The sequence below is a fragment of the Desulfobacterales bacterium genome (assembly GCA_034520365.1).
Lineage (GTDB): Bacteria > Desulfobacterota > Desulfobacteria > Desulfobacterales > Desulfosalsimonadaceae > M55B175.
Window position 1 is genome coordinate 860,535 of sequence record JAXHNP010000006.1, and the last position, 230,686, is coordinate 1,091,220.

The window sequence follows — 230,686 nt, forward strand, 5'->3', positions numbered from 1 at the left end:
TTGGGTGATAAAGATGACCTCTGCGGCTTTGATATAGGAAAGCCGCGTAAACTGATCCAGGAGCGAACCGCCCAGTACCCTGAACGAAAACCCGTTTTTCAGGGCCTCCCTGCTGACCCGGCTCCATTCGCGCTGGTGCTGGGAGACCCCGCGCATCATGTAGCCTTTAAGATCAAGATCATATCGGAGCAGTTCCATTTCCCGGTACCGCTCAAAGCTGTTTTCTTCGTCAAAGTCGTCTCCGGCGGCAATAATAATTTTTCCAAATGATGCCCGCTGGTCTTTAAGATCCGGCAGGTCCGGGCCAACCACCGTGATGCGCCGGTCAACTACCCGGGCCGGGTCATTTGTCCAAAGCAGAAAAGCGGAGGATACATCATTGGGATGCCCCAGTTCCACCCCGGTATCCCCGGCCAGGACCAGGTTCTGCCGATGGGAGGCCGGCCAGCTGGCGGGGCGGGTATGCGAATATGTGGTTAACGCCCCGGCTGCCTGATACCGTTCCAGAAAATTTCGGATTTGATCGATATGTTTGTCAAACAGCTGCATGCAAAGCTTCTGCTTTTTCCATGGCATACAGGGCCGCGCCCAGGGCCCCGATAATCTGGGGATCCGTTCCGTCAAGCGATCGTAATGGCAGCCCCAGGGCCTCTGACAAAGCGTCAAAGACCCCTTGATTTTTGGCCACCCCGCCGGTCATGACGACCTCCGGGGTTACCTCGATGCTTCTGGCCAGGGACGCTACCCGCCGGGCCATGGCATGATGGAGGGCGTTGATGATATCCGGTATCTCTTTTCCGTCATTTACCAGGGAGATGACCTCGGATTCCGCAAATATGACGCACTGGTTGGAGATGGAGAGTTTTTCCGCGGCTTGGGCACCGATACTGCCCATCTGGTCGAGCGGGACCTCAAGGGCCTCGGCCATCACCTCCAGAAACCGGCCGGTGCCGGAGGCGCATTTGTCGTTGTAGATAAACCGGGCCACGCTGCCGTTTTCATCAATTTTTGTGGCTTTGGCATCCTGGCCGCCGATATCAACAACCATGCGGACAGAGGGCGCAAGATGCCAGGCGCCTTTGGCGTGGCAGGAGATTTCGGATTCAACGGCATGGACAAACGGTATCTGCTCGCGGCCGTAGCCGGTGCCAACCATATAATCGAGATTATCAAATGTCAGGCCGGCATCGGCAAGCGCCAGCCGCATCACCTCGCTTGCCGAATCCGAGGGCCGGGGTTTGGCCCGGATCACCGCCTCGGAAAAGCGCTCGCCGTTTTTCAATATCACAGCCTTAGCCGTTAAGGAGCCCACATCGCATCCTGCTACAATCATTGGCACACCTCTATCCCGTCTTAATCTTAATCTTCAAAAATATGCCTCTAAGTAACTTCAGGGGTATTAGGTTAATGAAATCAAGAATTTATGGTCGGCACGGTGGCCGACCCTACGATGAATCGGGTTTTTCCCCATTCGTAGGGCGGGCCACCGTGCCCGCCTGAAAAATAGATAGAACAAATTTATCGTGTCTCAGTGCCTTTAAAGTTACTTTTACGCTCGGTCCCGGGCAACATAGCCCGGAAACATTTCCAAATATCTGTTTTAAAATTCCCGCTAATTCTCCAAAACCCGGCTTGTTATCTCCTCATAGGCCATCACCGCCGCGCCGATCGCGCCCGCCATCTGCGGATCCGCCCGTCTGGCCTTTTTGATCCGAAGGCCCAGCAGTTTTTCAAGTGTGGCCACCACCCCCATGTTTTTGGCCACCCCGCCGGTCATCAGGACATCCCCTTCGGGTTTTACGGTATTGGCCAGAATGGCCACCCGTTTGGCCATGGCCGTGTTGACCCCCGCCCCGATGTCTTCAATCGGGGTTCCGGAATTTAAATATTTGATGACATCCGCCTGGGCCCAGACTGTGCAGGTAGAAGCCAGGGTAATCGGTGAGCGCGCTTTTCTGGAGAGCGGCCCCAGTTCATTGATATCCATGCCCAGAACGTTTGCCATCACTTCAAGAAACCGGCCGGTGCCGGACGCGCACTTGTCATTGGCGTTAAACCGCTCCACCTGGCCGTCCGAATCCAGTTTCATGGCCTTGCAGTCCTGGCCGCCGATATCAATCACGGTTCGGGCAGATGGCAGCAGCCATTTCGCGCCCTTTCCGTGGCAGGAGATTTCCGAGACCGAATGATCCGCAAAGGCCATTCTGTCCCGGCCGTAGCCGGTACCGATGCAATAGGTTATATCTTCAAGGGCTAGCCCGGCCGCGTCAAGCGCCCCTTTAACCGCTGCATCCGCCGAATCCCGGGGCCGCGGTTTGGATCTCAGGATAAAACTTCCGATAATTTTATTGTGCTTCATGATCACCGCCTTTGAGGTCAGTGATCCCACGTCGCATCCGGCAACAATACTCATAGCAGGCCTCTTACGGTAAAAAATTCGTCCAGTCGCTCCCTTGTCGCCTCCCAGGATTCCACCCGGTCGTCAAAAGCGTCGTCATTCATGATATGGACCGGTATCCCCTGTTTTTCGATATCCCGGGCAAAGGGCTTGACCATACCCCAGGTGTTGCGGCACCCGGGGGTTCCGTTGTAGATGATGCAGTCCACGCTGTATAATCTGGCAAGGGCCAGGCATTCATCCAGCCACATCCCGTGCTGGTCATAGGGGCCCCGGATGGAGCGCACCATGGGGAGTCGGGCGTTCATCTGGGCGACTGTGTCAAGCATTGCCTCCGGCGAGGAAAGATCAACCCCGTAGCAGGAGCCCTCCAAAGCCTGGCAGTAGGGGTTGTAGTCCCGGAAATTGCGGGTCAGAATCGAGCCGGCATTGGCGATGCCGCGCTCTTCCAAATAATTGTAGAAATTTATATCAACGGTGTAATGATCAATGTAGCACATTAACACGCGCAGATTTTCCGCACCGGCTTTCAAGGCGGGCACGCCGGCGGCCATCCGTTTTTGCGCTTCATCCCGCAAAAGTTCCAGCAGCCGGGTATATCCCGGATGGCCGGCAAAACAGAACCGGCCCGCATAAATCATGAGCGTATAAATCGGCGGAATCGGGGTGGGGACCATCATGAGCATGTCTTCAAGGTCTGCAGTGATGGCATCCTGGGCTTCCACCTCTTTCAAGTTTTCCGCGAGCCGGTCATAATCGATTTTTTTGCCGGTTTGTTCCTCCAGAAACCGGATCATGGCCTGAAAGTCTTTCACATGGTAGGCCTGGCTCCGGCTGTCACCGAGGGTGCTCGGATAGTTTAACTGGAAGAAGGGTTTGTCCAGATATTCGGCGGCAAATACAAAGGCGTTGGCATTCGTATCGCAGACACCCGGCGTATCGCAGAGCACTATATCAATGTTTTCTCCCATATCCGCCAAATAGGCACCGAGCGCGCCGCGCTGGGATGAGCAGGCGGTCTCCGGCATGCCGACTTCACAGCAGTAATCCATGTAGTCAAACATGCCCCGCTTCCAGACCATGGCACCGATGGCGGTTAACACCTCAAAGGTCAGCGGTACGATGTCCATTGCGTAAAAAATGACCGGTGAACTGCAGAATGTGGTGGCGGCGATTTTTTTTCCCTGTGCGTGGGCGTCAAGAATGTTTTGGTAGTACCCGGCGAGCAGATCCATAAAATAAATGCCGGGGGGGCCCGCATCGACGAAATTTTTTACAATACCCTTGAAGTAGGGAATATAACGGTATGCCCAGGCGATCTCTTTTGCCGTACCTGCCGGGAATTTGGCCGCCGCGCTGAGTGTGCTGCCCATGAGCCAGTCATAATTGTATTCCTTAATTGCTGCTCGCATATTTCCTCCCCCGGCCGAGCCTTTCAAGAAAGGCGTTGATCCGTAATTTCAAACGGCCCTTGTCAATCATCGGGCCGTATTCGCGTTCCAGCCGAAGGCAGGGAATTCCTTCCGCCTCCAGGTCCTTTTCAAACAGGGCGTTTTCAGCCCCGTGCAGATCGCAGAAGCGGATATTCTGCATGATGACGCCGTCCACATGGCTTTGCTCGATTTTTTCCTTCAAAACGGCCAGCCGCTGCTTGTACCGGCCATACATGCGCGGGCACGTGGATTCGCCGAGATAATGTTCGGCCAGGGCGCTTATCGGATCTGCGTCTTCATCCACCGGCCGGCCTTCGGACCGGACCCCGAAGCACAGGTTTTCCGCCACCACCATTGCATCGGTATCGGTTTCAATCAAACGGATAAGATCCGGGTCGTCGGTGATGCTGCCGATCAGCATAATCCGTTTGCGGACATTTTCCATGGGGGGGCTTTGGCTTAAGGATGCCATCCACTGCGTCAACTCTTCGTTATATTGGGCCCTTGGCATCACCGTGCCGGCAATGGTGGCGGCAAACATGTCCGAGCCTGATACCACGGGTGTTTCGGATGTCCGCATGGATTCAATTTCAGAGAGCAGCCGCCGCCCCTTATTGTATTCCAAAATCGCCGCGCGCAGATTTTCATCCGTAATCGTCACTTTGAAATAATCCTCGATTTCGGCGATTAAGTACTCAATTTCCTCGACAAACCATTCCATGCCGTGGCCTTCGGCCTTGTGGGGCACATCAAAGTAGTAGAAAAAGCCGGGTATAATGCCGTCATAGTCTTCGCCCGCCTTGCGCCAGCATTCATCCAGGCGCCGCATGGCATCGCAGCCGGGCGTGATGACCGCGCCGTCAATAAATTTGTAGGCGCCCTTGCCGACAAGCTGGAGCAGGCACTTGGGAAAACTGCAGATAAACGGCCCGTAATAGGCGTCTCCGATATCCATGCCGTCCGTTTCGATGCCCCGCATTCGAATCGGCAGAATCCCGGCGGCATGAAAAATTTCAGCCGGCACCTGGGAGCAGGTATATCCGACCACCGGCCGGTTTAGGGCCTTCCAGTCAATCAGCGGCTGGCATTTAATCTGGTTGGCCACATCATGGAAGAGCTGCATGGCTTATGCCTCCATCATGGAAAAGAGATTTGCCAGGGCCTCGCGCGCCTGGGCGGCGTCTGCTTCAAATTCGTCGTCTTCCGGTTTAAGGATTTCACACACCCATGAGACAAGCCCCGGCACAACCGCCCGGGCTGCCGGCTTTAATTCCGTCTGGCTGTCTTCCAAGAGGTTGCGGGCCGCTGCCGAGAGCTCATCCAGATCAATGGCGTCCGTAAACTGGCGGATAAACCCGGCGGCTGCCTCGGGCCGGGTCTCATAGAGACGGTTTAAAAGTCTGAGGGTGCTGTTTATGTATTCAGCGGTTTCCTGAATGTCATATGCGTCAACCGCCCGGGCCAGTGATCCGGTAAGGGTTTCGTCATCCAGGGTGTCCAGAAAGGCAAGCCGTCGATTGACCGCCCGCATTCGGATGTTTGCCATCACGGGCTTTTTTTCGATTTCTTCCTGAATGAATTCCTCTTTTCGGGCAGCTGCATCAAAAAATGCCTGATTGACCTGGTCCTTTAATTCACTGAGCAAAATCCGGGACTTCCACAGCGCAGCCGGATCGGTCAGGTCCAGGATTTCATCCAGCTTTTCGGAAAGGGTCCTGTAGATTTGGGGATTTCCCGCATCCCCCAAAAGGGCACTGCCGGTATGGATCTTTCTGACGATCTCTGAGAGCTCATTGGTCAACCCGGCAATGGCCGGCCCCTCCAGATCCCGGATAAACCCGCAGATAACATCGGTTAGAAGGTCCGGGGGGAGCTCGTTCATTTTTTTAATCGAGATGTTAAGGGAATCCGCAATGAGGTTGGCAATCAGCGGCAGCATGGAAAGCGCCACGACAACCTTTGCCGGATACTGCCAGATAATATGGTTGACCATCCGGACAATGGCCCGGATATCTGCGCCTGAATTCTCAAGCGCCTCCCGGACTTCCCCGAAATCGATGGATTCCACCCACTTGGAAAATCCGGGTTCAAGAATCCCGGCGAAGAATACAGGGTCGTTTTGGTGGATATCGTTTAGAATCCGTGAAGCCCGGGTGATTATCTCCCCGGACCCGCCGCCGGCGATCCCGGAGATCAGGTCTTTTACGATGGCCTGTTTCTCTTCGGCAGGGAGGGATTCAATGGTTTTAAGCGTGTTCGCCGCCGCTTCGGTCAATGCTTGGCATATTTCCGGCAGTCGGGCGGCCAGGCTTTCAATCATTGCCGGGTCTTCAAAAAGCTGCTGAAGGTTTTTGGCCTGGCCCAACATGTCAGGCCCGGCAAAGCTTTGCTGAAGGCTTTTTCCCACCATGCGGGAGATGAGGTTTTTGAAAAGGCTGCGATCCGCCCAAACGTGTAAAACTTCCGGAATTAATTCCCCGATTAGCTCGCGGACCTCCCGGGTCATCAAAAACTGCCGGACAACGCCGGCCTGAAATGATGGTTCGCTTCGATCAAGGTCGGATTTTTTGTATATCCCCACCGGGGTGGGAGACGCCGCATTGCCTGGACTCATCAGCAATATCCTCCGATAGCAGCTTCCTTAATTTATTATTTATTATTTGATCTCTTTTTATCTCGCAGAGATCGCTAAAGACGCAGAGAATTTTTTTTCTAAAAAGCGATTTATGCCGCAGCCTCGGTATTTTCGCAGAAAGTAACTCAAAAAGGCCCTGAAAATCCGTCCATACTGTCATTTCGAGCGCCAGCGAGAAATCTTTACAATAAGATTCCTCGTCGCTTTCGCTCCTCGGAATGACAGTGGCGGAACGGTTTGGAATAACCACATATAGTATTTAGTAGATCAGAAGGCATTTACGTCCCTGACGGCTTTGCGAGAGATTACCTGGCCCGGCTATGCACTTACGGCTTTTTGGGGTTCAGCTTCGTCATCTGATGGCACTGAAAAATTCGCGTCTTTTTTCTGGCTGCCAGCATCCGCCGCAACCAGATGCCCGGCCAGGCGTTTACCGAGCGAAAGCAGCGTCCAGGTGGGGGGAAGCCCCAGTTCCTTCGGGATGACAGAGCAGTCGCAGACATAAAGGTTGTCATATTTCGTTTTTAAGTCCGCATCGAGAATCTCGCCGATTTTAACCGTTCCGCCGGGATGAGCGGCCACCACCCAGCTTTGATAAATGTCGGAAGCGCCGGCATTCTGAAGAATGCGCTTGGCATGCACGGCCCCTTTGTGGAGTTTCAGCTTGTCATCCCGGGTGAGCGGTTTTCGGATCCACCCGTTTTTTGTAAGCTCCCCGCCGAGATTATCCCGGACTTTGATCATGATGGGCAGGGTATCGGCATAGGAAAATGCCTGTTTGAGCTTCAAGACTTCCAGATCAAGGATGATTTTCAAAAGATGCGGCATGTTAAAATCAGTCATGACAATGCCGTCATCCGCAAAATGCACGCCGGTGCTCATGGGCACGGATTTGCCGCTGCCCAGGCCCTTTATTTTGCCATATACAAAAATCAGGGGATCAAAGAAGAACTTGCTGCCGGTGTCTTTTATGCCGCTCTTGCGCAGAATCATGGGCGATCCCAGCCCCCCGGCGGCAATAATGGTGACCGGCGCGAATGCCTGGTAGGTTTCCCGGTTGCGCCGGTATTCAACGCCTACAGCTTTGTTGTTTTCAATGAGTGCCCTGGAAACTTTGGCCTTGTTAATAATGGTGGCTCCGTTTTCAAGGGCTTCATCCACGAAATGCCGGGCGTTCCATTTGGCTCCGTAAGGGCAGCCGTAACTGCAGAGCTGGCAATTCAGGCGGCATTTGTCCGGGTAGATGAATTTATTCATCTTGTGAACATCGTAACCGGCATTTCCGGCGCTGTCTAAAAACCGACGCGGGCCGGGCCCCATAAGATCCTCAGAGAGTGGAGCGACAGGAATATCAGCCGGTATGCCGGCAGCATCCTCCGAAATATCCACGCCATAGGATTTCAGCATATCAACCGGGGGATCAAAGGCCGTGGCGCAGTATAACATGGAGCTGCCGCCGGTGGTAATGCCGCGAATTGTGGCCAGCATCTGATTGGTAAAAAAAAGGCTTTTGCCCGGGATGGATGCCTGTGGAATCACCTGCGCGGCGCTGCCGCGGGTTGGTTCATAATCCCCCCATTCAAGGATCAGCACTTTTTTCCCGGCCCTGGAAAGCTCCCTGGCAACGGTGGCACCCCCTGGTCCCGTGCCCACAACAATGGCATCGAATTCGGTTTTTGGCAGCGGCATGATGCGTCTCCCCCCTAAGCTTTTAATTTTTTTAACCTAATACCTAACACCTAATCCCCAAAGTTATTCAGAAGTATTCTCCCCGGGCCGTGCGCCCGGGACCGAGCGTATAAATAACTTTAAAGGCACTGAGGCACGGTAAATTTGTTCTGTCTATTTTTCAGGCGGGCACGGTGGCCCGCCCTACGAATGGGGAAAAACCCGATTCATCGTAGGGTCGGCCACCGTGCCGACCATAAATTCTTGATTTCATTAACCTAATACCTAATACCCAAAACCTAAAACCCGTCAAGTTACTTAGAAGACAACGGCAAAAAGCCTTCCCTGATGGAAATACAAAGTAAGCACAGCAAAACAATGTTTACTCTGTCGACCGTCGACCGCCGACGAATACATTAAGGACCTATTGAAACGAAATGTCAAGGGAAAAGTTGGACTTTTTAGAGTGGCTCAAATCCCGGGGCCGGACCGTCGGAATCGGCATCCGGCGTTGCCGCATTCTCTCCTTGCGGGTAGGTTTTGGGAAGCAGGGGGTCGGATGCGGGCCGGAGGTTCATCTTGTAGCCCCGGATTTTTCCGGTTTCCCGGTAAGATCCGGTTTTAAGGCGCAGTTCATCCATGGGTGTCACCACGATGGCCGCATCATTCTGCACCGGGCAGTAGTGCTCGCAGTAACCGCAGCCGGCGCACCGGTCTTCTTTTACATGCGGCACCGGGTAGGGCAGTTCGGGCTTTTTTTCAAATTCAACCGCATCGTAGGGGCAGACCTCGTCACAGACCATGCAGCTTTTTTTGTGCTCCCATGCCAGGCACTTCTGCCGGTAGATCACAGCTGTCCCGGTTTTGGCCCAGACCCGCTCGCCGGAGGAGAGCGCTCGGATCGCGCCGGTGGGGCATACCTCGCCGCAGACGGTGCATCGCGGATCACAGTATTTGCGCCTTGGGATAATGGCCGGGCTGAACATCCCAATAAAACCGGCATCAAACCATATGGGCTGCAGGGTGTTGGTGGGGCAGGCTGTCATGCACTCCCCGCAGCGGACACAGGCAGACAGGAAGCTCGCCTCCGGCAGCGCACCCGGCGGCCGGATCAAGCGGGCGGCGCGGACCTCGCCTTCGGTATATTTGTCGGTGGCCGCGGTCAAGCCGGTAAGGCTTATCGCTGCGGTCCCCATGCCCGCTGCACCGGCAAGCAGAAACTGCCGCCGGGAAGGGGAGATCGGGGAATTGGCGGCTGCATGCGTATTAAGTGGCGCGGATAAGCTGAATTCAATCGCATCCTGGGGGCATAGTTTTGAACACTTTTGACAGGTAATGCAGGCCGAGTGATCGGTTTTTGACGGATCATCGATGCCAATCGCCCCCATGGGACAGTTTCTTGCGCATATGCCGCACTGGTTGCATGCATCGCTTACTTGGCGCCGGATTAGAGGTCTTTTGGCGGCAAGGGCCAGCATGCCCCCGGCCGGGCAGAGATAGCGGCACCAGAACCTGGGGGTAATTTTACCGGCCGCAAAGATCAGAATAAAAATAACCAGTACGAAAAATTGCGCGGCAAATCGGGACGGTTCAATTTCCGCAAACATGAGGGAGCGGATATCCAGGCGGTCGGCGATGGGGTATATGGCGGCCAGGCCAAAATCGGCGGTTAGTTCAATAACCGGATAGACAAGCAGGCCATACAGCCGGGTAATCAGGCCAAGGGGGGTGAGCCAGAAAATCAGGGAAACCCCGAATAAACCGGCGCCGGCCAGGAATATGAGGAGATAGAGATTTAGATGCGGTGAGAGCCATTCCGGCCCGTTTTGTGCCTTTGTCCCCCGTTTTTTCAGGCATCGGTCGGATAGATCAATGGTGGTCCCCATGGGGCAGATATAGCCGCAAAAGGCCCGGCCCAAAAAAACGGCCGAAACCAGAACGATCAGCGCCGGAATAAAGATCCATTTCAGGACGCGGGCCGACAGGGCGGTAACCCCGACCAGCGAAGGGTCCAGGCGAAGAAATAAGTCTGATGCCGCCAGATGACCGGCGCCGGCCAGAAGCGCCAGAAACAAGACCAGGCAAAAACCTTGAACAACTCGCCGGAAATTCATTAAACGGTTGTTTTCCGGACCTTCAGGTTCTCAATGTCCATTCGGCCGAGGCCCCGTTCATGGGCCAGGCGGATATGCTTGACCTGTTCCGGTGCATATTTTTTCCCATACCATTCAAATGCGGAGACCGTATAGGCATCCGCTGCCACCATATCGGTTGCCGCAATAATGGTTCCGGGCTCAATAACTTTGCCGGGCCCGCCAGGTCCCCCGGTGGTCAACACCCGGGTGGCATCCACCACGACGAGATCCGGCGTCAGGAGTGAGGCCAGATCAACAATGCTCTCGTGCAGGCCGATCCGGTGCATAATGCTCCGGTTCTGGATCAGCCCCATCATGCCTTTCATGGAAATGCTGACGCCGGCGCCGGAGTGGGATTTGGCCACAGGCACGGCAATCAGAACATCGGCATCCAGCACGGATTTTATCACATCGGTTTCTTTAAGGGTTTTGCCGTTTTTGATTTCAATTTCCTTAAAGCTCCGGGGGTTGGTTACCATCTGGGTCATGCCCGGTTCAATGGAATCACAAGCCGCGGCAATGCCGGAGGCTTCAAGGCAGCGCTCTGCCGGGGACAGGGGGTTGTCCAGTACCAGCACGCGGGCGGCGCCGGCTTCCTTGCACATGGCGGCAATGGTTTTGACTGCCAGCGGATGGGTGTTGGAAGCCCGCTCCGGACCCGTGGGAAAGCTCATGTTGGGTTTAATGACCACCTGGCTGCCCTTTTTGACAAATTTGGAGATGCCGCCGATCATTTCAACGGATTTTCGGACCGCCGCCTCAATGTCACCTTTAACCACGGCGATATCGGTCTGGTTTTGGGCAAACAGCCGGGCCGGGGCCAGAAGGGATGCGCCGGCCGCCCAGAGCATGCCGCCGGCCTGGTATCTTAAAAAATTTCGTCTGCTTATCAGCTTCATTGCATAATCCTTAAAAATATGGGGTTGGTTTGAAAATTATTTAAGCATATCATTCTTAATAATATACGTAATCTGATGCATTTCAATGCGCTGGCTTCAAAATTTTTTAAATACAGGCCTGAACACCTCTGCTGACTCGTACTCGTAATCGTAATCGTAATCGTAATGGGCTTTTGATCTTTTCGAGTACGAGTACGAGAACCGTCCCGCTTGCGCGGGACTGAGTACGATTAAGCCCCATAGGAGCAAGATTAAACCGAGTGTTAATAAGCCAGCAGCGTCGCCAAAAGGCCTGAGATTACAATCCCGTCAAATTTTTTCCCGGGTGCTGAAAATTGGCATGACGCACAAACCGGGGTTATGTTATTTGAGAAACAATATAGAGTTAAGAGTAAAATTGGATAGCCTTGGACTGTATACCTGAAGTTATTCAGAAAACCTTTTAAAGATAAAGGAATCGCGTGACCATGTGCCTTTCTGATCAGCGCATATGCGGTAAAACCTGGGATGAATTTTTGGAAATGATTCAATCCTTTCACGGATTTCCGGCCCCCGGGCTTGTGCTGGGCTCCTTTATGGTGGATTTGGCCAAATCCCTGATTGGCGAAGAGGTGGAGGCGGATGCCATTGTTGAAACCCGCCACTGCCTGCCGGATGCCGTGCAGATTTTTACCCCCTGTACCATCGGCAACGGGTGGATGAAAATCATGGATTGGGACAAATTTGCCCTGACCCTCTACGACCGTCACAATCTGGATGGGTACCGGGTTTGGTTTGATCTTGAAAAGGCCAAAGCCTATCCGGATCTTTACAATTGGTACATGCGGCTTGTACCCAAAAAGGATCTGCCGATTTCGGTGCTTTTAAAGGTTTTGGCCGAGGCGGGACATTCAGTGCTATCCTATGCGCCCGTTACAATGACAAGCCATTACACGCGCGAGAAGAAAAAGACCATTAATATCTGTGCCGGATGCGGCGAGGCATATCCCGCATGGCAGGGTTCTTTATGCCGGGCCTGTCAGGGGGAAGGCTATTATGCCGCACGCGTTGAAGATGAAAACACTGGTTCCGGTGCAGCGGATGCGGACGGCGCAGGCGCGGATTCTCCCAAATTAAAGAAAGTGCCGGTGGAGCAGGCGGTGGGCAAACGTTTGACCCATGATATCACCGAGATCCGCAAAGGCGAATTTAAGGGGCGGGCCTTTAAAAAAGGCCATGAAATCAGGCATGAGGATATCTGCCACTTCCATCGCCTGGGCAAGCAGCATGTATATATCGAGGAAGTCGAGTCCGCGCATATTCATGAAAATGAAGCGGCTGAACGTATGGCCAACGCCTTTTGCGGACCGGGGGTGATATGGCGGGGCGAACCGGTTGAAGGAAAGCTCAAGCTCCAGGCCAAAACCGACGGTCTGCTTACGGTTTCAAAACCCGCACTGGCGGATATCAATATGCTCGGCGAGGTCATGTGCGCCACCCGCCACACCCATACGATGGTCAAAGCCGGCGACATCGTCGCGGCAACGCGCGCCATTCCGCTTTTGGTCCGTAAAGCGGTGGTTGACCGGGCGGTTGAGATTGCGGCGGCGGCATCGGGCATCATTGACGTCATACCGCTCAATCAGGCCAGCGTGGGGATTATCATTACCGGCAACGAGGTCTATCATCAGATCATTGAGGATCAGTTCGAGGCGATTCTTCGGTCAAAAGTCACGGAGCTTGGCTCGAATGTCGCGGATGTGGCATTTGCGCCGGATGATGCCGATAAAATCGCAGTGATTCTCCGCCGCCTGCTTTCTGCCGGTGTGGATTTGATTCTTACTTCCGGCGGTATGTCGGTTGATCCGGATGACGTCACCCGCATGGGCGTGGTTAAGGCCGGCGGCAAGGCTTGCACCTATGGGTCGCCGGTGCTGCCCGGGGCCATGTTTATGATCGCCTATGTGGAGGATGTTCCGGTTTTGGGGGTGCCGGCCTGCGGCATTTATCACAAGACCACCATGCTGGACCTGATTCTGCCCCGCGTGCTCGCCGGCGAGCGGCTGGACCGCTCTGATATTTCAGAAATGGGCCATGGCGGTCTGTGCCTTGACTGCAAGGTCTGCCGCTTCCCGGAATGTCCGTTTGGCAAATAACTTAATGCCGGTGAGGGGTATGGGTGAGCATATTGACATCGGGTTTGACCGGGCCTATCGCCTGGGTGGGAGATGTTTTTTCACCGGGTCCGCATGGGGCCGGGGAAAGCTCTGGGGGCCGGGCGCCTGAAGGGAAAACCGGTTTTTTGTCTGCCCGGCGGTCCGGCCTCTAACGAAGCTGCATTTATCATGATTGCGTTCCCGGCGATTTTAAAAACAGCCGGATTTCGGCACTGCCCATATCTGTATCTGACGGGAAGACTGGAAACCGAGTTATACGGCCAGTCGGACTGGACCCAGCTCATCCAATGCGAGATCCGGCAGACATCGCCGGAGATTTTGCTTTTTCCCAGTAAATTGAAAAGCCGCCTCGCTGCCATGACCCGGACGCCGGCGATTGTGAAAATTTCGGAAGGGGTGGAAAGGATTGCGGCCGGTTCGCTGGTGCCATTTATTTGCCTTGATCGCCAAGTGTTTGAATGGCCGATAAATGACACCCCCTCACCTTAATCCTCTCCCCCGCAGGCGGGGGAGAGGAGATTGGGGCGCCGCGCGTGGGGCATCTTCGAAATGTAGTTTGTATCGTCGGTTTGTGCAGTCAGCTTCGGGTTAGTAAGGCAGGAAAAGAGCCGCCAGATCGGGTATAATAGCCTGAGCCTTTGCTATCTTTCCTGATGGCGTGTCAGTTATCATAATAACCGTGTCTGCTATCATAATAAAAACAGACTGAACACCTTTAGTTCCCTTCTCCCCTTTGAAGGGGAGAAGGTCAGGATGAGGGGATGATCGGGTGACAAAAACAAGGGCCAGAAACCTCAGAAAAAATCAGACAGACGCGGAAAAATGCCTTTGGCGATATCTGCGAAATCGGGGGTTAAAAAACCATAAATTCCGGCGGCAGCATCCGGTCGGCCCGTATATTGCTGATTTTGCGTGTGTGGAAAAAGGCCTTATCGTTGAGCTTGACGGCGGCCAGCACGCGCTCCAGGCGGAAGATGACGCCGGGCGGACGGCTTATCTTCAATCCAGAGGTTTTCAGGTATTAAGGTTTTGGAACAATCAGGTGTTAACAGAGACCGCTGCAGTTTTGGAAATGATTGTAGCGGTTTTAGAAGGAAGTAACACCCCCTCACCTTAATCCTCTCCCCCGCAGGCGGGGGAGAGGAGATTGGGGCGCCGCGCGTGGGGAAGTCTCAAAATGTTAAAGTGCTGTTGGTTCGTGCTGATGGCGTGTTTGTCCATCATGCATACAAGTATCTGCATGTCATAATCGAAAAGTCTGTTTGATGTGATAGAAGAGTTCGTATGATGTGATAAAAAAGTCTGCTTGATGTGATAGAAATGGATTAAATACCTCTAGTTCCCTTCTCCCCTTTGAAGGGGAGAAGGTCAGGATGAGGGGATGATAGAAATTGACAAAAAACTGAGAGCTTACCCTGGTTTTAAAAATCTCCGGCTTTTTCCTTCAACGCCTCGAACTTCGGGCCTACCGCCTCAACAATTTCCTCAATGACCGCGGCGGCGCTTTTGACTTCATTTATCATGCCGGCAAACTGGCCGCAGCAGATTTCCGCTTCATCGGCATTTCCCAGGTTCTGGGCATGGTACTGGGAATGGGCGTTCAGGTATGCCGCAAGTTCTTCCGGATCGGCCCCGGATTTGTGTCTCTCTGTATATTGCTCCGTAAATTTATTGCGAAGATCCCGGGCGACCATAAAGTCCTTGGAAATCGTCACCGTGCAGGCATCCCGGCAGTTTATGATCGCCTCCTTGACCCTATGGTGGCTTTCCGATTCCTGGGTCGCCATAAACCGGGTGCCCATATAAATCCCGTCTGCGCCAAGGGCCATGGCGGCCAGCACGCCCCGGGCATCCCCGATGCCGCCGCCGGTGACGACCGGGATGCTTACCGCATCGGCCACCATGGGAGTCAGGGCAAATGTGGTCAGCTCTGTAAAGCCTTTGTGGCCGCCCGCCTCATAGCCTTCGCAGATCACCGCGTCCACACCGGCTGCCTCGGCTTTCTGGGCATGCCGGCCGGTGGATATGGCATGGAGAACCTTGATGCCGGCTTGCTTTAACCGGTCCGTATAGATATCCGGCCGCCCCACAGAGGCGATAACCACCGGCACCTGCTCGTCAATGATCACTTCAACGATTTTTTCCGAATACTTTACGGTTTCCCCCACGCCGATCACCACGTTAACGCCAAAGGGTGCATCCGTGAGCGCCCTTACTTTGCGAATCTGTTCACGCATGCGCTCTGCCGTGAGATCCACATCATGGGTAATTTCCGAGGCCCCGGAATTGGGCCCCAGGGTGCCCAACCCGCCGGCGCCGGATACGGCGGCGACCAGTTCAGCCCCGCTCACCCAGTTCATCGGGGCCTGGATAATCGGGTAGCGGATGTCAAGCAGATCACAAATCCGGTTTTTGGCCATGATTTTCCTCCTTTGATAAAAGGAAATATATTACCGATCCAGAGCCTCGCGAACCTTTTTCAGCATTCTCTCCAAAGGGTAGGGTTTTTGCAGGAAATAAAAGCGGTTTTTTTCAATAATATCGATCCGGGCCTTCTCTTCGGTATAGCCGCTGCTAAGAAGAATGCGGGTGCCCGGGGTTTTTTGAATGATTTTTTGGGCAAGCTCAATGCCGTTGCCATCCGGCAGGATCACATCGCTGAACAACAGGTCAAACCCGGGTTTTGCCTGGTCGATGAATTGGCTGGCTTCGGCAACAGAGGCCGTTGCCTCGACCTGATAGCCATTCATAAGAAGCGCTGAACAGATCATTTCCCGGACCTCGTCCTGATCCTCAACCAGCAGAATCCGCTCGCCCTCTCCCCGGTTTTTGGGTTGGGCGTGCATATCATCCGGCAGATCTTTATCTTCAGCTGTTTCTTCGCTTTGCTCAAGGACCGGCAGGTAGATCTTAAAGCGCGTCCCATGCCGGGGTTCGCTGTAGACATTGATCCAGCCGCCGTGCTGTTTGATCACGCCGTAGACCACGGACAAGCCCAGGCCGGTGCCCTGGCTTGAGACTTTGGTGGTAAAAAACGGTTCGAATATATTTTCCGCCACTTCAGGCGCCATGCCGCAGCCGTTGTCTTCGAAGGTCAGGCAGACGAAATCCCCCGGGCGGGCGTAGGCAAACTGTCGGCTGTAAAATTCGTCGATATGAATGTTTTCCGTAATGATGCGAAGCGTTCCGCCTTCAGGCATGGCATCCCGGGCATTAACGACAAGGTTCAGGATGATCTGCTCCATCTGGGCGGGATCGGCGTTGATCCGGCTTAAATCTTCGGCCAGTTCCGTTCGGAGTTCGATGTTTTCGCCGATCAGGCGCCGGAGCATTTTGTTCATATCCGCCACCACCTGGTTTAAGTTAATCGCCGATTTCTCGAGTATCTGCCGTCGGCTGAAGGCCAGCAGCTGGCGGGTCAGTGCCGCGGACCGATCCGCGGCGTTTTTGATTTCATGGAGATATTTTTCCCGGGCCGCCGGCTCGTCTTTTTTAAGCTGCATCAGCTCGGCGCAGCCCAGAATGGTGGTCAAATAGTTGTTGAAATCATGGGCCACCCCCCCGGCCAGCGTGCCGATGGCCTCCATTTTCTGGGAGTGATAAAGCTGGGTCTGGATCTGATCCTTTTCCTGCCGGGCCTTATTGAGATCGGTGATGTCTGTTAAAATCCCCAAAAAACCGGCAAATTCGCCGTCTTCATTAAACATGGGGTTGGGGGATACGATCGTGGATAGCACCCGCTCATCTTTGCCGATCCAGTCGATTTCAAAAACATGCGTGTCGCTTTGCGGCCAGTTGGCCACTTCAGTCTCAAGTTTTTGCTGATTTTTTTCATCCAAAAATTCAATCGCCGGCCGGCCGATAATTTCTTCAGCCGCGTATCCGGACATCCGGCAGAGGGCCTTGTTGACATAGCTGATATAAAGCTGATGATCAATAATGGTCACGCCGTCGTTCATGGTTTCCACAAGCGTTCGGTAATTCCTGAGTGCGGCTTCAGCTTCTTTTCGCTGGCTGATATCCCGAACCAGCCCCTGGATCACCTGCCGGCCGTTTAGTTCAAAGGCAGACGCAGAGACTTCCGCCGGGAATCGCCGGCCGGTTTGGGTCTCGAATTCGATTTCGAAATTGACAAATCCCTCACTGAAAAGGGATTCAAAAGCGGCGTCGCTGCTCGCCTGGGATTCAGAGGAGTGGAGATCCTGGACGTTTAAACCCAGCATTTCGGATTTGGAATAGCCGAAAAGCTCAAGCGCCTTATTATTGACATCAAGGATCACGCCGTCCGTCTGGTGGATGAAGATGCCGTCATTTGAGTAAAGGAAGAGCTTGCTGTATTTTTCTTCGCTTTCACGGATTTTGAGCTCGTTTTCCCGGCGCTTGGCGCTCATGTCATCAAGCTCATCCTTGATGAGCTTAATGGAGTTGAAAACGCTGGCAAACGGATGCTTGGGGTCAATTTCTTCAAAATCCGTATCAATCCCTTCTTTTTCCCAGTTAATGCTGCCGATAAACAGAAGCAGATCATCCACATAGCGCTGGATCAGCCCCTGCTGGGCTTCATCTTCGGTCCTGGGATGCTTAGGGGCCGCCTTTTGATCCGCCCGGATCATTTCAAATGCCTGGTTGATGTCGTCGGCTACGGCGATGGCAAAGGGCATAAAGGGCCTGGCCATCTTAACGGCCGTTGCGACCAGGGGATTGGCGCCAAACAACAGGTACATCCGGAAGGGGATTTCCCGGTGCCAGTTGAGCACGTATTTCATGAATAATTGGCGGCTCTTGCGGCTGAACCCCGAAATTTTCGATGCATCCACCACAATATAGTCAAAATCCGCCTGCTGTTTGACCGAATTATGAATTTTATTGACCATCGGAATGTGCTCGGCCTTAAGCTGGCCATCCGGCTGGGAAAAGAGGATTTTACGGTCAATAATAACGGTTTTGCTGCAGTAGTCCGGCGTTTTGAATTCCCAGTCCGGTGTGGTGAGAAGTTCTGTCGGAGACAGGGTTTTATCCTCACCGCCGTATTTAAAGGGCTGATCGAATATGAAATCCCCCGGCTTCAACTCGTTGGCTTTGCAGACTTCAAGGGCTTTTTCAATGGCCTGGCGGTATCGCTTGACGGCGAAGACTTTGTTACCGGTAAGGGCAAAGCGCTGCCCGATTTTTACGGCCAGTTTCATCAGCTGAGAAAGATTGCAGAAAATTAAAGAGAGGAGCCGATCTTTGCTGTTGAAATGGTCGATAAAATATTTTCTGGCGTCAATACTGGCATTTTTGAGGCGGAGATAGTCTTCGATCTGCAGATAATGGCCGGATCCGCCGGCCACATGGGCGGCGACGGCTTCATTCAATGCAAGTGAGGCTTCAACGCCCTGAAGGCTGACATGGCCTTCAGGGCGGGAATAAATGATGCGATCGCCGATCAGCCAGAAATTGGCGAAGTAATCCGCATCGAGTTTTTGACTTTGCCATTCCGGTCGGGTATATATTTCTAATCCGGTGAGCGGACAAAAATATTTGATGGTGTCTGTGGGCTGGTTTTCATCCGGTGCCATGTTCATATCGAATAATGCCGCTTTAAGTTTGGTTTGTGTTTTAATAATAGAAAATTGAATTTATATAAAGAAAAATTTTAATCCGGGCGGCGTCCATCAAGGAGGTGTGTTTTGGGCTGGGAAACCTGTGATACTTCGATTTTTAAGGATCTTTTTAAAAAATACAAACACTTAAATCCCATCCGGATCCTGGCGGAAGGCGATTCCTGGTTCACCTATCCGCGGCGCTTCCTGCTTATCGGCAAAGACGTCAACATAATTGACCATCTGGCCCGGGAAGACAACCTCTTGATTTTAAATACCGCATCAAACGGGGATGAGATCGTTGATATGATCTCCGGCGAGCAGAAATTCGCGCTGCTTAAACGCCTGCACCATATCGATTTTGATGTGGTGCTGCTCTCAGGCGGGGGCAATGATATTGTGGGCCGCTATGATCTCGGCTTTCTGCTGTATGAGAAAACCCCGGAAATGGAGTGGCGGGAATGCATTAACGCCACCCGTCTGTTTATTAAAATCCGGCAGGTGGAGCTGGCCTATCGGGAGCTTATAGAACGGATCATCGAAATCCGGCCCCAAATCCGCATCGTGATGCACACCTATGATTTCCCCATACCCTCGGACAAGGGCTATGAGCTCTTTGATGTGATACCCCTCGGAAAGTCCTGGATCTACCCCTATTTTATGCAAAAAAAGATCCATGACCCGGAAGATCAGCGAAAGATCATCCGCAATATGCTGCTCAGGCTCAAAAGTACCCTTAGCAAAATTGAAAAAGATTATCCCCGGAATGTGGTGGTCGTAAACACCCAGGGGCTTTTAGAAAAGCGCCACTGGGCCAATGAAATCCACCCAACATCACAGGGATTCGGCCTTCTCGCCCAGAAGATCTATTTTGAGGGAATCATCGGCCGGAAAGCCTGATACGGAAAACATGCATAATGCCACAAATGAATACATCTTTCTTTAATTTCTTTCATTGGAATGGCTTATGATCATCATCTACATTCTTTTAATTCTTTATCTGATTGCGCTTATTGCGACCATAAACCTGTATTTTGTGGCCTGGTATGATTATGTCAACTTCCGGGCCGCTCAACCGGACAGCGGGGAGTGGCGGCAGTCCATCCACACCGGGAGAATGCTCTTATACGTGTTTTTGGAGTCGCTCGCCCTTTTTTTTCATGTCATTACGCAGCCGCTCCGGTATCTTTTTGACCGGATGCCGCCCAAAAAGGTTTCGGATCCCCGCCCCCCGATTCTTCTGGTTCACGGCTGGAGCTCGGGCAGCCACGCCTTTATGCTGATTTCCTGGTATTTGAAACGGAAAAAATTTAAAAATATCTATACCATGACCTACCGGCCGGTGATGGCTGACCTTGAGGGGCTATCCCAAAAAGTGGCGGATCGCATCAATGAGGTGCTTAAGAAAACCGGCGCAGAAAAGGTCAATATTGTTGCCCACAGCCTGGGCGGTGTATTGGCCCGCTATGCCATCAAGAATCTGTATATGGAAGACAAGGTGAGCCGGCTCATATCCATCGGCTCCCCGCACCGGGGCAGTCGGGTGGCCGCGCTGTGGCCCTATGGCCGAAACACGCTGCAGCTCTTGTATGAAAGTGATTTTATAAAGGCGCTTGAAGAGGGCGGCCTAACCCCGGGCCGGGTCAAATATGTATCCATCTATTCGGCGTTTGATAATTTTATCATCCCCCAGGAATCCGCGAACCTGGGCGATAGCGCGGTTAACCATAAGTTATCCTACCACGGCCATCTCCGGCTGCTATACAGCCATAAGGTCAACCGGCTTGTCCGGGAAGCGCTCGAAGGCGGGCTCGATGCCGGGGACGCATCGGCCAAACATTAAGACAGCATTTGTTTTACCGTCTCAAGCATCTCCGAGATCTGGAAGGGTTTCTGCAAAAACTGATATTTCATGAACCTAAATTTTCAATGTCAAAGCGGTTGTGCCGCAATATGCGTTTTAAACGCATGCTTTATTGACATGAACCCGGGTATGCTTTAATAATAAAAGAGATTTAAATCTGTGGCGTTCATTCCGATTTAGAGGTGTATATGCCCAAAAAACACAAACGAACCAGCACAAGATCCCAGGTGTGGCCGGAGACGCAGGCCATTGTCACAGCCACTGACCCGCTTTCCGCAAGCGGCCGGGGAGAGATCAAAATTGATGGTAAAGTAAAGGACATCGGATCGCTCGGCATGTTTCTGATTACCAAGGAATATCTCCCCAACAATGATGATGTTGAAGTTGAAATCATATTCGACCCGGACTCGCAGGTTCCCAATTTAAAGATCAAGGCGATAGGCAAAACTGTGCATAGGACGCATGAGGGCATTGGAATTAAGTTTACCAGTATCGATCTTTCCCGATTGCAGAAATGCATTGTTGAAAAAATGAACCGGGAAGAAAGAGCCGCAAATTCAATGTATACATTGGGAGAAGGGCATTCAAAAGCCCGGGAGCAGAAGAACTGATGCCATCCTTTTCTTAATCTCATTCTTGCAAAGCCGCAAAGAACGCAAAGATTTTGAAAGCCATGCGGTTTTTTGCTGTTATTGCTATACCCCGCCTTTTTTCCGCCTCTATCCAATCTTTTTTTATACGGTTAATCTGTTCTAACCGCAAAGCCCATAACCACGGTCCTGTTAACGGACAGATAGTCGGCACGGTGGCCGACTCTATGACGCATGTCGCCGTAGTAGTAGTAGGGCAGGCCACCGCGCCTGCCTAAAAAAAGCAGGCCACCGTGCCTGCCTAAAAAAGACAGAACAAATTTACCGTGCTTTTTTTAATGCAGAAATTGAATCTGCTTTAAAGATTTGGTATAAGAAAATTCTAGTTCGTTCGAGCAGTTTTGGTGCGGATCGTTAAAATTCGAAACCAACGGCACGCTGGAGTAAAATCAACCAATGCCGGGCTTTCAGCATATATCTGCCGGCCGCAAAAGGCAATGCTATGGCGTCTGATACAAAGCGCGGGAAAAAAGATGAAATTCTGCATGGCTCTGAGTCTGTGCTCTTAGTTGATGACGAGGAGATGGTTCTGGATGTGAGCAGGGAACTTTTGGAGGGGCTGGGCTACTCGGTGGAAACCGCTGGCAGCGGAAGCGCAGCCCTTGAAATCCTTGAGGCGAAAACCGATGCCATTGATCTGGTGATTCTGGACTTTACCATGCCGGAAATGGGCGGAGAGGAGACTTTCCGGCACCTCAAGTCAATCCGTCCGGATGTGCCGGTGCTGGTATCCAGCGGTTTTTCATTAAACGCCGAGGTGGGCGAAATCCTCCGGCATGAGCGGACCGGATTTATCCAGAAACCCTTCCGGCTGCATACGCTTTCGCAGAAGGTCCGTGAGATATTGGATGCATAGCCGGTTTAGGAAAGGATCATATTAAACCGCCGAAAAAGGAAGATTAACCTTTTTATTTGAGAAACGGAGCCTCTTATGTTTGTTAAAAAAATAGACAGCGTCCCCAAGGTTAAGGTCACAACCGGCGAAAAGGCATGGAAGCAGGTTCTGATCAGCGTGCAGGAGGCGCCGAATGCGGCCCTGCGCCGGTTTATACTGGAGCCGGGCGGCCATATCTCCAATCATACCAATACGGTTGAGCATGAACAATTCGTGCTAAACGGTCGCGCCCGCATCGGCATCGGGGAGAAAGTCTATGACGTGGCCAAAAATGACACCGTCTATATTCCGGCCGGCACGCCGCACTGGTATCAGGTGTCCGGGGAGGAGCCGTTTGAGTTTATCTGCGTTGTCCCGAACAAGGAGGATGTTATCGAGGTGCTGGAAGAAAAAAGCTGACCCGAATGTTTCAGACAGACTTCATACTTTTTATCCAATCGTATGCCTCCGCGTCTTTAAATACGTTTTTTCTATTTATTACCAGCCTAAACGACGAGAGCACCATCCAGGCCGTTATCATTTCCTTTCTTTTTGGCGTCAATTTCCGCAAGGGATTTCTTCTTCTTCAACTGACGGTGGTAAACGGCATTGCCACCGGATTTTTCAAAAATTTTTTTGCCCTGCCGCGGCCGTTTAACGTGGATGCCGCCATTCAGACCCCGGGCTATACTCCGGATCCGGCCGGCGTTTTAAACGGACAAGATGCGAAAACCTTATGGGGATTGCTTCCGGAAGAGGCAGTGGCAGATTTCCGCATGCACCGGTTCAACAGCTTTGGGTTTCCTTCCGGCCATACCAGCAGCGCCGTGGCCCTGTGGGGCGGGATTGCCCTGCTGTTTAAAGACTGGCGGATCAGGGCGGGCTGCCTGCTGCTTATCCTGCTTATCCCATTCTCCCGGATTTATCTGGGCCGGCATTTCCCCGCGGATGTTTTGGGCGGATATGTTCTTGGCGGCGGCCTGCTTTTTCTGTTTCATTGGTTTGCATTTGCAAATCCCAGCATTCAGGCCATCCTGTTTGAAAAATCCGGCGAAGGCCGGGGGAAGGGTTGGATTCTGGCGGCATTGGGGTTTCTGGTGCCTGTGCTCTTGATCGGCTTAAGGGTTCAGCCCGAGTACGCGGCCATGTGGCTGGGGGTAAACATCGGGTTTTTTGGGGTTCGGCTAAGGGGGATTCCGGATGACAGGGCCCCTGTGATAAAACGTATCGGCCGCATCCTGCTGGCCGGGGCATTGTTTTTGGTTCTGGAGCAGCTGGCCGAACCTATGATCGACTGGTGCCGGTCCGCAGATGCCCCTCTGCTGATGTATTTTATTATCACCTGCCTGATGATGCTTTTTATCTGGCTTTCCACGGAAGCCATGGTGAAACTGGGATGGATGCATAGGGAATGAATGGATGCCGGCCGTTTTTGAAATCCCCCCCGAAATCCCCCTAAATCCCCCTTTGGCCAAAGGGGGACTTAACGGAAATGGCCGTTTTTTATGAGCCTTTTCCAAAGCCAAAAGCACTGAGGGAAAAAAGGAACAATAGGTTTCAGGTTTCAGGTTTCAGGAAAGATTATGCGAGCGAGCCCAAAATTTTGCAAGCCTGAACACTGAACACTGAACACTGAAACCTTGAACCTTGAACTGTGAACCGTGAACCTCAAGTTATTCCATCAATCAATAATCGGAAAAAACACCCGGAAAATACTGCCTCTGCCTTCTTCGCTTTCAACCGAGATCCCGCCGTTGTGCGCTGCAGCAATGCCCAGGGCCACGGGCAGACCCAACCCACGGCCCATAAAGTTGGTGGAGTAGAACGGATCAAAGATATCTTCAAGGTTCGAATCGGCGATTCCGCACCCGGCGTCGCTGATTTCAAGACAGGCATAGTCCGCATCCATGGGCGCCCATTCAAGAGGAAAGCAGTGAGTGCGGGTAAAATCCGAGGGATGCCCGGTCTTTACAGAAAGACAGATCATGCCTTTGCCCCCGTTCATGGCCTCCCGGGCATTGGTGATCAGATGGGTGATCATCTGATGGATCTGCGCGGTATTGGCTTTTATGACCGGCCCGGGGGTTTCCAGGTCAGTGGTTAAAATTGTCTGTTCGGAAACAATCGCCTGAAAAAGGGGCAGATTCGTTCGGCAGTAATCAGAGAGATCCACAGTTTCATTTCTGCCGGGGGTTTTGCCGGTATAGGTGAGCATCAGTCCACTCAGTTCAGCCGCGCTTTCAGCCGATTCCATGGCGGCATAAAGCGTTTTGGGCACCGGCCCGATTTCAGCCACATCACTGATGCCCATTTCAAGGTTTCCCATCATCGCCTGAAGGTAATTGTTGAATTTGTGGGCAATGGCGCCGGCCATACGCATCAGGCTTTTAGCTTTCAGGACCTGCTGATGCTGGGCCTCTTTTTTCCGCAATGATTCTTTGGCATGGACGAGCGCCAGGTGGGTCTCAATCCGGGCCAGCACCTCAGGCTCCTGGAAAGGCTTGGTGATGTAATCCACCCCGCCGGCGGCAAATGCTTTCAGCTTCTCCTCCAGCTCATCCAGGGCGGTAATAAATATAACGGGTATCTCCCAGGTCTCAGGCGCGGCCTTTAGCTGCCGGCAGACCTCATAGCCGTCCATTTCCGGCATCATGATATCCAGCAGGATCATGCCAGGCGATTTGTCAAAAATCGCGTCCAGTGCCATGGCCCCGCTGATGACCGGTCTGGCCTGATATCCCCGGTTTTTCAGGATACCCGCAAGAATGCGCAGGTTGTCCGTATTGTCGTCAACAATGACAATGTCAGGTTTTTGCTCTTCCATACCAAATAAAGTCCCCGTCAACGTCTATCCGCCCGGATCAGCTGCAGGATTTTATCATAGGCGAAATTGTCCACCAGTTCTGCAAAACGTGCGGCCATATGCGCGTCATATGCCTTTATCTTTGCAATAAGCGCATGCAGCGACTCCATTTCCGCCCGACGGGCAGCGGTTTCCATCTCAATGAGCAGGTTCTCCGGAACATGGGCGATTTGCTCGGCAGGCAAACGATTCGGCGGGGCGCCGGTTTTGTCCGGCACGGCTACCAGATAATCCGAAGCCACCCGGTCATGGGCATCACCAGCCGCTTCCGCCGCAGCTTCAGCCGGCACCAGGGTAATTGAAAATAAAAAAACACTGCCCTGGCCCAACGCGCTTTTTGCTGTCAATTCGCCGCCCATGAGCTCTACATATTTTCTGCTGATGGAAAGCCCAAGACCCGCGCCATTTAATTTTTTCCCCTTGTTTTCGCCCTGCACGAACGCCTCGAATATGTCATCCAGATAATCCGTGGCAATTCCGCACCCCGTATCCTCAATCGTAAAGCGCACCCTATGGCTTTCCCGGCCGGCCGCCATCTCGTTTTCCTTTGCGACAGAAACCTGAATATTTCCGCTTTCCGTAAACTTCAAAGCATTCTGAACCAGATTGATCAACACCTGCCGGAGTTTAACACTGTCAGCCTTTATCAGGCGGGGTATATCCGGCGCCAGAAAATACTCAAATTTAAGCCCTTTGGCCTCAGCCATGGATGCAAACATTTCCCTTAAATCTTCCATCAGATGCCGGATATCTGTCGCCTGCTCATTCAATGGAATCCGGCCGGCCTCGATTTTGGCCATGGTGAGCACCTCATTAATAAGCGCCAGCAGGTGCCGGCCGTTTCTGTTGACACTGGCCAGCTGCTTTTTTTGCTCCGTCCCCAGACTGCTGTTTTGGGATATGAGCTGGGAAAAACCGATGATCGCATTAAGCGGGGTTTTCAGCTCATGGCTCATGTTGGCCAGAAACAGGCTTTTGGAGCGGTTGGCGGATTCAGCCGCTTCCTTGGTCGCAGACAGCTCTTCAATCCGCTTGTTAAGTTCCTTATGAATGGCCCTCAGATTATCCGCGGTTAAATTAATGGCAGTGGACATGGCACTGATTTCATCTTTACCCGGAGCTTTCAGCTTTTCCGGAAAACCGCCCCGGCCGAGGGAGTCCATGGCCTGGCGCCAGGCGGAAAAGCTCTGGTTTAACTGCAGGAGAAAAGCCACAAGGATGGTGCACACAATCATCCCGATCAAAAGACTCATCAGAATAATTTGTTTGACGGTGGTGTTCATCCGGTGATTGATTTCCTGCTCCACCATTTTACTAAGTGTGGCAAGCTTGGCTTCAAATTGTGAGCCTAAAAATAAGACGGCGGTATCCACACTGTTTTTGAGGGCCAGCACCTGATAATCCCCGGAGTCCATATACTGATAGATAAGTCCGTCCCTTGAGGCATTAGGTTTTTGAAAATAGGCTGTCAGCTGGCGGTCTACCCGGTCGAGCCGGCCCTGGGTAGTTTCCCAGAACGCATTCATGGACTTTATCATGGCCTGCTGTTCTTCGGTTTTAAGCAGCGCGTTGATAGATGATGATGCGGCGAGTTGTCTCAGCCGATCCTGAAGCGTGCGGTAATTTCTGCGCCATTCGGCAAATGTATTGTCCAGGGTTTCAGCGGAGAGCATCTCGTTCGTCAGCCGCTGCAGATCCATCAGCGTATGCATGGCATCATGGCAGATGGCTTCGGCATCTTTTAAATTTTTCACGGTTGACAGCAGATAACCGGAAAGTCCCGATATGCTGGCCAGTCCGAATACCACCACCAGGACGATGATTAAAAAGTGGGTCTTTAGCTTCATGCATCCCCCTTTAACGTCTTAATGGCCCATTCTATCCGCATGCTCGGTCCAGTAAGTATCCGCTTCCGCTGTCAGCTCCTGGATGACCGCCTCCATTTCATCCGGATTTAAAATAAACCGGGCAAAAAGCTCCACCGCTTTATCCACGATGGGCGTTGGCGCGGCCTCCCAGTATCGATTGAAAATCCGGTAGTCTGCCCCCCGAATGGTGGTGAGCAGTTGCTGCTTGACCGGATGAAGATGGCTTGTATCCGCGCGATTGTTGGCTGAATAGGATTGGAATGTTTCAGAAAAAGGGGTGTTTCCCTCCGGCCCCATCCACCAGTCGGCGATTTTTTCCGCCGCTGCGCGTTGCCCGGCGTTTTTAGCTGTAAAAATCGGTCCGGATTCCATCACAATATTCTTGCCGGCCTCCGGGTTGTGGGAGGGGAGAATGAAGACCCCGATATTTTCCGGATCAACGCCCTGCTCCAGCAGGACCGTGGAATAGTACCAGGTGCCGCAAAGCACCATCCCGAATTTCTCATTGTTCCATAAATGGCCGGCATTGGAAAACATATGGGCGGAGGGGTCGGTAAAATATCCCTGCTTGATCATGTCCTGCCAGAGCAGCATGGCTTTTAGGGCCGGCGCATCCGAATACCCGGCCTGCCCGCGGCACAATTTTTTGTAAAAATCCGGGTTCTCGCCGATTACCAGCGCTTGAAACCATACAAAGGCATACCATTCAAACTGCAGGGAGGAGAGGATGGGCGGGATGCCGTTGGCTTTTAATACCTGGCAGGCGCGGATAAAGTCCTCCCAGGTTTCTGGCTGCCTGATATTTAATCGATCAAAAAGCGGCTTGTTATACCAGACCGGCCAGTATTCAATGCTGTAGGGAAACCCGTATACCCGGCCGTTTAGCGTATGGGCCTCGCGGATGGCCCGTGGATAATCGTCCGCGTGTTTGTCCCAGAGATGGGTCAGGTCCGCCACCAGGTCCTGTTCCACCAGTTTTTTGACCCGATAAGTGGTCCACCAGGTGAAAAGCGCCGGCGCGTTCCGGGTGGGAAGTGAGGCATGCATCTGCTGGATGTAGAGATCCGTGCTGGGGTAGGCCATTGGCGTAAAGCCCAGGTTAATGGCCTGTTTTGCCTCTTCCCCCTGGAGTTCAAAGTTCCGCTGAAAGCCGGGCAGATTGCCCTTGTCATGGGCCAGTATAATTTTCGGCTCAGAATCCGCCGCTTGCGGCCCTGAACCAAACATAATCAGGCCGGCCAGACCGGCCATGGCAAGCAGCAGCACACAGACAGCTGCGGTTTTGGTTTTTGTCTGCATATCTGCATCCAGATTCTGTAAATAGCCATCTGCAAATGATACGTAAAAAGAGGAAGCCGGAGCAGATAGATTTTTACGTTTTTAAAAACCGTCATATTGGTAGATTCACTCTGCCATTGTTACACGCTGATGTCCATAAGTTTTCCGGCGTCTCCGGAGTGAGTTAAAAGCGCCATAAAGCGCTTTTTAAAATCGGTCTTGCGCCGTATGAATAAAGTCTTATAATAAAACTAGGCCAGATTCTCCAATTCATTTCCTGCTGTTTGCGTATCTTTCTAAAACAAAGGCTTGGAAGCAAGCTTTAAGCTGCCCTCACGTCTATTCATCCCGGCCGCCCATAACATGGCGGGAATCGCTGGAAATACATCGAAGAAATTATAGCCGATATGCAGAATCGGCTTGGCAAGCTGGAGGATAAATTTTCAAAAATTCTGGAGCCGGTGAAACTGCCGGCAAAGCCGTCAAAACGGACACCCGCCGCCAGGCAGTAGTGGGCCCACGTTTAACTTTTTTCTGTTTCCACCCGGTTCCGGCCCTCATCCTTGGCCCGGTATAATGCTTTATCCGCCAGGCGCAGCAGTTCATCCTTATCGCGAATATTTGGATGGTAGGCGGCCGCGCCGATGCTGACCGTATAAAATATTTCCCGGTCTTGGTATGCGGCGGGGGTTTTTTCAATGCTCCATCGCAGCCGTTCAGCCAGGGTCAGGGCGTCGTCGAGGCCGGTATTCGGCAAAATCAGGCTGAATTCCTCGCCCCCTATCCGGGCAGCAACATCCGGGTGCCGGAGACTGTTTCTCAAAATTTCCGCCATGTGCTGTAAAACCATATCCCCAGCTGCATGGCCGAAAGTGTCATTGATATGCTTGAAATAATCGATATCAAGCGTCAAAAGTGAAAACACGTGGCCATATCGCCTGGCGCGCTCAATCTCTCTGGCAAGGGCATCCATAAAATACCGGCGGTTCCATAGACCGGTGAGGTCGTCGGTGGTGGCGAGCTTGTTGGCCCGTTCGACGGCGCGTTTGAGCTCTTGATTGGCCTTTTCCTCCCGCAGAAACAGTTTTTGGCGGGCAAAGGTGGCGGCAAAGTTGTCCGCGGCAAGGCTTAGCAGTCCATGGTCCGTGTCCGTGAAAACGCGTTCCTCAGCCGTATCAAAAAATGCGAGAAACCCGATCAGCTGCCCGTCCACCAGCATGGGCTGCATAATCAGGGCCTTCACCTGTTTTTTTAAAAGCCGCTCCCAGGCGGAATTCATTGTCTCGGGAAGCTCCGCCCGGCTCGCTAAGGCGATTCTTTCCCCGCGGGCAAACCGTTCCACAAGCCCGGGAAAGGTATCAAATGCCAGATGCCGGAAGGGTATCGTCTGCGAGGGATCGCCCTTATCGCACCATTCATGGGTTTTAGTCCACATGCTGTTTTCAAAATCGCTGCTGAATATATAGCCCTGCTGGGCGGACAGATAATTGCCCAAGATGGCCAGGCACTGCTGAATGCCTTCGTCCATTGAATCAATCCGCATGTTGGCGATGGCCGTGGCCAGCTCAGCCGCCGCCTCATGAAACCGGCTGGTTTCCCGGAGCTGTTTTTCCCGCTCCTTGCGTTCGGAGATATCAAGGCCGATCCCCTGGAATTTGACGGCCTGCCCGGACTCATCAAAGATCGCCCGGTTCCGCCATTCAAGCCAGCGGGGCATGTCGTGCCGGGTGGTTTTGAACTCGCTGACCGCCACCGGCTGCCGGGGGGTTAATGCCATGTATTTTTCTTTTGCGGATTTGCGTTTTTCTGGCGGGAGAAAATCCAGAAACTGACGGCCGATCAGCTTTCTGGCGGACATGCCGAAGTATTCGCAATAGGCTTTGTTAACAAAGGTAAGTGTGCCGTCCGGCAGAAACTCACAGATCAGGGCGGGCAGATCATTTGACAGTACCCGGAATTTCTTCTCGCTCTCCCGAAGCTCAATCTCTGCCCGCTTGCGGCTGGTAATATCCGTATCGCTGCCGCGATAGCCGGCCAGGGTGCCGTCATCATTTAAAACCGGCAAGCCGGTGGTGGAAATCCATATCAGTTCGCCGGTTTTGGACAGGAATTTGTGTTCCAGGTCCTTAAATGATCTTTTTTCCTCAAAGATTTTAAATACCGATGTTTTAAACGCCTCGCGTCCGGTCTCGGGATGCAGGTCGTAGAAATGCCGTTGCCCCATGATTTCTTCCGGCGGATAGCCATATAAGGTTTCCGCCACATGGCTGACATAGGTAAAAAGCCCGTTTGAATCCACTTCCCAGATTACCGTCCGGTTTTGTTCAGCCATCTGGGCAAAGCGCGCCCGGCTCTCCCGCAGGGCCAGTTCCAGCTCTTTGCGCTCGGTAATATCCCAGAAAGCGCTTAAGATTTCAATTGGTTGGTCTGCATCGGATACAACCTTCTGCTGATCATAAAGCCAGTGGTATTTGCCGTTTTTATCCCTGAACCGGTATTCATATTCCCGCCGATCATCCCGGGGTTTGGCCCGGCGCATGCGCTCAATGAGATCGTCAATATCATCCGGGTGCACGCAGCTTTGCCATTGCTTGAAAGCGCCCGCAAGCTCGGCCGGGTCAAATCCAAGAACGCCTTCGATATTATCGCTTACGTAGGTTATTTCCCATTGATCATCGCCGATCCGGTGGGCGCATATAACTGCAGGCGACTGATAGATAAGGGTGTCGAGATATTCCTCGATTTCCCGGAATTGTTCATCAATCGGGGCGTCAGTGTTTGCCCGCGCCCCGTTCCGGGCTGTTGGACCATTTTTTTTATGATTGGTTTTTTTGTTCATCACGCGTGTTTTCGTAGCTGTTTGACAGGGTCGCAATTTGCCTGTGAAGTCCACTGTAGGCCTTTTGTACTATAAATATCTAATATATCATAAACATCAAAAACTTTATTTGCAAAACAGCCGAAAAAGCATTCTGTAATCGCAACAGCGGTCCGGCCGGATGCTTCCATTCTTCTCCTTCTCCCTCTTGGAGAAGCCCGGAATGTTGCCATTGGGCCCCTTCTCCCTCTAAGGCAAGCCCGGGTGCTTCCACTGCTCAGAAGCCCGGGATGTTGCAATTGAACCCCTTCTCCCGCTTGGAGAAGCCCGGAATGTTGCCATTGGGCCCCTTCTCCCTCTGGGAGAAGGTCGGGATGAGGGTAAAAATGGCTTAAATCATCCCCTAGAAAATATCAGTAATACAATGTGGCATTTTTACATTTTTATTCAACACCTTGCCCGGCATTTATCACGGTAAATTCGTTCTATCTTTTTTTAGGCAGGCACGGTGGCCTACGGCGACATGCGTCGTAGAGTCGGCCACCGTGCCGACTATCTGTCCGTTAGCAGGACCGTGGTTATGGGCTTTACGGTTAGAACAAATTAGTCGTGCGACATTTATCTTTTTTTATAACATATCACTTTACAAAAACCGGCGGTTCTGAGAAGGTAAATTTTTACGGATAGACACTGGGAAATCTTCTCCCTTTACCCCTCTTCCATTGATAGGAGAGAACGAATGAGGGGTGGCGACAACAACTTTCCCTTTACCCCTCTCCCGCCAAAGCGGGAGAGGGATTGGGTGAGGGGGGACATCAGCCAAAAACCAAAACCTGCGCTCACACAAAACCCCATGCCCGACTTCTATCAGACAAACTACAAAACCTATGACCAGCGCACCTTCACCATCGATCCCTCACCATTCCTGAATCCAGTCCTCGAAGCCATTCCTTCCGGCGCCTCCATCCTGGATATCGGCTGCGCCTCCGGCCGCGACCTCGTATGGTTTAAAAACAAGGGCTTCACCGTCACCGGATTTGAAAAATCCCCCGGCCTTGCCGCCCTGGCCCGCAAAAATGCCCGGTGCGACGTTATAGAAGGCGATTTTGAAACCTATGATTTCTCCATTCTATCATTTGACGCGGTCCTTTCCTCCGGCGCCTTTGTGCATGTGCCGCACGCCCGGCTGCCCGAGGTAATCAAAAGCATCAGCTTGGCGCTGGTTCAAAAGGGCTATTTCTACATATCGCTCAAAAAAGGCGAGGGCACCAAAACCGATGATACCGGCAGAACCTTCTACCTGTGGCAGGATGCGGACTTAAGACAAATCTTTGACCGCACAGGCTTTGCGGTGCTAAACTATCAAACCAGTGAATCGGTCATGAATTCAAGGGATGTGTGGCTGGGGTATGTACTGCGGTTGAATAGATAGTGTAATTGACGGAATGGATATGAAACATTCTGCACTTGATAAATTCAGCTTGAAACTAATCCGCCTGCGGACCGATAAAAACCGCAAGAAATGGTCTTTCCAAACCTGCCATCAGGCGCCGCACAAGCCGTTTCTCCTGCTTGCAATTATGGATCACTTTGCTCAGGGTTTGATTACAGAAAATTTTATTGAGCCCGTTTTTGAGCTTGTGGATACATTTAATCATTACTGGCAGTCCATCATGCCGGTCGGCACCAAAGGCAATATGGCCTATCCCTTTCCCAGGCTTCAGAATGACGGAATTCTTCAACTGATTCCCAACCCTGAATTTAACGGCAGAATCAATATTGAATCCATCTCCTCCATGAAAAAGCTCCGTCAACTCTGCATTGGGGCAAGGCTGGATGATGAGCTGTTCTTTCTCTTGAGTCAGCCACCCTCGAGAGAACAGCTAAGGGCGGCAATCATCAATCATTATTTCTCAGAAGCAATTCGGCCGGCAGTTTTAGAATGCGGCGAAGTAAATATTAAATCCTATGAATACAGCCAGGAACTTTTAAAGGTTTCTGAAGAGCAAAGTTCATTCAAAACCGAGGATGAAATTACCCGGAACATAAAAATCCGGGATCAAGGATTTAGAAAGGCCATTGTCAGGCTGTATGAACATCGGTGCGCTCTATGCGGCATCCGGATGCTCACCCCCGAAGGCCACACCGTGGTCGAGGCGGCCCACATTAAACCATGGAGCGAATCCCATGATGACCGCCCGACAAACGGCATGTCCCTATGCCGCCTCTGCCATTGGTCGTTTGATGAGGGCCTGATGAGTGTGGGCAGCGATTACGAGGTGCTGGTTTCAAAGCGGGTGGCCACTGAAAATAATTATCCCGGCCACATATTTACATTATCTGACAGGGTCATTTTTAAACCGGAAGGCCAAGCATTCTGGCCGGGTCAGAAGAATTTGGCATATCACCGGAATAATATTTTTATGGCCCAATGACTATGACTTTTGACTATAAACCAATGGATCCGGCATGAATAAAAAGTCTTTGAGCGAAAGGGTTATCTGCAGCAAATACATTACGCCGGCGCTGCAGGAAGCAGGCTGGGATTTGCATACCCAGATCCGCGAGGAAGTGACCTTTACCAACGGCCGGGTGATTGTAAAAGGGCAGGTGGCGGCCAGAGGCAAAGCCAAACGGGCGGATTACATTCTTTATTATAAACCAAATATCCCGGTGGCTGTCATTGAGGCAAAGGATAACAATCACGCCGTCGGTTCAGGCATGCAGCAGGCCCTGGATTATGCCGACATATTGGATGTGCCTTTTGTATTCAGCTCAAACGGAGACGGCTTTTTATTTCATGACCGGAGCAGCACCGGCGACCAAACAGAAACCGAGCTGACACTTTCGGGATTTCCTTCGCCTGGTGTCTTGTGGCAGCGGTATTGTGCATATAAAGATATCGAACATACCGACCTCTCAATTGTTAAGCAGGACTATTATACGGATGTTACCCGAAAAACCCCGCGCTATTATCAACGTATCGCCATTAACCGAACCATCGAAGCCATTGCCAGGGGGCAGAACCGGATTCTTTTGGTCATGGCCACCGGCACCGGTAAAACCTTCACCGCCTTTCAGATTATCTGGCGGTTGTGGAAGGCCCGGGCCAAAAAGCGGATTTTATTTCTGGCGGATCGCAATATCCTGGTGGATCAAACCATGGTCAATGATTTTAAACCATTCGGCTCGGCCATGACCAAGATCAAAAACCGGCAGGTGGACAAGTCTTATGAGATTTACCTGGCGCTTTATCAAGCGGTTAGCGGCACCGAGGACTTCCAGAATATTTATAAGGATTTTTCCCGCGATTTTTTTGATTTGGTGATTATCGACGAATGCCACCGCGGCAGCGCGGCAGAAGATTCCGCATGGCGGGAAATCCTTGAATATTTTTCTTCCGCCACCCAGATCGGCATGACCGCAACACCCAAAGAAACCAAGTATGTCTCAAACATCCATTATTTCGGCGAACCCGTTTATGTCTATTCCCTGAAGCAAGGCATTAATGATGGATTCCTGGCGCCCTACAAAGTCATTCGGATCGATCTGGATAGAGACCTGACCGGCTGGCGGCCGGAAAGCGGCAAATGCGACAAATACGGCCAGGAGATTGAAGACCGGATTTATAACCAGAAGGATTATGATAAGCAGCTTGTCTTGGAAAAGCGCACCCTGCTCGTGGCGAAAAAGGTTTCCGAATTTTTGAAAGCTATAGACCGCTGGGCCAAGACCATCGTATTCTGTGAAGACATTGACCATGCCGAGCGGATGCGCCAGGCCCTTGTAAATGAAAACCCGGACCTGGCAGGTGCCAACAATAAATACATTATGCGAATCACCGGTGACAGTCAGGAAGGAAAGCTTGAGCTGGACAATTTTATCATGCCGGACAGCGACTATCCGGTGATCGCCACCACTTCCCGCCTGCTGTCCACCGGCGTGGACGTGCAGACCTGCAAGCTGATCGCCCTTGACCGGGTGATTAATTCCATGACCGAGTTCAAGCAGATCATCGGCCGGGGCACCCGCATACACGAAGATTACGGCAAGTACTTTTTTTCAATCATGGATTTTAAAAAAGCCACCGAGCTTTTTGCCGACCCCCAGTTTGACGGCGAGCCGGTGCAAATTTATGAGCCCGGCCCGGAAGAGCCGCCGGTGCCGCCCGATCCGCCGCCGGGCGAGGGCGGGCAAGACGGCGATGATGAAGGCGTCATTATTGACCCGCCTGAGCCAACCCCCGGCCGGATGAAATATTTTGTCCATGATGTTGAAGTCAATATCGTTGCCGAGCGCATTCAGTATTACGGAAAAGACGGCAAGCTGGTAACCGAATCCATCAAGGATTACACCAAAAAGACGGTTAAAAAAGATTATGCCTCAATGGCCGAGTTTCTGAAACGCTGGTCTGCTGCTGAGCGAAAAAAGGCGGTGATTGAAGAGCTTGAGGAAGAAGGCGTTTTGTTTACGCCTTTGACAGAGGCCGTGGGTAAAGACTATGATCCGTTTGATTTGATCTGCCATGTTGTCTATGACCAGCCGCCCCTGACCCGGCGGGAACGCGCCGAGAATGTGCGCAAAAATAATTATTTCACCAAGTACGGCGAGAAGGCGGGCAAAGTCCTTGAGGCATTAATTCAAAAATACGCGGATGAAGGCATAGAAAACATTGAAGACATGAACGTCCTGCGGTTGAAACCCATAAATGAGCTTGGCACGCCGGTTGAGATCATCCAAAGCTTCGGCGGCCGCGATAAATACATAAATGCAGTCCGGGAGCTGGAAGAGGAAATCTACAGCGCCGCATAATGTCACTTTACCTGAAAGAGCGCAAACATATGAACATCAGCACCACCATTAAAGCCATACAAGATATCATGCGAAAAGACGTGGGCGTTGACGGCGACGCACAGCGGATCAGCCAGATGGTCTGGATGATTTTTTTAAAAATATTTGATGACCGGGAACAGGAGCTGGAAGTCCTGGATGACAATTACCAAAGCCCCATCCCAGCCCACCTCCGCTGGCGGAACTGGGCCCATGATCCGGAAGGCATGACCGGCGAAGAATTGGAGGAGTTTGTCAACAACCAGCTCTTTCCCGGGTTAAAGGAAATCGCCGTATCATCGGAGACGGACCGGAAGGCCCTCCTGATCCGGGATATTTTTCAAGGGGCCTACAATTACATGAAATCCGGCACCCTGATGCGGCAGGTGATCAACAAATTAAATGAGATCGACTTCAACCGCTCAGAGGACCGGCACCTGTTCGGCGATATTTACGAGCAGATTTTAAAAGATCTCCAAAGCGCGGGCAATGCCGGCGAATACTATACACCGCGGGCGGTCACCCAGTTTATGGTGGATATGACTGACCCCAAACTCGGTAAAACCGTATTGGACCCGGCCTGCGGCACCGGCGGGTTTCTCACCTGCGCCATCGAACATATGCGGAAACACGATGTCAGCACCGTGGATGATGAAATCCGGCTGCAGAATTCCATTTACGGGGTTGAAAAAAAACCCCTGCCGCACCTGTTGTGCACCACCAACATGCTGCTTCACGGCATTGATGTGCCGGTGCAGATCCGGCATGATAACACCCTGGCCCGGCCGCTAAAGGATTATTCAAAAAAGGAGCGGGTCGATGTGGTGGTCACCAATCCGCCCTTCGGCGGCATGGAGGAAGACGGGATTGAAGCCAACTTCCCCAAAAAATTCCAGACCCGGGAAACAGCGGATCTTTTCCTGGTGTTGCTCATGCATCTTTTAAAAGAGGGCGGCCGGGCCGGCATCGTCCTGCCGGACGGCACCCTTTTCGGTGAAGGCGTGAAAACCCGGATCAAGGAAAAGCTCCTCTCCGAATGCAACCTCCACACCATTGTCCGGCTGCCAAACGGCGTGTTCAACCCCTATACCGGCATCAAGACCAACCTGCTGTTTTTTACCAAGGGCCAAAAGACAACCGATATCTGGTATTTCGAGCACCCCTATCCGCCGGGTGTTAAATCCTACAACAAGACCAAACCGATCCGGATTGAGGAGTTCGACCTTGAAAAACAGTGGTGGGAAAACCGGGAGGAAACTCCATACGCCTGGAAGGTCTCAGCCGAGCAGGTAAAGGCCAGCAATTACAACCTGGACATCAAAAACCCTTATACAAAAAAACAAGACAACGGCGACCCGGAAAAACTGCTGGCCGAGTATAAACAGATGCTCGCCGATATTGCCGATACCCGAAACAATCTGAAACAAGAACTCATGGCCTGCCTGGGGAGGGCGTCCTGATGCGGCCGGATCTGCTGTTTGACAACTTCAACCTGGTCACCGAAGCCTCTGACGGCATCCCCAAAATGCGGGAGATGATCCTGCAGCTGGCCGTGCAGGGCAAACTTGTACCCCAGGACCCCAATGATGAACACGCATCAGAACTGCTCAAGCGGATTTCAGCAGAAAAAGAGCGGCTGGCAAAGGAAGGCAAAATAAAGAAGAGCAAGCCGCTTCCGCCGGTTGATCCGGATGAAGTGCCGTATGAGTTGCCAGTAGGGTGGGAGTGGGTTCGTTTGGGTGAAATCCAAACATTTATTAATGGTTATGCATTTAAAAGCGCTGATTATCAGAATGAAGGGGTTGGCATTGTAAGAATTGGAGATATATCTAATGGTCAAATTTCAAAACATAATATGAAATATGTCTCCTTTGAGTTAGCGGATTCATTAGATCCAAATCTTTTTGTTCAGAAAAATGACCTATTAATTGCAATGTCAGGGGCAACAACAGGTAAGCTTGGTCTCAATAGAACTGATGAAATTTTGATCTTAAATCAACGTGTTGGAAAATTTGACACCATCTTGATTAACAAAGAATTTCTGTATTTTTATTTAAATACAAGAATTAAAGAAAACTTAAGGATCTCGGCGGGAAGCGCTATACAAAATTTGAGTACAAAACAAATAAATAATACCTTTACGCCACTTCCTCCCATTAAAGAACAAGAGCGAATTGTTGAAAAAGTCGACCAACTCATGACCCTATGCGACCAAATGGAGGCAGAAAAAGAGAAAACACTAAAACACCGGGTAACACTGAACGCCACCGCCATCGATCACCTTCTTGGAGCCAGATCAGCCGATGAGTTTGACAAGCACTGGCACCTGATCGCAAATAATTTTGATCTCCTCTATGATAACCCGGAAAACGTCCAAAAACTGCGACAAGCCATTCTGCAGCTTGCCGTCTCCGGCAAGCTCATCCCCCAGGACCCCAGCGACGAACCCTCATCAGAACTCTTAAAACGCATCAAAGCCGAAAAAGACCGCCTGATCAAAGAAGGCAAAATCAAAAAGCCCAAATCCCTGACGCCTGTTGAGCCGAATGAGGTGCCTTATGAATTGCCGGAGGGCTGGGCGTGGACAAGATTGGGCACAGTCGGCCTTATCAATCCAAGAAATAGCTCTGATGATAAATCCCCTGTATCCTTTGTCCCTATGACATTAATTCCTTCAAAATATGGGGAAACCATTATAACTGAAAAAAGAACGTGGGGCGAAATTAAATCTGGTTACACGCACTTTGCGGAAAATGACGTGGTACTTGCCAAAATAACGCCATGCTTTCAGAACGGTAAATCAGCAGTCATGAAAGGCCTTGAAAACGGGATAGGTGCCGGAACAACTGAGCTGCACGTATTCCGCCGAATTGGTAACACAATTGTCCCAGAATATGTCTTGCTATACTTGAAATCACCTAAATTTATTGAAGAGGGTATTCCTAAGATGACAGGCTCAGCAGGACAAAAACGAGTCCCTAAGGATTATTTCTCACAAAACCCTTTTCCTTTACCACCGATAGAAGAGCAGAAAAGAATTATTCTGAAAGCCAATCATCTAATGAACCTATGCGACCAAATGGAGGCTTATTTAGAAAATTCCTCCTCTCAAGCCGATACCTTATTCAATGCCATTGCCGAGCAAGTAACCGCTTCATCAACGAATAGCGCATATGTCAATTGATCCAAAATAATACGCACCATTATTAACATAACCGGGTCGAACAAAAACCATCTGAATTTATTTGAAAAGGTCGCACAAGTGCAATTTGCTAATGATGTTGAGCTCTATGTCAAAATGACCTTTTTCGATATTGATAAGTTATTAAATTAACGAAGGATTTTTAAGCATGCAAATTTATCAAATATTGGACAAAATAGATGACAATCAGCTTTTCGTGCCAGCTTTTCAACGGGAATACGTTTGGCGAAAAGACGATGCCAAGAAATTGATGTCATCGCTCATTAAGGAGTATCCTACAGGAACCATGCTGACATGGGAAACAACGAATCCGCCGGAGCTTAAGGGAAATGTTAAGTATGATGAGCGGATGGGATCAGTTAAGCTGATACTTGACGGGCAACAGCGCATCACTACCCTTTATATGCTGATTCGTGGGAAAATTCCGCCTTATTACACCAAGGAAGAAATTAAAAATGATCCCAGGAAACTCTATGTAAATTTGGAAACGCTTGAGCTGGAGTATTATAAAATTAAAAAGATGCAGAACAATCCGTTATGGGCAGAATTAACCGAAATATTTTTAGGAAATATAAAATATCGACATATTATTAAAGCGCTAAAGAGCAAAGGGGATACGATTACAGATGAAAGAGACGATCTTATATATGACAATTTCTCAGCCATAGAGAAAATATGCGATCGCGATTTTGTTGAACAGGTAATACCGGTGCACGCCAATATACGGGAGGCGATTAATATATTTTACATCGTGAATGCCAGCGGGGTTAACCTGAGTGATGCAGAATTAGCCCTCGCACAAATCTCCGGTTATTGGCCAAAGGCAAGAGAGAGATTTAAATCTAAACTGTTTTCCATGGAAAAAGAGGGTTTTGTATTTTCATTGGATTTTATTGTCTATGTTTTATTGGGGGTTCTTCACCACGGAGGATCTGAAATGACCAAACTGCATTCTCCGGAAAACAAAGAGCGGTTAATTAATGCTTGGGATCAACTAGAATCCCAGACCCTTGATTATTTGATTAACATATTGCGACAGCATTTTTTTATCGATCATACAAAGGAGATAAATTCCGTTTATGCCTTGGTGCCGATTATTGTCTATACTTTCAATAAAGGCAAAAATCATCTTACAGGTGAAGAAATCCAAAAAATCAAAAAGTGGTTCTATTATTCTCAAATTCGGCAGCGATATGTAAGCCAGCTACCCCAGAAATTGGACAAGGATGTCGGTATTGTCGTTAAATCAGAGCAACCGTTTGATGATCTCCTGAATATTATTAAGCTTGAACGTTCTCTTGAAATAACCTCGGATGAATTTGTCGGTCGTGATATCAGACATCCGTTATATGCTCTAATGCGGTGGTATTTTAAAAGTCAAAATGCGGTTTGTTTTTCAACAGGCATTGGAATCCGTCGGAATATGGGTGAAAAATATATGCTGGAATGGGATCATATCTTTCCTTATTCGGTGTTGAAGGATAATGGCTATAATCCGAAAAATCGTATTCATTATTCGCTTATGCAGGAAATTACCAATCGGGCCATACTTACGCAAGTTGCAAATCGCACAAAATCCAATTTAATGCCGGAGGACTATCTGGCATGGGTTGAAAACAGGTTTCCGGATGCACTTCGCCGTCAATGCATACCAATGGACAAAAATCTGTGGAAAATTGATAGATTTAGAGACTTTTTAGAGGCAAGGCGGCGCATGCTGGCAGATGAGTTGAATGCTTTTCTTCAAGCAATTACCGAAACCCAAGAAACCGAAATGGAGATGTCCGTTGAAGAACTCATATCAGAGGGCGAAAGTAATGAACTTGAATTTAAATCGTCTTTGCGTTGGGACTATAGGCAAGGCAAAGTCAACTCAGAGCTTGAGCAGGTAGTTTTAAAAACCCTTGCGGCATTCAGCAATTCAGACGGTGGCACGCTTTTAATAGGCGTGAAAGATGATGGGGAGTTATTGGGGCTACAACCGGATTTTAATTCATTAAATGGAAACAAAGATAAATTTGAATTGCATCTGAGAAACCTTATAAACAAAACATTTGGAAAGGTATTTGCCACAAATAATATAAATATTGGTTTTTATGTACTCGATGATGAAGAAATCTGTAAAATTGAAATAAAAAAAGGTGAAAAGCCGCAATTCATAGAAGAAACTGACAGGCATGGCAAAAAAATCAAAAAATTTTATGCCCGAAGCGGCAATTCTTCGCAAGAGTTTGCTATAGATGAAGCAACCGAATTTATTAAATCAAGATTTAATAATAGTTGATATCCAATCATTGCAACTTTTAATTTCTCAAAGACCGCCGTTAAATTTTACGGGAAGTAAAATAGTTTATGAAAATCTCAAATTATACTTGAGATTTTCATAAACTATTTTGGTTCAATTGCTATCCGCATACAAACCATGAGAAAGTCTTTAGGATTAGGAAGCAAAATGGCAAAAACAGAAGATCTGAAGGTTTTTATTTCAAACCGCGAATCAACGTGCGATGAATGCGGGGAGGAGCTGGGTCGAAAGGCATGGATTACTCTGGATAAGGATAAGGGCGCGCTTTGCCTTTCCTGTGCGGATATGGATCATTTGGTGTTCCTGCCTTCCGGGGATGCGGCATTGACGCGCCGTGCCAAGAAGCATTCAAAGTTGTCGGCAGTGGTTCTCAAGTGGAGCAGGGCCAGGAAGCGCTATGAACGCCAGGGGCTTATTGTTGAAGAGCCGGCGCTGGATCGGGCGGAAACCGAGTGTCTGGCCGATGAAGAATTGCGGGAAAGCCGCCGACAGCGTGAGGCGGAGCGGCGGGAAAATCTTGATCGCGAATATGTCAAAAAGTTTGCCGGGCGGATAGGGGAGTTGTATCCCAAGTGTCCGAAAAAGACGGCTATGGCGGTGGCCGAGCATGCCTGTCGCAAGCATAGCGGCCGGGTGGGCCGTTCGGCTGCGGCAAAAGAATTTGACGAAGAAGCCGTGCGGCTGGCGGTGAGGGCGCACGTGCGCCACGAAGAAACGCCGTATGATGAGCTGCTCTTGAAGGGGTTTGATCGACTTTCCGCCCGCATGGAGGTCGAGGATCAGGTGCGGGATGTGCTTGATCGGTGGAAGGGGCGGTGAAACATGCTGATCAGAAGGAATGAGGAAAATATTTTTTAAATCCTCCCAATCCCTCCTTTTCCAAAGGAGGGGTGTACAATCCTCCCAGACCCTTCTTTTCAAAGGAGGGGTAAGAAATGGCCGTTTTTCCAGGATGGGGTGCTGAATTTATCGGTTTTCAGGAAAAGACCGGCGGTCCAAATTTTTATCCCCTGAAAATATTGATCTGCAAATGCTTTCGGTCTTGGCAAGAGGTGCTGAAACAAAGGTCAAACCCGTTTCGAGATCTTTTCACCAACCTTCCAAATGTTTCCCAATGGCCTCTTTTTTGAGAGAAAAAATCTCTTGAAAAGATTATTTTACGTGTTAAATATAAAATAAAAACGTAATTGAGCGATTTTTTCTCGGAGGGTATCATGTTAATATCATTTACCTTAGAAAACTGGCTGTCATTTAAAGAGCGCTCCACGTTCTCCATGGTGGCAAGCCGTGAAAAGCAGCACGCAACCCGGGTGCCCCGGATCAATGAATATAAAATGAGTCTGCTGCCTGTCGCAGCCATCTACGGCGGTAATGCGTCCGGCAAAACCAATCTGCTCAAGGCCTTAAGCTTTGCCAAAAACTTGATTGTCCGGGGGACCCAGCCGGAGTCGCATATTCCGGTGGAACCTTTCCGTCTGGATCCGGCCTGCCTGAAAGCCCCGACCCGGCTTTCTTTTGAATTGTTCACCGAGAACCGCTGCTATGAATTCGGATTCAAGGTGACCAGTGAAAAGGTGGTTGAAGAATGGCTGGTTGAAATCCGCAAGACCACGGAAAAAGAATTATACCACCGGCAAGGGGATCAAATCCGGTTTGCCCCGGAGCTAAAGAAAAAGCAGTTCCTGCAATTTGCCTTTCAGGGCACCCGGGATAATCAATTGTTTTTAACCAATGCCGTCCATCAGAAGGTTGAGACCTTCAAGCCGATCTATAAGTGGTTTCGGGACAAGCTGGTATTGATCGCACCGGACAGCCGCTTTGGGCCACTCGAAATCGTCCTTCAAAAAGATCATCCTTTGAGCCAGCAGATGAGCAAAACATTGAGCCAGTTGGATACGGGCATTGCCCGTTTGGGTGACGAGTACATTGAACTGGAAAACCTGCCCATGCCGGAAAAGCTTCAGCAGCAGTTAATGGGCGATTTGTCTGAAGGAGAACGGGTGGACTTCAGAATCGAGCCGGATCAGGACCGTTTTCTGATTACCAAAAAGGATGGGCGGATAAAAGCCCGCAAACTGGTCAGTTACCACAGCAACACCCAGGGCGAAGAAATCCGGTTTGAAATTACCCATGAATCCGATGGCACCCGGCGCGCCATTGACCTGCTGCCCGCATTTCTGGATTTAATCGGCGGAACGGACAGGGTCTATGCCATTGATGAGCTGGATCGCAGCCTGCACACGCTTCTCTCTCAATCCCTGTTGAATGGGTGTCTGGATTCAGTAGATCCGGATTCCCGCGCACAGCTGCTGTTTACAACGCATGACGTGCTGCTGATGGATCAAAAAATTTTCCGCCGGGATGAAATGTGGGTGACTGAGCGCGATCCCATGGGATGTGCAAGCCTTATTGCTTTTAGCGATTACAAGGATATCCGTTCGGATAAGGACATCCGGAAGAGTTATCTCCAGGGGCGGATTGGCGGTATTCCCCGTATATTGTTGTCCGATCTGTCAAATCAGCGTTTCACGGACAAAGCCCAAGGAGATGCTAGCTGATGACGAAAAAACGCCGTCCATTTAGACGACGTAAACCCGTACTGGATTAAATGGCAACCTGGCGGTTCACAAGCTTTACCCTAAAATACCGGATGCGATTCGCCGGGCAAAAGAAAAGGACCAGCCGCCATGTAAGAAATGGCCGAAACAAAAAGGCTCCACGGTTTATCTGCTGGTGGAAAAGCTTTTTGTGGACACGGCCTGCCTGCCAAAGGAATGAGGGATACGATTTGTTAAACATTTTTGTAGATGCTGATGCCTGTCCGGTGAAATCCGAAGTATACCGGGTTGCGGACCGGTACCGCCTGGAGGTCACGCTGGTGGCCAATTCCCGGATGCGCGTGCCAAAAGAAGGAAGGGTGGCTTTGAAGATTGTGGCTGAGGGCCCTGATGCGGCAGATGACTGGATCGCGGATCAGGCGGAGGCGGGTGATATTGTGGTCACTGCCGATATTCTGCTGGCCGGCCGCTGCATCAAAAAGGGCGCACGCGTCATTGCCCCCACAGGCAAGCCGTTTACGGAAGACAACATAGGTTCGGCTGTCGCAGGCCGGGACCTGATGGCCGAGATTCGGAGCACCGGGGAGATGACACCCGGCCCGCCGCCTTTGCAGAAGCGCGATCGATCCCGTTTTCTGCAGCAGCTTGAGAATGTGATACAGGCCATTCGGAGAGAGCCTGGCAAGTAAGTTTATGAAAATTTTAAATTCAACTTGAGATTTTCATAGACTATGATATGGTCAAGTCATGATAAAGCGAGATATTAGCCAGGAATTAATCGAATCCGCTAAAGAATACCCGGTTGTCACTGTTTTCGGGCCCCGCCAGTCAGGAAAAACCACCCTGGTCCAAATGGTATTCCCCGACAAGCCGTATTTCTCACTTGAAAATCCGGATATCCGCCTGGCTGCGGAAGAAGATCCCAGGGGATTTTTAAATGATGTGCCGGCGGGAGCGGTTCTCGACGAAGTCCAGCGTTTGCCGGTATTGCTTTCTTATATTCAGGGCATTGTTGATCAGAAGAAGCACAATGGCATGTTTATTCTGACAGGCAGTCATCAGCCGGATGTCCATCAGGCTGTCAGCCAGACACTGGCAGGACGGACGGCTTTATTGACCCTGCTGCCTTTTTCTTTGTCGGAACTTCGCAATTACAAATCTCAATGGGATGCTTATGAGATTATTGTAAAGGGTTCTTATCCGAGACTCCATGAGGAGGGTCTGACGCCCGGGAGATTCTATAACGGATATATTCAGACCTATGTTGAGCGCGATGTCAGAACACTTATTAATGTAAAAGATCTTGAACTGTTCCAACGGTTTTTGGTGCTGCTCGCCGGCCGGGTCGGTCAGGTGCTGAATTATACATCGCTTGGCAATGATATCGGGGTATCGGGAACAACCGTTAAAAACTGGATCAGCGTTTTAAAAGCGTCGTTTGTGGTGTTTGAACTCCAGCCCTTTTATGAAAACATTAACAAGCGGGTCATAAAGTCTCCCAAACTTTATTTTACAGATACCGGCCTGGTGGCCCATCTCCTGGGTATTGAAACCCCGGACCAGGCCAAGCGGGACCCCCTGCGGGGCGGACTTTACGAAAACCTCATTATCCTTGAAGCGCTGAAAGCCTTATACAATGCCGGAAAAAGACCGCAGATGTATTTTTACCGGGATACGAACGGAAATGAAGTGGATCTGATCATAAAGCATCAGCGCCATCTGGTTCCGATTGAAATTAAATCAGCCGAGACTTTCGCAAGAGATTTTTTAAAGGGGATTGAGCAGTTTTGCAGTGCTGCCAAGGGACCGTGCAAACCGGGTTATGTTTTGTATAACGGTTCGGAATCCTTTAATATCAGGGGTATTTCAGTGCAGAATCCTTTAATTCATGGCTTTTATAAGGCGGAATGGCTTTGAAATGGTTTTTGAGGATGGGGTTATAAGATGGCTAAAACAGATGATCTGAAGGTTTTTATTTCAAACCGCGAATCAGTGTGCGACGAATGCGGCGAGGAACTGGGACGAAAGGCATGGATTACGCTGGAAAAGGATAAGGGCGCGCTTTGCCTTTCCTGTGCGGATATGGATCATTTGGTGTTCCTGCCTTCCGGGGATGCGGCATTGACGCGCCGTGCCAAGAAGCATTCAAAGTTGTCGGCAGTGGTTCTCAAGTGGAGCAGGGCCAGGAAGCGCTATGAACGCCAGGGGCTTATTGTTGAAGAGCCGGCGCTGGATCGGGCGGAAACCGAGTGTCTGGCGGATGAAGACTTGCGGGAAAGCCGCCGACAGCGTGAGGCGGAGCGGCGGGAAAATCTTGATCGCGAATATGTCAAAAAGTTTGCCGGGCGGATAGGGGAGTTGTATCCCAAGTGTCCGAAAAAGACGGCTATGGCGGTGGCCGAGCATGCCTGCCGCAAGCATAGCGGCCGGGTGGGCCGTTCGGCTGCGGCAAAAGAATTTGATGAAGAGGCTGTCCGGCTGGCGGTTAGGGCGCACGTGCGCCACGAAGAAACGCCGTATGATGAGCTGCTCTTGAAGGGGTTTGATCGACATTCCGCCCGCATGGAAGTCGAGGATCAGGTGCGGGATGTGCTTGATCGGTGGAAGGGGGCGGGGAAACATGCTGATCAGAAGGAATGAGGAAAATATTTTTTAAATCCTCCCAATCCCTCCTTTTTCAAAGGAGGGGTGTACAATCCTTTCAGATTTTCAAAGGAGGGGTGTGCAATCCTATCAGCAATCCGAAGTTTGAGTATTGGCTGCTGCTTCATTTTGAACGATGAAGATGGCGGCGGTGTTAAAAGCTCCCGGGCATGTTCGGAAAAGCTTTTTGTGGACACGGCCTGCCTGCCAAAGGAATGAGGAATCCGATTTGCTAAACATATTTGTAGACGCTGATGCCTGTCCGGTGAAATCCGAAGTATACCGGGTTGCGGACCGCTACCGGCTGGAGGTCACGCTGGTGGCCAATTCCCGGATGCGCGTGCCAAAAGAAGGAAGGGTGGCTTTGAAGGTTGTGGCTGAGGGCCCTGATGCGGCAGATGACTGGATCGCGGATCAGGCGGAGGCGGGTGATATTGTGGTCACCGCCGATATTCTGCTGGCCGGCCGCTGTATCAAAAAGGGCGCACGCGTCATTGCCCCCACAGGCAAGCCGTTTACGTAAGACAACATTGGTTCGGCTGTCGCGGGCCGGGACCTGATGGCCGAGATTCGGAGCACCGGGGAGATGACACCCGGCCCGGCGCCTTTGCAGAAGCGCGATCGATCCCGTTTTCTGCAGCAGCTTGAGAATGTAATACAGGCCATTCGGAGAGAGCATACGGGATAGAACAGATTATGTGTTTTCTGACGGAAATACAGCGCCCAAAGCTCTATGCGGGAAATGTTTTGTATGGCACCGGTCATATCGCGAATCCAGGCGGCGCGTTCGGCGACGACATCGCTGCGGATATGGGTCGGTGTCATTTTCCGCCCTCTTCCAGGATCATGCGGGTTCTGGATTTCTTGAACGGAAGCAGATCGCCGGCCCTTCTCAGCACAAACAGCTCGTATCTGGCCTGCTGGTCAGGATCACATGTAAACAGCAGTTCCCCGCGTATGATATCCACGGCGACAAACGGGTCAGCCTCGGGAAGAAACACCAGGTCAACCCGGGACACTTCAAATAAATCTTCGAGTTCAATTGCCAGATCCACTTTTTTTTCAGGTTGCCATTCGTTGATTGAGGCAGGAAGTACGCCGATGTCCACATCTGAATCCGGTTGGCGGCGGGTGACGGGCCGGATAATATACTTATATTGCATTAAATATCAACATGGAGAACCGGGGAAATCCGGTATCACCGTCTGACAGCGAGAAATCTTATAATTATATGATATTTTCAGATTCCTCGTCGCTGTCGCTTCTCGGAATGATAGCGGCGGAAGGCTAAAGTTGGGGTGAGGAAAGGCCATTTTTCCAGGAAAGGATGCTGAATTGATTGGTTTCCAGGAAAAGGCCGCCGGTCCAGGTTTTTATCGCCTGAAAAATTCCCGGATATGCCCACCGCTTTTGGGTGCGGGCGGAATTTTTTGCATTGACAAGCGCGAGATTCTCATAATATTAGAATGAACGTTCGTTCTAATGGAAAGCGGTCCCGGAAATCCGGCGCTGGTTCACAGGCGGCATGCCTGCCTGTATCCGGTGGGATTATACGCTGATACAATAATTTATTTTCTGCGGCATAATTGCACTGTTTTATTTTCCGGGAGTGACTGGGGCGAGCGTTGCCTTCGCCTCCATGCTTGGGTTTTTTGCCTTTCTTGAGGCGGCCTTCGGGTTTTGTGTGGCATGCAAGCTCTACCCGTTTATGCCGGCATTTGTGAAATAGGGGGCTATAATCAAATTGCAGAACGCCGCAGCAAACGACAGGCAGCGGCGGATTTTGGACACCGCCCTGGATTTGTTTACCCGCAAAGGCTATTTCAACACCTCGGTGCATGATATCCAGCGGGCCGCGGATATCAGCATCGGCTCGATTTATCATCATTTTGGAAACAAGGAAGGCATTGCCAGGGCCTTATACGATGATCTGGTCGGGCAGATGACCGAGGCCGTTGCCAAAATCAGGGAGCGAAATAAAGGACTGCATCAGCGGGGGCGGGTCTTTATCGCCTATTTGTTCGAGATGGCGGAAACCCGGCCGGCGGCCATGAATTACATCCTATATGCCCGGCACCGGGAGTTTATGCCCGGCGAAAAGCCGATCTGCTCGTCAAAGCCCTTTGAGTTGATACAGGATATGGTTGGCGAAGCCATGACGGCGGGCGAAATAAAATCGCAGGACCCGGTCATTGCATCTGCGGTGATTTTTGGCGGGGCGATCCGGCTTATTCATCTTCGGCTGGACGGGGTACTTGAAAAACCGCTGCCCGATTGTGAGGCCGAGGTCTGGCGGTGTGCCTGGCGTTCAGTAGCGGTGCCGGAATGAAGCAGAGGCGGCCTTAGACATACCTTATCTCCGATGCCTGAATGGTTTCGTTAAACGTGTTTTTATCAAAGAAGCAGCTCAGGGCCCAATGCCGTTAACTTAAGATTGAAAATTGGATCAGTTGTCATTTATTGAGCGCCAGCGAGAAATCTTATGATTATATGATATTTTCAGATTCCTCGTCGCTGTCGCTTCTCGGAATGACAGCGGCGGAAGGCTAAAGTTAATGACATTGACTCAGGGCTGGAAGCTCAGATCAACAGGCGCCCCGTTTCGGGTGACTTTGATGTGCACCGAGGATGCAGTGCGGAATGTTTCATAGATTTCCATGGCGTCATCTACGATGGTGATTTTTTTGTCGTTGATCGAATGGATGATGTCGCCTTGTTTTAATCCCGCCTTGTCAAACACGGATCCGGATTTCACAGCCCGGACCACCACACCGCCGGCCTCTCCGTCGGATGTGTGTTCATTTAATTCGATCTGCCGCATTAATGTCTGGACAGCTTCCCACCCCTTTTCGATCTGGTCGATATTGGGTCGGGAAAAATCCGTCGGGGGCAGGTCATGTCCCGGGGGCAGGGTATCTTCGGGTGTTTTGGAGTTGAATCCGGCCCGGGGCAGAACGTATTTTTCTTTCTCTTTCTCCACTAAAACCCCGTTTCTTTCAATGCGGATGATGCGGCCGTTGTCAATGGTATCTTCTATACAGTAAATATCCTCGATCTCTTCGGCCTTGTTCCGGATGACAGCGCAGGGGTTTTCCGCTTCTTTTTTGACAGTGCCGATAAATTCAAGATGCGCTGGCGGCGGGCCCATGGGTTTGACCGCCCCGGTTTTATGAGCCGGTTTCTCATTAGTTTCTGCTGTTTTAACAGTTTTCGGCGCGGGAGATTGTTGGGGTTTTGACCTTCCATAGCTGCCGGACTCGGCTGTCGGGGCAGGAGCGGATGCCGTTGCCGGTAAATTTTCATGGCCGCCGGACCAGGGGTAAATGATGAGTCCGATAATGAACACACCGGCAAGGGATAAAACGGTTAGGATTGTTTTACGCGACATACCTGAAGCCTGCCCTTTGAAAAATTGTTATAATTTTACCCGTATCGATATTTTTTTTAGCAGCATCCAAATAGCGCGGTCAAGTTTGATGGCTTCGTAAAACAGGGTAAATTTGTTCTGGTGTTAAATCCCATAACTATGGGGTTGTTCACATGGACGGGAGGCACGGTGGCCGACCCTGCGAAATTCCGTCATGCCTGCCCGAAAACTTTCTCCATAGGGGATTTCGAGGCTAAATTTCAGGGTTCCCCTGATTGACGGGAATTCAAATATCGGGGTATAGAATAATAAACGCTGTTTTTTTAATCAATCTTAGTTTATCAATGCAGCCTGCGGCCATGGGGGCCCTGGCGTTTAAGTTCAGGATGAACAAACCTTTCAAGCACAGGGGGGAACAGATGAAATTAAATGTTAAACGGTTCGTTTTACTGCTTCTGGCCGGGATAATTTTTTCCGGCATGCTGGCCGCCTCGGCCGCGGCTTATGACCTGGTGTTGGTCCATGGCCTGACCAACAAGCATCACTGGAGCGACAGCTTTTTAAATGAATGCCTGGAGCGCTATGGCTCCGGAAACGTCTACGCGATTTATACCAATGACTCCACCCAGCTCTGGAGCCGCTGGATCAACGGCCGAAAACTTAATTGCTCCGGTCCGAATGATTACAGCGCAGGGGATGATTCGGTGGCCCGCCAGTCCCAGTTAATGCGCACCAAAATTCAAATGCTTCAACAGTACCGCGGCCTTGATGATAAATTCAAAATTATCGCCCACAGCATGGGGGGGCTGGTGGCTCGTCAATACATTTATGACAACCCCAATACCGTGGCCGGCCTGGTTACCCTGGGTACGCCGCATCAGGGCTCCCCGCTGGCCTATGTGGGTGACTTTGTCGATTTCTTTGTGGGCGCGGATGCAGCGGTGGAAAATTTGAAACCCAGCTGGGCCAAGGGATATTTTAACCCGAACTTTCCGGCGCCCGGCCCCATGGCAGACGGTGGCAAGATTTATACGATCCGCGGCGACGGCGATGGCTGGGACTGCTGGGGATGGGGCGGCGAGCTTCAGGTCGGATGGAATTCCTTGTTCTGGGTTTACTGGACAGACAGCGATGGCGCGGTCCCCCGGGATGCTTCCCAGATTTCCGGCGCTACGCATATTGCCACGTTCTGGAGTTATGACCATTATGAGCTGGTCAGAAAGTCCAGTGTTGCCGACAAAGCGCTGGATTATCTGCCGAAATAATAAGTCTCTTACGCGGCCGGAGGCGGCATCGTTTCCCGTTTCCGGCCGTGTGATTTAAAACTCGTTGGGCATTCTTCTGCTTAACTCGTTTATTGCCTTTCTCCTTTCCCGAAACCTTCTTCCTCCTTAACGGTAACAGGAGGGAGAGGGGGCTCGGGCCTCACAAAAAGACCAATATCTTTATTGCTGCCCCCTCGGAATTTCATGTATGATTCAATATTCTGTATTTTTCTGGATTGGCGCACCGCGATCTTGAATTTTTTAGGGCGGGCCTCCGTGCCTGCCGGAAAAATAGATAGAATAAATTTACCGTGCTCCGCCGCTGTCACTGATTGACACGAGATACGCCTCATGCCAATAATAACAGGAAAAACGGCCAGCTGAAAATATATTTATTATATCCAGGAGAGGAATCGATGGGCAAGATTGGACCGAATGATCCGTGTCCTTGCGGCAGCGGGGAAAAATATAAAAAGTGCTGCCTGGCCGGGGAGGCGGCCGTGGCGGCCAATCTGGATCAGACCGGCTTTGGCCGGCATAAGCTGAGAAAAACCGAGGGCGAGCTGACCTCCCTGCTATATGACGAAGCCGGTGAAATGGAGAGCATCCGGTTTACCTGGCGGAAAAAGGGCAACGAGATGCATCCGGAATGGGATAATACGATCATGGGCACTATTGCCATTGACAGGGGCCGCCTGACAGTGGAGGTCAACTCTGAGAAGCGCTCCCAGGCCATACAAAGAGAAATTAAAAATCGTTTAAAAGATAAGGCGGTTTATAAAAATGCGGTCATGAGCTCTGCGAAACTAAAACCGACCTAAATTCATTCTTCCACTTTATGGCAGTCGCAATACTTCTCTCCGCATTTATCGCATACATAGGTGGCCTCTACTTTGTCCACGTTTGCTTCTGTGGCGGTTCGCTGCCAGTACATATAGGATACAGCAATTGCAATGCCGATGATTACAGCAATCAGGTATTCCATTGTTTGGTGTCCTTCCTGTTTAATTTTTAGAGTTTTGTGGTAATAAGATAATCGTCGGAGGCTGTTTGGCAAGGGGCTTTTATCTTGGTACTCGCCCTCATCCTGGCCTTCTCCCAGGGGAGAAGGAAACAGAAGGAATAGGTCGTTTTATATCCCCTCATCCTGACCTTCTCCCGGGGGGCGAAGGGAACAGAAGGAGTGGGGCGTTTTATATTCCCTCATCCTGGCCTTGTCTCGGGGGGCGAAGGGAAAACTGGTGGAGTAGGGCGTTTTTTCATTGTTTTAACGAAGAGGTGAGTGATGGCGATACAATTTATCACCGAGGATAAGGTGGCCCGGTTTTTAAATCCGTTTACCAATTTTGAAGAATCCGAGGCCAAGTGCCAGCTCCGCTGGGACCCGCTGACCCATCGAAGCGGACGGCTGGCCCATTTTGTGGGGTTTAAGCCGCCGCCGGCCGATCTTTCAAAGATTATCGAGGACTCGGCGGAGAACTGTCCGTTTTGTCCGGATAAGGTGAATGCCATAACACCGAAGTTTTCTCCGGAGCAGATCCCCGAGGGGCGGCTGGAGAAGGGCGAATCCGTGGTGTTTCCGAATCTGCTGCCCTATGATGAGCACAGCGCGCTGACCGTGCTGTGCCGGGATCATTACAAGTCTCTTGAAGATTTTACCCCGATGATCCTGACGGATGCGCTAAAAAATTCCGCGGCATATCTGGACCGGGTGGTGCCCTATAAAGACGATATTTACGGCCTGATCACCTGGAACTATCTGCCCGCGGCCGGCTCCAGTCAGGTGCATCCGCATTTTCAGGTATATGCCACATCCGTGCCCGGCAATTTCCTGCAGACCGTGTTAGATGCCAGTAAGGACTATTATCAGACAAAGGCTTGCATCTATTGGGAGGACTATATAGAGGCGGAGATCAACGCCGGGGAGCGGCTGATAAAAGAGGCGGCGCACAGTGTATGGCTGACGGATTTTGTATCGCTAAGCGCCCTGACCGATATTATCGCCATATTTCCGAACCGGCAGACGGTGTTTGATCTGACCGAGACGGAGTGGGCGGAGACCGCTAAGATTCTTGATTCAGTATTAAAATACTTAGGCAGCCAGGGGGTTTACAGCCTGAATATGGCCTGGATGCCGGCGCTTTCGGGCAGGGCGGATTACTGGCTGCAGCTTCGGATTTCGCCCCGGATGTATATGGCCCCGCATGTGTGGTGCACGGAGACGCCGTCCCTGGTTTACCAGTACCAGGAGTCGTTTATGGTCTGGTCGCCGGAGGATACGGCAAAGGAGATGCGGGGCGCGGTTTAGCTGGGGTTAAAATTCAACCCCGGCTTCGAAAAAGGGGCCGGCAAAGTCCACGTCAAACTCAAGGTCCCAGTCATGGGATTCGCCGGCTTCGTAGCGGTAGCCGGCGGCAGCGAAGAAGGGGCCAATGGCATTGACCCTGGCGCGGCCGATCAGGCTGTAAAGATCGCTGTCGCTGTATGACATGCCCCTGAATTCGCCTTCCAGGGCGAATCGTTCGATGGGCCGGAAGCAGACGCCCAGATAAACCATGGGAACCAGAATGGTTTCCTGCTCGGACTCCCGGACATCGATGCCGGGAATGGTTCTCTGGATGACCGAGGCCTCGGCGTCATATATTCGGGCATTAAGGCCCAGTTCGATATTCAGGCGGTTAAGCGTGGCTGTTTCAAGGAGCGGGATATCATAGTAGAGCCCCAAGTCATACTGATCCAGCACAAGCTTTGATTGAAACCGGAAACCGGGGGTGATGACGATATCGCCGAATTCGTAGAAGTCATCGGTGACGGCGGTTTCTTCAAACTCCATGGGTGCGGCCATGAGATAGATGTTGGGGATCAGAAACGGCATGCCGATTTTTAAGCGGCCGAAGAAGCGGCTTTCATCGTCATAGTCCAGAAGCGACTCAAGATCCAGCCGGTCATCGGATTCATAGGAGAAATAGCCGCCGGGCGACTGGCGCCATCCGCCCACAGCAGCTTCGATATCTATCATGGGCATGGCAGAAAGCGGCATGGGCAGGCTAAGCAGGATGATTAAGCTGATGATCCGAATGAAATGTTTCATGGGGTGTCGATCCTTTCTATTCTACGGTATATTCAATTATTTCCGGGCGGCCTCGCCGTTTTAACTCGATGGAGAGGGTTTCTCCGGAGCGGAGCTTTTCATAAAAAGCCATGGCGTCATCCGCGGTCTTGATTTCCCGGCCGTTGATGCCGGTGACGATATCACCGGTTTTAAGGCCCATATCCCGGACAACCGAATCCCGGGCAATGTTTGAGAGTATAAATCCGGAGGCTTGCCCGTCCTGGAAATAGGGCCGGATTTTTACCTCGCTCATGAGCTGATTCAGGTTCTTTAGGGCGCTGTCTACTTCGCTGCGTTTCAGCGAAATCTTTCTGCTGGGTCCGCCCCGCAGGCGAGCGGCAGTTTCCGAAGGGGCGGGTCGTGACGACCGGGCGATGGCGCCGTTGCCGTCCTTTTCTTCGGCCAGGGTGAGTTTTTCCGTTTTACCGTTTACATCCAGCACAACCCCGCTTCGAAAGATTTCCAGGATTGTGGCCTCCTGGATGGCGTCACCCACCCGATAAAGTCCCTGGCGGTGGAGTTCTGGCTCTTCAATGACCGCCCGGGCGATCCCGGCTTTCCGGTTATCCGTGGCAACCGTGCCCCAGAGCTTTAGGTTTAAGCGGGTCTGCTCAAGCTTTTCAAGGTCAAAAGACGGCTCCGCGGATTTGGCGGCTGTTTTTTTTGTTGTATCGAAGAGGTCCCGATCCACAATGGCCTGGTAGGTGTCAAAGCGGGGGTGGTTTTCTTGCGCCGGGGCGCTGGTTTTGGGCTCTGCTGCGGTAACGCCGGCGGGCGTGGATTGGGTAATCTCCATTCTGACGAATTGATAGAAGAGTTTAACACCGAAGAAGATGGCTGCGGCGGCAAGCGCCAGGTTGGCTATTTGAAAGCTTTTTCGGATCATAAAAGATATTGGACTTTATGCGAAGCCATCCGTGCTTTATGAATTTTTAAAAATCATGCCATGATTATAGGGGTTAGTCAACTAAGACCTGAGGGACGCGATACTTGACATGAACAGGCGCTGCATATACAACATAAATTCAAACCACAAATAAAATCAGGGGGATTGAAAATGGGATCAAAGAAGCCGTTTATTTTTGTGGCAGTGTGGCTATGCCTTTTACTTGTTACTTCGCCCTTGGCCTGCAAGAAAACCGAAAATTCTGGTAATGATAGAAAAAGACCCCTTAATTTCTATGCGGGCAAGGACATTAAGCCGGAGTATTCCCGCTCCAAATTGGAGAAGGCGAACAGCGAATACGTCTTTGAGCCCGCGCTGCAGGGCGATATCGTCAAGCATGATTTTATCATCAAAAATGACGCCATGGTCCCTCTTGAGCTAAACGATGCGGAGGGCTGCTGCGGCTGCTTTGTGAAATCCTACACCCGGAAAATACCGCCGGGCGAAAGCGGAGCCATCTCAGTGCTGCTGCTCACGGATTCCCGGGGCGGTGATATAATCAACGGAACAGTTAGAGCCGAGACCAATGATCCAAACCGCCCTGAGATTACCATTGATGTTAAAATGAAGGTAAAGGAGTTTGCCGATCTCAATCCTTACCGGGTGTGGCTGAAGGGATCCGTGGATGAGAAGATTGTTGAAAAATGCATTGTTATGCCGAACGAGAATTATCCGTTTAACATTACTGATATTAAAAACCGGGCGCCGGAGGGGTGGATCGATTACAGCTACAAGGAGATCGTAAAGAACGGCCGCAAGGCCTATGAAATAACCGTCAAAAACACGAGAGAAACGCCGGGCGCCTACCAGGATGTGCTCTTTGTCCAGACCGACCACAGCGCCCGGCCGGAGTTTAAAATTCGGGTGGAAGGACGGATTACCGAGTAAGGCCGGGTTTGCCCAAGTCTGCGGGCAGCTCCCGTTGGGTTGCCTGAGAGGCGGCAAGCTGGCCCGCATCCTTCTGGTAAAGGTTTAGGCTCACTTTTTGGCCGCTGATGGTCATCATGGCCAGTACATCGTCGTTGATGAACTTGACCACGTTGTAGATGGTTTTTCCGTAATAGTCGACCTCGTTGACGAACTCTTTATGCTCTGCATCGTATTTGTAGGATCTGGGTGTTTCAAAGAAGCTGTATTTCCTGGCTGTGGCCGGACCCGGGTTAAACACCAGGCCGCCGTCCTCATTTTTTTCAAGGGTAAAGCCGTTTTCCTCCCTTTTCCAGTCATCCACGCTGCTCCAGCCGTCCCCCCAGAACTGCCGAACGTCCTTGTTGCCGGTTTGCACGATTTCATCTAACAGCGGAATCTGGTCCACCGATTCGATCTGTTTTTCATAAACCTGTTCTTTGATGTCTTCGATGTATTTGGGGTAATCCTTTTCCGCTTCAGCCGGTTTCTCTATGGGGCGTTTTTTAAGCACGGGTTTTTCAGCCGTTTCTTTTGACGCTTTTTGGATTGGCCGTGTCCTCGGTAAATGTTTGGGTGCGTCTGTTTTCTGCGGACTGCGCCTGGCCACCGCGTCATAGGCGGTCTTGTCCACCGGCTCAATACCATACCAGAAAAATAAAACCCCGCCGACAAACAGCATGATTAATAAAATATATCCGGAGAGTTTGAGATATTTTCGCATATGGCCCTTTGATGTCTTTTTAAATCCCCCTGCATCCTCTTTTCAAAGGAAACAATGAATACTGCCGATCAATTTGTTAGAAAAAGCAAGCGGCAATGCTTCGGGGTTGAGGGTTGATAGTTTAGTTATAATAGTTCCGCTGGGTCATGACACCCCAAATCATGTTGGCCAGTTTTTCGGAGCCGCTGTACGTGGGGTGAATGCCATCGGATTTCAGGTCGGACGTGTAAATGTAATTTCTCGGGTCGCCCAGGGCAATTTGGAAGCCATAGTATTCGCTGCCGTAATAGGGGCCGTAGCTGGTAGAACCGGAAAATGAAGTACCGCTGCCATACAGGTTGAACAAGCCCGGATAAATATTGTCATAGGTATAGTCAATGGCTTCATTTTTCTCTTCATCGTCACCGGTGACATGATAATATCCCATCCAGACATGGTCATCCGACGGGCCGTAATACATATCCCCAATCATCGCCCACATTCTGTCGCCGATATAGTCCAGAACATCGAGGCAGCCCTGGGTCAGCGGGTCTGAGTCGCAGTCCATGCTGCCCTGCAGAATGTCGTTGGCGCCGCCGTCTGCGATGACAGTTTTCAGCGAAGATCTTCTTTCCGCGTAATTCAGCTGGTCTTCGATGGCCGCGATTTTTGCCCCGCTCACCGACCGATCCTTGTAGGATTTGCCGGAAAGATCCTGCAGCACATCATGGATGTCGCCGGACAGGTCAAAGACCGAGTCGCCGACGATCTGCACATCCCATTCATCTGCATAGGGGTTGTTAAAATCCCAGCTGCATCCGCCAACGGCGAAGGCTAATGCTGAGGCTAAGATGAGTGCCATAAATAATTTGAAAAATTTCACTTTTCTCCCCTCCTCTTTATGGTTGGATGGTTGATGGTGGGATGCCGCTTGCTTTTATCTAACCTCTTATGGCCAGGCAATCATCCGGCGTTTTGGAGGGCTGAATTGTTTGGCCGGCCATTTATTATCATCGATTTTTTTTGAAACGATTGAACGGGTTAAAAGCATAATGGCTGACGCCAATCACCTGTTTTCCGGTCGAGAAGGCGGGGGAAGGGATTTAAAGCCGTTTGAGGGCAGATCGAAGAGATTTTTTTAAACAGGTTTATTATAAATTAATATACAGGGAGGACAATTTTTGTCAACAAAAAATTGACGGCCGCGTAAAGCGTCCCATATTATTGTTGCGCTGCATTCATAGGGATTTGCGCGCCGCGATCATGAACATTTTTTTTGCGTTTAAGGGCGCTTAATTAGTTTTTCAAACTCTAGAGCGTGAGCTGTGCCTAATCCCCCTTAAAAAGGATCCCACCTGAACCCCCCCTTTGAAAAAGGCTACTGCCTGAGCCCCCCTTTGAAAAAGGGGGGATTGGGGGGATTTCACATCGGGGCTATTTTATTCACGATCCTTTGGACGGTGCGGTCGAATTCCTGGTTGAACTGCTTATTTTCTTTATCAGTAAAGGATTTAAAATCCACCAGTTCGAGATCCTTCATTACGCTAAGCATCTGGAAAACTGTTTTTTCGGCCAGTTCTTTGAACTGGGCCATTCGGCTGTCCGCATCCGTTAGGGCCCGGATGGCGGATACCCGTTCTTCAAAAATGGCATCCGGATTGTCAACCCGCTTTTTAAAGGTTTCATAGATCAGCATGAACATGGCGTCAATGCGGTTGCTTTTGATGAGGCTGGGGCGGTGGAAAAATGAAAAGTCCTCGTCCAGGGCGACGCCGCCCTTGTAGAGGTCCATAACCCGTTCAAACCAGTTGACCGTGTAGCGTTTGTAATCCTCTGTCTGCCATTTGGTTTTTTCCCAGATATGGGTACGCAGGATTTTTTGGAGATGGGATAAAAATTCCGCCCGATCCTGGAAATCATAATTTCCCAGCAAGGCACCGGCCTGAAATATGTCAAGCCCGGGTTTATTCGCCTGGGGCGAGAATTCGGCGGATAAAACCCGGATGTCTTCGCCGGGCCGGATGATAATGATTTTATAGGAAGGCTTTCCCGGGTCGATGCGCAGGATCTCTTCCGCAGAAGCCGGCGGGGTGATTTTATCCGCCACAGCCGGGGGCAGGAAGGCGGCCAGCAGATTGGGACTTAAGTCCGCCGCTTCCAGGGCCTCCTGGAATATCGGGATGTCGGCTTCTTCCATAGGCTGAATCGGGGTCAGTTTGCCGGCTTCCAGATATGGTTTAAACACATCCATAACGGATTCAAGACCGGCCTGCCAGTAGGCGCTGCGCGGGTCCTTGCCTTCGTCTATCCATTGTTTGGCTTTTTTGGGGGTGGTATCCATTGATATATTTCCTATCTGCAATCTATTTTTAGAAAAGATCAAAACAGCAGTATCAAAACAGATTCCCTATCGAATTGTCAATTTTGAATTTGCCGGGAAGCGGGCCTTGCTTAAACCCTTAGTCAGCGGACAATGAAAGTGAGCGGAAGGCAGTCTCGCCAAAAAGGCCGAGTTTTTCAACCGTGGTTTTGGTGCGCCAGTAGGCAAGCTGCGGGTTCTTCGACCAGCCGTTTTCCAGATCAAGCAATATCTTGCTGTATGCGAGGTCGATCGCAAAGGCGTACGCCAGAAGATATCCCTTGATCGGACCGGCCGGAATGTCAAAAGTGGTGCGGCTCAATTCTTTTATCATATAACATTAATATGATAAAAATGAGGCACCTTGTCAATACAGCTATCACGGGTAGTTGTTCTGGCAAACAACCCCAGAACCATGGGGTTTCTCGCATTTAAGGTCGGCACGGTGGCCGACCCTACGATGGATCGGGTTTTTCCCCATTCGTAGGGCGGGCCACCGTGCCCGCCTGAAAAACAGATAGAACAAATTTACCGTGATATAGCGAGAAGCGTCCCTTTAGGGAGTCGGTAAGAATTTAAACCTATTGATGGGCCAGAAAACATTTGACCCGGAGGTAGTAAAAAAGTAACCTGCTATAATTCATGTGAATTACTTTTCTACAGGGAGAGATGGCGCTATGGGATCTGATAAGGATTACTACCAGGTGGTGATTGCCGGGGCCGGCCCGGGCGGCGCACTGCTTGCCAGGGAACTGGCCGGGGCCGGGGTGTCGGTTGCGGTTTATGAATCCAAAACGGAAACCGGGCTGGGGCATAGCTGGTCGGATGCAGTGGAAAAATCCGCCCTGGCTGCCGCCGGTTTCGAGATTCCCGCGGCAAATCACAACAAATACGAAGGCCGCCTCGTTAAAACCGACGAATACGACGACAACCTGTTTGAGCCGCACCGTATCGCCCCGCTTGAGATCCGGTTTCCGGATGGAACCGGCAAGACCCGCAGCGGCGTGGATTTTGGCTATATTACGACCGATCGAAAAGTTCTGGGGCAACGGCTGGCTGAATACGCCGCCCAGGCGGGGGCCAAAATTTTCTACCAGCATCGGGCCGATGGGCTTTTGGGCGATACGAAAGGGCCGCTGGAAAAAATCAGGGTCAGGGGGCTTCGCGTTACGGATAAGAGCAGCGGCGTTTCCAGCAAAGTAGGTGCGGATCTGGTAGTTGATGCCACAGGATACCTTTCCTGTTTGCGGAGCGGATTGGCCGGTGCTCCGGCCTTAAACAAAGAGTTCTCCGGCGGGGATCTGGCTTATGCCTGTCGGACCGTGCGCCGGCTGGATACCCGCTGCGCGCAGACTGATGATTTGACCGACCATTATCGCTACGGGGCATACAAGGGCTATTTCTGGACCCATCTGCATAATTCGGACACTATTGACATCGGCGGCGGGGTCCGCGAGGAGCCCGGTCGCATAGATCCCATGCGCGTGGTTCGGGAAATGATTGCCGATCGGCCATCCGTCAGCGAAGAAGAACTGCGCGGGGGCGGGGGCGTCGTGCTGGTGGGAAAATCGCCCTGGACGCTTGTGGCCGGAGGGTTTGCCGCAGTAGGGGATGCGGCCGGCCAGGTGATTCCCACAACCGGCTGCGGGGTGGGCGGTGCATTGACCGGGGCCATGTTTGCCGCTGAAGTAATTAAAACCGCCATTGATAACGGGGGCTGTACCCTGAGCGCCTTGTGGCCGTATAACCGCAACTGGTTTTTTAACAGGGGCTGCCATTTTGCCGCGCTCTCTGCATTAAAAGAGATCCTTCAAAACCTCTCCCACGAGGAAATTTCCTTTTTGATGAGAAAAGATATTATGAGCGGGGAGATACTGACTCCCACCATAAACGGGGTCTTCCAAACCCCGGATCTGCCGACCATGGCAAAGACATTGATAAACGGGATCTCCCGGCCGGCGCTGCTCATGCGTTTGAACAAGGCCACAACCCTGGGCAAAAAGATTTTTAAGCATTATAAAAATTATCCGTCCCGATGGGATCCGGCTGAGTTCCAAAACTGGACACAAAAAGCGGAGTTACTGTTTTCAAAGGTTGAGTGAGTTTTTAAGGCAAGGCCTACTGGTTGCCGAAGCCGTTTAATTCGGCGCAGTCCGGGCAGATCCAGGTAATACCGTTGCAGGACATCCCCCAGACATTTTCATACATGCAGGTCTGACAGATCGCAAAGCCGCAGCGGCAGCTCCACACAAAAGGGGCGGTTTCGCCGCAGAACTGGCATTTTCTGTTTTTCATCCGGCTTCGGCGTTTTTCCCTTAGCCGGTTTATATCCGTCTTTTCATTTGAAGAGGCCATAATAAAATCAATGCTGTGTCATTCCGTTCTTTTTGGTAGTATCCCCCCCCTCGGGCCGTGCGCCCGGGATCGAGCTAAAAATAACTTTAAAGGCACTGAGGCACGGTAAATTTGTTCTATCTATTTTTCAGGCGGGCACGGTGGCCCGCCCTACGAATGGGGAAAAATCCGATTCATCGTAGGGTCGGCCACCGTGCCGACCATAAATCCTTGATTTCATTAACCTAATACCTAATACCCAAAACCTAATACCCGTGAAGTTACTTAGAAGACGGAAGATAGCTCTGTTCCCCCAAGGTGTCAAGCGGAAGGGCTTCTTAGGACTCTGTCAGGGACGCAAAAAGGGGTTGTGAATTTGGCCATTTTCGGTATGCTCATTTGGCAAAAAACGACCGGAATCAGCCATTCAACCCAATTTAATCATCGACTGAAGGCGGCTAAGATGTCTTCGTATTTATCTTTCTGGGCCGGTAAAAAAGCCTATTCAAAAATCAAGGATGCCGGCATCCGGCCCGAAGATGTCAAAATTGTTGCCGGCGCGGCCGGCGGGCCCAAGTGGCTGATTTTAAGCCGCCTGGATCGCGCCCTGTTTGCCGACTGGCTTAAGCCCCGAGAAACGCCGCTGTTTCTGATCGGCTCATCCATTGCCGCCTGGCGGTTTGCCGCCGTCTCACAGAAGGAGCCGGCTGCCGCCCTAAAACGATTCGAATCAGCCTATCTGGCGCAATCCTATGATATCAACCCGCCGCCCGCCGCCATAAGCCGGGAGCTGGATAAGATTCTTCGCCGGTTGATGGACGGGAACGGAGCGGAAGAAATCCTTTCCCACCCGTCCTTCAGGTTAAATATCATGGCCGTTCGGTGCAAGGGCCTGACCAATACGGATAAAAAGCCGCATCTAATGTCCGGACTCTTAGCGGCGGCCCTCGGCAATGCGGTGCGGCGGAAAAATTTGGGGTTGTTCTTTGAACGCACCCTTTTTTATGATCCGCGGGATCTGCCGCCGTATTTTGACATGCCGGGGTTTCCGATAAACCGGGTGCCGCTTACCAGCCAAAATATCGAACCGGCCCTTCGGGCCTCCGGCTCCATTCCGCTTTTAATGACCGGTGTCACCGATATTCCGGATGCGCCCGCCGGTATGTACCGGGACGGCGGCATCATCGACTATCATATGAATATTCCGTTTATGAACGAAGAAGACGGCATTGTCCTGTTTCCGCATTATGCCGAGCAGATCGTGCCCGGCTGGCTGGACAAAAAGGTGCCCTGGCGCAAACCGGATCTGGGATATATGGATCATGTGTTGATGGCCGCGCCCACTGCGGCGGTTTTGGATCAGCTGTCGGATGGCCGGATTCCGGATCGTAAGGATTTCGATAACTATGCCGGGCAGGATGAGACGCGCCTGGCCAAATGGCGCAAAGCCATTGAACTCAGCCGAAAAATGGCGGATGAGTTTATGGATGTGGTGGAAACAGGCAAAATCCGGGACCGCATAAAACCTATGGCCGAACTGGATGCCCGCGGATAGTGGCACAGGAAGAAAAAGGATTGATCAGTATACAGATGGCATTAAAAATTGAGGAGCAACTGGATTTAATCAAGGCATGCTTTGATTCTGAGGCGTTCGATCTGTTGGAGGTATCCGGCTCTTTCCGGGTGACATTAGGCTCCGGCCAGCATATCTATATCTTCCCGGAAACATATGATAATACCATCACCGCGCGTTTTGAAACAAAAGAGTCTGATCCGGATAAACGGGCTTCAGAAATTAATGCGGTCCGGGAGACGCTGGCATCCATACTGCCGTTTGTCGCTATTAGTGATTTTTCAAATACTCAGACGCTGGGTTCAAAACAGGTTTATACGGCCAAGCTGAATATTCCGTCTTCGCAGCCGGCTGCAAAAAACAAAAATTCCCCGGTAGGCGGAAAACAGGCGGCATACCTTCATACTTCAGAGCACTCGGATCCACCGGAGGTGGTTGAAGGTCCGCCGGAATTAAACTCATCAAGCCGCCTGGTCACCATGGATGAGTTGCAGGAACTCCTCGGGATGCTTGACCCGTATGCGCTGGAGCAAAGCCTTGACTGGATGTACATTGATGAATCAAGCCGGGTGCGCATGGCTTTGAGGCGGATATTTAAAAGTAAAACGGATAAAAAACGATTGATTCATACCCTCCAGCAGGAGGCCAGAAAGCTGCGGGCGATCGAGGATCTTGAGGAATTGGAGATTGTTAAGCAGGTGAACAGGGATATTGTGCTCCAGCCGGTTATTAATATTCTAAGACACATTGCCCTAAAAATTCATTAATGGCACAGACAGTGTAGCGGAAGTCTTTAGGCTTCCATAACTTTCGTTCATAGGAATGACAACGGCAAAACAATACGGAATAACTTGATATAGTGTTGAATCCCGTCGAAGTTTAGATGTTCCCCAACTTTTTCCGGGCAAAAGCATCTTGACATTCGGTTCCATATTGCATTTAATTACGTTGTGACAAAGTCGAACCCATCGAGAGGTGGGGGCGGAAAGTCACGGGTCTTTGATCAGTTAATTTAAATTTTGATGAGACAGCCGGGCTGCCACAAAAGGGGCACAACTCGGCTTTTTTATTACCATGCCGTTTTGCCGCAATATTCGCCCGAATGGCGGAGGATTTTGCGATCTTTTCGGAATGGATTATATCAACAAAGTCCCATCTGATACAGCGTGGAATCACCAAATTATCATCCCCGTGAAATAGTATTTCAGGATCGCCTCTTCGCCAAAAAGCGCCGAGCCGAATTAATGCACATTAAAGGAGGTTCTATGATGGAACATGTTGAAATACAGAAGGATTTTTTTAAGACCTGGCATTTGCTGCCTGCGGACTTCAGAGAGTCGCTGAGTGAAACCACGGAGCAAAGCGATGAAATGATGGATGCAACTGATCAGTTTATGGTCGCCCCATGCCCGAACTGCGGCAGCACGAATACCCGGGACTGCGGCAACGCAGCAATCGGCGATGAAACCATTGGGCTTTGTTTGAACTGCGGCTGCCTTGGATGTTTGACCTGCGGCGCTGTATTTAATGACGGAGAAACCAAATGCCCCCATTGGGCCATTTGTGAGAATTGCCCGGAACCCAAAAACGATCGGGACTATTGCGCCACCCCGCTGTGGGAGTGTGCGACCATACAGGAATGGAAGGCCAAACGCCAGCATGCGTTTGAGTTCTAAACTAACCCTTTTAAAGCCCCGGCAGGCAAATGCCGGGGCGCAGTCACAGAGCTCAAAAATGTTTAATTCATGTCATGGGTGGCAATTTCCCGGAGCTTGAATTTCTGGATTTTGCCGCTGGCGGTGGTGGGAAATTCGTCGACAAAGTAGATAAACCGCGGAATCTTGTAATAGGCGATGTTTTCCTTGCAGAAACTGCGGATATCATCTTCGCTGATGCTGCTGCCGTTTTTCACCTGGATAAAGGCGGCGACCTCCTCCCCGTATTTCTTGCTTGGCACCCCGACGACCTGGGCATCTTTGACCTGGGGATGGGTGTAAAAAAACTCTTCGATCTCTCTGGGATAAATGTTTTCTCCCCCCCGGATGATCATGTCTTTTAACCGTCCCTGGATGGTGCAGTTGCCCTCTTCATCCATGCTGGCCAAATCCCCGGTATGGAGCCATCCATCTTCGTCAATGGCTTCCGCGGTTTTTTCCGGCATCTTGTAGTAGCCTTTCATGATGTGATAGCCGCGGCTGCAAAGTTCGCCGGTCTCCCCCGGGGGAAGGGTTTCGCCGGTGGCGGTATCCGCGATTTTGACCTCCACATTGGGAAGTGCCCGGCCCACGGTTTCAGTGCGGATATTCATGGAATCATCACGCCGGGTCTGGGTGATTCCGGGTGAGCTTTCGGTTTGCCCGTAGACAATGGTCAATTCCTCAGCCCCCATTTTACTGATAACCCCGTTCATGACCTCCACCGGGCAGGTGGAGCCGGCCATCACCCCGGTTCGCAGCGCCGCGGTATCATAGGACTTTTTCTCCATTTCTTCCAGATCGGCAATGAACATGGTGGGGACCCCGTGAAGTGCGGTGCATTTAAGGGCATCCACTGCCTCCATCACCACATCCGGCTTGAAAGCGGTGATAGGCGCCATAGCTGCCCCTGAAACCGTGCAGCACATGGTGCCGATGACGCATCCGAAACAATGGAACAGGGGCACCGGAATGCAGAGGGTGTCCGCCGGGGTGAGCGCCATGATTTCCGCCATGCTCTGGGCGTTTCCAATCAGATTGCCATGGGTCAGCATAACGCCCTTGGGATAGCCGGTGGTTCCGGAGGTGTACTGCATCATAATGACATCCTCCGGCTCCAGGCTTTTGGACCTTTCTGCCAGTTCGGCATCCGAAACCTTTTGGCCGAGTTCCAGCAAGTCATTCCAGTTATACATGCCCGGGATCTTTTCTTCTCCAAGGTGCACGATATTTTTAAGGTATGGGGCTTTTTCGGCGTTTAATTCGCCCGGGGCGCAGTCCTTTATCTCCGGGCAGACCTGATGAACGATTTTGATGTACTCATCCTTTTCCCGTACGCCGTCTACAAGTATCAGCGTGTTGGCATCAGACTGGTGAAGCAGGTACTCGAGTTCAAATGCCTTGAAATTGGTGTTCACCGTCACCATCACAGCGCCCATTTTGGCGCTGCCGAACTGCGTGTAGATCCATTCCGGGACATTATTGGCCCACATGGCGATATGGTCGTACCGCTCTACGCCTAAAGCCATCAGGCCCTTGGCGACCTGGTTACAGGTTTCCTGAAATTCTTTGAATGTCTGCTGAAAGCCGTACTCATAATAGGCCAGCGCAATATGTTCGCCCAGTTCCCGGGCATTGTGGTCGACGATATCGCCGATACAGGTTTTGGTTGTGTCAAATTGCCGGGTCATTGAAATCTCCTTTTGATACGTTGATTGGTGCTTTAAATTGTTGTTGTCTCCGATGCGAAGAGAACATTTTACGCGAATGTAAACAAAGTTTAGCTAAATTTAAAGCAAAATTTTTGACGGCTTCGTAAAAAGTCCAATATCTGTGTTGCGCTGCATCCCTCGAAATTTCACGTACTCCTATGTACGCTGCATTTCTCGGGATTTGCGCGCCTTGATCTTGAACTTTTTTCTTTGCCGTCCCAGAATCGACTTTTTACGAGTTCATCAATTTTTAAGCGCGCTAAATTTTTCAAAACATATTGATTATAATAAATATTTTTGGTTGCGAGCTAAAAGGAAGGCCGGCTTGACATACCCCTCAAGCCCAGTGACTCGCCCCTGCCTGCTGTTGACTGCAGCGGATTGTGTTTTAATATAGCTGAAGGATAAATCGAGGCAATCGGCAGGTGTGAATTGATTTCTGAAAAAAGGCTGTCCTTTATAAGCCGGAGGCTTTTGGTATGGATAAAAAAATCGATTTGATTATCAATGCGATCGGTGATGCGCACCGGGAGAATATATCGGGCGATTCCCGGCATTATGTGGAAGTCGATATCGGCAGGACCGCTGAAAAGATGGGGCTTTCCGAGCTGGTGGAAAAATATCGGGGGAGCTTTGCGATTGTGCCGCTGAAGCGGCCGGTACCCGGGATGAAGGTCCGCATCGACGGGCGGACGTTCGTGAATTATAAACAGTACGAATCCGGGGTGGCGGTGCCGGGTTATGTGGCCCGGGACGGGGAATTGCCGTATCAGGCGTATACGGCCAATCACAGCATGATACTGAATTCCTGAATTGATGGCTTCCCAGAAAGCGGTTTATTCCGATTGGCCGCAGCCCCCCTTTGAAAAAGGCCATCACCTCAGCCCCCCTTTGAAAAAGGGGGGATTGGGGGGATTTATATTGGGCTTTAATGACAAATCCCCCTAAATCCACATTTTAAAAGGGGGACTTAAAGGAAACGGCCTTTTTTAAGGGCCTTTGCCAAAGCCAAAGGGGGTGAGGCTTTTAACCCCTGAACCCTAACCCCTGAACCGTGAAGTTACTCAGAAGAAGTTCCGGAATCCTGCCAGTCCATCGTATCCTCCAGGAAGTCATCCATTAGAAAATCATCCACATCAAATAAAAGGTCCGCGTAAGCGTCAAAATAGAGCACCTGCTTTAACAGCAGGGTGAATTCACGCGGAAACCGGATACCGTGGACTTCCGCGATGCGAACGATTTCAAGCAGGAAAGGATCCGGTGCGGCGGGATTGTCTGCAAAAACAAAGGGATCATCCCCGGCGGGGGCCGAGTCTGCCGCGTACAGGGCTGCCAGGTCTTCGGCCAGCTGCCCGGTGTTAACGGTCTTACCGGTCATGCCGATGGTGAGCATGGCCTCGGCCATGGATTTAAAATCCGCCACCATCATGGCCATTATCAATGAGTTGACCGCTTTCTTGGTCTTATCCGAAATCCGGCCGACAATGCCGAAGTCAATAAATCCGACCCGGTTGTCGGCTAGAATCATGATGTTTCCGGCGTGCAGGTCGGCATGAAAGATTTCACATTCGGATATGCTCTGCAGCCAGGTATTAAAAGCGGAAGAAAGGATTTTCTGCGGCTGATCGGTCGATTGAAGAAATGTCTCGCGATCGGTCATTTGAATGCCGTGGAACCGCTCCATGGTAAGAACCCGCCTGGAAGAGGCCTGGTGATAGACCCGGGGCACGACCACCATCTGATGTCCGCCGGTGGTCAGGAAGTCCTTAAATATTTTAATGTTTTCGGCCTCTTTAATAAAATCGCACTCCTCCAGCACGGTTTGACGGATCTCTGACAGAATGCCGGCAAGGGAGGCATGCCGGAGCCGGGGGACCAGGCGCTCAAGGATGCAGGCCGCATAATAAAGGAAATTGAGATCAGTGACCAAAATATCCTGAACCCCGGGTCTTTGTATTTTGATCACCACATCTTCGCCGGTGGCAAGACGAGCGGTATAGACCTGGGCAATGGAGGCGGAGGCCAGCGGCTCCGGGTCAATATGGGAAAAAACCGCCGGAATGTAATCAGCCCCCAGTTCTTTGGTCAGGATTTTCTCCATGGCCGGAAAAGGCATTGGATCGGTCTGATCCAGGCATTTCTGAAACTCCCGGACATAGGGCGCTGGAAATAAGGAAGGGGAGCTGGCGATGAGCTGGCCCAGTTTGATGTAGGTGGCCCCCATCCGTTCAAACGCCTGCCGGGCAAGCTCAGGGGTTGTCAGCCGGGGGCCCAGAATCCAGTCAAATCCGGTGCGCCCCAGCACAAAGGCCGTGTGCGTGATCCGTTTGGCGCCATTTATGCCGAGTGAGGCGGCCGGCGTCAGTTTTCTGTAGATTTGTTTCATGCCATATAAACTATTTCAGCGGAAAGTCTTGGAGCATATCTTTTAAACCGTTTTCACTGCAGGTTTGCCATGTCTTTAAAGCGCAGGGGATGCCAGGCGCGGAAACAGGTGCCTTTTTTCGAACTCGTGGTATAGGATATGCGGCCCCCCAGATAATGCTCGGTTAAGAGCTTCATGCTGTAAGTGCCAAGTCCCCGCCCTTCAGCTTTGGTGGAAAATGCGCGCTGGAAAAGCTGAAACTGGACCTTTCGGGGAATAACCCCGGGATTATGCACTTTGAACGCGATGCCCGCGTCCTGTTTTTCACAGGCAAGGGTTACCGTTTCACCTGGCTGGCAGGCCTCCAGGGCGTTTTTCGTCATGTTGCCGAGGACCCGGAAAATGAGCGTGCGATCGGTTTCAAATTCAATATCCGCGGTTTCTTCCGCGATAATGATGTTTCGGTCCCTGGCGATTTCAAAATGTTCATAGTAGGCGGCAACTTCGGAAAGAAGATGCCGGGATCGGGCGGACCGGATATTTAAGTTCAATTGCGCATTTTCAGCCGCCAAAAGCCCCTGCTGCTCTTTGATCTGTTCCATTAATTGTGTAATTCCGTTTAAAGCCTGGCTTTTAAGCTCAGCCGGGGGTGACGGCGCGGCCTGCTCGAAAACCAGTTCTTCCAGGATAATTTTCAGGGCCGAGGCCGTGTTCATCAGATCATGAAAAAAGACGCGCTCCAGCGACCGCCTTCGGGTCCGGTCGCTTATATCGGAAATTGAAAGTATGACGAATAATTCATTGTCCTGATACATGGGGCTTGCTTTTAATTCCAGATTGGCATCCTCTTTGCCGCCGGCCCGCCGGATATTGGCCTCTTTGATCGTGATTTCCCCCTGCTGGGCTTCCAGAACGGCGTTCACAGCGCCGCAGACTGCGCACGCCTCGGCGGTGCCGCATCCGCCGGCTGTTTCTGTGGCATGAACACAGTCAAGGATTTCGCCGGGCCGTTTGGCATAGAGCGCATCTATCCTTTCATAGCCGGCAAATGCGGCAAAACTGCGGTTGCAGTAGACGATCTGCCGGTTTCGGTTAAGAATGGCAACGGCATTTAACATGGATTCGCAGAGCCGGGATAAAATGGAATGATCCTGCAGCTTCTGCAATTGGCGATGGATCGCCTCGTCATCCAGCCGTTCGGCCGGGGCAAAATGGGTTGTCATCTGTGCCGCATCCATTGACATAACGGGCTGAAAATCCTTCTACAAAAAATTTAACCATACAATTTTTGGCCATTAAAGTAAATACCCAGGAATTCACTCGTCACGGCTAATTTGTTTTAATCGCAAAATCCATACCCCCGGTCCTGTTAACGCTAAAATTGGGATTCGTTTTCTTCGCTATCGGGATCGAAATCGGAATCGAAATCGGAATCGAAATCGCTATCGGGATCGAAATCGATGCTGTAGACTTCCTGCTCCTCTCGAACTTGGTATCCTCTTCCGCCGAGACGGCTGAGCATCGCGGCCATACGGTCGAGTTCATCCTTGCGGTTCCGGCTTTCCATCTTGTCCAGCGCCTTGCCGACAACCAGCACATCTTGAATCGCCGCGCACTCAAGCGCGGAGCCACGAGCGATTTCGAAATAACGCCTTCGGTCAACTTCCGCGGTCTTGCCATTACCTTCGGCGATATTGAGCGGTATCGACTGGCTGGCCCGAAGCCATTGATCCCGGGCGGGCCGATGGACTCCGTTCAGGCTGTCGGCCTTCTCGTAAACCCATGCAACGTAGCCTATTGAAAGGCGATAGACGTCCAGTTTTTCGTGTCCAAGGGTCATATTTTTTTCGATCCCGATCCCGATAGCGATTTCGATTTGGATACAGAACAAATCCATAACCACGGTGCTGTTAACGCTAAGGTTGGGATTCGTTTTCTTCGCTATCGGGATCGAAATCGGGATCGAAATCGCTATCGGGATCGAAATCGACACTGTAGACTTCCTGATCCTCTCGAACTTGGTATCCTCTTCCGCCGAGACGGCTGAGCATCGCGGCCATACGGTCGAGTTCATCCTTGCGGTTCCGGCTTTCCATCTTGTCCAGCGCCTTGCCGACAACCAGCACATCTTGAATCGCCGCGCACTCAAGCGCGGAGCCACGAGCGATTTCGAAGTAACGCCTTCGGTCGGCTTCCGCGGTCTTGCCATTACCTTCGGCGATATTGAGCGGTATCGACTGGCTGGCCAGAAGCCATTGATCCCGGGCGAACCGATGGACTCCGTTCAGGCTGTCGGCCTTCTCGTAAACCCATGCAACGTAGCCTATTGAAAGGCGATAGACGTCCAGTTTTTCGTGTCCAAGGGTCATATTTTTTTCGATCCCGATCCCGATAGCGATTTCGATTTGGATACAGAACAAATTAGCCCTGATTCACTCATCCAAAGGCGGCTGGGCGGCCAGTTCATTGCCTTCGCCCTGGGTGTGCCGGGGCGGTGTGCCGGGGAAATCCCAGATTGCGGGATCAATCATTGTTGAATCAAGGGCGGCGAATTTATAGCCGAGCATAGAGACAACATCTTCATATTTCTCCATGATTTCCTCGTGGCTGTTTCCCGGCACATCAACCACCCCGTATCGGAAACTATCCGGGTTATGCTTGAAATCCGACAGGTTAAGGCTTTCATGGATCAGATTACGGATATGGACTTCCGGATATTTAAGCCGGATCTCTTCATAGGCGCTCTGGGTCGGGGTCTGAAGGATTCTGGCATCGGAGAAATGATGCAACTCAAAATTGTAGCAGTATTTAAACCGGTTTTCATTCACCATGCTCATGTCGGGCTTTTCGCCGACTGCTACGTCGCAGAGCAGATGCAGGGGATCAAAGCCCCGGACAGCCTCGATGGTCTTGGCAAACTGAAAGGCAATCCGGCTGTTGATCTCAATGATTTTAAACGTATTGTTGGCTTCATCCGCCCGAAGTTCGACATTAAAGAAACTGTTGTCGATACCCACCGCGGGAATCAGCAGCATTAAGGCGTTTTGAATTTTTTCTTCCAGATCCGCGCTAAACTGGTGAGGAAATGCATGGTAGAAGAAGCTGTTGGTCCCGGGATAATAATAAGCCTTGGTCACGCCGAAAAAGTTGATCTCCCCGTCAAATATATAACCGTCAACAGTGACCTGGGTACCCTCGATAAAGTCCTCGCAGAGAAAACTGTTGCAGGTGGCGATATTCATTGCGTGCTGGTAAGAGGGGCGATGGGATAAGGCATCCAGATAATACTGGTTATACCGGGCGATATCAATGCTTTCCCGGGTGATATAGTTCTCGAGGGCTTGCGGATGTTCCACCTTGTGGGTGCCGAAGGAGATGTTGGACCGGGCGGGTTTAATGAAAAACGGAGTTTGCAGCCGGTCCGGATTCCGCAGATAATCCAGGGCAATGGCGTACTGCGGGGCATGCTCGGGTACCACCTGTTTTTGAATGCGGCGGCACAGATACTTGTTCTGGCAGTTGATGACCGCATCGACGGAGGCGAATCGCTTGCCGGTTTCCTGGGCGATGATGGCGGCGATGATGGCGCTTGAATCATGGGTGCCCACAATACCGTCATACATCTCCGGATTGTTGTGGATGCGCTCGATGGTTTCATCCAGATATCCCTTGACCCCGAACCGGAGAATTTTTTCAAACGTCTCCACGGTCAGATGGTATTTTGGATGATCTGCAAAGCTCTCCATCACGACATCAAAGTCGCTTGCGTCGCAGAGAAACAGTACTTTTTTTTCGTCAGTCATTGCTGAATCCTCCAAGGCTTTCTTGTATTTTAATCGCTTCTCAGGTCAGATAATTTGCACCTAAATTTAGGTTGCAACAAAAGCCGCAGGGCCGGGATACCTGATACGGGAAGGCCGAAATCAGTAGGATTAAGGTTGTTCGCTATTTCGGTCCTAAAGGCGAGGCGGGCGACCACTGATTGGTATCGACCTCCCCGCTGATGAGGGCGCCTTCCTTGAAAACCAGGTAGATGTTTTCCAGAGAGGCAATGGATTCGATATTTTCAAGGGGGTTTTCTCTAAGTACCACACAGTCGGCATATTTGTCTTTCTCCAGTGTGCCGATCTGATCCAAGAGCCCGATGCCGTCAGCTGCGGTCCGGGTAGAGGCGATAAGGGCGTCCATTTCATCCATCACCCCGTACTTGACATACTGGACCAGCTCCATGCCATTTCTGCCGTGAAAATTATAGGGGGTGCCGGCATCTGTTCCCATCATGACTTTGACCCCCATGTCAATCGCCCGATGCAGGTTTTCCCGGCGGATTTTGGCGACCTCTTCGGCTTTTTCGGACATAAATTGGGGCACTTCTTTTCTCGACCGGGCATTGAGCATCCAGAAGTTTGAACTCAACGTGGAGGTCAAAAACACGCCTTTTTCCAGCATCATCTGAAGCGCCTCCGCGTCTGCCAGGGTGCCGTGTTCAATCGTCCGCACGCCGGCGGCAACCGCATTTTTAATGCCTTTGGCGCCGTGGGCATGGGCGGCGGTGTGCTTGCCCACCTTTCTGCCTTCCTGTACCACGGCGCGGATTTCATCCTCATCCAGTTGCGGGGCGCCGGGTACACTGCCCGGGTTCATGATCGCCCCGGTGGCCATCACTTTTAACAGGTCCGCCCCCTGTTTGAGCTGCTCCCGGGCGGCCTTGCGGTTTTCATCCACCCCGTCCGCCTCATAGTAAAGGCCCTCAAAGTATTCATTGCCGGCAGAATGCATGCAGATGATTTTTCCGCTGGCAAGAATCCGGGGCCCTACAATCAGATCTTCTTCAACAGCCTTCCGCACGGCGATATCAATATAATTGGCGGAGCCGGCGTTCCTGACCGTTGTAATGCCGGCACGAATGGTATTGCCCATCTCAATTGTCGCCCGGATGGTCCGTAGTTTGTCCTCCACCAAACTTTCATGGTAGGTGTCCGCCATACCGTGCATATCCAGATGGATATGGGTGTCAATCAGGCCGGGAATGACAAATTTGCCCTCCAGATTATACACAATGGCATCCGCCGGTTGCTCAATCTGGGTTTTTGCGCCAACCGCCACAATATGCTGGTCTTTCCAGACAAGGATCGCATCTTCGATTATCCGGCCCGTCCCATCGATCAGGGTCATGCCCTTTAGAACCGTATGCATCAGGTGTTCCTGCTAATGACTGAGGTTTTATTTCAGAAATAGGTTGCCTGTTTTAAGGCAAGCTTTCCGCAAAAAGTAAAGTCATCTGAAATTAACCCATTTTGGGCCAATGTCAAGAAGGATGTTGCGCCTTGATGCCCGACAGGTGTGGTTTTTTTACTTTATTCGCAGCCATTTTACCCTCATCCCGGCCTTCTCTCAGAGGGAGAAGGCGGTGAGACCTTATTAAAAATCTACCACAATATGCTCTGATGCGCCGAAGATATGATTGACAGGGATGATGAATGGCTGTATAGGTAGCAATAATAACTCAAAGCTTGCCGCCCCAAAGGATTTCCATGCCCTGCGGGCAGCATATGCTGCCGGAGCAAGAGGCAATGACACAAAAACTTCCCAAACCTTCATTCTGGTCGTCCTACGTTTTCGGCGGTGCATTGCTGCTGGGCATCTACCTGACCAGTTTGCACTCCTACATCCTGTTTCATAGTGTGGCGGAAACCTTCAGCATCCTGGTATCCTTTTCCATCTTCCTGTTTGCACTAAACACCCTTGATTTTGTCCATGCCCGCTATTTTTTTGTTTTGGGGACGGCCTATTTATTTGTCGGTGGATTCGATTTTCTGCACATGATGACCTATCACGGGATGGGGGTTTTTGCCATTGAAGGACCTAATATTGCTACCCAGACCTGGATTATCGCCCGCTATTTGGAAAGCCTGTCGCTTCTGAGCCTGCCGTTTGTGATCAACCGGCGGATTAATCCGGTGCTTATTATCAGCCTATATTCGGTAATTTCCGTTTTCCTTTTTCTGTTGGTTTTCGTTTATCAAGTATTTCCGGATGCCTATATTGAAGGCCGGGGGTTGACGCCTTTTAAAATTGCCAGCGAATACCTGATATGCGTGATCCTTGCCGGCGCCGCGGTCATGTTCTACCGCAGGCGGCATGAACTTCACATGGTAATATACCGGCTGCTGATGGTGGCCATCGGATTTACCATTGCCCAGGAGCTGGCCTTTACCCTTTATACGGATGTATACGGGCCGGCCAACATGCTGGGGCATCTGTTTAAGATCATATCCTTCTATCTGGTCTATCGGGCGGTGCTGGCGCACGGGCTTCTCCGGCCTTACAGAAGCATTTTCAGGGAGCTCGATGCGAGCAAGGCAGCCCTGGAACAGCACAACCGGGAGCTGGAATACCGGGTCGCCGAACGGACCCGGGCCCTTGAGGCCAGCAATCGACAGTTAAAATATCTGTCCCAAAAGCTGATGAGCGCCGAAGAAGATGAACGGCGGCGTATCGCCCGGGATCTGCATGACAGCATCGGCCAGTCCTTAAGCGCCATTAAGGTGCATGTGGAGAACACCCTGAGCGACATCGGCGGCCGGCTCCAGGCGGATGATCGGATGCGCCTCAAAAACCTGGTTCCGATGATCAAAACCGCCATTACAGATGTCAAGCGTATCATCCGCAATCTCCGGCCCTCGGTTTTGGATGAATTGGGGCTTGTGGCGACCATCAACTGGATTTGCCGGGAGTTTAATGCCTTATACCCGGATGTCAAGATAGAAAAAAAACTGGAAATAGATGACCATCAGGTGCCGGATGGGGTAAAAACGCCCATTTTTCGCCTGCTGCAGGAGGCTTTGAACAATATCGGCAAACACAGCGGGGCGAGCCGCATTGAGATTGCCCTGCGCCGCCGGGATGGGCAGATATATTTTGAGATTCAGGATGACGGCTCCGGTTTTGATCCTGAGAATGCCTGTCAAAACGGTGCGCATGGCTCCGGCTTTGGCTTGACTGGCATGCGGGAGCGCACGGAGATTTGCGGGGCGTCGTTCGGGATTGAATCCAGCCCGGGGCAGGGTACGCGAATCGCCGCAAGATGGCCGCTCGATTTGGTTCAGCAAAGCAATTAGATAAATATTATTAAAGGAGATTCGCCAATGACATACCCATCCATTCCACCCGCCAGGAAGAAAAAAATTAAGAAGCTGCTTTCCCTGATGAACAAGCAAAACGACCGGTTTTTCCTGATTGCCCAGCCGCTTGTGGAAATGATGGATATGTCCGTAACGGATTCGGAACTCGACTTTTTGCTGAAAATGGGGCTGGGCCATTATGATTATGAAGCCGCAAAATCGGCTGCGGATATGGCTGATGTGGAATTTGAGTCCTTTTTTGACCCAATCAAGCGAAAAGGGCTGGTGCATATCGAATCCGGCGCTAAGGGCAATGCAACCTATCGATTAAATGCCATTGCCGTGGGATGGTATGAGGCCCAGACCCATTACCTGATGGGAAAGCCGGAGGAGAAGCTGTTTTCCGAAAAATTTCTGGAGTTTGTGAAGTTTTTCCAGAAATTCAACTTCACCCCGCTGCGCGATATGCAGAATTTGGTGCTCCGCCCGGTTATAAAGCCCTCCCAGAGCACCGGGATCATTGACCCGGCCATAAAAGGCAAAAGCAAAAAGAAGGTCATACCGATTCAGACCGAGGTGTCAGCCCCGGATTCCCAGGTTTATCCCACCCATTACATCAACTCGCTGATCGAGGAATTCGGCGGACAGGGCGCGATTTGCGTGTTCCCGTGCATCTGCCGGCATGCCAACAAACTGGTGGATAGTCCCTGCACCTATGGCATGCCCGAAGACTCCTGCATTGCGTTCGGGGATATGGCCAATGCCTGGGCAAACTACGGGTATGGACGTAACATTTCGGCCCCGGAGGCCATGGAGATTTTAAAGACCGTGCGGGAAAAAGGGGCTGTTCACCATGTGATCCATGAAAAGGATAATCCGGATCTGCCGGTCCTGGCAATCTGCAACTGCTGCTGGGATTGCTGCGGCATTTTAAAGTCCTATAATATGGGCGCAATGCCGCTGAAATATAAGAGCTATTATGTCGCCCGCATCAAAGCGGATGCGGATTGCAAGGGGTGCGGCACCTGTGAGAAATACTGCCCGACAACCGCGATTCGCGTAAAGGATAAACGCTCGGTTCTGAATCCGGACCGGTGTATCGGCTGCGGGCAGTGCGCCTATCAATGCGTAAAGAATAATATTGAACTGGTGCCGGCCGAGCGGACGGTTTACCTGCCGATGCTCAAAAGATCCGAGGTCCGTATTTCGGTTTGAAGGCGGAATCCTCATTTTAAAAAAGATTCCCCCTTCTATTGACAACCATGGACCAGGAGTTAACTTAAATATGAAGGCTAAGGCATGTAACCTTCGCAACGATCCAACCAACCTCTAAAACTCCCGTCGGCATTGACCCCTTGTGCCGGCGGGTTTTTTTTATGATCCTGCTGAAAAAGGGCGGATACATTAATTCTTGAAACAAGATGCTTAGGCTTTTATTCTTTCATTTGGAAGTCTTTAAAGTTTGCGGAGAAACGCGTGAAAATCGTCATAACAAACGATGACGGCCATGATGCGCCGGGGCTGGCCGCGCTTTACGGGGCGGTAAGCCGTCTTGGCGAGGTTCTCATCGTCGCACCGGAAGCCCCGCAGTCCGGCGTCGGGCATACCATCACCTTAAAAGACGGGGTTTTTGCCAAGAAAGCAGGGGCCAACAAATATATCGTTCAGGGCTCCCCGGCAGACTGTGCGCGCCTGGCGCTCAAGGTGTTTGCCCCGGATGCGCAATGGCTGATATCCGGCATTAATCCGGGCGCCAACCTGGGAACGGATATCTATCCCTCCGGAACGGTGGCTGCGGCCCGGGAGGCCGCCATCCTGGGGCGAAAGGCGATCGCGCTGTCCCAATATATCGCCAGGGATCACAGCATTGACTGGTCGATAACCGCATATCATGCCCTGCGATTACTGCCGGTGATAATGGAAAAAGAATTGGATCCCGGACAGTACTGGAATGTCAATTTCCCTCATCCATTAAGAACCGATTCTTTGCCGCCGCACCAATTCTGCGAGCCGGAAAAGCAGCCGCATGACTATATTTTCTATAATAATTCGGATCTTTATTACTATGACGGCAGTATTCATGACCGGCCCCGCGCGGCCGGCAGCGATGTGGATGTCTGTTTCAGCGGCCGGGTTGCCGTCACCCGCATGCAGATTTGACGGCTTCGCAAAAAGTCCAATATCTTTGTTGCGCTGCATCCCTCGGAATTTCACGTACGAGCAAGTACGCTGCATTCCTCGGGATTTGCGCGCCGCGATCTTGAACTTTTTTCTTTGCCGTCCCAGAATCGACTTTTGATGAGTCTATCAGATTTAGGTGTTGCCTGGCATCAGGACAGGGTAACCGCATTTGGAAATTAGCCTTCGAGAATCTTCATCAGATAGTCATTATCCCATCCGGCTTTGAGTCTTTTTGATTTTATACTTTTCTTTTTCGCTGTGGTTTCTTTTTTTATCAAATTCAACGCGATATGCCGGAGTACGGCAAGATTTTCAGGCGCGTTGCCTTTTCTGGCTCTGCTATCATCTTCCCTGAAAGACACATCTAATACCCAATGAAGACTGTTTTCAATGCCCCAGTGGTTTCGTATCGCATCTCCAAATTGTTTGGCATCACTCTCGAGGCTGCCGATATAATAACTTGTTTCCTTTTCGATCTTCTCTGTGAAATGCCTTTCGCGTTCAACCATACAGATAGTATTTAAATTTTGCCAATCCTCTTTGCCCTGAAGCCAGTCGATATCCGAAGTTGTCCAATAACGCCGGATTTCAATTTTCCCGTGCTCGCCATCGACCGTTTCATAGTAATCGTATGGACACCCCTTAAACTGTTTGGCTGCTTGCTCTTCAAAATACAAAGCGATATTTTCATGTAAATTGCTTTGATTGCCCTTCAAGGCTAAGACGTAATCGGCGTTTTTGTTAACAATATCTTCGGCAATTTTTGTCTGACAGCCCATAGCATCAATGGTTACAATGCAGCCTGCTATTTCCAGAGTTTTGAGGAGTTCCGGAATAGCGGTTATTTCATTTGATTTGGCATCTGTTTTCCTTTGTCCCAAAACGATTCCATTAGCCGAAGCCCAGGCGCTAACCATATGAATGGCGGACTTGCCATTACTTTTGTCATGAGAGTGCCGAAGCGTTTTGCCATCAACGGCAACAACTTCTCCTTTGGTAATTTGCCTGATTGCCTGTATCCAGTCCAGAAAGGATTGTTTAAACTCCTCGGGGTCGATGCGGGAGAAAATTCGTTCAAAAGTGTCAGCAGAGGGTATCCCATGGGGAAGTTCCAAAAATTTTTTAAACCAGTCGTATTTTGCATTGCCAAACAGACAGATTTGTTCATAATTGTCGGCATTGCAGATAACGGCGCAAATAGCAATCGTAATAATATCAATTAGTTTATGTCTTTTGTTGTCTCTTCGGGGGTCGGTTAAATTTTCAAAATGACTGCTGATGTTTGAGTTCTGCATTTTTTGCCTCCCATTGATAAAAAATTTGTAATATTATCAATGGGTAGCACATTTCTATCCAAATGTCTAGATTTTTTAAGTAATTTTAGATATTTATACAAAGGCCCGTATTGTTTGGTATAATGCTAAATTGCTTTCTGATACATATAAATCCAAATGCGGTTACCCTGGGCATCAGGATAAAAAGATTTAAAACATGCGCATCTTATGGTAGGATTTAAACTTGAAATGGGCGCGGATGTCATTTCGAGTCGAACTGGAGTGAGAAATCTTTCAATTGCATGATTTCTTTAGGTTTCTCCTCGCTATCGCTTTTCGAAATGACAGGCGGGAGGAGCTATGTTAATGCCATCGTGCATAACCGTGAACCGTGAACTTTGAACCCCCAACTGACTAAAGAGATTTATGTGTCTGGCGATTCCCTCCAAAATTATTGATATCAACACGAGCTCGAATATTGCCACCATAGATGTTGACGGGGTCAGACGGGAGGCCAGTCTAATGCTTCTCGAGGACGCCCGGGTGGGTGATTACGTGATTGTGCATGCCGGTTTTGCCATTCAGAAGCTGGATGAAGAGGCGGCCCTGGAATCACTCAATCTGCTCCGTGAAACATTTTTCTCAGATCCGGAAAACAGCCGGTAAAATCGGTTCGGAGAAGCAGGCCGTGCCGAAAAAATGAGATTCCGTCGATTTTAATGAAAACCGACCTTAACGGGGATACGGGAATACAAGCAGGCAGTGCCCCGGCTGCCCGAAAGATTGTTGTCACGGGTATCGTCCAGGGGGTCGGCTTTCGGCCGTTTATATATCAGCTGGCCATTAAGCACAACCTGAGCGGCCGGGTAGCCAACACCGCCTCGGGCGTGAGCATTCATGTGGAAGGCGATCCTTCACAGATTGAGGCGTTTCTATCGGATATCTCCTCAAAAACCCCGCCGCTTGCCCGGATCACCGATATTTCCAGCCGCTCTCTATCCCCTGAAAATTTAACGGATTTTACCATTTCCCCAAGCGAGGCCGGCGCGGTCAAATCCACGCTGATATCCCCGGATATTTCCATCTGTTCGGATTGCCTGGCGGAGCTGCTTGATCCCAAAGACCGCCGGTATCGGTATCCGTTCATTAACTGCACCAACTGCGGGCCCAGATATACGATTATCGATGATATTCCCTATGATCGACCGAATACCTCTATGAAGCATTTTAAAATGTGTGAAGCCTGCCAGGCGGAGTATGAGGATCCTCAAAATCGGCGGTTTCATGCCCAGCCCAATGCCTGTCCGGTTTGCGGGCCGCAGGTGCAGCTGTTTGACCGGCACATGACTGAAATCCCCTCCGGCGATCCGGTCAGCGAAACCGTCCGCCTGTTAAAACAAGGCTTTATCGTAGCGGTTAAAGGTCTGGGCGGGTATCATCTGGCTGTTGACGCTGAAAACCCTGAGGCGGTGCATGCGCTCCGGCAGCGAAAGCACCGGGCAGAAAAGCCGTTTGCCTTAATGTCTCTTGATTTGGAAACCATCCGGCAGTATGCACAGGTTGCAGATGATGAAGAAAAAATGCTTGCATCCCCGCAGCGGCCCATTGTCTTTTTAAAAAAGCGCAGCAGCCACTGTATTTCAGATGCGGTTTCCCCGGAAAACCGGTATTTTGGCGTGATGCTGCCCTATACGCCGCTGCATTATCTGCTGCTCGCCCATGGTTTTACCGCGCTTGTGATGACCAGCGCCAATTTAAGCGAAGAGCCGATTGTCATTGCCAATGACGAGGCGTTTGACCGCCTTTCCCATATTGCCGACTATTTTCTGATGCATAACCGGGATATTTATCTCCGAAGCGATGACTCGATCATGCGGCATACCGCCGGCAGTCCCCGGTTTGTCCGCCGATCCAGGGGATATGTGCCCACCCCCATATTTCTGCACCGATCCCTGCCGCCCATACTTGCCTGCGGTGCGGAGCTTAAAAATACCATCTGCCTGACCAAATCCGACCAGGCGTTTTTAAGCCAGCACATCGGTGATCTGGAAAATATTAAAGCATTTGATTTTTTCAAAAAGACCATTTCGCATATGAAGCGGATCCTGGATATCGCACCGGAGATTATCGCCTATGATATGCATCCCGGGTATTTGAGCACCCGGTACGCGCTGGAACAGAGTGATGCCACTTTGGTGCCGATTCAGCACCACCATGCCCACATTGTAAGCTGCATGGCGGAACATGGAATAGAAGGTCCGGTGATCGGGCTTTCCTTTGACGGCACCGGATACGGGACCGACGGCCGGATATGGGGAGGCGAATTCCTGATTGCGGAGCCGGCAAATTTTGAACGGCCGCTTCATCTGGCCTATATGCCCATGCCGGGCGGGGAGGCGGCCATCAAAGAGCCGTGGCGGATGGCGGTAAGCTATCTTTTCGAGACCTTTGGCGAGGAGTTTGAAAGCCTGGATCTGCCGGTTCTTAAAACCATACCCGCAAGTAAAATCCGCATTATCAAAGATATGATCGTAAAACGCATCAATTGCCCGGAAACCTCGAGCCTTGGCCGGTTGTTTGACGCGGTGGCGTCCATACTGGGCCTTCGCCACCAGGTGAGTTTTGAAGGACAGGCGGCCATGGCCCTTGAAATGATGGCCCGCCAAAAGACCAATTATTTAAGTGCGCCCGACCTCTATGGGTATGATCTTTTCACCCGTGATGCCTGCGAAATTTCCGTACGCCCGATCATCAATGGAATCGTTAAAGATTTGAAAAAAGGAGTTCCGCCGGCTGAGATCAGTTCAAAATTTCATTTAAGCCTCATGAGCATTTACACGGACCTTTGCGGCCGGATGCGCAGTGAAACCGGCATTAATCAGGTGGTTTTGAGCGGCGGGGTATTCCAGAATGCCCTCTTGCTAAAGGGGCTGATTCAGGGGCTTGAACGGGAAGGCTTCCGGGTGTTTACCCAGCGCCAGGTTCCGACCAATGACGGCGGCATTGCGCTGGGTCAGGCGGTGGCGGCGGCAGCCGCGGCAACCGGATAAATATTCCTTAATGGATAATTTTATGGTTTTATTAAAAAGGGTTTTATGTTATAAATTTGAACACTGATTATTATCGTAACCATTGTGCGCTTCTCTTTAACAGGCATTTCACGCCCATATGAAGCATATACAGGAATACAGGGACAGCAGGCTTTCCCGGAGAATCATCGAGCAGATCGCAGCGGTCAGTGACCGTAATATCCGCATCATGGAAGTTTGCGGCACTCATACGGTCTCCATTTTCAGAAACGGTATACGCACTGTGCTGCCGGAGAATGTCTCCCTGATTTCCGGTCCGGGCTGTCCGGTCTGCGTAACCGATCAGAGAGAAATTGATACCGCCATCGCCCTGGCCGAACAGGAAAATGTCATCATAGCGACTTTCGGTGATTTGATCCGGGTGCCGGGCACCTTTTCCTCCCTTCAAAGTGAGCAGGCCGCCGGACGGGACATCCGGATCGTCTATTCCACTTTTGATGCCATTACCCTGGCCAAAGAAAATCCGGGAAAGAATGTCGTCTTCCTGGGTATCGGATTTGAGACCACCGCCCCGACAATTGCGGCCTCGGTTTTGGCCGCGGAAAAAGCCGGCATTACAAACTATTTTGTCTATTCGGCCCATAAGTTGATGCCCCCGGCGCTTGAAGCCCTCATGGATCTGGGCGTCAGCCGGATTGACGGGTTTCTGCTTCCCGGCCATGTCTCGGTCATCATAGGCACGAAGGCGTATGCCGAATTTTTCGAAAAATATCGTATCCCCTGTGTGATAACCGGCTTTGAGCCGGTGGATATCCTTCAGGCGCTGTTTAACCTGACTGAGATGATTAATACCGGTTTGCCCCGGCTGGAAAACGGCTATCCCAGGGCGGTTACGGAAGCCGGCAATACCGGCGCGATAGAAATTATGTATTCCGTATTTGAGCCCTGCGATGCCTCCTGGCGGGGGATCGGCCGGATCTCCGGCAGCGGGCTTCGATTCCGGCCGGATTATGCATCGTTTGACGCAAAAGCCTATTTCGATCCGTATGTGCCTGAGGCGATGCCGCCCAGGGGATGCGCCTGCGGCGATATTTTGACCGGGACGTTAACCCCTCCGGAATGCCCGCTTTACAAGAAAAAATGTACACCCGTAAATCCGGTGGGGCCCTGCATGGTCTCAAGCGAAGGCACCTGTGCGGCTTACTATAAGTACCACGACTAATACCTGACTATGGATCAAAACAGAATACTTCTGGATCACGGCAGCGGCGGCAAGCTTTCAAATGATTTGATTGCGGAGCTCATGCTGCCGGCATTTGACAATCCGGTGCTTGCCGGGATGGAAGATGGCGCGTCAATAAGCCTGGATGGCTGCCGGCTGGCTTTTTCGACGGATTCCTATGTTGTGGATCCCATTTTTTTCCCCGGCGGCAATATCGGCGATCTGGCGGTAAACGGCACCATCAATGATGTGGCCATGTGCGGAGCCGCGCCGCTCTATTTAAGCGCCGGCATTATTATCGAGGCGGGATTTCCAAAGGCTGATTTAAAGGAGATTCTGGCGGCCATGGGTAGCGCCGCCAAGTCGGCCGGCGTCCAGATCGTGACCGGCGATACAAAGGTGGTGGCCCAGGGGGTGGCGGACAAGATTTTTATCAACACCTCCGGCATCGGCATAATTCCCGAGTCTGTACAAATTTCTGCCGCCAACGCCAGGGCCGGGGATAAAATTATTTTAAGCGGTACGCTGGCCGACCACGGCATGGCGGTTTTATCCCGCCGGGAGGGGCTTGAATTCGAGTCCCCGATTCAAAGCGACAGCGCGGCCTTAAATCATCTGGTGCGGCGGATGTTTGAGGTTTGCCCGGATATTCATGTGCTCCGGGATCCCACCCGCGGCGGGGTGGGCACGGCTTTGAATGAGATCGCCGGCCAGTCAGATATCGGCATCCGGATATACGAGAATTCAATTCCCATAAACAACAGCGTGGCCGGCCTATGCGAACTTCTGGGGTTTGACCCGCTCTATGTGGCCAATGAGGGTAAACTTTTGGCATTCGTCGAAAGCAAATATGCGGATTCGGTCGTAAAAGCCATGAATGCCGATCCGCTGGGCCGGGCGGCCTGCGTGATCGGCGAGGTGGTGGGGGATCACTCCGGTAAAGTCATAATGGAAACCGCTATCGGCGGAGAGCGTATCATTGATATGCTGACCGGCGAGCAGCTGCCGCGGATCTGCTGATACGGTTTTCTTTTTTGATAAAGGGGTGTTTTAGGCATGTATGTTAAATGCAATGTTGCCTGACAGGTGAAAGGAGAGGGTCAATGGATGAAAAAGAAAAGCAGGAACAAGAGTTTTATGAAAGACTAGAGAAAAGAGGGGTCACGCGTCGGGACTTTATGAAGTTCTGTACGTTTCTGACCGCAACCATGGGGCTGTCGGCTTCATATGTCGCCAAGGTGGCGAACGTGTTTGCCGCAACCCCGAAACGCACACCGGTTGTCTGGCTTCATTTCGCCGAATGCACGGGATGTACGGAATCAGTTTTGCGGACCATGTATCCCTGGGTTGATGAGCTGGTACTGGAAATCCTGAGTATTGAATACCATGAGACCATCATGGCGGCGGCCGGCCACCAGGCGGAAGAGAACCTCCAGGAGGCCCTCAAGAAATACAAAGGTGAGTTTATCTGCATCTGCGAGGGCGCGATCAGCACCAAAGACGGCGGTGTGTACGGCAAAATCGGCGGCCGCACGTTTCTGGAAGTCGCCAAGGATGTCGTCCCCAAAGCCGCGGCAGTGGTTGCCATCGGGCAATGCGCCTGCTACGGCGGGGTACAGGCGGCGGCCCCCAATCCGGGCGGATTTAAGGGGGTAAAAGAGGCGCTTAATCTAAAGCGAAGAGAAATTATCCATCTCCCCGGCTGTCCGCCGAACCCGATCAATTTGGTGGGCACTGTTGCCAACTACCTGCTGTTTAATAAACTGCCGCAGCTCGATTCCGTCGGCCGCCCGCTGTTTGCTTATGGCAAGACCATCCATGATCAATGCCCGCGGCGTTCTCATTTTGAAATGGGCGAGTTTGCCCCATCCATCGGATCTCCGGAAGCAGATATGGGTTGGTGTCTGTATGAGCTTGGCTGCCGCGGCCCCATGACCTATAACAATTGCCCGACAGCTAAATATAATGACGGGACCAGCTGGCCGGTGGAAGCGGGACATCCCTGTATCGGCTGCAGCGAGCCGAATTTCTGGGACTATCTGTCGCCGTTTTATCAACCCATGTAAAAAACGGTTATCAAAAATTACAACCCGTTTTCATAGAGAGGGAATACCATGAGCAAACGAATTACCATCGATCCCATGACCCGGCTTGAGGGTCATCTAAAAATCGACGTGGAGGTTGAGGACGGAAAAGTTAAAAACGCCTGGAGTTCGGGTCAGCTTTTCCGGGGAATTGAAATCATTCTGCAGGGCCGGGACCCGCGGGATGCCCATCATTTTGTCCAGCGCTCATGCGGGGTCTGTACCTATGTCCATGCGCTGACCTCGGTCCGTGCGGTGGAAGATGCCATCGGCATTGATATCCCGGAAAATGCAAAGCTGGTGCGCCGGCTGCTGCACGGGGCCCAGTTCATGCATGATCACATTGTCCATTTTTACCATCTGCATGCGCTCGACTGGGTGGATGTGGTCTCCGCATTAAAAGCCGACCCCCAGAAGACCGCCAAGCTGGCAGATAATCTTTCCAATGCGCCCTGGGGCGGCACCACCTATTACAAGGGTGTCCAGGATCGCTTGAAAACCTTTGTGGAAAGCGGGCAGCTGGGCATTCTAAATAACGCCTACTGGGGTCACAGCGCGTATAAGCTGCCGCCGGAGGCCAACCTGATGGCAGCGGCCAATTACATCGAAGCTTTGCGGTTGCAGGCCAAAACCGCCCGACTGCATGCAATTTTCGGCGGCAAGAACCCCCATCCGCAGTCCCTGGTTGTGGGCGGCGTCTCATCGATTAAGGATTTGACAGCGGATCGGATTCTTGAGTTCAAGTACATCTGGCAGGAATCCCAGGATTTTGTGAAAAACGTCTATATTCCGGATCTTCTGGCGGTTGCCTCCTTCTACAAAGACTGGGGCGGCATCGGCGGTACCACCAATTTCCTGTCCTGGGGCGATTTTGCCCAGAACGGCAAGGAGCCGGAGAGCTATCTGATGCCGCGCGGGCTCATCAAAGACAGGGATTTAAAAAATCCGCATGCTGCGGATCAGCAAAAGGTAACCGAGCATGTGACCCACGGCTGGTATGCCGACGGCGAGGCCAAGCATCCCTATGATGGGGAGACCAAGCCGGTGCCCGGCGATTACGACATGGAAGGCAAATACACCTGGTTCAAGGCGCCGCGCTATGACGGCCAATCCTGTGAAGTCGGTCCGCTGGCGCGCGTCCTGGTGGCCTATGCCAATGGGCAGCCGGCAGTTAAAGAAAATGTGGATGCGGTGCTTAAAAAGCTTGATGTTCCGGCCAGCGCCCTTTTCTCGACCCTTGGCCGAACCGCCGCCCGCGGCATTGAAACCCTGATCATCGGCGAAGCCATGGCCGGCTGGATCGATGAACTGGTGGCGAATGTGGGCCGCGGCGATAAAAAAGTCTACCAGAAATATGAAATGCCGGATGAAGCCATGGGATACGGATTAAACGATGTCCCCCGCGGCGCGCTGGGACACTGGATCAAAATTAAAGATAAAAAGATTGCCAACTACCAGTACGTGGTGCCGTCTACCTGGAACTTCGGGCCGCGCTGCGCCAAGGGCACGCTCGGACCGGTTGAGGAATCCCTAATCGGCACCCCGATCGCCGACCCGAAAAAACCATTGGAACTGCTTCGAACCGTTCACTCTTTTGACCCATGCATTGCCTGCGGCATTCATGTGATCGATCCGGATTCCAACGAGGTGTATCAGGTGCGGGCGACTTAAACCTAAATTGATCGTTCCAAATTTTTAAAATATAGATTTTTGCATTCTTTATCCTTTTCGGTCCCCCTTTAAAAGGGGGATCGAGGGGGATTTTAGATTTAGATTAAGAGTAAGGGTAAGACGGGAAGGTTATGGCAGAACCGCATATTGTGATAATGGGCGTGGGCAGTATTCTGATGACGGATGAAGGGTTTGGCGTCCGCGTGATCGAGGCCCTGGAAGAGCAGTATGAGTTTCCGGAAAACGTTTCCGTGGTGGACGGCGGGGTCCTGGGATTGAATCTTCTGGGCGTGATTGCGGAAGCCGATCACCTGATTGTTGTGGATGCGGTTCGCAACGGGGGCGCGCCCGGGGATTTCTATCGATTAACCGGTGAGGCCATCCCCGAGCGGGTTCGCGCCAAGAATTCCCTCCACCAGATCGATTTTCTGGAAACCCTGACCCTGTGTCAGGCAGTGGATGAAGTGCCGGAGACGGTGGTTCTGGGCGTCGAGCCCGAAGATATTGATTCACTGAGTGTTGAGCTGACCCCCACCATTAAGGAACGGGTTGAGCCGGCCATTGAAATGGTGCTGGACGAGCTGAATCGGCTGAATACATCGTATACCCGCAAAGCAGAGCAGAAATAATAGGTTTCAGGTGTCAGGTTTCAGGAAATATTATGCGAGGGAGTCAAAATTTTTGTAAGCCTGAACACTGAACACTGAAACCTTAACCTTTTAATTTTACACCTAATACCCTATACCTTAACCGTTAAGTCACTTAGAAGTATTCCCCCCGGGCCGTGCGCCCGGGACCGAGCTAAAAATAACTTTAAAGGCACTGAGGCAAGATAAACTTGTTCTATCTATTTTTCAGGCGGGCACGGTGGCCCGCCCTACGAATGGGGAAAAACCCGATTCATCGTAGGGTCGGCCACCGTGCCGACCATAAATCCTTGATTTCATTAACCTAATACCTAATACCCAAAACCTAATACCTGTGAAGTCATTTCGAAGAGTCCCCCTCAGTCCGCAATATCGATTGACACCACGTTCAGTTCATTTCCGGCGATAATATCGAATTCCATGCTTTGGCAAGCCGGGCATATGTAAACCGCTTCCGCCACTTCCCATTGATGGCCGCATCCACTGCATTTTGCGGTTACCGGTATCTCATTGATATGGATTTGCGCCCCTTCCAGCGGCGTGTCCTTGGCCGCCACTTCCATGCAGAGATTCAAATTCTCCGGTACCACCGCCGCCAGTTTGCCGATTTTCAGATTAATCTTCTCCACCCGGGAATCCCTCATATCCGCGGGTATGGACGCCCGGGCGACTTCAACGATTTGCAGCGCAATTCCCATTTCATGCATCTGGCTACCCCCGAAGGAGTTAACCGGCGATTTGGCCCTCAATTTAGGTTGGATAAATTTGGCGCCGGTTGTTTCGTTTCTATGTGATCAATACCGCTTGAACGTTTGGGAACAACTATATTCCTCAATGAAGCGGTTGCCAAGAGGAATTCACAATTGAGGCCCTCAAAGGCATCTATGCCATCTGTGTTTGTAAGAAGCTATGTTTTGAGTTATAGTTTAATAAAATATTCGGAAGTTAAAATCTTTGAAAAATGAGAAGGAGGTATGAAAATGGCGGACAAGGTGATTATTTACGGCAAAAGCGGATGACCCTATACCCAGCGGGCTCGTGAAGCCTATAAAGGGCATGAATATGTTGATGTAAAAGCCAATAAAGATAAGATGGATGAGATGCTCAAGGTCTCAGGCGGCAAGCGCCAGGTGCCGGTAATCGTGGACGGGCAGAACGTGACCGTCGGCTACGGCGGAACGTGAGGGGTATAGCCTTTCAGGCGGGTCTGCCTGAAAAGTTTTTAAGTAAATTCAAGCGCCTTTGGCTTTGGCAAAGGCTAATAAAAAAGGCAGCTTCCTTTAAGTCCCCCTTTCGTAAAAGGGGATTTAGGGGGATTTTTCATCATGGCCCAATATAAATCCCCCCAATCCCCCCTTTTCCAAAGGGGGGCTGAGGTGGTAGCCTTTTCCAAAGGGGGGGGTTAGGTGGTAGTCTTTTTCAAAGGGGGGGGTAGATGGTGGCCTTTTCCAAAAGGGATTCAGGTGGTGGCATTTTTCAAAGGAGGTGCGGCACAGCTTACGGTTTCCCCCTTGAAAAATTCACTGCCTTAGTGCCTTAGTGCCTTAGTGCCTTAGTGCCTCAGTGCCTTAGTGCCTCACTGCCTATAGAATTATTTTTAAGCGGGCTCCCGAGGGCTCACGGCCCGGCGGGGGTTACTCCGAAACCACGGTGGCCTTGTTAATCACCACCGGGGTGAGCGGCACATCATCATGCATGCCTTTTTTTCCGGTGGGTACGGCCTTTATTTTGTTGACCACCGGAATCCCCTTAACAACCTTGCCGAATACCGTATAGCCCCATCCCTGGGGTGATTTATCTTTGTGATTGAGAAAGGTATTGTTTTTCACATTGATAAAGAACTGGGCGGTGGCGCTGTGGGGATCGGCGGTCCGGGCCATTGCCAGGGTATAGGCTTCGTTTGTCAGCCCATTGTCGGCTTCATTTTCAATAGGCGACTGCGTTGGTTTCTGGGTCATATCTTCCGTCATACCGCCGCCCTGGACCATAAATCCATCAATAACCCGGTGAAACAGGGTGCCGTCATAGTGGCCGGAGTTTACATATTGAAGAAAATTGTCCACCGTTTTCGGCGCTTTATCTGCAAACAGGGCGATCTCGATTTCTCCCATGCTGGTATCAAGTTTAACAGTCATTTCCAGGCTCCTTTTTCTCAGTAGTTTTTTATGAAGCCCTTCCTTACACCAAAATAATTGAAATGGGAAGGTGCTTTTTTTAATGCCCCGGCATTTTGGTAGATATTATCCAAATCCATTGACATCCGGTGGATGACATGAGATGTTTCAGTTCACAGTTCACAGTTCACAGTTCATGATTCAAAGTTAACGGTTTTTCAAGCTATGCCTTACACTACCTATCAGCCGCGCCTGTTAATTTTAGATGATGATCCGGTGGCCTTAACCCTGCTAACGGATACATCGGAAAAAATGGCCCTTTTTTCCCGGATTGCCGCCTGCAGCTCCAGCAGAGAGGCGCTGGATGCTTTGCATAATGAACCGTTCGACCTGCTGCTGCTTGATTATTCGGTGGATGATCGAAATGGTCTGGACGTATTTGAGCTGGCCAAACAGATGCATAGCCCGCTGGCCGGTATTCTGGTGACCGCCCATGATGAAAAAGAAGTTATTATATCAGCCATGCAGGCCGGAATCCGGGATTTTATAGAGAAACCCATCCGGCCGCATATCCTTAGCAATGCATTGAACCGGGCCTGGGAGGAATTAGAGGCCCGGGTCATCCTGGACACCGAAAACCGTAACCATCTGGAACTGCTCGAGAGCCTGCCGGATGTAGTCTATAAAATCGATATGGATGGCTACATCCAATACATCAACAAAACCGTTGAGGAACTCGGGTTCAGCCAGGAGGAGCTAAAGGGCAAGCACATCACCCGCATTATTGCCCCCGAAGACTATCATTCCCATTCGCTTCAGACGGTGTTGGACAACTTCCGGTGGCAGCCGGATGCTGAAGATGATGCGCCGAAGCTTGTCAATGAGCGCCGCGGCGGGCATCGGCGTACCCAGAACCTTCGCATCCGGCTCGTCAGCAGAAATCCCGACCAGGGAACCAGTTTTCGGGAGGGACAGCTCGTTTCTTTCGGTGAAATAAGCGCGACCGGCATTCTGGATGGCAGCGTGGTTACCGGCTCTGTCGGCATTATACGGGATATTACGGAGCGGGAGCGGGAGCGACGCCAGCTTAAGGAGGCCCTGGACAGGCTTCGGGAATCGGAGGCGGCGCTTAAAAAAGCCTATAACGCCAAGAGCCAGTTTGTCGCCAATATGAGCTATGAACTCCGTACCCCGCTTAATGCCATCACCGGCATGGTGGATTTAATCAAGGATGCCGCAAGCTGCAAGGAACAGCAAAGCCGGCTTGAGGTCGTTAAGTCCTCGTGCCGCAGCCTGCAGTTTATTCTGGATGACATCATGGACCTATCCCGGATTGAGGCCAACCGGCTGCGGCTGGCCACTGTCAATTTTCATCCCCATGATATCATGCAGGAGGTTTTAACCATTGCAAAAAACCTGCCGGAGGCCAAAGAACTGGATATCCGGGCGGCCGCCGGACAAGCGCCGCCATGCCCGAGACTTAAAGGGGATGCGGAGCGGATCCGGCAGATTCTTTTAAACCTTGTCCATAATGCGTTGAAATATACGGATAAGGGCTTTGTTGAAATCGGCATGGATTGCCGGGCGGTGGATAAAAAAGAGTATATGCGCTTGATATGCACGGTCAGGGATTCCGGCATCGGCATCTCAAGGGACAAGCAGGAGGCAATTTTTGAGCGATTTGATCAGCCTTTGGATGTGGGTTCCCGACGCTACGGGGGCCGGGGGCTGGGGCTGGCGATCAGCCTTAAACTCGCCCGATTAATGCGGGGTGATATCCAGGTGGATAGCGAGCCGGGCCTGGGCTCTTCATTTACCTTTGCCGTGGTTCTGCCCACAGCCGACGAGATTTCACAATCTGCAGCAAATGCGGACACGGTTTCCTGCTCCGGCACAGCACTGGTGGTTGAAGACAATATGACCAATCGCGCCGTCATAAAAAACCTGATCGAGAGTCTGGGGGTGCGCGTGGATACCGCGCAGAACGGCCGGGAAGCACTAGAGAAGGCTCAAAATCAGGCGTATCCCATCATATTTATGGACTTACAGATGCCGGAAATCGATGGCATGGATATTTGCAGAAAAATCCGGGAATCCGGCGGGCCTTGCGCCGGTGCCTTTATCGTGGCGCTCACGGCAGATGTTGAGGAACATACCATTGAACAGTGCCGCGAGGCCGGAATGAATGAATATCTCCCCAAACCGGTGGGCAAACATGAGCTTCGCCGGATTTTTGAGCTGTTTGAAAAAGGACCGGCCGCCGACGACAGCGATTCATAATAGGTCAGCTGAAATCCCCTCCCTCCTCTTTTTGTGCCTCTGCGCCCCGCAGGAATACTTCTAAGTAACTTCATGGGTTTTAGGTTTTGGGTATTAGGTACTAGGTTAATGAAATCAAGAAGTTATGGTCGGCACGGTGGCCGACCCTACGATGAATCGGGTTTTTCCCCATTCGTAGGGCGGGCCACCGTGCCCGCCTGAAAAATAGATAGAACAAATTTACCGTGCCTCAGTGCCTTTAAAGTTATTTATAGGCTCGGTCCCGGACGCACGGCCCGGGGGAATACTTCCAAGCAGCTTCATCGTACGCGCCCTCCACGGAAATTTATTCGGAAATTAACGTTAACGTTGACTTTTTTTTAAATTCATCGTTAATATCACTTTTTTTATTGATCCATTTTTATCAACCCGGGTTTATTCAATTGAAAAAATCAGGAGGAGACTTCAGCAATGGCACAACAGATTGCAGACAGACGGGACATTGATTTTGTGCTCTATGAGCAGTTTGAAATTGAAAGCCTGACTCAGCATGAGCGCTACAGCGACATGAACCGCAAGATGTTTGACATGATTTTGACCGAGGCGCGCAATTTCGCCATTAAGGAGGTGCTGCCGCTAAACGAGGAAGGCGATAAGGTGGGCCTGGTTTTTGAGAACAACCAGGTCAAGGTGCCCGAGAGCTTCCATCGCGCCTATAAGCTGATGTGTGAAGGCGAGTGGATCGCCATGACCGAGGATCCGGAAATCGGGGGGCAGGGGATGCCCCATTCCATCGCCCAGGCAGCGGCCGAATATATTGCGGGTGCGGATTTTTCCTTCAGCGCGTTTGGCTACGCCACCCACGGCGCAGCCAAGATGATCGAGATTTTCGGCACGGATAAGCAGAAAGAAATGTTTCTGGGCAAGATGTATTCCGGTCAGTGGACCGGGACCATGGTGCTGACCGAGCCGGAGGCCGGCTCTGATGTCGGCAACTTGACCACCACTGCCGTGAAAAATGATGACGGCACATATTCCATCAGCGGCAATAAAATATTTATCACCGCCGGTGAGCATGATCTGGCGGAAAACATCGTTCATCCGGTACTGGCCCGTATCGAGGGGGAGCCCGCCGGTACCAAGGGGATCTCGCTTTTTATTGTGCCAAAGATCCGGGTCAATGAGGACGGCTCCCTGGGCGAGCCAAACGACGTGGTCTGCACAGGGATCGAGGAAAAGCTGGGCATTCACGCCAGCCCCACCTGCCAGCTGGCATTCGGGGGCAAGGGCAACTGCCGGGGGCTGCTTTTGGGTGAAGAGAACAAGGGCATGAAGGTAATGTTTCATATGATGAACGAAGCCCGGCTGGGAGTGGGCGCTCTGGGCCTTTTTAACGCTTCGAACGCCTATCTGTATTCGCTTAACTATGCCCGGGAGCGGGTCCAGGGAAGGGATATGGCCGATGCCTTCAATCCGGAGGCGGAATCCGTTGCCATTATCAAGCATCCGGATGTCCGGCGGATGCTCATGTGGATGAAAGCCCACACGGAAGGCATGCGAAGCTTTATCCATTATATTGCCAGCCTCTTTGATCAGCAGGTGCTGGCGGAGAGCGAAGAAGACAAGCAGAACCTGGAAGACTATATCAGCCTGCTTACCCCGGTCATTAAATCCTACTGCACGGACCGCGGGTTCGAGGCCACGGTTTTGGCCATGCAGACCTACGGCGGGTACGGCTATACCCGGGATTATCCGGTGGAGCGTTTGATGCGGGATTCCAAGATTAACTCCATCTATGAAGGCACCAACGGCATTCAGGCCATGGATCTTCTGGCGCGCAAACTCGGCATGAAAAAGGGCGGCGTGTTTTTGAATTTTCTTGGCGAGATGCAGAAAACTATCGCCACGGCCAAGGAAACCGACGGGCTGGCCGATCTGGCCGCCGGCCTCGAAGAATCAGTCAATCGGCTGGGCAGCGTGGCCATACATATCGGCAAAACGGCCATGTCGCCGGATTTTAAGGTGGCGTTTTCCTATGCCACCGATTTCTTAAACGCCATGGGTGATGTGATTATGGGGTGGATGCTTTTGTGGCGGGCCACGGTGGCTGCGCCGAAGCTGACCAAGCTCGTGGGCGATGCCGAAGGCGAGGCCCGGCTGGAAAAAATCAATAAAAACAAGAACGCGGCCTTCTACGAGGGGCAGATCAAATCCGCTGAATATTTTATTCAAACCCAGCTGCCGATTGCCCAGGGAAAAATGGCGTCTATCGAGGCCAACTGCAGTGCGGTGGTCGATATTCCGGAGGCGGCTTTCGGGGGTTAGGGGGTTAATGATCGGGCGGGGGTTGCGCCCCGCTTGATCATGCCTATATTTTAGGGTGATTTGAATAATACCTAAATTTTTAGAGGCACCCAAATGGCCCCGACGGATAAGGCGTCAGACAGGTTAAAATTATACCGGCAGGCGATTCTGCTGGCGCAGATCACCGTTTTCTATAATCTGGTGGAAGGCGTGGTATCGGTGATGCTGGGCCTGGGCGGTGAAACCCTTTCCTTGTTCGGATTCGGTCTGGATTCGTTTGTCGAGGTGATCTCAGGCATCGGCATCTGGCATATGGTCAAGCGGATGCAGCGGCATCCGGATGAAAATCCGGATCGGTTCGAGCAGCTTGCGCTTCGGATCACCGGCAGCGCATTTTTTATTCTGGCGGCCGGCTTGGTTGTGACAGCCGGTTTTAACCTGTATACCGGCCATCAACCGGAAACCACCGTATGGGGCATTGTCATTTCACTGATTTCGATATTAACGATGTGGGCCCTGATTTATTTCAAGGTCCGGGTCGGCCGGCAGCTGGGTTCAGATGCCATTCTAACGGATGCAGAGTGTACAAAGACATGTCTGTATCTGTCATTTATCCTGCTGCTGGCAAGCGCGGGCTATGAGCTGACGGGGATCGGCGGTATCGATGCGATAGGCGCGATCGCCCTGGCTGTTTTTTCCTACCGGGAAGGCCGGGAGGCGTTTGAGAAAGCCTCAGGCAAGATTTGCTGCGGCGGCAATGGGTAGCGGAAACACGGAATTTGCGATGGCAAACGAATTTTGAGAAATCATTATTAATTGGCTACTTCATCCAGTATTTTTTCGGCTTCTTCGATGCTGGTGACATTTTGGGCCCGGTAGCCCAAATCCAGGGATACGGTTTCAAACTGAAGATGCCCCAGCATACCCACCTTGCGGTGCACCCGTACGACTTTTGACATCCCTTCTGCCAGAAGGGCTTCCTGGGCTTCTTTGATGTATTTTTCAAAAATTTCATCCTGGTATTCGTAATTTTTAAGGTCTGTCAGGCAGGTAAACCCGTTTTTCAGTTTGGGACACTCGGATTTTACCTCGTCAACGATCGACTGCATTTCCGCCTCATTTTCGATTTTGCCGATTGTTATATAAATTCTGTTTTTGTTGAAGTCCGCCCGGACATCGTGCATAGAATTTCTCCTGTCGATTTCAAGCAAGCTTGCAATTAGCGGCCATGGTCAGTAAATAAGGGAAACGGCCTGTTTTTTTATGACACAGATATGCAGGAAATGAACACTGTTGTCAACTGAAAGCGTCATTCACTAATCGAAGATATCAGGAATTTTCCTAATGCGCATGCGCGGAAAAAGGAGTCTTTATGGAAAGCCGTACCGTCTATCGGGTGTGTCCGCTGTGCGAGGCAGGCTGCGGACTTGAGATAACCCTCTCAGCAGAAGGCATAGAAAAGATTCGCGGCAGCAAACATCATCCCTTAAGCCAGGGCTACTGCTGCCCCAAGGGGCGGGCGCTGAAAGATCTGCACAACGACCCGGATCGGCTGAGGCATCCCGTAATCAAGGAAAACGGTACGTTCCGCAAAGGCACCTGGGAAGAGGCCCTCGATCTGGTGGATTCCAAATTGTCCAAAATTTGGTCGGCACACGGCAATAATGCTGTGGCGCTTTATTTGGGAAACCCCAATACCCACACCATGGCCGGCGGCCTGTTTATCCGGCCGCTCATTAAAAGTCTTAAAACCCAGAATATATATACCGCCAGCACAGTGGATCAGATGCCCAAGATGGCGGCCTGCGGTTTTCTTTACGGCCATCCCGCGCGGATTCCGGTTCCGGATATCGATCATACGGATCTTTTTGTGGTTTTCGGGGCAAACCCGATGGTGTCAAACGGCAGCCTCATGACCGCCCCGGATATGCCGGGCCGGATCAAGGCCCTGCAGCGCCGGGGCGGCCGAATGATCGTCATCGACCCGGTTAAAACCCGTACCGCACGGGCGGCGGATCAGCATCTGTTTATCCGGCCCGGAACCGATGTATTTCTGCTGGGGGCCATCGTCAATCAGCTGTTTGTTGACGAACTTGCGGCCCCTGGCAGTTTAGCGGGTTTTGTTGATGATACCGCTTTATTAAAAGCGGCGGTATCCCCGTTCACGCCGGAAGTCGTCGCCCCGGTCTGCGGTATATCCCCTGAAATGATCCAAGGTTTGGCAAAAGCAATCGGCACAGCCGACAGATGCGCTGTCTACGGCAGAATGGGGACCAGCACGGTGGCCTATGGCGCCGCGGCATCCTGGTTGATTGAGGTGATCAATATCCTGACCGGCAATCTCGACCGCCGGGGCGGCACCGGATTTCCACGGCCCGCCCATGTGCCGGATGGGAGTTTTCCAAAGAAAGATTTCACCATCGGCCGCTTTCGCTCAAGGGTTTCAAAAGCCCCTGAAATCATGGGCGAACTGCCCGTTTCGGTGATGGCCGAAGAAATCGAAACCCCGGGGGATGGCCGCATTCGGGCGTTAATTACCGTTGCGGGGAATCCGGTGCTGGGGATTCCGGAAAGCGAGCGGCTGGATAAGGCCCTTTCAAGCCTTGATTTCATGGTTTCCGTTGATTACTATATTAATGAAACCACGCGACAGGCGGATGTCATCCTGCCGCCGGCCTCCATCCTCTGCCACGGACATTACGACTTTTTCTTCCATGGCTTATCCGTCAGGAATTTTGCCTGCTATTCACCGCCGGTTTTTGAAAAGAACCCGGATGAAAAGGAAAAATGGGAAATCCTGGCCCACCTCGCCCTGATGGCGGCAGGCGAGGGCAGCCAAAAGGCGCCGGCGGCGCTTGCGGAAAAAATGGCGGCGGATTTGGCCCAGCGGGTGGTGACGGCCATGGGCGGCGAAGAAAAGTCGGGCGTTTCTGCGGATATGCTGACGGGTATGCTAGGCGGCGGCAGCGGGCCGGAGCGGATACTGGATTTTTTGCTGCGGACCGGCCCCTATGGGGATGCCTTCGGCATGAACCCGGAGGGGCTTAATTTTGAAAAGCTGAAAAACAGCGTGCACGGCATTGATCTGGGCCCGCTTGCATCCTGGCTGGATAAGGCAATCGTCAACCCGGACGGAAAAATCCATCTTTTTCCCGAGGTGTTTCAAAAGGAATTGGCCGCATTGGCCGAAGCAATACCCGTCGGCGGTAAGGGCGATGACCGGCTGTTGCTTGTCGGCCGCCGGCACCTGCGAACCAATAATTCATGGATGCACAACATTTCCATCCTGGTGAAAAACAATCCCTGCACCCTTTATATCCATCCGGCGGATGCGGCTTCTTTGGGAATTCAAGACGGTGCCGTCGTTCGCATATCGTCTGAGGCCGGCACCATCGAGGCACCGGCTGAGATGACGGAATCCATTATGCCCGGCGTGGTGAGTCTGCCGCACGGCTGGGGCCATGACATGAAAGGGGTAAAGATGCACGTGGCCCAGGCAAACCCGGGGGTTAATACCAACCGTATCACGCCGGCGGTGTTTGACAAGATCTCCGGTACGGCGGTGCTAAACGGTATTCCGGTAACCGTGTCCCCTGCTCAAACTTAAAAAATCCCGCAAACTTGACAGACTCTATCCAACCTGAGATATTGCAGCCATTAACCACCCATTTTCACCCCGGGAGGCAGCAGATGGAGCCAATCAAATCGCCTTTTCCGATAACCACGCTGGATGGCCGCGTGCTTTTTTCCGCCGGCGAATTCATCAGCCGGGAGCGCATTGAGGCATTAATTGCTGGCAGCCCGCCCTTTTCGTCCAAAGCATGGCCCATTCTGGATTACGGCTCAATTAAACAGGATCTCCTGTTTTTTATCAGCAGTCCGCCGTATAACTTGATATTTGAGGGCTCAGAGAGCGTAACCGAACTCCTGGAGATCATGAAAAATATCACGCTGGCGGAGCCGGTGCTCGAGATGCTCGATTATTTTGAGGCCAATGATTTTTTTACCTATCGGCACATGCTGATGGTATTTGCCCTGACCGTTATCATTGCCCGCGACCTGGTGCCTGACTATCGATTCAAGGTGTCTGAATCCGCTTACGGGCCGACCCACGATTTCGGCAAAATCTGTGTGCCGCTTGAGATCCTCCGGAAGAAAGACCCCCTCACCCGGCATGAGCTCAAGTACCTTCGGCATCATGCACTGGCGGGCTATGTACTGCTCAGTTATTATTTGAAAGATCCGGACAGCATCGCCGCCCGGGTGGCTCGGGATCATCATGAAAGGGGCAATGCTTCCGGCTATCCCCGGGCTGTTTCATTGGACGATAGAATCGTTGAGATCGTGGCAGTCTGCGACATCTATGATGCGCTGATTTCCAGGCGTCCGTACCGGTCGGTATCCTTTGACAACCGGACGGCTCTGGAAATGCTGACGGAAAAGGCCGAAAAAGGGGAAATCGACCTGAATGTGGTCAAAGCCCTGATTGCCCGCAATCGGCGCTTGAAGCCGGACCCCGGCCATACGGTGGTCTCCACGGAAAAGCGCGGCAAGCCGCCCCAGGCCAACTGCTACGGCATCATTGCGGAGGATAACTGACCAAAGTCTATTTACCTCAGACAGTCAGATCCGTATCAATCCGGATTTCGCTGTGCAGGGTCCGGTGTACCGGACAGCGGTCCGCAATCTGGAGCAGCCGCTTTCGCTGTTCGCCATCCAGCGGACCTTCGAGCTTAATTTCGCGTTTTATCTCATCCAGATAACCGGACTTTGTCTCACATTCCCGGCAGGTATCCGCGTGTATTTTTTGATGGCGAAGGGCTACTTCAATGCCTTCCAGAGGCCATTGTTTCCGGTCCGCATACATTCGAAGGGTAATGGACGTGCAGGCGCCAAGGCCTGCCAGAAGAAAATCATAGGGCGTGGGGCCCAGGTTGGTGCCGCCGGCGGCCACCGGTTCATCCGCGGTCAGGCTGTGCTCGCCGGCCGCGATATCGGTCATGTAGCCGGACGGGCCGGTGCGGGCAATGACCTGATTGTCCGCACCGGCTGTTCGAACCTTGTCGCCGGTGAGGGCTGTGATATATTTGCGGGCCCAGGCCGCGATGATGGTGCCGGCATATTCTGAATCCGCGGAACGACTCAAAAGATGGTCGGACTGATCCAGGGAGATAAAGCTTTTGGGATGTTTGGCCGCCTTAAAGATTGCTGCCGCATTTTCGATCCCCACGGTTTGATCAATCGGCGAGTGGAGGATCATGAGCGCCCGTTTTAGCCTGGCGATGACATCCGCCATTTTATGGGATTCAAGATCATCGATAAACTGTTTTTTGATTTTAAACGGCCGGCCGGCCAGCCGGACTTCGGCTTCCCCGCGGGCTTTAATGGTATCATAGGCATCGGCCATATGATTTAATACATGGTCAGCGTTTGCCGGCGCGCCGATAATTGCCACGGCTTTGGCGGATTCCATGCGGGCGGCGGCCTGAAGAACGGCGGCCCCGCCCAGGGAGTGGCCGATCAGGATTTCGGGCGCCTGGTACTCGGCTGCCAGAAAATCGGCGGCATCAACAAGGTCGCTCACATTGGTGGTGAAGTTGGTGTCTGCAAAATCGCCTTCGCTTTCCCCCAGACCGGTGAAATCAAATCGCATCACGGCAATACCCGCGCGGTTTAAGGCCCGGCTGATATTGCCCACAGCCTTTAAATTTTTTGTACACGTAAAACAATGGGCAAAAATCGCATAAGCCAAAGGCCTGCCATCAACCGGCAGATCAAGCCGGGCTGAAAGTTTTTGGTCAAAGCGATTGGTGAATGTAAGTCTTTTAAAATTCATAACTCCCCCAAGAAGAACATAAAAATTTGAAACCATCAGTTTAGGTAATAGTATCGTCAATTTTCATGTTTGCAAGTTTTCCTGCCAAGTGATAATGCTCTCCCAGTTGTTTTGGAATAAAGACCCGTTGCCAGCCAACCGAGTTATTTTTATTAAGGAGCGATGAATGAGATTTTTGCTGCTGCTTTCCATCTTGTCCGCAAAGTTTGAAAAGGCCGTGAACCAGAATCCGAATTTCCAGAAATTTCTCATGGGCCATGAGTGTTCCGTGGTGATTAAAACCCGGGACAATGCCAAGGGCCGGCGGTTTATCTTTAAGGACGGGCGGTTTTTTTGCGACAAGAATCTTAATGCCTATGACGCGGCGATGATCTGGGCGGATGCCGGGACCGCGTTTAAGGCCATGAAGCAGGGGGATGAAGGCATTACCGAGGCCCTTCAGAATCACCGGGTGGCCATTGACGGAAAAGTCCATTCTTTTACCTGGTTCGGGGCGGCCATCAAGTTTGTGACGGCGGCATAATCTTTTCATTGCCCTGCGTGCTGCATTGATTCACCCCTAACCCCAAGGAGAGCCTATGACCTACTGGACCCATGAATATCTGCTGCGGACCTGGGGCGGTCCCATGATTCAGGCGGAGTTTTTAAGGGATCTGTCCAAGCCCTTTTTTGTTCCCCGGACATTTTCCGGCTTTAATCTATTTCTTGAGGTTCCCCAGCTTTTGCCGGATGCGGTTGATCTGGTGGCGCGGGAGAGCAAGACAAAAAAGGCGTTTATTGTCACAGATGACTATGCCGTGCGCTTTGCCCCCAAAATTCAGAGCCCTTATGAAAAACGGCACGGGTTTCGTTTTGCCGTGTGGGATAAGGCCAAGCCGGACGCTCCCATTGATACGGTGGTGGACTGTGCAGAGAAACTCCGGGAATTCGGGCCGGATCTGATATTTGCCCTGGGCGGCGGCTCGGCTATGGATACGGCCAAGGCGGCGTGGCTGCTCTATGAGCATCCGGATGTAAACTTTGAAACGCTAAGCCCCCTGGTGCCGCTGAATCTGCGCAACAAGGCCAGGATGGTGGCGATTCCAACCACCAGCGGCACCGGCTCAGAAGTTTCCGGCATTTCGGTGATATCCTATCCGGACGGGGTAAAACTGCCCATGGGCGGGGCGCTGCCGGAGTTCGTTCCGGATTTCGCCCTGCTTGATCCCACGCTCACGGCGGGCATGCCCACCGAATTGACTGCCGGTACAGGCGGCGATGCCTTAGCCCACGCCGTGGACGGGTTTATGGCCCCGAAATCCGATGAGCTGAATCAGGCCATTGCCCTTAAAGCGATTGAAATGATTTTTGAGTGGCTGCCCAGGGCTTATGAGGACGGGGATGATATGATGGCCCGGATGAAAATGCAGCAGGCGGCCATGATGGCGGGTATTCCCCTGGCAAATGGGGGGTCCGGCATCTCCCATGCCCTGGGCCATACCATCGGCGGCCTGTTCCACATCCACCACGGCATGATGGTTCTTTTGTTTCTTGCCTATGAGCTTCAGATCTACTCAAAAACCACGGACCGGTATTTAAAGCTCTGCGATATGCTGGGGGTAAGGGACCGGGAATCGGATGCGAACAGTCTGGCCGCCCTGCTGGAAAAACTCCGGGAGCTCATGAAAACCGTCAACCTGCCGGTATCCCTTGAAGATGCGGGTGTATCAAAAGCGGATCTGGACAAAAACATGGACTATATCCTGGCGCAGACGCCGACAGATCCGGCGTTTTATTTCGGCTGGTTTGATTTGACCCGGGAGCAGCTTCATGATGTGTTTATCAATGCCCATACCGGCAGCCTGCTGGATATGGATTCCGCCATCTGGAGGTAAGCGATGAAAGGCTATTTCGGTAAATTTCTCAAAGTGGATCTGACAAGCGGAAAGATTGAAGATCTCCCGGTGAATCGGGCGGACCGGGCCGCCTATATCGGCGGGGCCGCCCTGGGGGCGAAATTTGTCTACGAGTATACAAAGCCGGGCATGTCCCCGCTTTCCCCGGAGAACCCGATCATATTTGCCACCGGCCCGTTTACCGGCTCTAACGTCCCCATGGTCAGCCGTTCAGTGGTCTGCGGTATCTCGCCGGGCACCGGTTTATGGGGGGAGGCCTCCACCGGCGGCAAGTTTCCGCAGCGGCTTAAGGGCACCGGCTACGACGGCATCCTGATCAGTGGAAAAGCGGAAAATCCGGTCTATATAAACGTGACAGAAGACGGCGCCCAAATCCGGGATGCCAGCCATCTCTGGGGCCGGGGTGACATTTATGAGACCCAGGCGGCCATTCAGGCGGAAACCGGAGAACGCACCTCAATCGCCTGTATCGGCAGGGCCGGAGAGTCGCTGATCAATTATGCCAATATTATGAACGACGAGGGGCGCGCCGCCGGCCGCTGCGGCATGGGGGCCCTGATGGGGTCCAAAAATCTGAAAGCCCTGTGCGTCTCCGGCCGTAAAAAAGCCAACCTGGCCAATCCGCAGCGGTTGAAAGGCCATATCAGTGAAGCCCGGGATTGTATCAGAAATCACGCCAATACCCATGCCTACAAGATGTACGGGACCAACCTGTACATGGATCTGGGCATTCGCTTAGGGGATGTGCCGACCAAGTACTACACCAAAAGTATTTTCCCGGCACAGCAACTAAACGGCCCCGCTTTCCGGAATAGATACCGGATGGGCAATTATGCCTGCGCCGGATGCCCCATCGGGTGCGGCCGGATCATCAAGGATTTCAGCGATGATATCAAAACCGTGGACGGACCGGAATATGAAACCGTTGCCGCATTCGGGCCGCTATGCTTAAATGATGATATGGATGCCGTGGTACGGGCCAACCACCTGTGCAACCGGCACGGCATTGACACCATTTCCGCAGGCACCAGTATTGCCTTTGCCATGCATCTGTATGAAAAGGGCGTGCTGAGCCCCGAATCCGCAGGCATGGAAATTCCATGGGGCGATGGTGACGTGCTCTTAAAGCTGCTTCAAATGATCATCGACCAGGAGGGCATCGGCCGGATTCTGTCAATGGGGGTTAAGCAAATGGCCGAGGCGCTGGGGGCAGATCCGGAGGAGGCCGCCCATGTCAAAGGCCTTGAGATTCCCATGCACGATCCCCGGGCCTATCAGGGCGCGGCGCTTTGTTATGCGGTGGGGCCGCGCGGGGCCTGCCATTTGAAAGGAAGCTTTTACAGCCTTGATGTGCCGGGCAATGAGATCGGTCTGGATTTGGGCATTACTTTTACGGACAAAAACGATCCCGCCCAGAAGGGGGCGTTTTCGGCCAAGATCCTTCATTTCTGTGAGATGTATAACAATCTGACGCTGTGCCAGTTCTCGCCCATACCCGCATCCATGATAGCGCAGCTGCTCTCCGATATTACCGGCACTGAATTTTCGGCCATGGATCTTTTGGTTCTGGGGGAGCGCTCCTTAAACCTCAAGCGGGCGATCAATAACCGGTTTGGGGTCACCCGGGCAGATGACCGGGTGCCGGCAATTGCCGGAAAAGCCCTGTCCGAGGGGGCCACCGCCGGCATTGAGCCGGATATGGATCTGATGCTCAAGGATTTCTACAGGGTCAGCAACTGGGACTGGGATACCGGGAAACCCGCCAGGCAAAAGCTTGTTGAGCTTGGATTGACCGGGGCCGCCAAAGACCTTTGGGAGTAAATCTGCCTGAGCCCCCCTTTGAAAAAGGGCCACCACCTAAGCCCCCATTGAAAAAGGGCCACCACCTGAGCCCCCCTTTGAAAAAGGGGGGATTGGGGGGATTTATATTGGGCCATGATGAAAAATCCCCCTAAATCCCCCTTTGCAAAGGGGGACTTAAAGGAAATCGCCTTTTTTATGAGCCTTTGCCAAAGCTAAAGGCACTGAGGGAAAAAAGGAATAATAGGTTTCAGGTTTCAGGTTTCAGGAAAAACGCTACACCTGTACTGACACCCGAACACTGAAACCTGAATCCTTTAATTTTTCACCTAATACCCAAAACCCAATACCTAAAACCTGATACCTACTTAATAAATGCCGTAAAGATTTCTGCCGTGGTTTCCGGTGCTTCAATCATCGGGCATGGCCGATGCCGCCCAGAATTTTTGTTTCCGAGGCGGGGATCAGGCGATCGAAAACAGATGCGTTTTTCCAGTGGATCACCCGGTCCTCCCGTCCCCACACGATCTTTGTGGGCGCGGTGATCTGCTTGAGTTCGGTCTTAAAACAATATGAAAAGACTTAAGGCTTCAATACCGATTCTTGTGATTTATATCCTGTGGGGCGGCGTGAGCCTGGCCGTTTATTGGGCAGGCCGGCGGGTGCCTGTGCCCGCGGATATTCAAGGGCTTGTGTTTGTTCTGACGGCACTGTTGTTTGTACTGTTTGGTTTTTGCCTGACCACTTACTATCTTCTCTACGGATGGCGCCGCCTTAGTGAGTTCCCCGGTATGTACGCCGCATGGGTTCTGGTTTCCGTTGCCCTGACATTTTTTCTCTATTTCGTGGGGCAGCACCTGGAAATCGGACGCAGCATGATCTTTATCATAAACACGGCCAACCTATTCGTATTCGCCAATCTGATCGGGGCGTTGATCGTAAAGCCCCTTAAGCGGCCGGCGGAATTGATTATTTTGTGTGTGGTGCTGGCGTTTTCCGATTTGTTCAGCGTATTAAGCGGCCCCACGCGGGTGATCGTTAAATCTGTTAAAGCATATTATGAGTCGGGGATGCAGGGACCTGCGCCGGCCGGAGATTTTTTGCTGATCAAGAGCCCTGCTTTCGGTACGGAAGTTCTCCAGCCGGTATTCGGCGTATCGGACTGGATTATTATCGTTTTTCTGTCTGCCGCGGCATTTAAATTCGGGATCAATGACAACCTGGCCGGCAAAGGGCTTTCCGTCATGGCCCGTGAAAGGCGGATGGTGTTTTATCTGCCGGTGGCCGGCATCGGCCTTTTACTGGCCGCGGCGGCCGCCCATCTCCTGAATGTTTTTATACCCGTGCTGCCCATAATGGCAGTGGTCTATATCAGCTACCTTTTGATATTTCATCCTTCTGCCAGACAGCTTAAAAAAACCGACTGGTGGCTTATGGGCGGGTTTGCCGGCGGGATGCTCTGCCTGCTGGCGCTGGGGCTTGTCATGACCGGTCAGGCCGGGTGACCCGCCGGACCGTATTTGTGTCCGGCGGCCCGGCGGCAGATTTTTTTTCGGCAGGTGGTCAGGAGGCCGGTTTAAGATTCCAGGGTTTTGATGGCTTCATCCACCTCAACCCATTCCTCGATCTGGATATTGATATCCGGAACCCCGAGAAAGGCGTCATAGCGCCCTTTGATGTAGTCTGAGGCCTCTTTTTCCTTGGATTTGTCAAATTCAAATATCGAAACCGTCTTTATCCTTTCTTCAGCCATTCCCGAAACCCAGGGGCCCCGATGCGTAATAAAATCAGGTGCCGGAGGCTGGTTTAAAAAGGTGTCCATTGTCTCCTTGACGCTGGCAGCCGGAAAAGTCATTGTCACAAATCTAACCATGGCTCATCTCCTTTTTGTCATCATAATGTTTAATGCTAACGACTATCTTGCAGAATAAATTTTTATCCGGTGTCACCGGAATAGTCAATACGGATGTTGGCTGAGTCAAAGTTCAGTATAAATTAACTGCCTGGTCATTTTTACTTTCCTAATCATAAAATTCCGCATATATAAATGAACAGGACGCTAACCCGGAGGTCGTCATCCAGGCGGTTTATTAAATACCGGCATTTTAATTTTTCACTAAGGAGAGAAAAGATGAGAGTTGAGCGGGTAAAAGTTATGGCGTTGATTTTGGGATTCATGTTTTTTGCCGCAACCTGCTGGGCGGATGATATTACCGATTCAATTAAGGAGGCGCTTGATTATTATAAAGAGGGTGCATATACCGATGCGGTGGGCAGCCTCAATTACGCCTCCCAGTTGATTCAGCAGAAAAAGGGGGAAGAACTGGAGTCTATGCTCCCCGAACCCCTGGATGGATGGACCGCCCGGGACGCCAGTTCCCAGGCGGTGGGGGCGGCCATGATGGGCGGCGGTTTATCTGCGGAGCGAAGCTACAGCAAAGAAGACAGCACTGTGGATATCAAGATTATTACTGATTCCCCGATTATGCAGGGGATGATGATGATGTTTTCAAATCCCATGCTTGCCGCGTCCGACGGCGGGAAAATGCAGAAAATCGGCCGACAGAAGGCGATTGTCAAGTACGACACCCAGAATAAAAGCGGGGATATCAATGTGGTTGTGGCCAACCGGTTTCTGGTGACCATAGAGGGGCGCGATGTGTCAGAGGCGGACCTCAAAGCCTATGCCAAGGCCATTGATTATAATAAACTGTCTGCCATGCCGTAATTCTTGCGCGTACTCGTACTCGTACTCGTGCTCGGCCATTCAATGGCGGCTTAAGAATTCCCGGATTTCTTTTTGACCGGCCGAAGGGTGGTCAGAAAGGTAGCCGGCGATTCGGTTGGCGGTGTAGGCCGTGGATATGGACGTGCCGGCGTAAATGCCCGGCTCACTGTTATAGCCTACCGGCATGTTGGCAAAGCCCGGGGCCTGGTAGCTGACAAAATCGCCGAAATTGGAATTCTCCCATTTTTGGCCGCTGGGATGAAGGGCGCCGACGCCGATCACATTTTCATAGGCAGCCGGGTAAACCGCCTTTCCGGTGGGTTCGTTGCCGGCCGCCGCCACAATGGTCAGCCCTTTGGCCGTCGCCTCGGCAAGGATTCCCTTTAAAAATTCGCTCCGGGTTTCCGAGTGCCAGCTCAAACTCAGCACCCGGGCCCCTTTTTCCATGGCATGGGATAGCCCCTCCATCAGGGTATAGTTCGAGGTTATGCCGTTGGCATCAAACCCCCGGATGGCAATCACCGGAACGGTGCCGGAATCATCCGTTCCGCCGATGGGGTCGATCGCGCCGGCTGCCAGCATGGACATCTGCGTGCCGTGGCCGAGGTGGTCGTCTATCGGCGCTTCCGGATCCATAGCATTAAAGGCATCCACAATATAGGCCTGATTCTGGAATTCCGGGGAAAGGCCGCTGTCAAACACCGCGACCGGCACTTGGTTGCCCGCCGGGCGCTTATTGCTGATCTCCGGCAGGTCAATTTTGGGGTGCGCGGCGCGAATCGGGGCGGGCGCCTGGTAGGCATAATTGGGTTCAGCGCCGGAAATCCCGGTTTTTTCTTTGAGCTTGACTAAAAGTGCCAGTTCATCAACATCTTTGGGCAGCTTGATCCGGTATATGCGGCTTTCCGTTTTCCCGACTATCCGCCCGCCGGCTTCGCAAAGAATGCCCTTAAGCTCGGGCAGCTGCTGCTCATTTTGCAGTTTGACCAGCAATTCATGCCGGACAAAAAGTGCGCCGGTTTCGGGGTCCCGGGCGACATTGAAATTCGGATCCTTAAGGGGCGCCATCCGATCCCTATGCCCGGACTCGTATATCTGAATTTCGATAAGCCGGTATCCGCCATCCGGGCTGTCATCCGGACAATCGGGGCAATCGCTCCAGATCAGGGCATGGTTGGTGTCCCCCAGAATGGCGTCCATGACTTCGCGGATGGGTTTTCTGTCGTAGGCGGCCGTGACGCGGAAATTGATTTTCGGGTCGATACGGACCCGAACCCCTTGTTCGGCGATATCCTGAAGGATTTTTTGTAAGTATGTATCCTGTGCGCGGATTGTCAGGCGGCTGTCCGGTGTCAGGGACACTTCATAGGCGTGGCCGGGCCAGGCCGCAGCCATAAGGAGCCAGGTTGATAAAAACAGTATGAATTTTAAAAATTTTTTGGTCATGGCGAATCCATGGGATAATCTATACCTGAATTGAACTTTTTTCAAAATCTATTATACTTCAACTATAGGCATATATCAGTTTTTCGGCAAAAAGGGGGCGGCCATGTCATTTAAAGAGAATCTTAAACAGAAAATCGCCGTTGACCGCCTGGCGGAGCGGGTTCACCGGACGCTGGGCGCATCCGGCAGCGGAAAAAAAATTGACAAAGAAGCCATGCGGACGCTGTTGAAAACAGCCGGATACCAGTCAACGCCCGCGCGCGATATGGAAATTTACCGGGCCGACCCCCAGGCGGAAAAGGGCGACATCCTGGTTCTGGATAACGAACTGCCCCTGTATCACACCACGCTAAAAGATGTGCTCCTGCGCAAAAATCCGATGATCAAGGAAATGGTCAATATTTTCAATATGAAAAAGATATTGAGCGATGCGGACGTAAAGGTCGCCAAGGGCGGGGACACCCTTGACCGAATTCATGCGGAATGTTTGCAAGATATTGATTTGACCTATACGGAGGCGGATATCCAGGAGATCGCGGCGGATGGCCGAACCGCCTGTAAGAATGAAGCTTCGGCGCAGGTTGAGGAGACACTTGACCTGTTTGCGGAGATTCTTTCCTTTACCCCGCCGCCGGTTCCGATTCGCCTTCCGGGCATGAAGATTCTGGGCCGGGTGCACAAAGACAACGGGCGGGTTACCATGTACGGCCCGGTCATCACCTACTACCCGCAGGAAAATTCCCTGAAATTCTTTGACGCCTATCTGGCCCCGGCGGAGATGAAAAAGACCCAGGTATACCTGGATATGGTCGGCGGCAAAGAGACAGCCACGGTTGAGGGCGGCGAGGTTTTTGATGCGCTTAAAAACCGGGTTTTGAAAGAGGCGCCGCAGTTTTCTGTCCCGCCCCCTCAATCCAAACCGTCTAAAAATCGACTTTTTACGAGTCCATCAATTTTACTCTAAATAAAGTACCGCCCGGCGATGATCTAATTTATAAGCCATTGCCGGTATTTCCCCGAGGCCCGGGGCGACTTGGGATATCTCTATGGCTTGCGCCGCCAGCTCCCTGAAAACTCGCCCTGACGGGCTCAAACAACAGCTCGCTTCGGCGGCGCTTCGCCAAGAGCTATCTCCAAGACGCCCCAAATGGCCTCTTGGGCAAACACCGGCAATGGCTTAACCAAAGGACATCGCTACCGTTCCTTAGAAAGCGGTTTATCCCTGTCTTTATAAAAAAAAACGAGCGATCGCTCGTTTTTTTGTTGACTCACCTCCATGTCGCCTATAAGAATATCAAAACAAGTGGGCAGATATACAAATAAATTTTTAAAAACCATCAATTCTGGAGCTATATTATGCCATTATTTGAAGTTGATCCGGACAAATGCAATCAAGACGGTATATGCGTCGATGAGTGCCCGATTAAAATTATTTCTTTAAAAGATAAGGATTCTGTGCCCAAGCCGGTAAAAGGTGCGGATCAGCTCTGCATCCACTGCGGCCACTGCGTGGCCGTCTGCCCGACGGGCGCCCTGTCGCACGAGAGCATGAGGCCTGAGGACTGCCCGCCGGTTAAAAAGGAATGGCTGCTGGATTCTGAGCAGGCAGAGCATTTCCTGCGATCCAGGCGATCCATTCGCACGTATAAGGATAAGCCGGTGGACAGGCAGACGCTTTCCAAATTAATCGAAATTGCCGCATATGCGCCTTCCGGCCATAATACCCAGCCAGTGCACTGGCATGTGGTCCATGATACGGAAACCCTGCAAAAGCAGATCGGGGTGGTAATCGACTGGATGCGGTATATGATTAAGGAGCATCCGGAAATGGCCGATATGATGCATCTGGACATGGTGGTCGGCGCCTGGGAAATGGGGATCGATACGGTCTGCCGGGGGGCGCCCCATGTGATTGTCGCCCACGGCCATAAAGACAATCCCATGGCGCCGAACGCCTGTGTGATCGCTCTCTCCTATCTGGAGCTGGCCGCGCCGTCACTTGGCCTTGGCACCTGCTGGGCCGGATTCTACAATAGCGCGGCCATGTACTGGCCGGAGATGAAAAAAGCCCTTGGCTTGCCTGAAGGGCATGTGTGCTATGGCGCGGTGATGGTCGGGTATCCCAAATACAAGTATCACCGTTTGCCGCTGCGGAATGAGCCAGTAATCTCATGGCAATAAGTTTAATTTTAGGAGAAAAAAATTGGAAACTATTTATGAACAGCTCAGGCAGCGCCTGGATGACATGGCCACCGGGTCTTCGGCCACAAAATCCGAGGATGCCCTCTATCTGCCGCCCGAGACTGGCATGGAAACCTATATCCGCATTGCCCAAGAGCGCGGCAAGCTGTAATCGCCTTCTAAGTAACTTCACGGGTATTAGGATTTGGGTATTAGGTATTAGGTTAATGAAATCAAGAATTTATGGTCGGCACGGTGGCCGACCCTACGATGAATCGGGTTTTTCCCCATTCGTAGGGCGGGCCACCGTGCCCGCCTGAAAAATAAATAGAACAAATTTACCGTGCCTCAGTGCCTTTAAAGTTATTTATACGTTCGGTCCCGGGCGGCAGCCCGGGGGGAATACCTCTAAGGAATCGATCGTACGAACAGAGAGTTACTTTCTGCAAAAATACCGCCGCGGCGGCATAAACCGCTTTTTACCAGTGGATTGCGCTTACGGCCAACCCACCCCGCCTGATCTCTTCCCCCCCCGGAGATTTTTTGCAATATCTGCCTCCTGTGCTTATACTGATTAAAACAAATAATAACAGGAACTAGAAGCGGATTTCATCGGCTATCCGCTGGTGGTTATAGGTTTTAAACTTCCACAGGCTTTGAATTCATCAGGATGAGCCAAATATAGATTATGGATCCTGTCATTACCGAGCATATTGTCTCGCCATGGGTGCCGGGCGTGTTCAGTCTGGTAAGCTTTACCCTGGCCATTCTTGTGTTGATGGCGCTGATGCTTCTATTGACCCGCTGGCTGGGGGAGAAAAAGCGCAACCCCGACAAGCAGCGCCCCTATGAGAGCGGCATCATCCCCACGGGCACCGCCCGGCTGCGCTACCCGGTCCCGTTTTTCCTGGTGGCCATTTTTTTTCTGCTCTTTGATGTGGAGGGCGCGTTTATTTTCTCATGGGCGGTGGCCTGCAAGTCAATGGGGTGGAAGGGATGGCTGCAGATGGCCTTTTTTATCTTTGTGCTCATCCTCGGATTGATCTACGTCTGGCGTAAAGGAGGCCTTGATTGGCACGGAAAAACGCGGATCAGATAGGGTTTTTCCCGAAGCTGCTGGATCCGGTGATTAACTGGGCCCATGCCAACAGCCTCTGGCCCATGTATTTCGGCCTGTCCTGCTGCTTTGTGGAGGAGGCCACGGTCCTCACCCCGCGCTATGATATCGCCCGTTTCGGTGCGGAAGTCCTGCGGCTTTCCCCCCGGCAGGCGGATCTGATGATCGTCTCCGGCACGGTGTTTAAAAAGATTGCGCCGGTGGTCCTGCGACTCTATGAGCAGATGGCCGAGCCCAAATGGGTTATTTCCATGGGCTCCTGCTCAAACACGGGCGGCATGTACGACGTTTACAGTGTGGTGCAGGGCGTTAACCAGATCCTGCCCGTAGATGTCTATATCCCGGGCTGCCCGCCGCGGCCCGAAGCGGTATTGGCCGGCCTGATGGAGCTGCAAAAAAAGATTAAGGGCGAGCAGCCCACCCGCCCGAATTTTCATGTAGCCGGCGGTGACCAGGGAAGCACCTCTCCGGTGCTGGTGGATGGACAGACCAAGTCCCGGGATACCCGGGGGCCGGGCATGAACGGCATCCCCATTCGCGGCACTTCGGTGACCCCGCCGGATTTCTTTGACAGCCGCTCAGACCTCATGTGGTCGCCACCGGCCAATTCCATAGAACTTGGACCGGCAGCAAAAGATTTGGCGGCAGGGCTTAAAAATCGGTTCGGCGATGCGGTAAGGCCTGCGGACACCACATCCGATATGCTGACCATTCACACGATGCCGGAGCGCGTCAATGACGTCCTCTCCTTCCTCAAACACGAGGCCCCGACCCGATTCGAGCGGCTGGAGGATTATACCGCCATAGACGAGTCCGCCCGGCGCAATCGGGATCAGTACCCGGATTTTACCCTGGTCTATCACCTGACCGCCTTTGAGCCGGCCACCCGTATGCGGGTCAAGGTGCCGCTTTCCGGCGAATCCCCGGATGCCCCGAGCATCAGCGGCCTTTGGCCTTCCGCCAACTGGTATGAGCGCGAAATCTACGACATGTTCGGAATCAATTTCCCCGATCATCCCCATCTCCGGCGGCTTATCATGCCGCCGGACTGGGAGGGTCATCCGTTGCGCAAATCCCACCCGGGCCGCGCCAATGAAATGCCGCCGTACACGGAAAAGCAGGCCCGGGAATTACAGCCATGGGGCGGAGAGGAATATTTTGATCCGGCGGCGGACGAGGAGGCGCTGATTCTCAATATGGGGCCCCATCACACGGCCACGCACGGCCTCCTGCGCCTGATTGTCAAACTTGAGAGCGAGACCATCACCGGCCTGGACCTGGATGTGGGCTATCACCACCGTTCTGTTGAAAAGCTGGGGGAGCGTCAGACCTGGCTGCAGTTTATTCCCTATACGGACCGGGTGGATTACATGGCGGGCGCGGCCAACAACCTCCCGTATGTGATGGCAGTTGAGCAGCTGGCGGGCATCAAGGTCCCGGAGCGGGCCGAATACATCCGGGTCTTGATGAGCGAGCTCTTTCGCATCAGCAACCATCTGGCATTTCTGGGCATCTGCGGCCACGACCTGGGCGCGATGACCCCCAATTTTTATACCTTTCGGGATCGGGAGAAGGTCCTGGATATCGTGGAGATGATCTCCGGCGCCCGGCTGCATCCGTCCTGGTTCCGGCCCGGCGGCGTGGCCGCGGACATGCCGGCCGGTTGGAAGGAGCCGATCGAGGCGTTTTTAAGGGACTTCCCCAAACGGATCAAAGATTACGAGGCATTGACCATCAAAAACCCGATTTTTAAGGCCAGGCTAAAGGGCATCGGGCGGCTTTCCCGGAAAGATGCCATTGACTGGGGGGTAACCGGCCCGAACCTGCGGGCCACAGGGGTGGACTGGGATTTGCGGAAAAAGATGCCGTATTCGGCGTACGGCCAGTTTGACTTTGAGGTGCCCACGGATACGGAAGGCGACGGCCACGCGCGCTACCGGCTTCGGATCGAGGAGATGCGCCAGAGCGTGCGCATCATCCGGCAGGTGATCGATCATATGCCGGATGGCCGGTATGTGACCGATGATTATCGCTACAGCGTGCCCAAAAGAAAAGACATGTTACAAGACATTGAAAGCCTGATCCATCATTTCATCAATGTCACGCGCGGGCCCAAGATCCCGCGGGGCGAGTCCTATATGGCCTGTGAAATCCCCCGTGGGGAGCAGGGCTACTACGTGGTGAGCGACGGCCTGGGCGCGGCCTACCGCATGCGGATCCGGGGCCCAAGCTTTACCAACGTGCAGGTGTTTCCGATCATGTCCAGGGGGGAGACCATCGCGGACTTGATTTCGGTTCTGGGAACAACGGACTATACACTGCCGGATCTGGACAGGTGAGGGTGAAGATGCTGCCGAGCGCTGTTAAAACCGAACTCGAACGCCGGATTGCCGAGGCCGATCACCCGAAGGAGCTGGTGGTTGACGTGATGATGGCCTGCCAGGCGGCTTACGGCTATTTAAGCGACGAGGCGGTGGCGATTGCGGCCGGAATGCTTGACATGACGCCGCTTGAAATCGAAGAGCTGGCCACCTTTTATAACTATATTTACCGGGAGCCGGTGGGCAGATATGTCATCCACATCTGTGACAGCGTGGTCTGCTGGATGGAAGGCTACATTCCCCTGCGCGACTATCTTTGCCAAACGCTTGGCATTGAAATGGGGGAAACCACGCCGGACGGCCGGTTTACCCTGCTGCCGGCCTGCTGCCTGGGTTACTGCGACCGGGCCCCGGCCATGATGGTAAATAAACGAGTCTACGGATTTTTGACCCCGGAAAAGATTGACGCAATTATCGATGAATTGAGCTCGGAAGAATAAATGCATCCGCAGGTGCTATTAAAAAATCGAAAGCCCGACCGGATAACGACCCTGGAAGAGTATCGCGAGGGCGGGGGATACGAGGCGATGGTCCGGGCATTAAAGGATGAGACCCATCAGTCGATACAGGATATATTGATGGATGCCGGCCTTTTGGGCCGCGGCGGGGCCGCCTTTCCCATGGGCCAGAAGCTCTCCACCGTGCTTGAGAACGCCCCGTACCCGCGGTACGTGGTCTGCAATGCCGACGAGATGGAACCGGGCACATTCAAGGACCGGGTCATGATCCATGCCGACCCCCATCAGCTGATCGAGGGGATGGTGATTGCGGGATGCGCCATGGGGGCGGCGCACGGCCTGATTTTTATCCGGCCGGAATATGAAAACGCCGCCCGGATTCTTTCCCGGGAGGTGGAAAATGCCCGGCAGGCCGGGTTTCTGGGAAAAGCTATCATGCACACCGGGTTTGATTTCGACATCGTGGTTCACCGAAGCGGCGGCCGATACATCTGCGGCGAGGGGACCGCCATATTAAACGCCCTGGAAGGTAAGCGCCCGAACCCGAGGAAGCCGCCCCCGTTTCCCACGTTCAAAGGTCTCTGGCAGCTGCCCACGCTGGTGCAGAACGTGGAGACCCTGTGCTGCGTGCCCCACGTCATCCAAAACGGGGCGGACTGGTTCCGGTCTCTCGCATTAACACCGGAAGGGGCGGGTACAAAAATTTTTTCCATATCCGGCCGGGTGCGCCGGCCGGGCTGCTACGAGCTGCCCATGGGGATCAAGCTCTCAGAAATTATTGAGGACTATGCGGGCGGCATGTGCGAGGGATCCGAGTTCAAGGCCTGTCTGCCGGGCGGAACCTCCACCCAGTTCATGCCGGCGTCCATGTATCATGCGGTCATGGATTTTAAGTCCCTGGAAGATGCGGGATACCGGCTGGGCACCGGTGCGATCATCGTGTTTGATCAGAATACCTGTCTGGTGGGGGCCACGCTTAATATGATCGCGTTTTTTGTCCGGGAATCCTGCGGTTGGTGCACCCCGTGCCGGGAGGGGCTGCCATATATCCGGGATCTTCTGCAGCGCATTGAAAACGGGCAGGGCGAGCCCGCGTTTGTGGATAGGTTAAAGGAGATGTGCGATCACCTGCCCAGGGCTTACTGCGCATTTGCGCCGGGTGCGGCCGCGCCCGTGGAAAGCCTGCTTGAGCATTTTGCCGATGAAGTGAACGAACATATTGAAAAAAAGGCGTGTCCATTTAAATCGTCTTAATCTTAATCTTACTCTAATTTATGCCCAAACTCACTATAGACAACCGGGAAATCGAGGTGCCTGAAGGCACCAAGATTATTGATGCCGCCGAACAGCTGGGCATTATGATCCCCCGTTTCTGCTATCACCCGGCGTTGGGATCGGTGGGCGCCTGCCGGGTGTGCGCGGTAAAAATCGAAAACGCGGGCCGGCTCTCCGGCATCCAGATGAGCTGTATGATCGATTGTTTGGATGGGATGAAGGTCTCAACCGATGATCCCGAAGCGGTGGATTTTCGCAGGTATGTGATTGAGTGGCTGATGTTAAACCACCCGCACGACTGCCCGGTATGCGACGAGGGCGGGCACTGCCTGCTTCAGGATTTAACAGTGGCCGGCGGCCATAGTATCCGGCGTTTCAATGGCGAAAAGCGGACCTATCCGGATCAGTATCTGGGCCCCCTGATTCGGCATGAGATGAACCGCTGCATCCAGTGTTACCGCTGCTCCCGGTTTTATCAGGAATATGCCGGGTATCGGGATCTGGGTGCCATGGGCGTCGCCTCCCGCGTCTATTTCGGCCGATTCACGGACGGCATCCTTGAAAGCCCGTTTGCCGGAAACTTGATCGACATCTGTCCGACCGGCGTGTATACGGATAAACCGTCGCGATACACCGGCCGGCGCTGGGATTTTGAGCGGACCCCGGGGATTTGCATCCATTGCAGCCTGGGGTGCCATATCACGGTTTCCGCCCGGTATCGGGCCATCGTCCGCCATGAAGCCCGGTTTAATGAATCTGTGAACGGCCATTTTATCTGTGACCGGGGGAGATACGGATTCTATTATGCCAATCTTTCTGACCGGCCCAGGAAAGGGGTGATCGACAATCAATCGACGGCGCCTGACCAGGCGGTAAACGGAGCATTGGCAGCGCTTGACCGCATCAGTGAGCAGCACGGGGCTCAGGCTGTGGCTGCGGTGGGTTCCGGACGCAGCAGCCTGGAAACATTGTTTGCCTTAAAATCGCTTTGCATGGAAAAAGGCTGGCAGGGGCCGGTTTACTGGCCGGACAGGCGGCACGGCCGAGTGGTCAAAACCGCGGTGTTCGGATTAAAGCCGCACCTGGCCGTATCCATGCAGGAGATTGAAGCGTCTGATTGTATTGTGGCGGTTGGCACGGATGTGTTGACCGAAGCCCCCATGCTTGCCCTTTCCATGCGGCAGGCAGCCCGAAAGGGGGCTTTTGTGGCGGCCCTGGACCCCCGGCCCCTGGACTGGCCGCTTCAATTTACACATATCCCGACCCGGCCGCAGGAAATGGCATTATTTGTAGCCCGTTTAAAGGAGCTGCTGACAGGCGGCCCGGGCGACAATGATTCATTGGTTTTGTCCGAATCGGCAGAGCGGGCCTTGGAAAAGGCGGCGGATGCGCTTTCAAAAAGCGAGAAACCGGTTATCATCTGCGGGACGGAGCTTACTATCCCGCGGGTGATTCAAGCATGCACTGAAATGGCCGAAGATCTTTATCAGTCGGGCAGACCGGCCGGGGTTTTCAATGTGATGCCCCGCTCAAACAGCTATGGGGCCGCGCTTCTGGATGAAGGCGGCAAAAGCCTGGAGGAATTGATTGAAAGCATTGAGGCCGGCCAGATAAAAGCACTGGTGGCGGTGGAAAGCGATATATGGGACCGCTTCTATGACAGGCTGCGCCTGTCCGCCGCCCTGGACCGCCTTGAATTGTTTGTGGCGCTTGATCATCTCAATTCGGATTTGTTTCAGCGGGCCCATATCCGTATTCCCACCCAATCCATTTACGAAGCCGGCGGCATCTACATCAACCCGGAGGGCCGGGTGCAGAAGACGAATCCCGCCCATGCCGGCGGCATCCCTGTTGCCATGACAGGCGGCGGCGATCATCCGCCGCGCACCTTTGAACCGGATATTCCGGGCGGTGATGTGCCGGCGGCCTGGCGGGTGCTGAGAATATGGCAGGGGCTTTTGGCGCCGGGTTCCCGGGAGGATCTGATCCGGGAGATGGGCAATGCGGAACCCGCTTTGGCGGATATTCAGGAAACCGGCAGCCGGCTTTTTTCCGGCCGGCAGATGCCTGTGACCGAAACGGCGTCTGGAGATATGGAAACAGGGGGCCAAACCGATTCGGCATATACCCTACATATGGTGGCTTCCCTTTTCGGAGATGAGCCGCTGTCAAACCTGTCCGCCTGTTTGCAGCCGCTTGAGAAATCATCGGAAATATGGATGTCTGAAAAAGATGCGCATGATCTGGGCTTTGCAGAAGGGGTCTCTGTGCTGGTTGAACTTAAATATGAATCCGTGGCAGCAAGCGTTCGTGTAGCCGCCGGGATACCGTCCGGGGTGATGACCATGCCGCGGGTTAAGCCTCTTTTCTGGCAGCAGCTGGATAATGCCGCAAGCGTTCGGTTAACAAAAGACAACATTAAGGTAACGGGGAAATCCTGAGCCATGTGGGTCTGGTTGGTCGGATACGGGATTTTGATCGCCAAAATCAGCCTGGTGCTGACAGTGGTTCTGCTGCTGGCGGCCTACCTGGTGCTGGTGGAGCGGAAACTTCTGGGCCGATTCCAGGTACGGCCCGGCCCGAACCGGGTGGGAATCTTCGGTATCCTCCAGCCCATTGCCGACTCGATCAAGCTGATCTTAAAAGAAGATGTCATGCATGACGGCGCCGAGCGTGTCATTTTTCACCTGGCGCCGGTGATTGTGGCGGTTACCGCCCTGATGATGTTTGCCGTGGTGCCGTTCGGACCGGAAATCACCCTGTTCGGCAGAAAGGTCCCCATGGTGATAAGCGATATCAATGTGGGGGTCCTTTACGTGTTTGCCCTGTCTTCGCTTAGCGTCTACGGCGTGGCGCTGGGGGGGTGGGCCTCGAACTCCAAGTTTGCGCTGCTGGGCGGCATTCGCGGGGCCGCACAGATGATCAGCTATGAACTGGCCCTGGGCTTGTCCATCATCCCGGTGGTCATGCTGGCCGGCTCTTTCAGCCTGGTGGATATTGTGAGCGCCCAGGATGAACTGCCCTTTATCCTGGTTCAGCCCCTGGCGTTTGTCATTTTTCTTTTAAGCGCCATGGCGGAGAGCAAGCGGATTCCCTTTGATCTGCCCGAGGCGGAAACCGAGCTGGGCGCGGGCTATCACACGGAATACAGCGGCATGCGGTTCGGCCTGTTTTTTCTGGGCGAGTATGTGCACATGCAGGTGATGGGGGCCCTGATGGCGGTATTTTTCTTAGGCGGCTGGCACGGCCCGATCCTGCCGGGACCCATATGGCTGCTGATTAAGATTATCATCGTCTCGGTTGTCATGATCTGGGTGCGGGCGACGCTGCCCCGGCTGCGCTATGACCAGCTGATGGAGCTGGGCTGGAAGGTTCTGATTCCGGCGGCCCTGATAAATATTTTGATCACCGGGGCGTTTATCGTGGGCTTTTCGTCTTAATCTTACTCTTAATCTTACTCTTAATCTAAAAACAAAAGAACCAGATTAAGAGTAAGACGGGAAAAGGAATAAATGAATGTACTGATTGACATTGTCGTCTCCCTGGCACAGGGATTTTACACAACAGCTAAGCACCTGTTCCGGAAGCCTTTTACCGAGGAATACCCGGAATACAAGCGCCCGCTGCCGGAGCGCTCGCGGGCCAGGATAGTCCTGACCCGCGATCCGGACGGCCGGGAGCGGTGCGTGGCCTGCTATCTCTGCTCCGGGGTGTGCCCGGTGAACTGCATATCCATGCAGGCGGCCGAAGATGACCATGGCCGGCGTTATGCCGCCTGGTTCCGGATCAATTTCGGCCGGTGCATCTACTGCGGGCTCTGCGAAGAGGCCTGCCCCACATCGGCTATCCAGCTGACCCCGGAGTTTGAGCACATTACCCGGGATATTTTAAAAATCGTTTATGAAAAAGAAGATCTTCTGGTGGATCACGGCGGAAAAGACCCGGATTATGACTTCTATCAGCATGCCGGGGTGGTGACAAAACTTTACGGAAAAGGCGAGCATGCGGCGGAGCAGCCGCCGGTCAACACAAGGACCAATATGCCATAGGATGAACGAAGCCATGACGATTTATGCCATACTATTTTATCTGATCGCGGCGGTCATGATCCTATCCACCGCTATGGCGGTGACGCGGAGCAACATGGTGCATGCGGTGCTGTATCTGGTGATCTCGTTTTTCGGCAGCGCCGTGCTGTTTTTTCTGCTGGGCGCGCCGCTTCTGGGGGCGCTTGAGGTCATTATCTATGCCGGCGCCATCATGGTCCTGTTTTTGTTTATCGTCATGATGCTTAAGGTCGAGGTGACCGATGACGGCGGCGTGCCAATCGGCCAGCTGGCGGCCGCCGGTGTTATCTGCGGCATCTATTTTCTGGCCTGCGTGCTTTTGATGAAATTTTCCGGGCCGTCCGCCAAAGAGCCGATGCAGGCGCTTCTGGTTCAGCCGAAGCATTTCGGCAACCACCTTTTCAGGCAGCATTGGCTGGCCATTGAAATGATATCGCTGCTGCTTCTGGTGGCCCTGGTCGGTGTTCTGCACTTGGGCTTAAGCCGGGGCCGCCGCAGGGAAGAAACCAAAGGAGGCGACGGCGGATGATCGTTCCCTACACCCACGTGATGCTGCTTGCGGCCATACTTTTTTTAATCGGGATGCTTTGCACGATCACCCGAAAGAATCTGATCATGATTCTTCTGGGGCTTGAGATCATGCTAAATGCCGCGGCGGTGGCTTTTGTAGGGGCAAGCCTCCATGCACAGCATGCGGAAGGGCAGGTGATGGCCCTGTTTGTCCTGGCCGTGGCCGCTGCCGAGGTGAGCGTCGGCCTGGCCCTCATTGTCTGCATCTACCGGCAGACCGGCACCGTTGATCCGGAATGTATTGAGTCGAACACGTGCCGGCTTGAATGAAAAAGGAAACCTGATGCCCTATAACCCCATACCGCAGATAAGCCTCTGGGCGGCGGCCATCACAAGTGCCGGCCCGATGATCGCATTTGCCGCCATCATGATCCTGCTGCGAAAGAAGCCGCGGGCGAGTGCCGCTCTCTCCTTAACCGCGGTGACGGCATCCCTTGTCTGCGCGGTATTTCTTCTGATCCGGCATTGGGGAATGACAACCCCCATGCAGGCAACGGTAAACTGGATGGTTTCGGGCGACATGGTGATTCCCCTGGGCATCCTCCTGGACCCCTTAAGCCTGTTGATGCTCGTGGTGGTGGCGGTGATCTGTTTTCTGGTCCAGTTCTATTCCCTGGGGTATATGGCGAACGATCCGGGGTTTTCGAGGTATTACGGCTTTATGTCGCTTTTCGCCTGGGCCATGACCGCCCTGGTGCTCTCGCCCATGCTGCTGCAGCTCTACATTTTCTGGGAGCTGGTGGGGCTTGCGTCCTATTTTTTGATCGGATTCTGGTACGAGAAGTTTTCCGCCACCCAGGCGGGCAAGAAAGCCTTTATCATGACCCGGACCGGGGACCTGGCCTTTTTCCTGGGCATTTTGCTGCTTCTGGCGGCGGGCGGTACGGCAAATATCCTGGAGTTAAACAGCATTGTCCTGCCCGGCGGCTTAAACAGCCTTTTAGGGGCATTGGCCGCACTTTTGATTTTCGGGGGAATCATCGGCAAAAGCGCCCAGTTTCCCCTTCTGACCTGGCTTCCGGATGCCATGGAGGGCCCGACACCGGTGAGCGCCCTTTTGCATTCAGCGACCATGGTGGCGGCAGGCGTCTTTCTGTACGGCCGGCTGTTCCCGTTTTTCAGCCACTCCGCCATTGTCATGGGCTTTACCCTGGCCATCGGCACCATCAGTATGCTGCTTGCCGCCACCATGGCGATCGTGAGCCGGGACATCAAGCAGGTCTGGGCCTATTCCACCATCAGCCAGCTGGGGTTTATGATTATGGGGCTTGGCGCGGGCGGCTATTTCGGCGGGATGTTTCACCTGATCACCCATGCGGGATTCAAGGCGCTTTTGTTTTTATGCGCGGGCGCCCTGATCCACCATTACCATTCCAATGACATGTTCGTGATCGGCCGGGGCGGGGGGCGCCGGATGAAAATACCCGTTATCTGCACGGTGATCGGGGCGGCCGCGCTGTCCGGGATCTGGCCGTTTTCCGGGTTTTTCAGCAAAGAGGCGATCATGGCGGGTCTTGCCGGGCTTGAGAATCCGGTGTGGCTGCTGGCCGGCTTGTTGGGGGTGTTTTTAACCGCCTATTACACGTTTCGGCTGATATTTATTATTTTGTTTCCTAAATCTATTGAATCCGCAGATACGTATACATCCGCCCATGACAAATCTTCGGCGGATCGGTTCATGGCCGCCCCCCTGGTGGTTTTGGCTGCAATTACGGTTGTCCTTGGGTTTTTCCAGGTTCCCCTGCATGATTTTTTAATCGATATCCCCGGCCACGGTCCGGCGCACGGGCCGGTGTGGCTTCTGCCTATGGCCCTTGGTCTGGCGATTGCCGCCGTTATCCTGGCCTGGTTTGAATTCGGCCGCAAACAGGCGAGCCAGATGGGGTTTGTTGAAAAGATAGCCCCGCTTTACCGGCTGTTTTCCGAGCGCTGGTACCTGGATCACATGTACCGGTGGGCCGTGGACAATCTCCTGGATAAAGGCATTGCCGCCCTCTGCCAGAAAAATGACGATCACGTGGTGGACGGCAGCGTCCATGCCCTGGGCAACGGGATCGTGACCGGCGCCAAAAGCATCGCCGGCTGGCACCAGATGCTGATTCAACGAAAGCTCATGGTGGTGTTCGCCGTGATATTCGGTTTAACCCTGATTATGCTGATGGTTGGATGATCCGATGCTGGAACTGCATGCCGCCCAATTTCCGTTTTTAAGCCTGATTCTGATCGCCTGTGTGATCGGCCTGATCCTGGTGCTGCTTTTGCCGGAGGACCAGAAATCGGTCATCAAGTGGGTCAGCGCAGCCAGCGGCTTTGTCACCCTGCTGCTTTCAATTTACGTATTTGCAGCTTACGACAAAACCCTTAGCGGGTTCCAGTTTGTCGAACAGATCGATTGGATCCCGGCCCTGGGCATTACCTATTTAAACGGGGTGGACGGGTTCAGCGTGCCGCTTCTCCTTTTAACCGGGCTCGTCTATTTTACCGGTGTGCTCACCATGTGGGAGCTGGAAACCCGGGTAAAGGAGTTCTTTGCGCTCTTTATCATGCTTGTGACCGGGGTTTTCGGCATGTTCATGGCCTTAGACCTCTTCTTCATCTTTATCTGGTATGACGTGTCGCTGTTTCCCATGTATCTGCTGATCATCGTCTGGGGCAGCACCCGGCGCGAATACGCGGCCATGAAACTCATGCTCTACCTTTTATTCGGCAGCGCCCTGATCCTGCCCGGTCTGATCTATCTGGTGGCGGAATCCGGGCTGGGGACCTTTTCGCTGCCCATGCTGGCCAATATGGCCGAGTTTACCCCGTTTCAGCAGAAGCTGGCGTTTCTGCTGTTCTTCATCGGGTTCGGCATCCTCGCCGGTGTCTGGCCGTTTCACACCTGGTCGCCGGTGGGCCACGTGGCGGCGCCCACGGCGGTCAGCATGCTGCATGCCGGGGTTTTAATGAAAATCGGGGCCTTTGGCATCCTCCGGGTCGGCATTTTTCTCTGCCCGGAAGGGTGGCAGTTCTGGGCGCCCTTAATGGGCTTTCTGGCGACCATCGGGATCATCTACGGCGCTTTGGCCGGCCTGCGGCAGACGGATTTAAAATATGTGATCGGCTATTCCAGCGTCTCGCATATGGGGATTGTGGTCCTGGGGCTGGCCACGGTCAGTGTGGACGGGATGAACGGCGCGGTTTTTCAGATGTTTGCCCACGGCGTTATGACGGCCCTTTTCTTTTCTTCGGTGGGCTATATTTATGACAGGACGCATACCAAGGCGATTGCGGATTTGGGGGGATTGGCCAGACAGATGCCGGTGGCCTCGGGCTACTTCGTGGTGGCCGCGTTAACCGGCATCGGCGTGCCCTGTCTCGCAAGCTTCTGGGCGGAGCTTATGGTCTTTATCGCAGCATTTAAGGTCTATCCGGTCTACGGGGTTGTTGCGGTAAGCGCCCTGGTCGTAAGTGCCCTGTTTATCCTGCGGGTGGTGCAGCACGCGATTTTCGGCCCGGCCAACGAAAAGTTCGCGGATCTGCCGGATGTCTCCTTCGGGCTGGGAATCCCCCGGATGATCCTGGTGGCGGCGATTGTGATTTTCGGCCTGATGCCTTTTTTAATGTATGATACCATTCAAACCAGCGCCATGTTCCTGATAAGCGGATTGCCATGATTGTATTTGTGCCTGAACTCTATACCCTGATTGCAGCCGGTGTTTTTTTCGCCCTGTCCCTGGCATCGGATAATGCCCGCCGGGATTTCCGCCTGGCGTTTATTCTCTCCGCGGTGGGGCTTGTACTTTGCGTGGTCTGGGTCGGCAGCCGGGGCATATTATTTGCCGGCACCTATCAGGTGGACGCGTTTTCGCAGGTGTTCAAGTGCCTGCTGTACATGGGCTTTTTTCTGGTGGTCTGCCTGTGCGAAAGGCTTGACGGGGTCGAAGCCCGCCGGCACAGCGAATTCTACCTGCTGATTACCCTCTGCACCCTGGCCCTGATGCTCCTGGTCAGCTGTGTGCATCTGCTGCCCCTCTACATCGCCCTGGAGCTATCCAGCTACAGCCTCTATATCCTGGTCTATCTCAGAAAAGGCTATGAAAAGGGGATCGAGTCGGCGATCAAGTATTTTATCATCGGCGCCACGGCCTCTGCGGTCATGCTCTTCGGATTTGCCCTGCTTTACGGGACCGGCCAGTCCGGCTATCTGATTGATTTGATGCAGGAGCTGCCTACCCGAATGAACGAGCCGGTGGTGCTGATCGGGTTTATCCTGTCTTTAAGCGGCTTCTTTTTTAAGCTCGCCCTGTTTCCCTTTCACTTTTGGGCGCCGGATGCCTATGAAGGGGCGCCGCACCAGGTCGCAGCCTATATGGCCACGGTCTCAAAAGCTGCGGCCATCGCGGTTTTGCTTCGGTTGATCTCCTTAAGCGGCGGAAGTGAGCAGCTGGCCTGGTTTCTGATCGTTTTATCGATCGCGTCGATGACCATCGGCAACCTGGCCGCCGTGGTGCAGAAAGACCTGAAACGGCTGCTGGCCTTCTCCAGTGTCGCCCATGCGGGCTACGTGATGATCGGCATCCTGAGCATGAACGCGCTGGGAATATCCAGCGCCGTATTCTACGCGTTGTCGCTTATGATCATGAAATTTGTTTGTTTCATGGTGGTGGTAAAGGCATCAAACAACGGGGGAAATATTTCGATAAGCGATCTGGCGGGTCTTCATCAGCGGGCGCCCATGCTGGCCCTGGCCCTTATGCTGGCGCTTTTCGGTCTGGCCGGCATTCCGCCGACCATAGGGTTTACGGCAAAACTCCTGGTCTTTACCGCGGCCATGAAAACCGGGCTCCTGTGGCTGGTTCTTGTGGCCATGGTCAATGTGGTGATTTCGCTTTACTACTACCTTCTGGTGATCAAAGCCGCGTATTTTACCAAAGCTTCGGGCGATGCCGCGCCGATTAATGTTTCAGCGTCTCTTCAAGTCCTGGCTGTGGGACTGATTCTTGTCATGATCCTGGGCGGCATTTACCCCCATCACCTGATTGAACTGGCCCAGACCGCAGCCAGCAGCATCGGGTATTAAACCGTTTCACCCGTCTTACTCTTACTCTTACTCTTACACTTAATCTTACCCCGCCTGCCCCTCAAACAGGCGGCGGATCTTTTCCACCCGCCGGCGGTTCACCCCGAAATCCGAATACCCGGTCCGGGCGGCGGACCGTAAGTGGATCTGCCGGGCCTGCTCGTCGATTAAAAATTCCAAATCGTCTTTAAACCGCATCATCCGCGTTTCGCTGACTGCGTGGATGTAGTCGGGTTTGGCGGAAATAACGGTCGCCCGGGAAAGACTGTATAGAATATCCAGGAGCCGGGTGCGGGCCTCTTCTGGCGAACTGCTGTACTGGATCGGCGGGATATAATGGCGGCTGTTTTCCGCCATGGATGAGACGCAGTTGGGCCGGTCCGGGCAGGGCTGGAGCGAATCGTTTACAGCTCCGACAGACTCGGGCAGATTCTTTACCAGCCGGTCCGGGTAGGGGCGGATCGTCATGGGATGCGCGGGCCTGGGTTTTTCCTGAAAGGGCAGTTTTTTGCCCAGCCGGAGCTTGGCGGCCTGCCATAAAATCCGGGCCATGGTCAAATGCGGGGTAAGCGGGTGCCGAAGCATCGCGGCCAAATGGCTTCCGGCCGTGAGCGGCTTGGGCGTGCCATAGAGTCGCGCTTTGAACGCAATTTCCCCGTCACGGATCAAGTTAATCCGAATGTTTAATTCCGGCGAAAGCCGTGAAAATAAAAATTCATAGCTGCCGTCCAGAGTATTGAACGGGGAGACGAAAAAGTTTTTGTCCGCCACAAATCGGCGCTCTCCGCTTTGATTGTCGGGCTTTTCCTCAGCCGGCGAGGGGATGTAGACATGGCGCTCCCCGAATGTATTGTTGACCTCCGCCACGACGGCGGCCAGTTCATCGGATGCGGAAAAGCAGTAATAGAAGCTGACCGGATTGAAGATATAGTTAAAATACCGGGCCGAGGTAATCAGCACGATCCGGCGGATCGGCGTGTCCAGCCCTTCCTGTTTAAGATGGGCATAAAGCTTGTCCTTTATTCTGCCGGGCCCGTAATCCAGATAATCCGCATCATAGATGGATGCCGGCCGGAACCGGTTGCAGCCGAAGAGCGGGAGCTTCCGGTCCAGGGTTTCCAGTTCATCCAGGTCCAGTCCATAGAAATACAAGGGATACCGCAGCTGGTGATAAACCGGCATGAACCGGGTATGTCCGACAAATCCGGTGTAGATGACGGAGTTCATAGGGTGATCCCGAACTTTTTGCCCACGTTGACCGCCGAGATCACGGCGTCCTCGTGAAAGCCGTATCTGAAGTAGCTGCCGCAGAAATAGGTGTTATTCGGGCCGTTTAACCGGTCCAGTTGGTCCTGGGTATGAATGGCGTCAAAGGTATACATCGGGTGCGTACAGATTTTGTCGTTTATGACTTGATCCGCCGACACCTCGCGGAGCGGATTCAGGGTCACCAGGTAGTCCTGCCGGGTGTTTAAGTTCTGGAGCTGATTCATGTAATAGGTCATGAAAAGCGGCTTATCCCTTTCAGCCGGGGCCTCCCGGATATAATTCCAGGAGGCTCGCGCCCGCTCGATCGGCGGCAGGAAGTCCGGATCCGTATGGAGCAGCACCCGGTTTTCCGAATACTGCCATGCGCCCAGCAGCTTCTTTTCATCCGGCGTGGGATCTGTCAGCATATTCAGTGCCTCATCCGCATGCGCGGCAATGACCACCGCATCAAATGTTTCCTCGCCCGCCTCATGCTGAACGCGCACGCCTCCGTTTTCCCGGACAATGGACCGGACCGGGCAGCTGGTATGGATTTGCCCGGGAAACTGCGCTTTGAATGCCTTGACATAGGAATGGCTGCCCCCGGTCACGGTATACCACTGGGGGTGCATCTTCACTTTAAGCAGCCCGTGGTTTGAAAAAAACCGGGCAAATGTCTGTGCCGGAAATTCGAGCATTTTGACATCCGGCGTGGACCATATAGCCGCGCCCATGGGGATGATGTATTTTTCAATAAAAGCTTTACCGAATCCGTATTTGTTCAGGTACTCCCCTAAGGTGAGCTGGTTTAGCTCCTTTGAATCCAAAAGCTTTTGGGTTTTGCGGTTAAAACGCAGAATCTCGGTAATCAGCCGCCAGAAGCGGGGATTCAGGATGTTTTTTCGGTCCGCCAGGATGTTTCGGCTGGAATACTGAAACCCGGTCCGGCGGTCAAAATAGCTGAACGACATGTTGCTTTTTTGCTTTTCAACGCCGAGCTGTGTTAAAAATTCGATAAAATTGGGATACGTAAGGTCATTGAAGACGATAAACCCCATGTCCACACAGGTACCGGCATCCGGGCCGTCTTCTATCGTAATCGTCCGGGTGTGGCCGCCCAGATAGGAGTCCGCCTCGAATATGGTCACATCATGTTTGCGCTGCAAGAGATAGGCGGAAACAATGCCGGCCACGCCGGCACCCACGACAGCAATCGATTGTTTAGCCTCGGTGTTCATCTGTCCTCTCTTCGGTAATGGCATGGTAGCGTTTTTCTGAAGCGGTTTTTATCGCGAAAAGCAGCTGCCGGGTTAGAATGTGCAGCCGCCTGGGCACGCCGATCAGCCGGGCCGGCCAAAGCATGAAGCCGGAAAATGTTTCAACGCTCTCGAGCCTCACTTGACTTTCGGCCGGTTCAAAATTAAATGTATGCGCTGCGCGAATCCCCCATTTTTGCCCGGTCCATGTCACCGACCGGCCCGGGTCGCAATCGGTCACCACCGGCGCGATCCGCATGGGCAGGATCAGGGGGTTTAATTCAAACGATATGCAAGCGCCTTTGGTTATGGCATCTCCTGTTTCAAACCGGCATTCCCGGCAGACCGGATTCCAGTCCGTCCAGTGCTCGATTTCCGAGAAGACCTCCCAAACGGCCTCAATTGGGGCATCGATCATAACTGTTTCGCGGATGATCATTAAATGAACTATTCGCTTTGATCCGGATCCACCACATCAATGTTGCTGGCATAGCGGCCCACCGTGCCGTCATCCACGCAGTTATCAAGCTCTTCCTCAGTGGCTTCCCGCACATTTTTCAGTGCCTCCAGCGGACAGACGAATTCATTGCCCTTTTCGTCCTTTACCCGCACATACACGTCTTTCTTTGTGTCCGTCATTTGATACGCTCCTTTTTAGGCAGGTTTTGATAAAAAGCACGACTGCTGTGACAACAGCTTGCCCGGTCCTTTCTCCGCTTCAGCCAGGGCATTGCAGATGGCCTGTTCCATATTGACCAGCTGCAGCGGAATTACTTCCCGAATGCGATTTTCACGGCAGACCGCGGGCGTCCGGAGTCCCTCGGCCAGCGGAAAGACGATCCCGGAGGGCACCGGCGTGATCATCGCCACCCAGTAAGTGGATAAAAGGGTCTGGGAAAAAGGCACCCCAACGATGAAGCGCTTCAGACTCCGCACCCGGGCATACATACGCATCAGATCAACATAGCTTAAAACTTCCGGGCCGCCGATGTCATATGTGGCGCCGGCGGTCTCAGGCGTTTCAAGGGCGCCGGCCAGGTAATCCAGGACATTTTCGACGGAAATGGGCTGGGATTGGGTGTAAATCCATCTCGGGCAGAGCATGATGGGCAGGCGCTCCACCAGGTATCGGATAATTTCAAACCCGGCGCCGCCGGCCCCTATAATTACAGCCGCCCTGAAAACCGTGGTTTTTGATTGGCCCGAGCTTAAAATTTTGCCTACCTCCTGACGGCTGGCAAGATGCGGGGATATGTGGCCCGAAATCTCGCCTAAGCCGCCGAGGTAGATAATCCGGTCAAGCCCGGTTTTATCCGCGGCATTAACAAAATTCTGCGCGGCCGTGCGGTCGCGCTCCTCAAATTTGGCCATCTTCCGGAAGCTTTTGCCGCCCATGGAATGGACCAGATAATAGGCGATGTCAATGCCGTCCAGGGCCTTTTCGATCGATTCCGGATCCAGCAGGTCGCCGTAGACCACTTCCGGCTCGTTTTTTAACGGGACCGAAAGATTTAACTCTTCCGGCGGCCGAACCATGCACCGGACCCGGTACCCCTTTTCATCCAGCTTATACAGCAGCCGTTTGCCGATAAATCCCGTGGGGCCGGTAACCAATATCCTGGGGGAAGTCTGCTCTGCCATTCTGATTACAGCGCCTTTCTCGATTAAATGTTCATATGAATGTTATTCGTCTTAATCTTACTCTTACTCTTAATCTTACTCTTAATCTTAATCTTAATCTCAATCCTAATCTTTCTCTTGCGCTTAATCCTACTATTAATAATAATCTCCATTATTGCATATGCACAAATTTTCGCCATCTTAAATTTAGGCATTATCATATGTTAAGTATATTCATTATTTGACGAACAGGGTAGGCATTATGCGGGACAACAGTCAGGTGTGGCAGCGGCTCACCGACCTATTTGCCGGACAGAAACTGGCCGTCGTATCGACGAATCAGCCCGACGGCCATCCCTATGCCAGTCTGGTTGCATTCGTGGCATCCGAGGATCTAAAGTGCATGTATTTTGCCACCTCAAGGGCCACCCGAAAATACGCCAATCTTCAAAAAGATGGCCGAACGGCCATGCTTGTTAATAACAGCCGCAATCAATCGTCAGATTTTTATCAGGCCATGGCGGCTACCGGCATCGGCCATTCAGTGGAACTCTCAGACGATGCGGCACAAGCGGCGCGGCAGCGATATATTGAACGGCATCCCTATCTCGAAGATTTTGTCAAATCCCCGTCCTGCGCATTTTTTCAGGTGACCCTGAAGACTTACTATTTGGTTGAAAACTTTCAGAATGTGACGGAGGTCCATCTTTAAAATGAAATGGGTCATTCCGGCAGCCGAGCTTACGCCGGCGGACCGCAGCCGCGTGGGCGGCAAGGCCTATATGCTCTCCCTGCTGGATAAAGGCGGATTCGCGATTCCCAAAACTCTTTGCATTCCCATAGAGGCGTATTCGGCATATATCGATCAAACCGGCTTGCGGGAGCGGATTCAGGCGGAGCTTTTTCGAAAAGATTTTTCGGAAATGCGCTGGGAAGAGATGTGGGACTGCGCGCTGCGCATCCGGCACATGGTTTCCAAAAAGCCGCTGCCCGAGGAAATGGCCGAGGAGATATCATCCGCGGTGACAGCGGCTTTTGGCGACCGCCCGGTCGCCCTGCGGTCGTCGGCAGCGGATGAAGATACGGCGGCCCATTCATTTGCGGGCATTCATGAGTCCTACATCAATATCAAGGGGGCTGATGAAATCTTGACCCATCTTCGCAAGGTGTGGGCCTCCCTATGGTCAGATGCGGCATTGCTCTACCGCCGGGAAATCGGCCTGGATGTTCAGACCAGTGCCATGGCCGTGGTCATCCAGGAAGTGATCAACGGGGAGTGTTCCGGCATCGTTTTTACCCGAAATCCGGCAGATAAACGGCAGGCGGTGGTCGAAGCGGTACACGGGTTGAACCAGGCCCTTGTGGACGGCGCTGTTGAGCCGGACCGGTGGATCTTTGACCGGAAAACCAAAAAAATGGTGACCCATACAGCGGCTAAACGGGAGCAGTGGATGCGGCCGGCCGGCACAGGGGTTTTGCTGGAGGACCTGCCTTCGGCCAAAACCGGCATGCCGCCGCTGGATATGGAAGATGCGGCCGGCGTTTTTCTAAATTCCCTGTCCATTGAAAGCTTTTTTCAAGCCCCCCAGGATATAGAGTGGACCAGGGATCATCACAGCTTGGTTTTCCTGCAGGCGCGCCCGATTACGGCCGCTTCTGAAAAAGGGGCCGGAGATGACCGCGCCTGGTATCTCAGTCTTCGCCGAACCTATGATAATCTCAGGGCGCTTTGGACGAAAATTGAAACCGAACTGGTGCCGGGGATGATCGACGCCGCGGAGAAGCTTGCTGAGACAGATCTTGCCGCTTTTTCAACAGACGCCCTGGCAGAAGAGATTAAACGGCGAAAGGCCGTTTATGATAAATGGCATGCCGTCTACTGGGCGGATTTCATTCCGTTTGCCCATGGAATGCGGCTTTTTGGAGAAATTTATAATGATATTATCCAGCCGGAAGATCCCTATGAGTTTGTCAATATTTTGTCAGCCGGCGAATTGATGAGCCTGGACCGGAACCGGCATCTGGAAACCCTCTCAAATATGGTTCGAAGCAACCCGTCTTTGGCAGATGCCCTTAAAATTGGGGATGAGTCCTCTTTTCCCCGGGAGTTCGCAGAGGTCCTGGCTGATTTCAACCACCGCTTCGGCGATGTTTCCTGCGGGATGACCGACGCCTCGGGCTGTCAGCCGGATCCCGGCATGATGTACCGGCTGCTTTTAAATATGGCCGAAAAGCCGTCCGCGGAGCGACCTTCCGGGCCGTCCGCGTCGACCCCGGCGGAGCGGGCCTCCCAATTTGTGGCCCTGTTTCCGGGGGCCGGGTCGGTAAGCGCGCAGGATCTTCTGGATCTGGCCCGTGCCAGCTACCGGATGCGCGATGATGATAATATTTATCTGGGCCGGATCGAAGCCCGGCTATATGCGGCGGTCAATGAAGGAAAAGACCGGCTGGCGGGAGCCAGCGGCCCGACTGATAACCCCGGCACGCAGGCGCTGAAAGATGCCCTCAAAGAAGTGGCGACCCATGAAAAACCGGCTCAGGAGGTGTCCGCCGGGGCGGTCGAAGGGCATATTCGTCCCCGGCAGCTTCGGGGCCAGCCCGCCGGGCCGGGCTTTGCCCGCGGAACCGCCCGCGTGGTGCTGACCGTTGCGGATCTGGAAAACTTCAAGCCGGGGGATATAATGGTTTGCGATGCGGTTGAGCCGAACATGACATTTATTGTGCCGCTTGTCGGCGCAATTGTTGAACGGCGCGGGGGTATGCTGATTCATGGCGCGATTATCGCCCGGGAATACGGGCTGCCCTGTGTTACCGGCATTTCCGGGGCCACCCGGGTGATTCGGACCGGCGACCGCATAACCGTTGACGGGTATTTAGGGATTGTCACCATCATGTCCGGCGATTAAAAAAACCGATCAGGCCACTGTTTCGCGATAGGCGCCGGTTAACCCGTTTAAAAAAACCAATGATTTGGCATGAATGCAGATGTAGGCCGCATCCGGCTGACTCACGAAATCATTGAGGTAGGGGTGGGCATTTAACAAAAGTTCCCGGATTTGTTCTTTTTCGGTATCTGACTGGATTTGCGCACATTCGCCTTCAATGGTCAGGGCCTGGGCCGCCTCGGAATCCCGGGAGTCGATCAGCAGGCTTACCATGGGGTTTTCGGTTAGATTGCTGAACTTGCGGGTATTCCGATGGGTTGCCATGTAAATGCGGGTGCAGTCTCGATCTGCCGCATAGGCCATCAGCGAGCAGTAAGGCTGGTTGCCTGTGGCCGTGGCCAGCACGCAGTGGCGTCTTTTTCGAATCAGTTCCTTTATATCGTCTCGCATGCGGGTCCCTTCTTCACGGGTTTTAGGTTTTGGGTATTAGGTGTTAGGTGTAAAACTTAAGGTTTCAGTGTTCAGTGTTCAGGTATGCCAAAAATTTTACTAAAATTTTGGTTCGTTCACATACTGTTTCCTGAAACCTGAAACCTGAAACCTGAAACCTATTATTACTTTTTCCCCTCAGTGCCTCAGTGCCTTTTAAGTTACTTTCACGCTCGGCCCCCGGCGGCGGCCCGGGGGGATTCCTTTCTAAGGAATGGATTTATTTTGCTTTTTGTACCAGATCTATTTATAGTTATAATGTTTGGTCATGAATATCAACCGGGAAAGGACAAAGATTATGGAAAATCGGGTTAAACTGGGCATCAGTTCCTGTCTGCTGGGGGAAAATGTCCGCTGGAACGGCGGCCACAAGCTGGATCATTTTCTCCGCGACACCCTCGGTCAATACGTGGAATACGTGCCGGTATGCCCGGAGGTTGAGGCCGGATTCGGTATTCCGCGGGAAACTCTCCGTTTAGTGGGCGATATTGAAAACCCCCGGCTGGTGAAAACCAAGTCGCAGACCGACCATACCGAGCAGATGCTTGAATATGCGAAAAAGCGGGTCAAAGAGCTGGAGAAGGAGAATTTGTGCGGATTTATTTTTAAAAAGGATTCGCCCAGCAGCGGATTGGAGAGGGTCAAGGTATACAATGAAAAGGGCATGCCCGAGAAAAAGGGCGTCGGGTTGTTTGCCCGGGCATTCACCGATCATTTTCCCCTGATCCCTGTTGAAGAAGAGGGCCGGCTTCACGACCCGCTCCTTCGGGAGAATTTTATCGAGCAGATTTTTACCTTTAAGCGGTGGCGGGACAGGGTGGCGGAAAAGCCGAGCATCGGGAAGGTGGTGGATTTTCATTCCCGGAACAAACTCCTGATCATGGCCCACAGTCCGGAATACGGTAGATCCATGGGAAAACTCGTGGCCGGCGCCAAGCAGATGGGCCTGGATGCCTTCTACCGAGAGTACGAGGAACAGTTGATAGCCGCGCTGCGCCTAAAACCGACGGTGAAAAAGCATATCAATGTGCTCCAGCATATTATGGGCTATTTTAAGAAGCAGCTCACCAGCGATGAAAAGCAGGAACTTCTGGAGGTATTCGAGCAGTTTACAAAAGGCTATGTGCCGCTGGTGGTGCCCATGACCCTGATCAATCATTATGTCCGCAAATACGAGCAGCCCTACCTTGCCATACAGACTTACCTGAATCCGCATCCGGTGGAACTGAAACTGCGGACGCATACGTGATGGTCCGGGAAAGTCTGCCTGTACCGTCTTACTCTTAACTGTCATTTATCGAGCGGCAGCGAGAAATCTTTTAAAGATTCCTCGTCACTGTCGTTCCTCGAATGACAGGGGCGGAAGGCATTGGAATAACGAAATATATTTTTGCATATAACAGTCGTTTTAAAATAAAGGAGTTTGCGTCATGCGCATTCAGGAGCAGATCAAACAGGATCTGAAACAGGCGATGAAGGATAAGGACGAGGAGAAGAAGAACACCCTGCGGATTATCATCGGTGAGTTCGGCCGGGCCGAAGCCAAGGAGTTATCCGATGACGAGGTGATAAAAATTGTCCGCAAACTGATCAAGTCCGAGCAGGAATCCCTGGCGCAGTCCGGCAAATCCGCATCGGATTCCCGATACATTCAAATCCTTGAATCCTATCTGCCGCAGATGGCCTCGGATGAAGAAATCCGCCGGTGGATTGCTGAAAATCTCGATTTCTCCAATTACAAAAACAAGATGCAGGCCATGCGCGACATCATGGCGCACTTCGGCGCCAGTGCAGACGGCAATCAGGTGAAGCAGATTCTTCAGAGTATCGGGTATTAGACATTCGTTCAAAGTAGGTTGGGTTGAGCCTTCCAGTGTTGGGTTTCGTTCCTCAACCCAACCTACTATATCGTCTTGCCAGAGGTTTAAAGGCGAAACCCAACGAAGCCATGCTTGTTTTTTACAAAAATGTATTATAAATACAATAATAAAACAAAAATGTAATAAATTAGATTTGCTGATTTTTTGACAGTTATTTATAACTTACCGATATAATATATAATATATAAAAAATGCATAGTTGGCACGTTTCCTGCCCATAGGAAAGACATTTAGGCAGACAATCAATTAACGGGTGTGTAAACCGGACTCTCAGGCCCGGAGCTCATCCCAAATTTAAATGTCATTTTCTATAGGAGGAAAAAGAATGAAAAAAGCATGGGTTGTGGTATTGTCCGTATTATTTCTGGCCTTAGGGGCCGCCGGAACCGCCTTTGGTGCAGAGGCAACAGCCGGGGCTGATGTCGCCTCGGCTTACGTATGGCGGGGAATTACCTTTAATGACGGGTTTGTTGTGCAGCCCTATGTGGATGTGGCCGCCGGAAACGGATTCGCCATTAATGTCTGGGGCAACTATGATATTGACGATTATGACAATACCCTGGATGACAATGAATTCTCAGAGATCGATCTCACCCTGTCCTACGGATTTTCCCTTGAGCCGGTGGATATTACCGTGGGCCATATCGAATACTTGTTTCCAAACGGGGGTGCGGGAACCAGCGAGGTCTTTTTAAGCGCCTATATTTCGCCCCTCGACGGAATCTCCGCAGGCATTGATGCCTATTATGACTATGATGAGGTGGAGGATTATTATGTTTCCGCAAGCCTGGCCTATGATGTCACCCTGGATTCCGGTCTGGGTCTGGGGGCCGGGGCGTCTGCCGGCTATGCGGGTGAGGATTTCACCATCGGCCCGGATGACGGGTTTCATGAATATACGTTTTCCGCCAATGCATCCTATCCAGTCACCGATGCCATCGGGTTTTCCGCGTTTATCGCCTATACAGACACGTTTGATGAAGATGTGCTGCCCGAGCAGGATGTGGATCTTTTCGGCGGCGGCGGCTTTTCCTGGAGCTTCTGATGCGGCGGTTATCTTTATAAATTGATTGGCAGGAGGGGGCATGCGCCATAGCGGTATGCCCCCTGTTAATAGCTTAAATGTAGGGTATTCAATACGATATTATGTTATTCCGGACGCTTCCGCCGCTGTCATTTAGAGAAACGAAAGTGACGCGGGTTTACGGCGCCCAGCCCTCGGGCACCTCCATGTCCGCCTTTTTCTTTTTGGAAACCCGGCTGCCGGGTTTATCCACGATTTGGACCGTGCTGGCCTGGGGCCCTTTTTCCCCTTCGGTCTGAACCAGCCGAACACCCGTGCCGATCTCCAGTCTGTCAAAATCCTCGTGAATCACACTGTTCTGGTGAAAATAAACTTCTCTGCCCTCCAGTGTCTTGATAAATCCGTAACCCTCCTCGGGAAACAGCCGAACCACCAGCCCGGTCAGTTCCGCCTCGTTATTATCATTATTCGGCTTGTTATTCTTAACATGATCTTCCTGTTTGCCCTTGATCTTTTTAAGCTGACGTTCCATGGCATGAAACGCATCGGTAATCACCTTGCGAAGCCCTTCGTGCATTTCCCCTTTTCCGGATTCGCGGCGGGTCACCAATTCCTTGCCGGGCGGCAGCCGGAGGTCAATGCGCACCCGGAACTGATTGCCGCTTTTTTGATATTCCTGGGGTTGTTCCACCGATACCCGGCAGCTGATGATGCTGTCATGCAGCCGGTCAAGCTTGGCGGCTTTTTCATGAATCAGGGTTTCAATGGCATCGCTTTTGGTGACATTTCGGTAGGTAATTTCCAGAGGCTGCTTCATGATTTCACCTTTCAGGTTTTGTGATTCCAAAATGTTTTTAAGGCAATTTATTCCTAAAGGATTTACATCCTTTAAGAAAAACATAACGATGCGAAACGGCCGGGTCAATCCGTGTTTCGTCAAAGAAGAAAGAAAAGAGTGGGTTGTTTTTAAAAGAACAGAATATGCTTGACAAAAGGGTTGTGATTAAAGTACATGAGTCCGTCTATGGAATATTTATACTCATTTTCGCCTGTTTTTTTTTCAATGATGCGTATCCAAAGCTTGCCGGCCAAGCATGACCGGCCCTTCGGCAGCATCCTTTCCGTCGTGCCGACGCCGCCCTGAAGACGCGTTTTAGATCCCCCCATCGCGCCAACGACCGCAAAACCCAACAATTTTTTCGCTGTTTTCAGTTTTTACCCTCCCGAAGCATGCAAGAGATTGAGATCCGGCTGTTTTGGGGGCTCGGGAAAGGCGCTGAATTATTTATTAGAAACCGATAGATCAACAACCAATGCATATGAAAAATTTGAATCTCCAATTTGAAAACCCGGAAATACAAAGGCGACGAACTTTCGGCATCATCAGTCATCCGGATGCCGGTAAAACGACCCTTACTGAAAAGCTGCTGCTTTTCGGCGGGGCCATCCAGATGGCTGGCGCAATCAAGGCCCGCAAAGCCAATCGGCATGCGGCGAGCGACTGGATGGCCGTTGAACAGGAGCGCGGGATTTCCGTGACCAGTTCGGTAATGAAATTCAATTACCATGATTACGAGATAAATCTGCTGGACACGCCCGGCCACCAGGATTTTTCCGAGGATACCTACCGGGTTTTGACTGCCGTGGACAGCGCCGTCATGGTTATCGACAGCGTCAAGGGCGTTGAAACCCAGACCCGCAAATTGATGGAAGTCTGTCGGATGCGTAACACGCCGATCCTGACGTTTATCAATAAGCTGGACCGTGAAGGGATGGCGCCGCTGGATGTGCTCGCCGATATCGAAGACACGCTTCAGATCGAATGCGCGCCGCTTTCCTGGCCCATCGGGATGGGCAAAAGATTTCGTGGTACATACAACCTCTATCATAAGGAATTGACTCTTTTTGCCCCGGGCCGGGAAGAGCTGACCGATGACGGGATAACCATTAGCGACCTTGCCGATCCGATGCTCGACGATCTTCTGGGCAGTCAGGCGGAGGCCCTGCGGGAAGACGTCGCGCTGCTGGAGGGGGCGGCCACCCCCTTTGATTTGACGGAATTTCTCAAGGGAAATCAGACGCCTGTCTTCTTCGGCAGCGCCATAAATAACTTTGGGGTCAGGGAACTGCTGGATACGTTTGTGGATATTGCGCCCCCGCCCTTGCCCCGGCCTGCCGCAAATCGTACCGTCCACCCCGAAGAAGAGGCATTTTCCGGGTTTGTCTTTAAAATCCAGGCGAATATGGACCCGGCGCACCGCGACCGCATCGCCTTTCTCCGGATCTGTTCGGGCCGCTTCCGTCGGGGCATGCGGGTGCGGCATCACCGGATCGGCAAGGAAATCCAGATTGCCAACCCGATTATTTTTATGGCCCGGGACCGCTCTTTTGTGGAAGAAGCCTGGCCCGGCGACATCATCGGTATCCATAATCATGGCACCATCCGGATCGGGGATACTTTTTCGGAAAAAGAGGCGCTGGCCTTTACCGGTATTCCGAATTTTGCCCCTGAATGTTTCCGGCGGGTGAATTTGAAGTCGCCATTAAAAGCCAAACAGCTCCAGAAGGGCCTGCATCAGCTCGTTGAGGAAGGCGCCGTGCAGTTGTTCCAGCCGCTGATCGGAAATCAGTTGATCCTGGGGGCGGTGGGCGAGCTTCAGTTCGAGGTCACAAAAGGCCGGCTTAAGACTGAATATGGCGTTGATGCGGAATATGAACCGGTGGATTATGTGACGGCCCGATGGGTAAGCTGCGAGGACAAGAAAACGCTGGCAGATTTTGAAAGAGCCAATAAAAAAGCGCTGGCAAAAGATTCTGAGGGGTATTTAACCTATCTGGCCCCCACCCCTTGGCAGTTGAAGCTTATGGCCGAGGACTGGCCGGCCATCCAATTCCATAAAACCCGGGAATGTCAGTAGTCTTTATGATCGCGACTCCGCATTCTGGGCGCATGTAATGCAATTCAGGATGCTGGGATCTGAGCTCAGCCGTCCTTCGGCGATTTCTTCGTCGCAGATCATGCAGTAGCCGTAATCGCCTTCGCGCATTCGATCAAGGGCGGTCAGAATGCGTCTTCGCTCAAACTCCGTGAGCCGGTCAGTGGCCTGGGACATGGCCTGCTGCTGCAGGGCATCCATGCGCGTGAGGCGCCCGGTTCGCCCCTGATCCAGTTCAACCGGGCCGGATTGGCTTTTACGCGTGTCCTGCTGTGCTGTTATTTCAACAAGCCGTTTTTCAAGGCGATTTTTATAATATTCCAGGTCAATGTCTTTGCGCATTGCTGAATTGCTCCATGAAAAATGATCGATGCCTTCGGAAAGGCGGTGGTGTATGCCTCAGCCCATTAATTCTTCGTAGGCTTCGTAATCCGATTGGCTATAGAGAACCAGCCGGATTTTTTTAACGTATTCAAGCTGCGGGGCCTGATCCCGGATGACCTGCAGGGCTATCCGGGCGGCTTCTTTTAATGGGAAACCAAACGCCCCTGTCGAAATCGCCGGGAATGCAATGGCATCAATTTTGTGTTCATCAGCCAGTTTCAGCGCATTGCAATAACAATCGGCCAGCAGCTTATCCGCCGGCTCATCCCTGCCGTATATCGGCCCCAGACAGTGAATGACATATTTGTTGGGCAAATTATGGCCGCCGGATATAACGGCTTCGCCCGGCTTGATGGGCGCCATTGGCCGGCACTCTTCAGCCAGTCCGGGACCGGCGGCCATGTGAAGCGCACCGGCCACGCCGCCTCCCATTTCAAGCCGCGCATTGGCGGCATTGACAACGGCGGTCATGTCGTTTTGGCGGGCAATATCCCCCTTTGCCAATTCCACTTCAACCCCGTTAAATGCTTTTTTCAACATAGCCACCTCCTTTGAAAAGGGCATTCATGCTTTATCGGCATAAATACAAAATATTCCCCCCGGGCCGCGGGCGGCCGGGAGTGAGCTAAAAATAACTTAATGATATAAATTTATGAAAATTCAATCTCTGCTGATTCGTACTCGTACTCGTGCTCGTACTCGTAATCGGCTTTTGATTTTTTCGAGTACGATTACGAGGCGGGCACGGTGGCCCGCCCTACGAATGGGGAAAAACCCGATTCATCGTAGGGTCGGCCACCGTGCCGACCATAAATTCTTGATTTCATTAACCTAATACCTAATACCCAAAACCTAAAACCCGATAAGTTATTTAGAAGTCTTTGGAACTGCTGTCCCCGCCATTCTGGAACAGGCAGAATTTTTTTCCGTCCCTGAATACGATCCTTAAGGCAAAATGCGCCGCGATCCAGTCAAATGTGTCTGAATTGTAAAAACAAACATGCGTGGGGTCGCGGTGATACCACCACCCGGCGAATTTTTCCGGGCCGGGATGAAACATCGTGCGAACCGCCAGATATCCCCCCGCATTTAAATGATCTTTCAGCGTACTCAATTCCCAGTAGGGATCGCTGAGATGCTCAAAAACTTCCGTGGCGGTGATTAAGTCATAGCTTTTCATTTTATAGGTTGCTTCAGGATAAAAATAGGGATCATACACATCCGCTGTCAAGCCTCTCTTCGCCAGCAAATCAGCAAGTACCGGCGTGGGCCCGCAGCCGAAGTCGAGCGCAGTAAAAATGTTTTGTAAGTATGGTGTCACCAGATGATTGAGAAATTCAGTCAGCATCTTCACATACCCGTCATTTTCATGGGTGTTATGATGCTCCAGGTAACGTTTGCGCTCAGCCTCAGGCCCGGGCAGGCCGGTCTCATCAATAAAGATCAGACTGCAGTGGGCGCAGTGGTAATAGGTTTTGGCGGCTGCCGTTATTTTCGATATTTCTGATCTTCCGCAGAGTTTGCAGTCTGTCATGATTTTATCCCTATGATATCCCATCTACTCCCAAAAATCCGAGGCATTGTCAATTATGGTTCCCTGTCTTATTGACCCCCATGCACGGATTGTGTACGATAGGATACGCTGTTTCCGCGTGCCCGAATGGCCGCAAATAGCTGCCGCCCCCGGCTATCAGTCAATAAACACGGCATGTCAGAGACCTTGTGCATGGGCAGTTAATGATCTCCATTCCGGATTATGAAATCATCGAAAAAATCCGATCCGGCCCGGGTTTCACCCGGCTGACCGGGCGGCATATCAACAGCCCCCAACCGGTTGTATGCCATTTTTTTCCCTTGCCCCATGCAATTATGGCCGGCGGCGAAGCCGTTTCAAAAGCCTATGATGCCCTGCCGCATATCCGCTCACATCACGTAATGGCCGTACATGCGGTTCAAAAAATCGCCGAGGGACCGGAAACCGGCATTCTGCTGATCATGGCGCCCGCACCGGCGGAATCGCTCTCTGCATTTATCACGCAGACGGATCTTTCCCTTGTTGACCGGCTGGCAATCGCCATGCAGCTGGCTGCCGCCGTAAATGATATGCACCAGGCGGGCTTTATCCATAAGGGCCTGACGCTTGAGGGGATTGCCGTTGATCCGGACGAACAAACCATTAAAGTTTTCGATTTTGCGCCGCCGGCACTAATGGGATCGCCGTCCCGGCTTTTCCATAATCCGAATATGCTGGAGGCGAACCTGCCCGAACATCACCTGGCCTATATATCCCCTGAGCAGACCGGCCGGATGAACCGGCAGGTCGATTTTCGAACCGATTTTTATTCCCTGGGCATTATCCTCTATACCCTCTTTACAGGGAGCCTGCCGTTTGCCCCCGCCGGCCCGGAGAAGCTTATCCATGATCATGTCGCCAAGCAGCCTTTGCCGCCGAATCAGCTTCAACCGGAGATTCCCGGCCCGATTTCGGAAATCATCATGAAGCTTCTGGCCAAAGATCCGGAGGACCGCTACCAGAGTGCATACGGACTTCAGGCGGATCTGGCCTGCTGTTATGACCGGCTTGCGGAGGTCGGCCGGATGGAATCCGCATTTACGCCCGGAAACAATGACGCCCCGGAGGTTTTAATCCTTCCGGATCGGCTGTTCGGCAGGGACGGGCTCATGCAGCGGCTTAAGGTTGAATATCAGCGCGTACAGCGGGCGGATGCGGCCATGGTGTTGATTGCCGGTGCCGCCGGGATGGGCAAGACCCGCCTGATGAAAGATTTTGCCGCTTTCGTCACCGGCATGGAGGGCTACTTTCTTAAAGGCAGATGTGAACCGCTTGAGCAAAAGATTCCCTATAGCCCAATCATCCAGGCCTTCTCGGATATGATCCGCCAGATTCTGACCCAGACGCCGGATGCGGTGGCAACCTGGCGCCGCCGGATAGAGCAGGCGCTGGGAAACAATGCGCGCCTTATCGTTGATATGATTCCCGAACTGGCCTATATCATCGGTCAGCCGGAGGCAGTCAGTGACCTCTCACCGGCCGATGCCCTGAACCGGTTTAACATCACGTTTGAGAATTTTTTCCGCGCATTTGCGGCTGAGGCCCACCCGCTGGTGGTTTTTATTGATGATATGCAATGGGCGGATGCGGCCACCCTTCATCAGATGGAGGCATTTTTCACAGAAGGGGCGTCCCGCTACATTCTGTTTGTCGGTGCCTATCGGCACACCGAAATCCGTTATACCCATCCGCTGCCACAAACCATTGACGCCATCCGGCGGAAAAATGTTCGCCTGACCGAGATGACGCTCGATCCGCTCACCGAAGCTGATATTGCCCAAATGATCACCGCTTCCCTGAAAAAAACCATGGCCGATGCCGCGTCACTGGCCGGGCCGGTGCATCGGCAGACAGGCGGCAATCCGGATTCTGCCCGGCAGTTGTTGGCTCGCCTCTATGCCGAAGGGCTTCTTGTTTTTGATTTTGAAAAGGGCGTCTGGCAGTGGGATCTGGAATACATCCGGTCCCGGTCCATGGCCTATAGGCCCGGCGATTCGCTGGATCAGGACATTAAGAATCTGCCGGAGCATACCCTGGCGGTGTTAAAGCTGGCCGCATGCATCGGGGAGCGGTTCGATCTGGCCGTGCTGGCCCAGATAGCTGAAAAAAATGCCATTGACGCGGCCTTTGACCTGTGGCCGGCCGTGGAAGCCGGTTTTATCACCGGCGCCCGGGATTCGGATCAGCCGCTGAGGAATCTCTTAATCCGGTATCTGCCGCCCCAGCTGACCGAGGCAGAAGAAGCCGGAGTTGCGGCGGAAAATATCCGATTGATGTTCCGGCATAACAATGTGCGGCAAATCGTTTATGCCATGCTGCCGGCGGATCAAAGAGAGGCGCTGCATTTAAAAATCGGCAGGCACCTTTTGGCAGCTTTGGCAGATGATGAGCTGCCGCATCATATTTATCAAGTGATCAATCATTTTAACCGGGGGGCGGTTCAGATTAAAGAGGAAGAGAAGCTGCGCCTGGCCCGGCTCAATCTAATGGCCGGTCAAAAGGCGGTGGGGTCGCATGCCTATACCCAGGCGCTGGAATATTTCAGCACCGGCGCAGCGGCTTTATCTGAATCCGCCTGGCAGAGCCATTATTCCCTGATGTTTGCCCTGGTTAAGGGGCGGATGACATGCGAGTATTTTACTCAGGATTTCGACGCGGCGGAAGAACGGTTCCAGGTGCTGATGGCTCGGGCGGTCAGCGATACGGATCGGGCCGAGATATATATGCAGAAAATGATTATGCTCGCGAGCCTGGCCCGGCATGAGGAGGCCCTGAAAATCGGGTTGGCCGGTCTGCGGTTATTGGATGTGCGCCTGCCGGCGGCCGCAGGCCGGATATCGGTCTTAAAGAACATGCTCACCACCCAATCCAAAGTCAAGCGATACCGCACGGAGGAGCTGCTGAATCTGCCGCAGATCAATGACCGGCGGCTGCTCCTGGTGATGAATCTGCTGGCTAATCTTTGTTTTTCCGCATTTTTATGCAGCCCCTATGCGGCGATCGTGGCCTCCCTGAAGGCGATCGAGCTTACGCTTAAGCACGGCAATTCAACCGCCTCCCCGTTCGGCTTCATGATTTACGGCGCCTCTTTATGCGCCATTTTTAAAAACTATGCGATCGGCAGAAAATTCGGCGACCTGGCCCTGACCGCCAATGAAAGGTTTGGGACCCCGGCGCTGGTGCCGAAGCTGCTGCTTTTATACGGCGGGGGCATCAGCATCTGGACCGAACACCTGCATAAAGGGCTTGATATTCATCGACGGGGCGTTAAAACCGCACTGGAAACCGGTGATCCCAATTACGCGGTGTATCATATTCAGTCCGTGCTCATCGTCCTGATTGCCAGCGGCGCCCCATTAGACACCGTATCAGCGGAGTGCGAAAGGTATTTCCATTTCGTTAAAAACTCCGGTGATGCCGGGGCGCTTAATTACCTCTGGTCGGTTAGGTATTATCTGCATGGGCTCCGGGGCGGGGCGGCTGATGCCCCTGAGGCGGCCGCTTTCGAATTCGATGAGGCCCGGCATGTGGCGAAAATGGAGGCAGACGGGATTCAGATTATCCTCCTTCGTCATTTACTCTTAAAGCTGCGGCTTTTCTATACCATGGGCAATATCAAAGGCGCGCTCATCGCGGCCAAAGCCGGCGAAAAATTGCTGCACTACCATCTGGGCACCCTGATTGTCCCTGAATTCCATTTCTTTCATGCCCTGGCCCTGGCCGCCGCCTGTCCGGCGGGGAAACCTCCCAGACGCCATTTGTCTCGCCGGAAGATAAAGGGCTTTTTAGGCCGCCTTTATGCGCTATCCCGCCAATGTCCGGAAAATTTTGAGCATAAGTACCTGCTGGCAGCTGCGGAATATGAGCGGATCAACGGACGCGACAGGACGGCCATGGCATTTTACCATCAGGCCGGGCGATCGGCCCGGGAAAACGGATTCATCCAGTTTCATGCCCTGGCCAATGAACTGGCCGCTAAGTTTTACAAGGGCCTCCAGCTTGACGACATCGCCCGGAACTGTCTGACGCTTGCCCGGGACGGGTATCGCAAATGGGGGGCGCATGAAAAGGTGAGGGCGCTGGAAAATGCGTTTCCCGAAATTCCGGCCGGTAAACTGCCGGACAAAACCCTGCCGGCATTTGACACGCTCGATTTCTCAGCGGTCATTTGTTCTTTGCAGACCATTTCAACGGATATCGTGTTTGAGGATCTGCTGAAGAGCCTTCTGCCGATTATGCTCGAGAATGCCGGGGCCACAAAAACTCAGTTTCTAACCATCCGTTCGGATCAGATGTACCTGGAAGCCGAACATACGGTAAACAGCCGGGAGACCCGTGTTTTTGCTTCTGTTTTGGCGGACAGTCGTGCTGAGTTTTTTCTTCCTGTACTCAATTACGTCCGGCAGACCGGGCAATTGATGGTGCTTGAGGATGCATCCCGGCAAGCCGATTACAGCGGGCACCCCTATATGGATAAACACCGGCCCCGGTCCGTGTTATGCCTGCCGGTGCGCCGGCAGACCCGGCTCGTGGCCCTGCTTTATCTGGAAAACCGGCTGGCCCCCGCGGTCTTTACGCCTGCGCGCACTGATATTTTGGAGCTTTTAGCGTCCCAGGCCGCCATATCATTAGAAAACGCAAGGCTCTATGAGAACGTACGTCAGAAGGAGAGGGCGCTGCGTCAATTAAGTCAGCAGCGCGAGGATGAGTCGCTTCAATATCAGTCGCAGCTTCGCTCCTTATCATCCCAGCTGTCTTTAACCGAGGAGCGGGAGCGGCGGCGGATTGCCACGCAACTGCATGATCGGATCGGTCATGCCCTGACCAATGCGTCCATGCGGCTTTCCCGTCTGCGCAACCCGCCCGTTTCAGAAGATGATGCGAAGCGCCTCACGGATGAGGTTCACGGGCTGATTGAGCAGTCGATTCAGGACACGCAGACCTTGACTTTTGAGTTAAGCCCGCCCATACTCTATGATCTGGGGTTGGAGGCCGCCATTGACTGGCTGGCCGAACAGACCCAGTCGCAGCATGGGATTACAGTCAACTGCGTTGATGATATGGCGCCCAAGCCGATTGACGAGAGCCTTCGGGTACTGCTATTTCAAGCCGCCCGGGAGCTGCTTTTTAACGTGGTGAAACATGCCCGGGCCTCACAGGCCACCATTTCCATATCCCGAGAAGGGGAGTATGTATCGGTTACGATTGAAGATGACGGCGTCGGTTTTAATCCTGGCAGAGCCAGGCAGCGACAGGGCAGGAAGGGCGGATTTGGTTTGTTTTCTATACAGGAGCGGCTGGCCCACCAGGGCGGTCGGCTTGAAGTTCACTCTGAGCCGGGCAAAGGGGCCCGCTTTAATCTGATTTCACCCATGAAGGCGATGGAGTGAGGTGTCGTCATGGCCTTAATTAAAATTCTTCTGGCGGATGACCATAAGATTACCCGGGATGGCCTCCGGGCGCTTTTGGAGCAGCAATCCAATATGAACGTGGTGGGAGAGGCGGAAAACGGCCGTGAAGCCGTTCGCCTGGCCATGGATCTGGCGCCGGATGTGGTGGTCATGGACATCAGTATGCCGGAGTTAAACGGCATTGAGGCCACCCGGCAGATCCGGGGGGATCTGCCGGAGACCAAAGTTGTTGCCCTTTCCATGTATGCGGACCGCCGCTATGTTGTGGGTATGCTGAAAGCCGGGGTATCCGGTTATCTGCTGAAAAACTGTGCATTTGACGAACTGGTCAGCGCCATTGAGGCGGTGACCCATAACGAGAGTTTTTTAAGCCCGCGCATTGCGGATACGGTGATGAAGGATTACACCCATATTCTGGAACAGGATGAGACCGCCGGCGTCTCCGCGCTTTCCGCCCGGGAACGGGAGGTTTTGCAGCTGATCGCCGAAGGCCTGTCCACCCGCCAGATCGCCGAGCGGATTCACGTGAGTGTCAAAACCGTAGAGACCCACCGTCAGCGGATCATGAAAAAGCTTAATGCCAAAAGTGTGGCCGAGCTGACCAAAATCGCCCTTCGGGAGGGGTTGACCGCCCTCGACTAGCTTGTTCATAATAAATCAGGGTTTTTCCCGTTAGATTTCAGGGATTCCCTGATTGTCATTTTAAATCGCTTTTTGTAAAAAAATAATAAGTAACTTTTTTTTATTGTGTGAACAGTGATTACAAAAATTAGGGGTGATTGAACAAGGAATTTTAATTCGCATAAGAGATCATGGGTTTAAAACCATTCAACCGAAACATGCAGGGGAGGAAAAAATGAAGAAATTATACACCACCACTATCATCGCCGTATTATTAAGCGTGTTCATACTGCCGGCTGCCGGTTTTGCAGGGGGCAGCTCAGACACTTGCGACACGGAGTATCCCATCGTTTTGGCCCATGGTATGGGCGCATCCGCGGAAATTTTAGGGATTGTGGACTACTGGTGGGGCATTGAGGATGCCCTGGAAGATGAAGGCGCTGAGGTCTATATCACCTCAGTCAACGGCATGGACAGCACTGAGAATAAGGCCTGGGATTTCTGGGGGCAATATAAACAGATATTGGCTGAGACCGGGGCGGAGAAAGCCAATATCATCGGCCACTCCCATGGGACTCTTTATACGCGATACGCCATTTCCAATTTAGGGTTGGGTGATGAAGTGGCTTCCTATACCAGCCTGGCCGGTCCGCATCGGGGCAGTGCCATTGCGGACATGCTCATGTATGGGTTAAGCGATGATATCAAATCCGCGCTGGGCGGGTCCCTGGACTTTGTTTATGCATTTGTCTTTGGCGATGATGATCCCAACAGTTTGGAAAATGGTTATGACCTTTGCACTGATTATATGACGGATACATTTAACCCCAACACTCAGAATGTTAGCGGCGTTTACTACCAGAGCTGGGCGGCCAAGGCCAAGACCTCCTGCCCCAGCGTTGTCCTGCAGCCCACCTGGCTGACCATGCTGGTTAAAGAAGGCGCCAATGACGGACTGGTTAGTGTGGACAGCGCCAAATGGGGGAATTTCAGAGGGGTAAAGGATGCGGCCTGGTACAGCCCGGGCTGCGATCATCTGAACATGGTGGGCCATCTGTTCGGTGCCACGCCAGGGTTTAATGCTCCGGACTTTTTTGTTGATATCGTGAATGGTCTGAAAAGCAGGGGGTATTAATCCTTTCCGCGCCACCATTTAGCTTAGAAATAGCGAAATTCAAAAGCCTGAATAAAAAAAAGGCGGCCAAAGGGCCGCCTTTTTTATTGGCACTAAAAGGCCGGGCGTTGCCAATTTTAAAAATCTTTGCATATCCACACAGGCGACCCAAAGGACGCCCCTTCTGCATTGGGTGCGCTTATATCGTGGGCATGCAAAGAATTTATGCTAATGGCACGGAAAATGCCTTTCGAATTATCCAATTTTTTTTTCTGGAAACTGGAGTGGCCATATCTTTATTGCAATATATACCTGCTTTTGAAATAATATAATTTTTGATTCTTGTTTTGGAGAATTGCTGTGATCATTCGTGAGATACACTTGGACCAAATAAAGAGTACTATTAAAAAACTTTGTATAGAAGCAAACACCAGCCTATCAGAAAATGTGCTAAACGCTTTTAGAGAAGCTTTATCCCAGGAAGACTCATTAATCGGAAAGGAAATATTTCAGCAACTGTTAGCTAATGCGACCGTAGCTCAAAATGAGGGCCTTGCTGTCTGTCAGGATACTGGAATGGTAGTGGTTTTTATGAGTATTGGACAGGATGTTCATTTAGTCGGTGGCAGTTTAGAGGAGGCAGTTAATACTGGCGTATCCTCAGGTTATGCTGAAGGTTATTTCCGAGCATCTACGCTTGATCCGATAACAAGAAAAACCTTTAATCACAATAGCCCAGCAGTTTTACATACAGAAATTGTTCCAGGTGATAAAATTAAGATTACTTTATTACCCAAAGGTTTTGGTGGTGAGATGATGAGTCAAGCAATTGTTTTCTCGCCAGCAAAAGGTATTGAAGGGGTTAAAGCTTTTATTATTAATTGCGTGAAAGAAGCTGGAGGCAAACCATGCCCCCCCGGAATTATTGGGGTAGGTATAGGTGGTACAATTGAAAAGGCAGCAATTTTGTCCAAAAAAGCTTTGATCAGACCCATAGGGGATCGAAATTCTGCCCCTAATGTTGCCGAGCTCGAAGATGAACTACTTGAAGATATCAATCGGCTCGGAATTGGCCCGCAAGGCTTGGGGGGACGGATAACCGCTTTAGATGTTCATATTGAAACTTATCCGACTCATATCGCAAGCATTCCGGTTTCAGTCAACATTCAATGTCACAGCATCCGGCATAAAGAAGCGATAATATGATTTTTTTGTGATTAATTATGTTAGAGGAAATTCATTTAAAAACACCATTGACAGATGATGTCATTGAAAGGCTTTATGCGGGTACAAAAGTACTTATTTCCGGAGAGTTATACACGGCTCGGGATGCTGCCCACAAGCGACTTTCTAAGATGATTACGAGCAAAAAAGAACTGCCCTTTGATATTAAAGGAGCCATAATATATTATGTCGGCCCTACACCGGCAAAGCCAGGTCATGTCATAGGTTCAGCGGGACCGACGAGCAGTTATCGCATGGATATATTTACCCCTGCTCTAATTGAACTGGGCCTAAAGGGAATGATTGGCAAAGGTCCTCGTGAAGAGCCAGTTAAAAAAGCGATAAAAAAATTTAAAGCGATCTATTTTGCAGCTATAGGCGGGGCGGGTGCGTTACTTTCAGAAAAAATTATAAATTCAGAGGTTATAGCTTTTAAAGATTTGGGCACAGAGGCGATAAGAAGGCTTGAAGTAAAGGATTTTCCGGCCATCATTGTAAATGATATTTTCGGAAACGATCTTTTTGAACAGGGGAATAATCAATTTAAGAGATGATGGTATAAAGGAAATTTTGTGAATAATTTTTTAAATTTATATAATGATCTGCTTAAAGTGAATTACAAAATCAGCTCATGATCAAAAGTTTAAGGCATATCATCATAGGATTTATTGTCTTTTCGGCGTTGACATCCTATCTTTTTTCTTTGTTTTCTTCCGGGGCGAATGAACCGACGCGTGCCGCCGCTGTAGTTATTTTTGCATTAGGTTTCTGGGCTACAACGGCATTGCCTGAATACTTAACAGCAATCATGTTTTTCCTGTTTGCCCTTGTATTAAAAATTGCCCCCCCGAACGTTGTCTTTTCAGGTTTTCACTCCAAAGCGTTGTGGCTTGTCTTCGGTGGATTGATTATAGGTGTTGCTGTAAATAATACTGGTTTAGGGCCACGTTTCGCCAGACGTATTTTGAGCTACATGTCTACTTCTTATCTTTTAAATATCAGTATTATTGTTTTTACAGCTATTCTTTTTTCCTTTTTCATGCCCTCTACGACAGGACGGGTGGTTTTACTGGTTCCAGTAGTAGCGGCTATATCCGATCGGCTTGGATTTAATGAGGGAAGCAAAGGGCGGAGCGGGATGGTCATGGCTGCCACATTAGCGTGCTTTGCTCCATCCTGCGCCATTTTGCCGGCAAATGTAGCCAATATGATATTGGCTGGAGCAGCTGAAAAGGTGTATAATATAGATTTTCGTTTTGTTGAGTATTTTAAATGGCAATTTCCGATATTAGTAATGAAAGCAATTGCGATCATATTGCTCGCCAGGTTTTTATTCCCTGCTCGCATTGAGTTGGCAAGGAATTCTTGTAAAACCTTAAACATATCACCCATATCATTCAGTGGCAGCGAAAAACGTTTGGCTTTCATTTTGGCAGCGACCCTATTTTTATGGGCCACAGATACTTTACATGGCATATCACCCGCATGGGTGGCCATGGCTGCCGGGGTCGCATGTTTTATACCGTTTTTTCAAATCTTGCCTGCTGAATCTTTCCGAAAAGAAATAAACTTTAGCCTGCTTTTTTATGTTGCCGGCGTTCTCGGTGTTGGCGCATTGGTAGATAGCAGCGGGCTGGGGCAAGCCATGGGAAATAAGCTTTTAACCTTCATTAAGTTTTATCCCGCATTAGATTTTTATAATTTTATATGTATCGTTATTGTTGAGATCGCGCTTAGTCTTGTGACAACAGTGCCGGGGCTGCCTGCTGTAATGACCCCCCTTGCCCAGGAAATTTCCAACGCAACAGGATTTCATCTGCAGACAGTTATTATGACACAAGTCATTGGATTTTCAACACTTATTTTTCCTTATCAGGTACCTCCAATACTTGTCGGAATGAATTTGGGGGCTGTTCGGGGAGTTGATGGCGTAAAAATCACGGCATCTCTTGCGCTAGTAACTTTGATTTTTATTGTACCAACATTATATTTATGGTGGCTATATTTGGGATTTTTTAGATGAATTGCAATTGTATTTGTCAATGGTCTAAAAATTTTCCATTTGGTTAGATTTAAAAAGAGGGATTGAGATGACGACAAATAATTATTTAACCTTTAATAATTCTGATAAAAATGATGACGCGCCGGGTATAGACAAGGATCGCACTATATTTGGAAATGGAAATAGTAGCCTTTTTAAAGAGAATTTGAATTTTGAGCCTTACGATTTTCAGCCGGAAGTGTGCGAAGCATGGCATTCGTTTATTTATTCCGGAAGAATCGATCATGAAGCAATGCCCAAATATATTGTCGATTCGTGGCAGAGAAGCAAATGGCACAATGTTGATCCCTTTGATTTTAAGCCGGAACTATATCTGGATACAAAAAATTATAACAATATTTTAAAAAAAAATAAGGAGATTATAGATCTTGCCCAACCAATAATGGAGAACATTTATGGTTCATTAGAAAAAAGCCGGTATCTAGTTGTCCTTTACTGTGCAAATGGATATCATTTGCTCCGGTTAGGGCATAGGGCTGATCTGGATCGGTCAAGTGAATATTCTATTATAGAAGGTCTCTGTTTTGAAGAACATTGTGTCGGCACATGCGGTTTTTCTCTGGTTAAGCATCATTTAAAACCCATATTTATCTGCGGTTGTCAGCATTATTCCAGATTGTTGCATTATGTTACAGGTTCATATGCGCCGATTCTCCACCCTCGAACGAAAAACTTATTAGGCGTGTTAGGCGTTTCAGGTGCCAAAACAATGCCAAACCCGCATACGCTTTCTATAGTGATTGCAGCCACAACAGCCATAGAAAATATGTTGAATCTTCAAAATACGAAAAATAAGCTTTTTGTATACAACAAATCTCTTCAGGTAGCTATAAATGCGGTTCAAGACGGATTTTTAATCATTGATAGTCAGGGACATGTATTTGACTATAATAAGGCGTTAAAAAGTATTTGCTGTATCAGTAAAGATATTCACGGTTTGCATATATCTACTTTACCCCAGTTTAGTGCTATTTGCGACGAGGCGCTTGAGTGCTTAACGGAAAAAAAAGACAAGGAGGTAAAAGCTGACTGTTCGATTGAAAATAATATGTATATGGTTCATTTAACCCCCTTAAAGCAAAAGGAGCACATGCAAGGGGTGATGCTGCAATTCAAAAATATCCGGGAAATAGCCCGGACGTATCAGAAAATTGCCGGATACCACACCAAGTTTACGATTTCTTCTATTTGTGGTTCAAGCGAGCATATGAAACAGGTCAAAAAAGATATTTGTATTGCCGCCAAATCAGAGGCTTGTGTGGTCATCGAAGGAGAAAGTGGTACCGGGAAAGAAGTTGTTGCCCAGGCAATTCATAATGAAAGTCAAAGGCGGAATGGACCTTTTGTGGCTGTTAATTGTGCAGCTGTCCCCCATGAATTACTTGAATCGACACTTTTCGGTCATGAAAAGGGAGCGTTTACAGGTGCACACTCTTCGCATATAGGCAAATTTGAACTTGCTGACTCCGGCACGCTTTTTTTGGATGAAATTGGTGAAATGAGTCCCGCTATGCAAGCAAAGCTTTTGAGAGCCATAGAGGAAAAACAAATCGAAAGGGTCGGCGGGAAAAAACAAATACCAATAGATATCAGAATATTATCTGCAACCAATCGTGACTTATATGTTTTAAGTGAACAGAATTTATTCCGGAAAGATTTGTATTATCGAATGAATGTTTTTTGCATTGCATTGCCACCATTACGAGAAAGAAGAAAAGACATTAATGAGTTAATCCAATATTTTGTTTGCCAACTCGCTGAATCTATAGCCATATCCCAGCCTGGTATTTCAGATGAGTTTGTTAATTTGCTTTTAACTCGAGACTTTCCAGGCAACATTCGTGAATTAAAAAATGTCATTCACAGCGCCATGATAAAACTCGAGGGTGGAAATATCCTGTTACCTGAACATCTGGGTGAAAATAAACGGCGCATCATTAAAAATGATGCCCATTTAACTACAGTTAATCAAGATCAAGGTCTCATGCCTGAAAATACGATTGAAGAGATCCAAGTCCGAACCATTCTCGATACTTTGAGCAGGTGTTCAGGCAACAAATCAAAAGCTGCTAAGCTTTTGGGGATAAGCCGGGCGACACTCTATCGAAAGTTGGACAAAGTAAAATAAATTTTTCTTCAGCCCACTTATTTCTTCTTTTTAGCCTCCTTTTTATTAAATATCTTTTGCAGTTATGTATACTGCAAAATTTTTTCAATTTCTCTACAAGTTTTTGCAACGCACAGTTTGTATCAAGTTGAGACAAAGCAATGGCTGTCTGTCTTTTTTTGATACACCTTGAGGTCGGTAAGCTAAACAATTTCCAATTTTGGGGTTTGAACCTATCAAATAAATCGTCATCTCATCATTACTCCGACATCCTGCCCTTTCTTAAGTTATGTATTATATCAACAAATTGTAGGCATAGTGTTTAAGGCTATAGCAAATTGAATCTCAGAGGGGTTTAGCGTTTTTAACTTTTGAGATTGAATTGGTATAATATATGCAAGGATTTTTATTACTGTTACCTTTTATCTCTATCCTCGGGCCCGAAACCCTTCAAACAAATAGGTGATAAGTATGAGTTTGTTTCACCACCTCTTCGCTCCCATAAAAATTGGCAATGCCTATATCGAAAATCGTGTTGCCATGGCACCGATGGCGACTTTGGGGTACGGCAATGAAAATGGCGGTCTAAGCCAGAGAGCAATTGAATATTATCTTGAAAGAGCGCGTGGTGGGGTTGGTTTGATCATTAGCGGCACTTTCAAAGTAGAAAATGCAATTGACCCCCTCACTGAAAATGTCCCCCTTATATCCCCATCTTTAATACCCGCATTAACCGAGTTGGCCGAAGCAGTTCATGCATTCGGAACCAAGCTTTTTATCCAATTAAGCGCTGGTTTTGGCCGGGTGGCTAGCCCTTTAATGCTGCTTGGCCAACCCGTATCAGCTTCTACAATTCCTAATTTTTGGGATCCTAATATAAAATGCAATGAGTTAAGCGTCGATGATATCCAAGCCATAGTTGAAAGTTTTGGTAATGCGGCTGAAATCGTCGCTCTTTGCGGTGTCGATGGCATAGAACTTCACGGCCATGAAGGCTATCTCTTTGATCAATTTATGACAAATTTATGGAATAAAAGGAGCGATCAATACGGGGGAAGTCTTGAAAATAGGTTGAGATTTCCGCTTCAAGTGCTTCAAAAAATAAAAAAACGACTAAGCCCTGATTTTCCGGTACAATACCGGTATGGCCTCAAGCACTATGTCAAAGCAATTCATCACGGGGCAGTTTCCGGCGAACAATTTGAGGAAGCAGGCAGGGATACGAATGAGGGCATAGAAATAGGGAAAAAATTAGAGAAGGCTGGCTTCGATGCCCTGCACGTAGATGCTGGTTGTTATGATAGTTGGTATTGGGCGCACCCACCCAACTTCATGGGGCATGGGTGTCTAGCTGATCTTATCGCTAAAGTAAAAAGAGAAGTTAATATACCTGTAATCGGTGTTGGCAGGCTAGATGACCCGTTTACTGCGAACAGGGTGGTTGGTGAAGGCAAGATGGACTTGGCCGCCATTGGTAGAGGTTTATTGGCAGATCCTCACTGGGTAAAAAAAATTAGAAAAGACCAAGCGGAAAGCATTAGACCGTGTATTGCCTGCCATGAGGGTTGCTTAAATCGAATCTTTGAGGGAAAGCCGCTTTCCTGTTCATTGAACCCGACAGTCGGACGCGAAAGGAGATATGCGGCTGAACCGGTCATAAATGCTCTAAATACTGTTGTTGTTGGGGGTGGTATCGGCGGGTTAGAGGCGGCTAGGGTTTTGGGGCTGCGGGGACATCATGTAAAGCTTTTTGAAAAACGGAATGATTTGGGCGGTCATGTTATTGCCGGCTCGGTGCCGGAATTCAAAAGAGATTTAAGAAGACTGCTCCAATGGTATGAACGGCAACTTAAAGAGGAGGGGGTCGAGGTTGTTGTGGGTAAAGCGGTGAATGAAGATTTACTAAACCGACAGAATGCAGATTTAGTAATATTTGCTACCGGATCTTATCCTGTCGCTCCTAAAATTCAGGGTTTATCAAATGAAAACTCGATGTTTGTTTCTGACCTTTTGATGAAAAGCGACACATTGGAGGGGGACGTTGTCACGATAATCGGCGGTGGGCACTCGGGCTGCGAGGCCGCACTGCATATGGCCCCAAAAAAGCGAAAAGTTAGAATAGTAGAAATGCTTCCTGAGCTCATGATGGCTGGCATGACAGTCCCTTATGTAAATAAAAAAATGCTTTTGGACCTACTTGATTATTATGAAGTGGAGGTGTTGACGAGTTCATGTGTAGTAGAAATCTCAAATGCCGCCCTCACAATAACTGATAAAGACAATAAAGATAGGCGTTTTAACAGTGATATTGTGGCCTATGCGACGGGAATGGCGCCAGATCGCAGGCTTTACGATAAATTTAAGGATAACATTCCAGGAAGTTATCTGGTTGGCGATGCACGAGAGCCACGAAACATACAAGCCGCGATATGGGAAGCTTATGAAGTGGGGCGCACCGTCTAAATCGAATGCCGAAAAAGGGCAGAGGATCAGTTGATTAATGATACTTTTTCAACCTTTTAACATCGGTGGTATGGAATTAAAAAACAGATATGTTATGGCACCGATGTCTCTAAACTTATGTAAGAACGGTTATGTAACTGATGAAATGATTCGTTTTTTCGAAGAACGGGCAAAAGGTGGCGTCGGTCTTATCGTGATAGGGGATGGCATCGTCGACGTTCCAATAGGTAATAATGTCAAGGAGAGTTTGGCGATTGATGAGGACAAATATATTGATGGACTCAAAAAATTGACGGATGCAGTACACGCGCATGGATGTAAGATTGCCATGCAATTGTCTCATGGGGGGCGCCGAGCCGGCAGGGTCTCCCGGCAAGGGTACTTAGATGTAACAAGGGGACAAATTCCAGTTGCCCCTTCACCGCTGGCCCATCCGGTTACCGGTCAGGTTGTTCCAAGAGAACTGACGAAAGCTGAAATACATGAGATTGTGGAAGCATTTGCCCAGGCATCTATGCGTTCAGTTGAAGCCGGATTTGATTCAATCGGCCTGCATTGCGCGCATATGTATCTTTGTGGTGAATTCCTTTCTCCATGGGCGAATATCCGAAATGATGAATATGGGAAGGATTTCGAGGGAAGGCTTAAGTTTGTACTTGAAATCATAAGCGGCATTAAAAATTACCTGGGATCGAAAATCCCTTTAATGGTCAGGATTAACGGCGAGGAGCCCGAGGGGGGGAATTCGTTAGATGACATCCGGGGCATTGCCTCTCGCATGGAAGCCGAAGGGGTTGATGCGCTGCATGTTTCTGTGGGCTTTGGCGCACCAACAAAAACCGAAGGCCTTATCCCGTCGGTTACGCCAATGAGATCAGAGTCCGGCGTTATCCTGCATTTGGCAGAAAATGTCAAAAAAGCTGTATCAATTCCGGTTATAGCCGTAAATAAGCTGGGTGATATTAATGTAGCTGAAAGGGCTCTTAAAGAAAAACGGGCTGATATGATTGCTTTAGGCCGGCCGTTGATAGCTGATCCCTATTTACCGCAAAAAGCCAAAAATGGAAATTATGATGATATAAGGCCATGTATCTATTGCAGCCAGGGGTGTATCGGAAATGTCCTGGAAAAAGATGCAGCAGTGGTATGCAGTATTAACCCGTGGGCCGGCAGAGAAAACGAAAATTTAGAGAAGGTATCCAGGTCCAAAAAAATTTTGGTTTTAGGGGGTGGACCTTCAGGGCTAAAAGCCGCATTAACGGCTTCAGAAAGAGGCCATGCGGTATTTATAGTTGACAAGGCAGCAGAACTCGGCGGACAGCTTAAGATTGCCGGAATACCACCTGGAAAAAGTGATATTAAACCTTATTGGAAATATTTGGTCCAATCTGTCAGAAAGTCCGGAATACATGTTGTGCTTAACCAGGAGTTAACAGAGGGATGGTTAGAGAAACACAAACCGGATGTTGCAATTATAGCCACAGGGAGTAGCCAGAAAACTTTAAATCTGCCGGGTGCGGATTTGAACCATGTCATGCGAGCAACAGATATTTTAAAAGAAAAAGAGGTCGCCGGCAATAGAATTGTTGTTTTAGGAGGGGGGCAGATTGGCTGTGAAGTGGCAGAATATTTGTCCCATATGGGCAAAAGAGTAACGATTGTTGAAGTTCAAAACGATGTAGCGCTTGGACTCAACAAAATAAATCGCCTGTCTCTGCTCATGTCATTAGAGCGCCTCGGCGTAAAGATTATGGCAAAAACTCAGGCGGAATCGATCACAGAAAATGGATTATGGGTAGATTATTTTGGCGATAAATTTTTGATTGAGGCTGATACGCTTGTGGTTGCGATCGGATCAGAACCCAATGTCGAAAAGATTGAAAACCTGATTGGTAAATATGTGCCGGAAGTCTATCATATTGGAGACTGTAAGAGCCCCGGGGGGATACTGGAGGCTGTGCGTGATGGTTTTCAGGTAGGGGCTTGCGTTTAATTAATTATAATCAAGGTCGGGCGGAAACACTATGCCAAAGATTGAACAGCGCAGAGCTTGTTTGAGAAATTTATTGGATTCTGGCGAAGTTATAGTGGCACCAGGTGCCTATGATGCTTTGACTGCCAAGCTGATTGAGCAGATCGGGTTTCAAGCTGCTTACGTTACCGGTGCTGGTGTAGCAGTAACGAAATTAGGGGTGCCGGATATAGGCTTGGTTGCTATGACGGAGCAGTTGGAAACCGCTAAAAATATTGTTAACTCCACTCAAATACCAATTATATGTGATATCGATACAGGGTACGGGAATGCTTTGAATTTAATGCGAACTGTTCGGGAGTTCGAACGTATCGGAGTTTCAGCTGTTCAAGTCGAAGACCAGCTGACGCCTAAGCGTTGCGGTCACATTGATGGAAAACAGGTAGTGAGTCAGGATGAAATGTTAAGAAAAATCGAAGCCTTTAAAAAAGCCAGAACCTCGAAAGACCTTTTTTAATTGCCCGCACAGATGCACTTGCCGTGTATAGTTTCAATGATGCGATCAGGCGGGCCGAAGCCTATGCGGAGGCAGGTGCAGATGCAATTTTTATTGAAGCTCCGAGCAGCATTGAAGAAATAGAAAAAATACCCAAACTGCTTCCTGGTATTCACCTCGTTATTAATATGGTTGAAGGGAGCGAGAAAACTCCACTTTTAGACTTAAATGATATAAAATCAATGGGTTATAGTTTGATTCTTTATCCGATAAGTATGCTTTTAGCCTCTATCAAATGGATGAAGTTCGTGCTTAAAACCCTTAAACAGGATGGTAGTACGAAGCTGGCGGAAGAATATATGAGCTCTTTTTCTGAAATGTTTCAGACCGTGGATTTGCAGTATTATCGGAATCTGGAAAAAAACTTTTGATCAAATCTTCAAAAAATATGGCTAAAGGTGTTGATAAGCTAAGGTTCTTAATACTTACCATAAAGAAACTTTTTGAAAATCACCTAAACGAAAAGAATGGAGGGTAACTATGAGAAAAAGCAGAAGCAGGTGAAGGCATAGAATTAAAGGGGAAAATAATTGTGCGTTGATCTCTGCCCAAATTGTAAATTTAAAATTTATAATGTGTTTATTTTTGAAACAATTGTCATTCTTTTGCAACAGGTTGTTTCAAAATTAAACAAATCAAGTTTTGGTCGAATCATTATTAAGAAATTTCACTTAAACCGTTTAAGCATTACCCGATGCATTAGAAAGAGTTATAGGATTTAATTGTCGGTTTTGTTTATTTTGGAATAATCATTGCAATGAAATAAACAGCGTTTTTTAGTGAGTTCAGTATTCTTAACTATGATTTAATTTTTTATCCATTAATAGCGTAATCCCAATTCAAGCAACTTATTTAAAGGAGGAGTGACATGTACGACAAAATAATTCGTAACGGACATATCGTTACCCATTCCGATGTTTTTGAGGCCGACCTAGCTATTGAAGATGGAAAGATAGCGGCAATAGGACAGAATTTGGGGGAAGCAAAAGAAACGATTGATGCCGAAGGAAAATTTGTGATGCCTGGTTGTATCGACCCTCATGTGCATATGGGAATCTTTCTTGACTATGAGGGGGATGTCAAATCGGAGACGGCGGCAGCCGCAGCCGGCGGAACGACTACAATTATCCAGTATTTAATCGGTAAAGAGTCCCAGGAGGAAGTATATAACACCATGAAAGCGCCAATCAGTAAATTGGCTTCTTGTGATGTGGCATTTCATGGTGTTTTGCTTTTTGATTCACATCTTGATGAAATTGAAAAAATGGCCGGCTTGGGGGTTCATTCAAATAAGTTCCTAATGGCTTATAAGGGAAAGGCCGGAGAGCAGATCGGTCTTCAAGGTGTGAATATCGACAGCGGTTTCCTCTATAAAGCATTTGAAAAAATGAAGGCTATTGGCGGGATACCAATGATCCATGCCGAACATATTGAACTTGTCTTTGCCGTTGAAGAAAAGTTCAAGGACCAGAATACATTAAAAACGTGGGCAGATGCACGGCCAAACGCAGCCGAGGAAATAGATCTGTACATCGGCTGCCGGTTGGCGGAGGAGGTTGGGTGCCCCATATATCAGGTTCACAGCAGCATAGGCAACGCAGCAGATATTGCTAGTGAATTTAGGCAAAGGGGGAACAAAGTTTATGTGGAAACCTGCCCTCACTACTTAGTTACAAATTATTACGGTGAAAATCTTGAATCTCCTTTGCTTGGAAAAATCAATCCTCCCATACGCAGTCCACAGGACCAGGAAAATATCTGGAAAGGTGTTATTAATGGAAGATTAGATACAATAGGAACAGATAGCGCAAATAATATGTATAAGGATAAATGGGCGGATGGCAATATTTGGAACATGCAACTTGATTATTCCAGTGTAGAATATTTGTTGCCACTGTTGCTTTCCGAGGGGGTAAATAAAGGAAGACTGTCTTTAACTGATGTAGTTAGGATGACATCTTACAATACCAGTAAAATATTCGGCCTCTATCCAAGAAAAGGAATAATGGCTATAGGCGCAGATGCGGATTTAGTAATTGTCGACCTTGAAAAAAAGAAGACCGTCAAAGCGTCGGAACGCCATTCAATTTCCGATTACAGCCTTTATGAAGGATGGGAAATTAAAGGTTTGCCGGTTAGAACAATTATACGAGGTCAAAATGTGGTAGAAAATGAAAAGCTGGTCGCAGAACCGGGATTAGGCCAGTTTGTTCCAACAGAACCTGCACATAAATAATTTAGTATCCAAAAAAGGGGGTGTGCATATGACTAATGGAAGGGAAGAAATATACCAAAAATCTAAACTCGGGGGAGGTATCGGATTCGGTAAACGCCCGGCTATTATTGTTATAGATCTACAAAAAGGCTTTACTCTTCCTGAAGCTACAGCCGGCGCGGACATGACCACAACCGTGGAAAATGTAAAAAAGCTGACTGATGCGTCCAGAGAAAAAAATGTTAAGGTTTACTATACCAGAGTGGGATATGAGAAAGATGGTGTGGATTTAGGCCCATTTGGACATAAAGCAATGGTGTTGAGGGATTTCACAAGAGATCATTGGTTTTATGAAATGGATGAAAGGCTGGATATACGGGAGTCGGATATCGTACTTGAAAAGCATTGGCCGTCGGCTTTTTTTGGCACCCATCTTCTGCAGATGTTTATTGCTACGCATATCGACACTGTGATTATAACAGGCTGTACAACAGCCGGTTGCGTTTACGCAAGCGCCTTAGACTCCTGCTCTTATGGTTTCAGAACTATTGTTGCAGAAGAGTGTGTGGCTGACAGAGCCGAAGACACCCATAACATGTTTCTCTGGAATATGGGGCAAAAATATGCAGACGTGATGAGTGTTAAGGAGGTGATAGCGGAGATAGGGAAGGTTGAGAAAATGGAGTATGATTTGCTCTGGTAAGGTGCCAATTTCTTTTTCTATATGTCTCTTTAATACAACTATTATAAATTTTAGAACTTATTACCCAGAGGAGGAGTGTGATGGGGGGGAAAATGTATTTTAAACCGAAGCAATTGGCATGGGTGTTGAGCATGGCCGCAATTCTGGTCTTCTTTTCAAGCCATGTTGTTCACAGTTCCAATGATTTTACGGAAAACATGCGGGCATCCGGGCATTTGACCCAGCGCGTTTCAATGAACATGGAGAACCCGCCTGAAACCGATGGTGACGACCGATACAATTTGTCTATGTTTCGCTCTACTGCTTATTTGGAACTGAATGGGTATTATGATCTTTTTGATTTCGGCGTCGTTGGAAGAATAGATAGAGAATACAAGACGGAATACCTTCGTGAGCTTGATCGTATGTCCAATGCGGATCTGGAAAGTTTTTACGATGATGCAGAGTTTCGCGAGTATTACGTGGATATTGAGCCATGGGACAATGTGCAAATGCGGCTTGGCAAGCAGCAGGTGGTGTGGGGGCGCACTGACTTTTTCCAGGCCATGGATGTTATTCATGGATACGATTTTTCCTGGCGGACTTTTTTGGAGGCGGAAAATCAATATCTCCGAAAACCCCTCACAATGGCCAATGCTCAGGTTCGAATGCCGGGCGGCCAATTGCAGTTGATTTGGATACCCGGTGATGACATCAACAGCGAAGACCAATATGGAAACACTTATGATTTAAGGGGTGGACGCTGGGCCCTTCAGCCGAACAAAGGATTTGATTTTTTAACCGGGGGTGTTCCTTACAACTATCATCATTCCGAAGGGGATTCCGATGATGATCATTATGGAGTCCGCTGGACTGGAATGACCGGCCCCGTCGAATATTCCCTGGCTTATTTTTATGGCAACAGGCAGGACCCGGTGTTGAATTCAGCCGCTGATCCTTATGAAGGTGAGGCCCCACAAAATGAATTTGCCGAGTTTATTTTCCCAAAAGAGCACATGATTGGCGGGACCATGAATTATTATTTCAGACCGCTAGACATGGTCCTTCGAACAGAACTCGCTTATATCTTTGACCGCACCTACAACGTCGGTCAGGATGCCTCGGAAGTTTTCGCAGGAATTCCCGGATTCGACGGTATCGAGGAATACGATACCGTAAGAAGCATGATTGGATTTGACAAACCCATGAGCTGGGTAAAACCCCTGCTAGGTGCCCGCAAAGACGGCTTTTTTAGTATGCAGTTATTTACCACGACCCTTCTCGATTATGATCGGGGCAAAGACGAGGATAATATTGTCCGGTTGGCTGGTTATGGAGCAGGCCACTACGAATATGACAGCATTCTGACAGGTATACTGGGGTGGAATTATGCAGGGGATACTGTTAATCCCCAACTGGCCGGCGGCGTTCAGGTAAATAACGGGGATTTCTTTGTGATTCCGAGCTGTCAGTTTGTTTTGAGTGACAGATTGCGGCTTTACACCGAATACGCCATGTTTTTTCCCGGAAGCAATTACAAAGAACCCGGTGAGGTGGAAACAGACACTCAACTTATCGGATGGTTTGAGAACAATGACCAACTTTATGTGAGGCTGAAATATGTTTTCTAAAATTTATAAAAGCTTGGAGGCACTAACTATGAAAGGCAAAATAATTCGCAAGGTTATTATGGCCGCATTTCTGACGTTTACTTGTTTGATATTTGGAGTCACATCGGTTGTTTCCGCGGAAGTCGAGGCAGGGGATGTTATTAATTCGAAAAATATTGATGAAATGAAGGATCAAGAATTTGAAGGCCATAAAATCGGGGATCTGCTCACGGACATGGTTGAAATGATGATCCGGGAAAAAGGCCTTGAGATTGAGCTTAAACACAGCGAACCGTTTCCGGTTGATGAGCGATGGGTAGAAGCTACAGAAAAATATGCCGACCAGGTAAAGCTAAATCCGGAAACACAGAATATCGAAGGATATGTTGCGGGGACCCCTTTTCCGGATGTTGATTTGGATGATCCGAACGCGGCTTTAAAGCTTGCCTGGAACTCACAGATGGTTGGCGGCTTTCCGCGAGGAGATATTCAGTGGGTTCCGGAATTTCGGTTCCTGTTTATTGACGGGGACAAGGGTATAACCCGGGAGCAGACCTGGACTTATCTCACTGCTTTTTATCAGGGACTACTGGGCGAAGGGCGGCCCCATGTGGTAGACGAAAACATTTATAAAAGAAATATCACCGTGGGCTTGTCTCCCAGCGATATTGCCGGACTAGGCACTTATTCCATTCGCTACATGGACGGTAAAACCGATGATATGTGGGCATATCTGAAAAGCGTTCGGCGGGTTCGCAGACTTTCCGGGGGCAGCTGGATGGACCCCATCGGTGGCACGGATATGTTAAATGATGAGATGGAAGTGCTTAATATCCACCCCAGCTGGTATAAAGGTTTTGAGGTTGTAGGAAAAAGGCATGTCCTTGCTATTTGCCATAGTGAGCGGCCATCCTTTGACAAAGGCAGTAAAAGCGATCTTTATCCGGGTATTGATCACAAAACCCCCCCGCACTGGAATCCCACCGACGCATGGGAGCCCCGGGAGGTATACGAACTCAAGGCCAAGTTGCCGGAGGAGCATCCCTATGCGGAAAAACGGATGTATATGGACACACAGATTCCCTTGCTTTTGTATGCCGAGGCCTATGACCATGCCGGAGAAATGTGGAAGATGATCTTTTTCGGCATGACACCCATCAAAACCGAGGATGGGGGATATGGTATATTGTCGAACACCGGTCATATGATTGATTTTAAGCGGAATCACGCCACCATTTTTGTGCACCCCATGAGTTCCACTTGGAACCCCGCGGGTGTTGACCTGGATGAAATTGACGTGCATCTGCTTAAAAAAGCGGCTCAGGGCAAAATGGATTTTTAACCCCCCAAATCTTATCCGTTTATTCGGCAGGGTCGTATTAAGGTGCGATCCTGCCGAGCCCTGAAATGAGAATTTTTTAAGAAAAACTATTAATTCATCTAAAAAAGGTTATGATTGTGTCCGAAAAAAATCCTACAAGCAAAATGACCCGTTTGGAGATATGCTGGGAAGTTTTTTTGTTCGCGGTATTGTTTTTGTCTCTTGCTTTTATAGGCCTTAAAACTGAAGCGATCTCTGAAACTATTTTCAGCAATGATGACGTCTCCCTGGCTACTGAACCCATACGAGCGAGGGATCGTATCTATGGAGTTGCGCTCGTTCCGCTCCCAGTCGGGGACACATTTTTTATGGCAGGCTCCAGAGGTAAAATTTGGAAAACTGCGAATTTAGGCCAAAGTTTTGAAGTTTTGGAGACGCCCACTAGTAAACATTTGCAGGATATTGCGTTTTGGGACGAAAAAAGAGCGGTTGCTGTGGGAGATGAAGGGGTTGCCCTTATCACGGATGACGGCGGGACTTCTTGGAATATAGTAAAAGATATTCCGAAATCAGATGTGGATAATAAATTAATTAAAGTAACTGCTCTTGACGAAGGCAGGGCGTTTGCCGTCGGGGTGATGGGCGCCATCCTATACACTGAGGATTATGGTAAAACATGGGTCAAGAAGAAAGAGGAGGAGGATATAAGCTATAACGATGTTCTGTTTCTAGATGAGAATGAAGGCTGGGTCGTTGGAGAATTCGCCACAATTCTGAAAACAGAAGATGGGGGGGACACCTGGATCAAACAGGATGTGGAAGAAGGTGAAGACCGGGGAAAGCAGTTGGTAGAAACTGACATCAACATTTTTGCTATCGCGGCCAAAAATGACAATTTCCTCCTGGCCGCGGGAACTGAGGGAACGATTTTGACGACCAAAAACGGTGGAAAATTTTGGCAGCGAAAGACAATCGACACTAGTCAGCACTTGCTGGCTCTTTTGCATGATGACAGTAAGTATGTCGGGGTGGGGAACAACGGTATTGTTTTTACTAAGAAAGGCGATGCTGACTGCTCCGCTAATCGCTTGGCGGAAAATGAGTTGGCCTGGCATACCGATCTAATAAAACTTGATGAAAATCAATATATCATCGTAGGCCAAACATCAGGAATTTGGAATGGACGAGACTGGAAACATTTTAACTGAAAAGAAAATAGAGGACATTCATGCCGGATTTTAAACAAAAATTAGTCGAATTTTGCATATACAAAAGAACGCGAGTGCTCATTTTTCTTTCCGTGCTCACAGCTTTCTTCCTTTATAATGCGGTGCAGATCGATATCAAGACCATTTTTGCGGATCTGGTGCCGAGTAACCACCCCTACGTTGAGACAAACGAGCAGTACGCTGAGCAGTTCGGCGGTCCGAATAAGGTTTCTATTCGGGTTCATGTCGAAGAGGGTGATATTTTTCAGTTCGATGTTCTGGAGGTCATTCAGAATCTGCAGCGCGAATTGCGCACTGTTACGGCAGTCAATGAATACCAGATTATCTCCCTTGCCTCGAAAAAGCTGAAGCATACAGAAGGGACCTCGTACGGAATTGAGAGCAAGCCTTTGATGTGGCCTGATATACCGGAAACCCAGGAAGGGCTGGATAATTTGCGCCAGGGGGTTATTGAAAATCCGCTTATTTATGGATCCTATGTCTCACGGGACTTGAAATCCGCCCTGGTCACGGTGGATTTTATCGATCGGCTGGTGAATTATAAGGCTATATATAAAGATATCAATAAGCTTATTGATGGGGTGGACAACGAGAAAGTCTCTATTTCCGCAGTCGGTGAGCCTATTTTAAGGGGCCTTATCAATGGATATCTTCCGCAGACCATAATTATTTTTTTCGGAAGCCTCCTTCTCATGTGCATAATTTTGACCGTGTTTTTTTTAAGAACCCTGCGCGGGGCTGTTATCCCGCTTATCAACGCGGCTGTCAGCGCTATTTGGGCCCTTGGCATAGGCTATCTATGCGGTCTGTCGCTAGATCCCCTGGGAATTGTCATCACGTTTCTTATCACCGCCCGGGTCATTTCACACTCGGTGCAATCCATCACCCGGTTTGAAGAAGTGGCTGAAGCGCGCATTCTGGCAGGCGATACAAAGGATATCAGCAAAGTGGCCGCAGAAGTCGCTCTGGGCACCTTGTTTCGTCCCGGCGTGTTAAGCGTTTTGACAGACGCCGGGGGTATCATGGTCGTGGCGCTTGCGCCCATTCCCTTGCTTCAAAAAACAGCGATCCTCGGAGCCGTTTGGGTAACCTGCGTGGTGGTTACCGGTGTTATTATGACCCCTCTGCTGTTGACGCTTGTACGGGATCCCGGTCGTTATTTAATAAAATACAATTTCAACAAAATATATTTAGCCCTGCTTCGGAAACTGGGCCAGCAGGTAATCGGACTAGGCAGGTGGCCTATTTTGATCATAGTTATTTTGATATGCACCGGCGGCCTATACTATGCGAGTAAGATCACCATAGGCGATGCTGATCCAGGCTCGTCGTTATTATGGCCGTATTCGGAGTACAACCAGTCGGTCGAGAAAATAAACGAAGAATTTCTCGGGACCGACACCATGTTTGTGGTTGTAAAAGGGGAGGGGGAAAACGCCGTCATTGAGCCGGATGTTCTTGCAAATATTTCCGAGTTCCAGGACCATGTGGAACTGCAGTCCAGCATCGGGGGCACCATTGCCATTACAGACCTGTTGCCGGCTGTAAAAAGACTTCTGCACATGGATAATCCGCGCTTTCAGTCAATGGGAGACAGTACGGTTATAAACGGCGAATTGATTTATAATTACCTTGCTGGCGGAGATCGGAGCGATCTCAATCGGTACTTAGATTTTGATTATGAGACAGCCGCCGTTACGATATATTTTCAGGATCATACCGGCGAAACCATTCGCACAGCGATTTCACGCATCAAAAATTTCATAAGTCAAAAAGCCATAAAAGATGTTGAATATCTTCTGGCTGGCGGAAAGATCGGGCTACTGGCCGCTGTTAATGAAGTCATTTTTGCCGGACAAGTTGAAAGCATTGCTTTTGCACTTCTGGTTGTGCTTTTAACCTGCACTTTTACCTATCGTTCCAGTACCGCGGGGTTTTTCTTTATGATTCCGGTGCTGATTACCAATATTTTAACTTTCAATTACATGTCGCTAAATAATATCGGATTGAATGTAAACACCCTGCCAGTGGCTGCCATAGGCATAGGGCTAGGGGTAAATTACGCGATTTATGTGGTAGACGCCATTATAGAATATTTCGAGTACAAGGGCGATAAGATAGAGGCGGTATACTATGGCCTGCGTTCCGCCGGCAGCGGGGTCTTAAATTCCTCCGTGCCCCTCGTGCTTTGCACGGCTCTTTGGTTCTTTTTCTCCTCTCTAAAATTTCAGGCAGAAATGGCCGTGTTAATTGCTGTGTGGATGGGGCTGTCAGCTATTTGTGCACTGGTTGTAATGCCGGCCCTGATCATATTGTTTCGCCCAAAATTTGTTTTTAACAGGCAGGTTGAGTCAGAAAAAGCTTCTTTATAGGGAGGACTTCATGAGCTTGAAAGATAGAAAAGAGGTTGGATCGCTTTTTCAGTATCCTCTTCTTGATGCGATTGCCAGGCGCCGAACCCGCCGCTTTCCGGTAGGTTGCAGTCTTGACGTTGGAACAACGCAGCACAAGTCCAAAAATCCGCCTACTTCCCTCAATGAAATTGAGACTGCTGTGCTATGCTGGGCCGGTGCGGGGGTGACCGGTGTTATTGCCAGCGATCTCCAGACCCCAGGTATGGGGAATACATTCTGCTCCTGGGTGGGGCGAGCAACGGCCCTGCCCTGCAGTTATCCCACGGCAAAACTCTTTTTCACCAATGATGACGGCGTCTATCTTTATGATCCCAAAGAAGCAAGAAAGGTCGTGGAGATAGATACCGAAGACGACTGGGATAAGATAGTAGACGATTATAAATCTAACTCGTTTAAGGTTCAGGAAGGTCGTTTGGGAGCGGAAGAAGGATTGCTCACTCATATGCGGTGGAATTCGAACAAGCCGGGGACAACTATTTTTATGCCGATAGTGGATCTTACGGCTGAGTATATCAATCTCCTGTTCGGCTGCTTTCAGGGGGAAGGATATCAAATGATCGATGATTTGACGGGAGAACCCGCCGGCGTCGGCAAATGGATCGACAAAGGGGTGTTAAATGGGCCCCAGGTGCCTGTAAGCAGTATAGAGTACCTGACTTATAATGCCAGCATTGGCCCGTCTTTTCTCCAGATTCAAAATATTCAGTTGGTTGCAGAGGCCATTGGGCTGGGCTCCATTCCCATGGCCGGCTATCAAGGTACCATAATGCTGGGGGGCACTGATCTGACCAAGGGACTAAATTTCCACTTCGGCAAGGACAGAAAGGGAAATGCATACTGCGTGGGTCTCAAGGATTATTATGAAACCTATTGTCCCCCATTTATGAGCATCAGCGAAGCGGTCGAAACCTTTCACACTGAAAAATTCGGGTCTTGCGGGCTATACGCTTATAACTTTGAGGGGCCGCAACCTTTTAAAGACAAGGAGCAGATCCTTCCCGGCTATGAAACCGTATCTGAACAGACCATCGAGATTACAAAGGATTACTGTAATTATATTTATGAAACCTATGGCAGGTTTCCCCTTAATTATGACCCCATTGCCATGCCTATCTGGATTCAGATCCATCATATAGAGACTGAATGGTATGATAAATACCAAGTGGACGGACTTATTTCCGACCATCATAGAACTCACATGGAAAGATGGCACAAATAAGCAGATTAAATTGGGATATCCCGGAACCGGAGATTGCCAGATATGTCATTTAACTTAGCAAAATGTGATTGTTGCGGAGAGTGCCTGGAATTCTGTCTTTATACCCAATATGACAGGACGGCTGGAGCCGAACAGATCAGAAAGCTGATCTCCGGCCAACATACTGAGATACTAACTCAATGCGTAACTTGCGCTGCATGTAATACCTATTGCGCCAAAGGCGCAAACCCCTTTGACCTGATATTGATGCGACAGGAACAAAGCGGGCTGTATAAGACAACAGATTCTTACAGAACGCTTGTTGATACAATTGATGCGCAGCCTAGTGAGGTTGTATCGGGCGAACCCGGATTCCCGGCCATAAATATCTGCGTGTTAGACGTTATCCCCGGCGTTTTTGAGGGCCGGTTGTTTGAAAATTGCACCTTTTTAAAAGGCGGCGATTATGAAAGCGCGTTGGGGGCTATTCACGTGGGTACAGAGCAGCCGATGCGCGAAAAACTCGGCAACAAAATAGAGGCTCTTGCAGCAACCGGCTTTGACGAGATCGTCATGTTTCACGATGACTGCTATGCGGCCTATACCACCAAGGCCCTTGAATATGGAATTTCCGTACCGTTTAGGGTGAAACACTATGTTGAGTATTTAAAAGACTACCTGATCGCCCACAAGGAAGAAATCGTGCCTCTTAACAGGCATGTGGCATATCAGCAGCCATGCTCAAGCCGCTATGCGCCCTGGATGGATGCCCATCTGGATGAACTCTTCGATTTGTGCGGGGTAAACCGGGTGCCGAGAAAATATGACCGCACAAATGCGATTTGCTGCGGATCTCCCATTGGACCGCATTTAGGCACCGAAGCCTGTGCGGAAGTCAAAGCAAAAAACATTGCTGACGCTAAAAGCTACGATGCTGATGCCTTGGTTTTTATGTGTCCTTTCTGTGCGCTTCAGATGCGGGAAGAAGTTGCTGAGGCCGATTTAGAGCCAATTTTTTTAACCGATCTAGTGAGAATGGCATTGGGGGAATCCTTGTCTAGTGATCCGGCAGGCCTTGGGGATGATCGCGACAATATTAAGACCGCCGTTCAAATTATAAAAGGCGAGATTTAAATATTCTAATTTCAAGAGGAGGCAGGAGATGAAAAAAATAAAAATTATTGTACCTTTTCCGTTTGATGAAGAAGGCGTTGCCAATCGCAGGGCGCAATTGCCTGATGAATTCATCCGTCCGGAATTTTCCGTTGATTTTGTGCCGGTTAAAAACAGCTGTGCTTATGGGGACAGTTATTATGACGCACAACTAATGGATATGTTTATCTTTGAGGCGGGTTTAAAAGCCGAAGAAGAAGGCTTCGATGCAGTTTGTATTGATACGGTCAGCGATTCCGGAATGTACGGCCTGCGCTCCCGGTTAAATATCCCGGTTTTGGGGCCGGGGCAGGCTACTTTTCATATTGCAGGTATTTTAGGGCATAAATTTTCCATCATCACTATGTGGGATGAGTGGTTTCATTTTTACAGAAAGGCCCTGAATGAATACGGCCTCTGGAATAAGCTTGCCTCCATGCGTTCCATTAAAACCCGTCCGGATGTCAAGGAGCTTTTGGAAGGAAAAGAAGAAGTCATATTCAATAAACTTTTGGATGAGTCCACCAAGGCAATAGAAGAAGACGGCGCTGATGTCATCATTTTAGGATCCACTACCATGCATCAGTCCTATAGTTTTTTAAAGGAAAACCTTCCGGTGACCGTGCTTAATCCCGGTCTGATCATGTATAAGCTCTGTGAAGTTTTCCTGGAACTCGGCATTACTCACAGCAAAAAATCTTTTCCTGGCCCTGAGGTCATCAAGGATGACGAGGTCTTCAGCCGGTTGGAAAAGGCATAAAAGGATTTTAGCATAAACCACCTGGATGCCGGGCGTAAATATCGTCAGTGGCACTTGCCACCTGGTTGTCGATTAGGCTAACAATTTTTTAATATACTAAGGATATATCGATGAGCGATCTAAAGCCTCTATCGGAGAAACATAATTGCGCTTACTGCCCTATTATCCGCAAAATTTGCCGGGTGCCGGATGGAAAAGGACCTTCGACTTGTCCGACCATCAAGCAAAAAGAAATTCTGAAAAGGGCAATAGAGCATTATGAGAATGACGAGGAAATAATGGAATTTGCCCGTCAGGCATCTGTCCAGGAAGGCGAATGCTATGCAGACCGGAAACCAGGGCCTTATACAATGCGGCCCCAGAAAACCCGGGTCGAAGAAATAATAGAATTTGCCAATAAAATGAAATATCGCAGGATAGGGATTGCATTTTGCGGCGGGGTTACCTATGAAGCCTCGATTTTATCCGAAATTCTGGAAAAGCATGGGTTGGATGTTGTTGCAGTCTCCTGCAAAGTGGGCAGTGTGCCAAAGGAAAAAATAGGAATACTAGAAGACCAGAAAATTCGTATAGGCGAGTATGAGCCAATGTGCAATCCCATAGGGCAGGCTGAATTGTTAAACAGCGCCAACCTTGACTTAACGGTAATGCTTGGATTGTGCGTCGGGCATGACAGTCTTTTTCTTAAGTATATTAAAGGGTTTACCACAGTAATGGCGGTTAAGGACCGGGTTACCGGGCATAATCCAATGGCGGCCTTATATACAGCCCATTCATATTATCAACGGTTAAAGAAACTTGAGATGGGCAGTGATGCGGAAATGAAATCCAGGATGGTATCTAGGAATAAATAAAAGCGGAGGAAATAATGTCTAGAGTTTACGAATATCAGGGGAAAGAGGCTCTGGAGAAATCCGGTGTCGCAATACCTGCTCATGGGGTTGGCTCAACGCCTGAGGAGGTTGAAAAAATAGCAAAAAAAATTGGTCGCCCAGTGGTGGTTAAGGCTCAGGTATTTGTAACCGGAAGAGCCGAAGCCGGAGGCATTGAGTTTGCAGACACACCGGAGGCGGCAAAGCAAGGTGCGGAAAAGATTTTTGCTAGTAAAATTAAGGGGTTGAGCGTTAAAAAGGTTCTCGTGGAAGAAAAGTTAAACATTGAAAAGGAGTTTTATGCGGCAGTAGTTGTGGATAACTCCCAAAAGATAAAAGGCCCGGTGTTGATCTTCAGCACCCAGGGAGGCACAGGCATTGAGGAGGTAGCCGCCAAAAACCCGGAAAGGGTCGTGCGTGTGCCGATTGATATATTAAACGGCCTCTCGCTTTCTCAGGTTTCTTCAACGCTTGATAAAATGGGGGTGGATGATCCCCACCAGAAACTCAGTAATGCCGTATGCTCCCTGTATAAGGCGTTTCGTGATTATGACTGCCGCAATATCGAAATGAATCCGTTTGTGCTGACCCGGGAAGGCGACGTATACGCCGCAGACTGCCATATGAATTTGGATGATAACTCTGTGTTCAGACATCCCGAATTTGGAATAATAGTGCCCCGCGATCTCGACAGAGAGCCAACTGAACTTGAACGGCTTGCATGGGACTATATCGAGGAAGGAGACTACCGGGGTACAGGTTATATAACCCAGTTAATAACCGATTTTAAAAAAGACGAAATTTATGTTGGTTTCCACGGTATAGGCGGCGGCGGTTCAATGCTGGGGGCGGCCGCTCTTCTCAGGCGGGGTATGAAAATCGCCAATTTTGCCGATACCAGCGGTGATCCACCTGCAAGTAAAATATATAAAGTAATCAAGGCGATATTCGCGCAGCCAATCTCAGCATATGTTATGACCGGCGCAGTCCTGGCCAATCAGGAGCAATGGTATCACGCATTTGCGATTGTTAAGGCTTTACGGGAAGAGTTGGCAAACAAGCCCGGTTTTCCAGTGGTCATACTTTTGGCGGGAAACAAAGAGGTCGAATCGCACAAGATCATCAGCGACGGGCTGAAGGATATGGATATCCGCTTTGAATTATACGGGCGGGATTATATTTACAAGTCAAATTATATCGGCGAAAGGGCGGAGATTTTGATCAAAGAGTATCTCCAGTCAAAAACCAGGCACTAAATAAGGATGAAGTTATGTCAGATGAAAAACTTGTATTCGAAACGCTAACTACGACGGTAACTATTGATTACACTAAATGCGAGCCCGCTTTGAAAAATACTTCGAACCCCGATTGCGGGTTTGCCTGCGTCAAGGCAGACCGGCTATATGATCGAAATATACTCAAGATTGAGGACAACCGGCCGGTGCTTGCTGTCTCTCCGGAAGAAGCAAAAAAACGATCCAATGAATCGCTTTCGTGGGAGTATGCCGATCACATTACAGGAAACCGGGCCATTGAAATAAAAGTGCATTTTCCGGGGTTAGGGAAGTATCGGGAAAAAATGGATCTTAATTAATTATTTTTAGGAGGATAAGAAGTTGCCTATCATCATAGAGAAAAATACAAAAGTGATGATCCAGGGGATTACCGGACGGTTCGGGCAGTTTATAGCGCGAAATATGCTTGATACCGGTACAAACCTGGTTGCTGGTGTAACTCCCGGACGCGGCGGGAGCAAAGTTTGGGATATTCCCGTATATAACTCGGTCCAAGAGGCATGGGATGCCCATGGTCCCATATCCTCAACTGTTATTCTGGTTCCGGGACCGGGTGCCAAGCAAGCCGTGGTTGAAGCAGTTGAGTTTAAATTTGAGACCATTTTGATGGAAGTCGAGAGGGTGCCTTTGCACGATGCGCTTGAATGTGTGGCTATGTGCAGCAAAGCGGGGATAAGGCTGCTGGGGCCGGGTTCAGCGGGGCTGGTTTCTCCCGGCCATGGCTCTTTAGGCGTTTTCGGTTCGCCGGAAGAGCTGGCGCGGGTGGCTTTTGTTCCGGGGCGCGTGGGTGTGATCTCCCGAAGCGGCGGCCAGACCAGTACTCTTGCCTTCAATGTCTGTAGTGCCGGTTTTGGGATCAGCACTGCGCTTCATATCGGAACCGAGCAGGTCATGGGCACAACCCTGCCTGAAGTGCTGCCGCTGTTTGAAGCTGACGAGGGCACCGATGCACTTGTTTATTATGGTGAAATCGGCGGCGTAATGGAGGAAGAGGCTGCCGAGGTGATAAAAGAGAAAAAGTTCACCAAGCCTTTTATCGGCTATATAGCGGGTAGAGGGCTTCCCGCAGGCATGCGATTTTCGCATGCAAGCGCTATAATCGAAGGCGGCAAAGGCACTGCGGAGGGCAAGGTCAAAGCCCTCCAGGAATGCGGCGCATATGTGGTTGAGGCCCCTGAAGACATTGGGGCGACCTTACAGAAAATACTAAATCCACAGGAGTAAAAAAATGTCAAACGAAAGAATATGGAGGAGTTTGCTCTTTATTCCTGCCAATAGTTGGAGAATGCTTAATAAGGCCGCCGTTGAACAGGAAGATGGAGTGGTTATAGATCTTGAAGACGCATGTCCGGTAGGAGAGCGTGAAACAGGGAGGATTTTTGCCCGGGATATCGTTCCGACGCTTAAAAAATACGGCGTGGATGTCCTGGTACGGGTCAATTCACTGGAAACCGGGGTCACCGAAGAAGACTTGGCCATTGTTGTGACCGAGGGGCTGGACGGAATAATGCTCCCAAAATCCGAGTCCGCTGAAGATATTCGAAAACTGGATGATTATTTGACCAAGGTAGAAAAGGAAAAAGGAATATCCCGTGAGGTCGCGATTCTTCCCCTTATTGAATCCCCGAAAGGTATTTTAAATGCCCATGAAATTGGCAGCGCCAGTAAACGGGTGGCAGGGCTGGCGTTCGGAGCTGGGGATTACATGTCGTCTTTGGGCGAAGGCTTTACAATCGCCAAGCTGACCCCGGATGAGTATTTTCCGATATTGTCTTATCCAAGATCAGTAATTTCAATTGTCGCCACAACCCTTGGCGTTTTGCCGATCGACACCCCTTATTTCGGTCTGCTTATTGATGTTGAAGGTTTGGAGCAGGAAACAAGTCGAGCAAAATTGATGGGATTTAAGGGAAAGCTTTTGACGCACCCCAGGCATGTCGGGCCGGTAAATAAGGTTTTTTCGCCATCTGAAGAAGACGTTGAATACGGCAGGAAAGTCGTGGAAGCATATGAGGAAGCTGCTGCAGGAGGCAGGGGAACTGCCGTATTGGATGGGAAAATGATCGATTATGCCATGCATAAGATGGGAAAAGATCTTCTTGCCAAAGCCGATGCCATCAGGAAAAAGGCGGAATTAAAGGCAAAAGTTATGCCATATGTTTAAAGGGGAAGGGTGATGATATCGCAGAAAACGTTAGAGAATAGCATTTATGACACAATAAGAAGAGGGTCCTGCTCTATTTCGCCGGATGTAGAGGGGGCTTTTGAGGATGCGATAAAAATTGAGACATCTGAAATTTCAAAAAAGGGATTTGATGCAACCTTAGACAGCCTGAAAAAGTGCCGTGCGCGAGACAGTTTGGCATGCCCTGATACCGGATGGCCCCTGTTTTTTATTAAAATGGGAAATGATGCCCAAATTGAGGGAGGGCTTCCTGCTATGGAGGAAACGGCGCGTCAAATGGTGATAAAAGCCACTCAGGACGGGTATTTGAGAAAAACTATGAAGCACCCCCTTACCGGTGAGGATCCGGGGGGGAACGTGGGCATGAATATGCCCAATTTTTCTTATAAATTTATTCCAGGAGACTCGTTTCAGATTACCTATGTGGCAAAAGGCGGCGGATCCGAATGTTTCGGCGGAAGCCGTCTACGGATTGTCGCTTTTGCCGATGGCTTGGTCGGCATTAAAAAAGCCGTGGTTGACTGGTACATTGCCGCCGCCAGAGCCGGCGCAATTTGTCCGCCTTCTGTGTTGGGGGTGGGTATAGGCGGGACCGGAGATGTGTGCATGCATCTGGCCAAAAAAGCCGCAACCCTTCGATTGATTGGCTCAAGGCATCCTGAGCCCATGATTGCGGATCTGGAAAACGAATTGTACGAAGGCATAAACTCTCTTGGTATTGGCGCAATGGGCTCCGGCGGGAATAAGTCCGTATTCGCTGTAAATGTAGAGTATTCCTTAACTCACATAGCCGGTATTGCAGTGGGCATTAGTGCGAATTGCTGGATTGCCAGGAGGGCTACCACCAGGATAAATTCCGATGGAAGCATTGAAAAATTGGATGATCCGAATTGGTTTAATGGGAGATAAATATGACTGAATACCATCTGCAAGTCCCTTTGAAGGACGAAGACATAAAATCTTTAAGACTTGGGGACATCATTTATTTTTCCGGCACAGCCTGGACCTGTCGCTCCAAACTTCAGCGATATATCTTCGATGAAGGCCATGAACTGCCATTTTCCACCGAAGATAAAAATTTGCTGATTCATGTTGGTCCCGTAGTCATTGATGAAAACGGTAAGTGGAAGCTGGTTTCGTTTATGCCGACCTCAAGCATCCGGTTTGAAAAGTGGGGGGAGAAATCCATCCGCAAATTCGGACTAAAAGCTATTGTCGGCAAGACCACCATGGGGGAAAATACCGCCAGAGCAATGAAAGAACTGGGTTGTATTCATGCCACGCCTATAGGTGTGCCCGTGCAGGCTTTTCTGGATCGAATAACGGTAAAGGATGTTTATTTGTTTGATGAACTCGGTAGTATTGAAGCTGCATGGATTTTGGAATTAAAGGACCTGGGCCCTTTTTTGGTGGATATCGATACGACCGGCCGCAATCATTTTGACAGGCTGGATAGTGTTATCGATGAAAATCGCAAAAAAGTCTATGAAAAATTAGGCATTCCTGAAGATTTTGAGTATACGAAGCTTTACTAGAAATACAACCAAAAGCCTATGATGAAAAATACAATTTATAGATTATGGAGAGGAAAAAAATGCAAGATCTTAATGTACCGATAAAGCAAACCGATGTTCTTGTGATGGGAGCAGGCGGTGCTGGAATGCGAGCGGCGATCGCTGCTGCTGAAAAAGGCGCCCGGGTTGTTATCGCAGCCAAGGATTTGTTTGGCCACAGTGGCTGTACTCCTGTGGCAAAAGGCGGATATGCCGGCATGCAAGGGCCGGGAGATGATTGGAAACTCCATTTTGAAGATACGGTTCGAGGTGGAGGCGGAATCAACAATCAAAAGCTTGTTGAAATTATGGCCAAACAGGCCAGAGAACGGCTACTTGAATTAGAGGAATGGGGGGCCGCGTTTGACAGGGATAAGGACGGTAGTATTTATTTGCGTAAATTTGGCGGGCATTCCGCCCCCCGCAGTTGTATCAGCGGCGATGTTACCGGCCGTGAAATGATCTGGGCTTTAAAGCGCAAATGCTGGGAACACGAATTGATTGAGGTGGCAGATGAAACTTACATTAATCAGCTCTTGGTAAATGATGGAGAAATTTCAGGGGCTGTTGGAGTTCAGCTGCAAACCGGAAAAATTGTCGCATATGAGTGCCCGGTGGTGATTCTGGCAAACGGGGGTTCCGGCCGGTTGTGGCCGATAACCTTTGCCACAAAGGGAAAATGCGGCGACGGTTTGCGTCTGGCCTATGAGGCAGGCGCGGAACTGGTGGATATGGAATTTTTTCAGATTCATCCCACTGGATGGAAATGGCCGCCGGCTGTCATTGGACGGGTTATCAGCGAGGGGGTTAGAGCAGATGGGGGCCAGTTGTTAAATAAGAACATGGAAAGATTCATGTGGAAGTATGACCCCGAGAGGTTGGAACTGGCTTGTCGGGACTATGTTTCGCGGTGCATATATAAGGAGGTCAATGAAGGGCGAGGCACTGAGCATGGAGGCGTTTGGCTGTCGATCACCCATTTGCCGCCTGAACATATCGAAAGAAAACTGGCGGCATTCATGGCAACTGGCCAAGTTGCCGAGATAGACGTCAGAAAGCAGGCTATAGAAATATTCCCCGAGCATCATTATCAAAATGGCGGCGTAAAAATTGATGAAAACGCCAGAACCACCGTAACCGGCCTTTACGCGGCCGGCGAGGCAGCCGGGGGTGTGCACGGCGGAAACAGGCTGGGCACCAATTCTTTGGCGGATTTAATGGTGTTTGGCAAAATATCAGGGGAACATGGGGCTGAATATGCCAAAAATGTTAAACGGCCAGAGATCGTTAAAACTCAGCTGGAAGAAGAAGTAGCAGCTATTCGTAACCCTCTGGGAAGAGATTCGGATGTAAGTCCCTACGAACTTTCAAAAAAACTGCATGATGTCATGTGGGAAGAAATGCATATTGAACGGAGCGGAAAAGGCTTGAGCAGATGTCTGGAAGTTACCGCTGAGGTTGCAGAGCAGTTTAAGAATGTGTCTATTCCCGGCAAATCTTTATATTTAAATGACGCATGGACAACAGCTATGGAAGTTCGCTCCAGAATGGTGGTGGGCGAGATCATGACCAGAGCCTCCATGTACCGCACGGAAAGCCGCGCGGCGTTGTTTAGGAACGATTACCCGCATGTAGATCGAAAACAATGGGATAAAAATGTGATCGTCAAGATGGAAAACGGCGAAATGAAGCTGGAAACCTCTCCCGTTGTGGTAACGATTTGGCCCACTGAAAAGATTGACTTGGTCAAATTTCCAGTACCAGGCGAAGAACATGAACCCGGCGCGAGGGTTTTTTGTGAAGTCTGAAGATCATTGTAAACCTTTATATTAAAAACGATTCTGTGGTTCGAGCCTAGTTCACGTAGAAAAGGAGTCAACGATGTCAGAAAATATAAATATCAAAATATACCGGTATGATCCGGAGAAAGATGCGGAAGGCGGGCTTGAGCAATACTCGCTGTCCAAGCTGCCGGGGATGAGAATACTCGGGGCCTTGAAAGCCCTCAACGATCACGGCCATAACATTTCATACCGGTATAATTGCGAGGAATGGGAATGCGGGTCGTGCGCTGTTTACATCAACGGCAAAAAATCGGTTCTGGCCTGTAAGACCGAAGTTCAAGATGGAATGGTTATAGAACCTGTACCGGATTTAAAGGTATTGAAAGATTTAATTGTTGATAGAGAAAAGGAGAATAAGAAGCAGGCCGAGTTATATAAAGTCCCCGGAACCAAAATTGGATCGGAATTGAGCTACGAGGTTCAAAACAAAATGTGGAAAGCCATCACCTGCATGGAGTGCGGCGTCTGCCTATCTTCATGTCCGGTTTTACACCCTACAGGCGGTTCATACACATATAGCGGTCCTGAGTTTATGGTTCAGCTGTTTAGAACGGAGCTTGATACGCGGGTAGATAAAAACTCTCTTGAGACAAGCAAAAAAGAGGGTATCTGGGAGTGTACCGCCTGCCGGCATTGCGTTGAAAATTGTCCGCAGGACATTCCCATTCTTGATCAGATTCTATATCTGCGTAACAAAATCATCGATGAGAAAGGAAAACTTGTACCGCCCAGATCCGGGACCTGAATGAGCGGCTTTTTAAAACCAAAAATCCATACGGCAAACCCAAAAAGAGAAGATCAGATTGGGCCGAGGGGCTCAATGTCCCCGATATTCAGGCCGGTCAGCAGGACATTTTGTTCTTTGTGGGAAGCGAGCAATGCTATAACCCGCGCGATCAGGAAACCGCAAGAGCCCTGGTCGATATTTTTCGGAATATAAAGATTGATTTCGGCACACTTGGCAACGTTGAGGCTGATGCAGGTGAGTACGCCTTGTCCACTGGCGAGGAGGCGCTTTTTGAGGAACTTGCGGAATTAAATATAAAATCGATTCAAAAAGCCAAATTCAAGGCTGTCGTAACGGTCTCCCCGCATGATTACCACGTTATGAAAAACGAATATCCCAAACTTGGGGGTGATTTTAATGTGCTTCACTTTACTGAGTTTCTTAATGAGATGATTCAGGACAACAAGCTGAAGTTGGGGCAAAATTTCAACAAAAAAGTCGTATATCATGATCCCTGCTTTTTGGGCAGATATAATAAGATGTTTGATGCGCCTAGAAATGTTCTTAAGGCTATACCCGGCCTGAATTTGGTTGAAATGAGTAAAATTCGTGAAGATTCAGAGTGTTGCGGCGGCGGCGGTGGCGGGGCCTTTATCGATATTCCCGCAGGCGAGCGGATATCGGAGCGCAGGGTGGCACAAGCACTTGAAACAGGCGCCGAGATTCTGGCAGTTGCCTGCCCGTTTTGTATGGCCATGTTTGAAGACGCGGTTAAGGCGCTGAGATGCGAAGACAAGATTGAAGTAAAAAATATTGCTGAAATTGTTCGCGATGCGCTTTAGCTGCCATTTATAACCTATATTTTAGAAAGACCCGGCAATGGGATGACGACCGGAAAATGAATTGGCAAACAGATTTGTTTTCTGGCCGTCATCTTTTTGCAAGTATTGCCGGTTCACTTTTCTGGCTTCGGCTGCCCTCTGATTTAAATGAGCTGATTTCAAATGGATAAAAGCAATAAAATACTGCTTCTCACCACAGCATGCCATGGTGTTAATCACATGTTCTGGGAGGCTATCGGCCCCCTGATGCCATTTTTGATTGCGGCATACAGCCTCACTCATACCCAGGCGGGAGAACTGGGCCTGGTCTATATACTGATTTACGGTCTTATGAATTACCCTTCAGGATATTTGTCAGATAAGTGGGGGAAGCGAATTTTTATACTGCTTTTTCTGCTTATCTCTTCGCTTTCTTTTCTCATGATCGTGTTTTTAGACATTTATTGGCAGCTACTGCTGATATTCGCATTGGCTGGTTTTGGCGGCGGACTATATCATCCTTCCGGGACGGCGATACTTTCCAATACCTTTACAGCCAAATTAAGAGGCAGATCTTTGGGCCTGCACGCCTCCGGCGGAGCAATGGGGATCCTTTTTGCTTATCTGATTGTCAGCGTGTTTAGCAAGGCATTGGGTTGGAAATTTGCGGTAATTTGTATGGCTGGCATCGGGTTTTTATTGCTTCTTTATTTTGTTTTATTCGCATGGCGGGATTTGGAGGGAAAAGATGAGCAATTTCAGGACGCTTATTCCGAAGCAACCCAGGAAGCTGCCCCTTTCGGTTTTTTTAAAGTAATTAGGAGCATTCCTCACCTTCTACTCATTTATGCCATGGTCATGTTTTTATTTAAAGGGGCGTATGTATGGGTGCCGACTTATCTAAAAGAAGCATACAACTTGGAAGTTGCAACAGCAGTGTCATTAACGATTATTCTGCCCGTGATGGGGTTGTTTAGCAATTATTTGATGGGAATGTTGTCGGATTCAGTCGGCAGGAGAAAGAGCCTGATTTTTGTTTTTTCAATGCTGGTTGTCTGCCTTGTGAGTATGTATATCGGATTTAAACCGATATTGATTCCGTTGCTTGTGGTATTCGGTTTTTTTATCAACTCCTTTTCCGGCATTATCAACGCGTTTGCAAGAGATTTACTGCCTCCTGATGTCATGGGGATGGCTTTTGGCATTATATTTACATTTTCCATCTGCATCAGTTCGCTGGCGCCATATATTATGGGGATTATATCGGATAAGTTTTCTTTGTCCGAGAGTATGTTATTTTTGGCGTTTATCGCTGTTGCAGGAGTGGTGATTACCCTGCTTATTCCGGCCAAACCCGTGGAGGCAATTTCTTGATTATGCAAAAACAGGGTTATCTGTAAACAATGAAAAGCTTATAAGGGGGGGAAGATATGGACCCAATTTTTAAATTCTCTGATAATATAGTGAAGACAAGGTATGATGATATTCCACAAGAGGCGGTTTTAGCAACCAAACGACAGCTTATGGACGCCATTGCCGCTGGAATTGCGGGAAGTTCGGCAGAATCGGTTAAAGAACTCTTCGATATTTTCACTGATTGGGGGGGGAAGCAGGAAAGCACTTTATGGGTCTTCGGCAACAGGCTGCCGAGTGTTGCCGCCGCTCAAATCAATGCCACAATGGTACATTCAAGGGATTTTGACGACACACATGACAGAGCTGTTCTTCATCCCGGTGCCGTCACCGTCCCACCAGCGTTTGCATTGGGTGAAAGTCTTGGAAATGTCAGCGGTAAGGAGATTATAACCGCGGTGGCATTAGGCGTGGATCTCACCTCCAGGCTTTGCCTGGCCTGCACGAGCGATTATTTTGCAGGCGGATGGCATTACACGCCATTGCATGGAAGCCTGGGTGCAACGGCTGTGGCCGGCAAACTTCTTAATCTGGATCACGATAAACTTGTGCATGCATTTGGTATTGCCTACCACCAGGCAGCTGGAAATTTGCAGTGTGTTGATGACGGGGCATTGACAAAGCGATGCGGACCGGGTTTTTCAGTCCGCAACGGAATTCTTTCAGCATTAATGGCAAAAAAGGGGATAACGGGCGCCCGCAATGTGCTAACCGGCAAAAGAGGGCTGTACCATCAATATCACCGTGGTTTTTTTAATGCCGAAAATCTTACGGACGCACTGGGAAAGAGATTTGAAGGTGTCAATGTCAGCATCAAGCCTTATCCCTGCTGCCGATATAATCACCCTGCTATCGATGCCGCTCTGCATTTGATGGATACCCATCAATTTTTACCATCTGCTATAGATTCCATTACTATTCATATCGGCCAGAGTGCTACCGGGCTTCTGGCTGAACCGCCGGAGATCAAGAAAAATCCACGGAATGCTGTTGATACCCAGTTCAGTATACCCTGGGCGGTTGCTGTGGTATTTGCTTACGGCAAGCTGAGCATCGGCAATTTTTCGGATGAAGCCACAAAAGATAAAAAAGTCCTGTCATTGAGTAATAAAGTCAATACTGTTACGGACAAGGATTTATCAGTGGCCGGAATTGAACCCTGCATTGTGACGGTGAAAACGCAGGGAGGTGAAACTTATACTAAAAGAGTGGATACCCCTTATGGATCGCCGGATAACCCAATGTCGATTGATAACATATCTGAAAAATTAAGAAATGCCGTACCTTTTGGCGTAAAACAATTAGATGAGGCCCAAGTCGAAAAGCTTATCAAAATGGTCGCAGAATTCGATTCGGTTAAACGCATGGATATAATTGGCGAGATGTTGGGATAAACCTGCCACGGAGCGGTATCGGCTCAATTAATGTAAATCTCGGACCCAAAGGGTTTTAGCAAATGGATGCGATTCAAACTATTTCAGAAAGATTTCAAGAAATTAACTATAGTGATTTGCCAGCTGAAGTGGTGGATGCCACCAAAAAGCTGATACTGGATACTATCTCAGTGGGTATTGGTGGCAGCAGCGCCGAGGGCATAAGTCAGCTCAAGCAGTTTTTTGTGGATCAGGGGGGTAAACAAGAAAGTTCTGTCTGGGTTTTCGGAGCCGGTTTGTCCTGTGCGGCTGCAGCTCAGCTGAATGCTACCATGGTTCATGCACTGGACTTTGACGATACGCATGACCGGGCGGTGATTCATGTGGGGGTGACTTCCGTTCCGACGGCACTGGCCGTTGCAGAACAAACCGGAAATGTTGACGGGAAAAAATTTATAACCGCCGTGGCCCTTGGGGTTGAGATTGCCTCCAGGTTATGTCTGGCCAATACCGTTTCAATGTTTGAACGCGGATGGCACTATACCACATTGCACGGAAATTTTAACGCAACAGCTGTTGCAGGTAAGTTGCTGGCCCTGGATGCAGAGGAAATGATAAACGCCTACGGGTTGGCATACCATCAGGCAAGCGGCAATCTGCAGGGATTGATTGATGGTACATTGGCCAAGCGGCTGGGCCCGGGTTTTTCCGTTAGAAACGGCATCACAGCCGTCCAAATGGCGGCAAAGGGATTGACGGGTCCGCGCAACAGCCTGTCAGGCAAGCATGGGTTTTTTAATGTTTATCATCGCGGCGATTACGAGCCTCAAAAACTTGTTGACGGGCTTGGGGAAACATACGAGGTGGCAAATTTGAGCTACAAGCCTTATCCCTGCTGCCGCGAAAATCATTTGTCCATTGACGCGGCCCTGCAGTTGCGGTCTGAGTTTGATATTAAACCGGAAGACATTAAAGAGATCAATGTGAATATGAGCCGGGAAGGAATGGTTGCGGTATTTACGCCTTTGAGCGAGAAGCAGAATCCGAAAAATGTTGTTGATGCTCAGTTCAGTACCCCCTGGACCGTGGCCTGGGCTCTGGTCTATGGTTCGGTCGGCATCGAAGCTTTCAAGCCAGAGGCTATTTACGATGAAAAGGTCCTGGATTTATCCCGCAGGATAAATGCCGTGCCAGACGATTCCCTTTCGCAATTGGGGGTTAGCCCCACTATAGTTAACATAGCCACCAAAAACGGGCAAAATTATACCAAAAAAATAGAAATTGCTTACGGCTCTCCTGAAAATCCCATGACTATGCAGGATATGGCAAACAAGCTGAAAGCTTGCGCTGGAAATGCGGCTGGGGTTTTCAGCGGTACGGAGATCGATGAGCTTTCCTCAATGTGCATGAACCTTGAAGATTTGAATGATGTGCGTGCTGTCACCCGCATCTTATCCGCTCCGCAAACCCGGAGTTGATTTCAAGAAAAATTTAGCGGAAAGGAAGGAAAATGAAAAAAATAAAAAAGATAATGGCGGCCATTGATCTTTCGGATTATACGTGCTCGGTTCTGGAAACAGCTGAATTGCTGGCAGCAGGATTGCAAGCTGAGCTGCTTGTTACCAATATTATAAATCCAGAAAACATTGAAACTATTAAGTTGGCCGAGCAGTTGGAACATGATTACAAGAATTTTTTTCAAGCTGTAACTGCTGATAATTATTTGGAAAAAATAAAGGAGGAAAGATCCAGGCAATTGGACGCAATGGTTGAACAACTGGGGATGGGTCATATTTCCGCAAGAAAGATCTACAGGGTTGGCGTCCCCTTTGAGCAGCTTATCTGGATTGTAAAAGACGAGGATGTGGATATTGTGGTTATAGGCCCCAAGGGCAAAACAAATCTTTCAACAGTTTTGTTCGGAACAACAGCTGAGAAGGTGTTCCGCCATTGTCCGGTCTCCGTGTTAAGTGTTCGCGAGAAAAAATCCGATGATCTTCGTGCGTGCATGTTTCTGGAGTCAAAAAAGGGCCAGTAACCCCGAAAATTGAACGAGCCAAAATCAAAAAGTCACCTTAACTATACATGGGTTGTGCTGGCGCTGATCACTGGCATGCATGCCATGAACATCTTTTCCGGACGAAGTATCGTTCCGTTATCGCCTTTAATACAAAGCGAGTTAGAGCTTTCCCATACCCAGATTGGAATGTTTACTTCCGTGTATTTTGCCGGGGCTTTTTGCTTTTCTTTTCCCATGGGATGGCTGGTCGATAAAATAGGCGTGTATTGGACAATGCCCCTTGGCCAGCTTATTGTTGGCACTTTTATTTTTTCAATAAGTTTTGCCGATTCCTTTATCCAGATCTGCATAATGCTTTTTTTAGCGGGTATCGGCCATGCGGCGATTAACCCGGCTACTGCAAAAGTTGTAATGGCGTGGTTCCCCCTTAAGCGAAGAGCCATTGCCATGGGTTTCAAGCAAACCGGGGTACCTATTGGCGGGGCTTCTGCAGCCTTTCTCTTGCCGGCGCTTTCGGTCAATCTGGGATGGCGGAATGCATTGGTCATAAGCGGCTTGGTGTCGATTGTCTCCGTTGTTCTAAGTTTTTTGTTTTATCGAAAACCCGTGTATGAAAAGCAAAACTATTTTCCGGCCTCACTAGCTGTCTCCCGCCTTCCTGCAATTATGAAGAACAGGGATATTATGCTTCTTAGTGTTCTCATGATTGGCTTTTTAATGCTTCAATCCGCACTTGAAACCTACCTCGTATTATACTGCATCGATGTATTGAATTTAACACTTATTACCTCCGGTTTGATGCTAGCGGCCACCCAAATAGGGGCAGTTATAGGCCGGGTGGGGTGGGGACCGGTAAGCGATATTTTGCTGCGCGCCCGACGCAAAATCGTGCTAATTATCATCGGCGCCATATCATCGGTAATGTGTTTTAGCTTTGCCCTGCTGGGTTCGCATATGCCCCTGTGGATCATTGGAGTCTTGGTTCTTATTTTCGGGGCCTGCGCAATTGGCTGGAACGCTGTTTACATTGTGCTTGTTGTCGAGTTGGCGGGTCGGGGCAGAGAGGGGCGGGCGCTGGGAATAAGTCTGACGATTGCTTTTATCGGACATTTGATCGGGCCTCCGATTTTCGGATATTGTGTGGATTACTTTGGCTCATATACAGCATCCTGGCTTGTTTTTTGCATAATGATGATTGTCGTTACCTCATTAATAAACCTTATCCATGAGCCTGCAAAATAGCTTTACAGGTTGAGTGCAAAAAAAAATATGATTACTCAAAAATGCAAGCAAATCCTTAACACCTCCTATGACGGGATTTATGTTACTGACAGCTCCGGCAGAGCGCTTTATGTAAATGAGGCATATTTCCAGATCACCGGCCTGAAGCAAGATGACGTGTTTGACAAAACCCTGGATGAATTAATCAGTGGTGGGTACATCAAAAGTTCAGTAGCCAAAAGGGTGCTGCAATCCAAAGAGGTGACAACCATTGTCCAGGAAATAGGCAGCAAACAGGTAATAATTACCGGGACCCCCTTGCTGGATGAAGATGGAGAGGTTGTTCTGATTGTAATTAATATTCGCGATATTTCTGAACTAAATTTTCTTCGGGAAAAGTATGAAGCCGCCCACCGCCTGTCAGAGCAATATTATTCAGAGCTTGCAGAACTCAGGCTGCAGCAGTTAAACATGCGGCAAATTGTCGCCAAAAGTAAAAAAATGCATGATCTTATTCAATTGGCAATGAGGGTATCCAGAGTTGATTCCACTGTGCTTATTAAAGGCGAGTCAGGGGTTGGCAAGGGGGTTTTTGCCGAGATGATCCACAATGCGGGCTTGAGATCGGCCAAGCCCTTTATACATATCAATTGCGCCTCTATCCCGGAAAATTTAATGGAGGCCGAGTTTTTCGGCTATGAAAAAGGCGCTTTTACGGGCGCAAAGGACCAGGGGAAAACCGGATTGTTTGAAATCGCCCATGAGGGCACCATCTTTCTTGATGAAATAGGCGACCTTCCTTTAATTCTGCAGCCCAAATTGCTGCAGGTATTGGAGACAGGCGAGCTTCGCCCGATCGGAGGGGTCAACAGTAAATTTGTTGACGTGCGCGTGATTTCAGCGAGCAACAAGAATCTCGAAGAGATGGTAAATCAAAAGGAATTTAGGGAGGATTTGTATTATCGTTTGAAGGTGATTGAAATAGAAATTCCTCCCCTGCGGGAACGCAAAGAGGATATTCCCGCCCTGATTAACAATTACCTGCAAAGATTCAATGCGAGATATGGCTCAGATAAACAGCTTTCCATAGAAGCAATTCACCGGCTTGCAGCCCACCCCTGGCGGGGCAATATCAGGGAGTTGGAGAATTTAATTGAAAATTTATACGTTATGTCCGACAGTAAGTTCATTACGCTGCCTGATCTTCCAGACTATATCGTCAGTCCCCAGCAGGGCCAGACGCCGGCAGACGAACATTTTTCGCCATTGGATATGAAAGAGGCGGTGGTTAAAATAGAAAAGCAAATGATCAATGACGCTTTTAAGAAATGCAAAAATACTCGGGAAGCCGCCAGGCTGCTCGGTGTTAGTCAGCCTACACTAGTGCGGAAGATGAAAAGATATGGATTGCAGGGCTTGTAAAAGAAAAATGCAGCCCCCGCTGTTGGGGGCCGCAAAAATTAACCCGGGAGCTTCAGTCGGGCTGAAACCTAAGCCAGAATATCCGCATATGCTTGCGGCTTTCTTTCATTTTTAAAGTTGATCACCTGAGTGACTTTTTCAATTTCCTTCAGATCTATTTCTTCAGCTATATGACCCCATTGCTCGTTTTCAATCTGCTTGATAATCTTACCGGATGGATGGATGATCGCGCTTTTCCCAAAGTGATCTCTAGCCTCGCGTTCCCCTTCATTTTGTTCGTCTCCGGCCTTATTTACTTCCACAATATAAAACTGGTTTTCCATTGCTCTTACTTCCAGTTCCTTCAAGAAGGTCTCACTGCGGAAACCCCAGGTTGCCACGAGCACAAAAACAATCTGAGCGCCTTTGACCAATAATGATCGATAGGCTTCCGGAAATGAGCGGTCAAAACAGATGAGAATTCCAATCTTGGTTCCGTTATCCAGCTCAAAAACAGGAAATTCCTTGCCGGCTCCGCCGAATTTTTCAAAGTAGTATTTTTCATCAGTGCCAAATGTCTCGGTATGGATTTTGGGCAGATGTACTTTTCGATAAATTCCGACAAGTCCCTTGGTAGGGGACAGGAGACAGGCTGAATTGTAGTAATTTGTTGCTCCATTCTCAACAGCTTTCTCCATAAATGTCCCAATTATGTGTGTGTTTAGTTCCTTCGCCCTTCGGGTCAGAGTTGTCACTGTTGGTCCGTCTTTAGTCTCAGCGTAATCAAAGAAGGAGTCTGGATCAATCCCGCCGACATTCATATCCGATTTCATCGGACCAAAGTATGGCGCGGTCATAAGCTCTGAAAAAGCCACAATATATGGTTGTTCTTTTTTAACCACGTTATCCAATGCCTCGTTACAAAGTTTCATATTCTCTTCATAACTTCCTGGATACGGACCTGCTTGAATCCCAGCGACTTTAATTGACATAACATACCTCCATAAAATATTTTTTTGGTTTTTGGGGAGTCTTATAGCTTTTTATAAATTTAGCCTCCAATTTTAATACGAAACTTTTGCGCATCAAATAAATTCGAAATATGTTCTATTTCATTCGGGGTCAAAGGTTCAACATCGTTCAGAGGGTAACTTTTTCCTAATTTTGCGTACTTTTGTACGCCTAAACGGTGATAGGGCAGCAAATGGACTTCCTCTATGGAACCGTTTAATGTTTTGAGATATTTAGCTGTTTCCTTCAAATGGCTCAGCTGATAATTAACCCCGGGTATAATCGGCATACGGATAATTATCTGCTTTTGTTCAGACACAATTTGGTTTAGATTGTAAAGTATTTGTTCATTGGTGACCCCTGTGTATTCAAAATGTTTTAATGGATTAAGGTGCTTGATATCAAAAAGAATCAAATCGGATTGGCGTACCAGTGATTTTAAAACGGGCCAATTGGCGTATCCATTAGTTTCTATCGCTGTATGGATTCCCTTAGAATTCAACTTGGCTAAAAGAGCGGCTGCAAATTCCGGCTGAGCTGTTGGTTCGCCGCCGGATAGGGTTACGCCTCCTCCGGAATTTCTAAAAAAAGGTTCATCTTTAAGAATCTCCTCTGTCAGTTCTTTTAACTCTATTGAATAGCCACGCATTTGAATGGATTCGGTTGGACAAGCTTCGGTGCAAATTCCACAGATGTCGCATTTGGCTCTGTTGATGATTATTTTGCCCTCCTCAAGGCATAGCGCCCCTTTAGGACAAGATTTAATACACAATCCACAGCCTATACACGAACTGTTGAAAACCATTAATTCAGGCTTGGGGGATATGGATTCCGGGTTACAACACCAAACACAATTAAGAGGACAGCCTTTCATAAAGACTACCGTTCTAACTCCAGGACCATCGTGCACACAATAGCGCTGAATATCAAAAATTGTGCCCTGTATGCTGTCGCTTCGTTCGTTTCTTGTTTTTCTTAATTCTTTTTTTCCAGGATCTAAAGAATACATGTATAGACTCCTAAAGAGAGTTCGAGACTTATCTATATGTTCTGGATTGATCTAAGGATAATATCGTCTTGCAGTTTTTTGTCCAATTCCACAAAAAAAGCACTGTAACCCGCGACTCTGACAACTAAATTCCGGTAACTCTCGGGATTCGCTTGTGCTTCTCGAAGGAGTTCAGGAGAAACCACGTTCGTTTGAACATGCAATCCTTTAAGATCTACCATATACGTTTTTAAGACATCCGCAAACCTTCTGACCTTGTCTTGTTCGGCTACCATTGTAGGTGTTGTACTAATAAAGAGAGAGGCAGCATTGGTATGAGATAAGTCAAGCTTACTGGCAGATTTGCATACAGCAGTCGGTCCATTCTTATCACATCCGCTGGTGGGGGTTATCCCAGTTTGATGCGGTGCAAAAGCTTTTCGCCCATTAGGGGTTGCGCCTGTCGCCATGCCAAGGGGGACATGGAAGGTCACAGAATGAAATTCCGGCCACATTTTGCCGCCATTTGGATTGTAGCAATTTTGGACGCTATCATAATATAGATGGGCCGCTTGCTTAACTATATCATCTACTTCATTTTCATCATTTCCATATTTTTTTATTTTATTAAGTAAAGTCTGTCTTAATTCCTCCATGCCTTCGAAGTTCCTCTCCAACGCATGAATTAAATCTTGCAGATCAATTTTCCGGTCTTCGAATACCATTTTCTTAATTGCGTAAAGGGATTCACCCGCTGTAACAATACCGACCCCTGTTATGGTACCCCCCCAGTTATATCTAGCGCCACCATTAGTTAAGTCCTTCCCCTTCTCAATACAATCATTTAAAAGGATAGAAGTATATACCAACGGCAACTCTTCTTTAAGGATATCTGTTTCAGCGATAATTCCACTCTCTTCTACTTTTAAGGTGTAGTCGAGCTGGTGTTTGAATGCTTCCATTACTTCATCAAATGTTTTAAAGGTTTTTACATCACCGGTAGAAATACTTATTTTTTTTCGGGTCAGCATATCCATGCCATCGTTTAAGGTAAGTTCCAGTACTTTAGGTATATTGTACCATCCCATATGTAATTTTCCGTAAAGTCCATGTGCACATACAGTGGAACAACCAAGCATTGTGTAATCCCGCGCATCATCTAAAGAAAGACCGCGCTCCACAAGCCCTTTGATAACCGCTTCATCACCAATGAGCTGGGGAAGGCCACCTCCTTGTTTATTTACGATTACTGCTTTATCTATAAGTGGTTTGGGAGAGTGTTTGTGGATTCTAAGGCTGGTTTGCGGTCTGGGTAATTGGACATGCGCCTGGGCTTCTAATAGCATATATGAAAGTTCATTGGTAGCGTCATTTCCGTGTTTATCGACACCCCCGATAGTAATGTGATTGTTTACATTTATATTGCCGGAACGGCCAAACTTAATCAGGGAATAGCTTGGTCTGGGCTTAGGCGTTTCACTGCCTTTGATAAAATACAAATCAAGAAGTTCCTGAGCCTCTTCTTTTGATATAAAGTTTTTCTGTAAATCCTTTTTATAGTAGGGATAAAGATACTGGTCGATACGTCCAGGAGCTGGACCTTCTCCACCATGCTCACTAAGAGCAATTAATTGGGTGAACCAACAGGATTGTAAAGCTTCATGAAAACTCCTGGCAGGTCGGGCCGGCACTTGACTGCATATATCAGCGATCTTAAGAAGCTCTTTTTTTCTTTGAGGGCTATTTTCTATGTTGGCAAGTCTTTTTGCTTCATCTGCATAACGCTTTCCGAAGTCGGCCATTGCTTGGCAAATAGTTGCGGCGGCGCGCCAGAACATGACTTTTGAATTATACTCCGGGTCTTGTTTGGGTAATTGGGAAATGTTTTTCTCAATCTCTTCTTTTAAACCCAAGAAGCCCGAGGCTAAAACTTTTTTCACATCGATCATTGTTCGCCCCACAGCAGCTGGATCCATTGATTCCATGTATACCAGATGATCCCTTAGAACTTTGTCTTGTTCAGGCAGCCGCTCCCAGGTTAAATGCCTCAGCGATTTTCCTTTCCAATATGAAACAACTTCTTTTAAATCCTTTTTGACATCTTCTGTCATTAGGGGAATTTCGACCCCGATATTTTTTTGGTCTTGAATTTTCAACTCTTCTTCAAGCCAAGCAGTATCAACTTCAGGGAAGATCGGAGCCCCCACATAAGCTTTAGTATTTTGACCAACAATTAATTCATTGTCCATTATATAGACGCTCATTTTTTTCAGCAGAGCCTGCATCGCCATAGCTCGTCGCTCTAGAATTGGTTTGCCTTCTGTTTCTTGATATGATTGCGTTATCAGGCGAGCCCTTTCCGAGCAGAAATAATAGGGTTTTGCGTGATTCAATAAATTTTGTCTTACTTTAAGAACCCTTTCGGTTGGCTGTGTGAGATTTGAAGTTGCGTTATCCTCAAATTTATCAAGTTTGGTATCAATCTTTGTTTTTTCAGTTGCGACGCTAAAGGTTTCCATGTTTGTCTCCTTGCAAAAAAGTTTTAGATATTTATTATAAGAATAATTGATTAAGATAGAATTCAATTTTTATGCCAGAATATTTTCTAATTTAATATTTTTTAACTATTTGATTTAAGCTAATATAAATATAAAATGAGTATATACACATGTAATTTAAGGCCATATGTTTGATGCATATTTGAATCACCGTTTCGTTTGTGAATCACTGTTTTACTTTAGGTTTGGTAGGTTTTCGTCTCCACTATCGCCTTAAATGTTAGTTACCAGCGGGTTTTTCCTGAGTGAGTTCTCCGTGGCGGTTCGTGGGTGCTGGTTTTCTGGATGTTCCAGGTACTATTTGCCGCGACCGTGGGTCTGAGGGGCCTTCTGAGAATGAGTTGATAAATTTCATTTAGGTGCTGTTTTTTAAATGTTTCGAAATTCCCTATCGTTCATCGGTTAACCAATGAATGTATGACGGCCGGAGAATATAGGCATCTCCAGTTCTCCAGGTGTTTTCAGCGGTCTGGACAAGCACCCGGTACCGCTGATAGGCATCTCCGTCGAATGCATCAATTCGTTGCAAGGCGGGCTGATTCAGATTAAAATAAGTTGTTCTGCCTGTATGGTCGCCGGGCCGGGGGGATGATGGCCAGGCAAACCTTGGCCTTTCCCCGGAATCGGCCGTAATTTTTTAATATTCCCGGTTTTTTGTGAAAGTCCCGGCCCGCAATACGGACAAATATTGACGGAACCATTAAAGTTCCGTAAAGAAACAAATTTGTTGTGTTCATCGGATCGATTTTTTCATATGGTGGCATTATTGATCAGGCCGCCGCTAAGTAAGCCATTAATATATATTCAAGATCGACGCCGATTGGGATTTTTTTGCGAAAAATAAGATTTGGGCAAGGCCCATGCCAGGAAGTTTTTGAATGAAACGCGACCAGATCCATTTACTGCAGGATATTTTTCAGACCATTGCGGAATCTGAGAGTCCGGAACAATCGCTGGAACGCATCGGTCAGATGCTGATTGACCGGCTGGGCATAGATGTGTGCTCGGTTTATGTATTTGATGCCGCGGCTGAAAAACTGGTGCTCCGGGCGACCGTCGGATTGACCAAGGAATCCGTGGGTGAGATTTCCATGGACGTCCACGAGGGGCTCACGGGGCTTGTGCTTGAAACCATGAAACCGGTTTTCGTGGTGAATCCGAGTGAGCACCCCCGGTTTAAATACTACGAGAACTCCGGCGAGGAACAATATCAAACCTTTCTGGGGGTACCCCTGATCTATCACCAGCAGGTGCTGGGGGTGCTGGTCATCCAGACCATTGCCCCGGACAGTATTGCCGAGGCGGATATCCCGGTTTTTGAAAATATCGCCAGCCAGATTTCCGCCACCGTAGCTTATACCGGGATTCTAAAGGGGTTTTCCGGAAAGCAGGGCGGGTCCGAATCGGCCGCCGATTCGCCGGAAACCGCCGGGCGCGCTTATCGCCGCAATTACCTGCGAGGGGAGTCAGTCTCTTTCGGGGTGGCAGAGGGGTATGCTCATTATTTGCCGGAAAACATCAATTTCAGCCAGGTTCATTGCACGCTCACGGAAAATACTGAAGAGGATATCGAGCGGCTTGAAAACGCATTTAACCGCGCGGCCAAGCAAATCAAGCATATCGCCGAGCAGGCCAGGGCTCTTTCCACCGAGGAATCCGGGATTATCGAAGCCCATCTCATGTTTCTCAGGGATAAGAACCTGAAACAGAAAATTATCTCCAGGATCAATGCCGGTTCGTGTGCGGAATATGCTTTGAGACAGGTAATCTTTGAATACGTGGACATGTTCCGGGCCATTGAAAATCCCTATTTAAATGACCGGAGCGAGGATATCCTGGATATCGGCCACCGGGTGCTGGAAAACCTGATCGGCGGGCCAAACGGCGAGCATCCCGCGTTCAGCCGGGAAACCATTCTCATCGCTTCGGATCTCTCGCCGGTGAATCTGCTGGCCATCCGGCAGCCCAATTTAAAGGGAATTATCCTGGTCAACGGCGGACGCACTTCGCATACGGTGATTCTTGCCAAATCCTTTGAAATTCCGATTGTGATAGGCGTTGACGGGGTGCTGGAGACGGTGCGGGAAAATGATTATGTGATCCTTGACGGCACCTCCGGGTTTGTCTTTGCCAACCCGCCGGACGAGATTCAGCGGGAATACGAGCGGCGCAGAAAAGACCGGGAACAGGCCATTGAAGAAATGGCCGCTTCGCGGGGCCAGCCGGCCGTGACCCGGGATGGATTTCCGGTTACCGTGGGCGCCAACATTGGCCTGCTGTCGGATACGGAACTGGTGGCCAAATACGGGGCGGATTATATCGGTCTGTATCGCACAGAGTTTCCGTTTATGCTGCGCAAGTCCTTTCCCACCGAAGAGGAGCAGGTCGAACTCTACGGCAAAGTGCTTGAAAATTCAGCCCCGCTGCCGGTCACCATTCGGACGTTTGATGCCGGCGGAGACAAAATGTTTTCCTCCCTGGACGACGGGCCGGAGGATAATCCTTTTCTGGGGTGGCGTTCCATCCGGATCAGCCTGGATATGGAGGATCTTTTTCGTACTCAGGTCCGCGCCATTCTGCGGGCCTCCGCCTTCGGGCCCACCCACATACTGTTTCCCATGATTTCCTGCATGACAGAGATTCATCGGATTCGGGCGATTGTTGCCGAAGAAAAAGAGAATTTAGGCAAGCAGGGATTCGCCTTTGATCCCAATATACAGTTGGGCATTATGGTGGAGGTGCCGGGGGCGGTCCATATTTTGAAGCGGATGCTTGCGCATGTTGATTTCGTGAGTATCGGCACCAATGATTTAATCCAGTATCTATTGGCGGTGGACCGCAACAACAAACGGGTGGCCAGCCGTTATACTGTGCTGCATCCGTCGGTGATTGCCACTATTGCCGAAATTGTGGCCATATGCCGCGAAGCCGGCAAGATGATCAGTATATGCGGCGAAGCTGCGGCCAATCCCCAGGGGATTTTTCTGTTCCTGGGGATGGGGGCGGATCGCATCAGTATGACCCCATCGGCCATTCCTATGGCCAAAAATTTTATCCGAAGTATCCGGCGTGAAGATGCTGAACAATGTTTGCGCGCCGCCCTGGACATGGAGGATGCGGGCGCAGTTTCCCAGCTGCTCAATAGTTGTTTGCGGGGTTTGCCGTTTTTGGGATATGCCATGGATTCCCCCGGTATTCAGAAAATTGACATGATGGCCGGAATGGACGGGTAAATGTACAATCACTTCTTCGGTTTTAAGGAGCGGCCTTTCAAGCTGGTCCCGGATCCGGATTACCTGTTTTTAAGCAGGAGCCACGAAGAGGCGCTCGCCCATTTGAAGTATGCGGTTTTAAGCGGCGAGGGGTTTGTTGAAATCATCGGCGAGGTGGGCACCGGAAAAACCATGCTCTGCCGGGCATTTCTGGAAAGCATGGGGCCGGATGTCGAGACCGCCTATATTTTTAACCCCAAGATGGATGCCCATGAACTCTTGATGGCGGTTAACGCAGAGTTTGGCATCCCCTCCGATCATGATACCATCAAAGCCCTGATCGATGAACTCAATCAGTTTTTGATGGCGCAAAAGCGGCAGGGCCGCAAGGCCATCCTGTTAATTGACGAGGCGCAGAACCTGAACCAAACCGTGCTGGAACAGATCCGGCTTTTGACCAATCTGGAAACCGCAAAGGACAAGCTTTTACAGATCATTCTGGTCGGTCAGCCCGAGCTGGGCGATCTTCTGGACTCCTATGAGTTAAGACAGCTCGGCCAGCGGATTACTTTAAGCTGCCGTCTCAGGCCGCTTACCCGAAAGGAAACGATCGCCTATATCAATCACCGCTTGCATATCGCGGCCTGCAAACAGAACCGGATTTTTACCAATTATGCCATCCGGAAAATCCACCGATATGCCCGGGGCGTGCCCCGACGGATTAATATCGCCTGCGACCGGGCCCTGCTCTCCGCATACGGTGAGAATCGGTTGCGGGTGAGCGGCCGCATAGCGGATTCAGCGATTCGGGAACTTACTACCCGGGGCGATATTCGCCGGCCGGTGAGCCGGATCAGCGGAAAATGGCCGGCGGTATTTGCCGCAGCCGGTTTTCTGCTTGCGGTGCTGATATTGTATCAATCAGATATTAAGGCATTTTTTGGCTATCTGGAAACTAGCAAGGCCAACCATAGCACGGATCAATCCGAAAATTCCGCTGAACGCCGGTCAAGCCCTGAAAATTCGCCGCCTGCATCCCAAAACAGCAAAAACCCTTCACAAGCTGCCCGTGCGGATTCCGAAAGTACTGATGCCGAAAAGCACGCAGCACTTGACGTAAGCGCCAAAGCCAAACCGCCGGCAGAGTCCCCGCCGCCTTCCCCGGTTGTGGAAAATCTGTCCGATCTCCTGAAAATTTGGGCTGGAAAGGACTCCCGCAAACACGCAGTGGCAGCCATTCTTTCCAAGTGGCGGCCAGAGCCGGTCTTTTCCCGTGAGTTTGCGCAGATCAAGGCGGATGATTTGTTTATTGAGCTCTCCAGCCGGCTAAACGGGCTTTATGCCCACCGGCTTGACGGGGATTTGGATTTGATCCGCAAACTTAATCTTCCGGCCATTTTAGAAATGGATGCACCTGTACAGGATGATCCGGTGTTTCTGGCGGTTACCGGGGCGGACGAAGATAGCCTGACCCTTCAGGCGGCTGCGGCGGAAAACAGCCTGACCGTGCCCTATGCGGACATCCTTTCCCAGTGGAACGGAGTGGCCTATGTGCTGTGGGAGAACTTTTATCATTATCGGGGCATTATTCCCCTTCATGCGGCCGGTGATTCGGTGATTACGCTTAAGATGCATCTGCGGGATCTGGGATTTACGGATCTGGATATCAATGCAGCCTATGATGACCGCACCCGCTCTGCGGTGCGGGCGGTGCAGGCCCGGCACGGCATTCCGGTGGACGGGTATGTGGGCCCGCTCACCAAGATGGTTTTATACAATGAACAAAAGGGCCTCAAGATTCCGCATTTGGATACCGGCCGGGGCGGTAAGCCATGAGTTCTATTCTAAAAGCGTTAAAAAAACTGGAGCAGGATGCAGGGGCTTCTGCGGATATGCCGAACCTGCCGGACGGGGGGATGCCGCCGGTTCGCCACAAATTCCGGCTCTATGCCTTAATTGGGATCGGTGTGCTCATGGCTGCCGGGATTTTTCTCTTTATCCGGCTGGCCCCCTCTGTTTTAACGACCCGAACCGCAGAAAATATGGATTCGCGGAACAGCCTGCATGCGACTGGTAAAAAAACCGAAAATTTGGGCATTACAGGGGATTTGAAGGCGCAGCGGCCGGCAGCAGGCTCTGAAAGGGCTTTTCCCGAAGCGCAGTCAAAGGAAGATGAGCAAAAGTCTGTGCCGGAAAAGTCAGCTTCCGGCACAGATCTTCAAACAAATAACGATGTGGCTGCCCAACAACTTAATGATAGGATGAAAGATAGCGAGCCTGAAGCAGCAGCCGCGTCCAAACCCCCGGCGCAAGCGGCTATGGCACATCCCGCAGCGAATTCGTCCGCAAAAACGCCCCAGCCGCCTGAAAACCGATCTGATGAAACGCCGCAGCCGCTCGCCATACCATCAGAGTCCGGTGACACCCCCATCCTGGAGGATATCGGTCTGCGGATTCAGGCCATCTCATGGAATGAAACCCCGAGCAAGCGCATTGCGGTCATCAACAGCCGCCTGTGCCGGGAGGGCGAGCGGATCAACGGCTTTCGTATCCTTAAGATCAACCCGGACGATATTGTGGTCTCTAACGGCGAAACAACCGGCGCACTGATGTTTAAACTCAATTAGCGCCAAAGTCGAAGGTTATTTTCCGCCGGAACCCACCAGGGGCAGCTCCTTGTCCACCTGAAAATAAACCAAGAACCGGGCTTCTTCATTCGGCGGGTGGTCTTCCGGGTAGCTCCGCCGCTTCAAAGATTCAATAAGCTCCCTGTCCTCGTCTTCTTTGGTCTTGGTCAAAAACAGGCGTTTCCCCTTGTAGCCGGGGCCGTCCTCAATAAACATGTACGCCGCTTTGGGGTTGGACTGCAGGTTTTTATGGGACAGCCGGTCGCGCATGATCATGGCGATGCTGCCGTCGTCCATGACATGGGGTCTGGCATAAATGGCGCAATCTACATTGCCGTCCTTGTCAGCGGTTGAAATAATTCCGGTTCCCTTGGTGTTTTCAAAATAAGATTTAAGGTCCATGACAATTCCTTTCGCATCTGATGTGGTTTACTGTCAATTGTTTGCTATCGTTCAATAATAATAGCCATGATTTACAGCCCATCAACCTGATTGAAAAAAAGCCCTGTTTGCATGGGCCGGATTTTTTGAGAATTTTTGCTGCAAGGATGAAAGCTTTGGCCAAGGAAATCGGAAGGATGAGATGCTATGAGGATGCCAGGGCAAAATACAAAATTAATTTGCTTGACTCGGATCATACTTTAGCGTTAAGCAATAAACCTTGTCTGTGGCGCTGGAATGATTTTCCCTCTCTTTGGGAGAAAAAGCCCTGATCCAGCGCCACAGGCAATTTTTTTGTTTTGCCTTCCCGGATCAGTTGCCGAAAAGGCCTTTTACTTTATCTTTTACGGAATCTGCCGTCGAATCGAGTTCCTTCTGGCCTTTTTTGAGCGCATCGTCGAGCTGGCCCCTGGCGTCAAGTTCCAGATGCTCGAAATCTTCTCCAAGCTTTTTTAGCTCTCTGTTTAGCGCCTCGCGGACCTGGGCGGATTGAATTTCCTCGTATATCGCGTCAAATATGATCTGTAATGCCTTGGCCGGCGTAATACCGCCGTCCTTTTCTCCGATATTTTTCAGATGGAGATCCGGCAGCGTGGCGGTGACTTTTTGGTCTTTGAGCATGGTCATGGCCAGGTTGACCTGGCCGTCCGTTAAAATAAAATCCTTGATGATGATATTTTTTTTGGGTTTTTCCTTTTCCGGAGGGGCGGGTTTTTTCTCCGCCGGCGGGGCTTCTTTAGCGCCGGTGGTCTCCTTGATGTTGTTTAGGATAGCCCGGAAGTTATCCGTTTTGCCCTTGATTTCATAGTTGATATGCGGGGAAACCACTTCAATTCTGTCAATAACGATGGGATCCTGCATGATGGTTTTTTCGTTCAGGTTTACATGGATTTTTTTTACCGTCACAGCCTCAGGGGTATCAAAGCCCTCGGGGTTGCCGAGCAGAAAGTCGGCAAGCGTGGCCTCCGCCGCAAACAGGGCCACATCCACATCCGCCAGTTTGACCTCTGTCTGGGTGATTCCCGGGCCGTATTTATTAACAGCGGTTTTAATCATGGGACCGAGGTTGGAGACGGCCACGGCAATAATGATGATAAGAATCACAAGAAGTACGCCAATGCCGATTAGAAATTTCTTCATAGGATTAACCTCCGGAATGGTAAAATTATGGGTATTTGGGACCATGCGGCCTGAACAGGTTGTTAAGTTTTGGAAATCCAATAAACTCTTAACCCGGTTAATTCTACAATTTTTTCTGGCGAACGCAAAGCATAATTTGGCGGGGTAACCTGAGAAACGGTAAGCGTTGATTATAAAAAATATGCCTTCGGCAAAATATTGGAGAGTTAGACAGATCGCATGGCGCGAGTCGCAAAAGAAAGAGAAAGAGTAAGAGTAAGAGTAAGACGGTGATAATGACATTGACACAGAAGTCTGATATGAAGAACAGGTTTTAAAATTGAGGGCAACATCAAGGCCCGGAGGATAAATCATTTTAATACTGCTTTTTCTGCTCATACCGCTGTCTGTTTTCACCGGATTTGCCGCCAGCGCCATCGGGTTTACCGCCTGGCCGCTTATCGTGCCGGTATTTTTTGTGCTGTTCGGGTTTGATTTATACCTCACGCTGTTTATTAGTTTGCTTATTGACTGCGGCAATGCCCTCATGATGGTGTTAACCGCATACCCGCACAAGCGGGTGGACGTCAAATTCGGCCTGATGATGTCGGTATTCGCCATGATCTGGATTGCGGCGGGAATTGCTGTGGGGACCGCATTTATCCCCGATCACCAGGAGATGTTTCGCGGGGCTGCGGGGTTTCTGGTTATTCTGTTCGGGGTGGCATTTATATTGCGGGGTTATCGAATCAAGTTAAAGATGAACGCCGGGACGCACGACCCGGAGGCCATCCTCCATTCCCCAAGGATCCACCGCCAGAGCCTGGCCAAGTACCGGTCGCGGCTGATTTATCCGGCTGTTGCCGCCATGGGATTTCAGGTGGGATTGATCGGTATCGGGGGCGGGATGGGGTTTGCTGTTTTTTTGATGGCCTGTCTGGCCTACCCCACGCTTACGGCAACGGGGACGGCCATGATGATTACGTTTTGCTGTACGCTGGCGGCTGCGGCCGGCATATTTTTCCAGATCCCGGACGGGACCTTCAGCAATCCGTTTTTGATCCAATTGATTCCGCTGATATTGGCCATGTCCATGATAGGCACCCGGCTGGGCGCGAAAGTCTCCTATGCGCTGGCCGATGACCATGTGAACTATCTCATCGGCGGCATCGTGCTGACCGCCGGCTTGCTGGCGGCTTTGCAGAAGTTTTTGCTTCAGTTTGTCTAGCCGGGTTAACATTTTAAAACCAAAATCAAGGGAGATACCATGACGGAAAAACACCGCATTCTCTTCAGTGACTTTGACGGCACCATTACCGCCCGGGAAAGCCTGGAAGCGGTTTTAAAAGAGTTTGCGTCTGAAAAATATGATGACATGATGAAACGGTTAAAGTCGGGCGAAGTGACTATCCGGGAAGGCGTCCGGGAAATGGTGGAGGCCATACCGGCGGCAAAATATCCCGAGATTATCCGTTTTGTAACGGACATTCCCATCCGGCCGGGGTTTGAATCGCTTCTTGATTTTCTGGAGCAAAAGGGCATCCCGTTTATCGTGCTATCCGGCGGGCTGCGCGGCATGGTGGAGGCCCGGCTGGGGCCCTTGCTCGAGCGGGCGTACCGTATTATTGCAGCGGATGTGGATACAAGCGGCACCCATTTGAAGGTTTTTTCAGACTATGAAATAGGAACGGAACTTGTGGCCAAGGCGGAAGTGATGAAAGCGTTTGCCGCGGATGAACAGATCGTGATCGGAGACGGGATTACGGATTTTCAAATGGCCCGGCACGCTGATACGGTATTTGCCAGGGATTCATTGGCCAAATTCCTGGAAAAGTCCGGCATATCCTACTATCCATGGGCGGATTTTTTTGAAATCCGGGATAAGCTGGAGACCCTGGTATGAATCAAAACATGCATCCCCGGGTCGCCATCGCCTTTTTTATCTCGCCGCACGGGTTCGGTCATGCATCCCGGGCCGCAGCGGTGATTAACGCCATGTCCGAGAAATGGCCGTTTGTGCACGTGCACCTGTTTACCACTGTTCCGGCGTGGTTCTTTGAGAATACCCTGTGCGCCGCCTTTTCCTATCACGAATTTAGCGCTGATATCGGCACCGTGCAGCGCTCGCCCCTGGCGGTGGACCTTGAGGCCACCATCGGCCGCCTGGATGAAACCTATCCGATGAACGATCGGGAGTTGGACGCGCTTGCCGAAAAGCTGCAAGCGCTTGAATGCCGCCTTGTGGTAAGCGATATTTCACCCTGGGGCATTGCCGCGGCAAATAGGGCGGAGATTCCCTCTATCCTGATCGAAAATTTTACCTGGGACTGGATCTATGAAGCCTATGCCCCCCATGCGCCGCAGTTAAAACCCCATATCTGTAAAGGGGCGGATGCGGCAGCCGACTATATCTGCCGAGAGCTGGTATGCCGCCATGAACTGCTTGAAGTGGTGGACAGGCAGGGGACGGTGTGCGGGGCTGCCCCGAGATGCGAAATCCACGGCAACCGAGACTGGCTGCATCAGGTGGTCCATGTCCTGGTCTTTGACGACCGCGGCCGGCTGCTGCTGCAGAAGCGATCCCTTGAAAAGACGGTGGCCCCGGGCAAGTGGGACACGTCAGTGGGCGGGCATGTGGACTGCGGCGAATCCATCGAATATGCCATGCAGCGGGAGATGGCCGAGGAACTGGGGATTCGCGGGGCAACGCCGGAATTCGCCTATCAATACATTCATGCCAATGATTTTGAATCCGAACTGGTCTTTACTTACATCTGCCGGTTTAACGGGGAAATTTGTTTTAACCCGGATGAAATCGATTCGGCCGCCTTCTGGGCTATTCCGGAAATCTCAGCCAATCTGGGAAAGGGCCTTTTCAGCGATAACTTTGAGCACGAGTTTGCCTTGTATCGAAAATGGGCCGAGAGGTCCGGCTGACACCTGAATTACTTCTCCCTCCCCATCTTGACCAGACCGCTGTCAAAGGCAAACCGGACCAGCTGGGCCATATTGCTGACCTCCAGCTTTTCCATCAGGTTGGTCCGGTGCTTGTAATAGGTTTTAATGCTGATATTCAGCTTTTTCGCGATATCCTCCGGGTCGTGGCCTGTGGCCACCATTTCAAAAATTTGCCGTTCCCGTTTGGTCAGTTTCTCATGCCTTGCCAGATCCGGCTTTGAGGCTTCACCTTTTGCAAAGTCCTGGATGAGGGCGTTCATATATTCATGGCTGATATAGCGTTCATTGTTTTGGACCGTTTCAATTGCTTTAGCCAGATCGGCAAATGCCGCTTTTTTCGAAATAAAGCCAAGGGCCCCTGCCTGGATCGTATGGCGGATGTCGTTAATATTCGGGTCCTGCCCCATGACAATGAGCTGGGCGCTGGCGTTGGCTTTTCGGATCTGCCCCACCGCGTCCCGGGCGAACAGTTCCGGCAGCGTGGAATCTAGTAAAACAACGTCGGCCTTGAACCGTTTAATCGCTTTCAGCGTCTCATCAATGCTGCCGGTTTCTCCGGACACCTTAAAACGGTGGTCATTGCTTAACAGGCAGCTCAGGCCTTCGCGGAACATAATGTTATCGCTTGCAAGTAAGATGGAAGTCTTTTTCGGCATATAGAGGTGGTCCTTATTTTCATTCACCATTTTTTGGGATATAATAGTTACAATTATCGATCTGAAAAATACTAGCTAACAAAAGTAATTATATTAACCGATAAAAAATAAAAGATGCAACAATAAATTCGATCTGTTTTGCCAAGCCGGCGATCCTCATGTTCGCCAATTATCCGGCGGAAAAAGCTGCGGCCCCCACTTTGGCCTTAACTTTTTGACAGCTATACCAGATCCCGTTAATATTATTTATGCATATTGATTTCCTTTATCGACCAAAGCTTTTAAACAAGGAGGGTTCAGCTATGAAAAAGATGGCGCTATTTATTGGCATTGCCTGCCTGTTCGTCCTGATCGGCTGCGGCCAGGAGGAAAAGGCAGAACAGCCCGGCCAAAAGGAAACCCGGGAGGCGGCCGAAAGTTTGAAAGAAACGCCCGGGCAAACCGTTGAGGGGTTGAAGCAGAAAGCCGGGGAATCTGTAAAGGCGGCAGAAGAAAAGACCAGGGAAACGGTTGAGGCGGCCAAGGAGAAAACCGGGGAGATGGTTGAGACAGCAAAAAAGGAAACCCAAGAAGCGGCTGAAGATGTGAAAAAGCAGGCCGAGCAGACCGTTGAAAATGTAAAAGAAAAAACCGGAAAAACAATTGCCGGGTTAAAGGAAAAAACCCAGCAGGCGGCTGAAGGTGCCAAACAAAAAGCCGAGGAGGCTTTGCCTGAGGGCTTTCCCGGTATGATAACAATGAAAAACGAAAATGCATTTGAAGAGCACCGGATGGGGATCGTGGAGTTTGATCATGAAAAGCATGCAGCATCCAAGCCCGAGGGCTACGGCCTTGGATGCGGAGACTGTCATCACGATGAGAACGGCGAGCCCCTGACTGATCTAAAACGCGGCGATCCGGTACAGAGCTGTTACGAATGTCATGACAAAGACGGCAGGCCGCGGCGGGATCCGGCCATGTCTCAGGAAGAATGGAAAAAGGAAGAGCTGACATACTACTACGGGGCCATTCATGAAAACTGCACGGGTTGTCACAAGCAGATGGGCGCCGGTCCGGTCAGCTGCACGGAATGCCATCCACGGCCCCAGCAATAATCGGGGCTATTGATTGTTGTCGGCCCTGTTCTCCAGGGCCGCAATTTTTTCCAGAATTTTATCCCGCTGGTCTTCCAGGTCGATCAGTTCGGTCATCATTCCGGGTTTTGCCGAATGGGCCGGCATGCGGGCTCTGGCTTCGGCGATTTTTACTTCGATGGATTTTAACTGCCGGTTGAGTTCGTCGAGTTCGGACATGATTCCTCCTGTTACGTCTCATATTTGGCAGCCAGTTCATTAAACCGGGTGATCATGCTGTGGCGCTCCCGGCGCAGAAGCTGGACCAGTTCGGCATTATTCCAGAAAAAAGTCCTTAAAAGGATTTTATTCCGGTAGAGGATAATGTTTCGCCGGTAGCGCAGCGTAGCAAACCCGGTCGGCGGCAGCAGAGCCAGATAGGCAAGTATCCATTTCCAGCCGATGCCGGCGACATGCCATAGCCAAAAGCCGTAGGCGCTATAGGTTAGGCCGAACGCCAGGAATCCGACGCCGAAATAGGCAAAGGCGCGGACGGCCTCATCCTGGGTAAAACGCGGCAAGTAGCGGGTCAACAGATAGGGCACAAGGTTATGAGCGAATCCGAAAAGGGCCACGGGCGCCATAAGCAGCGCATAGATGGTCATCCGCAGCCGGATCAGCCGCTGGCGTACAGGCGCATCCATTGATCGTTTCAGAGCCTGGCTGCGTTGGGTTTGCGATAAATGGTCCTGGTAGCGATCCACCTGACGGCGCAAGTCCGAGACCGCATCCGGGTCACTGGCCATGGCCTTTGCTAAAATGGCGTTCAGGTTTTGACGATCCTGGATTCGGATTTCAAAAGGATCCCCTGTATCAGCCGTATCCGGCCGGTACCAGTCCAGCAGCCGCCATAACCAGCGTTTCAGCAGGGATTGGGGTTTTGTCCCGCTTCCGGCTGTTTCCGGCTCATCCATGGCAAGGGGCGCCAGCTGGTAGCCCAGCGCTTCGGATAAATCATCGGCCAGGTTTTTGAGCTGATCATCCTCTACGTGAATCGCCTGATGACGCAGGGATGTCTGAAGGTCGGATGTCAGCTCCAGCACGGCTGCGGACTGATCCTGGGCATATGAGGCTTCATAATCCGCCACCCGGATGGGGGGACCAAACCGCAGCAGAACGGCGGACATGAAAAGCTCCCGATGCTCATAATTGAGCCCCGCAGGCACAATGGTCAGCCCAAGCTGGAATTGATTCCGCGCCTCGGCCCCCAGGGCCATTCTGGCGCCCCCGGTTCGAAGCTCTGTCACTTTACCGGCAGGCGAATTTTGCCCCTCGGGAAAAAGGCCCAGGCACCCGCCGCGTTCAAATAGTTTATAAACCTCTTCAAAGACCCCGATATTTCTATTCTCATGGGCTTCTATTTCATGGGCCTGATATACCGGGATGGCCCCAAGCCGGTGGAGCAGCGCCCCGATCAGCCGATTCCGAAACAAAGCGCTTTTTGCCAGGAAGTGAATCTGGCGGCGGGTATGCAGAGCCAGCAGGATCGCATCCAGTATTGAAGTCGGATGATTGGCCGCAAGGATTACCGGGCCGTATTTAGGCATCCGCTCGGGATTCAGGACACGTACTTCAACAAAATAGAGATAGCTGAAAACGCGCAGCAGCCAGATGAGCAACCGATAGAGTGTCATGGGATCACCTATTATACGGCATTAATCAAGAATTTCATAGCTGCTGATCTGCACGCTGGCCCTAAGGTTGCCGAGCACCCGCTCCAGGAGAATCCCTTGGCGGGTGTCATAGGTGTGGCCGAATGTGGCCCGTACGCCCAGTGAGATGAACTGCACAGCCCGGTCCAGGGCAATCGGCAGGCTGTCGCCTTGCAGGAGGCACCCCACCACCACGCTGGCAAAGGCGTCTCCGGTTCCCGGGTAATCGGCCGGCAGATAGTCGCACAGGACCTTCCAGAAACGCTTGTGCCGGCTGTTGTAGGCCACAACCGAAGTGGTTTTTCCCCTTTCATTCTCTGGCACAGATGTAATGATCACGATTTCCGGGCCTTTTTCCGCCAGCCGAATGGCCCAGTCTTTGATTTTAGAAATACCGGGGTTCGGAGTGTAGGGCTCTTCCAAAAGCAGGGCGGCTTCGGTCATATTGGGGGTGATCACACTGGCATGGGTAATCAGGGAGCGCATCTCAGCCACCATATCGGTCCCCAGCGGCCCGTAGATGACCCCGTCATCTCCCAGCACAGGATCAACCACCACCAGCTGATCCGGCTTTCGGAAGTGCTCAATAAAATCGGTGACAATGGCAACCTGACGGTGCGATCCCAGAAATCCGCTGTATATGGCATCGAATTCAACCTCCAGCCGCTGCCAGTGGTCGATCATGGCCGGCATGTGATCAGTCAGGTCCACAAAATGGTAATCGGAAAATTTGCTGTGCGTGGACAGAACCGCTGTGGGCAGAGGGCAGACCTGGACGCCCATGGTTGAGAGTATGGGGATCACCACGGTCAGCGAGGCCCGGCCAAAGCCGGACAGATCATGGATGGCGGCAATGCGCTGCACTGGATCTTTCATGGGGATTACATACGCTTTCTGTCGGTTTTGTTCAAGGCCAAATCGGTTCGGGCATATTCCTTGACAATGCGGGCAGAGTTCTTTTATTTCCAATTGAATGCCATTGAGCTCAATTTTTTTACCTTTTATACAGTTCCTGCAAAATAATATGTAGCGGCGGGCTTTAGCCCGCCATTCGCAGAAGGTGCCGTTTTAACAGAGTGCGTCTGCTGGAAGGCTGAAGCCTTCCGTTACATTGCTTGTACAAGTATCATTAATCGAACTCCTTTATAAAAGGTGTCTGGAAAAGGCGGTTTTCGAGTGGTATTACGGCAATTTTAGGTAAATTATGAAAAACAAAAGGATTTAACATGAGCCAAGCCCCCAATAAAGTCATCTGCTCCATGAACCGGGTCAGCAAATACCGTAACAAGGAACCCATTATTGAAGATATTTCGCTGTCCTACTTCTATGGGGCAAAAATCGGTGTGCTCGGATTAAACGGGGCGGGTAAAAGCACGCTGCTTCGGATCATGGCCGGCGTCGATACGGAATATAACGGCGAGATCGGCTTTACACCGGGCTATTCCGTGGGGCACCTGGAACAGGAGCCGGTGCTGGACAATGACAAGACCGTGCGCCAAATTGTGGAAGAGGGCGTACAGGACATTGCCGCCCTGATGGCGGAATATAACCGGATTAACGAACAGTTCGCCGAGCCCATGTCTGATGATGAGATGGACAAACTGATCCAAAAGCAGGGCGAGGTGCAGGATAAACTGGATGCAGCGGATGCGTGGGATCTGGACTCACGGATCGAGATGGCCATGGATGCCCTGCGATGTCCGGACGGTGAAACTTCGGTAAGCGTCCTTTCCGGCGGTGAACGGCGGCGCGTGGCCTTATGCCGGCTTTTGCTGCAGAAACCGGATATCCTTCTTTTGGATGAGCCCACCAACCATCTGGATGCTGAAACCGTGGCCTGGCTGGAGAGACACCTCCAGCAATACGAGGGCACCGTGATTGCCGTCACCCACGACCGGTATTTTCTGGACAATGTGGCCGGCTGGATTCTGGAACTTGACCGCGGCCGGGGCATCCCCTGGAAAGGCAATTACACGTCCTGGCTGGAGCAGAAACAGGAGCGCCTCGCAAAAGAGGCAAAAGCGGACAGCCGTCGGCAAAAAACCCTGGAAAATGAGCTGGAATGGATCCGGATGTCGCCCAAGGCGCGGCAGAACAAATCAAAAGCCCGCATCAAGGCCTATGAACAATTGCTTTCCGAACAGGGCAGAAACCAGGCCCGGGACATGCAGATCTATATTCCGCCGGGCCCGCGTTTGGGTAAACTGGTGGTGGAGGCGGATGCCGTATCCAAGGCCTATGGCGATCGTCTGCTGTTTGAGAATATGTCATTTAGTCTGCCGCCCGGCGGGATCGTGGGGGTGATCGGCCCCAACGGCGCGGGAAAGACCACGCTGTTTCGGATGATCATGGGAAAGGAAACCCCTGATTCGGGGAGTTTGCGAATTGGTGATACCGTCCGGCTGGCCTGCGTGGATCAGGAGCGCGATGCCCTGGCTCCGGAAAAAACCATTTGGGAGGCCATCTCCGAGGGAGCGGACAATATTGAACTGGGCGATGTCACCGTCAAATCCCGGGCCTATGTCGCGGCCTTTAATTTCACCGGCGCCGACCAGCAGAAAAAAGTGGACCGGATTTCCGGCGGCGAACGAAACCGCGTGCACATGGCGCGCATGCTGAAATCCGGCGGAAACGTTATCCTTCTCGATGAGCCCACCAATGATCTGGATGTCAATACCATGCGCGCGCTTGAGGAGGCCCTGGAGAACTTCGGGGGGTGTGCCGTGGTCATCAGCCATGACCGCTGGTTTCTGGACCGGCTCGCCACCCATATTTTGGCGTTTGAAGGCGACAGCCAGGTGGTATGGGTTGAAGGCAACTACTCGGCGTATGAAAAAGACCGCAAGAAACGTCTGGGCGATGCCGCAGAGCGGCCGCATCGCATCAAATACCGGCGGCTTTCCCGTTAACCGGAGCCCCAGGGCGCATATCATCAACCCATTTTAGACGGAAATGCCATGAGTGAAAACCATCAATCCGAAAAGATCGGCCTGGCCCTGGGCGGCGGGGCTGTGCTGGGGGCTGCGCATGTGGGGGTGTTAAAAGCGATCGAGCAATACGATATAAGGCTTGATTGTATTTCAGGCACCAGCATCGGCGCATTTATTGCCGGGTTATATGCCTTCGGCATCCCGCTTGCCGATATTGAGACCATGGTGGGGGATTTGAAGTGGCTTGATATTACGGGGTTTACATTTTCAAAGCACGGGTTTCTGTCCAATGAGAAGCTTGGCGGCATCATCAAAGAATATGTCGGGGAGCGCCCCATTGAAGCGGCCCAAATTCCATTGGCCCTGGTGGCCACCGCCATTGGAAGCGGTGAAAAGGTGATTTTAAAACAGGGCGATCTCTCGCTTGCAGTGATGGCCAGCACGTGCGTGCCGGGTATTTTTTCACCGGTTAAACTAAAGGATCGGTTTCTGGTAGACGGCGGCCTGGTGGAAAACGTGCCGCTATCCGCACTGACGTCTTTGGGCGCGACGGTGCGCATCGGAGTGGATTTAAATGCCAACCGCCGTTATCAGGAACCTGAAGATGTTATCGATGTGCTCTGCAATGCCATTGATATCGCGATTGACAATGCCACCCGGATGCAGAGCGAGGCCGCGGATATTCTAATCGCCCCGGATGTAAACGCTTTCAGCCGGACCGATCCCGAAGGGGCCAAAAAACTGATCGCTGTCGGCTATGAGGCGGGGTATGCTGAGCTGAAAAAGTATTTTGAAGCCTGATCCGGCTCGCCGCACAAAAAAACGGCATTTTTGCAGAAAGTAACTAAAAAAGGCCCTCAATGTCCGTCCATACTGTCATTTCGAGCGACAGCGAGAAATCTTTTACAATAAGATTCCTCGTCGCTGGCGCTCCTCGGAATGACAGTAGCGGAAGTTTCTATAATAACATCATATATTAATTTTTTGCAAGCGGTTTGTAAGACCTAACTCTCCACCCGGTTTCTTCTTGATACAATGGCATCCGGATCGATTTCGCCCAGATTCTCGAAAACATAATCCGGCTGATATGGAAAACGGTTCATGATTTCCGGGGTGGTTACCCCGGAAAGAACCAAACAGGCGGTCATGCCGGATTCCAGGCCGCCCACAATATCGGTATCCATCCGGTCGCCGATCATAAAACAGTTCGCCGAATGCACCCCCAGTTTTTTGCGCGCCAGAAACATCATCACCGGATTGGGCTTTCCCAGAAAATACGGGGCAACGCCGGTCACCTTTTGGATGGGCGCCACCAGGGCCCCGCAGGCGGGCACCGGCCCCCGCAGGCTTGGGCCGGTTAAATCCGGATTGGTGGCGATAAATTTTGCCCCCTCCTGAATCAGCAGGGTGGCCTCAATGATTTTGGCATAATCATATTCTTCGGTCTCGGCGATGATGACATAATCCGGATTGTCAGACGTGATGGTGATTCCCGCCTTTTCGAGTTCATCCATAACGCCCTTGCCGCCGATCACATAGGCCGAGCAGCCACTTGGCCGCTGCACTTTAAGAAAACTGGCGGTGGCCATGGCAGAGGTATAGAAATAGTCCTCTGTCACATCGATTCCCATGTTTAACAGCCTCTCTCTTAATTCCCCGGGGGAATGGTAAGAGTTGTTGGTCAGGAACAAAAAATTGTAATTGCCCTTCTTTAGGCGGCCGACAAACTCCTTTGCCCCGGGGAGCAGTTTTGAGCCGGTATAGACCACCCCGTCCATATCCAGTATAAAGGATTTGTGATATGTCCTGTTGTCTTCGCGCATCTTCTCTACCCCAATTCTTGTTCGGTTTCTGCCTTATTGCAATGATTTTAGGCTTTAAGATCTTTCGGCGTCACCATCGGAATTCCGTCTAAGTCCGTGACTTCGCACATGCCGCGATAAATTGCATCCAAAACCGGTTCGCGGATGACGTCTCCCGGAGGACCCTGGGCAATCAGCGTCCCCTGATGCATGACAACCACCTGGTCGCAAAACCAGGTGACATGGTTGGGGTTGTGGGTGCAGGCAAGCACCGTGATCCCTTTCCGGCTTATTCGTTTGATAAGCCGCCAGATACGGATTTGATTGCTGAAATCCAGGGCAGCGGTGGGTTCATTGAGAAACATCACCCGGGCTTCCTGGGCGATGGCCCGGGCGATCAGCACCAATTGGCGCTCTCCGCCGGAGAGCTGATTGCAGGGACGCTCGGCCATATCTGCGATTCCCATCAGGCAGAGCGCCTCCCATGCTTTTTCCCGATCCCCGGCCCGGATGCCGAAAAAAGAACTTGTATGGGGATTTCTTCCCATGAGTACCATATCTTTGACAAGGTATGGGAATGGACTCTGGTGCTCCTGGGGGACGTAGGCCACCTGTCTGGCCATTTCCTTTATGGAAAACGTGTGGATATTGCCGCCGTTTATATAAACAGTTCCCTTTTGGGGTTTTACCTGCTTCAGGCAGCAGCGGAAAAGCGTCGTTTTGCCGCAGCCATTCGGCCCGAACAGGGCACATAACCCGCCGGATGGTATATTAAAGCTTATCCCGTTAAGGATGGGAACGGCCGGGTCATACCCGAATTTCAGATTATTAATCCTTAGCATGGAGGCTACACCAGGCTGGTTTGGGTTTTGGTTCGCAGGAGATAAAAAAGATAGGGGGCGCCGGCGATGGAGGTGATGATGCCGATGGGGATTTCGGCGGTGATCAGGGTGCGGGCCAGGGTATCGCAGATAATTAAAAAAATCCCGCCCATGGCCGCGGCTGTCGGTAAAACCCGGCGGTGATCCGGGCCCACCAGCATCCGGGCGGCGTGGGGCATCATCAGGCCCACCCAGGCTATAATGCCCACAGCGGATACGGCGGCGGCAGCGGCCAGGGTTGCGAGGATAATCAATACAATGCGGCAAGCCTCCGGATTCACGCCTAATGAGCGGGCCTCAGCATCACCCAGAGAAAGAATGTTTAACTGCCAGCCGAGTTTTCCCATGATAAGAAGGCAGCCCCCAATAACGGGGAGAAGCCATCCGATATCTGTCCAGGTGGCGAAATAAAAGCCCCCCATAAGCCAAAAAACGATTCCCCGCAGCGCGGCGTCCTGGGCCATATATTTCAAAATTGATACCATGGCAGAAAACAGAGAGCCCGTGATAACGCCGGCCAGGATCAGGGTGATCATCGGGGTTTCGCCCCGGATGCGGCCGAAGCCGTAGGTGAATGCCACGGCAACGATGCCGAAAACGAATGAAAACAGCTGGACCGAAAAAAAATACGGAAAAAGCATGCCCAGGGCCGCGCCAAACGCCGCCCCTGCTGACACCCCGAGGATATAGGGCTCAACCAGGGGATTGCGGAAACATCCCTGAAAAACAGCCCCCGCCGCCGAGAGAGCGGCGCCTACGATCAAGGCCATGAGAATACGCGGCAGCCGCAGCATCCAGATTACGGTAAGGTGAATACTCGGTATGCCGCAAGGTTCGTCCAAAGAAAAAATGCCGGCCCAAAATGCCCGGAAAACTTCCACCGGGGAGACATCATATTTGCCAGTACCCAGCGCAACTGCGGCTGTGGCAATCAGGATAAAAAAAACGGCCAGCGGCCTGAATATGTTTGTATTATTTTTCATCCGTAACCGTCCAATCCATCCATTGCGCCGAACGGAGTTTTTTCGCTGTTTCTTCATCCACGCCATATAAGCCCTGATAAAAATCAAGGAGCCAGTCGCCCAGATGAATGTCGCTGAAAAGTTCCGGATACGCGGCTTTGGCTATTACCATGGCATCAATTGGATACTCAAGCCGTTTTTCACAGTTCCACGGCGTCCATGGAAGCGCCTTGACCCGCTCATCAGCTACAGCCTTAAGCTGCCGCAGATGGCGATAGTAAGGGGCCTCGAAAAGTTCCCGGGGGGGATGGTAGCCCGCGGCTGTGCAAAGGATGATGACATCCGGATTGATCGCCAGCAAATGTTCGGCACTGACGGGTTTGAAGTGGCCCGGGGACTGGAAGGCATTTTTCGCATGCACCACCTGCTCGATAAGATAGGACTCAATGGTGTCCAAACCAAAGGCCTGGCCGGCTGCCCCATTTTTTCGGGCCGCAGATGAGAGGCCGAGTATTATGACGCGCGGTTTTTTTTCGGTTTTAATCTGCCGGGTGCGGCGTTCAATTTCCTGAATCTGCGTCTTTATAAAACGGGAAAGACGTTCTGCCGGCTGGGCCCTGCCAAAGAGCCGGCCAAGGATTTCTATTTCATTTGAAATATTTTCCGGGTTCGGGAATCCGGAAAAATAAGGGCCTTCAAGAACGACGGTAGTCAACCCCAGAATATCCAGGGTCTTCAGGGCCATCTGAACACGATCGTCGGCGGCCGGCAGGCTGCATGAGCCAAGCCGTAAAATGACCAGATCCGGCCGCAGGGAAAGAAGGGTTTCATAGTTAATGGCCGGACCCCGGGCAACCATCGGCAATTCAGAAAGCCAGGGGTTTATGCACAAGACGGGATTCATGCCGTTTACATAGGTCACGGTTTCGCCGTCCCGGCCTTCAAACCGGTAGGACCAGGTTTTGGTCAGAGACTGAGAGCCAAGCCCTACAAGCTTTCCTTCAACCCCCAGAACCGTCATCACCCCTTCGACCAAGCCGTCACTTATTGCCACGACCCGTTGTGTTTTTGCGGGCAGTTGGATTTCCACTCCGCGGCTGTCAACCACTGTTCGGGGTGAATCCGCCCGGCCTGCGGGCAGGCTGACCGTAAACAGCAATAAACAAATGAGAACCAGGCTGTTTCGAAATATCACAAGCATGCTGAAAACGTTTGTAGGATAGGAGGATTGCGCAATTTTTTCAATATGCGGCCTTGGCTAAAAGGTGGCCTGCAGGGTGGCGCCAATGGTCCGGCCGGAAGCAGGAAACCCGAACCGCTGGTCATATTCTTCATCCAGCAGGTTTCTGGCAAATATACCGATTTCAAGTTTTTCACCAATGGGATAATGTCCCTCGACATCAACCGTCATGTAGCTTTTCTGTTCAAAGACTTTAAGCACCGGTTCAACTTCAAAATTCAGGCTGTTATAGCTGTAGATGACCTCCTGGTCCGAGACTGCCTGCAAAAACACGGCGATTTTAGCCTCGCTTGGCGACTTGTATTGCATGCCGAGGTTGCCTTTGTGCTCAGGTAGTCCGGGGATTTCGCCAAAATCGCGATCAGCCGGGACGACGAAATTTTCCACAAACGGGTCGCCCTCGGTTTGGCTTTTTTGGTAGGTATAGTTGGCAAAGGCGGAAAATCCATAGGGCAGAATTTGGGATATCTGGCATTCCAAACCATAGAGCTCAGCTTTATTAATATTATATGATACAAAGTTGATTAAATCAAACTGGATATAATCATCGATACGGTAATAATAGGGAGACAGATCAATTCTAGTTTTTGGGGTGATATAGGCTTTCCAGCCGGCCTGAAGCATGAGCCCGTCTTCTTCATTAAACGGCAGCATACTGGTATCAACGCCGGCCGCATTTGCATCATAATGCCAGAAATGTTCGGGAGGGGTCGGCATGCGCAGCGCCCGGGCCACGCTGAGATAGACGAGATCGCTGGCGCGGTAATTGTAGGTAAGTTTAAGCGATGGGGCCCATCCGTCCATTTCAATGTCCGGCACCCCCCTTTCGATGCCGGCGGGCCCGGATTTGCCGTCATATGAAACAAACCGCACGCCAGGCGTAATCCATAGTTTGTCATTGAAAAGCCGGAGATCATCCATGGCATAGACCCCCAAATTTTTGGCGGCCACATAATACGGGGTGCTGAAGGGGTCACGGAAATCATTGGCGTAATTTTTATTCCCGTCATCCTTAAGGTAGCTGAAATCCGCGCCGAATGTAATTGTCTGATGCGCTAGCTCATGTGTGTAATCTGTGGATGTGCCCCAGGACCGGTCATCATAGAATTTTTTGTGAAATATGCGGTCGGCTTCCCCGCGGGTGTTAAAGGCTTCGCGATCACCATGGTTCTGCCAGTACCGGATAAAAAATTCACCGGATCTCATGACCGGATGCGTCAGGCCGAAGTCAAACAGCCACTGCTCCTTTTCCCACCAGGCCCCCGGTTCTGCATCGGCACCCATGCCGCCGTACATATATTCCCCATCAGAGGCCGGATAATCAGGATCTATCGGCACACCATAGAGAGGATCCTCCGGATCATTCGACTGCCGGTTGTTTACAATAAAGCCCTTTTCAAGCTTTCGGTAGGATAGGTCTGCATACACATGGGTCCGGGTCGGCAGATCATAACCCAATTTCAGATCCATATGACCGAAGTCCAAATCGCCATTTCTCAGGTAGCCCTGGCTTGTCTGGGAACCTAAAGTTATCGCGTATTCGAAGGCTCCGGGTTTCCAGGCATGATACGCATCTATCGCCCAGGTTTCGTAACTGGCCGCTGTGGTGGCCAGCTCGGTTACTGGACCCTGCCGGGGCGGGGTTTTGCTTATGAGATTAACCACACCGCCCAGGACATTGCCGTACCGGGGATCCGCCACGCCCTTAATGAGTTCAATCCTTTCAACATTTGCCAGCGGGATAAGGGTCCAATCGATAAAATAGCCCCCTGCAACGCCGGTGGTATTTAACGGCCTTCCGTCGCGTGCCACTTTAATCCGGCGGGCACCAAATCCCCGGATTTTTATCGAGTCGTCATCAACAGCGGTGCCCACTTCCTGGATCCGCTGAACATCAACGCCGGGCTGTCTTTCCAGAGCCGAATCCACAGTCGTGCTGATCCCCATGGGAAACAACTCCGGTTTGATCGTATCCATATTGGGGGTTTGAATATCCTGTTCAAGCTCCTCAGCCGTTACCCGGATCTCGTCCAACAGGAAGACTTTGCTCTTTTCTTGTGCGGGGGGAGAGGTTTCTTCCTGCGCGTGGCCCCGCGTAACGCTGCCGGATAAATACAAAAATAAACTTAAAAACAAACATACGCAGACCCAGCCGGATTTTGCCGCCCCCATTTGAATATTCCTACCTAAATTTAGGTCCTAATAAAAAAGCCGCAAAGGCTTCTCCGGTATGGAAAATTTCGCCTTTGTGGCTTTTGGGCTGACCGGATTTTGTTGCCGGGAAGGCGAAAATCCGGTAAATAACAATGCGGCTTTGACTAGATAAACTCTATTTGGCGGCTTCATTTTTAAAATGCTTCCATAGCTTATGCCCCCCGAAAGTTATAATTTTTTATTATCTTTGTTTATTTTCGCCTGTCAAGTATTTTCCCCAGAATGATTCATAGATATAAGTGCAAATATATCTCAGTGTTTAGCTTTTCCGTTTTTGAATTCAGTAATAAGAAAATAGTCTAGTTTATAAGGCTCTGATCCAACGTTTTTTTCTATCATTGATCTGATCAGTTGAGCTTTATTTTCTGTGTAAAATATTGCCTTTTCGGATTGCATCCTTTTTAGATCGCTCACTCTGGGATTATCGCATTTCTGCAGCACAGAAGCGGTTTTGTAACAATTATTGATTTTTTTCATGATATAATTGTCATAATAACCCTCCAGGGCGCTGCTGCCGGCCGCAGCAAAACCGGCCGTTCCCAAAAGACATCCAGTGACGATTAATGCAAAAATTGTTTTTTTCATAAGCCCCCCTCCTTTTGTTTGTTGGACCGGAATAATTATCCGGCTTATGAAACAAATTATCGGGCAAGGGGTTACAGGAGAGTTACATATTTGGAGAAAGGAAAATTTTTTTATTGGTTTTTTGGTGAAAGGGAAAGTTCTTTTGCTAAAGCCTCGGTTTCCTGGCAGGGCGATAGGTTATAAACTGCGGCCAGAACTTTCCGGCATTGGTTATAGGCGGCCAGAGCCCGGGCCTCTCGGCCAAGGCGGTAGTTGCATACCATCAGGCCTTGATAAAAAGATTCCGCAAGCTCATCCACCTTGAGTCCGGCGCCATAAAGCTCAACGGCCTTTTCATAAGCGCCGCATGATTGCCAATACGCTGCCAGGCGGTTGACAGCTTTCAAATATCGATTATGAAGATGCTCGCGCAAAAAAAACACCTGGTTATCTTCGGATTGAAAAAGCATCCCCTTGTATAAATTCAACGCCTTTCGGGTCAGTTCGACCGCTTGGGCAGAATCTTTGTCTTTTTCCCCGGATTGCCAGACAGCATCCGCCTCTGAAAGGGTGCGTTCAAAAACCCATGCGTCTACCCAGCAGTATTTGGGGTCAAGCGTAAGGGTCCCGGTCGTTGCCAGAATTGCCTCATGAAAGCCAAGCAGCTTGCGAAGCCGATGCAGCGTGGTTTTAAAAGCGCCGTGGGCGGCATCGCCATCCGCTTCCGGCCATAGGAAATCGGCGATGCCGTTTATACTGACCTCGCGGCCGCCCATCGAAATAATGGTTTTGAGCAGGGTAAGGGGTCTTTCCTGCGTTTTCTTGGAAAATGTCAGCTGCTTTCCGTCTTTGATAATTGTGAAGCGGCCGAGCGTATAAATTTTAAGGGGCCAGGGCCAATTTTCGATCGCCAGGGGCGCTGCATCAGGCGTTAATTTTCGGCAGCGGATCAGCTTCTGGACGTAGGAAACCTCGATATCTGCCTCAAGCGCCTTGCAGCAGAGCCTAACCATTTGATCCGGCCGCCAGAACCAGGTGTTTAAAAATTGATGGGAATTGCCGATGGCCATGGCGGTTTTTAAAAAATGGCGGGCCCTGGCTCCATCCCCGTGGTCAAGGGCGAACTCTGCCTGGGCCAGATAGGCGGCGAATTCAATTGGCCGGGTGTTGCTGCGGCGGGCAATTAAAATCGCCTTTTTGAGCGCCCTGTCAGCCTCAGTTGCTTTTTTGGATGCATGGAGGGCGAGTGCGTATCCCAGATGGCTTGCGGCAGCAGAAAAAGGCATGCCGGTGTTTGCTGCGTGATCCAGGGCAAGTTCGGCATGGAGCGATGCCTTTGCCGCATCCCCTTCCAGCAGAGCCTGCCATACGCTTATCGTGTGGAATAATTCGCTGACTGCGGCGGATTCCATGCTTACGTATTTTGTTGCCGTCTGCAGGTGTTCACGCGCTTTTCCCAAATCACCGCTGCTCAGGGCGCCGGCCGCGCCATGGATTGAAAGAAAAGCGGATGTAATCTGAATGCCGGTGGCTGCCGCCAAAATTCTTCCTCTTTCCACAACGTTGCGGCAGGTTTCAAAATCTGCGCTCATCCAGCAATAAAATGCTTCCAGTTTTTTAAAGGCAATCAGGGCGAGCGGAGGCAAATTCGGGGTTTTTAGGGTGTCCCGGTGAGTGGTGATGAAGTATTCCGCCTCGCTCAGATTGCCGGTAAATATGCGTATTAATATAAATGGCAGAATCAATCGTATTTTTATCTCTGCCGGCCTTTTGTGCTGCAGGATTTCCAGACCGCGGTTTTCCCAGGTTTTGATCCCGGGATGGGTGGGTTGCCTGAACGAAAGCGCATGGAGCATGCTGAAAGTCATTCGTGCCTTTACCTCTTCGGATGGCAGGGATCTAAATCCTTTTGAGTAGCCTGTCAGTTTCGTGATCCATCGATCAAGCGGTTTAAACGTGCCAAACCTGAAAACAATTGAGTCAATCACCCCGCAAATGCAGAATATAGCCCCCACCTTGTCCGCCCGGGCCTCAAAATGGGTCATTGCCTTTTCAAAGAATTCGATCCCTTCGGCCGGATCAATGTATAAACGGCAGGCGCCCAGCCAGTAAAGGACCCGGGGATGTGTTGCAACAATGTCCTCAGGCAGTCGTCTGAGCCATTCCTCCAGGGTTTGGAACCGACTGTGAAGCATCATCTCCCTGGCCTGCTTTAGTATCAGCCGAATGGCATCCTGAACATCTCCGGATTCAAAAAACAGGGAAACGGCCGGTTCTGTGAACCCCTCAGCGGCCAGCAGTCTGGCGGCTTCTGATTTAAGCCGGGTCATCCGGGGGCCGGGAAATACATCCAAGGCATGATTTAACAGAAATTCCCGAAACATAGGATGATACTGATAGATCGGTTTCCGGTCGGTGAATCGGCTGGTGAACCAATGGTTTTTAACCATTTTTTGTAAAAGCTGATATGCATGGCTGTTTCCGGTTAATTCAGCGGCCATCTGCTCGGTCATCAGGGGAAGTACGGAGGTGATCCGTAAAAAGTGCTGCATCTCTGGATCAGCCTCCCTTAGGATCTCACTGGCAAAATAGTCGAAGACCACGTCTTCATTGATTTGTGTAAAAACGGTTTCGTCAATGCTCTGAAAATCTGTGTGTTTCAAGAGTAGCAGCAGGCCGGCCACCCATCCCTCTGTTTTGCGGTATAGATACTCAAAGGATTTTTCAGAACAGGGATGGTGATTTAAAGAGGAAATTAAATTCCGGGTCTCGTCGGGCTGAAAGCGAAGTTCCGGCCAGTCGATTTTATACAAAATATTGCCTGCCTGTGCCCGGGACAGGGAAGCGGGCGGATCCGTGCGGCTTAGAATAAATAGGTTTATCTGTTCGGGGATAACTGCCAGGGCATCGCGCAGAATTTCATGGAGCCGGCTGGAAGCATAGGCATCCTGGTAATTATCAATAACCATTACCCCGGGTTTTTTAAGACGGTCCAGGAGTTCCTCAAAAAATCTTTTGGTAAATGCGGAAATATTGCCCATGTATTCCGGGGCCAGAGTAGGCAGCTCGCTTGTTAACCGGGGCGCGATCTTTTGCCCGGCCATCTGCATGTAATAAAAGAAGGTGGCCACATCCGAATCGCCCTCATCGATTTGATACCAGAGATAGGGCATTTGGTGATGGTCAAGATAACTTGCAAGCAGGGTCGTTTTGCCGGCCCCCCCTGGCCCTGAGACCCAGATGGCCGGAAAGGATCGGTTTTCATCCAAGAGGCTGAAAAGCCGATATCTGGGCAAGACGCGTTGCAGGCGGGGCTTGCTTATCTTGGCCAGAGACATGGGTCTTCTTTCCATAGAGGCTGTATTTAAAAATGATAATCAAACGGTTTGTTTTTGCTGGATCGGCTGACAGGAAAGCTATAAGAATACTCTATATATATTAATATGGGGCTGCCGCCTGCATGTCAAATTCAAATTTTGAATAATGCGTAAAAAGCGGTTTATTCTGCTGGGGCGGCAGATTAAGAGAAAGCAGCTCAAAGGGGCGCTAAAATCTGTCCATACTGTCATGCATTGAGAAATCTTACGCCTGATTTTTCAATATATGGTGCGGTTCCATCAATAGCCGGCTGATTTTTTCAGCCCAATCCAAATGTTCAGGTTTCATCAGGCAGGCCCGCAGGCAGGCGACGGGCTCCTGGTCCCAGTCAATATCCCAGTAAGGCGCAAGGATGGCTTTGGGAAAGCTGGCCACTGCCAGATGAAGATTTTGTCGGGCTGCGAAGGCAAACCATTCTTTTGATTGGCGGGAAATTTCGCTGGCTTTTCGGGCAGTCGGCGCCCAGATGATTATATCTAATTCCGGCCGAAATGCGGTGAGAAACCGGCCGCTCTCCTGGATTTTATCAAACAAAGAAATGGCGGCTTTGCGGGTTTTTTCCAAACCTTGCGCGAACTCTCCGCCCCGTGTCAGGGGAAACATCCGCAGGGTCGCCCATAAAGCCACGGCCGCGGCACCGGCGCGGGAACATTCCAGGCTGATTTCGCCGAGATGCAGATCTTCCGAACTGAAATAGGTGTATGGCGAGTCGTGTTTATAGAATTTGCCGACAGACGGGTCTTTAAACAGCACACAGCCGCAGCCATAGGGCTGAAGTCCGTGTTTATGGGGGTCGACCACGATGGCGTCCACGTCTGAAATCCGGTCGAATGCCAGCCGGGTGTCTGCCGCCAGGTTATCCGCAAGGATGAAATAGCCGCCATAGGCGGCATCCGCATGAATGCGGAAACCGTATTTTTTCTTTAGCTCAAGGATATCCGCTAACGGATCCACAGCGCCGGCGGCTGTAGTTCCCAGAGTGGCCACCACGGTTCCGACATCGCACTTTTTTAGCGTATCCTCCAGCGCATTTACATCCATCCGGGCCTTTTTGTCGCAGGCAATGGATTGAAAGGGCAGCTTTAGCACCTCGGAGAGCCGGCTGTGCGTGTAGTGGGCCTGCTCAGAAGCAACAATTTTTTTGTCCGGATGAAGGTTCCCCGAGACCCACAGGGCCTCCATATTGGCCATGGTGCCGCCGCCGCACAGATGGCCCAAATGTATATCCCAGCCGAACATTGCGGCAATATCCGCTACGGCTTCTTTTTCCATGGCGGAACTTGCGCGCCCGCCATCCAGCGCGTGGTTGTTGGGGTTTATCCACATGGCCAGCATGTAGGCCAGGCGGGCGATGGCATGCGGGGGTTTTAGCATCTGCCCGGCATACAGGGGATGATGATAGGGGTAATTGTCCTGCATTTTCCCGGCGACTTCCAGCATGACGCGCCGCAATCCGGCCATATCCAAATCTGCTTCATGCGCCGGTAAATCCTTGAATCCCTCTTCTAAACGATCCAGAGCGTCATGCAATATGCTCAAACTTTCTTTTTCAAATGACATAGCCCGTCCCTGTCGCTGCATTAACGGTTCGTACCGGAATTGATTTCAGCTGAATTTGTTCCTTGGCGAAGAATCAAGCTATACAAGCAAGCCTTTGATATCAAGTAGAAATTGTTTACCGGGTTAGATGGCTATCTCCCTGGCAGCCGCCCGAAGGCGCCTGAGCCATTGGCATGGGGCTGTCGGTCCGGAATTATTCAGTGCTTGAAGCATATAAGGTCGGCACGGTGGCCGACCCTACAAAATGTTGGCATTGTCGCGTAGAAGGGCGGGCCACCGTGCCCGCCTGAAAAATAGATAGAATAAATTTACCGTGATGGCAGTAGCGATGTTGTTGATGTATATATAGTTATTGGTTATCATTATTTTTGATGGCTTTGCAAAAAGTCCAATATCTTTGTTGCGCTGGATCATCCCCCGGAATTATACGTACGAGTAAGTGCTCTGCATTCCTCTGGATTTGCGCGCCGCGATCTTGAACATTTTGCTTTGCCATCTCTAAATCGACGTTTTACGAGACCGTCATTTTTAAATCGTCAGAAAAATCATCCGGTCCAGATGGGCAAATCAATCCGAGTCACTAATTTTTGGATAGCCATGAAAATATTCTTATATTCTATATATATGTTATCAAAATGCACACCGGCAAATTTTTGTTTTTAGCCTGTTTGGCGCCGGGCCCCAACCGGTATCCAACTTTGTTGTAAATATCGTGCCGCAGAATGATGAGGCAAATGGGAGCGGCAATGGTGATGGCAATTGCTTTATGTCCGCCGTCCTTCAGAAATGCGGTGTTTCTGACTGATGAAGCGATTATCTATAATCACATTAAAAAAAGCGAGGTGTATCATGAAAAAGATGACATGGGTGCTTGGCATCTTCTGCATTTTCCTGCTTATCGGCTGCGGCCAGGAGGAAAAGACTGAACAGCCGGGCGAAGAGACAGTCAAAGAAGCGTCCGAGGCTGTAAAAGAGAAAGCCACGGAAAAGGCCGAAGTGGCTTTGCCGGGCAAGGGGAAAACCGTTACGCCGGGCTGTGCCACATGGACAACGGGGTTTTTTCTGGAGGCTCTTTACTCAAGGGCCTGTGAAGAGTTAGGCTACGAGGTGAAGGAGCCGAAAAAACTGGCAGCCCCCGTATTTTACCGGTCTCTGGCCGCCGCCGATCTGGATTTCTGGGCGAACGGGTGGTTTCCGCTTCATCATGAATTCCTGCCCACCAACTGGAAAGACAAAATGACCATGGCCGGAATCGTTGTAAAAGCCGGGGCGGTGCAGGGATACCTGGTGTCCAAAGCGCATGCGGAAAAATATGACATCACGTCTTTGGATGATTTTAGAAGAGAAGAGGTGAAAAAGGCATTCGATGCCAACGACGACGGCAAAGCGGATCTGGTGGCCTGCCCGCCGGGGTGGGGGTGTGAAAAGACCATCGCTTTTCACATGGACAACTATGATCTGTGGGATCATATCAACCTGATCAAGGCCGGCTACAGCGCCAGTATGGCAGATGCCATAGCGCGTTATAATGATGGGAAGCCCGTCTTCTTTTATACCTGGACCCCGAACTGGACCGTCTACAAGCTAAAACCCGGCAGGGATGTGGTTTGGATCAACGTACCTGAAATCATTCCCAAAGATGGCCAGAAAGGTCTTGAGGAAGATATGGTTGCCAGTGGCCTGACCGGAACGGTGACAGACCCCTGCAAAATGGGATTTGTGGCAAACGATATCCGTGTTGTCGCCAACAATGAGTTTCTGAAAAATAATCCGGCCGTGGAAACCATGTTTTCCCTGATGTCTGTTCCGTTTAACGATATAACGGCACAAAACAATAAAATGTTCGAAGGCGAAGGTGATCAGGAAGACATCGAGCGCCATGTAACCGAGTGGATCGAGAAGAACCAGCCCAAGTGGAATGCCTGGCTTAACGCGGCAAAAGCGGCTGCGAGATAGTCGGGTTGGAAGTATTTCTCTCTGGGCCGCGGGGCGGCCGGGACCGAGCGTAAAAGTAATTTTTGTTATCGGGTAAATGAGCCCCCCTTTGAAAAAGGGGGGATTGGGGGGATTTATATCGGGCCATGATGAAAAATCCCCCTAAATCCCCCTTTTAGGCAAAGGGGGACTTAAAGGAGCCGGTCTTTTATTAAAGGGGGACTTAAAGGAAATTGTCTTTTTATAGGCCTTTGCCAAAGCCAAAAGCACTGAAGCTTTTACACCTAATACCTAATACCTAATACCCAAAACCCAAAACCCAAAACCTTAAACCGTGAACTGTGAACCGTGAACTGTGAACCTTGAACCTTAAACTTTAAACTTTAAACCGTGAACCCGTGAATTTACCTATACGTGAGATATGCTTTGATGCGCTGAAACACACGGACGAAGAGGGACCTGAATGAATCGCCGAAAACTGCTGAAACTGTTGTTCTACGTCAATCTCCTCATTCTTTGCCTGCTTGTCGGTTACAAGGTGTATTTAAACTTGTTTGACACGGATTTCAATGCAATACACAGCCGGCAGCTGGAGCGGATCAAAAAATCGCTCGCCGAAAAAGAAAGCTACAGCTTTGCGGTGGTCGGCAATATATACAATTCCATCGGCATCTTCGAGGACCGGATTGTACCGGTGCTCAATCAGGCGGGCCTCGATTTTGTGGTCTCAGCCGGAAATGCCGTAAGCGGCGGCGGGGAAGACAAGTACCGGGCGCTCCGCGGCACCCTCAGCAAACTCGAAATCCCGTATCTGCTCACCTTTGGGGACAATGAACGGGAGGGTTTTGGCAGCCTGCGCTTCTATGATCATTTCGGCCCCTTTTTCTTTAGTTTCAGGGCCGGCGGGAGCCGGCTGATATTTCTCGACGGCACCGGCAAAACCGCCTGGCAGTGGCAGATGCGCTGGCTGAACGATCTGCTTGCCCGGGACAACACCACCCGCACTTTCGTGTTTGTGGCCCACCCGCCGCTTCATCCGGATACGGAACCGGCGTTTGCCGAGCCGGAAGACTACCTTCATCCCCCCGAATTTCGGGAGGCCCTGCTTGATGCAGCGGAAAAACACGGGATCGATATGGTTTTTTCCGCCAATCTTTCCCTGTACGCAGAGCAGATGCGCCAGGGGACGCGCTTTATCACCACCGGCGGGGCCGGCGGCCTGGTGCTCAATGATGAGACCAGCTTCTATCATTATGTCCGCGTTGATGTGGGCGAAAACGGCGAAATCAGCCACTCCATGCACCGGCTTGAATTGGGCCAGCATCCGGTTGTAAAAAAACTGGAAAGTCTGTGGATGTTTATCCACTCCCTCTTCTATGTGGGCTATATCAATTTTATCCTGCTGGTCTGCCTTTTTCTGCTGCTGACCATCAAACTCTATAACGCGGTGTTTGTGGGCGAGGATTACTATCCGGATTATAACATCGACCCCACATCCTGGCTTGAGAAACCGCTTCGGATCGCCATGTTTACCAACAACTACCTGCCGTTTATCGGCGGGGTGCCGATTTCCATTGAGCGCCTGCGCAAGGGGTTATTAGAAAGCGGCGACCAGGTACGGGTGGTTGCGCCGAGCTACCGGGATCAGGCCGAAGACGAAGAACATGTCTTCAGACTGCCCTCTGTCCTTGGCATGGGCAAAAAAGCGGAATTCCGTATTGCCAATATTTTTGTTCCCCGAATCTTTAAGCAGGTCAAGGACTTCGGGCCGGACATCATTCACCTGCATCATCCCTTCTGGGTGGGTTCGCTGGGCCTGTTTATCGCCCGCCGCTTAAAGGTTCCTGCTGTATATACCTATCACACGCGACTGGAAGAATATGCGCATTTTGTGCCCCTGCCGGGTGTGCTGTTTCGCAACCTTATCTCGCATGCGCTGGTCAAGCGCTTTGCCAATAAGTGCGACAGCATTATCGTGCCGACCTACTCCACCGAGGAATATCTGAGGATTATCGGCGTGAAAAGGCCGATCTTTGTTCAGCCGACAGGCATTGATTATCAGCGTATGCAGGAGGTAAGCGATGAGGCGGTTTCCCGGCTCAAAAAATCGCTGGATATTGGCGAAGAAAAGATCTTTATCAGTGTTTCGCGCCTGTCCAACGAGAAAAACATTGATTTCATGATTGATGCCATAGACACCCTGCGCAGCCGGACGGATCAGTCGTTCCGGCTGCTGTTGATCGGGGATGGCCACCAGCGCGAACGCCTGCAGCAGCGCATTGAAGATCTGGGGCTGGAAAAACATTTCATCCTGGTCGGGGCTGTGCCGCCCGAGGAGATGGCCGTTCATTATCATTTGGGCGATGCCTTCCTGTTTGCCTCCAAGTCTGAAACCCAGGGGATGGTCATACTGGAAGCCATGGCGGCGGGCCTGCCGGTGGTGGCTGTTCGTTCCAGCGGTATCGACGATGTGATCCGGCACGGCCACAACGGCTTTAAAACACCGGAAAAGCAGGAGAACTGGTGCAACTGCGTCCGGCAGTTACTTGAAGACCCGGACCTGAGAAAGGAAATGGCTGAAAATGCCAGTCAATTTGCCGGGAATTACTCCTTGGAGCAGTTTGCCAAAGACGTGCGGGAGATATATGCCATCACCCTGGCCCGGGCAGGCGGGGAATAGGTGATTTGGCAGGGTGTTTAATAGCCCCGGATTATTCGGGATTTGCCAGAAGATAAAAAAAGCGCTGCACAAATTTTCCGCATACCACCTCCGGCAGATGGAACTCCGGGACTTCGCCGGTATTGTTCGGGCCGATGAAAATTTCCAGGATCTCACGGGACAGGGCTTTAAGCCTTTCTGACAGCTCATCCGGGAGCTGTGCGGGGGAGCGGTCAAATACGCGGCATTGGGCCGGCCGGAAATCAAATAAAATACAGCGCCCGTCTTTTAAAAGCGGGCAGGGCAGATCCGCTTCACCGGGGGCTGCCTCGATAGCCGCCGGAATCGCTTCGTCCCCGGTTTGAATGGCACACTGAATACATTCCTGCCTGAGTTCCCGGGTCAGTTCGGTGTTTAAGGAAAACTGCAGATACACGGCTTCTGCCAGGGACAGGCGCACCGATTGATAGCAGCAGCGGCTGTGGTCCCTGCCGCAGCGGGGGGCCTCTTCGGAAATGTCCGCCTCAAGTTTTTCAAAGATATCGCTGACCTGATCAAAATAGGGGGATAGTTCGACTTTAAACTGCGGAATCAGGGAGGGTTCCGCGAGGTTTAGCGGGGCCTCCTTTTTTCCGTATTTATAGAGAAAGCGCTTCTGCGGATGTTCGGTGGGCTGGGAGCGGATGCCGCGCATTTTTTTCTTTGCTTTTTTACTGTCCAGTCCTTTGCGCAGCAGGTAGGCGTAAACCACTGTGCCGGTGCGGCCGATTCCGTGGCGGCAGTGGATGAGCACTTTTTTGCCCAGGTAAATGGCTTCATCCAGCCAATCCAGGGCTTTTTCCAGCTCCTTTACCTCCGGCAGGCCCGCATCCATTATCGGCAGATAATAGACATCAAACCCCTGCTCCTGTTCAAATTTTGCCAGCTCTTCGATTTCCAGGCAAAGGTTCATAATGGCCTTGATCCCCTGTCTTTTGATGCTGTCGAGTTCCTCATAGGACATGGGCGCATGGCCCACAGCCAGCTGGGGCGTGACCCAGGTGAGCGGGTAGACCGGATCATGGGTTTTCTTGAACAGGGAAAAAATCATAGACTTCCTGTATTATGCTTTCTGACATTGACCTGACATGTTCCTCGTTTTTAAGCCGCATGTCAAGCAGTACGGTTTTTCCGAGCACAATGCCCAGCCGGCCCAAATTGGCGCCGGTCTCCTCGGCTGAGCGGCGGTCAAAGGCCGCTTCCAGGAGATCGGCCGCGGTATGCACGGAGAATCGAAAATGCGCAAGTATGGTCTGAATCAGCTGAACTCTGAAGAGGCGCTGCTCATCATTGCCGCCGCCGCCCTTAAAGCTGAAGTGGATATAGTTCTGTTCGGCATCCGGGCTTTGAATGGCATCCAGGACCGCAAAATGGTATCCGAACCGGAGCAGGGCGTGCAGGTATTCCCTGTCCAAAATGGCATAACTGCTGAACTGGGTAGACTTTTCAACGTTTATAAAATCAGCCGTACTTTTGGCATAGGCCATCCAGTCGTAGTGTAAAACAGCGCTGTCCCATTTGACCCCAGGCGATGCGAGGCCTTCAAAAAGCTGCTGCATGGGCCGGCTGTTTATGTCTCTTAAATGAACCGCCTTGCCGGATTTTGCGTCCGGCTTTAGTCCGCGGGCCACGTCAAGCACGTGCATCACCAGCGGCAGGCCGGAGATCAGGCGTTTGGCTCCGTAACTGTCTATGCCGCGCCGGCCCACCAGGGAGAACATCTCCCGCACGCCGGCCTCATGCACATAGCGGACGATATCATGCAGACTTTTGCAGGCCTCTGCGGAAAATTCCCTGGCGTCCGGGTTATGAAGGCTCAAAGGGGAGATATAGGCAAGCGCGTCGCTTAATTTTTTGCGCAGCGGGGTTTCAAGGACAGCCGTTTCCGGCTTGACGTGAGGGGCACCGAAAAACCGGCCGCCTAAAATTAACCCCTGATCGGTGTCCAGGCTGACGATTTGCCCGTTTTCAAACTCAGATGTCTTGGAAACATTGCAGAGCACCGGAATTCCGGCTTCTCTGGCGACAGATGCAAAATGACACGCCGGGCTGCCGTGTTCGGCAATAATGCCATGGACTTTGCTCAAAACAAGGGTTAGTTCCGGCGGCAGCTCCCGGGTCACCAGAATGGCTTTTTCAGGTATTTCGGAAAGCGTCCCGGATTCTTTTAAATGATAAATCCGGCCGGATGCCTGTCCGGAGCTCACCCACTGGCCCCGGGCCAAAATTGAATCTTCGGGATAGTCGGATCGGGGCGCCGGTTCCGCGGCAGACATTCTTAAAGGCCGGGACTGCACGATAAAAATGCGGTCCGTGTGATCGACCAGCCATTCCACATCCTGAGGGGTACCGAAAATTTCTGCCAGGTTTTGCCCGATTAAAAACAGGTTCCTTAGCGTTTCCGAAGCCAGAAGGCTGCCCTCATCCTCCGGATGCAGCCGCTGCCGCTTAATGTCAAATCGGGCCTGCTCCTGGTAGGCGGCCCCGGCAGCCAGTCTTTCGCCGCTGCCGGAAACCATATAAAGGACCGCCTGATCCCGTGCGTTTTGATCCCGGGTATAGAGGATGCCGCTCACCCGGGCCTGGATGGTGGGCATCACAAGTACGGCCATGGGGGTCATCCTGTCGGTAAACCCCTGGCTCATGCGGTAGTAAATGGCATGCGCGCTGTATTTGCCGGCCAGCACCTCTTTATAGGCGGAAAACCAGTGATCCGGGGAGACATTTAACCGGCTTTCAAACTGGCCGGCAAACGAGGCCTGGATGTCCTCGCCCACGGCGCTGCTGCGAAGCGCCAGGGGGGCGGCTTCAATGCCCAGCCGATGCAGGCTGTTTTTAAATTCTGTTTCCAGGTCTTGGGGCGGGTCGGCCTCTAAAATCGCTTTCCGGATGGCCTGGCTGACTGCCGGCAGATTATCTATGTTTTCCGGGCTGAGCCGGCTTAACTGTTTTTGAATAAAGGGCAGAAGATCATTGGAGGAAAGCACCTGATAGAAGGCCCGGGTGGTAATTACCAGTCCCGGCGGCACCGGCAGATTGTGTGCGGTGATCAGGGCGGCCAAAGTGCTTGCTTTGCCGCCGGCCAGGTCCTCTGAAAGCTCCGCGGCGAGGGGCAGTATATAGGGCGGCCCGGGCTCCGGCCGATCCTCCATCAGGGCCAGGTTAACGTAGAACGCATACTTGCGGTGATAGTTTTGCAGCAGGGAATATTTAATGGGATTAAAAGCGGTGATGGCATTGATTAAGCCCTGCACCTCATGATCCAGCGTTTGACAGGTGTGTTTGATGTATTCCAGGTCACAGACCAGGTTTTTTTGTTTGATTTCCTCCAGCCGGGAAATGATTTCAAGCGCAGACCGGTCGCCCTGGCGCAGGCGCTGAAAAAAGGCATATTTTTTGCGGATTAATTGGCCCGGAAAAAAAACCTTGAAAAACCAGTTTTCAAAGGTATGTCTGATTTGGGAGCAAATCCGCTGCCCCCGGGAAAGCGGCAGCTGCCCGGCCGCCGATTCTCTGGCCGGTTTCCGCATCAGGCGGAATCCCGGCGCTGCAGAATGTTCTGGATTTTTTCCTCAAGTTCGTTTTTATCAATCGGCTTGACCAGATATTCCTTGGCCCCGTGATCCATGGCTTCCCGGGCGGTCTCAAGGGTGGGATAGCCGGTGAGCATGAGCACATCCACCTCCGGGCGCAGCTCTTTGATTTTTTTTAGCACTTCCACGCCGCTGATTTTCTTGAGTTTGATGTCTAAAATGGCGATGTCCGGATTTTGTTTGTTCACAAAGTCCAGGGCGTCCTGCTCTTCGGTGAACACAACCACTGTATGCCCTTTTCGCTCCAGAATCCGTTTGATCATGATGCCCGCATCTTCCACATCGTCAAGAACCAGTATATGACTCATAATTAACCTCCATAAAGGCTGTTTTTATCCTAAATCGTCTTAATCTTAATCTTAACCTTAACTTTGCGCTCCCCCCAGACCCAACTCTTCGCATTCCTCCTCCGGCAGTTCCATGTACCATAGGGGAAGCTCCACCAGAAACACGGTGCCCGGGCCAGCCGGGCGGCCCTCATTCGGGATCTCTTTGATGTATTCTTTGGGTGCCGGGCTTAGCACATTGATCCGGCCGCCGTGATCTTTTATGATTCCGAATGTAACAGAAAGCCCCAGGCCGGTGCCCTTTCCCACCGGCTTGGTGGAAAAAAACGGATCAAAGATTTTGTTCAGAATTTCCTGTTTGATGCCGGCGCCGGTATCGGTCACGGTAATGGCCACCCGCCGGCGATGGGCGCAAAGTTTGGTTGTGATCCGGATATAGCCGTCCTGCTGGATG

Annotated in this window: 190 protein-coding genes, 1 pseudogene and 1 riboswitch (2 of these 192 only partly in view); of the genes and pseudogenes, 120 read left to right on the top strand and 71 right to left on the bottom strand. The window is 50.8% G+C overall.

Annotation, left to right across the window (positions count from 1 at the left end; translation table 11 throughout):
* From U5L07_11900 to U5L07_11940, 9 genes are all read right to left on the bottom strand, one after another.
* Positions 1–549 carry the 5' portion of a hypothetical protein gene (locus U5L07_11900; GenBank protein MDZ7832446.1) on the bottom strand. 198 nt of this gene lie to the left of the window's left edge, so 549 of the gene's 747 nt are visible here — the first part of the coding sequence; the start codon lies at positions 547–549; its stop codon lies off the left edge, out of view.
* Complete coding sequence (locus tag U5L07_11905) at positions 536–1,333, bottom strand: acyl-CoA dehydratase activase (protein ID MDZ7832447.1); 798 nt, start codon at positions 1,331–1,333, stop codon at positions 536–538. Before U5L07_11905 ends, U5L07_11900 begins: the two co-directional genes overlap by 14 nt.
* Before the next feature lie 279 nt (positions 1,334–1,612).
* Positions 1,613–2,413, bottom strand: a complete 801-nt coding sequence (locus U5L07_11910) for an acyl-CoA dehydratase activase (protein MDZ7832448.1) — start codon at positions 2,411–2,413, stop codon at positions 1,613–1,615.
* Positions 2,410–3,810: a 2-hydroxyacyl-CoA dehydratase family protein gene (locus tag U5L07_11915; protein ID MDZ7832449.1), complete on the bottom strand. Its 1,401-nt coding sequence runs from the start codon at positions 3,808–3,810 to the stop codon at positions 2,410–2,412. Before U5L07_11915 ends, U5L07_11910 begins: the two co-directional genes overlap by 4 nt.
* Positions 3,794–4,954 (bottom strand): 2-hydroxyacyl-CoA dehydratase family protein, encoded by a 1,161-nt coding sequence (locus U5L07_11920; GenBank protein MDZ7832450.1) that lies wholly within the window; start codon positions 4,952–4,954, stop codon positions 3,794–3,796. The genes U5L07_11915 and U5L07_11920 overlap by 17 nt, the downstream gene beginning before the upstream one ends.
* Positions 4,955–4,957: 3 nt before the next feature.
* On the bottom strand, positions 4,958–6,445 hold the full coding sequence (locus tag U5L07_11925; protein MDZ7832451.1) for a hypothetical protein: 1,488 nt from the start codon (positions 6,443–6,445) through the stop codon (positions 4,958–4,960).
* Positions 6,446–6,784: 339 nt separating this feature from the next.
* Positions 6,785–8,155: a GMC family oxidoreductase gene (locus tag U5L07_11930; protein ID MDZ7832452.1), complete on the bottom strand. Its 1,371-nt coding sequence runs from the start codon at positions 8,153–8,155 to the stop codon at positions 6,785–6,787.
* Positions 8,156–8,595: 440 nt separating this feature from the next.
* Positions 8,596–10,248 (bottom strand): 4Fe-4S binding protein, encoded by a 1,653-nt coding sequence (locus tag U5L07_11935; GenBank protein ID MDZ7832453.1) that lies wholly within the window; start codon positions 10,246–10,248, stop codon positions 8,596–8,598.
* Complete coding sequence (locus U5L07_11940) at positions 10,248–11,168, bottom strand: DUF362 domain-containing protein (protein MDZ7832454.1); 921 nt, start codon at positions 11,166–11,168, stop codon at positions 10,248–10,250. Before U5L07_11940 ends, U5L07_11935 begins: the two co-directional genes overlap by 1 nt.
* Positions 11,169–11,635: 467 nt before the next feature.
* Between U5L07_11940 and U5L07_11945 the strand changes: the two genes are divergently transcribed.
* The 3 genes from U5L07_11945 to U5L07_11955 all read left to right on the top strand — a co-directional run bounded on the left by U5L07_11945 (position 11,636) and on the right by U5L07_11955 (position 14,441).
* Positions 11,636–13,303 carry an FmdE family protein gene (locus tag U5L07_11945; GenBank protein ID MDZ7832455.1) on the top strand — a complete coding sequence of 556 codons (1,668 nt, stop codon included), beginning with the start codon at positions 11,636–11,638 and terminating at the stop codon, positions 13,301–13,303.
* Positions 13,304–13,375: 72 nt separating this feature from the next.
* Positions 13,376–13,813 (top strand): hypothetical protein, encoded by a 438-nt coding sequence (locus U5L07_11950; protein ID MDZ7832456.1) that lies wholly within the window; start codon positions 13,376–13,378, stop codon positions 13,811–13,813.
* Between the two features lie 280 nt (positions 13,814–14,093).
* The gene (locus tag U5L07_11955; GenBank protein MDZ7832457.1) at positions 14,094–14,441 is read left to right on the top strand and encodes an endonuclease domain-containing protein; all 348 of its coding nucleotides are present in this window, start codon (positions 14,094–14,096) and stop codon (positions 14,439–14,441) included.
* Between the two features lie 304 nt (positions 14,442–14,745).
* Here U5L07_11955 and U5L07_11960 read toward each other — a convergent pair whose 3' ends face one another.
* Positions 14,746–15,744 (bottom strand): nitronate monooxygenase, encoded by a 999-nt coding sequence (locus U5L07_11960; protein MDZ7832458.1) that lies wholly within the window; start codon positions 15,742–15,744, stop codon positions 14,746–14,748.
* Positions 15,745–15,774: 30 nt separating this feature from the next.
* Positions 15,775–18,891 (bottom strand): PAS domain S-box protein, encoded by a 3,117-nt coding sequence (locus tag U5L07_11965; protein MDZ7832459.1) that lies wholly within the window; start codon positions 18,889–18,891, stop codon positions 15,775–15,777.
* A 105-nt stretch (positions 18,892–18,996) separates the two neighbouring features.
* Here U5L07_11965 and U5L07_11970 point away from each other — a divergent pair, with 105 nt between their 5' ends.
* The 6 genes from U5L07_11970 (at position 18,997) to U5L07_11995 (ending at position 23,712) form a co-directional block, all read left to right on the top strand.
* Positions 18,997–19,809 carry an SGNH/GDSL hydrolase family protein gene (locus tag U5L07_11970; GenBank protein MDZ7832460.1) on the top strand — a complete coding sequence of 271 codons (813 nt, stop codon included), beginning with the start codon at positions 18,997–18,999 and terminating at the stop codon, positions 19,807–19,809.
* 67 nt (positions 19,810–19,876) lie between these two features.
* Positions 19,877–20,752: an alpha/beta fold hydrolase gene (locus U5L07_11975; GenBank protein ID MDZ7832461.1), complete on the top strand. Its 876-nt coding sequence runs from the start codon at positions 19,877–19,879 to the stop codon at positions 20,750–20,752.
* A 209-nt stretch (positions 20,753–20,961) separates the two neighbouring features.
* The gene (locus U5L07_11980) at positions 20,962–21,384 is read left to right on the top strand and encodes a PilZ domain-containing protein (GenBank protein ID MDZ7832462.1); all 423 of its coding nucleotides are present in this window, start codon (positions 20,962–20,964) and stop codon (positions 21,382–21,384) included.
* A 481-nt stretch (positions 21,385–21,865) separates the two neighbouring features.
* A complete protein-coding gene (locus U5L07_11985; GenBank protein MDZ7832463.1) occupies positions 21,866–22,279 on the top strand; it encodes a response regulator in 414 nt (137 codons plus the stop codon).
* Between the two features lie 75 nt (positions 22,280–22,354).
* Positions 22,355–22,717, top strand: a complete 363-nt coding sequence (locus U5L07_11990; protein ID MDZ7832464.1) for a cupin domain-containing protein — start codon at positions 22,355–22,357, stop codon at positions 22,715–22,717.
* Between the two features lie 5 nt (positions 22,718–22,722).
* Positions 22,723–23,712, top strand: coding sequence for a phosphatase PAP2 family protein (locus U5L07_11995; protein ID MDZ7832465.1), 990 nt, complete (start codon positions 22,723–22,725; stop codon positions 23,710–23,712).
* 266 nt (positions 23,713–23,978) lie between these two features.
* Here U5L07_11995 and U5L07_12000 read toward each other — a convergent pair whose 3' ends face one another.
* From U5L07_12000 to U5L07_12015, 4 genes are all read right to left on the bottom strand, one after another.
* A complete protein-coding gene (locus U5L07_12000) occupies positions 23,979–25,121 on the bottom strand; it encodes a response regulator (GenBank protein MDZ7832466.1) in 1,143 nt (380 codons plus the stop codon).
* A 17-nt stretch (positions 25,122–25,138) separates the two neighbouring features.
* Positions 25,139–27,007, bottom strand: coding sequence for an ATP-binding protein (locus U5L07_12005; protein MDZ7832467.1), 1,869 nt, complete (start codon positions 27,005–27,007; stop codon positions 25,139–25,141).
* A gap of 18 nt (positions 27,008–27,025) precedes the next feature.
* Positions 27,026–28,327, bottom strand: coding sequence for an extracellular solute-binding protein (locus U5L07_12010; protein MDZ7832468.1), 1,302 nt, complete (start codon positions 28,325–28,327; stop codon positions 27,026–27,028).
* A 502-nt stretch (positions 28,328–28,829) separates the two neighbouring features.
* Positions 28,830–31,145, bottom strand: a complete 2,316-nt coding sequence (locus tag U5L07_12015; protein MDZ7832469.1) for a PAS domain S-box protein — start codon at positions 31,143–31,145, stop codon at positions 28,830–28,832.
* A 718-nt stretch (positions 31,146–31,863) separates the two neighbouring features.
* On the opposite strand from U5L07_12015, the gene U5L07_12020 reads away from it, so the two are divergent.
* The 12 genes and pseudogenes from U5L07_12020 to U5L07_12075 all read left to right on the top strand — a co-directional run bounded on the left by U5L07_12020 (position 31,864) and on the right by U5L07_12075 (position 47,350).
* Positions 31,864–32,556 carry a class I SAM-dependent methyltransferase gene (locus U5L07_12020; protein MDZ7832470.1) on the top strand — a complete coding sequence of 231 codons (693 nt, stop codon included), beginning with the start codon at positions 31,864–31,866 and terminating at the stop codon, positions 32,554–32,556.
* Positions 32,557–32,575: 19 nt separating this feature from the next.
* Positions 32,576–33,559, top strand: coding sequence for an HNH endonuclease (locus U5L07_12025; protein ID MDZ7832471.1), 984 nt, complete (start codon positions 32,576–32,578; stop codon positions 33,557–33,559).
* Between the two features lie 34 nt (positions 33,560–33,593).
* Positions 33,594–35,936 carry a DEAD/DEAH box helicase family protein gene (locus tag U5L07_12030; GenBank protein MDZ7832472.1) on the top strand — a complete coding sequence of 781 codons (2,343 nt, stop codon included), beginning with the start codon at positions 33,594–33,596 and terminating at the stop codon, positions 35,934–35,936.
* A gap of 29 nt (positions 35,937–35,965) precedes the next feature.
* Positions 35,966–37,414, top strand: coding sequence for a class I SAM-dependent DNA methyltransferase (locus tag U5L07_12035; protein ID MDZ7832473.1), 1,449 nt, complete (start codon positions 35,966–35,968; stop codon positions 37,412–37,414).
* Positions 37,414–39,138, top strand: coding sequence for a restriction endonuclease subunit S (locus tag U5L07_12040; protein MDZ7832474.1), 1,725 nt, complete (start codon positions 37,414–37,416; stop codon positions 39,136–39,138). Before U5L07_12035 ends, U5L07_12040 begins: the two co-directional genes overlap by 1 nt.
* A gap of 166 nt (positions 39,139–39,304) precedes the next feature.
* Positions 39,305–41,440, top strand: a complete 2,136-nt coding sequence (locus U5L07_12045; GenBank protein MDZ7832475.1) for a DUF262 domain-containing protein — start codon at positions 39,305–39,307, stop codon at positions 41,438–41,440.
* A 168-nt stretch (positions 41,441–41,608) separates the two neighbouring features.
* Complete coding sequence (locus U5L07_12050; GenBank protein ID MDZ7832476.1) at positions 41,609–42,280, top strand: DUF2293 domain-containing protein; 672 nt, start codon at positions 41,609–41,611, stop codon at positions 42,278–42,280.
* 395 nt (positions 42,281–42,675) lie between these two features.
* Entirely contained in the window at positions 42,676–44,019 is a 1,344-nt protein-coding gene (locus U5L07_12055) for an ATP/GTP-binding protein (GenBank protein ID MDZ7832477.1), read from the top strand.
* Between the two features lie 230 nt (positions 44,020–44,249).
* Positions 44,250–44,708 (top strand): YaiI/YqxD family protein, encoded by a 459-nt coding sequence (locus U5L07_12060; GenBank protein MDZ7832478.1) that lies wholly within the window; start codon positions 44,250–44,252, stop codon positions 44,706–44,708.
* 58 nt (positions 44,709–44,766) lie between these two features.
* Entirely contained in the window at positions 44,767–45,936 is a 1,170-nt protein-coding gene (locus U5L07_12065; GenBank protein ID MDZ7832479.1) for an ATP-binding protein, read from the top strand.
* A 27-nt stretch (positions 45,937–45,963) separates the two neighbouring features.
* Entirely contained in the window at positions 45,964–46,659 is a 696-nt protein-coding gene (locus U5L07_12070) for a DUF2293 domain-containing protein (protein MDZ7832480.1), read from the top strand.
* A 145-nt stretch (positions 46,660–46,804) separates the two neighbouring features.
* A pseudogene (locus tag U5L07_12075) lies at positions 46,805–47,350 on the top strand (YaiI/YqxD family protein).
* Positions 47,351–47,483: 133 nt separating this feature from the next.
* On the opposite strand, the gene U5L07_12080 reads toward U5L07_12075, so the two are convergent.
* Positions 47,484–47,825 (bottom strand): nucleotidyltransferase domain-containing protein, encoded by a 342-nt coding sequence (locus U5L07_12080; protein ID MDZ7832481.1) that lies wholly within the window; start codon positions 47,823–47,825, stop codon positions 47,484–47,486.
* Between the two features lie 581 nt (positions 47,826–48,406).
* Between U5L07_12080 and U5L07_12085 the strand changes: the two genes are divergently transcribed.
* The gene (locus tag U5L07_12085) at positions 48,407–48,991 is read left to right on the top strand and encodes a TetR/AcrR family transcriptional regulator (protein ID MDZ7832482.1); all 585 of its coding nucleotides are present in this window, start codon (positions 48,407–48,409) and stop codon (positions 48,989–48,991) included.
* Between the two features lie 237 nt (positions 48,992–49,228).
* On the opposite strand, the gene U5L07_12090 is transcribed toward U5L07_12085, so the two are convergent.
* Positions 49,229–50,050: a PDZ domain-containing protein gene (locus U5L07_12090; GenBank protein ID MDZ7832483.1), complete on the bottom strand. Its 822-nt coding sequence runs from the start codon at positions 50,048–50,050 to the stop codon at positions 49,229–49,231.
* Between the two features lie 398 nt (positions 50,051–50,448).
* On the opposite strand from U5L07_12090, the gene U5L07_12095 reads away from it, so the two are divergent.
* Entirely contained in the window at positions 50,449–51,294 is an 846-nt protein-coding gene (locus tag U5L07_12095) for an alpha/beta fold hydrolase (protein ID MDZ7832484.1), read from the top strand.
* Between the two features lie 416 nt (positions 51,295–51,710).
* On the top strand, positions 51,711–52,115 hold the full coding sequence (locus tag U5L07_12100) for an SEC-C metal-binding domain-containing protein (protein MDZ7832485.1): 405 nt from the start codon (positions 51,711–51,713) through the stop codon (positions 52,113–52,115).
* Between the two features lie 2 nt (positions 52,116–52,117).
* On the opposite strand, the gene U5L07_12105 is transcribed toward U5L07_12100, so the two are convergent.
* On the bottom strand, positions 52,118–52,279 hold the full coding sequence (locus U5L07_12105) for a hypothetical protein (GenBank protein ID MDZ7832486.1): 162 nt from the start codon (positions 52,277–52,279) through the stop codon (positions 52,118–52,120).
* Positions 52,280–52,579: 300 nt separating this feature from the next.
* Between U5L07_12105 and U5L07_12110 the strand changes: the two genes are divergently transcribed.
* Positions 52,580–53,602, top strand: coding sequence for a hypothetical protein (locus U5L07_12110; protein ID MDZ7832487.1), 1,023 nt, complete (start codon positions 52,580–52,582; stop codon positions 53,600–53,602).
* 6 nt (positions 53,603–53,608) lie between these two features.
* Here U5L07_12110 and U5L07_12115 read toward each other — a convergent pair whose 3' ends face one another.
* The gene (locus U5L07_12115) at positions 53,609–54,385 is read right to left on the bottom strand and encodes a TIGR04219 family outer membrane beta-barrel protein (GenBank protein MDZ7832488.1); all 777 of its coding nucleotides are present in this window, start codon (positions 54,383–54,385) and stop codon (positions 53,609–53,611) included.
* 16 nt (positions 54,386–54,401) lie between these two features.
* Positions 54,402–55,292, bottom strand: coding sequence for a type II secretion system protein GspC (gspC, locus tag U5L07_12120; protein ID MDZ7832489.1), 891 nt, complete (start codon positions 55,290–55,292; stop codon positions 54,402–54,404).
* A 171-nt stretch (positions 55,293–55,463) separates the two neighbouring features.
* Here gspC and U5L07_12125 point away from each other — a divergent pair, with 171 nt between their 5' ends.
* Positions 55,464–56,240: a DUF1573 domain-containing protein gene (locus tag U5L07_12125; GenBank protein MDZ7832490.1), complete on the top strand. Its 777-nt coding sequence runs from the start codon at positions 55,464–55,466 to the stop codon at positions 56,238–56,240.
* Here U5L07_12125 and U5L07_12130 read toward each other — a convergent pair.
* The 4 genes from U5L07_12130 to U5L07_12145 all read right to left on the bottom strand — a co-directional run bounded on the left by U5L07_12130 (position 56,230) and on the right by U5L07_12145 (position 59,654).
* Entirely contained in the window at positions 56,230–56,982 is a 753-nt protein-coding gene (locus U5L07_12130) for a hypothetical protein (GenBank protein MDZ7832491.1), read from the bottom strand. The genes U5L07_12125 and U5L07_12130 overlap by 11 nt on opposite strands.
* A gap of 121 nt (positions 56,983–57,103) precedes the next feature.
* A complete protein-coding gene (locus U5L07_12135; protein MDZ7832492.1) occupies positions 57,104–57,844 on the bottom strand; it encodes a hypothetical protein in 741 nt (246 codons plus the stop codon).
* A gap of 540 nt (positions 57,845–58,384) precedes the next feature.
* Complete coding sequence (locus tag U5L07_12140) at positions 58,385–59,302, bottom strand: hypothetical protein (GenBank protein MDZ7832493.1); 918 nt, start codon at positions 59,300–59,302, stop codon at positions 58,385–58,387.
* A gap of 118 nt (positions 59,303–59,420) precedes the next feature.
* The gene (locus tag U5L07_12145; GenBank protein MDZ7832494.1) at positions 59,421–59,654 is read right to left on the bottom strand and encodes a hypothetical protein; all 234 of its coding nucleotides are present in this window, start codon (positions 59,652–59,654) and stop codon (positions 59,421–59,423) included.
* A 343-nt stretch (positions 59,655–59,997) separates the two neighbouring features.
* On the opposite strand from U5L07_12145, the gene U5L07_12150 reads away from it, so the two are divergent.
* Positions 59,998–61,422, top strand: coding sequence for an NAD(P)/FAD-dependent oxidoreductase (locus U5L07_12150; protein MDZ7832495.1), 1,425 nt, complete (start codon positions 59,998–60,000; stop codon positions 61,420–61,422).
* Between the two features lie 16 nt (positions 61,423–61,438).
* On the opposite strand, the gene U5L07_12155 is transcribed toward U5L07_12150, so the two are convergent.
* Positions 61,439–61,675, bottom strand: a complete 237-nt coding sequence (locus U5L07_12155; GenBank protein ID MDZ7832496.1) for a hypothetical protein — start codon at positions 61,673–61,675, stop codon at positions 61,439–61,441.
* 442 nt (positions 61,676–62,117) lie between these two features.
* Between U5L07_12155 and U5L07_12160 the strand changes: the two genes are divergently transcribed.
* The 3 genes from U5L07_12160 (at position 62,118) to U5L07_12170 (ending at position 64,903) form a co-directional block, all read left to right on the top strand.
* Positions 62,118–63,209: a patatin-like phospholipase family protein gene (locus U5L07_12160; GenBank protein ID MDZ7832497.1), complete on the top strand. Its 1,092-nt coding sequence runs from the start codon at positions 62,118–62,120 to the stop codon at positions 63,207–63,209.
* 35 nt (positions 63,210–63,244) lie between these two features.
* A complete protein-coding gene (locus tag U5L07_12165; protein ID MDZ7832498.1) occupies positions 63,245–63,994 on the top strand; it encodes a hypothetical protein in 750 nt (249 codons plus the stop codon).
* Between the two features lie 181 nt (positions 63,995–64,175).
* A riboswitch (cyclic di-GMP riboswitch) is annotated at positions 64,176–64,271 on the top strand.
* 221 nt (positions 64,272–64,492) lie between these two features.
* Entirely contained in the window at positions 64,493–64,903 is a 411-nt protein-coding gene (locus U5L07_12170) for a hypothetical protein (protein ID MDZ7832499.1), read from the top strand.
* A 62-nt stretch (positions 64,904–64,965) separates the two neighbouring features.
* Here U5L07_12170 and U5L07_12175 read toward each other — a convergent pair whose 3' ends face one another.
* A complete protein-coding gene (locus U5L07_12175; GenBank protein MDZ7832500.1) occupies positions 64,966–66,612 on the bottom strand; it encodes an AMP-binding protein in 1,647 nt (548 codons plus the stop codon).
* A gap of 500 nt (positions 66,613–67,112) precedes the next feature.
* On the opposite strand from U5L07_12175, the gene U5L07_12180 reads away from it, so the two are divergent.
* Positions 67,113–67,445 (top strand): hypothetical protein, encoded by a 333-nt coding sequence (locus U5L07_12180; protein ID MDZ7832501.1) that lies wholly within the window; start codon positions 67,113–67,115, stop codon positions 67,443–67,445.
* 248 nt (positions 67,446–67,693) lie between these two features.
* Here the strand turns inward: U5L07_12180 and U5L07_12185 are convergent, their stop codons facing one another.
* The 6 genes from U5L07_12185 to U5L07_12210 all read right to left on the bottom strand — a co-directional run bounded on the left by U5L07_12185 (position 67,694) and on the right by U5L07_12210 (position 74,194).
* A complete protein-coding gene (locus tag U5L07_12185; protein MDZ7832502.1) occupies positions 67,694–69,019 on the bottom strand; it encodes an AarF/UbiB family protein in 1,326 nt (441 codons plus the stop codon).
* Positions 69,020–69,072: 53 nt separating this feature from the next.
* A complete protein-coding gene (locus U5L07_12190; protein ID MDZ7832503.1) occupies positions 69,073–70,221 on the bottom strand; it encodes an ATP-binding protein in 1,149 nt (382 codons plus the stop codon).
* Between the two features lie 152 nt (positions 70,222–70,373).
* On the bottom strand, positions 70,374–70,889 hold the full coding sequence (locus U5L07_12195) for a four helix bundle protein (protein ID MDZ7832504.1): 516 nt from the start codon (positions 70,887–70,889) through the stop codon (positions 70,374–70,376).
* Between the two features lie 25 nt (positions 70,890–70,914).
* Positions 70,915–71,418 (bottom strand): four helix bundle protein, encoded by a 504-nt coding sequence (locus U5L07_12200; GenBank protein MDZ7832505.1) that lies wholly within the window; start codon positions 71,416–71,418, stop codon positions 70,915–70,917.
* 12 nt (positions 71,419–71,430) lie between these two features.
* Positions 71,431–72,801, bottom strand: coding sequence for an ATP-grasp domain-containing protein (locus tag U5L07_12205; GenBank protein MDZ7832506.1), 1,371 nt, complete (start codon positions 72,799–72,801; stop codon positions 71,431–71,433).
* Positions 72,802–72,943: 142 nt separating this feature from the next.
* The gene (locus U5L07_12210; GenBank protein ID MDZ7832507.1) at positions 72,944–74,194 is read right to left on the bottom strand and encodes an amidohydrolase family protein; all 1,251 of its coding nucleotides are present in this window, start codon (positions 74,192–74,194) and stop codon (positions 72,944–72,946) included.
* A 377-nt stretch (positions 74,195–74,571) separates the two neighbouring features.
* On the opposite strand from U5L07_12210, the gene U5L07_12215 reads away from it, so the two are divergent.
* The 3 genes from U5L07_12215 (at position 74,572) to surE (ending at position 78,282) form a co-directional block, all read left to right on the top strand.
* On the top strand, positions 74,572–76,119 hold the full coding sequence (locus U5L07_12215; protein ID MDZ7832508.1) for an MASE3 domain-containing protein: 1,548 nt from the start codon (positions 74,572–74,574) through the stop codon (positions 76,117–76,119).
* A gap of 27 nt (positions 76,120–76,146) precedes the next feature.
* A complete protein-coding gene (locus U5L07_12220; GenBank protein MDZ7832509.1) occupies positions 76,147–77,337 on the top strand; it encodes a 4Fe-4S binding protein in 1,191 nt (396 codons plus the stop codon).
* 261 nt (positions 77,338–77,598) lie between these two features.
* Complete coding sequence (gene surE / locus U5L07_12225; GenBank protein MDZ7832510.1) at positions 77,599–78,282, top strand: 5'/3'-nucleotidase SurE; 684 nt, start codon at positions 77,599–77,601, stop codon at positions 78,280–78,282.
* Between the two features lie 197 nt (positions 78,283–78,479).
* Here surE and U5L07_12230 read toward each other — a convergent pair whose 3' ends face one another.
* Positions 78,480–79,598 (bottom strand): ISAs1 family transposase, encoded by a 1,119-nt coding sequence (locus tag U5L07_12230; protein ID MDZ7832511.1) that lies wholly within the window; start codon positions 79,596–79,598, stop codon positions 78,480–78,482.
* Positions 79,599–80,003: 405 nt separating this feature from the next.
* Here U5L07_12230 and U5L07_12235 point away from each other — a divergent pair, with 405 nt between their 5' ends.
* The 7 genes from U5L07_12235 to U5L07_12265 all read left to right on the top strand — a co-directional run bounded on the left by U5L07_12235 (position 80,004) and on the right by U5L07_12265 (position 88,212).
* Positions 80,004–80,243 carry a HypC/HybG/HupF family hydrogenase formation chaperone gene (locus U5L07_12235; GenBank protein MDZ7832512.1) on the top strand — a complete coding sequence of 80 codons (240 nt, stop codon included), beginning with the start codon at positions 80,004–80,006 and terminating at the stop codon, positions 80,241–80,243.
* 53 nt (positions 80,244–80,296) lie between these two features.
* Positions 80,297–82,627 carry a carbamoyltransferase HypF gene (gene hypF, locus U5L07_12240; protein ID MDZ7832513.1) on the top strand — a complete coding sequence of 777 codons (2,331 nt, stop codon included), beginning with the start codon at positions 80,297–80,299 and terminating at the stop codon, positions 82,625–82,627.
* A gap of 118 nt (positions 82,628–82,745) precedes the next feature.
* Positions 82,746–83,828, top strand: coding sequence for a hydrogenase formation protein HypD (hypD, locus tag U5L07_12245; GenBank protein MDZ7832514.1), 1,083 nt, complete (start codon positions 82,746–82,748; stop codon positions 83,826–83,828).
* A gap of 9 nt (positions 83,829–83,837) precedes the next feature.
* Positions 83,838–84,848, top strand: coding sequence for a hydrogenase expression/formation protein HypE (hypE, locus tag U5L07_12250; protein ID MDZ7832515.1), 1,011 nt, complete (start codon positions 83,838–83,840; stop codon positions 84,846–84,848).
* Between the two features lie 83 nt (positions 84,849–84,931).
* Entirely contained in the window at positions 84,932–85,894 is a 963-nt protein-coding gene (locus tag U5L07_12255) for a hydrogenase small subunit (protein ID MDZ7832516.1), read from the top strand.
* A gap of 48 nt (positions 85,895–85,942) precedes the next feature.
* Positions 85,943–87,583 (top strand): nickel-dependent hydrogenase large subunit, encoded by a 1,641-nt coding sequence (locus tag U5L07_12260; GenBank protein ID MDZ7832517.1) that lies wholly within the window; start codon positions 85,943–85,945, stop codon positions 87,581–87,583.
* Positions 87,584–87,714: 131 nt separating this feature from the next.
* Entirely contained in the window at positions 87,715–88,212 is a 498-nt protein-coding gene (locus tag U5L07_12265; protein MDZ7832518.1) for a HyaD/HybD family hydrogenase maturation endopeptidase, read from the top strand.
* 377 nt (positions 88,213–88,589) lie between these two features.
* On the opposite strand, the gene hypA is transcribed toward U5L07_12265, so the two are convergent.
* The gene (gene hypA, locus U5L07_12270) at positions 88,590–88,937 is read right to left on the bottom strand and encodes a hydrogenase maturation nickel metallochaperone HypA (GenBank protein MDZ7832519.1); all 348 of its coding nucleotides are present in this window, start codon (positions 88,935–88,937) and stop codon (positions 88,590–88,592) included.
* A gap of 273 nt (positions 88,938–89,210) precedes the next feature.
* Here hypA and U5L07_12275 point away from each other — a divergent pair, with 273 nt between their 5' ends.
* Positions 89,211–89,414 carry a UXX-star (seleno)protein family 1 gene (locus tag U5L07_12275; GenBank protein ID MDZ7832520.1) on the top strand — a complete coding sequence of 68 codons (204 nt, stop codon included), beginning with the start codon at positions 89,211–89,213 and terminating at the stop codon, positions 89,412–89,414.
* 450 nt (positions 89,415–89,864) lie between these two features.
* Here U5L07_12275 and U5L07_12280 read toward each other — a convergent pair whose 3' ends face one another.
* On the bottom strand, positions 89,865–90,365 hold the full coding sequence (locus U5L07_12280) for a peptidylprolyl isomerase (GenBank protein MDZ7832521.1): 501 nt from the start codon (positions 90,363–90,365) through the stop codon (positions 89,865–89,867).
* A gap of 204 nt (positions 90,366–90,569) precedes the next feature.
* Here U5L07_12280 and U5L07_12285 point away from each other — a divergent pair, with 204 nt between their 5' ends.
* The 3 genes from U5L07_12285 to U5L07_12295 all read left to right on the top strand — a co-directional run bounded on the left by U5L07_12285 (position 90,570) and on the right by U5L07_12295 (position 95,672).
* The gene (locus tag U5L07_12285) at positions 90,570–92,624 is read left to right on the top strand and encodes a response regulator (GenBank protein MDZ7832522.1); all 2,055 of its coding nucleotides are present in this window, start codon (positions 90,570–90,572) and stop codon (positions 92,622–92,624) included.
* A gap of 450 nt (positions 92,625–93,074) precedes the next feature.
* Positions 93,075–94,928, top strand: a complete 1,854-nt coding sequence (locus U5L07_12290) for an acyl-CoA dehydrogenase (GenBank protein ID MDZ7832523.1) — start codon at positions 93,075–93,077, stop codon at positions 94,926–94,928.
* 93 nt (positions 94,929–95,021) lie between these two features.
* Positions 95,022–95,672, top strand: coding sequence for a cation transporter (locus U5L07_12295; protein ID MDZ7832524.1), 651 nt, complete (start codon positions 95,022–95,024; stop codon positions 95,670–95,672).
* Between the two features lie 47 nt (positions 95,673–95,719).
* Here the strand turns inward: U5L07_12295 and U5L07_12300 are convergent, their stop codons facing one another.
* Positions 95,720–96,091, bottom strand: a complete 372-nt coding sequence (locus U5L07_12300; protein ID MDZ7832525.1) for a hypothetical protein — start codon at positions 96,089–96,091, stop codon at positions 95,720–95,722.
* 188 nt (positions 96,092–96,279) lie between these two features.
* Here U5L07_12300 and U5L07_12305 point away from each other — a divergent pair, with 188 nt between their 5' ends.
* Complete coding sequence (locus U5L07_12305) at positions 96,280–98,514, top strand: molybdopterin-dependent oxidoreductase (GenBank protein ID MDZ7832526.1); 2,235 nt, start codon at positions 96,280–96,282, stop codon at positions 98,512–98,514.
* 83 nt (positions 98,515–98,597) lie between these two features.
* Positions 98,598–99,506 (top strand): HD domain-containing protein, encoded by a 909-nt coding sequence (locus U5L07_12310; GenBank protein MDZ7832527.1) that lies wholly within the window; start codon positions 98,598–98,600, stop codon positions 99,504–99,506.
* Positions 99,507–99,522: 16 nt separating this feature from the next.
* Here U5L07_12310 and U5L07_12315 read toward each other — a convergent pair whose 3' ends face one another.
* Entirely contained in the window at positions 99,523–100,743 is a 1,221-nt protein-coding gene (locus tag U5L07_12315) for an alpha/beta fold hydrolase (protein ID MDZ7832528.1), read from the bottom strand.
* 166 nt (positions 100,744–100,909) lie between these two features.
* Here U5L07_12315 and U5L07_12320 point away from each other — a divergent pair, with 166 nt between their 5' ends.
* The 4 genes from U5L07_12320 (at position 100,910) to U5L07_12335 (ending at position 105,943) form a co-directional block, all read left to right on the top strand.
* Positions 100,910–101,266, top strand: a complete 357-nt coding sequence (locus U5L07_12320; protein MDZ7832529.1) for a hypothetical protein — start codon at positions 100,910–100,912, stop codon at positions 101,264–101,266.
* A 55-nt stretch (positions 101,267–101,321) separates the two neighbouring features.
* The gene (locus U5L07_12325) at positions 101,322–102,617 is read left to right on the top strand and encodes an iron-containing alcohol dehydrogenase (GenBank protein ID MDZ7832530.1); all 1,296 of its coding nucleotides are present in this window, start codon (positions 101,322–101,324) and stop codon (positions 102,615–102,617) included.
* A 3-nt stretch (positions 102,618–102,620) separates the two neighbouring features.
* Positions 102,621–104,459, top strand: coding sequence for an aldehyde ferredoxin oxidoreductase family protein (locus U5L07_12330; protein MDZ7832531.1), 1,839 nt, complete (start codon positions 102,621–102,623; stop codon positions 104,457–104,459).
* A 551-nt stretch (positions 104,460–105,010) separates the two neighbouring features.
* A complete protein-coding gene (locus U5L07_12335) occupies positions 105,011–105,943 on the top strand; it encodes a hypothetical protein (protein ID MDZ7832532.1) in 933 nt (310 codons plus the stop codon).
* A gap of 71 nt (positions 105,944–106,014) precedes the next feature.
* Here U5L07_12335 and U5L07_12340 read toward each other — a convergent pair whose 3' ends face one another.
* Positions 106,015–106,311: a hypothetical protein gene (locus U5L07_12340; GenBank protein MDZ7832533.1), complete on the bottom strand. Its 297-nt coding sequence runs from the start codon at positions 106,309–106,311 to the stop codon at positions 106,015–106,017.
* Positions 106,312–106,569: 258 nt separating this feature from the next.
* Between U5L07_12340 and U5L07_12345 the strand changes: the two genes are divergently transcribed.
* Positions 106,570–107,166, top strand: a complete 597-nt coding sequence (locus U5L07_12345; GenBank protein ID MDZ7832534.1) for a hypothetical protein — start codon at positions 106,570–106,572, stop codon at positions 107,164–107,166.
* Between the two features lie 39 nt (positions 107,167–107,205).
* Here the strand turns inward: U5L07_12345 and U5L07_12350 are convergent, their stop codons facing one another.
* The gene (locus tag U5L07_12350) at positions 107,206–108,612 is read right to left on the bottom strand and encodes a S8 family serine peptidase (GenBank protein MDZ7832535.1); all 1,407 of its coding nucleotides are present in this window, start codon (positions 108,610–108,612) and stop codon (positions 107,206–107,208) included.
* Positions 108,613–108,715: 103 nt separating this feature from the next.
* On the opposite strand from U5L07_12350, the gene U5L07_12355 reads away from it, so the two are divergent.
* The 15 genes from U5L07_12355 to U5L07_12425 all read left to right on the top strand — a co-directional run bounded on the left by U5L07_12355 (position 108,716) and on the right by U5L07_12425 (position 125,723).
* A complete protein-coding gene (locus tag U5L07_12355) occupies positions 108,716–109,576 on the top strand; it encodes a hypothetical protein (protein MDZ7832536.1) in 861 nt (286 codons plus the stop codon).
* 392 nt (positions 109,577–109,968) lie between these two features.
* Positions 109,969–110,793 carry a nitroreductase family protein gene (locus tag U5L07_12360; protein MDZ7832537.1) on the top strand — a complete coding sequence of 275 codons (825 nt, stop codon included), beginning with the start codon at positions 109,969–109,971 and terminating at the stop codon, positions 110,791–110,793.
* 22 nt (positions 110,794–110,815) lie between these two features.
* Positions 110,816–110,965 (top strand): hypothetical protein, encoded by a 150-nt coding sequence (locus U5L07_12365; protein MDZ7832538.1) that lies wholly within the window; start codon positions 110,816–110,818, stop codon positions 110,963–110,965.
* A gap of 516 nt (positions 110,966–111,481) precedes the next feature.
* Positions 111,482–111,892: an NADH-quinone oxidoreductase subunit A gene (locus U5L07_12370; GenBank protein ID MDZ7832539.1), complete on the top strand. Its 411-nt coding sequence runs from the start codon at positions 111,482–111,484 to the stop codon at positions 111,890–111,892.
* Positions 111,893–111,909: 17 nt separating this feature from the next.
* On the top strand, positions 111,910–114,249 hold the full coding sequence (locus U5L07_12375; GenBank protein ID MDZ7832540.1) for an NADH-quinone oxidoreductase subunit B/C/D: 2,340 nt from the start codon (positions 111,910–111,912) through the stop codon (positions 114,247–114,249).
* 8 nt (positions 114,250–114,257) lie between these two features.
* A complete protein-coding gene (nuoE, locus tag U5L07_12380) occupies positions 114,258–114,731 on the top strand; it encodes an NADH-quinone oxidoreductase subunit NuoE (GenBank protein ID MDZ7832541.1) in 474 nt (157 codons plus the stop codon).
* Positions 114,732–116,003 (top strand): NADH-ubiquinone oxidoreductase-F iron-sulfur binding region domain-containing protein, encoded by a 1,272-nt coding sequence (locus U5L07_12385; GenBank protein MDZ7832542.1) that lies wholly within the window; start codon positions 114,732–114,734, stop codon positions 116,001–116,003. It begins immediately after the preceding gene.
* Between the two features lie 20 nt (positions 116,004–116,023).
* A complete protein-coding gene (gene nuoG, locus U5L07_12390) occupies positions 116,024–118,465 on the top strand; it encodes an NADH-quinone oxidoreductase subunit NuoG (GenBank protein MDZ7832543.1) in 2,442 nt (813 codons plus the stop codon).
* 3 nt (positions 118,466–118,468) lie between these two features.
* Positions 118,469–119,464 carry an NADH-quinone oxidoreductase subunit NuoH gene (gene nuoH / locus U5L07_12395; protein ID MDZ7832544.1) on the top strand — a complete coding sequence of 332 codons (996 nt, stop codon included), beginning with the start codon at positions 118,469–118,471 and terminating at the stop codon, positions 119,462–119,464.
* A 72-nt stretch (positions 119,465–119,536) separates the two neighbouring features.
* Complete coding sequence (gene nuoI / locus U5L07_12400) at positions 119,537–120,073, top strand: NADH-quinone oxidoreductase subunit NuoI (GenBank protein ID MDZ7832545.1); 537 nt, start codon at positions 119,537–119,539, stop codon at positions 120,071–120,073.
* Positions 120,074–120,086: 13 nt separating this feature from the next.
* On the top strand, positions 120,087–120,620 hold the full coding sequence (locus U5L07_12405; protein ID MDZ7832546.1) for an NADH-quinone oxidoreductase subunit J: 534 nt from the start codon (positions 120,087–120,089) through the stop codon (positions 120,618–120,620).
* On the top strand, positions 120,617–120,931 hold the full coding sequence (gene nuoK, locus U5L07_12410; GenBank protein MDZ7832547.1) for an NADH-quinone oxidoreductase subunit NuoK: 315 nt from the start codon (positions 120,617–120,619) through the stop codon (positions 120,929–120,931). The genes U5L07_12405 and nuoK overlap by 4 nt, the downstream gene beginning before the upstream one ends.
* A 13-nt stretch (positions 120,932–120,944) precedes the next feature.
* Positions 120,945–122,831, top strand: coding sequence for an NADH-quinone oxidoreductase subunit L (locus U5L07_12415; GenBank protein ID MDZ7832548.1), 1,887 nt, complete (start codon positions 120,945–120,947; stop codon positions 122,829–122,831).
* A 4-nt stretch (positions 122,832–122,835) separates the two neighbouring features.
* The gene (locus tag U5L07_12420; GenBank protein ID MDZ7832549.1) at positions 122,836–124,317 is read left to right on the top strand and encodes an NADH-quinone oxidoreductase subunit M; all 1,482 of its coding nucleotides are present in this window, start codon (positions 122,836–122,838) and stop codon (positions 124,315–124,317) included.
* On the top strand, positions 124,314–125,723 hold the full coding sequence (locus tag U5L07_12425; protein MDZ7832550.1) for an NADH-quinone oxidoreductase subunit N: 1,410 nt from the start codon (positions 124,314–124,316) through the stop codon (positions 125,721–125,723). The genes U5L07_12420 and U5L07_12425 overlap by 4 nt, the downstream gene beginning before the upstream one ends.
* Positions 125,724–125,768: 45 nt before the next feature.
* Here the strand turns inward: U5L07_12425 and U5L07_12430 are convergent, their stop codons facing one another.
* Genes U5L07_12430 through U5L07_12450 form a run of 5 tightly spaced genes read right to left on the bottom strand, consistent with a single transcriptional unit; the run spans position 125,769 to position 129,868 of the window.
* Positions 125,769–126,950: a DUF1365 family protein gene (locus U5L07_12430; GenBank protein MDZ7832551.1), complete on the bottom strand. Its 1,182-nt coding sequence runs from the start codon at positions 126,948–126,950 to the stop codon at positions 125,769–125,771.
* Positions 126,947–128,209, bottom strand: a complete 1,263-nt coding sequence (locus tag U5L07_12435; protein ID MDZ7832552.1) for an FAD-dependent oxidoreductase — start codon at positions 128,207–128,209, stop codon at positions 126,947–126,949. Before U5L07_12435 ends, U5L07_12430 begins: the two co-directional genes overlap by 4 nt.
* A complete protein-coding gene (locus U5L07_12440) occupies positions 128,193–128,645 on the bottom strand; it encodes an SRPBCC family protein (GenBank protein MDZ7832553.1) in 453 nt (150 codons plus the stop codon). Before U5L07_12440 ends, U5L07_12435 begins: the two co-directional genes overlap by 17 nt.
* 29 nt (positions 128,646–128,674) lie before the next feature.
* Positions 128,675–128,866: a hypothetical protein gene (locus tag U5L07_12445; GenBank protein MDZ7832554.1), complete on the bottom strand. Its 192-nt coding sequence runs from the start codon at positions 128,864–128,866 to the stop codon at positions 128,675–128,677.
* Positions 128,867–128,881: 15 nt separating this feature from the next.
* Positions 128,882–129,868 carry an NAD(P)H-binding protein gene (locus U5L07_12450; GenBank protein MDZ7832555.1) on the bottom strand — a complete coding sequence of 329 codons (987 nt, stop codon included), beginning with the start codon at positions 129,866–129,868 and terminating at the stop codon, positions 128,882–128,884.
* Positions 129,869–130,109: 241 nt separating this feature from the next.
* On the opposite strand from U5L07_12450, the gene U5L07_12455 reads away from it, so the two are divergent.
* Together U5L07_12455 and U5L07_12460 are read left to right on the top strand one after the other, a co-directional pair.
* Positions 130,110–130,559, top strand: coding sequence for a pyridoxamine 5'-phosphate oxidase family protein (locus tag U5L07_12455; protein ID MDZ7832556.1), 450 nt, complete (start codon positions 130,110–130,112; stop codon positions 130,557–130,559).
* Position 130,560: 1 nt separating this feature from the next.
* Positions 130,561–132,753 (top strand): PEP/pyruvate-binding domain-containing protein, encoded by a 2,193-nt coding sequence (locus tag U5L07_12460; GenBank protein MDZ7832557.1) that lies wholly within the window; start codon positions 130,561–130,563, stop codon positions 132,751–132,753.
* Between the two features lie 9 nt (positions 132,754–132,762).
* Here the strand turns inward: U5L07_12460 and U5L07_12465 are convergent, their stop codons facing one another.
* Positions 132,763–133,182, bottom strand: coding sequence for a pyridoxamine 5'-phosphate oxidase family protein (locus tag U5L07_12465; GenBank protein MDZ7832558.1), 420 nt, complete (start codon positions 133,180–133,182; stop codon positions 132,763–132,765).
* Positions 133,183–133,519: 337 nt separating this feature from the next.
* On the opposite strand from U5L07_12465, the gene U5L07_12470 reads away from it, so the two are divergent.
* The 3 genes from U5L07_12470 (at position 133,520) to U5L07_12480 (ending at position 136,146) form a co-directional block, all read left to right on the top strand.
* Entirely contained in the window at positions 133,520–134,470 is a 951-nt protein-coding gene (locus U5L07_12470) for a DUF523 and DUF1722 domain-containing protein (GenBank protein ID MDZ7832559.1), read from the top strand.
* A gap of 181 nt (positions 134,471–134,651) precedes the next feature.
* Positions 134,652–135,059: a GatB/YqeY domain-containing protein gene (locus U5L07_12475; GenBank protein ID MDZ7832560.1), complete on the top strand. Its 408-nt coding sequence runs from the start codon at positions 134,652–134,654 to the stop codon at positions 135,057–135,059.
* A gap of 367 nt (positions 135,060–135,426) precedes the next feature.
* Entirely contained in the window at positions 135,427–136,146 is a 720-nt protein-coding gene (locus U5L07_12480; protein ID MDZ7832561.1) for a hypothetical protein, read from the top strand.
* A gap of 157 nt (positions 136,147–136,303) precedes the next feature.
* On the opposite strand, the gene U5L07_12485 is transcribed toward U5L07_12480, so the two are convergent.
* Entirely contained in the window at positions 136,304–136,942 is a 639-nt protein-coding gene (locus U5L07_12485) for an HPF/RaiA family ribosome-associated protein (GenBank protein ID MDZ7832562.1), read from the bottom strand.
* A 502-nt stretch (positions 136,943–137,444) separates the two neighbouring features.
* Here U5L07_12485 and U5L07_12490 point away from each other — a divergent pair.
* Positions 137,445–139,043, top strand: a complete 1,599-nt coding sequence (locus U5L07_12490) for a peptide chain release factor 3 (GenBank protein MDZ7832563.1) — start codon at positions 137,445–137,447, stop codon at positions 139,041–139,043.
* Between the two features lie 3 nt (positions 139,044–139,046).
* Here U5L07_12490 and U5L07_12495 read toward each other — a convergent pair whose 3' ends face one another.
* The 3 genes from U5L07_12495 to U5L07_12505 form a co-directional block, all read right to left on the bottom strand.
* Entirely contained in the window at positions 139,047–139,403 is a 357-nt protein-coding gene (locus U5L07_12495; protein ID MDZ7832564.1) for a TraR/DksA C4-type zinc finger protein, read from the bottom strand.
* A gap of 57 nt (positions 139,404–139,460) precedes the next feature.
* Positions 139,461–139,985, bottom strand: coding sequence for a macro domain-containing protein (locus U5L07_12500; GenBank protein MDZ7832565.1), 525 nt, complete (start codon positions 139,983–139,985; stop codon positions 139,461–139,463).
* A 331-nt stretch (positions 139,986–140,316) separates the two neighbouring features.
* A complete protein-coding gene (locus U5L07_12505; protein MDZ7832566.1) occupies positions 140,317–140,979 on the bottom strand; it encodes a class I SAM-dependent methyltransferase in 663 nt (220 codons plus the stop codon).
* 203 nt (positions 140,980–141,182) lie between these two features.
* On the opposite strand from U5L07_12505, the gene U5L07_12510 reads away from it, so the two are divergent.
* From U5L07_12510 to U5L07_12685, 36 genes are all read left to right on the top strand, one after another.
* Positions 141,183–146,408, top strand: a complete 5,226-nt coding sequence (locus tag U5L07_12510) for an AAA family ATPase (GenBank protein MDZ7832567.1) — start codon at positions 141,183–141,185, stop codon at positions 146,406–146,408.
* A gap of 9 nt (positions 146,409–146,417) precedes the next feature.
* A complete protein-coding gene (locus U5L07_12515) occupies positions 146,418–147,071 on the top strand; it encodes a response regulator transcription factor (protein MDZ7832568.1) in 654 nt (217 codons plus the stop codon).
* A 214-nt stretch (positions 147,072–147,285) separates the two neighbouring features.
* Positions 147,286–148,185 (top strand): alpha/beta fold hydrolase, encoded by a 900-nt coding sequence (locus tag U5L07_12520; GenBank protein MDZ7832569.1) that lies wholly within the window; start codon positions 147,286–147,288, stop codon positions 148,183–148,185.
* A gap of 339 nt (positions 148,186–148,524) precedes the next feature.
* Positions 148,525–149,370 carry a fumarate hydratase gene (locus U5L07_12525; protein MDZ7832570.1) on the top strand — a complete coding sequence of 282 codons (846 nt, stop codon included), beginning with the start codon at positions 148,525–148,527 and terminating at the stop codon, positions 149,368–149,370.
* 17 nt (positions 149,371–149,387) lie between these two features.
* A complete protein-coding gene (locus U5L07_12530) occupies positions 149,388–149,942 on the top strand; it encodes a Fe-S-containing hydro-lyase (protein ID MDZ7832571.1) in 555 nt (184 codons plus the stop codon).
* 77 nt (positions 149,943–150,019) lie between these two features.
* Positions 150,020–151,411 carry an SLC13 family permease gene (locus U5L07_12535; GenBank protein MDZ7832572.1) on the top strand — a complete coding sequence of 464 codons (1,392 nt, stop codon included), beginning with the start codon at positions 150,020–150,022 and terminating at the stop codon, positions 151,409–151,411.
* 67 nt (positions 151,412–151,478) lie between these two features.
* Entirely contained in the window at positions 151,479–153,578 is a 2,100-nt protein-coding gene (locus U5L07_12540) for a sigma 54-interacting transcriptional regulator (protein ID MDZ7832573.1), read from the top strand.
* 450 nt (positions 153,579–154,028) lie between these two features.
* Positions 154,029–156,020, top strand: a complete 1,992-nt coding sequence (locus tag U5L07_12545; GenBank protein ID MDZ7832574.1) for an FAD-dependent oxidoreductase — start codon at positions 154,029–154,031, stop codon at positions 156,018–156,020.
* A gap of 37 nt (positions 156,021–156,057) precedes the next feature.
* Entirely contained in the window at positions 156,058–158,013 is a 1,956-nt protein-coding gene (locus U5L07_12550; protein MDZ7832575.1) for an FAD-dependent oxidoreductase, read from the top strand.
* Positions 158,014–158,044: 31 nt separating this feature from the next.
* A complete protein-coding gene (locus tag U5L07_12555) occupies positions 158,045–158,509 on the top strand; it encodes an isocitrate lyase/PEP mutase family protein (protein ID MDZ7832576.1) in 465 nt (154 codons plus the stop codon).
* A 23-nt stretch (positions 158,510–158,532) separates the two neighbouring features.
* Entirely contained in the window at positions 158,533–158,919 is a 387-nt protein-coding gene (locus tag U5L07_12560) for an isocitrate lyase/phosphoenolpyruvate mutase family protein (GenBank protein ID MDZ7832577.1), read from the top strand.
* Positions 158,920–159,416: 497 nt separating this feature from the next.
* Positions 159,417–160,784 (top strand): amidohydrolase family protein, encoded by a 1,368-nt coding sequence (locus tag U5L07_12565; protein ID MDZ7832578.1) that lies wholly within the window; start codon positions 159,417–159,419, stop codon positions 160,782–160,784.
* A 28-nt stretch (positions 160,785–160,812) separates the two neighbouring features.
* Positions 160,813–161,466, top strand: a complete 654-nt coding sequence (locus U5L07_12570; protein ID MDZ7832579.1) for an isochorismatase family protein — start codon at positions 160,813–160,815, stop codon at positions 161,464–161,466.
* Between the two features lie 92 nt (positions 161,467–161,558).
* Entirely contained in the window at positions 161,559–163,076 is a 1,518-nt protein-coding gene (locus tag U5L07_12575; GenBank protein MDZ7832580.1) for a DUF1302 family protein, read from the top strand.
* Positions 163,077–163,104: 28 nt separating this feature from the next.
* Positions 163,105–164,397, top strand: coding sequence for a DUF1329 domain-containing protein (locus U5L07_12580; protein MDZ7832581.1), 1,293 nt, complete (start codon positions 163,105–163,107; stop codon positions 164,395–164,397).
* Positions 164,398–164,507: 110 nt separating this feature from the next.
* The gene (locus U5L07_12585; protein ID MDZ7832582.1) at positions 164,508–165,584 is read left to right on the top strand and encodes a YCF48-related protein; all 1,077 of its coding nucleotides are present in this window, start codon (positions 164,508–164,510) and stop codon (positions 165,582–165,584) included.
* A gap of 74 nt (positions 165,585–165,658) precedes the next feature.
* Positions 165,659–167,977 (top strand): efflux RND transporter permease subunit, encoded by a 2,319-nt coding sequence (locus tag U5L07_12590; protein MDZ7832583.1) that lies wholly within the window; start codon positions 165,659–165,661, stop codon positions 167,975–167,977.
* A gap of 10 nt (positions 167,978–167,987) precedes the next feature.
* Complete coding sequence (locus U5L07_12595; protein MDZ7832584.1) at positions 167,988–169,238, top strand: hypothetical protein; 1,251 nt, start codon at positions 167,988–167,990, stop codon at positions 169,236–169,238.
* A gap of 42 nt (positions 169,239–169,280) precedes the next feature.
* Positions 169,281–170,351, top strand: a complete 1,071-nt coding sequence (locus U5L07_12600) for a (Fe-S)-binding protein (GenBank protein ID MDZ7832585.1) — start codon at positions 169,281–169,283, stop codon at positions 170,349–170,351.
* 28 nt (positions 170,352–170,379) lie between these two features.
* Positions 170,380–171,129, top strand: a complete 750-nt coding sequence (locus U5L07_12605) for an aspartate/glutamate racemase family protein (protein MDZ7832586.1) — start codon at positions 170,380–170,382, stop codon at positions 171,127–171,129.
* 110 nt (positions 171,130–171,239) lie between these two features.
* Positions 171,240–171,983: a DUF1847 domain-containing protein gene (locus U5L07_12610; protein ID MDZ7832587.1), complete on the top strand. Its 744-nt coding sequence runs from the start codon at positions 171,240–171,242 to the stop codon at positions 171,981–171,983.
* Between the two features lie 14 nt (positions 171,984–171,997).
* Positions 171,998–173,257, top strand: a complete 1,260-nt coding sequence (locus tag U5L07_12615; protein ID MDZ7832588.1) for an ATP-grasp domain-containing protein — start codon at positions 171,998–172,000, stop codon at positions 173,255–173,257.
* 14 nt (positions 173,258–173,271) lie between these two features.
* Entirely contained in the window at positions 173,272–173,595 is a 324-nt protein-coding gene (locus U5L07_12620; GenBank protein MDZ7832589.1) for a hypothetical protein, read from the top strand.
* A gap of 22 nt (positions 173,596–173,617) precedes the next feature.
* Entirely contained in the window at positions 173,618–174,520 is a 903-nt protein-coding gene (locus U5L07_12625) for a succinate--CoA ligase subunit alpha (GenBank protein MDZ7832590.1), read from the top strand.
* A gap of 4 nt (positions 174,521–174,524) precedes the next feature.
* Positions 174,525–175,460 carry a CoA ester lyase gene (locus U5L07_12630; protein MDZ7832591.1) on the top strand — a complete coding sequence of 312 codons (936 nt, stop codon included), beginning with the start codon at positions 174,525–174,527 and terminating at the stop codon, positions 175,458–175,460.
* A 12-nt stretch (positions 175,461–175,472) separates the two neighbouring features.
* Positions 175,473–176,390 carry a fumarate hydratase gene (locus tag U5L07_12635; protein ID MDZ7832592.1) on the top strand — a complete coding sequence of 306 codons (918 nt, stop codon included), beginning with the start codon at positions 175,473–175,475 and terminating at the stop codon, positions 176,388–176,390.
* Positions 176,391–176,392: 2 nt separating this feature from the next.
* Positions 176,393–177,016: a fumarate hydratase C-terminal domain-containing protein gene (locus U5L07_12640; GenBank protein ID MDZ7832593.1), complete on the top strand. Its 624-nt coding sequence runs from the start codon at positions 176,393–176,395 to the stop codon at positions 177,014–177,016.
* A gap of 59 nt (positions 177,017–177,075) precedes the next feature.
* Positions 177,076–178,842 (top strand): FAD-binding protein, encoded by a 1,767-nt coding sequence (locus tag U5L07_12645; protein MDZ7832594.1) that lies wholly within the window; start codon positions 177,076–177,078, stop codon positions 178,840–178,842.
* A gap of 73 nt (positions 178,843–178,915) precedes the next feature.
* Complete coding sequence (locus U5L07_12650) at positions 178,916–179,623, top strand: 2Fe-2S iron-sulfur cluster-binding protein (GenBank protein ID MDZ7832595.1); 708 nt, start codon at positions 178,916–178,918, stop codon at positions 179,621–179,623.
* 119 nt (positions 179,624–179,742) lie between these two features.
* Positions 179,743–180,447 (top strand): (Fe-S)-binding protein, encoded by a 705-nt coding sequence (locus U5L07_12655; protein MDZ7832596.1) that lies wholly within the window; start codon positions 179,743–179,745, stop codon positions 180,445–180,447.
* A gap of 162 nt (positions 180,448–180,609) precedes the next feature.
* Positions 180,610–181,800, top strand: coding sequence for an MFS transporter (locus U5L07_12660; GenBank protein ID MDZ7832597.1), 1,191 nt, complete (start codon positions 180,610–180,612; stop codon positions 181,798–181,800).
* Between the two features lie 56 nt (positions 181,801–181,856).
* Positions 181,857–183,233, top strand: a complete 1,377-nt coding sequence (locus U5L07_12665) for an MmgE/PrpD family protein (protein ID MDZ7832598.1) — start codon at positions 181,857–181,859, stop codon at positions 183,231–183,233.
* A gap of 62 nt (positions 183,234–183,295) precedes the next feature.
* On the top strand, positions 183,296–184,690 hold the full coding sequence (locus U5L07_12670) for an MmgE/PrpD family protein (GenBank protein MDZ7832599.1): 1,395 nt from the start codon (positions 183,296–183,298) through the stop codon (positions 184,688–184,690).
* Positions 184,691–184,722: 32 nt separating this feature from the next.
* Positions 184,723–185,250: a universal stress protein gene (locus U5L07_12675; protein ID MDZ7832600.1), complete on the top strand. Its 528-nt coding sequence runs from the start codon at positions 184,723–184,725 to the stop codon at positions 185,248–185,250.
* 9 nt (positions 185,251–185,259) lie between these two features.
* Positions 185,260–186,474 (top strand): MFS transporter, encoded by a 1,215-nt coding sequence (locus U5L07_12680; GenBank protein MDZ7832601.1) that lies wholly within the window; start codon positions 185,260–185,262, stop codon positions 186,472–186,474.
* Between the two features lie 9 nt (positions 186,475–186,483).
* Positions 186,484–187,875, top strand: coding sequence for a sigma 54-interacting transcriptional regulator (locus U5L07_12685; GenBank protein ID MDZ7832602.1), 1,392 nt, complete (start codon positions 186,484–186,486; stop codon positions 187,873–187,875).
* A gap of 68 nt (positions 187,876–187,943) precedes the next feature.
* On the opposite strand, the gene U5L07_12690 is transcribed toward U5L07_12685, so the two are convergent.
* The 4 genes from U5L07_12690 to U5L07_12705 form a co-directional block, all read right to left on the bottom strand.
* A complete protein-coding gene (locus tag U5L07_12690; protein ID MDZ7832603.1) occupies positions 187,944–188,846 on the bottom strand; it encodes a carbon-nitrogen hydrolase family protein in 903 nt (300 codons plus the stop codon).
* A 59-nt stretch (positions 188,847–188,905) separates the two neighbouring features.
* Positions 188,906–189,874, bottom strand: coding sequence for a glycyl-radical enzyme activating protein (locus U5L07_12695; GenBank protein ID MDZ7832604.1), 969 nt, complete (start codon positions 189,872–189,874; stop codon positions 188,906–188,908).
* Between the two features lie 32 nt (positions 189,875–189,906).
* On the bottom strand, positions 189,907–192,372 hold the full coding sequence (locus U5L07_12700; protein MDZ7832605.1) for a pyruvate formate lyase family protein: 2,466 nt from the start codon (positions 192,370–192,372) through the stop codon (positions 189,907–189,909).
* Between the two features lie 427 nt (positions 192,373–192,799).
* Entirely contained in the window at positions 192,800–192,940 is a 141-nt protein-coding gene (locus tag U5L07_12705) for a hypothetical protein (GenBank protein MDZ7832606.1), read from the bottom strand.
* 349 nt (positions 192,941–193,289) lie between these two features.
* On the opposite strand from U5L07_12705, the gene ptsP reads away from it, so the two are divergent.
* Genes ptsP through U5L07_12720 form a run of 3 tightly spaced genes read left to right on the top strand, consistent with a single transcriptional unit; the run spans position 193,290 to position 198,250 of the window.
* On the top strand, positions 193,290–195,644 hold the full coding sequence (gene ptsP, locus U5L07_12710; GenBank protein ID MDZ7832607.1) for a phosphoenolpyruvate--protein phosphotransferase: 2,355 nt from the start codon (positions 193,290–193,292) through the stop codon (positions 195,642–195,644).
* Entirely contained in the window at positions 195,645–197,459 is a 1,815-nt protein-coding gene (locus U5L07_12715; protein ID MDZ7832608.1) for an AAA family ATPase, read from the top strand.
* On the top strand, positions 197,456–198,250 hold the full coding sequence (locus tag U5L07_12720) for a hypothetical protein (GenBank protein MDZ7832609.1): 795 nt from the start codon (positions 197,456–197,458) through the stop codon (positions 198,248–198,250). The genes U5L07_12715 and U5L07_12720 overlap by 4 nt, the downstream gene beginning before the upstream one ends.
* A gap of 15 nt (positions 198,251–198,265) precedes the next feature.
* Here U5L07_12720 and U5L07_12725 read toward each other — a convergent pair whose 3' ends face one another.
* Both U5L07_12725 and U5L07_12730 read right to left on the bottom strand, forming a co-directional pair.
* The gene (locus U5L07_12725) at positions 198,266–198,652 is read right to left on the bottom strand and encodes a pyridoxamine 5'-phosphate oxidase family protein (protein MDZ7832610.1); all 387 of its coding nucleotides are present in this window, start codon (positions 198,650–198,652) and stop codon (positions 198,266–198,268) included.
* A 351-nt stretch (positions 198,653–199,003) separates the two neighbouring features.
* Positions 199,004–199,831, bottom strand: coding sequence for a hypothetical protein (locus U5L07_12730; GenBank protein ID MDZ7832611.1), 828 nt, complete (start codon positions 199,829–199,831; stop codon positions 199,004–199,006).
* A 382-nt stretch (positions 199,832–200,213) separates the two neighbouring features.
* Between U5L07_12730 and U5L07_12735 the strand changes: the two genes are divergently transcribed.
* From U5L07_12735 to U5L07_12745, 3 genes are read left to right on the top strand one after another with little or no spacing between them, the layout of a single operon-like run.
* On the top strand, positions 200,214–201,038 hold the full coding sequence (locus tag U5L07_12735; protein MDZ7832612.1) for a TSUP family transporter: 825 nt from the start codon (positions 200,214–200,216) through the stop codon (positions 201,036–201,038).
* A gap of 39 nt (positions 201,039–201,077) precedes the next feature.
* Positions 201,078–201,713 (top strand): HAD-IB family phosphatase, encoded by a 636-nt coding sequence (locus U5L07_12740; GenBank protein MDZ7832613.1) that lies wholly within the window; start codon positions 201,078–201,080, stop codon positions 201,711–201,713.
* Complete coding sequence (locus U5L07_12745; GenBank protein ID MDZ7832614.1) at positions 201,710–202,747, top strand: NUDIX domain-containing protein; 1,038 nt, start codon at positions 201,710–201,712, stop codon at positions 202,745–202,747. Before U5L07_12740 ends, U5L07_12745 begins: the two co-directional genes overlap by 4 nt.
* A gap of 8 nt (positions 202,748–202,755) precedes the next feature.
* On the opposite strand, the gene U5L07_12750 is transcribed toward U5L07_12745, so the two are convergent.
* A complete protein-coding gene (locus U5L07_12750; GenBank protein ID MDZ7832615.1) occupies positions 202,756–203,424 on the bottom strand; it encodes a response regulator transcription factor in 669 nt (222 codons plus the stop codon).
* 302 nt (positions 203,425–203,726) lie between these two features.
* On the opposite strand from U5L07_12750, the gene U5L07_12755 reads away from it, so the two are divergent.
* Positions 203,727–204,518 carry a cytochrome c3 family protein gene (locus tag U5L07_12755; GenBank protein ID MDZ7832616.1) on the top strand — a complete coding sequence of 264 codons (792 nt, stop codon included), beginning with the start codon at positions 203,727–203,729 and terminating at the stop codon, positions 204,516–204,518.
* Positions 204,519–204,524: 6 nt separating this feature from the next.
* Here U5L07_12755 and U5L07_12760 read toward each other — a convergent pair whose 3' ends face one another.
* Genes U5L07_12760 through U5L07_12770 form a run of 3 tightly spaced genes read right to left on the bottom strand, consistent with a single transcriptional unit; the run spans position 204,525 to position 207,064 of the window.
* Positions 204,525–204,716 (bottom strand): hypothetical protein, encoded by a 192-nt coding sequence (locus tag U5L07_12760; GenBank protein ID MDZ7832617.1) that lies wholly within the window; start codon positions 204,714–204,716, stop codon positions 204,525–204,527.
* Positions 204,717–204,727: 11 nt separating this feature from the next.
* Positions 204,728–206,170: a 1-acyl-sn-glycerol-3-phosphate acyltransferase gene (locus tag U5L07_12765; GenBank protein ID MDZ7832618.1), complete on the bottom strand. Its 1,443-nt coding sequence runs from the start codon at positions 206,168–206,170 to the stop codon at positions 204,728–204,730.
* 21 nt (positions 206,171–206,191) lie between these two features.
* A complete protein-coding gene (locus U5L07_12770; GenBank protein MDZ7832619.1) occupies positions 206,192–207,064 on the bottom strand; it encodes a pyridoxamine kinase in 873 nt (290 codons plus the stop codon).
* A gap of 350 nt (positions 207,065–207,414) precedes the next feature.
* Here U5L07_12770 and ettA point away from each other — a divergent pair, with 350 nt between their 5' ends.
* Both ettA and U5L07_12780 read left to right on the top strand, forming a co-directional pair.
* On the top strand, positions 207,415–209,097 hold the full coding sequence (gene ettA / locus U5L07_12775) for an energy-dependent translational throttle protein EttA (GenBank protein MDZ7832620.1): 1,683 nt from the start codon (positions 207,415–207,417) through the stop codon (positions 209,095–209,097).
* A gap of 48 nt (positions 209,098–209,145) precedes the next feature.
* A complete protein-coding gene (locus U5L07_12780) occupies positions 209,146–209,919 on the top strand; it encodes a patatin-like phospholipase family protein (GenBank protein ID MDZ7832621.1) in 774 nt (257 codons plus the stop codon).
* Positions 209,920–210,122: 203 nt separating this feature from the next.
* Here U5L07_12780 and U5L07_12785 read toward each other — a convergent pair whose 3' ends face one another.
* The 8 genes from U5L07_12785 to U5L07_12820 all read right to left on the bottom strand — a co-directional run bounded on the left by U5L07_12785 (position 210,123) and on the right by U5L07_12820 (position 221,719).
* Positions 210,123–210,941, bottom strand: a complete 819-nt coding sequence (locus U5L07_12785) for an HAD-IIA family hydrolase (protein MDZ7832622.1) — start codon at positions 210,939–210,941, stop codon at positions 210,123–210,125.
* A gap of 47 nt (positions 210,942–210,988) precedes the next feature.
* Positions 210,989–211,762, bottom strand: coding sequence for an ABC transporter ATP-binding protein (locus U5L07_12790; GenBank protein ID MDZ7832623.1), 774 nt, complete (start codon positions 211,760–211,762; stop codon positions 210,989–210,991).
* Positions 211,763–211,767: 5 nt separating this feature from the next.
* A complete protein-coding gene (locus tag U5L07_12795; protein MDZ7832624.1) occupies positions 211,768–212,784 on the bottom strand; it encodes an iron ABC transporter permease in 1,017 nt (338 codons plus the stop codon).
* Entirely contained in the window at positions 212,774–213,964 is a 1,191-nt protein-coding gene (locus U5L07_12800) for an ABC transporter substrate-binding protein (GenBank protein MDZ7832625.1), read from the bottom strand. Before U5L07_12800 ends, U5L07_12795 begins: the two co-directional genes overlap by 11 nt.
* Positions 213,965–214,021: 57 nt before the next feature.
* Complete coding sequence (locus tag U5L07_12805; protein ID MDZ7832626.1) at positions 214,022–216,175, bottom strand: TonB-dependent receptor; 2,154 nt, start codon at positions 216,173–216,175, stop codon at positions 214,022–214,024.
* Between the two features lie 294 nt (positions 216,176–216,469).
* Positions 216,470–216,802 (bottom strand): hypothetical protein, encoded by a 333-nt coding sequence (locus U5L07_12810; GenBank protein MDZ7832627.1) that lies wholly within the window; start codon positions 216,800–216,802, stop codon positions 216,470–216,472.
* A gap of 110 nt (positions 216,803–216,912) precedes the next feature.
* Positions 216,913–220,134, bottom strand: a complete 3,222-nt coding sequence (locus U5L07_12815) for a BTAD domain-containing putative transcriptional regulator (GenBank protein MDZ7832628.1) — start codon at positions 220,132–220,134, stop codon at positions 216,913–216,915.
* 229 nt (positions 220,135–220,363) lie between these two features.
* On the bottom strand, positions 220,364–221,719 hold the full coding sequence (locus U5L07_12820; GenBank protein ID MDZ7832629.1) for an aminotransferase class I/II-fold pyridoxal phosphate-dependent enzyme: 1,356 nt from the start codon (positions 221,717–221,719) through the stop codon (positions 220,364–220,366).
* 849 nt (positions 221,720–222,568) lie between these two features.
* Between U5L07_12820 and proX the strand changes: the two genes are divergently transcribed.
* Both proX and U5L07_12830 read left to right on the top strand, forming a co-directional pair.
* Positions 222,569–223,675, top strand: coding sequence for a glycine betaine/L-proline ABC transporter substrate-binding protein ProX (gene proX, locus U5L07_12825; GenBank protein MDZ7832630.1), 1,107 nt, complete (start codon positions 222,569–222,571; stop codon positions 223,673–223,675).
* Positions 223,676–224,117: 442 nt separating this feature from the next.
* On the top strand, positions 224,118–226,334 hold the full coding sequence (locus U5L07_12830) for a glycosyltransferase (GenBank protein ID MDZ7832631.1): 2,217 nt from the start codon (positions 224,118–224,120) through the stop codon (positions 226,332–226,334).
* Between the two features lie 31 nt (positions 226,335–226,365).
* Here the strand turns inward: U5L07_12830 and U5L07_12835 are convergent, their stop codons facing one another.
* The 4 genes in view from U5L07_12835 to U5L07_12850 are tightly spaced (at most 57 nt apart) and all read right to left on the bottom strand, a layout consistent with a single transcriptional unit that may run on beyond the window.
* Positions 226,366–227,403: a dual specificity protein phosphatase family protein gene (locus tag U5L07_12835; GenBank protein ID MDZ7832632.1), complete on the bottom strand. Its 1,038-nt coding sequence runs from the start codon at positions 227,401–227,403 to the stop codon at positions 226,366–226,368.
* Positions 227,372–229,882: a PEP/pyruvate-binding domain-containing protein gene (locus tag U5L07_12840; GenBank protein MDZ7832633.1), complete on the bottom strand. Its 2,511-nt coding sequence runs from the start codon at positions 229,880–229,882 to the stop codon at positions 227,372–227,374. The genes U5L07_12835 and U5L07_12840 overlap by 32 nt, the downstream gene beginning before the upstream one ends.
* Entirely contained in the window at positions 229,882–230,253 is a 372-nt protein-coding gene (locus U5L07_12845) for a response regulator (GenBank protein MDZ7832634.1), read from the bottom strand. Before U5L07_12845 ends, U5L07_12840 begins: the two co-directional genes overlap by 1 nt.
* Before the next feature lie 57 nt (positions 230,254–230,310).
* On the bottom strand, positions 230,311–230,686 hold the end of the coding sequence (locus U5L07_12850; GenBank protein ID MDZ7832635.1) for an ATP-binding protein. Its footprint extends 1,721 nt past the window's final position; 376 of the gene's 2,097 nt are visible here — the last part of the coding sequence; its start codon lies beyond the right edge, outside the window; the stop codon is at positions 230,311–230,313.

Bases quoted from the DNA above. Each gene is read 5' to 3' on its own strand.
- U5L07_11905 (MDZ7832447.1), bottom strand. From the start codon at position 1,333: ATGATTGTAGCAGGATGCGATGTGGGCTCCTTAACGGCTAAGGCTGTG.
- U5L07_11910 (MDZ7832448.1), bottom strand. From the start codon at position 2,413: ATGAGTATTGTTGCCGGATGCGACGTGGGATCACTGACCTCAAAGGCG.
- U5L07_11915 (MDZ7832449.1), bottom strand. From the start codon at position 3,810: ATGCGAGCAGCAATTAAGGAATACAATTATGACTGGCTCATGGGCAGC.
- U5L07_11920 (MDZ7832450.1), bottom strand. From the start codon at position 4,954: ATGCAGCTCTTCCATGATGTGGCCAACCAGATTAAATGCCAGCCGCTG.
- U5L07_11925 (MDZ7832451.1), bottom strand. From the start codon at position 6,445: ATGAGTCCAGGCAATGCGGCGTCTCCCACCCCGGTGGGGATATACAAA.
- U5L07_11930 (MDZ7832452.1), bottom strand. From the start codon at position 8,155: ATGCCGCTGCCAAAAACCGAATTCGATGCCATTGTTGTGGGCACGGGA.
- U5L07_11935 (MDZ7832453.1), bottom strand. From the start codon at position 10,248: ATGAATTTCCGGCGAGTTGTTCAAGGTTTTTGCCTGGTCTTGTTTCTG.
- U5L07_11940 (MDZ7832454.1), bottom strand. From the start codon at position 11,168: ATGAAGCTGATAAGCAGACGAAATTTTTTAAGATACCAGGCCGGCGGC.
- U5L07_11945 (MDZ7832455.1), top strand. From the start codon at position 11,636: ATGTGCCTTTCTGATCAGCGCATATGCGGTAAAACCTGGGATGAATTT.
- U5L07_11950 (MDZ7832456.1), top strand. From the start codon at position 13,376: ATGTTTTTTCACCGGGTCCGCATGGGGCCGGGGAAAGCTCTGGGGGCC.
- U5L07_11960 (MDZ7832458.1), bottom strand. From the start codon at position 15,744: ATGGCCAAAAACCGGATTTGTGATCTGCTTGACATCCGCTACCCGATT.
- U5L07_11965 (MDZ7832459.1), bottom strand. From the start codon at position 18,891: ATGAACATGGCACCGGATGAAAACCAGCCCACAGACACCATCAAATAT.
- U5L07_11975 (MDZ7832461.1), top strand. From the start codon at position 19,877: ATGATCATCATCTACATTCTTTTAATTCTTTATCTGATTGCGCTTATT.
- U5L07_11980 (MDZ7832462.1), top strand. From the start codon at position 20,962: ATGCCCAAAAAACACAAACGAACCAGCACAAGATCCCAGGTGTGGCCG.
- U5L07_11985 (MDZ7832463.1), top strand. From the start codon at position 21,866: ATGGCGTCTGATACAAAGCGCGGGAAAAAAGATGAAATTCTGCATGGC.
- U5L07_11990 (MDZ7832464.1), top strand. From the start codon at position 22,355: ATGTTTGTTAAAAAAATAGACAGCGTCCCCAAGGTTAAGGTCACAACC.
- U5L07_11995 (MDZ7832465.1), top strand. From the start codon at position 22,723: ATGTTTCAGACAGACTTCATACTTTTTATCCAATCGTATGCCTCCGCG.
- U5L07_12000 (MDZ7832466.1), bottom strand. From the start codon at position 25,121: ATGGAAGAGCAAAAACCTGACATTGTCATTGTTGACGACAATACGGAC.
- U5L07_12005 (MDZ7832467.1), bottom strand. From the start codon at position 27,007: ATGAAGCTAAAGACCCACTTTTTAATCATCGTCCTGGTGGTGGTATTC.
- U5L07_12010 (MDZ7832468.1), bottom strand. From the start codon at position 28,327: ATGCAGACAAAAACCAAAACCGCAGCTGTCTGTGTGCTGCTGCTTGCC.
- U5L07_12015 (MDZ7832469.1), bottom strand. From the start codon at position 31,145: ATGAACAAAAAAACCAATCATAAAAAAAATGGTCCAACAGCCCGGAAC.
- U5L07_12020 (MDZ7832470.1), top strand. From the start codon at position 31,864: ATGAGGGGTGGCGACAACAACTTTCCCTTTACCCCTCTCCCGCCAAAG.
- U5L07_12025 (MDZ7832471.1), top strand. From the start codon at position 32,576: ATGAAACATTCTGCACTTGATAAATTCAGCTTGAAACTAATCCGCCTG.
- U5L07_12030 (MDZ7832472.1), top strand. From the start codon at position 33,594: ATGAATAAAAAGTCTTTGAGCGAAAGGGTTATCTGCAGCAAATACATT.
- U5L07_12035 (MDZ7832473.1), top strand. From the start codon at position 35,966: ATGAACATCAGCACCACCATTAAAGCCATACAAGATATCATGCGAAAA.
- U5L07_12040 (MDZ7832474.1), top strand. From the start codon at position 37,414: ATGCGGCCGGATCTGCTGTTTGACAACTTCAACCTGGTCACCGAAGCC.
- U5L07_12045 (MDZ7832475.1), top strand. From the start codon at position 39,305: ATGCAAATTTATCAAATATTGGACAAAATAGATGACAATCAGCTTTTC.
- U5L07_12050 (MDZ7832476.1), top strand. From the start codon at position 41,609: ATGGCAAAAACAGAAGATCTGAAGGTTTTTATTTCAAACCGCGAATCA.
- U5L07_12055 (MDZ7832477.1), top strand. From the start codon at position 42,676: ATGTTAATATCATTTACCTTAGAAAACTGGCTGTCATTTAAAGAGCGC.
- U5L07_12065 (MDZ7832479.1), top strand. From the start codon at position 44,767: ATGATAAAGCGAGATATTAGCCAGGAATTAATCGAATCCGCTAAAGAA.
- U5L07_12070 (MDZ7832480.1), top strand. From the start codon at position 45,964: ATGGCTAAAACAGATGATCTGAAGGTTTTTATTTCAAACCGCGAATCA.
- U5L07_12080 (MDZ7832481.1), bottom strand. From the start codon at position 47,825: ATGCAATATAAGTATATTATCCGGCCCGTCACCCGCCGCCAACCGGAT.
- U5L07_12090 (MDZ7832483.1), bottom strand. From the start codon at position 50,050: ATGTCGCGTAAAACAATCCTAACCGTTTTATCCCTTGCCGGTGTGTTC.
- U5L07_12095 (MDZ7832484.1), top strand. From the start codon at position 50,449: ATGAAATTAAATGTTAAACGGTTCGTTTTACTGCTTCTGGCCGGGATA.
- U5L07_12100 (MDZ7832485.1), top strand. From the start codon at position 51,711: ATGGGCAAGATTGGACCGAATGATCCGTGTCCTTGCGGCAGCGGGGAA.
- U5L07_12105 (MDZ7832486.1), bottom strand. From the start codon at position 52,279: ATGGAATACCTGATTGCTGTAATCATCGGCATTGCAATTGCTGTATCC.
- U5L07_12110 (MDZ7832487.1), top strand. From the start codon at position 52,580: ATGGCGATACAATTTATCACCGAGGATAAGGTGGCCCGGTTTTTAAAT.
- U5L07_12115 (MDZ7832488.1), bottom strand. From the start codon at position 54,385: ATGAAACATTTCATTCGGATCATCAGCTTAATCATCCTGCTTAGCCTG.
- gspC (MDZ7832489.1), bottom strand. From the start codon at position 55,292: ATGATCCGAAAAAGCTTTCAAATAGCCAACCTGGCGCTTGCCGCCGCA.
- U5L07_12125 (MDZ7832490.1), top strand. From the start codon at position 55,464: ATGGGATCAAAGAAGCCGTTTATTTTTGTGGCAGTGTGGCTATGCCTT.
- U5L07_12130 (MDZ7832491.1), bottom strand. From the start codon at position 56,982: ATGCGAAAATATCTCAAACTCTCCGGATATATTTTATTAATCATGCTG.
- U5L07_12140 (MDZ7832493.1), bottom strand. From the start codon at position 59,302: ATGGATACCACCCCCAAAAAAGCCAAACAATGGATAGACGAAGGCAAG.
- U5L07_12145 (MDZ7832494.1), bottom strand. From the start codon at position 59,654: ATGATAAAAGAATTGAGCCGCACCACTTTTGACATTCCGGCCGGTCCG.
- U5L07_12150 (MDZ7832495.1), top strand. From the start codon at position 59,998: ATGGGATCTGATAAGGATTACTACCAGGTGGTGATTGCCGGGGCCGGC.
- U5L07_12155 (MDZ7832496.1), bottom strand. From the start codon at position 61,675: ATGGCCTCTTCAAATGAAAAGACGGATATAAACCGGCTAAGGGAAAAA.
- U5L07_12160 (MDZ7832497.1), top strand. From the start codon at position 62,118: ATGTCTTCGTATTTATCTTTCTGGGCCGGTAAAAAAGCCTATTCAAAA.
- U5L07_12165 (MDZ7832498.1), top strand. From the start codon at position 63,245: ATGGCATTAAAAATTGAGGAGCAACTGGATTTAATCAAGGCATGCTTT.
- U5L07_12170 (MDZ7832499.1), top strand. From the start codon at position 64,493: ATGATGGAACATGTTGAAATACAGAAGGATTTTTTTAAGACCTGGCAT.
- U5L07_12175 (MDZ7832500.1), bottom strand. From the start codon at position 66,612: ATGACCCGGCAATTTGACACAACCAAAACCTGTATCGGCGATATCGTC.
- U5L07_12180 (MDZ7832501.1), top strand. From the start codon at position 67,113: ATGGATAAAAAAATCGATTTGATTATCAATGCGATCGGTGATGCGCAC.
- U5L07_12185 (MDZ7832502.1), bottom strand. From the start codon at position 69,019: ATGAAACAAATCTACAGAAAACTGACGCCGGCCGCCTCACTCGGCATA.
- U5L07_12190 (MDZ7832503.1), bottom strand. From the start codon at position 70,221: ATGACAACCCATTTTGCCCCGGCCGAACGGCTGGATGACGAGGCGATC.
- U5L07_12205 (MDZ7832506.1), bottom strand. From the start codon at position 72,801: ATGACTGACGAAAAAAAAGTACTGTTTCTCTGCGACGCAAGCGACTTT.
- U5L07_12210 (MDZ7832507.1), bottom strand. From the start codon at position 74,194: ATGCATACGGTTCTAAAGGGCATGACCCTGATCGATGGGACGGGCCGG.
- U5L07_12215 (MDZ7832508.1), top strand. From the start codon at position 74,572: ATGACACAAAAACTTCCCAAACCTTCATTCTGGTCGTCCTACGTTTTC.
- U5L07_12220 (MDZ7832509.1), top strand. From the start codon at position 76,147: ATGACATACCCATCCATTCCACCCGCCAGGAAGAAAAAAATTAAGAAG.
- U5L07_12230 (MDZ7832511.1), bottom strand. From the start codon at position 79,598: ATGCAGAACTCAAACATCAGCAGTCATTTTGAAAATTTAACCGACCCC.
- U5L07_12235 (MDZ7832512.1), top strand. From the start codon at position 80,004: ATGTGTCTGGCGATTCCCTCCAAAATTATTGATATCAACACGAGCTCG.
- hypF (MDZ7832513.1), top strand. From the start codon at position 80,297: ATGAAAACCGACCTTAACGGGGATACGGGAATACAAGCAGGCAGTGCC.
- hypD (MDZ7832514.1), top strand. From the start codon at position 82,746: ATGAAGCATATACAGGAATACAGGGACAGCAGGCTTTCCCGGAGAATC.
- hypE (MDZ7832515.1), top strand. From the start codon at position 83,838: ATGGATCAAAACAGAATACTTCTGGATCACGGCAGCGGCGGCAAGCTT.
- U5L07_12255 (MDZ7832516.1), top strand. From the start codon at position 84,932: ATGGATGAAAAAGAAAAGCAGGAACAAGAGTTTTATGAAAGACTAGAG.
- U5L07_12260 (MDZ7832517.1), top strand. From the start codon at position 85,943: ATGAGCAAACGAATTACCATCGATCCCATGACCCGGCTTGAGGGTCAT.
- U5L07_12265 (MDZ7832518.1), top strand. From the start codon at position 87,715: ATGGCAGAACCGCATATTGTGATAATGGGCGTGGGCAGTATTCTGATG.
- hypA (MDZ7832519.1), bottom strand. From the start codon at position 88,937: ATGCATGAAATGGGAATTGCGCTGCAAATCGTTGAAGTCGCCCGGGCG.
- U5L07_12280 (MDZ7832521.1), bottom strand. From the start codon at position 90,365: ATGACTGTTAAACTTGATACCAGCATGGGAGAAATCGAGATCGCCCTG.
- U5L07_12285 (MDZ7832522.1), top strand. From the start codon at position 90,570: ATGCCTTACACTACCTATCAGCCGCGCCTGTTAATTTTAGATGATGAT.
- U5L07_12290 (MDZ7832523.1), top strand. From the start codon at position 93,075: ATGGCACAACAGATTGCAGACAGACGGGACATTGATTTTGTGCTCTAT.
- U5L07_12295 (MDZ7832524.1), top strand. From the start codon at position 95,022: ATGGCCCCGACGGATAAGGCGTCAGACAGGTTAAAATTATACCGGCAG.
- U5L07_12300 (MDZ7832525.1), bottom strand. From the start codon at position 96,091: ATGCACGATGTCCGGGCGGACTTCAACAAAAACAGAATTTATATAACA.
- U5L07_12305 (MDZ7832526.1), top strand. From the start codon at position 96,280: ATGGAAAGCCGTACCGTCTATCGGGTGTGTCCGCTGTGCGAGGCAGGC.
- U5L07_12310 (MDZ7832527.1), top strand. From the start codon at position 98,598: ATGGAGCCAATCAAATCGCCTTTTCCGATAACCACGCTGGATGGCCGC.
- U5L07_12315 (MDZ7832528.1), bottom strand. From the start codon at position 100,743: ATGAATTTTAAAAGACTTACATTCACCAATCGCTTTGACCAAAAACTT.
- U5L07_12320 (MDZ7832529.1), top strand. From the start codon at position 100,910: ATGAGATTTTTGCTGCTGCTTTCCATCTTGTCCGCAAAGTTTGAAAAG.
- U5L07_12325 (MDZ7832530.1), top strand. From the start codon at position 101,322: ATGACCTACTGGACCCATGAATATCTGCTGCGGACCTGGGGCGGTCCC.
- U5L07_12330 (MDZ7832531.1), top strand. From the start codon at position 102,621: ATGAAAGGCTATTTCGGTAAATTTCTCAAAGTGGATCTGACAAGCGGA.
- U5L07_12335 (MDZ7832532.1), top strand. From the start codon at position 105,011: ATGAAAAGACTTAAGGCTTCAATACCGATTCTTGTGATTTATATCCTG.
- U5L07_12340 (MDZ7832533.1), bottom strand. From the start codon at position 106,311: ATGGTTAGATTTGTGACAATGACTTTTCCGGCTGCCAGCGTCAAGGAG.
- U5L07_12345 (MDZ7832534.1), top strand. From the start codon at position 106,570: ATGAGAGTTGAGCGGGTAAAAGTTATGGCGTTGATTTTGGGATTCATG.
- U5L07_12350 (MDZ7832535.1), bottom strand. From the start codon at position 108,612: ATGACCAAAAAATTTTTAAAATTCATACTGTTTTTATCAACCTGGCTC.
- U5L07_12355 (MDZ7832536.1), top strand. From the start codon at position 108,716: ATGTCATTTAAAGAGAATCTTAAACAGAAAATCGCCGTTGACCGCCTG.
- U5L07_12360 (MDZ7832537.1), top strand. From the start codon at position 109,969: ATGCCATTATTTGAAGTTGATCCGGACAAATGCAATCAAGACGGTATA.
- U5L07_12370 (MDZ7832539.1), top strand. From the start codon at position 111,482: ATGGATCCTGTCATTACCGAGCATATTGTCTCGCCATGGGTGCCGGGC.
- nuoE (MDZ7832541.1), top strand. From the start codon at position 114,258: ATGCTGCCGAGCGCTGTTAAAACCGAACTCGAACGCCGGATTGCCGAG.
- U5L07_12385 (MDZ7832542.1), top strand. From the start codon at position 114,732: ATGCATCCGCAGGTGCTATTAAAAAATCGAAAGCCCGACCGGATAACG.
- nuoG (MDZ7832543.1), top strand. From the start codon at position 116,024: ATGCCCAAACTCACTATAGACAACCGGGAAATCGAGGTGCCTGAAGGC.
- nuoH (MDZ7832544.1), top strand. From the start codon at position 118,469: ATGTGGGTCTGGTTGGTCGGATACGGGATTTTGATCGCCAAAATCAGC.
- nuoI (MDZ7832545.1), top strand. From the start codon at position 119,537: ATGAATGTACTGATTGACATTGTCGTCTCCCTGGCACAGGGATTTTAC.
- U5L07_12405 (MDZ7832546.1), top strand. From the start codon at position 120,087: ATGACGATTTATGCCATACTATTTTATCTGATCGCGGCGGTCATGATC.
- nuoK (MDZ7832547.1), top strand. From the start codon at position 120,617: ATGATCGTTCCCTACACCCACGTGATGCTGCTTGCGGCCATACTTTTT.
- U5L07_12415 (MDZ7832548.1), top strand. From the start codon at position 120,945: ATGCCCTATAACCCCATACCGCAGATAAGCCTCTGGGCGGCGGCCATC.
- U5L07_12420 (MDZ7832549.1), top strand. From the start codon at position 122,836: ATGCTGGAACTGCATGCCGCCCAATTTCCGTTTTTAAGCCTGATTCTG.
- U5L07_12425 (MDZ7832550.1), top strand. From the start codon at position 124,314: ATGATTGTATTTGTGCCTGAACTCTATACCCTGATTGCAGCCGGTGTT.
- U5L07_12430 (MDZ7832551.1), bottom strand. From the start codon at position 126,950: ATGAACTCCGTCATCTACACCGGATTTGTCGGACATACCCGGTTCATG.
- U5L07_12435 (MDZ7832552.1), bottom strand. From the start codon at position 128,209: ATGAACACCGAGGCTAAACAATCGATTGCTGTCGTGGGTGCCGGCGTG.
- U5L07_12440 (MDZ7832553.1), bottom strand. From the start codon at position 128,645: ATGATCGATGCCCCAATTGAGGCCGTTTGGGAGGTCTTCTCGGAAATC.
- U5L07_12445 (MDZ7832554.1), bottom strand. From the start codon at position 128,866: ATGACGGACACAAAGAAAGACGTGTATGTGCGGGTAAAGGACGAAAAG.
- U5L07_12450 (MDZ7832555.1), bottom strand. From the start codon at position 129,868: ATGGCAGAGCAGACTTCCCCCAGGATATTGGTTACCGGCCCCACGGGA.
- U5L07_12455 (MDZ7832556.1), top strand. From the start codon at position 130,110: ATGCGGGACAACAGTCAGGTGTGGCAGCGGCTCACCGACCTATTTGCC.
- U5L07_12460 (MDZ7832557.1), top strand. From the start codon at position 130,561: ATGAAATGGGTCATTCCGGCAGCCGAGCTTACGCCGGCGGACCGCAGC.
- U5L07_12465 (MDZ7832558.1), bottom strand. From the start codon at position 133,182: ATGCGAGACGATATAAAGGAACTGATTCGAAAAAGACGCCACTGCGTG.
- U5L07_12470 (MDZ7832559.1), top strand. From the start codon at position 133,520: ATGGAAAATCGGGTTAAACTGGGCATCAGTTCCTGTCTGCTGGGGGAA.
- U5L07_12475 (MDZ7832560.1), top strand. From the start codon at position 134,652: ATGCGCATTCAGGAGCAGATCAAACAGGATCTGAAACAGGCGATGAAG.
- U5L07_12480 (MDZ7832561.1), top strand. From the start codon at position 135,427: ATGAAAAAAGCATGGGTTGTGGTATTGTCCGTATTATTTCTGGCCTTA.
- U5L07_12485 (MDZ7832562.1), bottom strand. From the start codon at position 136,942: ATGAAGCAGCCTCTGGAAATTACCTACCGAAATGTCACCAAAAGCGAT.
- U5L07_12490 (MDZ7832563.1), top strand. From the start codon at position 137,445: ATGAAAAATTTGAATCTCCAATTTGAAAACCCGGAAATACAAAGGCGA.
- U5L07_12495 (MDZ7832564.1), bottom strand. From the start codon at position 139,403: ATGCGCAAAGACATTGACCTGGAATATTATAAAAATCGCCTTGAAAAA.
- U5L07_12500 (MDZ7832565.1), bottom strand. From the start codon at position 139,985: ATGTTGAAAAAAGCATTTAACGGGGTTGAAGTGGAATTGGCAAAGGGG.
- U5L07_12505 (MDZ7832566.1), bottom strand. From the start codon at position 140,979: ATGACAGACTGCAAACTCTGCGGAAGATCAGAAATATCGAAAATAACG.
- U5L07_12510 (MDZ7832567.1), top strand. From the start codon at position 141,183: ATGATCTCCATTCCGGATTATGAAATCATCGAAAAAATCCGATCCGGC.
- U5L07_12515 (MDZ7832568.1), top strand. From the start codon at position 146,418: ATGGCCTTAATTAAAATTCTTCTGGCGGATGACCATAAGATTACCCGG.
- U5L07_12520 (MDZ7832569.1), top strand. From the start codon at position 147,286: ATGAAGAAATTATACACCACCACTATCATCGCCGTATTATTAAGCGTG.
- U5L07_12530 (MDZ7832571.1), top strand. From the start codon at position 149,388: ATGTTAGAGGAAATTCATTTAAAAACACCATTGACAGATGATGTCATT.
- U5L07_12535 (MDZ7832572.1), top strand. From the start codon at position 150,020: ATGATCAAAAGTTTAAGGCATATCATCATAGGATTTATTGTCTTTTCG.
- U5L07_12540 (MDZ7832573.1), top strand. From the start codon at position 151,479: ATGACGACAAATAATTATTTAACCTTTAATAATTCTGATAAAAATGAT.
- U5L07_12545 (MDZ7832574.1), top strand. From the start codon at position 154,029: ATGAGTTTGTTTCACCACCTCTTCGCTCCCATAAAAATTGGCAATGCC.
- U5L07_12550 (MDZ7832575.1), top strand. From the start codon at position 156,058: ATGATACTTTTTCAACCTTTTAACATCGGTGGTATGGAATTAAAAAAC.
- U5L07_12555 (MDZ7832576.1), top strand. From the start codon at position 158,045: ATGCCAAAGATTGAACAGCGCAGAGCTTGTTTGAGAAATTTATTGGAT.
- U5L07_12565 (MDZ7832578.1), top strand. From the start codon at position 159,417: ATGTACGACAAAATAATTCGTAACGGACATATCGTTACCCATTCCGAT.
- U5L07_12570 (MDZ7832579.1), top strand. From the start codon at position 160,813: ATGACTAATGGAAGGGAAGAAATATACCAAAAATCTAAACTCGGGGGA.
- U5L07_12575 (MDZ7832580.1), top strand. From the start codon at position 161,559: ATGTATTTTAAACCGAAGCAATTGGCATGGGTGTTGAGCATGGCCGCA.
- U5L07_12580 (MDZ7832581.1), top strand. From the start codon at position 163,105: ATGAAAGGCAAAATAATTCGCAAGGTTATTATGGCCGCATTTCTGACG.
- U5L07_12585 (MDZ7832582.1), top strand. From the start codon at position 164,508: ATGATTGTGTCCGAAAAAAATCCTACAAGCAAAATGACCCGTTTGGAG.
- U5L07_12595 (MDZ7832584.1), top strand. From the start codon at position 167,988: ATGAGCTTGAAAGATAGAAAAGAGGTTGGATCGCTTTTTCAGTATCCT.
- U5L07_12600 (MDZ7832585.1), top strand. From the start codon at position 169,281: ATGTCATTTAACTTAGCAAAATGTGATTGTTGCGGAGAGTGCCTGGAA.
- U5L07_12605 (MDZ7832586.1), top strand. From the start codon at position 170,380: ATGAAAAAAATAAAAATTATTGTACCTTTTCCGTTTGATGAAGAAGGC.
- U5L07_12610 (MDZ7832587.1), top strand. From the start codon at position 171,240: ATGAGCGATCTAAAGCCTCTATCGGAGAAACATAATTGCGCTTACTGC.
- U5L07_12615 (MDZ7832588.1), top strand. From the start codon at position 171,998: ATGTCTAGAGTTTACGAATATCAGGGGAAAGAGGCTCTGGAGAAATCC.
- U5L07_12620 (MDZ7832589.1), top strand. From the start codon at position 173,272: ATGTCAGATGAAAAACTTGTATTCGAAACGCTAACTACGACGGTAACT.
- U5L07_12630 (MDZ7832591.1), top strand. From the start codon at position 174,525: ATGTCAAACGAAAGAATATGGAGGAGTTTGCTCTTTATTCCTGCCAAT.
- U5L07_12635 (MDZ7832592.1), top strand. From the start codon at position 175,473: ATGATATCGCAGAAAACGTTAGAGAATAGCATTTATGACACAATAAGA.
- U5L07_12640 (MDZ7832593.1), top strand. From the start codon at position 176,393: ATGACTGAATACCATCTGCAAGTCCCTTTGAAGGACGAAGACATAAAA.
- U5L07_12645 (MDZ7832594.1), top strand. From the start codon at position 177,076: ATGCAAGATCTTAATGTACCGATAAAGCAAACCGATGTTCTTGTGATG.
- U5L07_12650 (MDZ7832595.1), top strand. From the start codon at position 178,916: ATGTCAGAAAATATAAATATCAAAATATACCGGTATGATCCGGAGAAA.
- U5L07_12660 (MDZ7832597.1), top strand. From the start codon at position 180,610: ATGGATAAAAGCAATAAAATACTGCTTCTCACCACAGCATGCCATGGT.
- U5L07_12665 (MDZ7832598.1), top strand. From the start codon at position 181,857: ATGGACCCAATTTTTAAATTCTCTGATAATATAGTGAAGACAAGGTAT.
- U5L07_12670 (MDZ7832599.1), top strand. From the start codon at position 183,296: ATGGATGCGATTCAAACTATTTCAGAAAGATTTCAAGAAATTAACTAT.
- U5L07_12675 (MDZ7832600.1), top strand. From the start codon at position 184,723: ATGAAAAAAATAAAAAAGATAATGGCGGCCATTGATCTTTCGGATTAT.
- U5L07_12690 (MDZ7832603.1), bottom strand. From the start codon at position 188,846: ATGTCAATTAAAGTCGCTGGGATTCAAGCAGGTCCGTATCCAGGAAGT.
- U5L07_12695 (MDZ7832604.1), bottom strand. From the start codon at position 189,874: ATGTATTCTTTAGATCCTGGAAAAAAAGAATTAAGAAAAACAAGAAAC.
- U5L07_12700 (MDZ7832605.1), bottom strand. From the start codon at position 192,372: ATGGAAACCTTTAGCGTCGCAACTGAAAAAACAAAGATTGATACCAAA.
- ptsP (MDZ7832607.1), top strand. From the start codon at position 193,290: ATGAAACGCGACCAGATCCATTTACTGCAGGATATTTTTCAGACCATT.
- U5L07_12715 (MDZ7832608.1), top strand. From the start codon at position 195,645: ATGTACAATCACTTCTTCGGTTTTAAGGAGCGGCCTTTCAAGCTGGTC.
- U5L07_12720 (MDZ7832609.1), top strand. From the start codon at position 197,456: ATGAGTTCTATTCTAAAAGCGTTAAAAAAACTGGAGCAGGATGCAGGG.
- U5L07_12725 (MDZ7832610.1), bottom strand. From the start codon at position 198,652: ATGGACCTTAAATCTTATTTTGAAAACACCAAGGGAACCGGAATTATT.
- U5L07_12730 (MDZ7832611.1), bottom strand. From the start codon at position 199,831: ATGAAGAAATTTCTAATCGGCATTGGCGTACTTCTTGTGATTCTTATC.
- U5L07_12740 (MDZ7832613.1), top strand. From the start codon at position 201,078: ATGACGGAAAAACACCGCATTCTCTTCAGTGACTTTGACGGCACCATT.
- U5L07_12745 (MDZ7832614.1), top strand. From the start codon at position 201,710: ATGAATCAAAACATGCATCCCCGGGTCGCCATCGCCTTTTTTATCTCG.
- U5L07_12750 (MDZ7832615.1), bottom strand. From the start codon at position 203,424: ATGCCGAAAAAGACTTCCATCTTACTTGCAAGCGATAACATTATGTTC.
- U5L07_12755 (MDZ7832616.1), top strand. From the start codon at position 203,727: ATGAAAAAGATGGCGCTATTTATTGGCATTGCCTGCCTGTTCGTCCTG.
- U5L07_12760 (MDZ7832617.1), bottom strand. From the start codon at position 204,716: ATGTCCGAACTCGACGAACTCAACCGGCAGTTAAAATCCATCGAAGTA.
- U5L07_12765 (MDZ7832618.1), bottom strand. From the start codon at position 206,170: ATGACACTCTATCGGTTGCTCATCTGGCTGCTGCGCGTTTTCAGCTAT.
- U5L07_12770 (MDZ7832619.1), bottom strand. From the start codon at position 207,064: ATGAAAGATCCAGTGCAGCGCATTGCCGCCATCCATGATCTGTCCGGC.
- ettA (MDZ7832620.1), top strand. From the start codon at position 207,415: ATGAGCCAAGCCCCCAATAAAGTCATCTGCTCCATGAACCGGGTCAGC.
- U5L07_12780 (MDZ7832621.1), top strand. From the start codon at position 209,146: ATGAGTGAAAACCATCAATCCGAAAAGATCGGCCTGGCCCTGGGCGGC.
- U5L07_12785 (MDZ7832622.1), bottom strand. From the start codon at position 210,941: ATGCGCGAAGACAACAGGACATATCACAAATCCTTTATACTGGATATG.
- U5L07_12790 (MDZ7832623.1), bottom strand. From the start codon at position 211,762: ATGCTAAGGATTAATAATCTGAAATTCGGGTATGACCCGGCCGTTCCC.
- U5L07_12795 (MDZ7832624.1), bottom strand. From the start codon at position 212,784: ATGAAAAATAATACAAACATATTCAGGCCGCTGGCCGTTTTTTTTATC.
- U5L07_12800 (MDZ7832625.1), bottom strand. From the start codon at position 213,964: ATGCTTGTGATATTTCGAAACAGCCTGGTTCTCATTTGTTTATTGCTG.
- U5L07_12805 (MDZ7832626.1), bottom strand. From the start codon at position 216,175: ATGGGGGCGGCAAAATCCGGCTGGGTCTGCGTATGTTTGTTTTTAAGT.
- U5L07_12810 (MDZ7832627.1), bottom strand. From the start codon at position 216,802: ATGAAAAAAACAATTTTTGCATTAATCGTCACTGGATGTCTTTTGGGA.
- U5L07_12815 (MDZ7832628.1), bottom strand. From the start codon at position 220,134: ATGGAAAGAAGACCCATGTCTCTGGCCAAGATAAGCAAGCCCCGCCTG.
- U5L07_12820 (MDZ7832629.1), bottom strand. From the start codon at position 221,719: ATGTCATTTGAAAAAGAAAGTTTGAGCATATTGCATGACGCTCTGGAT.
- proX (MDZ7832630.1), top strand. From the start codon at position 222,569: ATGAAAAAGATGACATGGGTGCTTGGCATCTTCTGCATTTTCCTGCTT.
- U5L07_12830 (MDZ7832631.1), top strand. From the start codon at position 224,118: ATGAATCGCCGAAAACTGCTGAAACTGTTGTTCTACGTCAATCTCCTC.
- U5L07_12835 (MDZ7832632.1), bottom strand. From the start codon at position 227,403: ATGATTTTTTCCCTGTTCAAGAAAACCCATGATCCGGTCTACCCGCTC.
- U5L07_12840 (MDZ7832633.1), bottom strand. From the start codon at position 229,882: ATGCGGAAACCGGCCAGAGAATCGGCGGCCGGGCAGCTGCCGCTTTCC.
- U5L07_12845 (MDZ7832634.1), bottom strand. From the start codon at position 230,253: ATGAGTCATATACTGGTTCTTGACGATGTGGAAGATGCGGGCATCATG.